The organism is Allobosea sp. 05T433 (assembly GCF_056396065.1).
Map to the genome: position 1 here is coordinate 54,765 of NZ_JBFTKS010000007.1, position 228,027 is coordinate 282,791.

General features: G+C 65.3%; 204 protein-coding genes, 1 tRNA gene, 2 pseudogenes and 1 riboswitch (2 of these 208 running past the window's edge). Of the genes and pseudogenes, 117 read left to right on the forward strand and 90 right to left on the reverse strand.

Translation table 11 applies throughout. The annotated features are described in order from the left end of the window. Nucleotides 1–649, forward strand: the final stretch of a protein-coding gene (locus AC1DGP_RS11635; protein WP_441506001.1) for a PleD family two-component system response regulator. Its footprint begins 728 nt before the window's first position; the window shows 649 of its 1,377 coding nt (coding positions 729–1,377); its start codon lies off the left edge, out of view; it ends in the stop codon at nucleotides 647–649. Between the two features lie 256 nt (nucleotides 650–905). On the opposite strand, the gene AC1DGP_RS11640 is transcribed toward AC1DGP_RS11635, so the two are convergent. Further along, on the reverse strand, nucleotides 906–1,106 hold the full coding sequence (locus tag AC1DGP_RS11640; RefSeq protein ID WP_441489677.1) for a hypothetical protein: 201 nt from the start codon (nucleotides 1,104–1,106) through the stop codon (nucleotides 906–908). A gap of 271 nt (nucleotides 1,107–1,377) precedes the next feature. Between AC1DGP_RS11640 and AC1DGP_RS11645 the strand changes: the two genes are divergently transcribed. Then, nucleotides 1,378–1,704, forward strand: coding sequence for a hypothetical protein (locus tag AC1DGP_RS11645; protein WP_441506000.1), 327 nt, complete (start codon nucleotides 1,378–1,380; stop codon nucleotides 1,702–1,704). An 85-nt stretch (nucleotides 1,705–1,789) separates the two neighbouring features. On the opposite strand, the gene rpmG is transcribed toward AC1DGP_RS11645, so the two are convergent. The 4 genes from rpmG to rnr form a co-directional block, all read right to left on the reverse strand. Then, nucleotides 1,790–1,957, reverse strand: coding sequence for a 50S ribosomal protein L33 (gene rpmG, locus AC1DGP_RS11650; RefSeq protein ID WP_038367996.1), 168 nt, complete (start codon nucleotides 1,955–1,957; stop codon nucleotides 1,790–1,792). 160 nt (nucleotides 1,958–2,117) lie between these two features. Beyond that, complete coding sequence (locus AC1DGP_RS11655) at nucleotides 2,118–2,852, reverse strand: NUDIX hydrolase (protein WP_441489678.1); 735 nt, start codon at nucleotides 2,850–2,852, stop codon at nucleotides 2,118–2,120. Next, nucleotides 2,849–3,298 (reverse strand): DUF983 domain-containing protein, encoded by a 450-nt coding sequence (locus tag AC1DGP_RS11660; RefSeq protein WP_441505998.1) that lies wholly within the window; start codon nucleotides 3,296–3,298, stop codon nucleotides 2,849–2,851. Before AC1DGP_RS11660 ends, AC1DGP_RS11655 begins: the two co-directional genes overlap by 4 nt. Next, the gene (gene rnr / locus AC1DGP_RS11665; RefSeq protein ID WP_441505997.1) at nucleotides 3,295–5,601 is read right to left on the reverse strand and encodes a ribonuclease R; all 2,307 of its coding nucleotides are present in this window, start codon (nucleotides 5,599–5,601) and stop codon (nucleotides 3,295–3,297) included. Before rnr ends, AC1DGP_RS11660 begins: the two co-directional genes overlap by 4 nt. Before the next feature lie 635 nt (nucleotides 5,602–6,236). Here rnr and urtA point away from each other — a divergent pair. The 5 genes from urtA (at nucleotide 6,237) to urtE (ending at nucleotide 11,957) form a co-directional block, all read left to right on the forward strand. Further along, nucleotides 6,237–7,517, forward strand: a complete 1,281-nt coding sequence (gene urtA / locus AC1DGP_RS11670) for an urea ABC transporter substrate-binding protein (protein ID WP_441505996.1) — start codon at nucleotides 6,237–6,239, stop codon at nucleotides 7,515–7,517. Between the two features lie 160 nt (nucleotides 7,518–7,677). Continuing rightward, complete coding sequence (gene urtB, locus AC1DGP_RS11675; RefSeq protein ID WP_441505995.1) at nucleotides 7,678–9,294, forward strand: urea ABC transporter permease subunit UrtB; 1,617 nt, start codon at nucleotides 7,678–7,680, stop codon at nucleotides 9,292–9,294. Next, complete coding sequence (gene urtC, locus AC1DGP_RS11680; protein WP_441489683.1) at nucleotides 9,291–10,433, forward strand: urea ABC transporter permease subunit UrtC; 1,143 nt, start codon at nucleotides 9,291–9,293, stop codon at nucleotides 10,431–10,433. Before urtB ends, urtC begins: the two co-directional genes overlap by 4 nt. Before the next feature lie 5 nt (nucleotides 10,434–10,438). Then, nucleotides 10,439–11,200 (forward strand): urea ABC transporter ATP-binding protein UrtD, encoded by a 762-nt coding sequence (gene urtD / locus AC1DGP_RS11685; protein ID WP_441505994.1) that lies wholly within the window; start codon nucleotides 10,439–10,441, stop codon nucleotides 11,198–11,200. Nucleotides 11,201–11,261: 61 nt separating this feature from the next. Next, the gene (urtE, locus tag AC1DGP_RS11690; protein WP_476832169.1) at nucleotides 11,262–11,957 is read left to right on the forward strand and encodes an urea ABC transporter ATP-binding subunit UrtE; all 696 of its coding nucleotides are present in this window, start codon (nucleotides 11,262–11,264) and stop codon (nucleotides 11,955–11,957) included. Here the strand turns inward: urtE and AC1DGP_RS11695 are convergent. Next, the gene (locus tag AC1DGP_RS11695) at nucleotides 11,948–12,358 is read right to left on the reverse strand and encodes a DUF2000 family protein (RefSeq protein WP_441489686.1); all 411 of its coding nucleotides are present in this window, start codon (nucleotides 12,356–12,358) and stop codon (nucleotides 11,948–11,950) included. The genes urtE and AC1DGP_RS11695 overlap by 10 nt on opposite strands. Between AC1DGP_RS11695 and AC1DGP_RS11700 the strand changes: the two genes are divergently transcribed. The 3 genes from AC1DGP_RS11700 (at nucleotide 12,357) to AC1DGP_RS11710 (ending at nucleotide 14,851) form a co-directional block, all read left to right on the forward strand. Then, the gene (locus AC1DGP_RS11700; protein WP_441505992.1) at nucleotides 12,357–13,220 is read left to right on the forward strand and encodes an AraC family transcriptional regulator; all 864 of its coding nucleotides are present in this window, start codon (nucleotides 12,357–12,359) and stop codon (nucleotides 13,218–13,220) included. The genes AC1DGP_RS11695 and AC1DGP_RS11700 overlap by 2 nt on opposite strands. 90 nt (nucleotides 13,221–13,310) lie before the next feature. Continuing rightward, a complete protein-coding gene (gene gnd / locus AC1DGP_RS11705) occupies nucleotides 13,311–14,294 on the forward strand; it encodes a phosphogluconate dehydrogenase (NAD(+)-dependent, decarboxylating) (RefSeq protein ID WP_476776247.1) in 984 nt (327 codons plus the stop codon). Nucleotides 14,295–14,299: 5 nt separating this feature from the next. Further along, nucleotides 14,300–14,851, forward strand: a complete 552-nt coding sequence (locus AC1DGP_RS11710) for a gluconokinase (RefSeq protein ID WP_441489689.1) — start codon at nucleotides 14,300–14,302, stop codon at nucleotides 14,849–14,851. Nucleotides 14,852–14,951: 100 nt separating this feature from the next. Here the strand turns inward: AC1DGP_RS11710 and AC1DGP_RS11715 are convergent, their stop codons facing one another. Beyond that, entirely contained in the window at nucleotides 14,952–15,611 is a 660-nt protein-coding gene (locus AC1DGP_RS11715; protein WP_441505990.1) for a Fe2+-dependent dioxygenase, read from the reverse strand. 247 nt (nucleotides 15,612–15,858) lie between these two features. Here AC1DGP_RS11715 and AC1DGP_RS11720 point away from each other — a divergent pair, with 247 nt between their 5' ends. From AC1DGP_RS11720 to AC1DGP_RS11735, 4 genes are all read left to right on the forward strand, one after another. After that, entirely contained in the window at nucleotides 15,859–16,725 is an 867-nt protein-coding gene (locus AC1DGP_RS11720) for a hypothetical protein (RefSeq protein ID WP_441505989.1), read from the forward strand. Between the two features lie 9 nt (nucleotides 16,726–16,734). Then, nucleotides 16,735–18,069 carry a cytochrome c peroxidase gene (locus AC1DGP_RS11725; RefSeq protein WP_476776246.1) on the forward strand — a complete coding sequence of 445 codons (1,335 nt, stop codon included), beginning with the start codon at nucleotides 16,735–16,737 and terminating at the stop codon, nucleotides 18,067–18,069. Nucleotides 18,070–18,200: 131 nt separating this feature from the next. Further along, nucleotides 18,201–19,730 (forward strand): UxaA family hydrolase, encoded by a 1,530-nt coding sequence (locus AC1DGP_RS11730; RefSeq protein ID WP_476832170.1) that lies wholly within the window; start codon nucleotides 18,201–18,203, stop codon nucleotides 19,728–19,730. 77 nt (nucleotides 19,731–19,807) lie between these two features. After that, nucleotides 19,808–20,200 carry a hypothetical protein gene (locus tag AC1DGP_RS11735; protein WP_441505987.1) on the forward strand — a complete coding sequence of 131 codons (393 nt, stop codon included), beginning with the start codon at nucleotides 19,808–19,810 and terminating at the stop codon, nucleotides 20,198–20,200. A gap of 60 nt (nucleotides 20,201–20,260) precedes the next feature. Here the strand turns inward: AC1DGP_RS11735 and AC1DGP_RS11740 are convergent, their stop codons facing one another. Further along, nucleotides 20,261–21,445, reverse strand: coding sequence for an aminotransferase (locus AC1DGP_RS11740; protein ID WP_441505986.1), 1,185 nt, complete (start codon nucleotides 21,443–21,445; stop codon nucleotides 20,261–20,263). A 100-nt stretch (nucleotides 21,446–21,545) separates the two neighbouring features. On the opposite strand from AC1DGP_RS11740, the gene AC1DGP_RS11745 reads away from it, so the two are divergent. Both AC1DGP_RS11745 and AC1DGP_RS11750 read left to right on the forward strand, forming a co-directional pair. After that, the gene (locus AC1DGP_RS11745) at nucleotides 21,546–22,301 is read left to right on the forward strand and encodes an SIR2 family NAD-dependent protein deacylase (RefSeq protein WP_441505985.1); all 756 of its coding nucleotides are present in this window, start codon (nucleotides 21,546–21,548) and stop codon (nucleotides 22,299–22,301) included. A gap of 138 nt (nucleotides 22,302–22,439) precedes the next feature. After that, the gene (locus AC1DGP_RS11750; RefSeq protein ID WP_441489695.1) at nucleotides 22,440–23,054 is read left to right on the forward strand and encodes a cold-shock protein; all 615 of its coding nucleotides are present in this window, start codon (nucleotides 22,440–22,442) and stop codon (nucleotides 23,052–23,054) included. 367 nt (nucleotides 23,055–23,421) lie between these two features. On the opposite strand, the gene AC1DGP_RS11755 is transcribed toward AC1DGP_RS11750, so the two are convergent. Both AC1DGP_RS11755 and AC1DGP_RS11760 read right to left on the reverse strand, forming a co-directional pair. Next, nucleotides 23,422–24,534 carry an IS5 family transposase gene (locus tag AC1DGP_RS11755; RefSeq protein ID WP_476832171.1) on the reverse strand — a complete coding sequence of 371 codons (1,113 nt, stop codon included), beginning with the start codon at nucleotides 24,532–24,534 and terminating at the stop codon, nucleotides 23,422–23,424. A gap of 35 nt (nucleotides 24,535–24,569) precedes the next feature. Further along, complete coding sequence (locus tag AC1DGP_RS11760) at nucleotides 24,570–24,770, reverse strand: HesB/IscA family protein (protein WP_476832172.1); 201 nt, start codon at nucleotides 24,768–24,770, stop codon at nucleotides 24,570–24,572. Between the two features lie 86 nt (nucleotides 24,771–24,856). Here AC1DGP_RS11760 and AC1DGP_RS11765 point away from each other — a divergent pair, with 86 nt between their 5' ends. The 15 genes from AC1DGP_RS11765 (at nucleotide 24,857) to AC1DGP_RS11835 (ending at nucleotide 40,929) form a co-directional block, all read left to right on the forward strand. After that, nucleotides 24,857–26,092, forward strand: a complete 1,236-nt coding sequence (locus AC1DGP_RS11765; RefSeq protein ID WP_441505983.1) for a deoxyguanosinetriphosphate triphosphohydrolase — start codon at nucleotides 24,857–24,859, stop codon at nucleotides 26,090–26,092. Nucleotides 26,093–26,137: 45 nt separating this feature from the next. Next, nucleotides 26,138–27,904, forward strand: coding sequence for an arginine--tRNA ligase (argS, locus tag AC1DGP_RS11770; protein ID WP_441489698.1), 1,767 nt, complete (start codon nucleotides 26,138–26,140; stop codon nucleotides 27,902–27,904). Nucleotides 27,905–28,003: 99 nt separating this feature from the next. After that, nucleotides 28,004–29,659 (forward strand): SPOR domain-containing protein, encoded by a 1,656-nt coding sequence (locus tag AC1DGP_RS11775; protein WP_476832173.1) that lies wholly within the window; start codon nucleotides 28,004–28,006, stop codon nucleotides 29,657–29,659. A 201-nt stretch (nucleotides 29,660–29,860) separates the two neighbouring features. Then, a complete protein-coding gene (locus AC1DGP_RS11780; RefSeq protein WP_441505981.1) occupies nucleotides 29,861–30,958 on the forward strand; it encodes a TRAP transporter substrate-binding protein in 1,098 nt (365 codons plus the stop codon). Between the two features lie 154 nt (nucleotides 30,959–31,112). After that, entirely contained in the window at nucleotides 31,113–32,126 is a 1,014-nt protein-coding gene (gene nagZ / locus AC1DGP_RS11785; protein WP_441505980.1) for a beta-N-acetylhexosaminidase, read from the forward strand. A 46-nt stretch (nucleotides 32,127–32,172) separates the two neighbouring features. Next, complete coding sequence (locus AC1DGP_RS11790) at nucleotides 32,173–32,991, forward strand: segregation and condensation protein A (protein ID WP_441505979.1); 819 nt, start codon at nucleotides 32,173–32,175, stop codon at nucleotides 32,989–32,991. Nucleotides 32,992–33,004: 13 nt separating this feature from the next. Continuing rightward, nucleotides 33,005–33,706 (forward strand): SMC-Scp complex subunit ScpB, encoded by a 702-nt coding sequence (scpB, locus tag AC1DGP_RS11795; RefSeq protein WP_441506015.1) that lies wholly within the window; start codon nucleotides 33,005–33,007, stop codon nucleotides 33,704–33,706. Between the two features lie 219 nt (nucleotides 33,707–33,925). Further along, on the forward strand, nucleotides 33,926–34,966 hold the full coding sequence (locus tag AC1DGP_RS11800; RefSeq protein ID WP_441479260.1) for an ABC transporter ATP-binding protein: 1,041 nt from the start codon (nucleotides 33,926–33,928) through the stop codon (nucleotides 34,964–34,966). A gap of 66 nt (nucleotides 34,967–35,032) precedes the next feature. Continuing rightward, complete coding sequence (locus tag AC1DGP_RS11805; RefSeq protein WP_043232977.1) at nucleotides 35,033–35,275, forward strand: twin-arginine translocase TatA/TatE family subunit; 243 nt, start codon at nucleotides 35,033–35,035, stop codon at nucleotides 35,273–35,275. A 47-nt stretch (nucleotides 35,276–35,322) separates the two neighbouring features. Beyond that, on the forward strand, nucleotides 35,323–35,817 hold the full coding sequence (gene tatB, locus AC1DGP_RS11810; protein WP_441505977.1) for a Sec-independent protein translocase protein TatB: 495 nt from the start codon (nucleotides 35,323–35,325) through the stop codon (nucleotides 35,815–35,817). Continuing rightward, the gene (gene tatC, locus AC1DGP_RS11815; protein ID WP_441505976.1) at nucleotides 35,814–36,629 is read left to right on the forward strand and encodes a twin-arginine translocase subunit TatC; all 816 of its coding nucleotides are present in this window, start codon (nucleotides 35,814–35,816) and stop codon (nucleotides 36,627–36,629) included. The genes tatB and tatC overlap by 4 nt, the downstream gene beginning before the upstream one ends. A gap of 52 nt (nucleotides 36,630–36,681) precedes the next feature. Beyond that, nucleotides 36,682–37,983 (forward strand): serine--tRNA ligase, encoded by a 1,302-nt coding sequence (gene serS / locus AC1DGP_RS11820; protein ID WP_441505975.1) that lies wholly within the window; start codon nucleotides 36,682–36,684, stop codon nucleotides 37,981–37,983. Between the two features lie 4 nt (nucleotides 37,984–37,987). Next, the gene (surE, locus tag AC1DGP_RS11825) at nucleotides 37,988–38,749 is read left to right on the forward strand and encodes a 5'/3'-nucleotidase SurE (protein WP_069880263.1); all 762 of its coding nucleotides are present in this window, start codon (nucleotides 37,988–37,990) and stop codon (nucleotides 38,747–38,749) included. A gap of 29 nt (nucleotides 38,750–38,778) precedes the next feature. Continuing rightward, nucleotides 38,779–39,447 (forward strand): protein-L-isoaspartate O-methyltransferase family protein, encoded by a 669-nt coding sequence (locus AC1DGP_RS11830; protein WP_441489705.1) that lies wholly within the window; start codon nucleotides 38,779–38,781, stop codon nucleotides 39,445–39,447. A 282-nt stretch (nucleotides 39,448–39,729) separates the two neighbouring features. Further along, on the forward strand, nucleotides 39,730–40,929 hold the full coding sequence (locus tag AC1DGP_RS11835) for a peptidoglycan DD-metalloendopeptidase family protein (protein ID WP_441489706.1): 1,200 nt from the start codon (nucleotides 39,730–39,732) through the stop codon (nucleotides 40,927–40,929). A 308-nt stretch (nucleotides 40,930–41,237) separates the two neighbouring features. On the opposite strand, the gene AC1DGP_RS11840 is transcribed toward AC1DGP_RS11835, so the two are convergent. Then, the gene (locus AC1DGP_RS11840; RefSeq protein WP_441489707.1) at nucleotides 41,238–42,116 is read right to left on the reverse strand and encodes an ATP-binding protein; all 879 of its coding nucleotides are present in this window, start codon (nucleotides 42,114–42,116) and stop codon (nucleotides 41,238–41,240) included. Between the two features lie 383 nt (nucleotides 42,117–42,499). On the opposite strand from AC1DGP_RS11840, the gene yajC reads away from it, so the two are divergent. The 5 genes from yajC (at nucleotide 42,500) to AC1DGP_RS11865 (ending at nucleotide 46,830) form a co-directional block, all read left to right on the forward strand. After that, nucleotides 42,500–42,775 carry a preprotein translocase subunit YajC gene (gene yajC, locus AC1DGP_RS11845; protein ID WP_441490031.1) on the forward strand — a complete coding sequence of 92 codons (276 nt, stop codon included), beginning with the start codon at nucleotides 42,500–42,502 and terminating at the stop codon, nucleotides 42,773–42,775. A gap of 54 nt (nucleotides 42,776–42,829) precedes the next feature. Continuing rightward, nucleotides 42,830–44,440, forward strand: a complete 1,611-nt coding sequence (secD, locus tag AC1DGP_RS11850) for a protein translocase subunit SecD (RefSeq protein WP_441505973.1) — start codon at nucleotides 42,830–42,832, stop codon at nucleotides 44,438–44,440. Between the two features lie 28 nt (nucleotides 44,441–44,468). Continuing rightward, the gene (gene secF / locus AC1DGP_RS11855) at nucleotides 44,469–45,422 is read left to right on the forward strand and encodes a protein translocase subunit SecF (RefSeq protein WP_441489709.1); all 954 of its coding nucleotides are present in this window, start codon (nucleotides 44,469–44,471) and stop codon (nucleotides 45,420–45,422) included. A gap of 20 nt (nucleotides 45,423–45,442) precedes the next feature. Then, on the forward strand, nucleotides 45,443–45,820 hold the full coding sequence (locus AC1DGP_RS11860; protein ID WP_441505972.1) for an Mth938-like domain-containing protein: 378 nt from the start codon (nucleotides 45,443–45,445) through the stop codon (nucleotides 45,818–45,820). Nucleotides 45,821–45,936: 116 nt separating this feature from the next. Continuing rightward, complete coding sequence (locus tag AC1DGP_RS11865; protein WP_476832174.1) at nucleotides 45,937–46,830, forward strand: phytoene/squalene synthase family protein; 894 nt, start codon at nucleotides 45,937–45,939, stop codon at nucleotides 46,828–46,830. A gap of 146 nt (nucleotides 46,831–46,976) precedes the next feature. Here the strand turns inward: AC1DGP_RS11865 and trmFO are convergent, their stop codons facing one another. After that, complete coding sequence (gene trmFO, locus AC1DGP_RS11870; protein ID WP_476776244.1) at nucleotides 46,977–48,389, reverse strand: methylenetetrahydrofolate--tRNA-(uracil(54)-C(5))-methyltransferase (FADH(2)-oxidizing) TrmFO; 1,413 nt, start codon at nucleotides 48,387–48,389, stop codon at nucleotides 46,977–46,979. Nucleotides 48,390–48,559: 170 nt separating this feature from the next. Further along, nucleotides 48,560–48,712: a DUF1127 domain-containing protein gene (locus tag AC1DGP_RS11875; protein ID WP_113515780.1), complete on the reverse strand. Its 153-nt coding sequence runs from the start codon at nucleotides 48,710–48,712 to the stop codon at nucleotides 48,560–48,562. A 449-nt stretch (nucleotides 48,713–49,161) separates the two neighbouring features. Here AC1DGP_RS11875 and AC1DGP_RS11880 point away from each other — a divergent pair, with 449 nt between their 5' ends. Continuing rightward, on the forward strand, nucleotides 49,162–49,830 hold the full coding sequence (locus AC1DGP_RS11880) for a ceramidase domain-containing protein (RefSeq protein WP_441505969.1): 669 nt from the start codon (nucleotides 49,162–49,164) through the stop codon (nucleotides 49,828–49,830). 21 nt (nucleotides 49,831–49,851) lie between these two features. Here the strand turns inward: AC1DGP_RS11880 and AC1DGP_RS11885 are convergent, their stop codons facing one another. After that, a complete protein-coding gene (locus tag AC1DGP_RS11885; protein ID WP_441505968.1) occupies nucleotides 49,852–50,790 on the reverse strand; it encodes a LysR family transcriptional regulator in 939 nt (312 codons plus the stop codon). Between the two features lie 125 nt (nucleotides 50,791–50,915). On the opposite strand from AC1DGP_RS11885, the gene AC1DGP_RS11890 reads away from it, so the two are divergent. The 3 genes from AC1DGP_RS11890 (at nucleotide 50,916) to AC1DGP_RS11900 (ending at nucleotide 53,257) form a co-directional block, all read left to right on the forward strand. Continuing rightward, nucleotides 50,916–51,797: a pirin family protein gene (locus AC1DGP_RS11890; protein ID WP_441505967.1), complete on the forward strand. Its 882-nt coding sequence runs from the start codon at nucleotides 50,916–50,918 to the stop codon at nucleotides 51,795–51,797. A gap of 100 nt (nucleotides 51,798–51,897) precedes the next feature. Continuing rightward, entirely contained in the window at nucleotides 51,898–52,524 is a 627-nt protein-coding gene (gene ycaC, locus AC1DGP_RS11895; RefSeq protein WP_441505966.1) for an isochorismate family cysteine hydrolase YcaC, read from the forward strand. 43 nt (nucleotides 52,525–52,567) lie between these two features. Next, nucleotides 52,568–53,257, forward strand: coding sequence for an isochorismatase family protein (locus AC1DGP_RS11900; protein WP_441505965.1), 690 nt, complete (start codon nucleotides 52,568–52,570; stop codon nucleotides 53,255–53,257). A gap of 205 nt (nucleotides 53,258–53,462) precedes the next feature. Here the strand turns inward: AC1DGP_RS11900 and AC1DGP_RS11905 are convergent. From AC1DGP_RS11905 to AC1DGP_RS11915, 3 genes and pseudogenes are all read right to left on the reverse strand, one after another. After that, nucleotides 53,463–53,813, reverse strand: a pseudogene (locus AC1DGP_RS11905) (SH3 domain-containing protein); the annotation flags it as partial. A gap of 15 nt (nucleotides 53,814–53,828) precedes the next feature. Further along, nucleotides 53,829–54,464 carry a pyridoxamine 5'-phosphate oxidase family protein gene (locus AC1DGP_RS11910; protein WP_441505964.1) on the reverse strand — a complete coding sequence of 212 codons (636 nt, stop codon included), beginning with the start codon at nucleotides 54,462–54,464 and terminating at the stop codon, nucleotides 53,829–53,831. 215 nt (nucleotides 54,465–54,679) lie between these two features. Continuing rightward, on the reverse strand, nucleotides 54,680–55,537 hold the full coding sequence (locus AC1DGP_RS11915) for an endonuclease/exonuclease/phosphatase family protein (RefSeq protein ID WP_476832175.1): 858 nt from the start codon (nucleotides 55,535–55,537) through the stop codon (nucleotides 54,680–54,682). Between the two features lie 284 nt (nucleotides 55,538–55,821). Between AC1DGP_RS11915 and AC1DGP_RS11920 the strand changes: the two genes are divergently transcribed. Continuing rightward, on the forward strand, nucleotides 55,822–57,375 hold the full coding sequence (locus AC1DGP_RS11920; protein WP_441506014.1) for a phospholipase D family protein: 1,554 nt from the start codon (nucleotides 55,822–55,824) through the stop codon (nucleotides 57,373–57,375). Nucleotides 57,376–57,491: 116 nt separating this feature from the next. Continuing rightward, nucleotides 57,492–58,166, forward strand: coding sequence for an RraA family protein (locus AC1DGP_RS11925; RefSeq protein WP_441505962.1), 675 nt, complete (start codon nucleotides 57,492–57,494; stop codon nucleotides 58,164–58,166). A 19-nt stretch (nucleotides 58,167–58,185) separates the two neighbouring features. Here the strand turns inward: AC1DGP_RS11925 and AC1DGP_RS11930 are convergent, their stop codons facing one another. Continuing rightward, the gene (locus tag AC1DGP_RS11930; RefSeq protein ID WP_476832176.1) at nucleotides 58,186–59,331 is read right to left on the reverse strand and encodes a citrate synthase family protein; all 1,146 of its coding nucleotides are present in this window, start codon (nucleotides 59,329–59,331) and stop codon (nucleotides 58,186–58,188) included. An 84-nt stretch (nucleotides 59,332–59,415) separates the two neighbouring features. Between AC1DGP_RS11930 and AC1DGP_RS11935 the strand changes: the two genes are divergently transcribed. Beyond that, nucleotides 59,416–60,495, forward strand: coding sequence for a citrate synthase/methylcitrate synthase (locus AC1DGP_RS11935; RefSeq protein WP_476769770.1), 1,080 nt, complete (start codon nucleotides 59,416–59,418; stop codon nucleotides 60,493–60,495). Nucleotides 60,496–60,528: 33 nt separating this feature from the next. Here the strand turns inward: AC1DGP_RS11935 and AC1DGP_RS11940 are convergent, their stop codons facing one another. Both AC1DGP_RS11940 and uvrA read right to left on the reverse strand, forming a co-directional pair. Further along, entirely contained in the window at nucleotides 60,529–61,026 is a 498-nt protein-coding gene (locus AC1DGP_RS11940) for an invasion associated locus B family protein (RefSeq protein WP_441489723.1), read from the reverse strand. A gap of 437 nt (nucleotides 61,027–61,463) precedes the next feature. Beyond that, nucleotides 61,464–64,385 (reverse strand): excinuclease ABC subunit UvrA, encoded by a 2,922-nt coding sequence (gene uvrA, locus AC1DGP_RS11945; protein ID WP_441490033.1) that lies wholly within the window; start codon nucleotides 64,383–64,385, stop codon nucleotides 61,464–61,466. 396 nt (nucleotides 64,386–64,781) lie between these two features. On the opposite strand from uvrA, the gene AC1DGP_RS11950 reads away from it, so the two are divergent. Beyond that, complete coding sequence (locus AC1DGP_RS11950; protein WP_441505960.1) at nucleotides 64,782–65,318, forward strand: single-stranded DNA-binding protein; 537 nt, start codon at nucleotides 64,782–64,784, stop codon at nucleotides 65,316–65,318. A gap of 482 nt (nucleotides 65,319–65,800) precedes the next feature. Here the strand turns inward: AC1DGP_RS11950 and AC1DGP_RS11955 are convergent, their stop codons facing one another. From AC1DGP_RS11955 to AC1DGP_RS11965, 3 genes are all read right to left on the reverse strand, one after another. Continuing rightward, nucleotides 65,801–66,235, reverse strand: a complete 435-nt coding sequence (locus AC1DGP_RS11955) for a VOC family protein (protein ID WP_441505959.1) — start codon at nucleotides 66,233–66,235, stop codon at nucleotides 65,801–65,803. Between the two features lie 102 nt (nucleotides 66,236–66,337). Beyond that, nucleotides 66,338–66,832, reverse strand: coding sequence for an SRPBCC family protein (locus AC1DGP_RS11960; RefSeq protein ID WP_441505958.1), 495 nt, complete (start codon nucleotides 66,830–66,832; stop codon nucleotides 66,338–66,340). A 2-nt stretch (nucleotides 66,833–66,834) separates the two neighbouring features. Then, nucleotides 66,835–67,188, reverse strand: coding sequence for an ArsR/SmtB family transcription factor (locus AC1DGP_RS11965; RefSeq protein ID WP_441505957.1), 354 nt, complete (start codon nucleotides 67,186–67,188; stop codon nucleotides 66,835–66,837). Nucleotides 67,189–67,363: 175 nt separating this feature from the next. Between AC1DGP_RS11965 and AC1DGP_RS11970 the strand changes: the two genes are divergently transcribed. Together AC1DGP_RS11970 and AC1DGP_RS11975 are read left to right on the forward strand one after the other, a co-directional pair. Further along, nucleotides 67,364–68,479 carry a M20 family metallopeptidase gene (locus tag AC1DGP_RS11970; protein ID WP_441505956.1) on the forward strand — a complete coding sequence of 372 codons (1,116 nt, stop codon included), beginning with the start codon at nucleotides 67,364–67,366 and terminating at the stop codon, nucleotides 68,477–68,479. Between the two features lie 90 nt (nucleotides 68,480–68,569). Next, nucleotides 68,570–69,748, forward strand: coding sequence for an E22 family MetX-like putative esterase (locus tag AC1DGP_RS11975; protein ID WP_476832177.1), 1,179 nt, complete (start codon nucleotides 68,570–68,572; stop codon nucleotides 69,746–69,748). A 132-nt stretch (nucleotides 69,749–69,880) separates the two neighbouring features. On the opposite strand, the gene AC1DGP_RS11980 is transcribed toward AC1DGP_RS11975, so the two are convergent. Next, nucleotides 69,881–70,513: a MarC family protein gene (locus tag AC1DGP_RS11980; protein ID WP_441505954.1), complete on the reverse strand. Its 633-nt coding sequence runs from the start codon at nucleotides 70,511–70,513 to the stop codon at nucleotides 69,881–69,883. Between the two features lie 356 nt (nucleotides 70,514–70,869). Between AC1DGP_RS11980 and gyrA the strand changes: the two genes are divergently transcribed. Beyond that, nucleotides 70,870–73,584: a DNA gyrase subunit A gene (gene gyrA, locus AC1DGP_RS11985; protein WP_441506012.1), complete on the forward strand. Its 2,715-nt coding sequence runs from the start codon at nucleotides 70,870–70,872 to the stop codon at nucleotides 73,582–73,584. 80 nt (nucleotides 73,585–73,664) lie between these two features. Here the strand turns inward: gyrA and AC1DGP_RS11990 are convergent, their stop codons facing one another. From AC1DGP_RS11990 to guaB, 10 genes are all read right to left on the reverse strand, one after another. After that, nucleotides 73,665–73,964, reverse strand: coding sequence for a hypothetical protein (locus tag AC1DGP_RS11990; protein ID WP_441505953.1), 300 nt, complete (start codon nucleotides 73,962–73,964; stop codon nucleotides 73,665–73,667). Nucleotides 73,965–74,089: 125 nt separating this feature from the next. Then, complete coding sequence (locus tag AC1DGP_RS11995) at nucleotides 74,090–75,847, reverse strand: AsmA family protein (protein WP_476832178.1); 1,758 nt, start codon at nucleotides 75,845–75,847, stop codon at nucleotides 74,090–74,092. 147 nt (nucleotides 75,848–75,994) lie between these two features. Next, entirely contained in the window at nucleotides 75,995–77,647 is a 1,653-nt protein-coding gene (locus AC1DGP_RS12000) for an ABC transporter permease (protein ID WP_441505951.1), read from the reverse strand. Between the two features lie 23 nt (nucleotides 77,648–77,670). Beyond that, nucleotides 77,671–78,684, reverse strand: coding sequence for an extracellular solute-binding protein (locus tag AC1DGP_RS12005; RefSeq protein ID WP_441505950.1), 1,014 nt, complete (start codon nucleotides 78,682–78,684; stop codon nucleotides 77,671–77,673). Nucleotides 78,685–78,902: 218 nt separating this feature from the next. After that, nucleotides 78,903–80,000, reverse strand: a complete 1,098-nt coding sequence (locus tag AC1DGP_RS12010) for a DUF2865 domain-containing protein (RefSeq protein ID WP_441505949.1) — start codon at nucleotides 79,998–80,000, stop codon at nucleotides 78,903–78,905. 152 nt (nucleotides 80,001–80,152) lie between these two features. Further along, a complete protein-coding gene (locus tag AC1DGP_RS12015; RefSeq protein ID WP_441505948.1) occupies nucleotides 80,153–81,079 on the reverse strand; it encodes a DUF2865 domain-containing protein in 927 nt (308 codons plus the stop codon). Between the two features lie 271 nt (nucleotides 81,080–81,350). Continuing rightward, on the reverse strand, nucleotides 81,351–84,491 hold the full coding sequence (locus AC1DGP_RS12020) for an efflux RND transporter permease subunit (RefSeq protein ID WP_441505947.1): 3,141 nt from the start codon (nucleotides 84,489–84,491) through the stop codon (nucleotides 81,351–81,353). Then, a complete protein-coding gene (locus tag AC1DGP_RS12025) occupies nucleotides 84,491–85,744 on the reverse strand; it encodes an efflux RND transporter periplasmic adaptor subunit (protein ID WP_441489737.1) in 1,254 nt (417 codons plus the stop codon). The genes AC1DGP_RS12020 and AC1DGP_RS12025 overlap by 1 nt, the downstream gene beginning before the upstream one ends. A 204-nt stretch (nucleotides 85,745–85,948) precedes the next feature. Beyond that, nucleotides 85,949–86,359 carry an MAPEG family protein gene (locus AC1DGP_RS12030; protein ID WP_441505946.1) on the reverse strand — a complete coding sequence of 137 codons (411 nt, stop codon included), beginning with the start codon at nucleotides 86,357–86,359 and terminating at the stop codon, nucleotides 85,949–85,951. 234 nt (nucleotides 86,360–86,593) lie between these two features. Then, nucleotides 86,594–88,087: an IMP dehydrogenase gene (gene guaB, locus AC1DGP_RS12035; protein ID WP_476832179.1), complete on the reverse strand. Its 1,494-nt coding sequence runs from the start codon at nucleotides 88,085–88,087 to the stop codon at nucleotides 86,594–86,596. Nucleotides 88,088–88,362: 275 nt separating this feature from the next. On the opposite strand from guaB, the gene AC1DGP_RS12040 reads away from it, so the two are divergent. Next, entirely contained in the window at nucleotides 88,363–89,802 is a 1,440-nt protein-coding gene (locus AC1DGP_RS12040) for an MFS transporter (protein WP_441505945.1), read from the forward strand. 87 nt (nucleotides 89,803–89,889) lie between these two features. Here the strand turns inward: AC1DGP_RS12040 and AC1DGP_RS12045 are convergent, their stop codons facing one another. Continuing rightward, nucleotides 89,890–90,606 (reverse strand): RlmE family RNA methyltransferase, encoded by a 717-nt coding sequence (locus AC1DGP_RS12045; RefSeq protein WP_113515802.1) that lies wholly within the window; start codon nucleotides 90,604–90,606, stop codon nucleotides 89,890–89,892. A 65-nt stretch (nucleotides 90,607–90,671) separates the two neighbouring features. After that, complete coding sequence (locus AC1DGP_RS12050) at nucleotides 90,672–91,796, reverse strand: Ppx/GppA phosphatase family protein (RefSeq protein ID WP_441505944.1); 1,125 nt, start codon at nucleotides 91,794–91,796, stop codon at nucleotides 90,672–90,674. A 206-nt stretch (nucleotides 91,797–92,002) separates the two neighbouring features. Between AC1DGP_RS12050 and glpK the strand changes: the two genes are divergently transcribed. The 3 genes from glpK to AC1DGP_RS12065 all read left to right on the forward strand — a co-directional run bounded on the left by glpK (nucleotide 92,003) and on the right by AC1DGP_RS12065 (nucleotide 94,764). Further along, nucleotides 92,003–93,505, forward strand: coding sequence for a glycerol kinase GlpK (gene glpK, locus AC1DGP_RS12055; protein WP_441505943.1), 1,503 nt, complete (start codon nucleotides 92,003–92,005; stop codon nucleotides 93,503–93,505). Nucleotides 93,506–93,609: 104 nt separating this feature from the next. Then, nucleotides 93,610–93,683, forward strand: a tRNA-Gln gene (locus AC1DGP_RS12060). A gap of 181 nt (nucleotides 93,684–93,864) precedes the next feature. After that, nucleotides 93,865–94,764 carry an HNH endonuclease gene (locus AC1DGP_RS12065; protein ID WP_441505942.1) on the forward strand — a complete coding sequence of 300 codons (900 nt, stop codon included), beginning with the start codon at nucleotides 93,865–93,867 and terminating at the stop codon, nucleotides 94,762–94,764. A gap of 156 nt (nucleotides 94,765–94,920) precedes the next feature. Here the strand turns inward: AC1DGP_RS12065 and AC1DGP_RS12070 are convergent, their stop codons facing one another. Continuing rightward, the gene (locus tag AC1DGP_RS12070) at nucleotides 94,921–95,499 is read right to left on the reverse strand and encodes a cupin domain-containing protein (RefSeq protein ID WP_441505941.1); all 579 of its coding nucleotides are present in this window, start codon (nucleotides 95,497–95,499) and stop codon (nucleotides 94,921–94,923) included. A 358-nt stretch (nucleotides 95,500–95,857) separates the two neighbouring features. On the opposite strand from AC1DGP_RS12070, the gene AC1DGP_RS12075 reads away from it, so the two are divergent. The 7 genes from AC1DGP_RS12075 to AC1DGP_RS12105 all read left to right on the forward strand — a co-directional run bounded on the left by AC1DGP_RS12075 (nucleotide 95,858) and on the right by AC1DGP_RS12105 (nucleotide 104,594). After that, nucleotides 95,858–97,480 carry an amidohydrolase gene (locus tag AC1DGP_RS12075; protein WP_441505940.1) on the forward strand — a complete coding sequence of 541 codons (1,623 nt, stop codon included), beginning with the start codon at nucleotides 95,858–95,860 and terminating at the stop codon, nucleotides 97,478–97,480. A 12-nt stretch (nucleotides 97,481–97,492) separates the two neighbouring features. Next, complete coding sequence (locus tag AC1DGP_RS12080) at nucleotides 97,493–98,434, forward strand: ABC transporter permease (protein WP_069880300.1); 942 nt, start codon at nucleotides 97,493–97,495, stop codon at nucleotides 98,432–98,434. After that, nucleotides 98,434–99,342, forward strand: coding sequence for an ABC transporter permease (locus AC1DGP_RS12085; protein WP_441489746.1), 909 nt, complete (start codon nucleotides 98,434–98,436; stop codon nucleotides 99,340–99,342). Before AC1DGP_RS12080 ends, AC1DGP_RS12085 begins: the two co-directional genes overlap by 1 nt. Before the next feature lie 27 nt (nucleotides 99,343–99,369). Then, a complete protein-coding gene (locus tag AC1DGP_RS12090; RefSeq protein WP_476832180.1) occupies nucleotides 99,370–100,959 on the forward strand; it encodes an ABC transporter substrate-binding protein in 1,590 nt (529 codons plus the stop codon). Between the two features lie 118 nt (nucleotides 100,960–101,077). Next, nucleotides 101,078–102,538: an amidohydrolase family protein gene (locus AC1DGP_RS12095; RefSeq protein ID WP_441489748.1), complete on the forward strand. Its 1,461-nt coding sequence runs from the start codon at nucleotides 101,078–101,080 to the stop codon at nucleotides 102,536–102,538. Beyond that, on the forward strand, nucleotides 102,535–103,527 hold the full coding sequence (locus AC1DGP_RS12100; protein WP_441489749.1) for an ABC transporter ATP-binding protein: 993 nt from the start codon (nucleotides 102,535–102,537) through the stop codon (nucleotides 103,525–103,527). The genes AC1DGP_RS12095 and AC1DGP_RS12100 overlap by 4 nt, the downstream gene beginning before the upstream one ends. After that, nucleotides 103,524–104,594: an ABC transporter ATP-binding protein gene (locus tag AC1DGP_RS12105; RefSeq protein WP_441505938.1), complete on the forward strand. Its 1,071-nt coding sequence runs from the start codon at nucleotides 103,524–103,526 to the stop codon at nucleotides 104,592–104,594. Before AC1DGP_RS12100 ends, AC1DGP_RS12105 begins: the two co-directional genes overlap by 4 nt. A 54-nt stretch (nucleotides 104,595–104,648) precedes the next feature. Here the strand turns inward: AC1DGP_RS12105 and AC1DGP_RS12110 are convergent, their stop codons facing one another. Further along, nucleotides 104,649–105,665 carry a 2Fe-2S iron-sulfur cluster-binding protein gene (locus AC1DGP_RS12110; RefSeq protein WP_441505939.1) on the reverse strand — a complete coding sequence of 339 codons (1,017 nt, stop codon included), beginning with the start codon at nucleotides 105,663–105,665 and terminating at the stop codon, nucleotides 104,649–104,651. Nucleotides 105,666–106,004: 339 nt separating this feature from the next. On the opposite strand from AC1DGP_RS12110, the gene AC1DGP_RS12115 reads away from it, so the two are divergent. From AC1DGP_RS12115 to AC1DGP_RS12150, 8 genes are all read left to right on the forward strand, one after another. Beyond that, entirely contained in the window at nucleotides 106,005–106,265 is a 261-nt protein-coding gene (locus AC1DGP_RS12115) for a heavy-metal-associated domain-containing protein (RefSeq protein WP_476776237.1), read from the forward strand. A 330-nt stretch (nucleotides 106,266–106,595) separates the two neighbouring features. Continuing rightward, the gene (locus tag AC1DGP_RS12120) at nucleotides 106,596–107,321 is read left to right on the forward strand and encodes a cupin domain-containing protein (RefSeq protein ID WP_476832181.1); all 726 of its coding nucleotides are present in this window, start codon (nucleotides 106,596–106,598) and stop codon (nucleotides 107,319–107,321) included. A gap of 43 nt (nucleotides 107,322–107,364) precedes the next feature. Further along, nucleotides 107,365–108,225: a GNAT family N-acetyltransferase gene (locus AC1DGP_RS12125; RefSeq protein WP_441505933.1), complete on the forward strand. Its 861-nt coding sequence runs from the start codon at nucleotides 107,365–107,367 to the stop codon at nucleotides 108,223–108,225. Between the two features lie 21 nt (nucleotides 108,226–108,246). Then, nucleotides 108,247–109,173, forward strand: a complete 927-nt coding sequence (locus tag AC1DGP_RS12130; RefSeq protein ID WP_441505932.1) for a 2-hydroxyacid dehydrogenase — start codon at nucleotides 108,247–108,249, stop codon at nucleotides 109,171–109,173. 20 nt (nucleotides 109,174–109,193) lie between these two features. Next, complete coding sequence (locus AC1DGP_RS12135; RefSeq protein WP_441506010.1) at nucleotides 109,194–110,657, forward strand: NAD-dependent succinate-semialdehyde dehydrogenase; 1,464 nt, start codon at nucleotides 109,194–109,196, stop codon at nucleotides 110,655–110,657. A 162-nt stretch (nucleotides 110,658–110,819) separates the two neighbouring features. Next, nucleotides 110,820–111,236, forward strand: coding sequence for a helix-turn-helix domain-containing protein (locus AC1DGP_RS12140; RefSeq protein WP_441489757.1), 417 nt, complete (start codon nucleotides 110,820–110,822; stop codon nucleotides 111,234–111,236). A gap of 49 nt (nucleotides 111,237–111,285) precedes the next feature. Then, a complete protein-coding gene (locus AC1DGP_RS12145; RefSeq protein WP_441505931.1) occupies nucleotides 111,286–112,680 on the forward strand; it encodes an aminotransferase class III-fold pyridoxal phosphate-dependent enzyme in 1,395 nt (464 codons plus the stop codon). A gap of 115 nt (nucleotides 112,681–112,795) precedes the next feature. Further along, entirely contained in the window at nucleotides 112,796–113,272 is a 477-nt protein-coding gene (locus AC1DGP_RS12150) for an Lrp/AsnC family transcriptional regulator (RefSeq protein WP_200878107.1), read from the forward strand. A 104-nt stretch (nucleotides 113,273–113,376) separates the two neighbouring features. Here AC1DGP_RS12150 and AC1DGP_RS12155 read toward each other — a convergent pair whose 3' ends face one another. Beyond that, the gene (locus AC1DGP_RS12155; protein ID WP_441489759.1) at nucleotides 113,377–114,252 is read right to left on the reverse strand and encodes a GNAT family N-acetyltransferase; all 876 of its coding nucleotides are present in this window, start codon (nucleotides 114,250–114,252) and stop codon (nucleotides 113,377–113,379) included. 205 nt (nucleotides 114,253–114,457) lie between these two features. Here AC1DGP_RS12155 and AC1DGP_RS12160 point away from each other — a divergent pair, with 205 nt between their 5' ends. After that, on the forward strand, nucleotides 114,458–115,735 hold the full coding sequence (locus tag AC1DGP_RS12160; RefSeq protein ID WP_441505930.1) for an NAD(P)/FAD-dependent oxidoreductase: 1,278 nt from the start codon (nucleotides 114,458–114,460) through the stop codon (nucleotides 115,733–115,735). A 207-nt stretch (nucleotides 115,736–115,942) separates the two neighbouring features. Here the strand turns inward: AC1DGP_RS12160 and AC1DGP_RS12165 are convergent, their stop codons facing one another. The 4 genes from AC1DGP_RS12165 to AC1DGP_RS12180 form a co-directional block, all read right to left on the reverse strand. After that, complete coding sequence (locus AC1DGP_RS12165; protein WP_441505929.1) at nucleotides 115,943–117,415, reverse strand: aldehyde dehydrogenase family protein; 1,473 nt, start codon at nucleotides 117,413–117,415, stop codon at nucleotides 115,943–115,945. 5 nt (nucleotides 117,416–117,420) lie between these two features. Further along, nucleotides 117,421–118,089 (reverse strand): haloacid dehalogenase type II, encoded by a 669-nt coding sequence (locus AC1DGP_RS12170; RefSeq protein WP_441489761.1) that lies wholly within the window; start codon nucleotides 118,087–118,089, stop codon nucleotides 117,421–117,423. Nucleotides 118,090–118,289: 200 nt separating this feature from the next. Continuing rightward, nucleotides 118,290–119,612 carry an NAD(P)/FAD-dependent oxidoreductase gene (locus AC1DGP_RS12175; RefSeq protein WP_441505928.1) on the reverse strand — a complete coding sequence of 441 codons (1,323 nt, stop codon included), beginning with the start codon at nucleotides 119,610–119,612 and terminating at the stop codon, nucleotides 118,290–118,292. 185 nt (nucleotides 119,613–119,797) lie between these two features. Beyond that, nucleotides 119,798–121,126 (reverse strand): NAD(P)/FAD-dependent oxidoreductase, encoded by a 1,329-nt coding sequence (locus tag AC1DGP_RS12180; protein ID WP_441489763.1) that lies wholly within the window; start codon nucleotides 121,124–121,126, stop codon nucleotides 119,798–119,800. Nucleotides 121,127–121,464: 338 nt separating this feature from the next. On the opposite strand from AC1DGP_RS12180, the gene AC1DGP_RS12185 reads away from it, so the two are divergent. The 5 genes from AC1DGP_RS12185 (at nucleotide 121,465) to AC1DGP_RS12205 (ending at nucleotide 125,817) form a co-directional block, all read left to right on the forward strand. After that, nucleotides 121,465–123,153 carry a peptide ABC transporter substrate-binding protein gene (locus AC1DGP_RS12185; protein WP_441505927.1) on the forward strand — a complete coding sequence of 563 codons (1,689 nt, stop codon included), beginning with the start codon at nucleotides 121,465–121,467 and terminating at the stop codon, nucleotides 123,151–123,153. A 33-nt stretch (nucleotides 123,154–123,186) separates the two neighbouring features. Further along, entirely contained in the window at nucleotides 123,187–124,140 is a 954-nt protein-coding gene (locus tag AC1DGP_RS12190; protein WP_441489765.1) for an ABC transporter permease, read from the forward strand. Further along, the gene (locus tag AC1DGP_RS12195) at nucleotides 124,140–125,036 is read left to right on the forward strand and encodes an ABC transporter permease (protein WP_441505926.1); all 897 of its coding nucleotides are present in this window, start codon (nucleotides 124,140–124,142) and stop codon (nucleotides 125,034–125,036) included. Before AC1DGP_RS12190 ends, AC1DGP_RS12195 begins: the two co-directional genes overlap by 1 nt. Before the next feature lie 261 nt (nucleotides 125,037–125,297). After that, nucleotides 125,298–125,606, forward strand: a complete 309-nt coding sequence (locus AC1DGP_RS12200; RefSeq protein WP_441505925.1) for a hypothetical protein — start codon at nucleotides 125,298–125,300, stop codon at nucleotides 125,604–125,606. Between the two features lie 16 nt (nucleotides 125,607–125,622). After that, complete coding sequence (locus tag AC1DGP_RS12205) at nucleotides 125,623–125,817, forward strand: hypothetical protein (RefSeq protein ID WP_441505924.1); 195 nt, start codon at nucleotides 125,623–125,625, stop codon at nucleotides 125,815–125,817. A gap of 186 nt (nucleotides 125,818–126,003) precedes the next feature. Here the strand turns inward: AC1DGP_RS12205 and AC1DGP_RS12210 are convergent, their stop codons facing one another. The 5 genes from AC1DGP_RS12210 to AC1DGP_RS12230 form a co-directional block, all read right to left on the reverse strand. Next, nucleotides 126,004–126,678, reverse strand: coding sequence for an AroM family protein (locus AC1DGP_RS12210; RefSeq protein ID WP_441505923.1), 675 nt, complete (start codon nucleotides 126,676–126,678; stop codon nucleotides 126,004–126,006). A 151-nt stretch (nucleotides 126,679–126,829) separates the two neighbouring features. Then, complete coding sequence (locus AC1DGP_RS12215; protein WP_441505922.1) at nucleotides 126,830–128,500, reverse strand: OPT/YSL family transporter; 1,671 nt, start codon at nucleotides 128,498–128,500, stop codon at nucleotides 126,830–126,832. Between the two features lie 57 nt (nucleotides 128,501–128,557). After that, complete coding sequence (locus tag AC1DGP_RS12220; protein ID WP_476832182.1) at nucleotides 128,558–132,406, reverse strand: hydantoinase B/oxoprolinase family protein; 3,849 nt, start codon at nucleotides 132,404–132,406, stop codon at nucleotides 128,558–128,560. Further along, entirely contained in the window at nucleotides 132,403–133,188 is a 786-nt protein-coding gene (locus AC1DGP_RS12225; RefSeq protein ID WP_441505920.1) for an IclR family transcriptional regulator, read from the reverse strand. Before AC1DGP_RS12225 ends, AC1DGP_RS12220 begins: the two co-directional genes overlap by 4 nt. Before the next feature lie 545 nt (nucleotides 133,189–133,733). Beyond that, complete coding sequence (locus AC1DGP_RS12230) at nucleotides 133,734–134,519, reverse strand: class I SAM-dependent methyltransferase (RefSeq protein WP_476832183.1); 786 nt, start codon at nucleotides 134,517–134,519, stop codon at nucleotides 133,734–133,736. 233 nt (nucleotides 134,520–134,752) lie between these two features. Between AC1DGP_RS12230 and AC1DGP_RS12235 the strand changes: the two genes are divergently transcribed. The 4 genes from AC1DGP_RS12235 (at nucleotide 134,753) to AC1DGP_RS12250 (ending at nucleotide 139,413) form a co-directional block, all read left to right on the forward strand. Then, a complete protein-coding gene (locus tag AC1DGP_RS12235; protein WP_441505918.1) occupies nucleotides 134,753–135,895 on the forward strand; it encodes an ABC transporter substrate-binding protein in 1,143 nt (380 codons plus the stop codon). Next, entirely contained in the window at nucleotides 135,892–136,977 is a 1,086-nt protein-coding gene (locus AC1DGP_RS12240) for a FecCD family ABC transporter permease (RefSeq protein WP_113515844.1), read from the forward strand. Before AC1DGP_RS12235 ends, AC1DGP_RS12240 begins: the two co-directional genes overlap by 4 nt. Then, nucleotides 136,971–137,750 carry an ABC transporter ATP-binding protein gene (locus AC1DGP_RS12245; RefSeq protein ID WP_476770952.1) on the forward strand — a complete coding sequence of 260 codons (780 nt, stop codon included), beginning with the start codon at nucleotides 136,971–136,973 and terminating at the stop codon, nucleotides 137,748–137,750. The genes AC1DGP_RS12240 and AC1DGP_RS12245 overlap by 7 nt, the downstream gene beginning before the upstream one ends. Nucleotides 137,751–137,982: 232 nt before the next feature. Next, nucleotides 137,983–139,413: an amidohydrolase gene (locus AC1DGP_RS12250; RefSeq protein ID WP_441505916.1), complete on the forward strand. Its 1,431-nt coding sequence runs from the start codon at nucleotides 137,983–137,985 to the stop codon at nucleotides 139,411–139,413. 142 nt (nucleotides 139,414–139,555) lie between these two features. On the opposite strand, the gene AC1DGP_RS12255 is transcribed toward AC1DGP_RS12250, so the two are convergent. Beyond that, nucleotides 139,556–140,884 (reverse strand): NAD(P)/FAD-dependent oxidoreductase, encoded by a 1,329-nt coding sequence (locus AC1DGP_RS12255; protein WP_441505915.1) that lies wholly within the window; start codon nucleotides 140,882–140,884, stop codon nucleotides 139,556–139,558. Nucleotides 140,885–141,208: 324 nt separating this feature from the next. On the opposite strand from AC1DGP_RS12255, the gene AC1DGP_RS12260 reads away from it, so the two are divergent. From AC1DGP_RS12260 to AC1DGP_RS12310, 11 genes are all read left to right on the forward strand, one after another. After that, nucleotides 141,209–142,057, forward strand: coding sequence for a VOC family protein (locus tag AC1DGP_RS12260; protein ID WP_441505914.1), 849 nt, complete (start codon nucleotides 141,209–141,211; stop codon nucleotides 142,055–142,057). 95 nt (nucleotides 142,058–142,152) lie between these two features. Continuing rightward, nucleotides 142,153–143,757: an ABC transporter substrate-binding protein gene (locus AC1DGP_RS12265; RefSeq protein WP_441505913.1), complete on the forward strand. Its 1,605-nt coding sequence runs from the start codon at nucleotides 142,153–142,155 to the stop codon at nucleotides 143,755–143,757. Nucleotides 143,758–143,797: 40 nt separating this feature from the next. Further along, a complete protein-coding gene (locus tag AC1DGP_RS12270; RefSeq protein WP_113515850.1) occupies nucleotides 143,798–144,775 on the forward strand; it encodes an ABC transporter permease in 978 nt (325 codons plus the stop codon). Nucleotides 144,776–144,778: 3 nt separating this feature from the next. Next, the gene (locus AC1DGP_RS12275) at nucleotides 144,779–145,609 is read left to right on the forward strand and encodes an ABC transporter permease (RefSeq protein WP_441505912.1); all 831 of its coding nucleotides are present in this window, start codon (nucleotides 144,779–144,781) and stop codon (nucleotides 145,607–145,609) included. Then, nucleotides 145,606–147,234, forward strand: a complete 1,629-nt coding sequence (locus AC1DGP_RS12280; RefSeq protein WP_441505911.1) for an ABC transporter ATP-binding protein — start codon at nucleotides 145,606–145,608, stop codon at nucleotides 147,232–147,234. The genes AC1DGP_RS12275 and AC1DGP_RS12280 overlap by 4 nt, the downstream gene beginning before the upstream one ends. Nucleotides 147,235–147,379: 145 nt before the next feature. Further along, nucleotides 147,380–148,327, forward strand: coding sequence for a hypothetical protein (locus AC1DGP_RS12285; protein ID WP_441505910.1), 948 nt, complete (start codon nucleotides 147,380–147,382; stop codon nucleotides 148,325–148,327). 31 nt (nucleotides 148,328–148,358) lie between these two features. Further along, entirely contained in the window at nucleotides 148,359–149,630 is a 1,272-nt protein-coding gene (locus AC1DGP_RS12290; protein WP_476832184.1) for an extracellular solute-binding protein, read from the forward strand. Between the two features lie 112 nt (nucleotides 149,631–149,742). Further along, nucleotides 149,743–150,675, forward strand: coding sequence for a carbohydrate ABC transporter permease (locus AC1DGP_RS12295; protein ID WP_476832185.1), 933 nt, complete (start codon nucleotides 149,743–149,745; stop codon nucleotides 150,673–150,675). After that, entirely contained in the window at nucleotides 150,672–151,529 is an 858-nt protein-coding gene (locus AC1DGP_RS12300; protein ID WP_441505908.1) for a carbohydrate ABC transporter permease, read from the forward strand. The genes AC1DGP_RS12295 and AC1DGP_RS12300 overlap by 4 nt, the downstream gene beginning before the upstream one ends. Further along, complete coding sequence (locus tag AC1DGP_RS12305; RefSeq protein ID WP_441505907.1) at nucleotides 151,526–152,218, forward strand: N-acetylmannosamine-6-phosphate 2-epimerase; 693 nt, start codon at nucleotides 151,526–151,528, stop codon at nucleotides 152,216–152,218. Before AC1DGP_RS12300 ends, AC1DGP_RS12305 begins: the two co-directional genes overlap by 4 nt. Further along, nucleotides 152,205–153,158, forward strand: coding sequence for an N-acetylglucosamine kinase (locus AC1DGP_RS12310; RefSeq protein ID WP_441505906.1), 954 nt, complete (start codon nucleotides 152,205–152,207; stop codon nucleotides 153,156–153,158). Before AC1DGP_RS12305 ends, AC1DGP_RS12310 begins: the two co-directional genes overlap by 14 nt. Nucleotides 153,159–153,203: 45 nt before the next feature. Here the strand turns inward: AC1DGP_RS12310 and AC1DGP_RS12315 are convergent, their stop codons facing one another. The 5 genes from AC1DGP_RS12315 to AC1DGP_RS12335 all read right to left on the reverse strand — a co-directional run bounded on the left by AC1DGP_RS12315 (nucleotide 153,204) and on the right by AC1DGP_RS12335 (nucleotide 159,005). Next, nucleotides 153,204–153,704 carry a hypothetical protein gene (locus AC1DGP_RS12315; RefSeq protein ID WP_441505905.1) on the reverse strand — a complete coding sequence of 167 codons (501 nt, stop codon included), beginning with the start codon at nucleotides 153,702–153,704 and terminating at the stop codon, nucleotides 153,204–153,206. 23 nt (nucleotides 153,705–153,727) lie between these two features. After that, the gene (locus AC1DGP_RS12320; RefSeq protein ID WP_441505904.1) at nucleotides 153,728–155,113 is read right to left on the reverse strand and encodes a tetratricopeptide repeat protein; all 1,386 of its coding nucleotides are present in this window, start codon (nucleotides 155,111–155,113) and stop codon (nucleotides 153,728–153,730) included. 70 nt (nucleotides 155,114–155,183) lie between these two features. Then, nucleotides 155,184–156,389: an OpgC family protein gene (locus AC1DGP_RS12325; RefSeq protein ID WP_441489790.1), complete on the reverse strand. Its 1,206-nt coding sequence runs from the start codon at nucleotides 156,387–156,389 to the stop codon at nucleotides 155,184–155,186. Beyond that, nucleotides 156,389–158,038, reverse strand: a complete 1,650-nt coding sequence (locus tag AC1DGP_RS12330; protein WP_441505903.1) for a thiamine pyrophosphate-binding protein — start codon at nucleotides 158,036–158,038, stop codon at nucleotides 156,389–156,391. Before AC1DGP_RS12330 ends, AC1DGP_RS12325 begins: the two co-directional genes overlap by 1 nt. Nucleotides 158,039–158,096: 58 nt before the next feature. Continuing rightward, nucleotides 158,097–159,005 (reverse strand): CE1 family esterase, encoded by a 909-nt coding sequence (locus AC1DGP_RS12335; protein WP_476832186.1) that lies wholly within the window; start codon nucleotides 159,003–159,005, stop codon nucleotides 158,097–158,099. A gap of 167 nt (nucleotides 159,006–159,172) precedes the next feature. Here AC1DGP_RS12335 and AC1DGP_RS12340 point away from each other — a divergent pair, with 167 nt between their 5' ends. Together AC1DGP_RS12340 and AC1DGP_RS12345 are read left to right on the forward strand one after the other, a co-directional pair. Beyond that, on the forward strand, nucleotides 159,173–159,739 hold the full coding sequence (locus AC1DGP_RS12340; protein ID WP_441489793.1) for a sigma-70 family RNA polymerase sigma factor: 567 nt from the start codon (nucleotides 159,173–159,175) through the stop codon (nucleotides 159,737–159,739). Nucleotides 159,740–159,868: 129 nt separating this feature from the next. Continuing rightward, entirely contained in the window at nucleotides 159,869–160,483 is a 615-nt protein-coding gene (locus tag AC1DGP_RS12345; protein WP_441489794.1) for a DUF1109 domain-containing protein, read from the forward strand. Nucleotides 160,484–160,511: 28 nt separating this feature from the next. Here AC1DGP_RS12345 and AC1DGP_RS12350 read toward each other — a convergent pair whose 3' ends face one another. The 9 genes from AC1DGP_RS12350 to AC1DGP_RS12390 form a co-directional block, all read right to left on the reverse strand. Next, nucleotides 160,512–161,570, reverse strand: coding sequence for an LLM class flavin-dependent oxidoreductase (locus AC1DGP_RS12350; protein WP_476832187.1), 1,059 nt, complete (start codon nucleotides 161,568–161,570; stop codon nucleotides 160,512–160,514). A 32-nt stretch (nucleotides 161,571–161,602) separates the two neighbouring features. Further along, nucleotides 161,603–162,535 carry an ABC transporter substrate-binding protein gene (locus AC1DGP_RS12355; RefSeq protein WP_476832188.1) on the reverse strand — a complete coding sequence of 311 codons (933 nt, stop codon included), beginning with the start codon at nucleotides 162,533–162,535 and terminating at the stop codon, nucleotides 161,603–161,605. A gap of 80 nt (nucleotides 162,536–162,615) precedes the next feature. Beyond that, nucleotides 162,616–163,554, reverse strand: coding sequence for an ABC transporter substrate-binding protein (locus tag AC1DGP_RS12360; protein WP_441505901.1), 939 nt, complete (start codon nucleotides 163,552–163,554; stop codon nucleotides 162,616–162,618). 88 nt (nucleotides 163,555–163,642) lie between these two features. Then, entirely contained in the window at nucleotides 163,643–165,445 is a 1,803-nt protein-coding gene (locus AC1DGP_RS12365; RefSeq protein WP_476832189.1) for an amino acid ABC transporter permease/ATP-binding protein, read from the reverse strand. A 60-nt stretch (nucleotides 165,446–165,505) separates the two neighbouring features. Next, complete coding sequence (locus tag AC1DGP_RS12370; RefSeq protein WP_441505900.1) at nucleotides 165,506–166,048, reverse strand: GNAT family N-acetyltransferase; 543 nt, start codon at nucleotides 166,046–166,048, stop codon at nucleotides 165,506–165,508. Between the two features lie 23 nt (nucleotides 166,049–166,071). Next, complete coding sequence (locus AC1DGP_RS12375; RefSeq protein ID WP_476832190.1) at nucleotides 166,072–167,265, reverse strand: M20 aminoacylase family protein; 1,194 nt, start codon at nucleotides 167,263–167,265, stop codon at nucleotides 166,072–166,074. Between the two features lie 14 nt (nucleotides 167,266–167,279). Further along, nucleotides 167,280–168,632, reverse strand: coding sequence for an LLM class flavin-dependent oxidoreductase (locus tag AC1DGP_RS12380; protein WP_441505899.1), 1,353 nt, complete (start codon nucleotides 168,630–168,632; stop codon nucleotides 167,280–167,282). A 26-nt stretch (nucleotides 168,633–168,658) separates the two neighbouring features. Beyond that, nucleotides 168,659–169,663, reverse strand: coding sequence for an LLM class flavin-dependent oxidoreductase (locus tag AC1DGP_RS12385; protein ID WP_441505898.1), 1,005 nt, complete (start codon nucleotides 169,661–169,663; stop codon nucleotides 168,659–168,661). A 52-nt stretch (nucleotides 169,664–169,715) separates the two neighbouring features. Then, nucleotides 169,716–170,285 carry a flavin reductase family protein gene (locus tag AC1DGP_RS12390; protein WP_476832191.1) on the reverse strand — a complete coding sequence of 190 codons (570 nt, stop codon included), beginning with the start codon at nucleotides 170,283–170,285 and terminating at the stop codon, nucleotides 169,716–169,718. Between the two features lie 785 nt (nucleotides 170,286–171,070). On the opposite strand from AC1DGP_RS12390, the gene pehA reads away from it, so the two are divergent. The 9 genes from pehA to AC1DGP_RS12435 all read left to right on the forward strand — a co-directional run bounded on the left by pehA (nucleotide 171,071) and on the right by AC1DGP_RS12435 (nucleotide 182,216). After that, the gene (gene pehA / locus AC1DGP_RS12395; RefSeq protein ID WP_476776327.1) at nucleotides 171,071–172,675 is read left to right on the forward strand and encodes a phosphoric/sulfuric ester hydrolase PehA; all 1,605 of its coding nucleotides are present in this window, start codon (nucleotides 171,071–171,073) and stop codon (nucleotides 172,673–172,675) included. Next, on the forward strand, nucleotides 172,642–174,279 hold the full coding sequence (locus tag AC1DGP_RS12400) for an ABC transporter substrate-binding protein (protein ID WP_441505897.1): 1,638 nt from the start codon (nucleotides 172,642–172,644) through the stop codon (nucleotides 174,277–174,279). The genes pehA and AC1DGP_RS12400 overlap by 34 nt, the downstream gene beginning before the upstream one ends. Before the next feature lie 71 nt (nucleotides 174,280–174,350). Further along, nucleotides 174,351–175,988 (forward strand): ABC transporter substrate-binding protein, encoded by a 1,638-nt coding sequence (locus tag AC1DGP_RS12405; RefSeq protein WP_441505896.1) that lies wholly within the window; start codon nucleotides 174,351–174,353, stop codon nucleotides 175,986–175,988. Nucleotides 175,989–175,993: 5 nt separating this feature from the next. After that, on the forward strand, nucleotides 175,994–177,004 hold the full coding sequence (locus tag AC1DGP_RS12410; RefSeq protein ID WP_441506008.1) for an ABC transporter ATP-binding protein: 1,011 nt from the start codon (nucleotides 175,994–175,996) through the stop codon (nucleotides 177,002–177,004). Beyond that, nucleotides 177,001–177,993 (forward strand): ABC transporter ATP-binding protein, encoded by a 993-nt coding sequence (locus AC1DGP_RS12415; RefSeq protein ID WP_441505895.1) that lies wholly within the window; start codon nucleotides 177,001–177,003, stop codon nucleotides 177,991–177,993. Before AC1DGP_RS12410 ends, AC1DGP_RS12415 begins: the two co-directional genes overlap by 4 nt. Further along, the gene (locus AC1DGP_RS12420) at nucleotides 177,993–178,928 is read left to right on the forward strand and encodes an ABC transporter permease (protein ID WP_441505894.1); all 936 of its coding nucleotides are present in this window, start codon (nucleotides 177,993–177,995) and stop codon (nucleotides 178,926–178,928) included. Before AC1DGP_RS12415 ends, AC1DGP_RS12420 begins: the two co-directional genes overlap by 1 nt. Further along, on the forward strand, nucleotides 178,924–179,805 hold the full coding sequence (locus AC1DGP_RS12425; RefSeq protein ID WP_476776344.1) for an ABC transporter permease: 882 nt from the start codon (nucleotides 178,924–178,926) through the stop codon (nucleotides 179,803–179,805). Before AC1DGP_RS12420 ends, AC1DGP_RS12425 begins: the two co-directional genes overlap by 5 nt. Before the next feature lie 15 nt (nucleotides 179,806–179,820). Beyond that, nucleotides 179,821–180,744, forward strand: coding sequence for a sugar phosphate isomerase/epimerase family protein (locus AC1DGP_RS12430; protein ID WP_441505891.1), 924 nt, complete (start codon nucleotides 179,821–179,823; stop codon nucleotides 180,742–180,744). Beyond that, complete coding sequence (locus AC1DGP_RS12435) at nucleotides 180,741–182,216, forward strand: alkaline phosphatase family protein (protein ID WP_441505890.1); 1,476 nt, start codon at nucleotides 180,741–180,743, stop codon at nucleotides 182,214–182,216. The genes AC1DGP_RS12430 and AC1DGP_RS12435 overlap by 4 nt, the downstream gene beginning before the upstream one ends. Before the next feature lie 211 nt (nucleotides 182,217–182,427). Here AC1DGP_RS12435 and AC1DGP_RS12440 read toward each other — a convergent pair whose 3' ends face one another. The 14 genes from AC1DGP_RS12440 to AC1DGP_RS12505 form a co-directional block, all read right to left on the reverse strand. Continuing rightward, nucleotides 182,428–183,468 (reverse strand): DUF6925 family protein, encoded by a 1,041-nt coding sequence (locus AC1DGP_RS12440; protein WP_476824685.1) that lies wholly within the window; start codon nucleotides 183,466–183,468, stop codon nucleotides 182,428–182,430. Nucleotide 183,469: 1 nt separating this feature from the next. Further along, nucleotides 183,470–184,255, reverse strand: coding sequence for an ABC transporter ATP-binding protein (locus AC1DGP_RS12445; protein ID WP_441505888.1), 786 nt, complete (start codon nucleotides 184,253–184,255; stop codon nucleotides 183,470–183,472). Next, a complete protein-coding gene (locus AC1DGP_RS12450; protein ID WP_476832192.1) occupies nucleotides 184,255–185,280 on the reverse strand; it encodes a FecCD family ABC transporter permease in 1,026 nt (341 codons plus the stop codon). The genes AC1DGP_RS12445 and AC1DGP_RS12450 overlap by 1 nt, the downstream gene beginning before the upstream one ends. After that, entirely contained in the window at nucleotides 185,277–186,122 is an 846-nt protein-coding gene (locus AC1DGP_RS12455) for an ABC transporter substrate-binding protein (protein ID WP_441505886.1), read from the reverse strand. Before AC1DGP_RS12455 ends, AC1DGP_RS12450 begins: the two co-directional genes overlap by 4 nt. A 20-nt stretch (nucleotides 186,123–186,142) precedes the next feature. After that, nucleotides 186,143–188,086, reverse strand: coding sequence for a TonB-dependent receptor plug domain-containing protein (locus tag AC1DGP_RS12460; RefSeq protein WP_441505885.1), 1,944 nt, complete (start codon nucleotides 188,084–188,086; stop codon nucleotides 186,143–186,145). A 120-nt stretch (nucleotides 188,087–188,206) separates the two neighbouring features. Then, a riboswitch (cobalamin riboswitch) is annotated at nucleotides 188,207–188,407 on the reverse strand. A gap of 17 nt (nucleotides 188,408–188,424) precedes the next feature. After that, the gene (gene ccoS / locus AC1DGP_RS12465; protein WP_113515886.1) at nucleotides 188,425–188,601 is read right to left on the reverse strand and encodes a cbb3-type cytochrome oxidase assembly protein CcoS; all 177 of its coding nucleotides are present in this window, start codon (nucleotides 188,599–188,601) and stop codon (nucleotides 188,425–188,427) included. Beyond that, nucleotides 188,598–190,805, reverse strand: coding sequence for a heavy metal translocating P-type ATPase (locus AC1DGP_RS12470; RefSeq protein ID WP_441505884.1), 2,208 nt, complete (start codon nucleotides 190,803–190,805; stop codon nucleotides 188,598–188,600). The genes ccoS and AC1DGP_RS12470 overlap by 4 nt, the downstream gene beginning before the upstream one ends. A 5-nt stretch (nucleotides 190,806–190,810) precedes the next feature. Beyond that, on the reverse strand, nucleotides 190,811–191,335 hold the full coding sequence (locus AC1DGP_RS12475) for a FixH family protein (protein ID WP_441505883.1): 525 nt from the start codon (nucleotides 191,333–191,335) through the stop codon (nucleotides 190,811–190,813). Between the two features lie 34 nt (nucleotides 191,336–191,369). Then, the gene (gene ccoG, locus AC1DGP_RS12480; protein WP_476832193.1) at nucleotides 191,370–192,806 is read right to left on the reverse strand and encodes a cytochrome c oxidase accessory protein CcoG; all 1,437 of its coding nucleotides are present in this window, start codon (nucleotides 192,804–192,806) and stop codon (nucleotides 191,370–191,372) included. A gap of 1 nt (nucleotide 192,807) precedes the next feature. Beyond that, complete coding sequence (gene ccoP / locus AC1DGP_RS12485) at nucleotides 192,808–193,695, reverse strand: cytochrome-c oxidase, cbb3-type subunit III (protein WP_441505881.1); 888 nt, start codon at nucleotides 193,693–193,695, stop codon at nucleotides 192,808–192,810. A 3-nt stretch (nucleotides 193,696–193,698) separates the two neighbouring features. Next, complete coding sequence (locus AC1DGP_RS12490; RefSeq protein WP_043235436.1) at nucleotides 193,699–193,854, reverse strand: cbb3-type cytochrome c oxidase subunit 3; 156 nt, start codon at nucleotides 193,852–193,854, stop codon at nucleotides 193,699–193,701. Between the two features lie 11 nt (nucleotides 193,855–193,865). Then, entirely contained in the window at nucleotides 193,866–194,630 is a 765-nt protein-coding gene (gene ccoO, locus AC1DGP_RS12495) for a cytochrome-c oxidase, cbb3-type subunit II (RefSeq protein WP_441505880.1), read from the reverse strand. An 11-nt stretch (nucleotides 194,631–194,641) separates the two neighbouring features. Then, nucleotides 194,642–196,309: a cytochrome-c oxidase, cbb3-type subunit I gene (gene ccoN / locus AC1DGP_RS12500; RefSeq protein WP_441505879.1), complete on the reverse strand. Its 1,668-nt coding sequence runs from the start codon at nucleotides 196,307–196,309 to the stop codon at nucleotides 194,642–194,644. Nucleotides 196,310–196,483: 174 nt separating this feature from the next. Then, nucleotides 196,484–197,236, reverse strand: a complete 753-nt coding sequence (locus AC1DGP_RS12505; RefSeq protein ID WP_441505878.1) for a helix-turn-helix domain-containing protein — start codon at nucleotides 197,234–197,236, stop codon at nucleotides 196,484–196,486. A gap of 52 nt (nucleotides 197,237–197,288) precedes the next feature. On the opposite strand from AC1DGP_RS12505, the gene AC1DGP_RS12510 reads away from it, so the two are divergent. The 7 genes from AC1DGP_RS12510 (at nucleotide 197,289) to AC1DGP_RS12540 (ending at nucleotide 204,475) form a co-directional block, all read left to right on the forward strand. Continuing rightward, nucleotides 197,289–197,810 (forward strand): hypothetical protein, encoded by a 522-nt coding sequence (locus tag AC1DGP_RS12510; RefSeq protein ID WP_441505877.1) that lies wholly within the window; start codon nucleotides 197,289–197,291, stop codon nucleotides 197,808–197,810. Between the two features lie 106 nt (nucleotides 197,811–197,916). After that, nucleotides 197,917–198,621: a glutathione S-transferase N-terminal domain-containing protein gene (locus AC1DGP_RS12515; RefSeq protein WP_441505876.1), complete on the forward strand. Its 705-nt coding sequence runs from the start codon at nucleotides 197,917–197,919 to the stop codon at nucleotides 198,619–198,621. A gap of 320 nt (nucleotides 198,622–198,941) precedes the next feature. Beyond that, a complete protein-coding gene (locus AC1DGP_RS12520) occupies nucleotides 198,942–200,393 on the forward strand; it encodes a bifunctional 2-methylcitrate dehydratase/aconitate hydratase (RefSeq protein ID WP_476832194.1) in 1,452 nt (483 codons plus the stop codon). 6 nt (nucleotides 200,394–200,399) lie between these two features. Beyond that, a complete protein-coding gene (gene prpB, locus AC1DGP_RS12525) occupies nucleotides 200,400–201,332 on the forward strand; it encodes a methylisocitrate lyase (protein ID WP_441505874.1) in 933 nt (310 codons plus the stop codon). Nucleotides 201,333–201,438: 106 nt separating this feature from the next. Then, complete coding sequence (locus AC1DGP_RS12530) at nucleotides 201,439–202,389, forward strand: Bug family tripartite tricarboxylate transporter substrate binding protein (protein WP_441505873.1); 951 nt, start codon at nucleotides 201,439–201,441, stop codon at nucleotides 202,387–202,389. Nucleotides 202,390–202,461: 72 nt separating this feature from the next. Further along, entirely contained in the window at nucleotides 202,462–202,956 is a 495-nt protein-coding gene (locus tag AC1DGP_RS12535) for a tripartite tricarboxylate transporter TctB family protein (protein ID WP_441505872.1), read from the forward strand. Nucleotides 202,957–202,960: 4 nt separating this feature from the next. Further along, the gene (locus AC1DGP_RS12540) at nucleotides 202,961–204,475 is read left to right on the forward strand and encodes a tripartite tricarboxylate transporter permease (RefSeq protein ID WP_441505871.1); all 1,515 of its coding nucleotides are present in this window, start codon (nucleotides 202,961–202,963) and stop codon (nucleotides 204,473–204,475) included. Between the two features lie 3 nt (nucleotides 204,476–204,478). On the opposite strand, the gene AC1DGP_RS12545 is transcribed toward AC1DGP_RS12540, so the two are convergent. The 12 genes and pseudogenes from AC1DGP_RS12545 to AC1DGP_RS12600 all read right to left on the reverse strand — a co-directional run bounded on the left by AC1DGP_RS12545 (nucleotide 204,479) and on the right by AC1DGP_RS12600 (nucleotide 214,668). Further along, nucleotides 204,479–205,201, reverse strand: coding sequence for a GntR family transcriptional regulator (locus tag AC1DGP_RS12545; protein WP_441505870.1), 723 nt, complete (start codon nucleotides 205,199–205,201; stop codon nucleotides 204,479–204,481). A gap of 104 nt (nucleotides 205,202–205,305) precedes the next feature. Next, entirely contained in the window at nucleotides 205,306–205,926 is a 621-nt protein-coding gene (locus AC1DGP_RS12550; protein ID WP_441505869.1) for an SCO family protein, read from the reverse strand. A 32-nt stretch (nucleotides 205,927–205,958) separates the two neighbouring features. Continuing rightward, nucleotides 205,959–207,014, reverse strand: coding sequence for a L,D-transpeptidase family protein (locus tag AC1DGP_RS12555; protein ID WP_441505868.1), 1,056 nt, complete (start codon nucleotides 207,012–207,014; stop codon nucleotides 205,959–205,961). A gap of 100 nt (nucleotides 207,015–207,114) precedes the next feature. Then, nucleotides 207,115–207,375 carry a signal peptidase II gene (locus AC1DGP_RS12560; protein ID WP_441505867.1) on the reverse strand — a complete coding sequence of 87 codons (261 nt, stop codon included), beginning with the start codon at nucleotides 207,373–207,375 and terminating at the stop codon, nucleotides 207,115–207,117. Between the two features lie 19 nt (nucleotides 207,376–207,394). Next, nucleotides 207,395–207,514: pseudogene (locus AC1DGP_RS12565) on the reverse strand (hypothetical protein); the annotation flags it as partial. Nucleotides 207,515–207,778: 264 nt separating this feature from the next. Next, nucleotides 207,779–209,296: a tripartite tricarboxylate transporter permease gene (locus tag AC1DGP_RS12570; RefSeq protein ID WP_441505866.1), complete on the reverse strand. Its 1,518-nt coding sequence runs from the start codon at nucleotides 209,294–209,296 to the stop codon at nucleotides 207,779–207,781. Next, complete coding sequence (locus AC1DGP_RS12575; RefSeq protein WP_441505865.1) at nucleotides 209,293–209,790, reverse strand: tripartite tricarboxylate transporter TctB family protein; 498 nt, start codon at nucleotides 209,788–209,790, stop codon at nucleotides 209,293–209,295. Before AC1DGP_RS12575 ends, AC1DGP_RS12570 begins: the two co-directional genes overlap by 4 nt. Next, nucleotides 209,781–210,749: a tripartite tricarboxylate transporter substrate binding protein gene (locus tag AC1DGP_RS12580; RefSeq protein WP_441489837.1), complete on the reverse strand. Its 969-nt coding sequence runs from the start codon at nucleotides 210,747–210,749 to the stop codon at nucleotides 209,781–209,783. Before AC1DGP_RS12580 ends, AC1DGP_RS12575 begins: the two co-directional genes overlap by 10 nt. An 11-nt stretch (nucleotides 210,750–210,760) precedes the next feature. Then, nucleotides 210,761–211,393: a 2-hydroxychromene-2-carboxylate isomerase gene (locus AC1DGP_RS12585; protein WP_441489838.1), complete on the reverse strand. Its 633-nt coding sequence runs from the start codon at nucleotides 211,391–211,393 to the stop codon at nucleotides 210,761–210,763. Then, nucleotides 211,380–212,849, reverse strand: coding sequence for an NAD(P)-binding domain-containing protein (locus AC1DGP_RS12590; RefSeq protein WP_441505864.1), 1,470 nt, complete (start codon nucleotides 212,847–212,849; stop codon nucleotides 211,380–211,382). Before AC1DGP_RS12590 ends, AC1DGP_RS12585 begins: the two co-directional genes overlap by 14 nt. Then, a complete protein-coding gene (locus AC1DGP_RS12595; protein ID WP_476832195.1) occupies nucleotides 212,846–213,832 on the reverse strand; it encodes a LysR family transcriptional regulator in 987 nt (328 codons plus the stop codon). Before AC1DGP_RS12595 ends, AC1DGP_RS12590 begins: the two co-directional genes overlap by 4 nt. 119 nt (nucleotides 213,833–213,951) lie before the next feature. Then, nucleotides 213,952–214,668 carry a FadR/GntR family transcriptional regulator gene (locus tag AC1DGP_RS12600; protein WP_441505862.1) on the reverse strand — a complete coding sequence of 239 codons (717 nt, stop codon included), beginning with the start codon at nucleotides 214,666–214,668 and terminating at the stop codon, nucleotides 213,952–213,954. A gap of 230 nt (nucleotides 214,669–214,898) precedes the next feature. On the opposite strand from AC1DGP_RS12600, the gene AC1DGP_RS12605 reads away from it, so the two are divergent. From AC1DGP_RS12605 to AC1DGP_RS12660, 12 genes are all read left to right on the forward strand, one after another. Then, entirely contained in the window at nucleotides 214,899–216,416 is a 1,518-nt protein-coding gene (locus AC1DGP_RS12605; RefSeq protein WP_441505861.1) for an ABC transporter substrate-binding protein, read from the forward strand. Continuing rightward, nucleotides 216,413–217,369 carry an ABC transporter permease gene (locus tag AC1DGP_RS12610; RefSeq protein WP_441489843.1) on the forward strand — a complete coding sequence of 319 codons (957 nt, stop codon included), beginning with the start codon at nucleotides 216,413–216,415 and terminating at the stop codon, nucleotides 217,367–217,369. The genes AC1DGP_RS12605 and AC1DGP_RS12610 overlap by 4 nt, the downstream gene beginning before the upstream one ends. Further along, on the forward strand, nucleotides 217,366–218,169 hold the full coding sequence (locus AC1DGP_RS12615) for an ABC transporter permease (protein ID WP_441505860.1): 804 nt from the start codon (nucleotides 217,366–217,368) through the stop codon (nucleotides 218,167–218,169). Before AC1DGP_RS12610 ends, AC1DGP_RS12615 begins: the two co-directional genes overlap by 4 nt. A gap of 63 nt (nucleotides 218,170–218,232) precedes the next feature. Further along, nucleotides 218,233–219,057, forward strand: a complete 825-nt coding sequence (locus tag AC1DGP_RS12620; RefSeq protein WP_113515915.1) for a creatininase family protein — start codon at nucleotides 218,233–218,235, stop codon at nucleotides 219,055–219,057. Between the two features lie 129 nt (nucleotides 219,058–219,186). Next, entirely contained in the window at nucleotides 219,187–220,248 is a 1,062-nt protein-coding gene (locus tag AC1DGP_RS12625) for an extracellular solute-binding protein (protein WP_441505859.1), read from the forward strand. Between the two features lie 19 nt (nucleotides 220,249–220,267). Continuing rightward, complete coding sequence (locus AC1DGP_RS12630; RefSeq protein ID WP_441505858.1) at nucleotides 220,268–221,323, forward strand: ABC transporter ATP-binding protein; 1,056 nt, start codon at nucleotides 220,268–220,270, stop codon at nucleotides 221,321–221,323. Then, nucleotides 221,320–222,162: an ABC transporter permease gene (locus AC1DGP_RS12635; RefSeq protein ID WP_441489847.1), complete on the forward strand. Its 843-nt coding sequence runs from the start codon at nucleotides 221,320–221,322 to the stop codon at nucleotides 222,160–222,162. Before AC1DGP_RS12630 ends, AC1DGP_RS12635 begins: the two co-directional genes overlap by 4 nt. Further along, nucleotides 222,159–222,947, forward strand: a complete 789-nt coding sequence (locus AC1DGP_RS12640; RefSeq protein ID WP_476832196.1) for an ABC transporter permease — start codon at nucleotides 222,159–222,161, stop codon at nucleotides 222,945–222,947. The genes AC1DGP_RS12635 and AC1DGP_RS12640 overlap by 4 nt, the downstream gene beginning before the upstream one ends. A gap of 9 nt (nucleotides 222,948–222,956) precedes the next feature. Beyond that, nucleotides 222,957–223,634 carry an RraA family protein gene (locus tag AC1DGP_RS12645; RefSeq protein WP_441505856.1) on the forward strand — a complete coding sequence of 226 codons (678 nt, stop codon included), beginning with the start codon at nucleotides 222,957–222,959 and terminating at the stop codon, nucleotides 223,632–223,634. An 11-nt stretch (nucleotides 223,635–223,645) separates the two neighbouring features. Continuing rightward, the gene (gene ggt, locus AC1DGP_RS12650) at nucleotides 223,646–225,325 is read left to right on the forward strand and encodes a gamma-glutamyltransferase (protein WP_441505855.1); all 1,680 of its coding nucleotides are present in this window, start codon (nucleotides 223,646–223,648) and stop codon (nucleotides 225,323–225,325) included. 28 nt (nucleotides 225,326–225,353) lie between these two features. Beyond that, nucleotides 225,354–226,319 carry a 2-hydroxyacid dehydrogenase gene (locus AC1DGP_RS12655; protein WP_441505854.1) on the forward strand — a complete coding sequence of 322 codons (966 nt, stop codon included), beginning with the start codon at nucleotides 225,354–225,356 and terminating at the stop codon, nucleotides 226,317–226,319. A gap of 32 nt (nucleotides 226,320–226,351) precedes the next feature. Further along, nucleotides 226,352–226,750 (forward strand): methylglyoxal synthase, encoded by a 399-nt coding sequence (locus AC1DGP_RS12660; RefSeq protein WP_441505853.1) that lies wholly within the window; start codon nucleotides 226,352–226,354, stop codon nucleotides 226,748–226,750. Here AC1DGP_RS12660 and AC1DGP_RS12665 read toward each other — a convergent pair. Next, a protein-coding gene (locus tag AC1DGP_RS12665; protein WP_441505852.1) for an efflux RND transporter permease subunit crosses the window boundary here: on the reverse strand, nucleotides 226,713–228,027 show its 3' end. 1,826 nt of this gene lie beyond the right edge of the window; only the last 1,315 of its 3,141 coding nucleotides appear in the window; its start codon lies beyond the right edge, outside the window — the gene reads right to left on this strand; its stop codon occupies nucleotides 226,713–226,715. The two genes, AC1DGP_RS12660 and AC1DGP_RS12665, sit on opposite strands and share 38 nt — an antisense overlap.

Below are 228,027 nucleotides of genomic sequence, written 5' to 3' on the forward strand. Positions count from 1 at the left end.
CCTGCGCGGGCTGGAGATCGGTGCACATGATTTCCTGATGCGTCCGGTCGACCGTAACGAGCTGTTGGCGCGGGTGCGCACGCAGATTCGCCGCAAGCGCTTCACCGAGCGCCTGCGCGACAGTGTCCAGTCCTCCATGGAAATGGCGGTGATGGATCAGCTCACCGGGCTGCATAATCGGCGCTATCTCGACAGCCGCCTCAGCACCCTTTTCGACGAATCGGCACTCAGAGCCCGGTCGCTTGCCATGCTCGTCCTCGATGTCGACCGCTTCAAGGTCGTCAACGACAGTTGGGGGCATGACGCCGGCGACGAGGTGCTGCGCGAGTTCGCGGACCGGGTGCGCGCCTGCACGCGCGGCATCGATCTCGTCGCCCGCCTGGGGGGCGAGGAGGTCGTCGTCGTACTGCCGGATACGACATTGGATGCGGCCTTCGCCGTGGCCGAGCGAATCCGGGAGAAGGTCGAGGTCGAGCCCTTCACCATCCAGCGCAACTCACGGACGATCGGCGTCACCGTTTCAATCGGCGTCGCCAGCCGGCGCGCCGGCGATTTCTCGCCGGCCGAGATGATGAAGCGGGCGGATGATGCGCTTTACCGCGCCAAGGAAAGCGGCCGGAACCGCGTGATCGTCGCCAGTGCGGCGTAAACCAACCCTGTAAACCTTTCCAGGTAGGGTTAACCATCGATGAAGATTCGAGAATCGATCTGATTCAATTGCAATCGAAAGGCGGGTGCGTAGGGTCATTTCCAACGCAGCCCGCCCTGGGCTGCCCGATATGCCCCTCGGGAGCTCAGGTCCGCCGCATCTCCTGGGAATCCGATGGGCTCGGTCGGTCGGCCGCGGGACATCTGGCCTCATCAGAACCGCAGCCGGCCGGCCACCACTCCCCCCAGTCGCGCGATCAGAGATAGTGCGACAGCCCGGCCGCGACGGCGTAGCCGAACAGGCCGAAAGCCGCGAGCAGGCCAAGCAGCATCAGCCCAGCCTTGATTCTGCTCGACGCGAAGCGCGAGGAATCGAGTTCGACGATCAGCTTCAGGAATTCACGCACCGCTCCGTGCGGCCTGGCGGGACGTGCCGCCTTCTTGTCACCGCTGCTCACACGAAACTCCGCATCGCGACTGGAGATTGTCCGCGTCGAAAATGGGGGGAGCGGAGCCATTCGGCAAGCCCCGAAGGTCGGCGGAAGACTTGGGCGCGGGGCGGCCCGAGCCGCAATTCCTGCCAGTGAAGCTCGCTGGAATGTGTTTATGCTGCGATGCAGCATGCGCATCCCCGTCCGCGCCAGTTCGTGATAGTCTCTTGCAGATTCGACTCCGGTGGGACCCGGGGCAGAAGAGGCTGGCCTGAGATCCTCAAACGGGGAGCGACCCATGCGTATTCTCGCATTGGCGCTCTGCCTCGCGGCGTTTCTGCCGGGCGGAGGGCTTGTCCATGCACATAGCTGGTATCCATACGATTGTTGCAGCGACCAAGACTGCTGGCCCATGGGCCAGGATGTCGACGCGCGCGAGCCGGATCCCCGGATCGTGCCCGGCGGCTACCTGACCTATGACGGCTATTTCATCCCTGAGGGGGCGACGCGTGCGTCCCAGGATGGCCGCTTTCATATTTGCCGGCGGGGTGGAACCCTGACCGGTAGCGTGATTGCTCCGTCGCAGAAGCCGTTCTGCCTGTTCGTGCCCAGACAGGTGTTCTGAACAGGACCGAATCGTAGGCAAAAAAGAACCGCCCGGATCACGGGCGGTTCCTTGAACTTTGGTTATGCCGAAAAGGCGACCAGGATCACTTGATCTTGGTTTCCTTGAACTCGACGTGCTTGCGCGCGACCGGGTCGTACTTCTTCTTCGACATCTTTTCGGTCATCGTGCGGGAGTTCTTCTTCGTCACGTAGAAGAAGCCGGTATCCGCCGTCGACAGCAGCTTGATCTTGATGGTCACGGCCTTGGCCATGGGTTCCGTCCTCGAGCCTGGCGGGCCGCGGTCTGGCCCTCATAAAACAAAATGGCCGGGGGAACCCGGCAAACCGTTCCCGGGGAGATGCCGCAAGCCAGTGGCGAAGTCAAGAAAGAATGCCCGGACGGAGCGAACAGTTTGCCTCAGGGGCAACCTGTCAGAGTTCCTCGCGCACGAAATTCAGGTTTTTCTCCCAGAAATAGGGCACCGGGAGATAAGGGCTGAAGCCGGCTGCTATCCTGGCCTCGACTTCCTTGATGATGACCTGGGTAATCGTCGGCAGGTCGAGCTGCCTCGCTTCATCAAAATTGACCCAGACCAGTTCGATCAGCTCGGAATCAGGGCCGGTGACGCCCTCGACGCTGCCGCCGAGCGCATCGTAGTCGACGACGAAGAAACGCGTGTCGAAGCGCTTCGGGCGCCGCGGCGGTGTGACGGCACGCGCGACGAAGGTTACGGCGCTGAGATCGGGATAGACGCCATGGCTGGCGAATTCGGTCCAGGTGCCTTCCGGGGGATTCTCGGGCACTCCGAACTCATCCGAGCCGAAGAGCAGGCCGGTTTCCTCAAAGGTCTCGCGGATGGCGGCCATGGCCAGCGCTCGGGCCTTGTTCGGGCTGGGGCGCACCGTGCGCTTGGCCAACCGGTCCTCGCAGATCTGCGGAATCGCGCCGGTTGCTGCCATGCGCCGATCGCCGGCGTCGACGCGTCCGCCCGGGAAGACGAATTTGCCAGGCATGAACTTGTGTCCGAGGTGGCGTTTGCCCATCAGCACCCGGGGGGCTGCGCCGCTCCGATCGAGGATCAACATCGTCGCAGCGTCATGCGGCCGGGTGTTGGTCGCGGTCCGGCTGCGCTCTGCCTGAGTCAGGATGACGGCGTTGTCGTTCATTGCCGGGATGCCATGGATGTGCCGGGCTGGCGCTCGGGCAGGGGAGGTGCGTTGTCGAAACCATGCATGCGCATGGCCCATTGCAGGCCGATGACCCCGCCCTTGACCGGTTGCATCAGCACGAGCGACAGGAACAGTGTCAGCGGCAGCCAGACCGCCATATGCAACCACATCGGCCATTCCGCATATTTCTCGACCAGGACCAGGCCGCCGACGATGACGTGGCCGACAATGGTGATAACGATATAGGGCGGCAGATCATCGGCACGCTGGTGGTGCAGCGCCTCGCCACAGGCCTCGCAGCGGTCGACCGACTTCAGGAAGCCCCGGAACAGCCGGCCTTCGCCGCAATGGGGGCAGCGGCACATCAGGCCGCGGCGGATCGCCAAACGCCAGTCGCGCTCGACCGGCTGGTCGATGGAACTGTGAACCTGAACCGACATCATCGCCTCTTGCCCGGCTTCGCCTTGCCGAAGGGGGGCTTGCCCTTGGCTCGGCCGGACAATGGTCGCCTCGGGCCGCTTTTGCCAGAGTGGCCCGATGTCACACGCCGACCCTCGGAGAGCAATTCGAAGCGTAGCGCGCCGGCGACGGGGGCGGCTTCGACGAGGCGGACATGGACACGATCGCCGAGGCGCCAGCTCTCGCCTGTGCGCTCGCCTGTCAGAGCATGCGCCGCTTCGTCGTAGCGATAATAGTCTCCGCCCAGCGTCGAGGCCGGGATGAAACCGTCTGCTCCGGTGCCGTCGAGCTTCACGAACAGGCCGGCCCGGTTCACGCCGCCGATGCGTCCGTCGAAGCTCGAGCCGATCTGGTCCGCAAGGAAATGGGCGATCAACCTGTCGGTGGTCTCGCGTTCGGCCGCCATGGCGCGGCGCTCGGCGGCCGAGATCCGGGTCGCGATCTCGCGCAGTTCGGCGAGCGTGGTCGCTTTGGGCAGTCCGTCATCGCCGAGTTTCAAGGCTGAGATCAGGCCACGATGCACGATGAGGTCGGCATAGCGCCGGATCGGCGAGGTGAAATGGGCATATCGGCGCAGGTTGAGCCCGAAATGTCCGTAGTTCTCGGCGACATATTCGGCCTGTGCCTGGGTGCGCAGGATCACCTCGTTCAGGAAGAGCTCGTTCTCCGAGCCCTTGATCATGGCGAGGATGCGGTTGAACAGCACGGGGCGCAGTGCGCCATCCTTCGGCAGCTTGATGCCGACCGAGGCCAGCACTTCGCCGAGTGCCCGCATCTTCTCGAGCGACGGCTCGTCATGGCAGCGATAGATCAGCAGACTGCCAGCCTTCTCCAATGTCTCGGCGGCGGCGACATTGGCGAGGATCATGAACTCCTCGATCAGCCGGTGCGCGGCCAGCCGCTCGGGCGCGATGACACGGTCGACGGAGCCGTCGGGCTTGAGGATCAGCTTGCGCTCGGGCAGATCGAGGTCGAGCGGCTGGCGTTGATCGCGGGCGCGGGAGGCGACGCCATAGGCCGCCCAGAGCGGCATCAGGACGCTTTCGCGGATCGGGCCGGTCAGGTCGTCCGGCTTGCCGTCGATGGCGGCCTGAACCTGCTGATACGAGAGCTTCGCCGCCGAGCGTATCAGGATGCGGTGGAAGCTATGGCTCTTCTTCGAGCCGTCGGCCTTCAGGATGAGGCGGACGGCGAGTGCCGGCCTGTCCTCGCCGCCGCGCAGTGAGCAGAGATCGTTGGAGATGCGCTCGGGCAGCATCGGCACGACGCGGTCGGGGAAATAGACCGAGTTGCCCCGCTCCAGCGCCTCGCGGTCGAGCGCGGAACCCGGGCGGACGTAAGATGCGACATCGGCGATCGCGACCGTGACGACATACCCGCCTTCATTGGCCGGGTCGGTGTCGGGCGCAGCATGGACTGCGTCGTCATGGTCCTTGGCGTCGGCGGGATCGATGGTGATCAGCGGCAGCGCGCGCCAATCCTCGCGGCCAGCTGTGCTGGCGTGCGGGGCGGCTTCTGCCTCCACCAATGTCGCAGGGGAGAACTCGTTGGGAATACCGTGGGTATGGATTGCGATCAGGCTGACGGCGCGCTCGGATTTCAGCGAGCCCAGCCGTTCGCGCACCCGCGCTTCCGGCGGGCCGAAGCGGCCTTCGCGCCGCAGCGAAACCGAGACAAGGTCCCCGTCCTGAGCATCGCCGGTCTGCCCTTTGGGGATCAGCGCCTCGCGGCCCTGGGCCTTCTTGTCGACCGGGATCAGCCGGCCCGAGCCGTCGGGCAGGGCGCGGAAGATGCCGAGCACCTGCGCCTTGCCCTTGCCCATGATCTTGAGCACGCGGCCGGAATAGGCGAAGCCGTCCATGCCCCGGAGGCGGGTGAGCTTGAGCAGGACCTGATCGCCGACCCCGGCAGCGGCGGAGGCGAGCTTGCGCGAGCGGATTTCGCGCGGGCGTTCCACCAGGATCCTGGGCGGAGCGCCTTCATCGGCCTCGTTCCATTCGAGCGGGGCGGCAACAAGGTCGCCGTCACGATCCCGGGCCTTGATCTCGCATAGCAGCACGGGGGGCAGGGCGCCGCGCGGATGAACCGGCCTGTCCTTGCCGTCGCCGCCGAGTTCGCCTTCCTCGGCGAGATCCTTGAGCATGCGCTTCAGCCAGATCTTGCCTCCGCCCGAAAGGCCAAAAGCCTTGGCGATCTCGCGGCGGCCGACTTCGCGGCCGGCAAGGCGCTCGCTCTCGATGAAGTCGAGAATCGCCTCGCGGCTCGGTTCAGGCGCGAGCGATGACACGGGCTAAACTCGTCTGATGGGAATGAGAATGAAGAAACACGTGGCCTCTGTGCCACGTCCGGAGCTGCTGCGCCAGAACCGGGACTGCAGGGCTGCTCCCGGAAACGAGAAGGGCCGCCCTTTCGGGCAGCCCTTCCATTGTCGAACCGCGGCCCGGCGAACCGGACCTGAAGGTGCGAAAACTCACGCGGAACAAGACTCCCACAGGGAATGAGTCCAGGTCCGCCCGCCTTGCACCAGCGGTTGATGACAATGAGACACTGGATCACCTCCTTTCAGTTGTTACCGACAAGAGAGAGGCTAAGGCGATTCTCCTTACTTCGTAAATGCTAAAATTTACGCTGTCCCCTTCGTCGAAACCACTGCGTTTCCGGGCTCGACTGTGCGGGCGTGCGGGCTGCAAAAAGGGCAGGCACGGTTTCTGTCTAAAAAATGAGCAGTCCCTTCGCGATTGCAGCATCGTTGCGTGCGGCGCGAGATGATTGGCAGAAATTGTCTTCGATTTCGTCCTGATGACACGGATTTGCGTGCTTTCCCCGGTTGGCACGTCGCTTGCGAACCTTCCTGAACAGGCCGGCAAGGCCAGTCAGCGCTCGAGGGGAGCGCGCCAACAAAAGTGTTCGGGAGATCAGGCCGTGAATACTACTCGTCGCGTCGTATTGGGCGCCGCACTGGCGGGCGCAACATTCCTGGGGTCGTTCCTGCCGGTCGCTGCGCAGGAGACCATCAAGGTCGGCATCCTCCACTCTCTCTCGGGCACGATGGCGATCTCCGAGACGACGTTGAAGGACGTCATGCTCATGCTCATCGAGGAGCAGAACAAGAAGGGCGGCGTGCTCGGCAAGAAGCTCGAGGCCGTCGTGGTCGACCCGGCCTCGAACTGGCCGCTCTTCGCCGAGAAGGCGCGCGAACTGATCAACAAGGACAAGGTCGCCGCCGTTTTCGGCTGCTGGACCTCGGTGTCGCGCAAATCGGTTCTGCCCGTCTTCAAGGAGCTGAACTCGATTCTGTTCTATCCCGTGCAATACGAGGGCGAGGAGAGTGAGCGCAACGTGTTCTACACTGGCGCCGCGCCGAACCAGCAGGCGATCCCGGCCGTCGATTACCTTGCCAAGGAAGAGAAGGTCGAGCGCTGGGTGCTCGCCGGCACCGACTACGTCTATCCGCGCACGACCAACAAGATCCTCGAGGCCTATCTGAAGTCCAAGGGCGTCAAGGCCGAGGACATCATGATCAACTACACGCCGTTCGGCCACGCCGACTGGCAGACGATCGTCTCGGACATCAAGAAATTCGGCTCGGCCGGCAAGAAGACCGCGGTGGTCTCGACCATCAACGGCGACGCCAACGTGCCCTTCTACAAGGAACTCGGCAACCAGGGCATCAAGGCGACCGACATTCCGGTCGTAGCCTTCTCGGTCGGCGAGGAAGAGCTTGCAGGCATCGACACCAAGCCGCTGGTCGGCCATCTCGCCGCCTGGAATTACTTCCAGTCGGTGAAGACCCCGGAGAATGACGCCTTCATCAAGCAGTGGAAGGCCTTCAAAAAGAACGACAAGGCGGTCACCAACGATCCGATGGAAGCCCATGTCATCGGCTTCGCCATGTGGGTGAAGGCGGTCGAGAAGGCCAAGTCGACCGATCCGGACAAGGTCATCGATGCACTGCCCGGCATCGAGGCGCCGAACCTGACCGGCGGCGTCTCGACGATGCTTCCCAACCATCACATCACCAAGCCGGTCCTGATCGGCGAGATCAAGGCCGATGGCCAGTTCGACGTCGTCTCGAAGACAGGCCTCGTGCCCGGCGACGCCTGGTCGAAGGAACTCGATGGCTCCAAGGATCTGGTCGGCGACTGGGTTGAGAAGAAATGCGGCAATTTCAACGTCAAGACCAGCAAGTGCGGCGGCGCGTGAGGTCATGAGGGGGAGGGGCRGCACGGGCGAATAACGCCCGGCCGCCCCTCATTTTCCGCCGCGACCTGCGGCGGCTCTCGCAAGCAAGGCAGCGCGCATCCCCGAGGTTCCGTCTGCGCGGTTCCCGGGATGAGAGCTGAGGTCCCGATCTGAGCGCGTCATGAAGAGCGAGCCGATGCTTCTCCTGTCCAGATTGCTGCGCATGATCGTGGTCGCGACGGCTCTCCTGCTCGCGCCGGGCGTGGCCTTCGCCCAGAGCGCCGACGAGGCCTTTGCCCGGCTGGGGGCGGACAGCTTTTCCGACACGGCGCGGGCGGTCGAGATCCTGGTTCAGACCGCTCATCCGAACGCGGCCGTGATCATCGAGGCGCTCGCCGAGGGGCGGCTGCTCGCGGGCGGCGGGACGGTCGCGATCAGGACCGGGACAGGCGGTTTCAGCGATGCGCGGACCCGCCAGCCGCTCCCTGCCGAGCCGGCAGGTGTCAGCGCTGTCAGGCTCAACAACAATGTCAGGCGCGTGATCCAGGCGGCGCTGGGTGGGCTCGGCCTGCTCAATCCCGATCCGGCCCGGCGCGCCGCCGCCGCCGAGGCGGTCTTCAAATCGCGCGACGCCTCGGTGCTGCCGGTCCTGGAGGGCGCCATCGCCAAGGAGACCGACAATCGGGCGAGGATCGCGCTGCGCCAGGCGCAGGCGGCGATCCTGATCAGCAAGGCCGACGCACAGCCCTTCGACCGGCTCGGCGCGATCGATGTGCTGCGCGAGCGTGGCGACCAGGATGCATTGGCGACCTTGCGCTCCCTGCCGGGCGACGTTCCGCAGTCGCTGAAGGAGGCCCAGGTGCGGGCGATCTCCGAGATCGAGGGCAAGCTCGCCCTGTGGCGCGCGGCGCAGAATCTCTGGTACGGGCTTTCGCTCGGCTCTGTCCTGCTGCTCGCCGCGATCGGGCTTGCCATCACCTTCGGCGTGATGGGCGTGATCAACATGGCCCATGGCGAGATGGTGATGCTCGGCGCCTATACCACCTTCGTGGTCCAGGAGGTGATCCGCGCCCGCGTTCCAGGCCTGTTCGACTATTCGCTCGCCGTTGCGCTGCCGGCGGCCTTTCTCGTCGCAGGGCTGGTCGGTGTTGCGATCGAGCGCGGCGTCATCCGCTTCCTCTACGGACGGCCGCTGGAGACGCTGCTCGCGACCTGGGGCATCAGCCTGATCCTGCAGCAGGCGGTCCGCACCGCCTTCGGTCCGACCAATCGCGAGGTCGGGGCACCGGCCTTCATGGCGGGGGTCTTCGAGATCGGCGGGCTTGCGATCACCTGGAACCGGCTTTGGATCATCGTCTTCGCCGGGCTCGTCTTCGCCGCCCTGCTGGCCATCCTGAAGCTCACGCCGATGGGGTTGCAGATGCGCGCAGTGACGCAGAACAGGCGGATGGCGGCGGCCATGGGGATTCGCACCGGCCGGATCGATGCGCTGACCTTTGGGCTCGGCTCCGGCGTGGCGGGGTTGGCCGGCGTTGCGCTGTCGCAGATCGACAATGTCAGCCCCAATCTCGGCCAAGGCTACATCATCGACTCCTTCATGGTCGTCGTCTTCGGCGGCGTCGGCAATCTCTGGGGCACGCTCGTCGCCGCGATGACGCTCGGCGTCGCAAACAAACTGCTCGAACCCTATGCCGGCGCGGTGCTCGGCAAGATCGCACTGCTCGTCTTCATCATCCTGTTCATCCAGAAGCGCCCGCGCGGCCTGTTTGCGCTGAAGGGCCGGGCGGTGGAGGCATGATCACCCGCTTTCTCATCCAGGGGCTCGACAAGCGCGGCCTCATCTTCCTCGGACTTCTGGTCGCACTGGCGGTGCTGGTCCCGCTCGCCAATCTGCTGCTGCCGGAGAACTCGGTCCTTCATGTCCCGACCTCGACCATGTCGCTCTGGGGCAAATACCTCTGCTATGCGCTGCTCGCGATCTCGCTCGACCTCGTCTGGGGGTATTGCGGCATTCTCTCGCTTGGCCACGGCGCCTTCTTCGCGCTCGGCGGCTATGCGATGGGCATGTATCTGATGCGCCAGATCGGCTCGCGCGGCGTCTATGGCAATCCGATCCTGCCCGACTTCATGGTTTTCCTGAACTGGCACGAACTGCCCTGGTACTGGTACGGCTTCTCCTCCTTCCCCTTCGCCATGCTGATGGTGCTGGTGGTGCCGGGGCTGCTCGCCTTCGTCTTCGGCTGGTTCGCCTTCCGGTCCCGCGTCACCGGCGTCTATCTCTCGATCATCACCCAGGCGCTGACCTATGCGCTGCTGCTGGCCTTCTTTCGCAACGACATGGGCTTTGGCGGCAATAACGGGCTGACCGACTTCAAGGACATCCTGGGCTTCAACGTGCAGGCGCAGGCGACGCGCGCGGCGCTGTTTGCGATGACCTGCGTGATGCTGATCGCCGGCTTCCTGATCGCCCGCGGCATTGTCGATTCCAAGCTCGGAAAGGTCGTCATCGCGATCCGCGACGCCGAATCGCGCACGCGCTTCCTTGGCTACCGGGTCGACCGTTTCAAGCTCTTCGTCTTCACCGTCTCGGCCTGCATGGCTGGCGTCGCAGGCGCGCTCTACGTGCCGCAGGTCGGCATCATCAACCCCAGCGAATTTGCTCCGGCCAACTCGATCGAGACCGTGATCTGGGTCGCGGTTGGCGGGCGCGGCACATTGGTCGGCGCGGCGCTGGGCGCGGTCGTGGTGAACTACGCCAAGACGGTCTTCACCTCCGGCTTCATGGCGCCCTACTGGCTCTTCGCGCTCGGAGCCCTCTTCGTCTTCGTCACCCTGTTCATGCCCAAGGGCATTCTCGGCACGGCGCAGGACTGGTGGGGGAGGCGGCGCAAGCGCGAGCCAGCCGCCCCGCTGGCCGAACCGGCCCCGGCGGAGTGACGCGCATGATCCCGGCCCATGCAGCGCTCACCTCCTCACTGCTCTATCTCGATGGCGTCAGTGTCTCCTTCGACGGCTTCAAGGCGATCCGCGGGCTTTCGCTGGTGATCGCGCCGGGCGAGATGCGGGCCATCATCGGGCCCAACGGCGCCGGCAAGACGACGATGATGGATATTATCACCGGCAAGACCAGGCCGGACGAGGGGACGGTGATGTTTGGCGGCTCGGTCGACCTGACCAGGCTCGACGAGGCCGCAATCGCCAATCTCGGCATCGGCCGCAAGTTCCAGAAGCCGACCGTGTTCGACTTCCACAGCATCGAGGACAACATCCTGCTGGCGCTGAAGTCGCAACGCACGGTGGCCAGAACCCTGTTCTGGAAGACGGCGGCAACCGACCAGAAGCGCATCGACAATATTCTCGGCATCATCAAATTGGGGGATGCGCGCAGCCGTCTCGCCGGTTCACTCTCGCATGGGCAAAAGCAGTGGCTCGAGATCGGCATGCTCCTGGCTCAGGACCCGAAGCTGTTGCTCGTCGACGAGCCGGCCGCCGGCATGACCGATGGCGAGACGGCCGAAACGGCCGTGCTGCTCAAGGAGATCGCCAGGGACCATTCGGTGATCGTGGTCGAGCATGACATGGGGTTCATCCGCGAACTCGGCGTCAAGGTCACTGTGCTGCACGAAGGTGCGGTGCTGGCCGAAGGGCCGCTCGATCAGGTCAGCGCCAATGAGCGCGTCGTCGAAGTTTATCTGGGGCGGTGAGCATGATCGGGAAATATAGGAACCGGTTGATCGATCGGGCGAAGCGGCTGGACATCGGACGATGCTGAACGTCGAAGCCATCGACTTGCATTACGGGGCGGCGCAGGCCCTGCGCCGGGTTTCGATTKCCGCCGAACCCGGCAAGGTCACCTGCGTCATGGGCCGCAACGGCGTCGGCAAGACCTCGTTGATGCGCGCCATCGTCGGCCAGCAGCCGATCAGCGGCGGGCGCATCAGCTTTGCGGGCGAGGACATCTCGAGCTTGCGCAGCGAGGATCGGGCGCGGGCCGGCATCGGCTTCGTGCCCCAGGGGCGCGAGATCTTTCCGCTGCTGAGCGTCAAGGAAAACCTAGAAACCGGGTTCGCGCCGCTGCCACGCCGCAGCCGCTTCATCCCGGATGACCTGTTCGACCTATTCCCCGTGCTCAAGTCCATGCTGGGCCGACGCGGCGGAGACCTCTCGGGAGGCCAGCAACAGCAACTCGCCATCGCGCGGGCGCTGGTCACCCGACCCAAATTGCTGGTGCTCGACGAACCGACCGAGGGCATCCAGCCCTCGATCATCAAGGATATCGGCCGTGCCATCGACTATCTGCGCCAGTGCGGCGACATGGCGATCGTGCTGGTCGAGCAATATTTCGACTTCGCGCGCGAACTCGCCGACACGATGTTCGTGATGGATCGCGGCGAGATCGTGTTGTCGGGTGCGATGGGCGAGCTCGACGGAGCACAGGTTCAGAGATTGATTCAGGTGTGAAGGGTCAAGCCCTTGACGATCTTGTCGATTTCCTTGCGTTCGGCGTGGAGCGCCAGCCCGACGAGATCGAGCGCTTCGGTCGGCAGGGCGGCGACGGCGGCCCGGTTGTCGCTGTCGTTGCCGGTCGTGAACAGCTCGCTGGTATAGAGATGCGGGCGCACGCCACGGGCGCGGGCGCGCTCCAGAACCTGCTTCAACTGCTCGCCTGCCGCCGCAAAGATCAGGACGGGCTGGCGGATCAGAGGGCCGTAGAAACGGCCGGAGCCGTCGCGATAGGCTTCGCCCGCGAGTTCGGGCGAAGCGCCGACCAGCCCTCCGGCCAGGAAGCTCGCAACATTGAGTTTTTGCCAGGGGGCGAGATTCTCGCGTACCACGATGGCGATCTTGGTATCGTAACGCATGACCCAATCGCTAACCGAAGCCGGGAAGGCTCGTCTTGAACGATCGTGCGGGCCGGAGGGCACCGACTGGGTGCGCACGGGCTCGGGCATAGACGGCATCGAGCGGATGGAAGCGTTCTTCCGCGGCTTTGCCTATGATCCGCATCGCCATGACACCTATGCGTTCGGGCAGACGCTGTCCGGGGTGCAGAGCTTCGAGTATCGCGGCAGCCGGTGCGACAGCTTGAGCGGGCATGCGATCGTGCTGCATCCCGACGAGATCCATAACGGGCGCGCCGGGATTCCGGAGGGGTTCAGCTACCGCATGCTCTATGTCGAGCCGCGACTGATCCGGGAGGCATTGGGAGCGCAGGGCTGCGCCTTGCCCTTCGTCTCGACCGCAGTCTCGCAGGATGCGCGGCTCGTTCGCGCGGTAGCCCATGCCTTGCGCGATCTTGATGCGCCGCTCGACGAGATCGCCGCCGAGGATATCCTGCTGCCGCTCGCCGAAGCGTTGCTCGCGCTCGATCCATCGGCCGCGCGGCCGACGGGACAGGTGCTCGACCGGCCTGCCGCTGAGCGAGCCCGCCAATATCTCGACGCCCATCGCGACGAGGTGGTGGCCTCCCGCGAACTCGAAGCCATTGCCGGCCTCGATCGCTTCACTCTGGCCCGGCATTTTCGCGCCTGTTTCGGCACCAGCCCCTATAACTATCTCGTGATGCGCCGGCTTCAGCAGGTGCGCAGGCTCCTGCTCGGCGGCACCTCGCTCGTCGAGGTGGCGATGGCCTGCGGCTTTGCCGACCAGAGCCACCTGACCCGCCAGTTTCGCCGCGCCTATGGCGTGCCCCCCGGACGCTGGCGGGCGCTGCAGCGCGGCTGACCCCTGCCGGGTTCCGCTTGCTCCAACCCGCTGCACGAGGCATGAAGCGCTCCCAAAGCCGGTTCAGGATCCCCGGCAGGAGCCTTTGCTATGCAGCTTGGAATGATCGGCCTCGGCCGCATGGGAGCCAATATCGTCCGCCGGCTGATGAAGGCCGGGCACGAATGCGTGGTCTACGACCGTGATCCCAAGCCCGGTGCGGCGCTGGCAAGCGACGGCGCGGTGGTTGCCGCCGATCTCGCCGATCTCGTCTCGAAGCTTAAGGCACCGCGGGCGATCTGGGTGATGCTCCCGGCCGGCGAGATCACCGAGGCGACGCTCAGCGAACTCGCGGCCCTCGTCCAGCCCGGCGACACACTGATCGATGGCGGCAACGCCTTCTGGAAGGACGATGTCCGGCGCGGGCGGGAGCTCGCAGAGAAGGGGCTGCACTATCTCGATATCGGCACCAGCGGCGGCGTTCACGGGCTGGAGCGCGGCTATTGCCTGATGGTCGGTGGCGACAAGGCGGGCTTCGACCGTCTGGAGCCGATCTTCAAGGCGCTGGCCCCTGGCAAGGGCGACATTCCAGAGAGCCGGCACCGCGAGGGCCGCAACCCGGCATCCGAGCAGGGCTATCTGCATTGCGGCCCGGTCGGTGCCGGCCATTTCGTCAAGATGGTTCATAACGGCATCGAATACGGCATGATGCAGGCCTTCGCCGAAGGGTTCGACCTGTTGCGCAATGCCTCGGCCAAGGACGGTCTGCCACCCGAATACGGCTTCGATTTCGATGTCGCGGAGATTGCCGAAGTCTGGCGGCGCGGTTCGGTCGTGACCTCCTGGCTGCTCGATCTCACGGCCGAGGCATTGGCCGCCGACGAGGAGCTGTCTGCCTATACCGGGCATGTCTCGGATTCGGGCGAGGGGCGCTGGACGGTGCAGGCCGCGGTGGAGACCGCGACGCCGGCCGAGGTGCTGACCTCCTCGCTCTACACCCGCTTCCGGTCGCGCAAGGACCACACCTTCGCCGAGAAGGTGCTCTCGGCGATGCGCGCCGGGTTCGGCGGGCATGTCGAGCCGAAGAAGCCGTGAGCCTCATGAGCGCTTTCCCGCATGGGCAGATGCCGGCCGTCATCGTCGTCATGGGCGTCGCCAGCTCCGGCAAGACCTCGCTCGGCGAGCGTCTGGCCGAGCGGTTGGGCTGGCCGTTTCGTGATGCGGATTCCTTCCACCCGCCCGAGAACGTCGCCAAGATGTCGAGCGGTACGCCGTTGAACGATGAGGACCGCAAGCCCTGGCTGGCGGCGATCGCGGCCTGGATCGACGAGCTGCGCGCGACCGGCAAGAACGGAATCGTCACCTGTTCCGCACTGAAACGTGCCTATCGCCGCGTCATCATCGGTGACCGGCCGGATGTCGCGCTGGTCTATCTCAAGGGCTCGCGGGAGCTGATCGGCCAGCGCATGGCGGCGCGCCAGCACCATTTCATGCCGCCGGCGCTGCTCGACAGCCAGTTCGCGGCGCTGGAAGAGCCAGGGGCGGATGAGCACCCGCTGGTCGTGTCGGTGGCACTGGCCAAGGATGCAATCGTCGACGAGACGCTTGCCGGCCTGGCGGCGACGGGAACTCCGGGCGCTGGCACCCGCTAAGGCATCGGCCCGAAAAGTGGATTGCGGTTTTCGGGAAAGCCGATGCAAGACAAAGGGTTAGATCATTGGACTGGATACGATATCCGGTCCAATGATCTAGTCAGTCCTGCGCCCACATCCGGGTGAGGTTCGCGACCGATTTGGAGATCAGGTCGAACTCGGGCGTCTTGCCCTCGCGGCCGAACAGTGCGCGACGGGCCCGGTCGAGATCGAACAGGATCTCGCGCTGGCTTGCGTCGCGGATGAAGCTGCGAGCCCAGCCGACGGCAGCGATCCGTTCGCCCTTGGTCACGGGCGCGACATGGTGCAGCGTGGTCGAGGGATAGGCGATGAGCGAACCGGCCGGGAGCTTGATCGCCTCGTCGCCCGACGGGGTCTCGATCACCAGTTCGCCGCCTTCATAAGTCGCGGGGTCGGCCAGGAAGAGGGTGAACGAGACATCGGTGCGCATGCCGCCCATCAGGGCGTCGTCGACATGGCTGCCATAGGCATGGCCGGGCTCGTAGCGGCTGAAGAGCAGCGGCGTCAGGGCCTTGGGGCGGACGGCGGCCGCGAAGACCTCATTGGCGAGGATGCGCTCCCCGAGGAGCGCCTTGAGCGCATCAGCGCGCGCACCCGGAGCCGCCTGCCGGTTGTTCTTGACCAGTTTCGCATTCCAGCCCGCGGTCCTGCCACCATCCTCGAAGCGCAGCGAGGCCAACGCGGCACGGGCATCTTCGATCTCGGCTTGTGTCAGGATGTTGCCGATCGGCAGGATCATGGAGATTCTCGCTGGYTGAAGGCCGCATCTACAGTTTGCGCCGGGGCAGAAAATAGCTTGGCATCAAGGGATTACTAGGGTGATTACCTTGATGTCTAGTTTAGAATCAATGTAATCGTTCTTCTAGGCGATGCGGTTGCTTGACGATGTCAGCTTTCGGGTTCATTCGAGAGGTCGTGTTCTTACGTGGGATGCCTGCCAGGCCCTGCGTGGCAGCGCCGCCTGTCGGCCCACCCGGGATGACATGATGAAGACTTCGAGCAAGCTGTGGATCGGTCTCGGTACGGTGATCGCTGCGGGAGCAGGCGTGGCGGCGGCCGGTTTCGCAGAGACCTCCGCCGCTCCGGCCCTGCATGCGAGCGGCTCCTTCGACATCGCCCAGCATGCTCATGGCGCTGCAGTGAAGGCAACGCCGGCCAAGGGGCAGGGCGGCGAAGGTGGAGAGGGGGGCGAAGGCGGCAAAGCCGACGCGCTGGCGCCCAACCTCAAATTTGCGCGTTCGATCGCCCTGATCCGGGGCCATCTCCTGGTTGGCGACGAACTGGTCAAGGATGGGCGCTTCGGTGAGGCGCTGCCGCACTTCCTGCACCCGGCTGAAGAAATCTATGGTGGCATCAAGAACGATCTCGCAACCTACAAGGTCCGTCCCTTCGAGGCCGCGCTGAAGGCGCTGGCGCAAACCGTCAAGGCCAGGAAGAAGGATGCCTATGACGGCGCGCTGAAGCTGGTGCATGAGCGCCTCGCCGAGGCCGACGCCGGGCTCCGTGAGGCCGAGAAGAACTGGCCGCGCTTCTCGGTCGAGACAGCGCTCGAGACCTTGAAGGTCGCCGCCGACGAATATGGCAACGCCATCGAGAAGGGCCGTATCGCCAAGGCGGTCGAGTATCAGGACTCGCGCGGCTTCGTCTGGCATTCGGCTGCGATGATCGATGCGGTTGCCGGCGAGCTTGCCGCCAAGGACGCGACTGCCTTCAAGGAATTGCAGGCTGCGCTTGCCGAACTCAAGAAGGCGTGGCCGACGGCGGTCGCGCCGAAGAAGCCGGTCAAGGATACCAGCGCCGTGCTCGGCGATATCGCTCGGGTCGAGCTCCAGGCTGGGAATTTCCTGCGCTGAGGCGCGGCGATGGCCCGGTCGGCCTCCCTTTTGAATGCCTTTCTCGCCGGCGCGACCACCGCCGCGCTCGCGCTGATCGGTGGCTCGCAGGCGGTGGAGCCCGCCCAATCCGCAACGGGTGCAGGGCTGACCGTTGCGCGCGCGAGCTATCGACGTCCCAGCGCCGTGCCGTTCCCTGCCTCGAACCCGCTCAACCCCGCCAAGCTTGAGCTCGGGCGGCGCCTGTTCGGCGATCCGGCCTTGTCCTCGAACGGTACGGTCTCATGCGCGACATGCCATGATCCGGCGCTCGGCTTCACCGACGGCGTTGCGATCGGGAAGGGCGTGGCACTGGTGCCGCTGGCACGTCATACACCGCATCTATGGAACCTCGCCTGGGGCGCAGCCTTCTTCTGGGATGGGCGGGCGGGCACGATCGAGGAGCAGGTGCACGGCCCGATCGAGAACCCGCTCGAGATGGCCGAGACGTTGCCGCATATCGCCGTCAAGCTCTCGCGCAGGCCGGACTATCGCAAGGCCTTCGCGAGCCCGTTTCCCGGTAGCCGGAGCATCGGGCCTGACCAGATCAGCGCCTCGCTCGCGACCTATGTCCGAAGCCTGGTCTCGCCGCCGACCCGCTTCGATGCCTGGGTCGAAGGCGACGAGACCGCCCTCACCAGCGAAGAACAGGGGGGCTTTGCGCTCTTCACCGGCAGGGCCGGCTGCAGCAATTGCCACTCCGGCTGGGCTTTCACCGATCGTGCCTTTCACGATGTCGGTCTGCCGGGGAGCGATCTCGGGCGCGGCAAGATCATCGATCTGAGAGCAGCCGATCATGCGTTCCAGACGCCGTCGCTGCGGGAGCTGGCCTGGACCGCGCCCTATATGCATGACGGCTCGCTGCCGACGCTGGACGCCGTGCTCGATCACTATGAGCACGGTGTCGTGCAGCGGCCGAGCCTCTCGCCGGATATCAAGCCGATCGGGTTGACGTCGGAGGAGCGCGCCGCGCTGTTGGCCTTCCTGGCGACGCTGTCGAGCGAAAATCCGCCCGCACCGGTTTCTGCCCTCAGCGCTGCCCGGCCTGCTGCGCTGGCGGTTGCGGACCTGGGCACGACGATCTCGCAGAAGAACAGGATGTTCCAGCCCTCGTCCGTTAGGCTGCATGCCGGCCAGAGCCTGACGATCAACAATGACGATGTCCGTACCCATAATGTGCGGCTGGACACCGGTCCCAAGCCGTTCAACTCCGGAGCGCAGGAGCCCGGCCAGTCGGTGACGCTCTTGTTCACGCGGGCCGGCATATATGAGCTCTATTGCGGCATCCACCCGACCATGCAGCTCAGTGTTTCGGTCGAGCGATAGGCCGGCCTGACGATCCGGCGTCGCATGCAAGGCCGGGCTTACTTTCAACCGATTGAAAAAAGCGCAGGAGAGGCGCATGTCTTGGGCGAGCGCGGCCCTGGGTCGCCACCCCCAAGCAGACGGTTCCTCTCATGCTCGACAAGGTCTTGCCGCCGCGTACGCTGAAGCTCAATGCCGCCGACAATGTCGCGGTCGCGGTCGATCCGATCGATGCAGGCGTCACCGCAGCGGGTGTCGTCGCCCTGAAACGCATTCCGCGCGGCCACAAGGTCGCACTGGCCCCAATTGCCAAGGACGAGCCGATCCGCAAATTCGGCCAGATCATCGGCTTTGCCACGGTCGACATCCCGCCTGGCGAATGGGTGCATGAGCATAATACCGGCTTCCACGCCTTCGAGCGCGACTATGATTTCTGTGCCGAGGCGAAGCCTGAATTCGTGCTGCCGGTCGAGCAGCAGGCGACGTTCGAGGGGTTTCGCCGCAAGGGCGGTGGGGCCGGCACCCGCAACTATGTCGGCATCCTCACTTCGGTGAACTGCTCGGCCTCGGTCGCGCGCTTCATGGCCGAGGAGGTCAAGCGCTCGGGCATTCTGGCCGATTACCCCAATGTCGACGGCGTCATCGCGCTGACCCACGGCACCGGCTGTGGCATCGACTACAATGGCGAGAGCTTCGAGGTGCTGAAGCGCACGACCTGGGGCTATGCCTGCAACCCCAACATGGCGGCGGTGCTGGTCGTCGGCCTCGGCTGTGAAGGGTTTCAGATCAAGCGCATGAAGGAAGCCTATGGCGTCGAGGAGAGCGACATCTTCCGCACCATGACGATTCAGGAGACGGGCGGCACCAGGAAGAGCGTCGCCGCCGGCATCGAGGCGCTGAAGGTGATGCTGCCGATCGCCAACCGCGCCGTGCGCGAGACGGTAYCCGCCTCGGAGCTGACGCTTGCCCTGCAATGCGGCGGTTCCGATGGCTATTCCGGCATCACGGCCAATCCGGCGCTGGGCGCTGCCGTCGACATCCTGGTCGAGCATGGCGGCACGGCGATCCTGTCCGAGACGCCCGAAATCTACGGAGCCGAGCACCTGCTCACCCGCCGCGCTGCAACGCGCGAGGTCGGCGAGAAGCTCGTCGGCGTGATCAAGTGGTGGGAGGAGTATACCGAGCGCGCCCGCATGAGCATGAACAACAACCCCTCGCCGGGTAACAAGGCGGGCGGGCTCACCACGATCCTGGAGAAGTCGCTGGGTGCGGCGGCGAAGGGCGGCACCAAGACGCTGGCGGCCGTCTATCACTATGCCGAGCCGGTGAAATCGAAGGGCTTTGTCTACATGGACACGCCTGGCTACGACCCGGTCGCGGCGACGGGGCAGGTCGCGGGAGGCGCCAATATTCTCGCCTTCACCACCGGGCGTGGCTCGGCCTATGGCTGCAAGCCGACACCTTCGGTCAAGCTCGCCACCAATACGCCGATCTACGAGAAGATGATCGACGACATGGATATCAATTGCGGGGACATCCTCGATGGCGTGACGCTGGAGGAGAAGGGCCGCGAGATTTTCGAGACGCTGCTGCGCGTTGCGTCCGGCGAGCGCTCCAAATCCGAGCAGCTCGGCTATGGCGATGCCGAGTTCGTGCCCTGGCAGATCGGCGCAACGATGTGATCGCAGTCGTTTGACGGTAGGGGAGCGCGGTTCCATCGGCCGCGCTGTCCAAAACGGAAGCGCTGGGGGGCGCTCTCATGAAGCACATTCTGCTTGTCACCGTGCCGCGGCTTTTGCTCGGCCTGATCTTCTTGGTCAGCGCAGTCGACGGTTTCTGGTTCCTGGCGACGGGGAGCCATCTGATCCATCCGCCGACTTCGCCGAAGGGCATGGAATTCGAGCTCGCTCTGCAGAATTCAGGCTTCTTCTGGCCCTTTCTGAAAAGCGTCAATCTTGTCGGGGCGCTCAGCCTGCTTCTCAATATCGTGCCGGCCCTGGGGCTCGCATTGATTGCGCCGGTGATGGCCGTGATCGTGCTGTTCCACCTCACCATCAATCCGCAGGGCCTGCCGGTCGCACTCATCCTGATCGTCAGTGGCGGTCTGCTGGTCTACGCCTATCGCGAGCGCTACGCCGCCCTGCTTCGGTAAGGTTCTGGCCAATGGTCGTCCCGGTCGCCCATCGGCCACCCGGGATGACCCGAGTTTCATTCAGAGCGTAAAGCCCGAGAGCCGTTCGCCGATGTCGCTGATCCGTTCCTTGCCGACATTGGCGATGGCGATGCGCAGATGCTGTTCCTGCCCGGGGCCGAAATAGGGGCCGGGCAGGGCGAGCACGCCACGCTCCCCGACCAGGGCCCGCACCACCTCTGCCGCGGGCACGTCTGCGAATGGATGCGCGACATAGGCGAAATAGGCCCCGGCTGCGAGCACCTGCCAGCCGTTCAGTGGCGCCATCGCGGCACGGAAGGCGCCGGCCCGTGCATTGATCTCGGCACGGTTGGTCTCGCGCCAGTCGCGAATGCCGTCGATGCCCCAGGCAACCGCCTGCTGGCCGGCCCGCACGGGGCTGATCTGGACGCAGTCCAGCACCTTGCCGATCTGCTCTACGACCGCCTCTCCGGCGGTGATGGCGCCAAGGCGCCAGCCTGGCACGGCATAGGCCTTTGAGAAGCTGTAGAGGCCGATCACGGAATCCCGCCAGCCGCTTGTGGCGAAGATCTCATGCGGCGCCTTCACTCCGTCCGGCAGGAAGTCGCGATAAGTCTCGTCAATGACGAGCCAGATTCCGCGCCTCGCGCAGAGCGCGGCAAAGGCCGCAATGGTCTCGGGCGGATAGACCGAGCCGGTCGGATTGTTGGGCGTCACCAGCACGATCGCGCGGGTCTTTGCATCGATCAGGCTTTCCGCCTGCTCGGCATCCGGAACGAAGCCGCAAGCCGGATCGCAGGGGAGCGGGCGCGCTTCGACGCCGAGCATTGTCAGCGTCATCTCGTGATTGAAGTACCAGGGCGTCGGCAGCAGCACATTGTCACCTGCCCGGGCGAGCGCCATCATGGTCACGACATAGGCCTGATTGCAGCCGGAGGTGATGGCGATCTCGGTCGACGCAAATGGAGTGCCATAGATCCTGCCGATCTCGGCGGCATAGGCTTCACGCAGCGAAAGATCGCCGGTGATCGCGCCGTAGCGTGTCAGATCGGGCAGGGCGGCGGCCTCGCCAAGGCGCTGCAGCAGGGACGCGGGTGGTGGCGAGCCTGGCACAGCCTGCGAAAGATCGATCAGCGGGCCGGAGTGGCCGTCATAGGAACGAGCCCAACCCTGCGCCTGCGGGATCGGCGGCGTGCCGGTGTCGAGAAGGTCGGGGTTCAGCGTGGGGCGGACAGTCTGGAGCATGACGGCAGCTTTGAGGCGCGTCCGGCTCCGCGTCAATCGGCTTGGCCGCAGCACGGGGCAGCGCTCATATAGGCAGCGGCGAAGGCGGACGAGTGGGCCCATGCAGAACGAGACCAACGACGCGATCGACGAACTCCACGCGCTGCTCGACCGCGCTGCCGTGATCGTCAGTTTCACCGGTGCCGGGATCTCGACCGAATCCGGCGTGCCGGATTTCCGGTCGCCCGGCTCGCCCTGGATGATCCACAGACCGATCCCGTTCGACGCTTTCGTCGCCAGCCGCGAGGCGCGCGTCGAAGCCTGGCGGCGCAAGTTCGCGATGGATGACCATTTTGCCGGTGCGATGCCCAATCGCGGCCATAAGGCACTTGCTAATCTGGTGGCCCAGGGTCGCTCTCCCGGAGTGATCACGCAGAATATCGACGGGCTGCATCAGGATTCCGGCATCCCCGAGGACAGGATCATCGAACTGCACGGCAACGGCACCTATGCCACCTGCCTGACCTGCGGCTGGCGGCATGAACTGGCCGCGATCCGCCCGGCCTTCGAGGCAAGCGGAGAGCCGCCGCGCTGCATCATCTGCAGCGGCATCGTGAAGTCCGCGACGATCTCGTTCGGCCAGGCCATGCCGGAAGCGGCGATGCGACGGGCGCATGCGCTGACCATGCGGGCGGATCTCTTCCTCGTTGCGGGCTCGTCGCTGGTGGTGTTTCCGGCTGCGACGTTTCCGGCGATCGCCAAGCGCAATGGAGCGAAGCTCGTGATCATCAATCGCGAACCGACGGAGCCCGACGCGATCGCCGATCTCGTGGTGCGGGCCGAGATCGGCCCCGCGCTTGGCCGGCTGGCAGGCTGAGCGCGCCAAAAGCGTTGCCAATCTGCCGCGGTGTCCATCGCGATGATGTGGATGACGCCAAGCCGGCTGTATCGCGCCTTCGAACCGATGGTATCGTATCGGCACGAATCAAACAGTTCGCGCGGAGATGAGCGGGACATGTCCGACGAGTTCGGTGAGAGCGGGCGGCCACCGGTCGGTCCGATTCAATCACTCAACCGCATCATGCGGCTGGACGGAGGCGAAGGCTTCGATCACGACGCAAGCGTCGAGGTCGTGGGCTACGTCAAGTGGTTCGATGTCAGCAAGGGCTACGGTTTCGTGGTTCCTGAGGATGGCGGTGCCGACGTGCTCGTCCATGTCACCATCCTGAAGCGCGATGGCTTCAACGCCATCGCCGAAGGGGCCCGCATCGTTCTGGAAGCGATCGCGAAGGCGCGCGGACGTCAGGCGGTGCGCGTGATGTCGATCGATACCTCGGCCGGGCGCCATCCGGCGGAGATGCCGCTGGCACGCACCAATGTCTCGGTTGCTCCGACGAGCGGGCTCGAGCGCATGGTGGTGAAGTGGTTCAATCGCCTGCGCGGCTTCGGTTTCGTCTCGAAGGGCGAGGGCGCTCCGGACATCTTCGTCCATATGGAAACCTTGCGCCGCTACGGCATCGTGGAGCTCATCCCCGGCCAGACGGTGCTGGTGCGCTACGGACCTGGACCGAAGGGCCTGATGGCGGCCGAGATCAGGCTGGAGCAGGGCGGCGCGATCAGCTCGCACTGAGCGCCGACAATCAGATCGCAGACCAAGGAAGAGGCGCCGTCAGGGCGCCTTTTCCTTTTTGTGGGCGCCGAGCGCCCGGCGTCGGACAGCGGCGGCCATGAACTCGCCTCTCGCGCGCGAGGTGATCTGCGCGTTTCGCCGAGAATCGTCAGCTGCTTCGGGAGAATGGCGTCAGGCACGGCCCGTCATCAGGCCCTGCTGCCCATTGCCGACCCGCTAGCAGGCTGTTGAAGAAGTCGTCCTAGGGCGGGCGATGAAGGTGGAATCGTCACCGTTGTGGACGCGGATTTCGCCCTTGAGGGAGCCGTCCGTTTGAAGTTTGGCCCATCCGTCGCCCGAGACCTCGTCCATCTCATCATTGCCTTGMTCATGCCGGGGCCGCCAGAAGCTTGGGCAGACGGATCAGGTTGTAGGCGGCCAGCGCCAGAGTGAACGCGGCATCGACCTTGGGGCGGCCGCGCACCTTCACCTTGGCCAGTCCCGCCGAGCTTTTGATCCAGCCGAACACCTCCTCGATCCGCTTGCGGCAGCGCTGGCTGATCTCATAGCCGGGGTGGCGCTGGACGCGCCGGTCGAGGGCGCTCCGGCGCCGCTTGCCGGTCTTGGTGACATGTTCATTGCTGGCGATATGCGGGGTGATCGATCGGGCTCTGAGATCGGCCACGAACTGCTTCACGTCATAGGCCTTGTCGGCGCCGAGTGTGATCCGCCGTGCGCGACCTGGCCTCGCATCCAGCAGGGCGAGCGCCGCTTCGCGTTCCGCCGTGCCGGTAGCCAAGGTCACTCCGCCGCCGACCGCAAGGCCGTGGCGGTTCTCCATCAAGGCGTGGCCGAGGTAACAGAGCCTGGCCGGTTGGCCGTCGCTCTTGCGATAGAGCCTGGCCTCGGGGTCGGTGGTGCTCTGGTGAGTCTCGTTGGATCGCTTCTTGCCATGAAAGTCGCGCTCGGCGTTGCGCCCCGTCCTGGAGCCATCATCGCCGTCGCTGCCGTCCTTGCGCCGGAAGCTCTTGGTCGAGGCCCAGGCCTCGATCAGCGTGCCATCCACCGAGAAATGGTCGCTCGACAACAGCCGCTTGACCTTCGGCTGAGCCAGTACCGCCGACAGGAACTTGGCTGCGATCTCTCCGGCCAGCAGCCGGTCCCGGTTCTTCGAGAAGCTCGAATGGTCCCAGGTCGGGTCATCCACCCCAAGACCAACGAACCAACGGAACAACAGGTCGAACTCCAGCCGGTCCATCAACTGACGCTCCGAACGCAGCCCGTAGAACGCCTGAAGCAGCATCGCCCGCAACAGCTTCTCCGGCGCAATCGACGGCCGCCCCAGCCGCTGCGCATAGAGCGCGCTAAAATCCCCCGTCAGCTCCGCCAAGGCTGCATTGGCGATTTCCCGGATCGGCCGCAACGGATGGCCCACTCCGACCCGAGCCTCCAGATCCACATAGGAAAACAGCGATCCAGAGCGCTCATCCGACCCGCGCATCAAATGCCCCCAGCCAACTCCTCAAGCCGAGTGAATCACGCCAAACGCCGCCCCGCTACAGACTTTTTCAACAGCCTGACATCGAAGATGTACTGGAAGCCCGAGCAGCCGCCACCGGCGACGCTGACGCGCAGCATCGAGCCGGGCGGCTCCTTCGCCATCACCGCGACAATGCGATTCGCGGCCTTGCCGGTGACGGCGATGCCACGCGGATTGACCTGAAGATCGGTCGTCATAGGCAGATGCTCCTTGCACCTTTGTTGTCTGCGAAGGTAATTGCGCCGCAGCGCCTGTACAAGCAGGGGGCGTCGATAGGTCCGCCATGCCGCAGCCACAGAGCCCTTCATCCGACCGCGAGCCCGGCGACCGCTGGCGCGCGGCCTATGCCTGTCGTTCGAGCCAGAGCCGCGGCCGCCTGATCGCGGAGCCGGCGTCACCGACGCGCAGCCATTTCCAGCGCGATCGCGACCGGATCATTCATTCCACAGCCTTCCGCCGTTTGAAGCACAAGACGCAAGTCTTTGTTTCGCATGAGGGAGATCATTACCGTACCCGCCTGACGCATACGATCGAGGTGGCGCAGATCGCGCGTGCACTCGCCCGGGCGCTCGGCCTCGACGAGGATCTGGCCGAGGCTCTGGCGCTGGCGCATGATCTTGGCCACACACCGTTCGGGCATACCGGTGAGGATGCCCTCGATGCCTGCATGCACAAGTTCGGTGGTTTCGATCACAACGCCCAGACGCTGCGAATCGTGACCCGGCTCGAACATCGCTATGCCGGTTTCGACGGGCTCAACCTCAGCTGGGAGACGCTGGAAGGGCTGGTCAAGCATAACGGCCCGCTGATCGACCCCGACGGCATGCCGACTGCCCGCTATGCGAAGACTGGTATCCCAGCGGCGATCGTCGAGTATCAGGAGCGGCAGGATCTCTGGCTCGACAGCCATGCCTCTGCGGAGGCGCAGGTCGCCGCGCTCGCCGACGACATCGCCTACAACGCTCATGACATCGATGATGGCTTGCGGGCTGGGCTGTTCGGGCATGCGGAGCTTCGCGTCGTGCCGTTCCTGGCGGATCTGCTCGACGAGATCGAGCGGTTGCATCCTGGCCTCGAGACCTCCCGCGCCACGAACGAGCTGGTGCGCCGGGTGATCACGCGCTTCGTCGAGGATGTGATCGGGCGCTCCCAGGAGCTCATTGCCGCGCTGGCGCCAACTGATGCCGATGCGATCCGCCGGGCGGGAGAGCCCGTTGTCGCCTTCTCGGAGATGATCACGACGGCCGATCGCCAGATCAAGGCCTTCCTTTATCCCAACATGTACCGGCACCCACGGGTCGGGGTCATTCGCCAGCAGGCAGCCGACGTGGTGCGCGACCTTTTCACGCGCTTTGCTGCGGCGCCGCAGGCGATGCCGCCCGACTGGGCGGCTGGGATGACGGAGCTCGACGAGCCCCGCAAGGCCCGCCGGATTGCCGACTATATTGCCGGTATGACCGACTGGTACGCGCTCGACGAGCATCGCCGCCTGTTTGACGCGACCCCGTCGCTGCGATAGGCCCGGGCACTTGTTCCTTCCAGTTTTCGTATTCTTGCGGTCGCAATGAACCTGTTCGAGACCTTTTCCGCGCGCATCAACAGCGCCCTGACCCTGCTTGCAGATCGCGGCGCCATCCCGACCGGGCTGTCCTTCGCCCGTGTCGTCGTCGAGCCGACGCGGGACCCGGCCCATGGCGATCTTGCGATCAATGCCGCGATGGTGCTCGCCAAGGAGGCCGGCACCAACCCACGCGCTCTGGCAGCCTTGCTGGTTGATGAGCTCGCGCGTGATCCGGACGTGGCGAAGGCCGAGATCGCGGGGCCGGGCTTCATCAACCTGACGCTGCAGCCGGCCGTCTTCACGGGGATTCTGAAATCCGCGATCGAGGCCGGACTGGATCACGGCCGCGGTGCGCTCCGGCCCGATCCGAAGATCAATGTGGAATATGTCTCGGCCAATCCGACCGGGCCTATGCATGTCGGCCACGGGCGCGGCGCTGTCTTCGGCGATGCCTTGTCGAGCCTGCTCGCCTTTGCCGGCCACGCGGTCAGCCGCGAGTACTATATCAACGATGCCGGCGCGCAGGTCGATGTACTCGCCCGCTCCGCTTTCCTGCGCTACCGCGAGGCGCTGGGCGAGGAGATCGGGGCGATCCCGGAGGGACTCTACCCCGGCGACTATCTCAAGTCGGTCGGCGAGAGCCTGGCCAAGACCTATGGCGAGAGCCTGCGGGGCAAGCACGAGTCCGAATGGCTGGTGGCGGTGCGCGCTGCCGCGATCGACGGCATGATGGCGATGATCCGGGACGATCTCGCTGCACTCGGGGTCGTTCACGACGTCTTCTTCTCGGAGCGCTCGCTTCAGGCGGTCGACGGCAATATCGATGCCGTGCGCGAGACGATCGAGGACCTGCGCTCGCGCGACCTGATCTATGAAGGCAGGCTTCCGCCACCCAAGGGGCAAAAGGACGAGGACTGGGAAGACCGCGAGCAGACCCTGTTCCGGGCCACGCTGTTCGGCGACGATGTCGACCGGCCGCTGCTCAAGTCGGACGGCAGCTACACCTATTTCGCCAATGACATCGCCTATCACCGCTCGAAATTCGTTCGCGGCTTCGCCGAGATGATCGATGTCTGGGGCGCTGATCATGGCGGCTATGTCAAGCGCATGTCGGCCGCGGTGAAGGCGGTGACGCATGGAGAGGGCTCGCTCGACGTCAAGCTCTGCCAGCTCGTGCGGCTGCTGCGCAATGGCGAGCAGGTGCGCATGTCGAAGCGCTCCGGGGATTTCGTGACGCTGCGCGAAGTCATCGACGAAGTCGGCCGCGATGCGGTGCGCTTCATGATGATCTTCCGCAAGAACGACGCGACGCTTGATTTCGATCTCGCCAAGGTCGTCGAGCAGTCGAAGGACAATCCCGTCTTCTACGTCCAATATGCCCATGCACGCTGCGCTTCGATCTTCCGGCAGGCGCGCGAGGCGTTCCCGGGCATCGATCTGTCGCCCGCGGTGCTGGCGCAGGCGGACCTGTCGCGCCTGACCGACGAGGCGGAGATCGGCATCATCAAGATGATCGCTGCCTATCCAAGAATGATCGATGCAGCGGCCAGCGCACATGAGCCGCATCGCGTCGCATTCTTCGTCCATGAGCTGGCGAGCGCGTTCCACTCGCTCTGGAACAAGGGCAAAGACTCGCCGCAATTACGGTTCGTTAATCAAACTGATCGAGAATCCACGGTAGCAAGACTGGCGTTCGTGCACGCGGTGCGCAGCGTCCTTGCCTCCGGTCTGGCTGTCGTCGGGGTTGCGGCGCCGGAAGAAATGCGTTGACGGCCAGGATCGCCGGCGGCGCGCAAAGTCGGTCAGATTGACCTTGCGTAGAGTTCGGCGTTCCATTCGGGCGCCGACAGCGCTGGAATGGATCATACCATGAGTGAGCCAGCTAGGAACCGTTTCGCCCTCGACCTCGATGACCTCGAGCGTCAGCTGCGCGGCGCGGCTCAGCCTCCAAAGGCAGGGGCGTCTGTCGACCCGCTTGTCGAGCTGACCCGAATCGTCGGTCAGGATGACCCCCTGAAGGAACTCTTCTCGCCGCGGGCCGCTGCCGCTCCCGTGCAGCAGCAAGCGGCCGCCGCTGGAGCCTGGCCGGGCGCCCGGCAGCGCCAGGAGCCTTCTTTTGCCCAGGCACCGGCTCAGCAGCCTGTTGCCGCCAACAATGCACAGCCGCCGGCCGATATGCTGGGGGCACTCGACGAGTTCGAGGCGCTGCTTCGCCGCGGGGATATCGCCCGCCCGGCACCTGCCGCCGAACCGGTCCGGCAGGCTGCGGTCTATGTTCCGACGCCGGTCGAACAGCCGGAGCCCTATCGCACTGCACGGTCGGAGCCCGCCCGGCCTGCCGCGCATGATGCGCGTGACCTCGACGAGGAGCGTGGCAACGCGCAATATCAGGATTACGGCCACGACACGCAGGCGGACTATCCCGAGCCGCCGCTGATGGCCGAAGACGATTATCAGGATCTGCCGCCGCGGCGCTCGCGCAAGGGCCTTTGGGCTGCCGCTGCCGCTGCCGCGATTGCCGTCGCAGTGATCGGCGTCGGCGGCTACATGGGCCTGCGCGGTCCGTCCGTGACAAGCGACGGCCAGCCGCCGGTCATCGCGGCCGATGGCGGCCCGAGCAAGGTTGCGCCGACCAATCCCGGCGGCGCCGAGATTCCGAATCAGAACAAGCAGATTTACGAGCGTGCTGGGGACAGCCCGTCGAACCCGACCAAGGTCGTCAGCCGGGAGGAGCAGCCGGTCGATATCCAGCAGGCGGCACGCACGATGCCGGGCCGGATGGTCATGCCGGGGCTCGGCTCGACGCCGCAGGCAGGCGCCAACGGCAATCCGTTGGCCCAGGCTCCGGCGGCTCCCGAGCGCGGCTCCGTCTCGCCGGCCGAAGCTGGTCTGATCGCAACGTCCAGCGTACCAGGCCTCGGCGAGCCGCGCCGGGTGCGTACCGTCTCGATCCGTCCCGATGGCACGCCGGCGCCTCCGCCCGGCGCGAACGCGGCCTATAGCAACGGCGCGTCAGGGCTCGCGACCGGCGCAGCGCCGACCAGGCTCGGCGGGAACCTGCCGCTCAATCCATCCTCGACCGCGAGCACCAATCCGCCGCGGCAGCGTACGGCTGCGACGCCGGCCGTGGCGCCTGAAGCTCCGAAGGCTCAGGAGCGCGTCGCGACCCCTGCGCCGGCGACCACTCCGGCCGCGCCGGTGCGTGTTGCAAGTGCTGCTCCGACACCGGCTCCCGCTGCGACGCCTGCTCCGGCGACCGCCGCGATCCGTAGCGGCACCGGCGACTTTGCCGTGCAGCTCGCTGCCCCCGGCAGCGAAGCGGAAGCACGCGCCGCATTCGCGGCCCTGCAGCGCAAATATCCCGGCCAGCTCGGCGGCCAGTCGCCGATCGTCAAGAAGACGGATCTCGCTGGCGGAAAGACCGTCTATCGCCTGCGCATCGGGCCGTATTCCCGCGAGGATGCGGCAACGATGTGCACGCAGCTTCAGGCTGCCGGCGGCCAGTGCTTCATCGCCAAGAACTGATTGCCAACTTCGAGATGATCAGACCGCCGGTGGCTTCTGCCACCGGCGGTTTTCCTTTGCCGTGTGTCGCGGACAGGGGGCGGTGTTATGTCGTGCTGTGTTGGCAGGGGCTGGGCGTCCGGGATCGCGGTCAAAGACGCACGCGTCGAATCCGGGTAGGGCATGCCCTGAAACGATGACACCGAACTCAGGAGGACATCCATGGATCGCCGTACTTTCGTCAAGGCCTCAGGCGCCGGAGTCGCAGCCGGTGGCGTGACCATCGCTGCGCCGGCCATCGCGCAGGCCCAGCCGAAGGTCAGCTGGCGCCTGACCTCGAGCTACCCGAAGAGCCTCGACACGCTGTTCGGCATCAGCACGCAGATCGCCAAGCGCGTCGCGGAAGCGACGGACAACCAGTTCCAGATCCAGGTCTTCGCGCCGGGTGAGATCGTGCCGGCATTGCAGGCGCTCGATGCCGTCCAGAACGGCACCGTCGAGTGCAGCAGCACGCTGTCGAGTTTCTACATTGGCAAGAACCCGGCCTTCGCCTTCGAGACCTCGCTGCCTTTCGGCTTGAACACCCGCCAGCACAATGCCTGGCTCTATCAGGGCGGTGGGCTCGAGCTCTGCCGCGCCTTCATGAAGACCTACAACCTCCACACCATCCCCTCGGGGAATACCGGCGCGCAGATGGGTGGCTGGTTCCGCAAGGAGATCAAGACGGTCGAGGATCTGAAGGGCCTGAAGTTCCGGATTGCCGGCCTCGGTGGCACGATCCTGGCGAAGCTGGGCGTCGTGCCGCAGCAGATCGGCGGTGGCGATATCTATCCTGCGCTGGAGCGCGGCACGATCGACGCAGCCGAATTCTCAGGTCCGCTCGACGACGAGAAGCTCGGTTTCCAGCGCGTCGCCAAGTACTATTACTATCCCGGCTTCTGGGAGGGCTGCGCCAATGTCAGCTTCATCGTGAACCTGGAGAAGTGGAACGCGCTGCCCGCTTCGTACAAGGCGATCGTGGAAGCGGCCTGCGCCGAGGCCAACGCGCTTTGCGTCGCGAAATATGACCACGGCAATCCCGACGCCCTGCTGCGCCTCGTCGCCAGCGGCGCTGAGCTCAGGCCGTTTCCGCAGGACGTGATGGTCGCCGCCTTCAAGGAAGCGCAGGCGCTCTATGGCGAGCTTGCGGCCAGCAATCCGGCCTTCAAGACCTTCTATGATTCGTGGTTGCCTTACTGGCGCAAGGAACAGCTCTGGTTCCGTGTCGCAGAACTGCCCTTCGACGCGTTCAACGCCGGCATGGCGCAGCAGATGCGCTGAGCCTCGATGTGCTGAGCCTCCTGGGCTCTGCCAAATAGGTCGAGAGCGAAGCCCGGGGCCAGTTGGTCCCGGGCTTCTTCCGTTAAGGCGCCAGAGCGGGAATCATGCGAGAAGACGGCTTCCGCTGCTTTGCAATCCGCCTCGGGCCTGCTTCATGAAATCCCGCGCCTTCATTGCCGGTTGCCTCGGCACCAGCCTCACCCCTGACGAACGCGCCTTCTTCCGCGATGCCAGGCCCTGGGGCTTTATCGTCTTCAAACGCAACACCCAGACCCCGGAACAGACCGCGGCGCTGACCGCGGAAATGCGGGAGGCCGTGGGCTGGCATGCGCCGATCCTGATCGACCAGGAGGGTGGCAGGGTGCAGCGGATGGGGCCGCCACACTGGCCGGCCTATCCGCCGGCGCAAGCCTTCCTTGGGATCAACGACCCCGTGCAACAGCGCGAGATCGTGCGGCTCTCGGCACGGCTGATGGCGCATGATCTCAAGGCCGTCGGCATCGATGTCGATTGCCTGCCGGTACTCGACGTGCCGGTCTCCGGCAGCCATGACGTGATCGGCAACCGCGCCTATGCCCATGACCCCGACATGGTCGCGCGCCTCGGCCGCGCGGCGGCGGAGGGACTCCTGGCGGGCGGGGTGATCCCCGTGGTCAAGCATATGCCCGGCCACGGCCGGGCGCGGGCCGATAGCCATCATGACCTGCCGGTCGTCGACGCCTCGCTCGAGGCGCTGCGCGGGCATGATTTCCGGCCGTTCCGACATCTCGCCGACATGCCGATGGCAATGACGGCACATGTCGTGTTCACGGCACTCGATCAAAGGCATCCGGCCACGGTTTCGCGTCGGGTCGTCAAGGAGATCATGCGCGGCGAACTCGGCTTCGACGGCCTGATCATGACCGACGACATCTCGATGAAGGCGCTCTCAGGCAGCTTCGCGGAGAAGTCGCGGGCGGCGATCCGCGCCGGGGTCGACGTCGTGTTGCATTGCCACGGCATCATGGAGGAGATGATCGCCGTTGCCGGCGCTGTGCCGGACATGACGGGGGCACGGGCCCGCCGCGCCGCGATGGCGCTCGCCCGGATCCGGCATGAGCCCGAGCCGCTCGATGTGGAGGCTGCGCGCGCCCGGCTGACCAGCGCCCTTGCGTTGGGCGGCCGATAGTCGGAACCTGCGTTCTCAGGGGTGACAGCTTGGGGATGCGGCGGGAATGGACGCCGAACTGCCGTTCGAGGACGAGGCCAGGCCGGCACGCACTGACGGCGAGCCGGCGCTGCTCGTCGATGTCGACGGCTATGAAGGCCCGCTCGACCTGCTGCTCGACCTGGCCCGGCGGCAAAAAGTCGATCTGCACCGCATCTCGATCCTGGCGCTTGCCGAGCAGTATCTAGCCTTCGTCGAGCAGGCGAGGGCGCTCAGGCTTGAGCTTGCCGCTGACTATCTCGTGATGGCGGCCTGGCTCGCCTATCTGAAGTCGCGGTTGCTTTTGCCCGAACCACCGAAGGGCGAGGGGCCGAGTGCCGCGGATCTGGCGACGGCGCTGGCTTTGCGGTTGCGCCGGCTGGAGGCGATCCGCGCGGCGGCGCGGCGGCTGGCGTCCCGGGAAAGGCTGGGACAGGACGTCTTCGCCCGTGGTGCGCCGGAGCCGATCGTTGCCGGCGCCCGCCCGGTCTGGGAGGCCGAACTCTACGATCTGCTCTCGGCCTATGGCCAGCAGCGCCAGAAGCGGGCGCAAAGCCATATCTCCGTCGGGCATCGCATGGTCTGGTCCCTGGTCGAGGCGCGGGAGGTCCTGCAGCGACTGGTCGGCGAGGCGGCGGACTGGACGGCGATCGACCCCTACCTGACCCGCTACATGGCGAGCCACGGGCTGCCGCAAAGCGAAATGCGCGCGACCGTTCGTGCCTCCGCGCTGTCTGCCATGCTGGAGATGGTGCGCGAGGGAATTCTCGATCTGCGCCAGGATGGTGCCTTCACGCCGCTCTATATCCGGCGGCGCTCGGCGCGGCCGCCGACCCTGCCGCTATGATGGCTCGGTGACGATGTCTGCGGCGCCTGAGCGGATCGACGATGACGTGGGGAGCGAGGCGCAGCTCTTCGCCCAGTCGCTGCGCATCGTCGAGGCGCTGCTCTTCGCATCGGCTGCACCGCTCTCGGAAGAGGAACTCCGCCATTCCGTGCCGTCCGGCGTCGCCGTACGGCAGCTCCTTGCCCGACTCACAGACATCTACGCGACGCGTGGCGTCAATTTGCGGCAGGTCGCCGGAAAATGGGCGTTTCGGACCGCACCGGACCTCGGCTACCTGCTGGCGGCCGAGGCGGAGCCGCCGCGCAAGTTGTCGCGGGCGGCGCTCGAGGTGTTGGCGATCATTGCCTATCATCAACCGGTGACACGGGCCGAGATCGAGGAGATCCGGGGCGTTGCCACCGCCAAAGGTACGCTCGACATCCTGCTCGAAGCCGGGTGGGTCAGGCTGCGCGGGCGGCGTCGGACGCCGGGCCGGCCTGTGACCTACGGCACGACGCCGGGCTTCCTTGATCATTTCGGGCTCGACCGCATCGACGACCTCCCTGGCCTGGACGAACTGAAGGGCTCGGGCTTCATCGAGGGGCGGCTCTCGAAGGACCTGACCGTGCCGATCCCCGATGATGGTCTCGACCTGCAGGAGGATGAGGATCCGCTTGGGGACCTCTTTACCCCGCTTGACGACGGCGACGGGCCGCCCCACACCCCGGACGAGTGAAATCGGGGGACAGTCCCTGATTGTCGTCCCGGGCGACCGCAGGGATCCATGGGTCCATGGCCGCGCGCTTGCGACCGAGGTTCGGCATGGACGCCGGTTCTCAGCCGCGCTTCGCCGGGCTGACGCGTGGTTTCGATGGAGCATTCTTTGGCGCGTAGCGAGGGCGTGGCGCGGTGGCTGAGTTGGGGCAGGCGCGGGACAGCGGGCGCGGCCATTCCAATGTCGCTCGCCTTCGAAGGCGTCACCCAGCGCTTCGGTGATGTGACGGCGCTCGAGGACGTGACGCTCGCGATCGCGCCGGGTGAAATCGTGGCTCTGCTCGGGCAATCGGGCTGCGGCAAGACGACGCTGCTCCGCCTCGCGGCGGGCGTCGAACGGCCCAGCTCGGGCAAAGTGCTGCTCGAAGGTCAGGACGTTTCGGCTCCCGACGCCTTCGTCGAGCCGGAGAAGCGCGGCGTTGGTCTGGTCTTCCAGGATTACGCGCTGTTCCCGCATCTCAACGTGCTCGAGAATGTCCGCTTCGGCCTGCGCGGCTATGACGATGCCTCGGCGAAGGCGACGGCGCTGCGTGCCATTGCCCGTGTCGGCCTGGCGGATCTGGCCGAGGCTTATCCACATATGCTTTCAGGCGGCGAGCAGCAGCGCGTGGCGCTGGCGCGAGCGGTGGCGCCGCGCCCCGGCGTGCTCCTGATGGACGAGCCCTTCTCCAATCTCGACCGGCGCTTGCGCGATGTGGTGCGGGACGAAACCGCCGCATTGCTGCAGGAAACCGGGGCGACCTCGATCATCGTCACGCACGATCCCGAGGATGCGATGCGGATCGCCGATCGGATCGTGCTGATGCGATCGGGGCGGATCGTCCAGATCGGGACTGGCGAGGAGCTCTACCGGAGGCCCGTCAGCCTCTTTGCGGCCCGATTTTTCTGCGATTTTACCGAGATCAGCGGCATAGCCGAGCGTGGCGCAGTGGAGACGCCGGTCGGGAGATTTGCGGCACCGGGCCTTGCCGATGGGCAGGAGGCCGTGGTCTGCGTCAGGCCGCATGCGATCAGGCTGGTGCCAAAGGGGTTCTGCCTGCCGGCGCGCGTGGTGATGCGGCGCTTTCTGGGTGAGGTCGACCATTTGCTGCTGGCCGTCGGCGGGCTTGAAAAGCCGCTGGTCGGACGGGTCTCGCTGCCGGGCTCGATCCGGGAAGGCGAGGACATCGGTATCGATATTCAGTCGGACGAAGTTCTTGTGTTCGCCTCGGGGGACACATAGGTTCCGGCACAAGCACTTGGCGCGGGTGGGGAGCCTGCGCCGCACTGGAATTCGGAGGAGTTTGCCATGGGTGGCGTCAGTATCTGGCACTGGATCGTCGTCGGCGTCATCGTGATGCTGTTGTTCGGGCGCGGCAAGGTTTCCGAACTGATGGGCGACGTCGCCAAGGGTATCAAGTCGTTCAAGAAGGGCATGGCCGAAGACGAGCCGACCACGCCGCCGCCTGCTGCGACCACGGCTGACCCGAAGATCATCGATCACGCGCAGCCTGCCAATTCCGCCACGGCGAAGGCCGAACACAAGGCCTGACGCCGCGCCGCCAGCGAGCGGCGAGGGGTTGAGAGGACGAGCCGTCGATGTTCGACATCGCCTGGAGCGAATTGATGCTGATCGGGGCGGTTGCGCTCGTCGTGATCGGCCCCAAGGATCTGCCGAAAGCCATGCGGACCGCCGGGCAGGCGATCGGCAAGATTCGCCGTATGGCCGGCGAGTTTCAGACCCAGTTCAACGACGCGATGCGCGAAGCTGAACTGGACGATCTGAAGAAGCAGGTCGAGGATGTCGGTGGTTCGGTGCAGAGCGCGCTCAATACCGATTTCAAACCGATCGATCCGATCAAGGACGATTTCAGCACACCCGCCTCCGGTGTCCGCGACGACGCGGCGCTGAAGGAAGCGGAGGCTACGCTCGCGGCCTTGCCGGGGCCCGAGCCCTTGCCCGAAATCGTCATAGAGCCCGCGCCGATCGCGGAACCGGAGCCTGAACCCGAGGTCAAGCCGAAGGCGCCGCGCAAGCGCGCTTCGACGAAAAAGGCCAAGGTCAGTGAGCCGGATGAAGGGAGCCCGGCATGAGCGTCGCCAACCCGAGGGAAGGCGAGGACGACATCGAGGCCTCGCGCGCACCGCTGATCGAGCACCTGATCGAGCTGAGGGCGCGGCTGATCAAGTCGCTGATCGCCTTCCTGATCATGTTCTTCATCTGCTTCGCGTTCTCGACGCAGATCTACAACGTGCTGGTGCAGCCCTATGTCTGGGCTGCCGGGCCGAACGGCAACGCGCAGCTGATCTATACCGGCCCGCTCGAGCTGCTCTTCACCCATATCAAGGTGGCGGCATTCGGCGCCGGTTTCTTCGCTTTTCCGGTGATCGCCACGCAGGTCTACAAATTCGTGGCGCCGGGCCTCTACAAGAACGAGAAACAGGCCTTCGCGCCCTATCTGGCCGCGACGCCGATCTTCTTCTGCCTCGGCGCCGCGCTGGTCTTCTTCTTCGCCATGCCCGTGCTGATGAAGTTCTCGATCGGCATGCAGCAGGCGGCGACGGACGGGCAGGCCGGTATCGCGCTCTTGCCGAAGGTCAGTGAGTATCTCTCGCTGATCATGACGCTGATCTTCGCTTTCGGCATCTCGTTCCAGCTGCCGGTGATCCTGACCCTGCTCGGGCAAGCCGGAATTATCGATTCGGCCTTCCTCAAGGACAAGCGGCGCTACGCCATCGTCTTCGTCTTCGTGGTCGCCGCCGTGCTGACGCCGCCGGATGTGATCTCCCAGCTCATGCTTGCCGTGCCGATGCTGCTCCTCTACGAGCTTTCGGTGTTCTCGGTGCGCTATGTCGAGAAGAAGCGGCAGGCTGCGAAAGCGGCCGAGGAAGCAGGCGACGCCTGATCCGATCGCGGCTCGCGCGCATCGATTGGGATGCGCGATAGGTTGAGCAGCGATGTACGACATCAAATGGATTCGCGAGAACGCCGAGGCGTTCGATACCGGGCTGAAACGGCGGGGCCTTGCGCCGCTCTCGTCCTCGCTGCTTGTGCTCGACGATTCCCGTCGTTCGGCCATCGCCAAGGCGCAGGCCACGCAGGAACGCCGCAATGCGCTCTCCAAGGAGATCGGCAAGGCGATGGGCGCGAAGGACGTCGCGCTTGCCGACAAGCTGAAGGCTGAGGTTGCGGCGCTGAAGAACGCTCAGCCGGCGCTCGAAGCGGAGGAGAAGGCGGCCGTCGAAGCGCTGAGCGAACAGCTCGCGGCGATCCCCAACATACCGAATGCCGATGTCCCCGAGGGCGCCGACGAGCACGGTAACGTCGTGCTGCATGTCCATGGCACCAAGCCGGAGGAGGGGAAGCGTCTCATTGGCGTCAACCAGCCGAAAGAGCATTTCGAGCTCGGCGAAGCGCTCGGCCAGATGGATTTCGAGACGGCGGCCAAGCTCTCGGGCTCGCGCTTCGTCGTGTTGAACGCGCGGCTGGCGCGGCTCAACCGCGCGATCGGCCAGTTCATGCTCGATACCCATACCGAGGAGCACGGCTATACCGAGGTCAACCCGCCGCTGATGGTGCGGGATGAGGCGATGTTCGGAACCGCGCAGCTACCCAAATTCCGCGACGATCAGTTCCGGGCGGGCGAGGATCACTGGCTGATCCCCACTGCCGAAGTTCCGCTTACCAATATCGTGCGCGAATCGATCCTCTCCGAGGAGGAGTTGCCGCGTCGCTATTCCGCGTTGACCCCCTGCTTCAGGGCCGAAGCCGGCTCGGCCGGGCGCGATACGCGCGGCATGCTGCGCCAGCACCAGTTCGAGAAGGTCGAGCTCGTCTCGATTACGCTGCCGGAAAAGTCGCGCGAGGAGCACGAGCGCATGCTCGCCGCGGCGGAGGCGATCCTGAAGAAGCTCGACCTGCATTATCGGGTGATGACGCTCTGCACCGGCGATATGGGCTTTGCCAGCCAGAAGACCTGGGACATCGAGGTCTGGCTGCCGGGGCAGAAGACCTATCGCGAGATCTCGTCCTGTTCGGTCTGCGGCGATTTCCAGGCCCGGCGCATGAACGCGCGCTACAAGACCCGGGACGGCAAGGGCCCGTTCTTCGTGCACACCCTCAACGGCTCGGGCACGGCGGTCGGCCGCGCGCTGATCGCGGTGATGGAAAACTACCAGAACGCCGACGGCTCGATCACGGTACCCGACGCACTGGTTCCCTACATGCGCGGGGTAACCCGCATCGAGAAGGCGGCCTGACTCCATGCGTATCCTAGTCACCAATGATGACGGCATCCATGCCGAAGGCCTTGCGGTGCTGGAGCGCATCGCGGCGCAGCTGTCGGACGATGTCTGGGTCGTGGCGCCCGAGACGGATCAGTCGGGCGTCGCGCATTCGCTCTCGCTCAGCAATCCGCTGCGCCAGCGCAAGATCTCGGACAAGCGTTACGCCGTTGCCGGCACGCCGACCGATTGCGTGATCATGGCGGCGCGCTCGATCATGCTCGATGCGCGACCCGACCTCGTTCTGTCCGGTGTCAACCGCGGTCAGAACGTCGCCGAGGACGTGACCTATTCCGGCACCATCGCAGCGGCGATGGAGGGTACGCTGCTCGGCATCCCGTCGATCGCGGTCAGCCAGGCCTACGGGCCGGACGGGCGGCACCAGATCCACTGGGACTGCGCCGAGCACCATGCTCCAGGCATCATCCGCCGGCTGCTGGAGGAGGGGATTCCCGAGGGCGTGCTGTTCAACCTCAACTTCCCGAATGTCGCGCCGAGCGAGGTTGCGGGCGTGGCGGTGACGGTCCAGGGCCGGCGCGACCAGGAGTTGGTGCGGCTCGAGCCCCGCCATGACGGACGCGGCAATCCCTATTTCTGGATCGCCTTCCAGCGCAGCCGGAAGGAACCCGCCAACGGCACCGATCTGAGGGCGCTGTCCGAGCAGAAGATCTCGATCACCCCGCTCGAACTCGACCTCACGCATGAGCCGACGCTGACCCGATTCGCACAGGTTTTTGCCTGATTCCGAACCGGGGGTAATTGGGGGCGGCGATGAGCGAGGCCGAGGAGGCGCCTGGCAGCGAGGGTGAGCGAACCGTCGCATTCCTGCTATCGCTGAGGGCACGGGGCGTGCGCGATCTCGCCGTGCTCCGGGCGATGGAAAAGGTCTCGCGCGAGCGATTCGCGCCGACCCGCTTTGCCGACCTCGCCCGCCAGGACGTTTCCGTGCCGCTCGCCTGCGGGCAGACGATGACCGCCCCGCATACGGTGGCGAATCTCGTCAGTGCCCTGGAGATGGAGCCCTCCGCCCGTGTGCTCGAGGTCGGCACCGGCTCCGGCTATGTCTCGGCTCTGCTTGCCGCCATGGGCGGAGAGGTGGTCTCGCTGGAGCGCTACCGCACGCTTGCGCTTGCTGCCCATGAGCGCATCGGCGGCAGCGGCTACGCAAAAATGGTCGATCTCCGGCACGCTGACGGTTTCCAGCCGGACCGAACGCTCGGCCGATTCGACCGAATCCTGGTCAATGGCGTCACCCATTCCGTTCCCGAGGCCCTGCTGGCGCGGCTTTCGGTCGGCGGGCGGCTGGTCGGGGCGCTCAGGGTTGAAGGCGTATCACGTCGGGTGGTGGTCACGCGGACGGATGACAGTGCCTATGATCATGCGCTCGGCCCGGTCCTGCGCCTGCCGCCGCTGATCCCGGGCTTGGCCCGGGCACTCTGAACCGCGGCTGAAGAAAGCCGGCCCCGGCTCAAAAATGTGAAGAGGCAAAGCACGCGCGAAACGTTTTCGTAACCTGAACGGGGCTTTAATCCCCTTCATCGAGTTGCGTTGTTCGCGAGTATCTTGTCCATGCGTAGCCAAGTCGGATTCAAGTCCAGCGTTGCCCTTCGCCTGTCGACGGTCTGCGCGCTCGCCTTGAGTGTCAGCGCGTGTTCGTCGGACACGATGCGCTTCACTGAGGCACCCTTCAGCAATCCCTTCAGGACCGCGCAGGCGCCTGCCATGCGTGATCCGGCAACGACCGGCTCGATCGGGCGCAGCGCCAGCGCGCCGATGTCTTCGCCGGCTCCGTCTGTCGGGGCGGTCCGCGCCCAGCCCCTGCCGCCGCCGCAATCGGCCGTTGCGCTGCGTAGCGCAGCTCCGGCGCCTGTCGTCGGTAGCGCCAATGGCTGGTCGGCCCAGGGTGGCACGCCGATCGTCGTCGCCCAGGGCGAAACGCTCGATGTCCTCTCCTCGCGCTACGGCGTGCCGCGTTCAGCGCTGATGTCGGCGAACGGGCTTTCGAGCGCGAACGTTGCTCCCGGCTCGCGGCTGACGATCCCGGTCTACAATGCCGGTGGTGGTGCTGCGCCGCAGCAGATGGCCCAGGTGGCGTCGCCGCAGAGCGATGCGCGCACCGAAGCGCCGCGTTTCGTGCCTGGCCCCGCTCCAGTGGCGGCGCCGCGTGCGCCTGTGGTGCCGGCACGCGTCGCTGCGGTGCCGGTCGACGCCAAGGCGAAGGCCCAGGCCGCTGCCGAAGCCAAGGCGCAAGCTGCGGCCGACGCCAAGGCAAAGGCTGTGGCCGATGCACAGGCCATGCGTGACGCCCGCGCCAAATTCGCCGCCGAGGCCAAGGTGAAGGCCGAAGCCAAGGCCAAGACGAAGCCGGTGGTCGAGGCGAAGGCGCCGACGCCTGCTCCTGTCGCGACGCCGACTCCGACGAAGACCAAGCCGGTCGTGGTTGCCAGCGCTCCGGCCGAAGAGAAGGTCAGCGCCGTGCCGAAGTCGGCTCCGGAGCCGACGCCCGATCCCAAGACCACCGCAAGCCTGCCGAAGGAGGAGGATGCCTCCGCCAAGGCCGATTTCCGCTGGCCGGCCCGCGGCCGTGTCATTGCCGGCTATGGCGGCAAGGGGTCAAATGAGGGCATCAACATCGCCGTGCCTGAGGGAACGCCGATCAAGGCGGCTGAAGGCGGCGTCGTCGCCTATGCCGGCAGCGAACTCAAGGGCTACGGCAATCTCGTGCTCATCCGCCATCCGAACGGCTACGTCTCGGCCTACGCCCATAACGGCGAGCTGAACGTGAAGCGCGGCGAGACGGTGAAGCGCGGCCAGGTCGTCGCCAAATCGGGCCAGAGCGGCAACGTCTCTTCGCCGCAGCTGCATTTCGAGCTGCGCAAGGGATCGTCGCCGGTCGATCCGGTTCCCTACCTGAACAACTGATCCAGAATTGGTCTGACGCCGCCTCAGGGTTTGAGCTCTCACTTCCGTCCGGAGACACGCAGAAGCATTCACCTTCGATCAGTTCCCGCGAGACCCCGCTGATCGAAACAAGGCGGGACGGTCCCAGGAAAGGCCGTCCCGCCGTTTTCATTCTGTGGCTCGGCCTACGCCCCCATGGCGCCGAACATCCGGCCCGAGCCTGGCGACGCTGCCAGATTGAATCCGGAACGCCGTCTATCCACCGGAGAACACCGGCTTATTTCCATCAGGCCGCGGGCATGCCGCCCGCGGCGATGGTCTTGCGCGGCTCAGCCGTCGAGCCGTTGGCCGAGCCGGCCCGCCAGGTCCTGGATGTACTGCCAGGCGGTGCGCCCCGAACGCGATCCGCGTGTGGTCGCCCATTCCAGCGCTTCGCGACGAAGCTCATCGGGTGCGATCGTCAGGCTGAAATGGCTGACATAGCCGTTGATCATCTCCAGGTACTCGTCCTGGCTGCACTTGTGGAAGCCGAGCCAGAGGCCGAAGCGGTCCGAGAGCGAGACCTTCTCCTCGACGGCCTCGCCGGGGTTGATCGCCGTCGAGCGCTCGTTCTCCATCATGTCGCGCGGCAGCAGGTGGCGACGGTTCGAGGTGGCGTAGAATACGACATTGTCCGGGCGGCCCTCGACGCCACCGTCCAGCGCCGCTTTGAGCGACTTGTAGGAGGTGTCCTGGCCATCGAAGGAGAGGTCGTCGCAGAAGACGATGGCGCGGTGCTTGTCCTGCCGCAGCATGGCCATCAGAGCCGGCAGGCTCTCGATGTCCTCGCGGTGGATCTCGATCAGTTTCAGGGGCAGAGCCTTGCCGGCGAGGCGCTTGTTGGTGTCGGCATGGACGGACTTGACCAGCGACGACTTGCCCATGCCGCGCGCCCCCCAGAGCAATACGTTGTTGGCCGGCAGTCCATGGGCGAAGCGCTCGGTGTTCTCCGCCAGCGTGTCACGGACCCGGTCGACGCCACGCAGCAGCGAGAGTTCGACCCGGTTGACCCTGGCGACGGGAGCCAGGTCCGCCGCCGCTGGATGCCAGACGAAGGCGTCGGCGGCAGTGAGGTCCGCTGCCCTTCGCGCCGGCGGCGCGAGGCGCTCCAGCGCCGAGGCGATGCGGAGGAGAGTTTCGAGGTTCAGATCGGGAGAGCCGGTGGTCATCGGGACAAAGCCTATCGCGCGAGCGGTGTTCAAGCTGAGACGTCGAGCCAGGCGACCCAGGGGAGGCGCGGCTCAATGTTCGGGGTTTCCTGTCAGAGAGCCATGACAGCCATTCTTCGGAACGAACTCTATGGAATATGCCAAGCTGAATCGGACAAGGCCATTGCGCGCATGCCGGCAAGCTCATAGGTGAAGCGACGCGGTCGGTTCGTCGCCGCGCCAACAATTGATTTAACGGCGTCTCTGGCTATAGTCCGCGCGATTTTTGACCTGAAGAAGCCGCAACCGCATCGACGGCAGGCGCGCCCGCGCCGCCGCTGTGAAGGAGCCTTTTTGTGATTACCCCTGCATTTGCCCAAGGTATCGGCGGCGGAACGCCCGAAATGCTGATGAGCTTCGTTCCGTTCGTGCTGATCTTCGTGATCATGTGGTTCCTGATCATCCGCCCGCAGCAGAAGCGGGTGAAGACGCATCAGGAGATGATCAAGAACGTGCGGCGTGGTGACACGGTCGTGACCTCGGGCGGTATCGTGGCCAAGGTCTCGAAGGTGATCGACGACGGCGAGATCGAGGCCGAGATTGCCGATGGCGTTCGCGTCCGGCTGGTCAAGGGCATGATCCAGGACGTCCGCTCCAAGAGCGAGCCGGTCAAGAGCTGAATGGCGTCCCGGCCCTGACAGGGTCGGCGCGCGACAACAAGGCTGTTCACGCAGATGCTTCGTTTCCAGGCCCGCAAGGTCATCGCGGTTCTCCTCGTCCTGCTCTTCGGTTGCGGGCTGGCTTTGCCGAACCTGTTTTCGCCCGAGACCCGAAAGGCGATCGAGCAGGGCGCCCCGTCCTGGATTCCGCGGTTCCTGCTGCCGATCCATGCCGTGACGCTTGGCCTCGATCTGCAGGGCGGCTCGCATGTTCTGCTTGAAATCGACAGGGCGGACCTGATCAAGACGCAGGTGACGCAGCTTCGCGACGATATGCGGCGCATCCTGCGCGAGGAGCGCATCGCCTTTCAGGGCGGTATCGGCCTGACCGCGCGTGGCGTGCAGGTGCGTGTGCCGGAGGCAAGCGACCGTGCCAAGCTGATGCCGAAGCTTCGCGAGCTGGCGCAACCGGTCGGTACGCTCGGCGCCTTCGGTCCTTCGGGCACCCAGTCGATCGAGGTCTCCGAGCAGCCTGACGGCCTCGTTCAGCTCCAGCTGACAGAGGCAGGGGCCAATGAGCGCGTGCGTCGTGCCGTCGAGCAGGCCATGGAAGTGTTGCGCCGACGCGTCGACGCGCTCGGCACCACCGAACCAAATATCCAGCGCCAGGGACTTGATCGCATTCTTGTCCAGGTGCCGGGCCTGCAGGACCCGCAACGGCTGAAGCACATCCTTGGCGACACCGCCAAACTGCAGTTCCGCATGGTCGCCGACCAGAACAGCGGTGATGTCGACATGCTGCCCTCGCAGGACGCCGGCGGTCAGCTTGTGCCGGTGAGCCGTCAGGTCATCGTGGAGGGCGAAGACCTGATCGACGCGCAGCCTGCCTTCGACCAGCGCACCAGCCAGCCAATCGTCAATTTCCGCTTCAATATCCGTGGCGCCCAGCGCTTTGGCCAGGCGACGACCGAGAATCTCGGGCGGGCGCTGGCAATCGTGCTCGACAACAAGGTGATCTCGGCCCCGGTCATCCAGTCGCCGATTACCGGCGGCTCTGGCCAGATCTCTGGCAATTTCACGGTTGAGTCCGTGAACAACCTGGCGATCCTGCTGCGCGCCGGCGCCCTTCCGGCCAAGATGACGATCGTCGAGGAGCGCACCGTCGGCCCCGGCCTTGGTCAGGACTCGATCCAGGCGGGCAAGATGGCGACGCTGATCGCGACCGCGCTCGTGATCCTCTACATGGTCCTGACCTATGGGGTCTTCGGGGTCATCGCGAGCGTGGCGCTGCTCGTCCATGTCTGCCTGATCTTCGGACTGATGTCGTTGCTCGGGGCAACCATGACCTTGCCGGGCATCGCCGGCATCGTGCTCACCATTGGCACGGCGGTCGATTCCAACGTGCTGATCTATGAGCGCATGCGCGAGGAATCGCATATGGGCCGCTCATTGGTCTCGGCGCTCGAAGCTGGGTTCCAACGAGCCTTTGCGACGATCATCGACTCGAACGTCACCATGCTGATCGCAGCGGTTGCGCTGTTCTCACTGGGTTCGGGACCGGTGCGCGGTTTCGCCGTGGTCTTCATCCTGGGCATTCTGACGACCGTGATCACGGCCGTGACGCTGACCAGGATGCTGATCGCGCTGTGGTATCGCTGGGCTCGGCCCAAGGCCCTTCCGTTCTGACGCTGCCGACCCGACAGGAGATACGCGCATGCGTCTGCTTCGCATCGTTCCCGACAATACCCGTTTCAAGATCGTCCGCTTCCGGCGCTTCAGCTATCCGTTCTCGGCGGCCTATTCGATTCTCGTCCTGGTGCTCTTCCTCACGGTGGGGCTGAATTTCGGCATCGACTTCCGCGGCGGTACGCTGATCGAGATGCAGTCCAAGGCCGGCAAGGCCGAGATCGCCTCGGTCCGCCATACGGCCAATGGTTTCGGCTTCGGCGAAGTCGAGGTCCAGGAATTCGGCAGCGCCGGCGACATCTCGATGCGCTTTGCGCTGCAGCCCGGCGGCGAAACGGCCCAGCAGGCCGTGGTCGCGAAGGCACGCGAGGCTTTCGCGGGTACGCATGATTTCCGTCGGGTCGAGACCGTCGGTCCGCGCGTGTCGGGCGAGCTGGTCCAGGCCGGAACGCTCGGCGTCGTGCTCGCCATTGTCGGCGTGCTGATCTATCTCTGGTTCCGCTTCGAGATGCAGCTCGCGATCGGCGCGATCGTCGGCACCCTGCACGATATCGTGCTGACCGTCGGCTTCTTCCTGATCACGCAGCTCGAATTCAACCTGACCTCGATCGCGGCGATTCTGACGATCGTCGGGTACTCGCTGAACGAGACCGTGGTGGTGTTCGACCGCACGCGCGAATTGCTGCGCCGCTACAAGACCATGCCGGTCCAGGAACTGCTCGACCTCTCGGTCAACTCGACGCTGTCGCGCACCGCAATGACCGCCACGACGACCGTTCTCTCGCTCATCGCGCTGGTGCTCTTCGGCGGCACGGCGATTGAAGGCTTTGCGCTCGTCATGCTCTTCGGCGTGGTGGTCTGCACCTATTCGGCGATGTTCATCTCGACACCCGTGCTGCTCTATCTCGATGTGCGCGCCGGGCGCCTTGATGCGGATGTCGAAGAGAAGGTTCCGGCCGGAGCCAAGCCGAAGGCGAGCTGAGCGGGCGGAGCGCCCTGATCATGCCACGCTTTGAAGGTTTCGTTCCCGGGCGGCATCAGATCGATGCCTTCGGAGCGGGCGGGTTCCGGTTTGCCGATATGAGCCATCGCGGCTCGATCCTGGCCTTGCCGGCTGGAGTCCATATCTGGCCGGTCTCGTCTTTCGCGGAGGTGACGATCGAGAGCCTCCAGCCCGTTCTCGATGCTGCAGATGCGATCGACTTCCTGCTGATCGGCACCGGACACGACATCGCCTTCGTGCCCGCAGCCTTGCGCGAGCGCTTTCGCGAGGTCGGCATCACCATCGAGGGTATGGCGACGGGGGCTGCGGCGCGGACCTACAATGTTCTCGTCGGCGAAGACCGGCGTGTAGCGGCGGCGCTGATCGCGGTTGAGTAGCAGGGCGCGCGGCGATCATGCTCGTGGGGCGTAGCCAGCCCGGCCTTGCCTGGCCTAGACTGACACTTGATCCAAGGCCGCGCCTGTGAGGCGACTGCCTGGGCGGGACGATCCGCATGACGACCAGAACTGACGATCGCCGCGAGACGCTGCCCGAGGCCCTGCCGGAGGCTTATGCTCATTGTGCCGCGCTGGTGCGCGAGGCCGATCACGATCGCTATATCGCCAGTCTGTACGCGCCTGAGGCCGTGCGGCCCGGTCTTTTCGCGCTCTATGCCTTCAGCCACGAGATCGCGAGGGTTCGCGCCGCGGTGAGCGAGCCGCTGCCCGGCGAGGTCAGGCTGCAATGGTGGCGCGACCTGCTGGAGGGCGACGCCAAGGGCGAGGTGCATTCGCATCCTGTTGCCGCCGCGTTGCTCGACACCATTCTGCATTACCGCCTGCCGATCGCGCCGCTGACCGGGCTGATCGAGGCGCGCATCTTCGATCTCTATGACGATCCGATGCCCTCTCTCGGCGATCTCGAGGGGTATGCCGGCGAAACGGCAAGCGCGCTCTTCCGGCTTGCGTCGATCATCCTGGCCGAGGGGCGTGATCCGGGTGGCGCGGCGGCTTGCGGCCATGCCGGCGTCGCCTATGCGCTGACCGGATTGTTGCGCGCTTTCCCCTGGCATGCGGCGGCTGGCCAGGTCTACGTGCCGGCGGAGATTCTCGCCCGAAACGGCGTAATCCGCGACGACATCGTGCGAGGGCGCGGCGGGCCCGGCGTGCTCTACAGTCTGAAGGAACTCCGGGCGATCGCGCGCAAGGACCTCGCCAAGCTGCGGGAGCTGCGTGAGACGATTCCGCCTACGCTCGTACCGGCCTTCCTGCCGGTCGCACTGGTCGAGTCCTATCTGAGGAAGATGGAGCGCACCGGCTACGACCCGTTCCGGAGCATCATCACGCTGCCGGCCTGGCAGCGGCAATGGATTCTCTGGCGCGCGGCCAGGAAGGCCATGCGGGGTTAGTTCGCGCGCGTTTGCATCGGCGTTCCCGAAAATCGCAATCCACGTTTCGGGCCGAAGCAATAATTCGCAGGACGCCGCGCCGGCCGAGAAAAAACCCTCTCCCGGAAGGAGAGGGTTGGAATGGATTACCCCACGCCGAAGGCTCTCTACTCTGCCGCCTCAGCCGCAGCGGCGCCCGCCCACACATCGAGATGCTCCTTCGCGCGGGCCGTCAGCGCCTGCTTGCGGGCCACGCTCTTGGCAGGGCCCTTCAGGCGCTTGCCGTCCGGCCCCGTCTTGGGTGCGTCCTCGATATGCGGGAACAGGCCGAAATTGATGTTCATCGGCTGGAAGGAGCGCGGCCCCTCGTCGATGGTGACGATGTGCCCGCCGGTGATGTGGTTGACCAATGCGCCAAGCGCCGTCGTCGCAGGGGGCAGTTCGAGCGGGCGTCCGAGCCGCTCGGCCGCGGCCATGCGTCCGGTCAGCAGGCCAATGGCGGCGCTCTCGACATAGCCTTCGCAGCCGGTGATCTGTCCGGCGAAGCGAAGGCGCGTATCGGCCTTGAGCTGCAGGGACGGAGAGAGCAGCTTCGGCGAGTTGAGATACGTGTTGCGGTGGATGCCGCCCAGGCGAGCAAATTCGGCATTCTGGAGCCCGGGGATCATCCGGAAGATCGCAGCCTGCTCGCCGTATTTCAGCTTGGTCTGGAAGCCTGTCATGTTGAACAGCGTGCCGAGCGCATTGTCCTGGCGCAGCTGCACGACCGCATAGGCCTTCACTGTCGGGTTGTGCTTGTTGGTCAGGCCGACCGGTTTCATGGGCCCCCAGCGCAACGTCTCGCGCCCGCGCTCGGCCATGACCTCGATCGGCAGGCAGCCATCGAAATAGGGCGTGCCCTCCCATTCCTTGAACTCGGTCTTCTCGGCCGCCAGCAGCGCGTCGATGAAGGCCTCGTACTGGTCGCGGTCGAGCGGGCAGTTGATGTAGTCGGCGCCGGTGCCGCCGGGGCCGGCCTTGTCGTAGCGCGACTGGAACCAGGCCTGGTCCATGTCGATCGAGTCGAAATGGACGATCGGGGCGATGGCGTCGAAGAAGGCGAGTTCGGTCTCGCCGGTCAGGGACTTGATCCCGTCAGCGAGCGCCGGCGAGGTGAGGGGGCCGGTCGCGATGATGACATTGTCCCAGTCTGCCGGTGGCAGACCGGCGATCTCGCCACGTTCGATGGTGACGAGCGGGTGGGCTTCCAATGCGGCGGTGATCGCCTGCGAGAAGCCGTCGCGGTCGACCGCGAGGGCTCCGCCGGCCGGGACCTGATGGGCATCGCCCTTGGCCATGATCAGTGAGCTGAGCCGGCGCATCTCCCAATGCAGTTGGCCGACGGCGTTGGACGAGGAATCGTCCGAGCGGAAGGAGTTGGAGCAGACGAGCTCCGCCAACCCCTCGGTCTTGTGCGCGTCGGTGCCGCGAACAGGGCGCATCTCGTGCAGGACGACCGGGACTCCGGCTTCCGCGATCTGCCAGGTGGCTTCAGAACCGGCGAGGCCGCCGCCGATGACATGGACTGGTTTCGTGCTCATGCCTGCGATGTGTCCGCAGGCGGGCCGAAGGTCAAGAGAGAGGCGTCAGTGACGCAGCCCTGAAACGCAAAATGCCCGCCTGGGAGGAGGCGGGCATTCGCTCTTCGACCGGACCGCGGGGAGGACGCAGGTCCAGGAGAAACTATGATCTCGGTAGGCGCGGACAGTAATCAGGCAGCGTGCGAACGGGCGACGTACTGGATTTCCGAACGGGACAGGCCGAGATCGTCCAGCTCACGGTCGGTCAGACGCGAGAGCTCACGGACGGTTTCGCGATAGCGAAGATAGGCGCGGATTTTAGCAGCAATCATGGTGACGAACATTGGTTTGGCTCCTGGGTGCCGGGTCATTTCTGGCCCGACAACGATGAATTCGTTGTGCACTGCATATAAGGGAGGCTGGCTGCTAATTGGAGGGGCAGGATATCAGTTCCGTTATGCGATTTTCGCATGGCGATTTAACCAGCCCTTTACATTTTTGCCACGCCCCGCGTCTGTTGCGTAGGAAACTATTAACCAAGCACCATCGAGCGCCTAAATTGTAGGCCGTTTCGGTTCGCTACCGAGGAGCCGATTCCGGTGTGGCGCGCAATTGGGCGATATACAGTGGTTTGCCATGCGCGCCTGACTCGAATCGGAAAAGCCCGGAACGGGCCGGTTTTCCGCGGTTGTCACGCTTTTGCGTCAAGGTTTATGTTGCGCCGCAATGTCGCGCTTGCGTCGCCGTCGCCGGGGCGCTGTGGCAAGCTGGGCTGACGCTGGAGAAGCTGCTGTTGCCGTCACAAGCGATCATGTCCTTTGGCTACTGCGAACGCGCCAGCCAGGCCTTCTGGGCAGAGCCGATGAACGCGCTCAGCAATGGCGGCTTCATCCTGGCCGCGATCGCGGGCCTTCTGCTCTATCGGCGCTCGGGTCGGCGCGACTGGCCAGCTGCCGCGCTGATTGCTCTCGTCGTCATGATCGGTATCGGCTCGTTCCTGTTCCACACCATGCCGCAACGCTGGACGCTGCTGGCCGATGTGCTTCCGATCCAGTTCTTCGCGTTCTCCTATTTCGGGTTGGCTCTCGTCCGTTTCATGGGGGCGCGGCCAGCGGTCGCGGCCGGCGGTACACTGTTCTTCCTGCTTGCGTCCTTCCTGCTCGTGTCGGGGCTCGGCGCGCTGCTGCCGCCCGGCATGCGCGGCTCCGGCGGATATGCCTCCTTCGTGCTGGCGCTGTTTGGGGTCGCGTTCGCGGTGCGGATGCGCGGTGAGGGCGATACGGCGGCACGTCTGCTCGGCCTCGCCGGTTTGGTCTTTGCGCTGTCGCTCAGCTTGCGCACGCTGGACCAGGTTCTGTGCCAGAGCGTCCCCTTCGGCACGCATTGGCTCTGGCACCTGCTGAACGCAATGGTGCTCTATCTGTTGCTGCGTGCGGCGATCGATCGGCCCTCGGCGAATTGATCCGATCCGGGCATTGCGGGATCACAGCCGGCCCGCGACGGCGAAGGCCTCCTTCTCAGCCCGGTCAAGCACCGCGTATTCGGCGGCCAGGACATCAAGCAAGGCACGGACGGATGGCAGGAGACCACGTCGCGACGGAAAAACGGCGTGGATGATGCCGGCCCGCGGCGTCCAGTGCGGCAGGACCTCGACCAACGTTCCCGCTTGCAGGTCGTCCTGGACCACCATGGTCGGGAGTTGGACGACGCCAACGCCCTCGAGCGCGGCAAGCCGCAGCGCGACCATGTCCTCCGTGACCAGCCGAGGGGTGTGGCGGATGATCGCCGTGGCGCCGCCGGGCCCGCTGAGGCGCCATTCATGCTCCTGATGCGGATCTCCCCAGGACAGGCTGGGCAATGCGCTGAGGTCGGCGGGAACAAGAGGCCGTGCGAGGTCTTTCAGCACGCGGGGCGCGGCGACCAGCCGCTGGGTGCTCTCAGCCAGAACCTTCATCACCAGCTCGCTTTCCTCCAGTGGCGGGAAACGAACCCGGATGGCGATGTCGAAGCCTTCGCGAATGACGTCGACGCGCCGATTGGTGCTTTCCAGTTGCACCTCGACCTTGGGCCAGGCGGCGAGGAAGCGGGCGACCATGCCGCCGATCTGAAAATAGAGCACGGCTGACGGGCAGGCGACGCGCACGATGCCCTGAGGTGCGGCCCGGGCCCGCTCGATCGCTTCCTGGCCTGCGTCGACCTCGACCAGCATCGCGACGCAATGGCGATAATACTCGCGGCCGATCTCGGTGACGGCGAAGCGCCGCGTCGAGCGCTGCACGAGACGCACGCCCAGTCGCTCCTCAAGCAGCGCCAGCCGGCGGCTCAGCCGCGAACGCGGCATTCCCAGCGCCCGGGCTGCCGCGGCGAAACCCTGATGGTCGACGACCTGAGCGAAGAAATAGAGATCGTTCAGGTCCTGCATCGGATGCTCCATTGTCCTGCTGATAGGACACATTGGCGAGATAATGCCGTCTACCGGCTATTTTGTCTCATTCTTATTCTCCTGGCCAACGCAACGCCTTTGCAACGCTCCCAAGGAGAAACGCAATGAGAAAGGTTCTCGGGGTCTTCAGCAGCCCGCATCCCCATTGGATCGGGGATGGCTTTCCCGTCCGCTCGATGTTCTCGCATGCCGGTCAGGGCGAGCATGTCAGCCCGTTCCTGCTGCTCGACTATGCCGGGCCGGCACAGTTCGCGCCGGCCGCTCAGCCCCGTGGTGTCGGCACGCACCCGCATCGCGGCTTCGAGACGGTGACCATCGTCTATCAGGGGGAGGTCGAGCATCGCGATTCAACCGGCAAGGGCGGTCTGATTGGCCCTGGCGACGTGCAGTGGATGACGGCCGCGTCAGGTATCCTGCATGAGGAGTTCCACTCGGAAGCCTTCACCCGCAAGGGCGGCACGCTCGAGATGGTTCAGCTCTGGGTCAACCTCCCGGCCAAGGACAAGAGCGCAGCTCCCGGCTACCAGACGCTGCTCGACAAGGAGATCCCTGCGGTCAAGCTGCCCGATGGGGCGGGTACGCTCAGGGTGATCGCGGGCAATTACCAGGGACATGTCGGGCCGGCCCATACGTTCACGCCCATGAATATCTGGGACCTGCAGCTGCTGCGTGACGGGGCAACTTCGCTCGTCCTTCCGGAAGGCCACACCCTCGGCGTCGTCGTCCTGCGCGGCAACATCCTGATCAATGGCGCGGACAAGGCGCGGGAAGCACAGTTCATCCTGTTCGACCGTCTGGGCGGCGAGGTGACCCTGGAGGCCGACAGCGATGCCGCGGTGCTGATCGTCAGCGGCGCGCCGTTCGACGAGCCGGTCGTCATGCATGGCCCCTTCGTCATGAACACGGCCGAGGAGATCCGTCAGGCGATGATCGATTTCCAGAGCGGCCGGTTCGGCGCCATCCCGCAGGCGGCGTACGGGCGCTGAGGACAGGAGGCTCCGGATGTCCGCGCCGGGGCCGTTCCTGGAGGGGCGGCGCCGTCGCCGCCCCGATAGCGGAACCACAAGACCAGCAAGGATCATGACAATGACCAAGCCCTATACGCGCCTGGACAAGGACAATGCTGCGGTGTTGCTTGTCGACCATCAGGCCGGCCTGCTGTCGCTCGTTCGCGATATCGGCCCCGATCAGTTCAAGAACAATGTCCTGGCGCTCGCCGACCTCGCCAAATACTTCAAGCTGCCCACCATCCTGACGACGAGCTTCGAGGATGGGCCGAACGGACCTCTGGTTCCGGAGCTGAAGGAGATCTTCCCCTCGGCTCCCTATATCCCGCGCCCGGGCCAGATCAACGCCTGGGACAACGAGGATTTCGTCAAGGCGGTCAAGGCGACCGGACGCAAGCAACTGATCATTGCGGGCGTGGTGACCGAGGTCTGTGTGGCATTTCCGGCGCTTTCCGCGTTGGCCGAGGGCTACGAGGTCTTCGTTGTGACTGACGCCTCAGGCACCTTCAACGAGATCACCCGGCACTCGGCCTGGGATCGGATGTCGGAAGCCGGGGCGCAGCTGACGACCTGGTTCGGTGTCGCCTGCGAGCTGCATCGCGACTGGCGCAACGATGTCGAAGGCCTGGGGGCGCTCTTCTCCAACCACATCCCCGACTATCGCAATCTGATTTCCAGCTACAGCGCGGTGAAGGCGTCGAAGTGACCGGCCTCGCAACCGCATCAATCCAGATCACATGAGGATAGCCATGAGCACCTTTGCGAATATCGCGAACTTCAACGGCCAACGGCCGGTCATCGATCCCGACGATGCCGTGATGCTGCTGATCGACCATCAGAGCGGGCTGTTCCAGACCGTCGCAGACATGCCGATGACGACGCTGCGCGCCCATGCAGCCGCGTTGGCCAAGATGGCAACTCTGAGCAAGATGCCGGTGATCACGACGGCGTCGGTGCCGCAGGGGCCAAACGGTCCGCTGATACCGGAGATCCACCAGAATGCCCCGCATGCGACCTATGTTGCGCGTCGTGGCGAGATCAATGCCTGGGACAATCCGGACTTCGTCGCTGCGGTGAAAGCGACCGGGCGCAAGACGCTGATCATCGCCGGCACGATCACCAGCGTGTGCATGGCTTTCCCGAGCATCAGCGCGGTTGCCGACGGGTACAAGGTCTTCGCGGTCATCGACGCGTCCGGCACCTATTCGAAGATGGCGCAGGAGATCACGCTTGCTCGTGTCGTCCAGGCCGGCGTCGTGCCGATGGACACCGCGGCGGTAGCCTCGGAGCTCCAAAAGACCTGGAATCGCGACGACGCCCAGCAATGGGCGGAGGTCTACACGAGGATCTTCCCGCCCTATCAGCTCCTGATCGAGAGCTACACGAAGGCGCAGGAGGTTGAGAAGAAGCAGGAGCAGCTCGACTCGCAGCGCAGCTGACGTCGGCTACGCCGGGTGGTGTGCCCCTTGGCGCCCGCCCGGCAGCTTCGGCCGCTTCATTCAAGGCGGTGGCCGAGCGGTCCCTATCATCGGGCCGGATCTCGTATCCGGTCCGATGATCTAACTTTCTGTGTTTGCAGCGGCTTTCCCGAAAACCGCAAGCCCCGGCCGTTGCCTTAACCGCCGCCTCGCGCAGAAATTTCCCCCGGACCCAACCCGTGCGGCCGTTGTACCGGACTTTGCACCATCGCCCCGCCCGAGCCACCCGTTGCTGCTTCGGGCTCATTCGCTGGCATTCCGCCAGAGATGGCACGCCGGTGCAGCCAAGATTCTGCAGCCGCCGGCCGTCGGACGGAACCACCCCCGTTCTGGCGGCTGACGGCTTCGGCGCCGCGCGCAGGGCGAGGACATCATGTCCGGCAATGCCGGTGACGGCCCAGAAATCTGGGCCAGCGACTTCGGACCTCGCCGGAATGACAGGCGAGCAGATCCCGACCAGGCAGGCGAACAGGGCCGAGCGAACTTTGACGATCAAGCGGCGCCTGTCCCTAAGCATCCTGCAGCTTGAACTCTAATAAAGTCGCGATTTGTAACCCTCCGCGAGATTCGCTTCGGCTTCCGCCACTCCGATCGCCTTGGTCTGTTCAGCCACGATGCGGCCGAGCGAAGGGAAGCTGTGCCGCGGAACCTGCGTCGCGGGGTCCCAGAGCTTCGAGCGGATCAACGCCTTGCCGCAATGGAAATAGGCTTCGTCGATCTCGACCAGCATGCCGGTGACCGGGGTGCGTTCCTGGACGGTCGAGGGTTCCAGCAGGCCCTGCTCGCGTGTGACTCTGGCACGGCCGTTCACCCGCAGGGTCTCGTTGATGCCGGGCACCATGAAGATCAGGCCGATGCCGGGCGACGCGAGGATGTTGCCAAAGGTGTCGACCCGGTTGTTGCCACGCCGGTCCGGGATCAGCAATGTCCTGTCGTCTAGGACCCTGACGAAGCCGGGTGCATCGCCGCGCGGGCTGGCATCGGCACCACCTGCACCGTCACCGCTGGCGATGACAAGGAAGGGCGAGAGCGCGATAAAGTCGCGGCAGAACTGATCAAGATGCTTCAGCACCTTGCTGTCGGCGATCGGGTTGACCGGGCCGATATGCGTCCGCAGTTCAACCGCATCCTCGATCAACGCTGCCGGCTCGGTGGCTGTCGCAGTCATGAAGTCCTCTCGCCCCTTGCATGGTGCCAACCGCGTGACGGGCTAAGCGATCGATTGTTGTGCAAGCTAGCGTCAGATCTCGGATGATGCCACCGCAGGCGGCGCGCCCGGATGCATGGCGGGGGTGCTTACCCAGCGGTACAGGCGATTCTTGCTGATGATGGTTGCTCAGTCCAGGGGGCGGGGCGTCACGGGCGAGCCCCCGGAGCCGTTCTTCAAATGGGGCTCTTCACGCCCTGCCTCTGGGCGGCGTGCTCTATCCGGCCAGCCGTCACCACGCCCGGGGAGGGGGAACGCTCGGGGCGAGCCGCCTGTCCGAGGCTGAGCGCGGCCTTGATCGGCAGATGATCGGAGGCGATCTGGGCGAGAGGGCTGTCGTGAACCTCGATGAGCGAAACCAGATCATGCGGGTTGGCGATGATGCGATCGAGCGACCAGACCGGAAAGCGCGTCGGGAAACTCGCCACGGCACCGTCGAGCGGTCCAAAATCCGGATGAAGCTCCTGCAGGGACGAGTGCCTGCCGATCCGCCACTCGTTGAAATCGCCCATCACCACGACCGGGCGGCCGTCGGGAGGCTCCGAGGCTGCGAGGATGCTCCGGACCTGGCGCGTCCGCGAGCGGTGCAGCAGGCCAAGATGCACGGCAATGATCCGTACCGGACCGGCGCGCAATGTCAGGTCGACGACCAGGCCGCCGCGAGGCTCGGCACCCGGCAGCACGAGTTGCTCGACCCTGTCGACCACGCCGTCTCGGAACAGCACCAGATTGCCATGCCAGCCATGCCCGTTGCGGGTGGCCCGGAGCGGCACGGCCGTGAGCCCGCATTCACGCTCCAGCGCGTGAAGGTCGAGCAGTCCCAGGCGCTCTCCGAAGCGTTGATCGACTTCCTGCAGCGCGATCACATCCGCATCGATCTCCTTGATGACGTTCATCGTGCGCCAAGGATTGAAACGCCGGTCGCGGCCCACACATTTGTGGATGTTATAGGAGGCGACCAGCGTGTTGCCGCGGCTCGCGCGGTGATCGCCGTTGGAATAGGATTTGCGCTGTTGCCGCAAAGCCGTGGCCATCAGCGGTCCGAGGGATTTGAGCCCCCGCGGGAGCCGACGTTTCCGGAACATGAACAACGGTTTCCTGAGGCGTTAGGCGGAAGGGTGATGGGCAGAGGTTTGTTTGTAACAGAACGATTCGTAATGCAGTCTGTTCAACCTGTCCCGGGCTGTTCTCGATACTGTGTCCGGCAAGCGGTCGTTCATCTGTCGTCCAGATCTAGCAGAGGAGAGATGGATCCAACCTTCGCCGCGAGTGCCCTAGTGGCTCCTCGCTGCGACGACCCGGCCTCTCCTCGACCATGATGCACTTGCTCCTGATCATCGTTGCATTCGCTGGCCTGCTCGCCCTGGCATCGGCCATCGCAACCTATTCCTATGGCCATTTCGCCCGGCGTGCGAAGGGGCCGCCGTCCAGCGCCCTGGCCGTCGCCGATGACGAGACGCTGCTGGACAGGATCCTCTCGCAGCTCGTCGCCGGGCGCGAGAACGAAACCGGCCTCCTGCTGCTCTCTGAAAATCTCGACGCTTTTGCGGCGAGGGCGGTTGCGGCCCGCAGTGCCGGGCGCAGCCTCGACCTTATGTACTATGTCTGGAAGAACGATCTGACCGGACTGCTTCTCGCCCACGAATTGTTGGCTGCCGCCGATCGTGGCGTGCGGGTGAGGCTGCTGATCGACGACATCAACACCCGCGGGCTGGACGGTGCCTATCTCTCGCTCGATGGGCATCCCAACATCTCGGTCAGACTGTTCAATCCGAGCCGGGCTCGGCGCGGTGGCTTGCGGCGCGGCATCGAGATGGTGCTGCGCGCGGTCTCCGTGACGCGGCGGATGCACAACAAGGCCTGGATCAGCGATGGTCGGCTGGCAATCGTCGGTGGCCGCAACATCGGCAATGAATATTTCGCCGCTGCCAAATCCTCCAACTTCCAAGACCTCGACGTTCTGCTCGTCGGAGCCGCGGTGAAGCAGACGGAAGCTGTCTTCGACGCCTTCTGGAACAGCGACGTGGTGATCCCGATCGATGCCCTGGTGACCTGGCGGCAACCGAAGCTGGCGCGCTTGCGCAACGCACTCGCGAAGCTGCTCAAGAGCGCTCGCGCGCGTCCCTATATCGAGCGTGTCCGCGAGCGCATGTCGCTGACGGACACGCTCAATCTCTCCGAGAAGATCCACTGGGCACGCGAGGCCAAGATCATTTCGGATCCACCCGAGAAGGCTTTCGGCGGCAAGCGGGAGAACTGGTTGCTGGGCGCGCTCATGCCCAGCATCGCCGCCAGCCGGGATGTGCTCGAGATCACGTCTCCCTATTTCATTCCCGGCAGCGACGGGACGGCGCAGTTGAGCGGTCTGGTCGCAAGGGGGGTCGATGTCGCGATCCTGACCAACTCGCTGGCGGCGACGGATGTCGCTGCAGTCCACGGGGCCTATGCCCAGTACCGCGAGCGTCTGTTGAAAGGAGGCGTGCGTCTCTACGAGCTGCAGCGCTATGCGAGCCGGCAGCAGATCTCCGTATTCGGCTCGAGCGGCGCCAGCCTCCACACAAAGGCATTCACGGTCGATCGGAAGACCGGCTTCATCGGCTCGTTCAATTTTGACCCGCGCTCGGCCTCGCTGAACACCGAGATGGGGGTGCTGTTCGAACAACCCGCACTGGTGGCCGAGATGCGGCAGCTCTTCAGGGCTGATACGGCGCCTGAAGTCAGTTACGAGCTCTCGCTCGAGGATGGCGGCCTGCACTGGAACGGCAAGCGCGACGGCAAGCCGCGGCGTCTCGGACATGAGCCGGATGCAAGCCCGTCCCGCCGCGCGCTGGCGTTCATCGTCGGCCTCTTGCCGATCCAGTCGCAGCTATAGATCCGCCAGAGCGATTTTCTGTCGAATGGAACCCGCCCTGTTCCACGAGCAGAACTCCGAGCGGCTTGACGCACCGGAATGGCGGACGGAAGCTGGCACCGCATGAGGAGATCGCGATGTCAGCCTTGACCGCCCTGCCTGATCTGGAAACCTTGAAGGGCAGGCTCTACTCCGCTGTCCTTTCCGATGTGCTCGATCAGCTCGGCTTTCCCAACCAGGCGGTGAAGCCGTTCGTGCGGCCGCTCGACGACGCGACGATGCTCTGCGGCTTCGCCCGGACGGGGCTCTACATGAAGCGCTATCACCTTGCCGAGGGCCATAATCCCTACGCGCTCGAGATGGATCTGATCGACAGCCTGAAACCCGGCGAGATTGCCGTGCTGGCCTGCGACGGGCCGACCGACCGGATCGCGCCCTGGGGCGAGCTCCTGACCACGGCCTCGATGGTGCGCGGCGCCGCCGGCTGCCTGACCGACGGGCTGGTTCGCGACGTGCGCCGCATCCGCGAGCTCGGCTTCCCGCTCTTCCATGGCGGCATCGGCCCGCTCGACACCAGGGGGCGGGCTGAGATGATGGCGGTCGACGAGGCCGTCGAAGTCGGCGGAGCAAGGGTCGAGCCGGGCGACTTTATCTTCGGTGATGCCGATGGCGTGGTGGTCGTGCCGCAGCGCATTGCCGAGGAGGTGGTGAAGCTCGCCCTTGCCAAGATCGAGGCGGAGGACACGACGCGCGAGGAGCTTCTCGCCGGCGCGAGCTTGCGCTCGGTTTTCGAACGGCACGGTGTGCTCTAGCGGGCACCTCCGTTTCGGGTCACGCCGAGCCCGGCGCCACCCCGACATAGCGCGCTCGCGGCCGGATGAGGCGGCCAGTCTGAAATTGCTCCAGGGCATGGGCGATCCAGCCGGTGCACCGTGCCGCAGCGAAAATCTGAAAGGGGGCGTCCTGCGGCAGGCCCAGTGTGGAAGCCAGGGCCGTCAAGGCAAAGTCTATGTTCGGAACGTCGCCGGTGATCGCTTCCGTGACGCGACGAATCTCCTGGTATTCGGCGGGAAGAGCGAAGGCCGACAGCAGCCCCCGCGCCCGGGGATCCCCTTCGGGATAGAGCGGGTGCCCGAACCCCGGTACCGGCGTCCCGAGCGCCAGCCGCGATTGGACCGCGGCCTCGACACCCTCCCGCCGCGCTTCGCCGAAGAAGGCGCGAACCCGGGCCGACATGCCGCCGTGCAAGGGGCCTGACAGCGCGGACAGCCCTGCCAGGACGCAGGCAGCCAGCGAGGCCCGTGTCGAGGCGGTGACGCGGACCGCGAAGGTCGATGCGTTCAGCTCATGGTCCGCCAGCAGGACGAGGCAGGTACGAATGAAATCGGCACCCGTCGGGTCGCAACCCCAGGCGCGCGCGATGCGGTCATGAATGGGGCCTTCGCCGGGACGGCCGGCAACCGCATCGACGAGTGCGTCCAGCACCGAGGCTGCTTCGAAATACAAGGCCTTCGGGGTCCGGCTGCCGATTACCGGGTCTGCTGCGGCGCGTGCCGCGATCATCGCGAACATCCGCTGATTGCCGGTTCCCGGGCCGACGATATTGAACTGGGGCGGAAAGCGCGCGTCGCCGCAGGCCCAGAGCAGGCGGGCGATATCCTCGAGACGGGCGGCCCGGGCCAGCGCTTCGGCATCCTGGCCGCGATACCACAGCCGCCCATGCGCGATCGTCGTGATGCTCGATGCCAGCACCGGCTCGCCCCAGGCGATGGCGTCCTCGGCAATCGCCGCGTTTCGTCGCCCTCGTGACTTCCGGTATTCCAGCCGCGCGACATCGGCAGCGCGGTAGAGGCTGCGCCGCGGGGCGCCGGTATCCGCCCGTGCTTCGATCCGCCCCCGGCTCACATAGGCATAGAGCGTCTGCGGCTTCAGCTGCAGACGCGTCATCACCTCCTGCGCGGTCAACCAGTCGCTCATTGCCATATATTGATTTTATTGTTCAAGATTGATTCTAGTTCGGTCCGAACCGATCCTCAAGGCAGTTCTTCAAGGGAGTGCCTGATGTCGGATGGGTTGGAAAATGTCGTTGCAGCACAGACGGTCCTGTCGGATGTGGACGGGGCAGCTGGCCAGCTGGTCATCCGGGGGCATCGTCTCGACGACCTTGCCGGCCGCGTGACCTTCGCCGAGGCGGCGCAGTTGATGCTGACTGGCTTCTTCGACGCATTGCCGCCCGGTGATGCCTTCGAAGCTGCGCTCGGCCAGGGCAGGGTGGATGTGTTCGGCGAGGTGGCCAGTCTCGATGAGACGCTTGTCCGGCGAGCTCCGGTCGAAGCGCTTCGCGCGCTGATGGCGCGGTTGGCCGATGGCGATGATGCTGCGACCGCCTTGCGCCTCCTGGCGGCACCGGCCGTCTTCACGCCGGCGATCATACGGCTGCAGCGCGGGCTCGCACCGATCATGCCCGATGGGCGGTTGGGCCACTCGGCCGATATCCTGCGGATGATGCGCGGCGAGGCAGCCAGCCCGGCGCAGGCCGCGGCATTGGATACTTATCTCGTCACGGTTTGCGATCATGGGCTGAATGCCTCGACCTTCGCCGCCCGTGTCGTCGCGTCGACGCAGGCAGGACTGGGGTCGGCCGTGCTGGCCGGGCTGAGTGCGCTGAAGGGCCCGCTGCATGGGGGAGCGCCCGGGCCGGTGATCGACATGCTCGACCAGATCGGCGAGGTGGGCAACGCACGAGCCTGGCTGGAAGCCGCGTTGCAGCGCGGTGATCGCCTGATGGGGTTCGGTCACCGCGTCTATCGCGTGCGTGACCCACGTGCCGACGCATTGAAGCGCGCGATACGCCAGCTCGATACGGATTCCGGCCGCCTCGCTTACGCGGAGGCGGTCGAGCAGGCCGCCTTGGCTATTCTTCGTGAGCGGAAGCCGAACCGCGCATTGCAGACGAATGTCGAATTCTACACCGCCCTCCTGCTCGAAGCGCTCGCATTCCCGCCCGACAGTTTCACCTGCGTCTTCGCAATGGGACGGACGATCGGCTGGATCGCCCATGCCCAGGAGCAGGTTGCCGGCGGTCGGCTCATTCGCCCGCAGTCAACCTATGTCGGTCCGGCGCCGAGACGCGCTGCCTGATGGGCTCGCTGCCGTGAGCGTCGGCTGCCGCCATCAGCTGCATTGCTGCAGTTGCCGCGAGGCGGCGGTCACGCCGTCCAGCGAGAAGGTGTAGCTGGTCTCATTGCCGCGGGCCGAGCGCGCTGCGAGCACCATCTCGTCGCCAGCCTTCATCGCCGCGAACAGCTCGCCCTCGCGTTCGACGCGCTGGAGCCAGGCATTGCGGCCGGCGGTCAGCATGCGGAAGCGCTCCTCGCCGATCGTGACCTCGACGGTCGAATCCTTGGCGAAGTCGTACCCGGTCTGGAAACTCGACTCCGTGCGGCCAGCGCTCTCGCCGCTCTGGACGAAGAAATACACGTCGCCATGGCGAAGCTCGGCAGGTTTCTCAGCGATTGGGTTGCTGGAGATATAGCAACGTTGGCTATTACCGCTCGCATAGGACGAGGCATTCCAGTTCTTGAACTGACCGAGCGGCTTGGCCGGATTCGCCATTGCTCCGGTCGAAACCGCGAGGAATACGAAGGTCGCCGGGATCGCCAGTCTCATCATTGCTTCATCTCCTTTTGTGTTCTCAAGGGATGGAACCTGAAGCCTAACGAGGCGTAAACAAGGCGGCGGAAAGCGCGTGCGACCTTGCGGCGCAGCGGCACGCGCCCGCGGCTGCTTTCGGCATCGCCCGGCGGGGCGAAAGTCGGCGGAATGTCGCGAGATGCGTAACGTTGAGGAAGAAGCGGCGCTCCGCGAAGTTGCCGTCGCAGGCTACGGACACACTGGCGCCGGTCTACCCTGACTGTGAGACCTGACTGCGAGACGTGGCTGTGCGCCTCGGTGCGTCAGCTTCGGGCCTTACGTCCCGCGGGCCGTACGCAGAGCGGAGGGGCCGCATCCGCGCTCGATGATTGGAACGACCGGAATTCACCGGCAGGCACATGGCCGGTCGTGCAATTTCACGCGAATCAAGGCGCCAGCCGGCGTTTCCTCGACACCTATTCCGCCGCTTGTGCGGGGGCCTTGGCGGGCTTCTTCAGCGGTCGGCGCTCCAGCACCTCCTTGAGGAACCGGGCGGTATGGCTGCGGCTGACCTTGACGACATCCTCCGGCGTGCCCTGAGCCACGACCTCGCCGCCGCCATCGCCACCTTCCGGACCCATGTCGATGATCCAGTCGGAGGTCTTGATGACCTCGAGATTGTGCTCGATCACCACCACCGTATTGCCCTGCTCGACCAGCTCATGCAGCACTTCCATGAGCTTGGCGACATCGTGGAAATGCAGGCCGGTCGTCGGCTCGTCCAGGATGTAGAGCGTGCGGCCGGTGGCACGCTTCGAGAGTTCCTTCGACAGTTTCACGCGCTGGGCTTCGCCGCCGGACAGCGTGGTCGCCTGCTGGCCGACATGGACATAGCCGAGGCCGACGCGGGAGAGCGTTTCCATCTTGTCGCGGATCGAGGGCACGGCCTTGAACAGGTCCTTCGCCTCCTCGACGGTCATGTCGAGCACATCCGCGATCGAGCGCTCGCGGTATTTCACCTCGAGCGTTTCACGGTCGTAACGCTTGCCCTTGCAGACATCGCAGGTGACGTAGACGTCGGGCAGGAAATGCATCTCGATTTTGATGACGCCGTCGCCCTGGCAGGCTTCGCAGCGCCCGCCCTTGACGTTGAAGGAGAAGCGCCCCGGCTGATAGCCGCGCGCCTTCGCCTCGGGCAGGCCGGCGAACCATTCGCGCATCGGCGTGAAGGCGCCGGTATAGGTCGCGGGATTGGAGCGCGGGGTGCGGCCGATCGGCGACTGGTCGATGTCGATGACCTTGTCGAGATGCTCCATGCCCTCGATGCGATCATGCTGGGCGGGATGCTCGATCGAGCCGTTGAGCTTGCGGGCGACGGCCTTGTAGAGCGTGTCGATGACCAGCGTCGACTTGCCGCCGCCGGAGACGCCGGTGATGCAGGTGAAGAGCCCGAGCGGGATCTCGACGGAGACGTCCTTGAGGTTGTTGCCCCTGGCGCCGACGATCTTGAGCGAACGCCCCTTCTGCGGTTTGCGGCGCTTGGCCGGCACCGGCACCGAGAGCTCGCCCGTGAGGTAGCGGCCGGTCAGCGAGTTCGGGTCGGCCAGGATCTGCTCCGGCGTGCCCTTCGAGACGATCTCGCCGCCATGGATGCCGGCTCCGGGGCCGACATCGACGACGTAGTCGGCGGTCAGGATCGCGTCCTCGTCATGCTCGACGACGATCACGGTATTGCCGAGGTCGCGCAGGCGCCGCAGCGTCCCGAGCAGGCGCTCATTGTCGCGTTGGTGCAGGCCGATCGAGGGCTCGTCCAGCACATAGAGGACGCCGGTGAGGCCCGAGCCGATCTGCGAGGCGAGGCGGATACGCTGGCTCTCGCCGCCCGAGAGCGTGCCGGAGCCGCGCGCCAGCGTCAGATATTCCAGCCCGACGTCGAGCAGGAAGGTCAGGCGGTCGCGGATCTCCTTGAGGATGCGCGTCGCGATCTCGGTCTGCTTCGGCGTGAGATGGCGCGGCAGATCGGAGACCCAGGCCAGCGCATCGCGAACCGAGAGGCGGGAAATCTCGCCGATATGACTACCGGCGATCTTCACCGCCAGCGCCTCGGGCTTCAGGCGAAAACCGTTGCAGGCGGCGCAGGGCGTCTCGGACATGAAGCGGCCGATTTCCTCACGCGCCCAGTCGGACTCCGTCTCCTTCCAGCGCCGCTCCATGTTTGTGATGACGCCCTCGAAGGGCTTCTTCACCTCATAGGCGCGCAGGCCGTCATTATAGGCGAACCGCACCGGCTCGGTGCCGGTGCCGAACAGGATGGCATCGTGCGCCTGCTTCGGCAGCTCGGACCAGGGCTTGGTCATCGAGAAGCCGAAATGCTTGGCGAGCGCGTCCAGTGTCTGGCCGTAATAGGGCGAGGTCGACTTGGCCCAGGGCGCGATCGCCCCCTTCTTCAGTGAGATGGAATTGTCGGGCACGATCAGATTGGCATCGATGCGCATCTCGTGGCCGAGACCATCGCAGGTCGGGCAGGCGCCGAACGGGTTGTTGAATGAAAAGAGCCTGGGCTCGATCTCGGGGATGGTGAAGCCGGAGACGGGGCAGGCGAATTTCGAGGAGAAGGTGATGCGCCTGGCCTCGCCGCTCTCCTCCTTCTCGTCGGCATATTCGAAGACCGCGATACCCTCGGCGAGCTCCAGAGCCTGTTCCAGCGAGTCGGACAGGCGTGCGGCGAGGTCGGGGCGTATGACGATGCGGTCGACCACCACGTCGATGTCGTGCTTGAACTTCTTGTCGAGGGCGGGAGCGTCCGGGATCTCGTAGAACTGGCCGTCGATCTTGACGCGCTGGAAGCCGCGCTTCAGCCAGTCGGCCAGTTCCTTGCGGTATTCGCCCTTGCGACCGCGCACCACGGGCGCCAGCAGATAGCCGCGCGTCTTCTCCGGCAACTCCAGCAGCCGGTCGACCATCTGGCTGACCGTCTGGCTCTCGATCGGCAGGCCCGTCGCCGGCGAGTAGGGGATGCCGGCACGTGCCCAGAGCAGGCGCATGTAGTCGTGGATCTCGGTGACGGTGCCGACTGTCGAGCGCGGGTTCTTCGAGGTCGTCTTCTGCTCGATCGAGATGGCCGGCGAGAGCCCGTCGATCTGGTCGACATCGGGCTTCTGCATCATCTCGAGGAACTGGCGGGCATAGGCCGAGAGGGACTCGACATAGCGGCGCTGGCCCTCGGCGTAGATCGTGTCGAAGGCGAGCGAGGATTTGCCCGAGCCTGAAAGGCCGGTGAAGACCACGAGCTTGTCGCGCGGAATCGCCAGGTCGACATTCTTGAGATTGTGCTCGCGCGCGCCGCGCACGGAAATCACGCGTGCATTCGGATCGGCCGCGCGGTTGCGGTCGAACATGTCCTCAAGCGTGGCGGCTTGTTCAGCCAAAGAGGTCTTGCGGGCCATCGGGGCGTCCGTTCGGGTAAGGCGTAGAGATAGGGCAAATGCCCGGCCATGCCAGCCTCACGGCGGTCTGGCAGGCATGAATATCATGCAGCGGGATAGGCTGCTGTCTTTCTCCTGACAATTCGCGTCAGGAGTAGGGCGTCCGGTTTGGCGATCGGTGCCGCCGTCCGCCGAGGCTCGTCCGACCTCCGGCGGCTGCCTCGCGAATCCTGATGAAGACAGGGGACAACTCTGCAAAACGAGCTTGAACAAAGCAAGAACATTGTTGATAGTGACGTCTGCGGGCGCTAGGGTCCGGCTCCGGTCGTCGATCGGATTTGCAGATGTGCGCAGGAAATGGAGCCTCTCATGGCTGGTAGCGTCAACAAGGTCATTCTGGTCGGTAATCTCGGGCGCGACCCCGAGGTGCGCCGGCTCGGCAGCGGCGAGCCGGTCGTCAATCTGCGCATCGCCACGTCCGAGACCTGGCGCGACAAGCAGTCCGGTGAGCGCAAGGAAAAGACCGAGTGGCACTCGGTGGTGATCTTCAACGAGAATCTCGCCAAGGTCGCGGAGCAGTATCTGAAGAAGGGCTCGAAGGTTTACATCGAGGGCCAGCTCCAGACGCGCAAGTGGCAGGATCAGTCCGGCGTCGAGAAGTACACGACCGAAATCGTGCTGCAGCGCTTCCGCGGCGAACTCACCATTCTCGACAGCCGCGGGCAGGGCGGATCGGACGAGTATGGCGAGGGCGGCGGTTCGGTCGAGGACCGTTCGGGCGGCGGCGGTTCCTTCGGGCGTTCGAGCCCGATGGGCAGCGGTGGCGGCTCGCGCCAGCCGGCTATGTCCAGCGGCGGCGGCGGGCGTTCGTCGAGCACCCACCTGGACGACGATATCCCGTTCTAGGGCAAGCGAGGGCGAACCGCTTTGCGGATCGCAATCTCCTCAGGATCAGAAGGTCGCTCCCGACCGTTCGGAGCGGCCTTTTTGTTGGTATCCGAAGGACGGGGCGGCTCTCCCTCCATCATTGCCAAGAGCGGCCAGCGGCATTCGATGACTTAGATCGCGAATCTCGGTGCGAGATTGCATTTATTCGCGCTCGAGCAGTCAGACCCGACCGCCGTCCAGGCGCGAAGGACCGTCTATCGGGCACCCGCAATAACGAGTGGGCTGAAGCTGCGCTGTCGCGCAAGCTGAGGAACGGACTTGAGCGCGGAGCTTCCCGACCTTCTAGAACGTCAGGCGCGTCTGACGCGCGCGCCGGGCCTAGCCGTGACTGCGCGCCGCTTAGAACATCGGACCGGATATCATATCCGGTCCGATGTTCTAAGCTTCTGTGTTTGCATCGGCTTTCCCGAAAACCGCAATCTACTTTTCGGGCCGATGCTTTAGCCGTCATAGGCCCTCTGAAGCGCGGCGATGTCGATCTTCTGCATCTGCATCATCGCCTGCATGGCCCGGCCGGCCTTCTCCTGTTCGGGACTGCTCAACAGCTTGGGCAGCACTGACGGGATGACCTGCCAGGAGATGCCGAACCTGTCCTTCAGCCAGCCGCATTGCTGGATCTGTCCACCGTCTCCGAGCCTGTCCCAGTAGTAATCGACCTCGTCCTGGGTTTCGCAGTTCACATAGAGCGAGATCGCTTCCGTGAACTTGAAGCGTGGGCCGCCATTGAGTGCCGTGAATTGCAGGCCTTCGAGCTCGAAGGATGCGGCCATAGGCGAGACGCCGCCGAGCTTCGAATTCTTGAAGATGGAGGTGTAGAATTTTGCCGCCTCCTCAGCCTGGCCATCGAACCACAGGAACGGGGTGATCTTCTGCATGGTCGTCTCCTCCTCTTGCTTGCTGAGCGCGGGGCGGTCGCCCGAATGCTGCGAGTGCAGGGCTTCCGGAACTGATCGGTGAAACGGCTCAGGTGGAATGGCTCAGGCGGCCTGCCGCCTTTCAGCGAACAGGGTGTCGAGCTTCCCGTAGCTTGCGGCGACGCCTTCCTTCATGCCGCTCCTGAGCGCGCCGTCGCGGGCCTCGCGCGAGGAATAGAGTACGGTCAGCGCGAGTTCGGTCTTGCCCGCCTGCTCCGTCAGAACCAGCGTCGCGATGGCCTCGCCCCCGGTCCAGTCCTGGTCGAACAGTTCGGTTCGGACGATACGCTCAGGGCGCGCGATCTCGCGGTAGATCCCGCCCATTCCCATCACGGTGCCGTCCGGTCCGTGCCAGACGTGGCGGAAGCTGCCGCCGACCCGAAAATCGACCTCGCAATGCTGCAGTGACCAGCCTGGAGGGCCGCTCAACCACCTCTTCAGCAGCTCAGGCCGGTTCATGGCCTCGAAGACCAGCTCGCGCGGTGCGTTGAAGAGGCGGGTCATCAGGACCTCGCGGTCGCTGGGCGTCGAGACGGACAGATCGGCGGTCGTCATCATCGTCACTCTCCTTTGGGTTTCATGCCTTTCTCGGCCTTCATCTCGTCGAGAAGGAGGTCGAGGCGCTGGAAGGTCGTCTCCCAGAACTGGCGATAGCCTTCGAGCCAGCCATTTGCGTCGGCGAGAGCTTGGGGCTCGAGCCGGCAGGGGCGACGTTGTGCGTCCCGTCCGCGCGAAATCAATCCAGCGCGCTCCAGCATCTTGAGATGCTTGGAGATGGCCGGCTGGCTCATAGCGAAGGGCTGGGCCAGCTCGGTCACCGAAGCCTCGCCAAGGGCGAGGCGTGCCAGGATCGCCCGCCGTGTCGGATCGGCCAGGGCGGCGAAGGTGGTGTCGAGCCGGCTGGATGGCGTCATTTAATTACCAATTGGTTATATAACGTAGTTGTTATTTAACGTGGCGCAGCCGTTGTCAAGGCTGAGGGCGGGCAGCCCGGCCCTTCCGATCGATCTGTCATGCGGGGCAGGCATCTCCGCCCCGGCGTGTGAAATCCTTGTGCGCAATGGGGGAACGGGCGTATGTGCAGCGCTCATGAGCAACACTGATCCCGCCGCCTCAGCCCTGTCCGTCTGGATCGCGCTGGAAAGCCCCACCCATCACGCTCCTGGCGTGAACGGCATGATGGACCTCGTCGCCAAGGAGGTCGAAGGCCTGCCGATCGCGGTCGAGCGCCTGCCGGGGCGCGACGGCCTCGGAGACAGCGTGATCCTGAGGGCCGGGCTCGATAATGGCGAGAAGGCCATTTCGGTCATGTCACATCTCGACACGGTCCACCCGGTCGGGACGAGTGCCAAGGATTTGCCTGTCCGGATCGAGGGCGACAGGCTCTATGGTCCTGGCGTCTATGATATGAAGGGCGGTGCCTGGCTCGCCCTGCAAGCCTTCAAGGATGTGGCCAAGGCGGGCTCGGCCAAGCGGCCGATGATCTTCCTGTTCACGCCCGACGAGGAGATCGGCTCGCCGACCACCCGTTCGGTGATCGAGGATATCGGGCGGCAGTCGGCGGCGGTGCTGGTCACCGAGCCGGCGCGCGAAGGTGGCCGCATCGTCACGGCCCGCAAGGGTGTCGGCCGCTTCGACGTCAGGCTCGAGGGGCGCCCGGCCCATTCAGGCTCACGCCATGCTGACGGACGCAGCGCCATCCGCGAGGCGGCGCATCAGATCCTCGCCATCGAGGGCATGACGGACTATGCGCGCGGCATCACCACGTCGGTCGCCTTGATCGGCGGCGGCACGGCGGCGAACGTGATTCCGCAGCATGCCTGGTTCAGCGTCGATGTGCGCGTCACCACGCTTGCCGACGGTCAGATGATGGAGAACCGCATTCTTGGGCTCACGCCCCGCGATCCCGATGTGAAGATCACGGTGACGGGCGGCATGAATCGGCCGCCCTATGAGAAGTCGAGCACGGTCGCGCAGTTGTTCGAGACAGCGCGTGGCGTTGCAGCGAAGGTCGGCTTCGATCTTCAGGACTGCCCGATGACCGGTGGTGGTTCCGACGGCAATTTCACGGCGGCGCTCGGCGTGCCGACGCTGGATGGTCTCGGCATCGACGGCAATGGCGCCCATACGCTCGAGGAATACGCCCTGATCTCCTCGATCGCACCGCGTCGAGCCCTGATCAAGGGGCTGCTCGAAACGGTCTGAGCGCTCGGCTTCCCGCTTCCGCTTCTGCCCGAAATCCGCTCTGATGCTTCCCAAGGCCGCGTGACGGCTGTCCTTGGGAAGGGAAGCGGCATGAAGAACTGGATCGCAGGCGCCCTTGGCGCTGCTTGCATGGTGGTGGCGGGAATGGCAGCGGCACAGGACCTGATGGTCGAGAAGAAGGTGTTCGAGCTGCCGAGCTTCACGACGCAAGGCGGGCRCACACTCAAGAACGTCAAGGTCGGCTGGGAGAGCTACGGCACGCTCAATGCCGACAAGTCGAATGCGATCCTGATCTGCCATTTCTTCTCGGGCAATTCGCATGCCGCCGGCAAGTACGACGCAAGGGATGCCGCGCCAGGCTACTGGGATGCGATTGTCGGTCCCGGCAAGGCGATCGACACCAATAAGTACTTCGTCCTGTCCTCCGATACGCTGGTGAACCTCAACACCGGCGATCCGAAGACGACGACCACCGGCCCGGCTTCGCTCAATCCCGATACCGGGAAGCCCTACGCGCTCGATTTCCCGATCGTCACGGTCGGCGACTTCGTCAATGTCCAGAAGGCACTGGTCGAGAGCCTGGGTATCAGGAAGCTGGCGCTGGTCGCCGGCCCATCCATGGGCGCGCTCCAGACCTGGGAATGGGCAGCAAGCCATCCGGAGATGGTCGCCAAGGCGATGCCGGTCATCGGCGCGGCCGAAGCCGATGCGCAGCTCATCGCCTGGCTCGATGTCTGGGCGGCGCCGATCCTGGTCGATCCCAACTGGAACAAGGGCGACTATTACGGTGGCACCCCGCCCAATGCCGGCCTCGCCAAGGCGCTGGCAGTGGTGACGCTGCAGGCGAACCACCGTGACTGGACCAATGGCACCTTCGGGCGCAGGCCCGCCAAGGAAGGTGAGGACCCCGMCAAAGCGCTCGGAAACAGGTTCCAGRTCCAGAGCATTCTCGACAATGCCGGTGAGGCGCGCGCCAAGCTGTCAGACGCGAACCATTTCCTCTATCTCGTGAAGGCCAACCAGCTTTTTGCCGCTGGCGGAACCTCGCTCGCCAATGGCGCGTCGAAGATCAAGGCGCCGGTGCTGCTGATCACGCAGCCGAAGGATCTGGTCTTCACTGCGGATACCATCGCCAGCACGGTCGATGGCATGAAGCAGGGCGGCGTCGACATCTCCCACATCACCATCCAGGGCTCGCGTGGGCATCTCGACGGCGTCATCTCGATGAAGCAGGCCGAAGGGGCGATCCGGGCCTTCCTGGAGAAGTGAGGCGCGTCGGCGTCTCATGCTCGGTCCTGCACAGGGCATGGGCCTTTGAACGATGATGAGCGGCACATGCGCCGATGAACGGGCAAGCCTGGCCATGACTGTGATGCCCCTTTCAAGGGGGGCGGCCACGTCCTAGCCGCCTCCGACCACGGCCCGCACGCCATCGATGACGAATTGCACGGCGAGCGCGGCAAGGATCACGCCGAGCAGACGGGTCAGAACGACATTGCCGGTGACACCAAGGAGGCGCGCAATCGGCGTCGCCATGAGGAAGGTCACGAGGCATGAGGCGATCACCAGCCCGCAGATGACCGCCAGCGAGCCGAGCATGGCGAGATCGCCATTGGCGCGTCCGGCGAGCAGCATCATCGCGGTCAGCGAGCCGGGGCCTGCCATCAGGGGGATGGCGAGCGGGAAGGCGGCAACGTTGCGGATGTGGTCGAGAGTGATTGCGGTCTCGGCCGTCGCCTGCTTGCGCTCGTTGCGGCGCTCGAACACCATCTCGAACGAGATCCAGAACAGCAGCAGCCCGCCTGCGATGCGGAAGGCCGGCAGCGAGACGCCGAGCGCCTTCAGCACGATATCGCCCGCAAGTCCGAAGAAGGCCATGATGCCGAAGGCGATGATGCAGGCGCGCACCGCGACCTGCCTGCGCTCGTCGGCCGACATGCCGCGCGTCAGGGACAGGAAGATCGGTGCGAGACCCGGCGGATCGAGGGTGACCAGCAGTGTGACGAGGGCGGAGGTGAGATATTCCAGGAACATCGTGGAGCTTAGGCATGCTGCCGAGCCCGCGTCACTAGGCGTAGGAGCGAAATTTGCCGAGCGGTTTTCCGGCTCCGTCACGCGCTCGCGCCGGTCAAACATGGCGGCAATGTGGGAGGGCTCGGAAAGTGAGTCGAAAACGACTCGTAACGCGTTGACAAGGAACGGTTTTAATTTCTCTGGAGAGATTCGTCTTTTGCTGGCTTCGCGGGGCGGAATCGGATAGCCAGAAGCTTGAAAAATCGTAGAAAACGGGACCTCATCCCTTGAGCGAAGACGACAACGGCACGCGCGGCGGCCAGCCGGAAGACGCGCATTTCGGCGGCGACATCAAGCCGATCGCCATCACTGACGAGATGAAGAAGAGCTATCTCGATTACGCCATGAGCGTGATCGTCAGCCGCGCTCTTCCCGACGTCCGCGACGGCCTGAAGCCGGTGCACCGGCGCATCCTGTTCTCGATGCACGAGAACAAGAACCTGCCGGACCGGCCCTATACCAAATGCGCCCGCATCGTCGGCGATACGATGGGTAAGTACCATCCGCACGGCAACATGGCGGTCTATGACGCGCTGGTCCGCATGGCGCAGGATTTCTCGCTGCGCCTGCCCTTGATCGACGGTCAGGGCAATTTCGGCTCGATGGATGGCGATTCCGCGGCGGCCGATCGTTATACCGAGGCCAGGCTCGACAAGGCGGCGATGCCGCTGCTCGAGGATCTCGACCTCGACACCGTCGATTTCCAGCCGAACTATGACGGCAAGGAGCATGAGCCGCGGGTTCTGCCGGCGCGTTATCCGAACCTGCTCGTCAACGGCGCGGGCGGCATCGCGGTCGGCATGGCGACCAATATTCCGCCGCATAATCTCGGCGAGGTGATCGATGCCTGTATCGCGCTTATCGACGATCCCGAGCTCTCGATCGACGACCTGATCGAGATCGTACCTGGTCCGGACTTCCCGACCGGCGCCTCGATCATGGGCAAGAGCGGTATCCACTCCGCCTATCACACCGGTCGTGGCTCGATCGTGATGCGGTCCAAGACGCATATCGAGGAGCTGCGCAAGGAGCGCGAGGCGATCATCGTCACCGAGGTTCCCTACCAGGTGAACAAGGCTTCGATGGTCGAGAAGATCGCCGATCTGGTTCGCGAGAAGCGGATCGAAGGCATTTCCGATCTGCGTGACGAATCCAGCCGCGAGGGCGTGCGTGTCGTCATCGAGGTCAAGCGCGACGCCATGGCCGATGTCGTGCTGAACCAGCTCTACCGTTATACGCCGTTGCAGACTTCGTTCGGCGCCAACATGGTCGCGCTCAATGGCGGTCGGCCGGAGGTGTTGAACCTCAAGGACTTCATCTCGGCCTTTATCGAGTTCCGCGAGGAGGTCGTCTCCCGGCGCACACGCTACCTGCTCAACAAGGCGCGCGAACGCGCCCATGTGCTCTGCGGCCTTGCCACCGCCGTCGCCAATATCGACGAGGTCATCCGCCTGATCCGCACCGCGCCGACCCCGGCGGCTGCGCACGCCTCGCTGATGGATCGCAACTGGCCGGCCGAGGATATCGCGCCGCTGATCGCACTGGTCGACGATCCGCGTCATCCGCTCAACCCGGACGGCACCTATCGCCTGTCCGATGCGCAGGCCAAGGCGATCCTCGAATTGCGCCTTGCTCGCCTGACCGCCCTCGGCCGCGACGAGATCGGCGAAGAACTCGCCAAGCTCGCAACCGAGATCGCGGATTATCTCGAGATCCTGCGCTCACGCGCCCGTATCCAGTCGATCATCAAGACCGAGCTCACCGAGGTGAAGGCTGCCTTCGCCACGCCGCGTCGCACGGTGATCCAGGACTGGGGTTCGGATCTCGACGACGAGGACCTGATCGCGCGCGAGGACATGGTGGTGACCGTGTCCCATGCCGGTTACATCAAGCGCGTGCCGCTCTCGACCTATCGGGCGCAGAAGCGTGGCGGCAAGGGCCGTTCGGGCATGTCGACCAGGGACGAGGATTTCGTCACCCGGCTCTTCGTTGCCGACACCCATACGCCGATCATCTTCTTCTCCTCGCGCGGCCAGGCCTACAAGGAGAAGGTCTGGCGGTTGCCGCTGGCGGCGCCGAATGCACGCGGCAAGTTCCTCAACAACATGCTGCCGCTGGAGAAGGATGAGCGCATCACCACGGTGATGCCGTTGCCGGAGGATGAGGAGAGCTGGGAGCGGCTCGACGTGATGTTCGCGACCCGGACGGGCAATGTCCGCCGCAACAAGCTCTCGGACTTCGTGCAGGTCAATCGCAACGGCAAGATCGCGATGAAGCTCGACGAGGGAGACTCCATCGTCGACGTCCAGATCTGCTCGGAGCATGACGACGTGCTGCTGACCACGGCGGCCGGCCAGTGCATCCGCTTCGCCGTGCCCGAAGTGCGCGTTTTCAAGGGGCGCGACTCGACCGGCGTGCGCGGCATCAACCTCGCCGATGGCGACGAGGTGATCTCGCTTGCCATCCTGCATCATCTCGATGCGACGCCGGATGAGCGCGCCGCCTATCTCAAGCGCGCTGCTGCTGCCCGCAAGGCCCTGAATGGCGAAGGCGACGACACCTCCGAGCCGGTCCAGGCGAGCGAGGGCGAGGAGGCCGCCAGCGATATCGAACTCGGCCAGGAGAAATATGCCGAGATGGGTGCTGCGGAGCAGTTCATCCTGACGGTGTCCGAGAAGGGCTACGGCAAGCGCACCTCGTCCTTCGAGTACCGGGTCACCGGACGCGGGGGCAAGGGCATCGTCGCCATGGTGGTGAACGAGCGCAACGGCAAGCTGATCGCCTCCTTCCCCGCGGTCGATACGGACCAGATCATGCTCGTGACCGATGGCGGGCAGGTGATCCGCGTGCCGGTCGACAAGGGACCGGACAACCGCATCCGCATTGCCGGCCGCTCGACCCAGGGTGTCACGGTGTTCAACACCGCAGCCGGTGAGAAGGTCGTCTCGGTCGAATGCATCGGTGATGCAGGGGACGACGAGGCCGAGGACGAAGGCCCTGCGCCTGCGGACGAGCCTGCTCAGGAAGGCTGAAGCCGGCTTGTTTCAGGTTTGAAATGACCTGAAGCTTGGGCTGTGGAACAACCGAGGCATGATGTCGAACATTCTCGACGTCATGCCGCCAGGACCGCGACAAGAACAGACAGCCAGATCGCAAACACGCCCAGGGCGAAGGCCCGCCGGGCGGGTACGACCTTCTCGTCACTATCTGCTGATACGGGTGTGGTTGCGATCCAGGTGACCGAGCCCAGTGAGGCAAAGCCGGCAAAGGCCAGGGTGACGATGACGATGTCGAGCCGCCGCCATGGCACCGGCTCATGCACACCCCAGTAGCCGAGGAACGCCATCCCCATTGCAAACATGGTGGCTGAGGCGGAACAGAGCCCGACGATCGATCCCGTTGGTGCACGCATGGCGTGGTTTCCGCGCTGACTGCGATGAGGAAACACCCGGTCCGTGGACAGGTCAATTGCGAGGCTGCGGGGGCAGGCCGCGGCTCAAATCTGCGCGGGTGGTGGCTGACTAAGCCGGGCGACCGTCAGCGCGTCAGGAGATTTGGCAGGGTGCTGCCGGCAGGACGCAAGGTGGCTTCCGAGTTGAGCGCCAGCGATGGACCTTCGAGCGGGCCCTGCAGGACGAGGGGCACCGTCAGGGAGCCGCTCTGCTGGGCCAGCTGGCCGGCCATCTCGATCCAGCCTTGCTGCAGGAATGCCTGGCCTGCGAGCGTGAGACGATAGGTCGGGCCCGTCATCTGGGCATCAGTGATTGTCGCGATGCCATCGGCGACATTCGCCGTAGCGCTCGCGCTGTCGAATGGCGTCTTGCCCTGCCGCCATTCCCGCTGGGCCGCCACAGGATTGCGCTCGGCACGACGCAGCAGGTCGATGAAAGCAAAGCCGCCAAGCTCGCCTTGACGCAGACTGAGGCTCGCCTTTCCGTTCAAGGAGGCGAGAACGGCCTCGGCCGTGGTGCCCGTGCCATCCAGCGCGAACTGCAGATTGCCTTGCCCGCTCAGTCTCGGCAGTTCGGGCAGGTCGGTTGCGCTTTGCCCGAGATTGATCCGGTCGAGATTGCCTTGCAGCTTCACGTCGATGGTGTTCGGGGTCGCACTCGCAAGCAGGCGGCCCTTGACGCTGCCGCCATAGGCAGTCGCGCGAAGCAGCCCGGCCTCGAAGCGGCCCTTCTTGACGAGCAACTGGGTCGCGACATCACTGAGACGGGCGCCGCCGAGGCGGGCGGCATCCACCGAGACGCGCAGGTCGATGTCATGCGCCGTCCAGGCCTCGAATTCGAGCGGCGTCGGGTTGGCGAGCCCGGTGCCGGGTTTGGGCAGGCCGAGCCGATTGGTCATGCGGCCAAGATCGAGCGTCGCGCCGGCGAGTGTTCCGGAGAGGGACCAGCGTTGGCCGGCTTCGCCGAGCATGATCGCGCCGTCGAGGCGGTCCCCGTCGAAGATGGCGCTTGCGTTGCTGAGCGAGATCTCGTTGGCCTTGATCTGGGCTTCAGCGGCGATGCTGAGCTGTCCGATGGCAGGCGCGAGGCGGGGCGTTTCACCGAACCAGTCGAACAGTTCCGGGAGCGACGGCGTCGAGAGGCTCAATTGCCCATTGAAGACCGGCTCGCGCAGGCCGGATCGTATGCCGTCAAGGCGCAGGTTCATCCGTTCGGAGGTCGCGGACAAGGAGAGCCTGGCGCTTTCCCCGGCGACCGGCCAGACAACACTGAGATTGGTCGCGACGCCGCGCCAGGTCACGGAGCCCGAGGCGATGATCGGCTCCTCGGGGTCGCGGTCCTCGATGATCAGATTGACATCGCGCAGGATGGTGCGGATCGCGCCTTCGGCCCGCGCAAAGACCGAACCCGAAATGATCACGATCCGGCTCTGGTTCGTGAGGCTGGTGAGATAGGCAAGGGGCGGCGCGAGCCATTCCGAGAGCTCATCGTCCCTGCCTGAAACTGTGGCATCGATTTGGGGAGAGATCAGATCGATCCGGTCGAAGGAGAGGCGCCCTGCCAGAAGCGGCAGCAGGCGGGCGCGGGCCTTGAGCTGCGACGCCTTGCCGGAGAGCAGGCCGTCATGTTGCTTGAAGCTGACTTGCGAGAGCTCGACCCGCGGCAAAGGCAGAAGGACGATGCTCGCATGCTCGAGGCTGGTCACCTTGAGGCCGGTGCGATCCTCGATGCGGGCAACGACATGTCGCTCGACCAGCCCAACGGCAACGCCCCAGGATTGCAGGCCAAGCAGCACCAGGCCGATGGCGAGCGAATAGGCGAGAATGGAAACGCGTCGTGTCATGGGCCTTCGGCCGGGCTGCAACCGGAATCGAACCGGAGGTCAAGCTAAAATTGTTTATGACGATGCCGGGCGGCTTGTCGAGTTGAGGAGCCTATTTCCGGCATACAAGCTGTGGATCGGCAAAGAGAGCCGCAACGCCTTACGGTGTCACCCCTTCGTGCCACCGGCTCGTGCCAGAATGATGGCGGGATAGAGGCCGGCGATCACGATCAGCAACGCGGCCAGCGCTCCGTCTTCGAACATGCCGCGTGAGGCATGTCCGTAGACGATGGTTGCGAGCGTGTCGACGTTCAGCGGTCGCAGCAGCAGCGTCGCGGGCAGCTCCTTCAGACAGTCGACGAATACGAGCAAGGCGGCCGCAGCGATGGCAGGGCGAGCGAGCGGCCAATGCACCTGCCGCAACACCTCGCCCGAGCTTGAGCCGAGGGCGCGCGCGGCATCGTCGATCCTCGGCGAGATCCGGGCGAGACCGCTCTGGATGCCGGAGATCGCGATCGACAGGAAGCGTACGACATAGGCAATCACGAGAGCGGCACCCGAGCCGATCAGGATGAGACCAGGACTGACGCCGAACAATGCGGAGACGGTGTCGGCGACGAGATTGTCGAAGGCGGCAAGCGGGACGAGCAGTCCAAGCGCGAGCACCGTGCCGGGCAGCGCATAGCCAAGCGAGGCGATGCGCGCGAGCGCCGGCAGCCAGGTTTCGCGGCCGAGCCGGCCTGCAGCCACGATGCAAAGGCCAAGCGTCACCACGATCAGCGCGGCGCCAGCCGACAGCAGCAGGGCATTCAGGAGATTGCGCAGCAGGGCCATGTCGAACTGATGCAGCAGGCCGCGCGTCAGGACCTCCTGGAGGAGAAAGCCCATCGGCAGAAGCGCGCCAAGCAGCAGGGGCAGGGCGCAGGCGGCGCTGGCTGCGAGCGCAATGCGCCCGGACAGGAGCCGGCGGCCGACGGCGCGGGGCTGGCGCACCGAGAGCGTGAAGCGGCGCGCGCCGCGCAGTCTCGCCTCGGTTGCGATCAGGGCGACCACGAGGAGAAGCATCACGCAGGAGATCTGGGCTGCGCCCGCCAGAGAGCCGCGATTGAGCCAGGTCGTGTAGATCGACAGGGTCAGGGAGCGGACCCCGAGATATTCGGTCGCGCCGATATCGTTGAGTGTTTCGAGCAGTGCCAGGGTCAACCCTGCGACGAGCGCCGGGCGCGCCATGGGCAAGCCAATCCGCCAGAACAAGGTGCCGTGCGCGGCTCCGAGCGTCCGCGCCGACTCGACGATCGTCGCGCTCTGCAGGCCGAACAGCGCCCGGACGCTGAGATAGACGTAAGGGTAGAGCACGATCCCCATGACGAAGATCGCGCCCGCCAGATTGCGCGGGTCGGGAAACCAGTAGTCGCGCAGGCTGCGATAGCCCGTCACCGCACGCAAGGCCGTCTGCAGCGGTCCCTGGAAGCCCAGGAACTCAACATAGATATAGGCCGTCAGATAAGTCGGGATCGCCAATGGCAGCACGAGCAGCCATTCGAAGGCGCGACGGCCGGGAAACTCATATTGGGTGACGAGCCAGGCCGTGCCGACGCCGATGAGACTGCAGAGCAGGCCGACGCCGGCAAGAAGCATGGCGGTGTTCGCCAGCGCATCGGGAATGACATTGGCGACAAGATGCGGCCAGATCGACGATGCTGCCGGCGAAAGCGCGGTCAGGCCGAGCGCGAGAACTGGCAGCGCGACAAGCCCGGCACCCGCAACCGAAGCCCAGACAAAACGGCTCGACGGCCGCCACAGGCGTGGCGACCGTCGCATTTCTCCAGCCGTGGGAGACAGGCTCAATTGTCGAAGCCGACCTTGTCGACGAGGTCAGCGGCCGCCTTGCGGTTCTTGCCGATCTCGGTCAGCGGGGTGGTATCGACATTGACCTTGCCCAGCAGCTTCACAGCGGCGCTTTCCTTGACGTCCGGGTTGACCGGGAACTCGAAATTGCCGTCGGCATAGATGGTCTGCGCCTTGTCGCCAAGCATGTACTCGATCAGCTTGACCGCGTTTTCACGATTGGGGGCGTGTTTGGCGATGGCGGCGCCCGAGATGTTCACATGGGTGCCGCCATTGGCGAAGGTGGTCTTCAGCGGCTTGATCGCCTCGAACCAGCCCTTCTGCTCGTTCGCGGCAATGCTCATCAGGCCGATATAGTAGGTGTTGATCACTGCGATATCGCAGAGCCCGGACTGGATGTCGCGCGCGACTTCACGGTCGCCGCCGCCCGGCTTGCGCGCGGTGTTGGCCTTGAGTGCCTTGAGCCACGTCTCGGTCTTGTCGGCGCCGTTGCGCGCGAGATAGGCGGCAAAGAGAGCGTTGTTGTAGGGGTGCTGACCGCCGCGGATGCAGAACTTGCCCTTCCACTTCGGGTCGGCGAGGTCCTCATAGGTGATCGCATCCTGCGGCACGCGATCCTTCGAGACGACGACGATGCGGGCGCGCTTGGTCAGGGTGACCCAGTTATCCTGCGGATCGCGCAGCTGCGCCGGGACGATCTTGTCGACGGCCGCAGACTTGATCGGCTGGGTGACGCCGGCATTGGCGGCCGAGATCATCTGCGCGGCGTCGACCATGATCATGACATCGGCCGGGCTGTTTGCGCCCTCGGCCTTGATGCGCTCCTCGAGCCCGTCCTTCAGGAACACCGTGTTGACCTTGATGCCGGTGTCCTTGGTGAAGGCCTCGACGACGGGATTGAGCAGGGCCGGCTCGCGCGTCGTGTAGAGATTGACGCTCTGGGCCAGGACCGGGGTAGCGAGCAGGCAGGACGCCAGGGCGATGAGGGACAGGCGAGTTTTGTCGATCATGGTTCGCTCCTTCGGGCGTAGATGCCCTCTGCACGTTCGTGGTGCTGGAGCGGTATTGCCTGACGCTAGGGCGGTCAATTGAAAAGCGTTATAGATCAATTGCTTATAGGTTTTCTAAATTGCATCCTCTTTAGATTAATTCAAAGAAGATGCGCCTTCGAACCAGCGCCCAAGACTGACATCGGGCCGCCGAAAGTCGGCCGGCAGGCCTGTTGGAACTAAGGCAAAAGCCGGAACGCCGGCCCGGCGATCACGCGGACCGGCCCGCGCGTTGGCGGATCGATCGAGCCGCGCAATTCGATTGCATCGCTCATCACGGTCTCGTCACGAAGCGAGGCTTCGCGCGTGCGCAGCTTGCGGCGCAGCGCCTGCATCTGCGCTTCGACGCGTGAAATGCCGACCCGCTCGTCGATGCCGCGCCGATCGCCGGCACTGAGTTCCCGCGCCGATCTGAAATCGACGAAATCGCGCCGGCTATAGGGCCACTGCGACGAGCCCGTGAAGGTCGTGACCTTGCCGTCCAGAACGACGCTGTCGCCGGGACGAAGCGTGATATCGCGCAACAGCGAGACGCGGCGCTCGCCGCTGGCGACAATCGCCGGCCGGCAGGCTGGATCAGAGGATTTCTCATGGCCATAGGCAACGGGGAGCGAGCCATAGGTCTTGCCATCTGCCGAAACGGCGCCGTCGATCGTGCTGGCACCGGCGGGAACGCGGAAGACCTTGACCGGGACGCCGGGGTTCATCGCCCGGCAGAGGGCGTCGTGTGCCGTTAGGTCAGACTGGGCATTCAGATTGCCGATCGGCGCATGAAAGCCGTCGCAGAGCCGCACGCAGATGGTGCGCGCGCCATGTCCACTGCCGGAGACGGTATCGAGGCGTGCAACGCTGTGCTGCGTCGTGGGGCGCCGGGCCGCCTGACGCGGAGGTTCGACCGTCCTGAAAGGGTTCAAGACCACGGGCGGGTGCGCGATGCGCCCGTTCGGTACGCTGCGCGTCAGGGGCAGGTTCCAGATGCCACGCGCGGGCGCATAGGCGATGGGGGCATGATAGGCGCCGGCTTGCGGGGCGCGCATAGCACGGCGGTTCGCCGCTTCCTGGAGCTGAAAGTCGCGGACGCCGGCATCGTCGCCAGCCTGGACGAGCGAGATCGTGCCGATCGCGCCACCCGCTCCGAGCACAAGGCCAAGCGCAGTCATCGCCGCGAAGCGGCCCGTTCGTTTCTTGCCGTGAGCATTACGCTCCAGCGCAACGACGGGGACAGGGCTGCCTAATGGTGGGTCTTCCCGGTCGGGGATCTCACGGACACGAAACATCGCGTCTACTCCACTCGCGCTTGTTCTTCGTCCGCCGCCCTTGGGGTGTAGTTTACTTTTCGTTAATCATCAACGGCCCGTCGGCGTTCGCGCATGCAAAACGGGCGCGATGCTTAACGCAGCGTGCCCGGCCAAAATGCCTGGAGAGGGGTTCAGCTTGCCGGCGAAATGACGATGCGCTGCATGTTCGAGGCGGTTGCGGTTTCACCTGAGCCGCTCTCGAAACGGCCGCGCAGCTCGATCGTGGTGGCATCACCGATCTTCGCCTCCCGCACCGTCATGTCGCGACGCAGGGCCAGCATCTGGCCTTCACGGCTGGAAACGCCGACCGTGTCGTCGATCATCCGGCGTTGATTGGCGTTGAGTTCGTTCGACGACCGAAAATCGCGGAAATTCCTCGGGTTGTAAGGCCAGGTGGAAGAGCCCTCAAAGGTTGTCACCTTGCCATCAAGCACCACCGAGTCGCCTGGGCGCAGGGTGAAATCCCGCAGAAGAGAGACACGGCGATCACCGGCAGACGGGACGGTGGGCCTGCAGCCCGGGTCGGACGATGTCTCGTGACCATAGGCAACGGGCAGGGAGCCATAGGTCCTGCCGTCGGAGGCCACGGCGCCGTCGATATCCGCGGCGCCGGCAGGAACGCGGAAGACCTTGACCGGGATGCCGGGATTCATCGCCGTGCAAAGGGCCTCATGCGCCGGCCAGTCAGCTTGCGATCGCAAATGGCCAAGCGGCATGTGATAGCCGTCGCACATCCGTACGCAAATGGTGCGGGAGGCGCCTGATCCGGTATCGTAACGGGCCGTTGCACGGAGAGTGCTTACGGTCGCTCCATCGCGCGGCTTGCCGCGTTCGCGCAGGACGGGGGGATGTTCGATCCGGCCATCCGGGTATGAGCCGAAGAGCGGCAGCCTCCAGCCTGAACTGACCGGAGCATAGGTCAAGGCCGCGGCACTGGGCGCACGTCTCGCTGCTTCCTGAAGATGGAAGGCACGAACGCCGGCGTCATCACCAGCCCGAACGAGGGTGACGGTCAGCGCCGTGCCGCTCGCTCCGAGAACCAATCCGAGCAGCACCATGGCTGCATACCGCGTMAGAGCGGCCCTTCGGGAAGGAGACGGATGGATTCCGGGCGGAGTATGGCCCGACAGCGGCACGGCATTTCTTATGCGGAACATCGACGACTTTGCTTATGGCAGGGATCACTCACCCAGCGTTATGCAAGCCGCCGTTCTCTCCGCTTTAAGGCACAAGGTTGCCTTTGATGCATTCTGCAGAAATACGCCACGAACTGCAGGAGATGCGAAGTTCGTGGCGCAGGAACGATTGAGAGGGAGGCTTTGACCGCCCTCAGAGGTCCGGGCCGCGCACCGCCTGCGGGATGGCTACGGGCACAGCGGAGCTGGGCACGCTCTCGCGCTCGCCGCGACTGCGGCCGGAGAGCCAGGTGTCGACCTTGTCGAGGTAGAAATAGATCACCGGCGTGATGTAGAGCGTCAGCAGTTGCGAGACGATCAATCCGCCGACCACGGCGATGCCGAGCGGCTGCCGGAGCTCGGCGCCGGCGCCCGCGCCGAGTGCGATGGGAAGCACGCCGAAGATCGCGGCAAAGCTCGTCATCATGATCGGACGGAAGCGGACAAGCGCCGCCTCGCGGATGGCGGTCAACGCGTCGTCCCCCTGTTTACGACGCTCGATCGCGAAATCGACCATCATGATCGCGTTCTTCTTGACGATGCCGACCAGCATCAGGATGCCGATGATCGCGATCACCGACAGGTCCATGTTGAAATACTGCAGGGCGAGCAGCGCTCCGAGGCCGGCAGAGGGGAGGCCGGAGAGGATGGTGATCGGGTGGATGAAGCTCTCGTAGAGAATGCCGAGGATGATGTAGATCACCAGGATTGCGGCGAAGATCAGCAGGCCTTGCCCCTTCAGCGCATCCTGGAACAGCTGGGCGGAACCGGCGAAGCTCGTCACGATCGAGGCCGGCAGATTGACGTCGCGCTCGGCCGCGCGGATGGCGTTGACGGCGTCGCCAAGCGAGATGCCCGGCGCCGTGTTGAACGAGATTGTCACCGCCGGCTGCTGCGAAATGCGGTTCACCGCGAGCGGGCCGACGCTGGGCTTGATCGTCGCCACCGTTTCCAACGGCACGTTCAGGCCGTTCGCAGCCTTGAGCAGCAACCGCGAGAGCACAGCGGGATCCTGCTGATAGGCGCGATTGGCCTCCATGATGACCTGATAATCGGTCGAGGGGGTGAATATCGTCGCGATCTGGCGCGAGCCGAAAGCGTTGCCCAGTGCCTGCCGGATCTGGTCACTGGAAATGCCCAGGCTCGCGGCGCGTTCGCGGTCGATGTCGATCGAGAGCTGCGGGTTGCGCAACTGCAGATCGATATTGGCATCGCGCAGCTGCGGAAGCCGCGCGAGCCGCTGCTGCATCAGCGGAGCATAGGCGAAGAGCGCATTCAGGTCCGGTCCTTGCAGCGAATAGAGGTACTGCGCGCGTGACGACCGGCCGGCGTTGAGGTTGATGTTCTGCACCTGCTGGAACACCGCAGTGATACCCGGCACGTCGCCGGTCGCGCGCCTCAACCGCGAGATCACCACCTCGGCCTTCTCGCGCTGATCCTTGGGCTTGAGCGCGATGAACATGAAGCCGTTATTGGTGGCGTTGAAGCCGCCGATATTCGACGTCAGATAATCGACTGCCGGATCGGCCTTGACGATTTCGGCGATGCGGATCTGGCGCGCCGCCATCGCCTCGAATGACGTGTCGGGCGGGCCTTCGGTCGATGCGCGCAGGAGGCCGGTATCCTCGGTCGGGAAGAAGCCCTTCGGGATGTCGATATACATCTGCGCCGAGATATAGACCGTCGCCAGCGTGAAGATCAGCATCAGGATGCGCGCCTTCAGCACGCAATCCAGGGTCCAGCGGTAGGCGCCCAGCATCCCCTGGAAGCCGGCCTCGAAGACGCGCTCGATCAGGTTCGGCTTCTTGTGGTGATCATGCGCCTTGAGGAAACGGGCGCAGAGCATCGGGGTGAGGGTCAGGGAGACGAAGCCCGAGACGATGATCGCGGCCGCGATCGTGCCGGCAAACTCCGTGAAAACCTTGCCGACGACCCCGCCCATGAAGAAGACGGGAATGAAGACGGCAACGAGCGAAATGGTGATCGAGAGAATGGTGAAGCCGATCTCGCGCGAGCCGTCGAGGGCCGCCTGGAACGGTTTCTTGCCCATCTCGATATGCCGGATGATGTTTTCCAGCATGACGATGGCGTCATCGACGACGAAGCCGACCGCGAGCGTCAGTGCGAGCAGCGAGATGTTGTCGAGCGAATAGCCGAGCGCGTGCATGATCGCGAAGGTACCGACCAGCGAAATCGGCAGGGCGAGCGTCGGAATCAGCGTCGCGGCCAGGCTCTTCAGGAACAGGAAGATCACCATGATCACGAGCGCGATCGCGATCATCAGCGAGACCTCGACATCCTCCACCGCCTCCCGGATCGGGATCGAGCGGTCGTTCAGGACATTGAGTTCCATCGCGGCTGGAAGTTGCTCGCGATAGGCCTCGAGCCTGGACTTGATGCTGTCGACGACCTCGACGGTGTTGGCGTCGGACTGACGATAGACCGCCAGCATGATCGAGCGCTGCCCGTTGAACCAGCTGCCGGTCTGGTTGTTCTCGACGGAGTCGTAGACCTGTGCCACGTCCTCGAGGCGGATCGGCACGCCGTTCTTCTGCGAGATGATGAGGTTGCCGTACTCGGCGGCGCGCTCCATCTGGCCCGTGGCGCCGAGCGTCAGGCGCTGGTTCTCGCCATTGAGCGTGCCGACCGGGGAATTGGAGTTGGCGGCGGCGATCGCATTGCGGACATCGCTCAGTGCCAGGCCGCGAGCCGAGACGGCGTCGGGATTGACCTGTACGCGCACGGCGTATTTCTGCGCGCCGAAGATGTTGACCTGCGCGACGCCAGGCAATTGCGAGATCTGCTGCTGCAGGATGTTCTCGCCGAATTCATGGACTTCGTAGAGCGGTTTCGTCGCCGAGGTCAGCACCATGAACAGCACCGGCTGGTCGGCCGGATTGACCTTCCTGAAGCTGGGTGGCGAGGGCAGCTCCGGCGGCAGCCGACGAGCGGTGGCACTCAGCGCGGCCTGCACGTCGAGCGCTGCGCCGTCGATATTGCGGTTGAGGTCGAATTGCAGCGTGATCGAGGTCGCGCCGAGCTGCGAGACCGAGGACATCGAGGTGATGCCCGAGATCGAGGCGAATTCGCGCTCCAGCGGTGCGGCGACCGAGGAGGCCATCGATTCGGGGCTCGCGCCCGGCAGGCGGGCGCTGACATTGATCGTCGGGAAATCGACCCGCGGCAATGCCGCGACCGGAAGCTGTTTGAAGGCGAACAACCCGAAGATCAGAAAGGTTGCCATCAGGAGTGTCGTCATCACCGGACGACGGATGCAGGCCTCCGGGAGGTTCATCAGCCAGCACTCCCGCGCTGCGAGGTCTGGTTGGGCGGCGGCCTCTGGCCGCCCCGGTTGCGCTCGACCGCGCGGGCGCCATCGGTCAGCAGGAGCTGGCCGTCGATGACGACCGTCTCGTCGCCCTTCAGGCCCGACGCAAGTACGACGCGGTCATCGATGGTGCGGTCGACGGTGACCGGGCGGGCGCGGGCGACGCCGTCCTCGATCACGAAGACGAAGGTGCCGTTCTGGCCGTTCTGGACGGCTTCGCGGGGCACGGTCAGCGCATCGGGCTCGACACGCAGGGTCAGGCGGACCTGGCAGAGGGCGCCGGGCCACAGGGTCTCGTCAGGATTGTTGAAGATCGCGCGCATCTGGATCGTGCCGGTCGTCGCATCGACGAGATTGTCGATGACCGCGATCTTGCCCTCGACGCCGCGGCTCGCACCCTGCTGCGTGGCAACCGCCACGGCCGTGCCGGCATTCATCGCTTCGCGGATGCTGGACAGCTGGCGCTGCGGCAGGGCGAAGCTGACATAGATCGGATCGATCTGGTTGATCGTCACCAGCGTGGTCGAATTGTCGCCGGTCTTGGCGATATTGCCTTCCTTGAGGCCGGCTACGCCAATCCGGCCCGAAACCGGGGCGGTGATGGTGTAATAGGTCAGCTGGACCTTGAGGGCGTCGACCGCTGCCTCACCGCCACGGACGCTGGCCTTGAGCGTCGCGACCTGGGTGCGGGCGGTGTCGAGACGCTGGTCGGTGGCGAAATCGCGCTTGGCGAGTTCTTCCGCCCGGCGCAGATCGGCTTCGGCGGAGGCGAGCGAGGCCTTGTCGCGGGCAACACCCGCTTCGGCCTGTTTCAGCAGCGCTTCCGCGAGGCGGGAGTCGAGGCGGAAGAGCATGTCGCCCTTCTTCACATAGCCGCCATCGGGGAAGCCGACCTCTATGATCTGCGTATCGACGCGCGAGCGCACCGCAACGCTCGAGAGTGCCTGCACGGTGCCGATCGCGTCGAGCCTGACCGGCATCGGCCGGCGTTCAGCCTTGGCCGTGACGATCGTCACGGGTGGGCGTTGTTGTCCCGAAGCGCGTGATGATGGGGCCGCGGCCTGCTGGGCCGGCTGGGCATAGGGCGGGATGATCTTTCCGTAGGGAATGCGATCGAGCGGAGGAGGGACTGATCGGCCGGAATAATGGAGACCCGCGCCAGCTGCGACCGCGCCGACGGCGGCCACGACAACAACGCGCCCGAAAGACAAGACAGCCATGCGAAACCTTGCGCCAGAGCGGGACAGACTCTGTACCATTTGGAACGGTCGTCCCTAAACCGTCCTAGCCGCAAGCATTTAGCATGCCGGCAGGTGGTTTTGGGCGCAAGCGCGAAACAGCGTTTGTCTCACGATGTAGCGAGGATGTGACAGAGTATATCTTGCGGACGTGCGTCTGCGAACATTGCACGCCGCACGAGCATGTCAAAGTACCGTAACGACAATGCCGACCGTCATGCAGAACAGGCAGGCGACGCCCAGAGCAAACACAGCCGCGCGCACTGGGACCCGGTTGGACCCGGTATGGATCAAGGTGTGCACGATGCGCGTCAGCACGAAGGCCCAGGCAAGGGCAACAATCACCGTGCCGGTCGCGCCGACCTCCATGGCGAGCATGATCAGCGCGAAGAAAATGACCGGCGTCTCGAACTGATTGGCATAGTTCGCAGCGGCGAGGCGGGCACGCTCCGGATAGCGCTCGGTCGAGACCGCGATATCGGCCATCCCGACCTCCTTGTTCCGGAAGGCGACACGACGGCGCTGGAACAGGATGCCGAGCACGACGAAGGTCCACAGGATCTGAGCCAGGGCGGGGTAGACCAATTGGATCGTCATGGGCGGCTCGCCTCTCGCTGTTCATGCAAAGGAAAACCCTCACCCCGGGAGGTTGCCGGCAGATCACGCTGCGTTTGGACGAAATCGTCCAAACGCAGAAAACGTGATCGATTCTCATAGTTTAGAGCATGCTCAGTGCGAAAACCGTTGCCACTTTTTCGCAGCATGCTCTTGGGGCAATTTCGCGGTATGAGGGCCAATCGGCGTCACGATGGTATCGGCGAGGCCTGGGCCTCAGGATCGCGTCGGGTAGTTCGGGCTTTCGCGCACGATGGTGACATCGTGGACATGGCTCTCGCGCAGGCCGGCACTGGTGATGCGGATAAACCGGGCCTTGGACTGGTAGTCGGCAAGATCGCGCCCGCCGACATAGCCCATCGCAGCCCGCAAGCCGCCCGCGAGCTGGTGCAGCACGCCGGAGACCGGCCCCTTATAGGCGACCTGACCCTCGATGCCTTCCGGCACCAGCTTCAGGGCATCCTTGATGTCCTGCTGGAAGTAGCGGTCGGCCGAGCCGCGCGCCATCGCGCCGACCGAGCCCATGCCGCGATAGGATTTGTAGGAGCGCCCCTGGTAGAGGAAGGTTTCGCCCGGCGTTTCGTCTGTGCCGGCAAGCAGCGAGCCGACCATGGCGCAGGAGGCGCCGGCGGCCAGCGCCTTGGCGAGGTCGCCGGAATATTTGATGCCGCCATCGGCGATGACCGGAATGCCCGCCTTGCTCGCCGCCGAGGCTGCGTCCATCACCGCGGTGAGCTGCGGCACGCCGACGCCCGCGACGATGCGGGTGGTGCAGATCGAGCCCGGCCCGATGCCGACCTTGATCGCGTCGGCGCCGGCATCGATGAGAGCCTGCGCACCGGACGCGGTGGCAACGTTGCCGGCAATGATCTGAACGGTATTGGAGAGTTTCTTCACCCGGGTGACCGCTTCCAGCACCTTGGCGGAATGGCCATGGGCGGTGTCGACGACGATGATGTCGACACCGGCGTCGATCAGCAGCTCGGAGCGCTCGAAGCCGAGATCGCCGGTCGTAGTCGCCGCTGCAACCAGGAGACGACCCTGCGCGTCCTTGGCGGCATGCGGGTGGGCGACCTGCTTCTCCATGTCCTTGACGGTGATCAGGCCGATGCAGCGGAAATGATCATCGACGACCAGCAGCTTCTMGATGCGGAACTGGTGGAGCAGGCGGCGTGCCTCCTCCTGGGTCACGCCTTCGCGCACCGTGATCAGGCGATCCTTGGTCATGATCTCGGCGACGGGCTGCTCGGGGCGGTCGGCGAAGCGGACATCGCGGTTGGTCAGGATGCCGACGAGCTTGCCCTTGTGTCCCTGCGGGCCGCGCTCGACCACGGGGATGCCCGAGATCGAATGGTGCCGCATCAGAGCAAGCGCGTCGCCCAGTGTCTCGTCCGGGAAGATCGTGATCGGGTTGGCGACCATGCCCGATTCGAATTTCTTGACGAGCCGCACCTGCGCGGCCTGCTGGTCGGCCTCCAGATTGCGGTGGACGACGCCGAGGCCGCCGGCCTGCGCCATGGCAATCGCCATCCTGGCCTCGGTCACCGTGTCCATCGCCGAGGCGATGATCGGCAGGTTGAGCGAGATCGTCTTGGTGAGCTTGGTCGAGATATTGACGTCGGCCGGCATCACTTCGGACGGCCCCGGCTCGAGCAGGACGTCGTCGAAGGTCAGGCCGTCGCGGATGAGGGTGTCACTGATGCTTGCCATCGCCAACTCCAAGCCCATGCGGGGCATTTCAGGGTGGGCGACAACATGCGCCCGCTACCGAGTTGACGAGGCCCGATATCATGCGTGCGGCATCGCCGCTAGTGGCCTCAGCCGAAATTGAGGCGGATTATGCTGCGCTGCGATAACGCGACTCATGCGACAGGCGCAGAGCGTCTCTTCGCGATCCAGGCAAAATGGCCGTGTTCATGCCACATCCGGCGTGGCAAAGAACAAAACTCTCCGATCCCGGCTCCGGGCCGCAAGGTTCCTTATCCGTGCAACGCGCCAAACTCCTGCCCCTGATCGTCGCCTGCGCGCTGTTCATGGAGAACACCGACTCCACCGTGATTGCGACCTCGCTGCCGGTGATCGCGCAATCGCTGGGCGAGGACCCGATCGCGCTCAAGCTGGCGCTGACCTCCTATCTCGTCAGCCTCGCGGTTTTCATCCCGATCTCGGGCTGGATGGCCGATCGCTACGGCGCCCGCACGATTTTCCGCACGGCGCTCGGCGTCTTCATGCTTGGCTCGATCCTGTGTGCGATCTCGAATTCGCTCGGGGCTTTCGTCGGCGCGCGCTTCGTTCAGGGCATGGGCGGTGCCATGATGGTGCCCGTCGGTCGGCTGGTGATCCTGCGCAGCGTCGAGAAATCGCAGCTCGTCAGTGCGCTGGCCTATCTGACCGTGCCGGCCCTGGTCGGGCCGGTGGTCGGGCCGCCGCTGGGTGGCTTCATCACCACCTATTTCGACTGGCGCTGGATCTTCTTCATCAATATCCCGATCGGGCTGATCGGCATCGTTCTGGCGAGCCGCTTCTTCGAGGATGTCCGCGAGGAGGACGTTGCGCCGCTCGATCTCCGGGGCTTCATGCTGTCGGCCTTCGGCTTCGCGGCGCTGATGCTGGGGCTTGCGACCGGCGGCCGGCATCTGGTGCCGATCGAAGCCTCGATCGGCTTCGTGATCGCGGGCCTGGCCTCGCTGATGACCTATCTCTGGCATGCGCGCCGAACGGCCTATCCGGTCCTGAATCTCTCGCTCTTCAAGATCCCGACCTACCGGATCGGCGTGCTCGGCGGCTCGATCTTCCGGGTCGGCATCGGGGCGATCCCCTTCCTGCTGCCGCTGATGCTTCAGCTCGGCTTTGGCTATGACGCGCTGCATTCCGGCCTGATCACGTTTGCGTCCGCCGCCGGCGCCATGATCATGAAGACGCTGGCCAAGACGATCCTGGCGCGGTTCGGCTTCCGCCATGTCCTGATCTTCAATGCGCTGATCGGATCGGCCTTCCTGTCAGCATCCGGGCTGTTCACGCCGACGACACCGCAATGGCTGATGCTCAGCGTGCTGCTGATCGGTGGGTGCTTCCGCTCGCTGCAATTCACCGGCATCAATGCGCTGAGCTATGCCGATGTCTCGAACCGGGACATGTCGAGCGCGACCAGCCTCTCCAGCGTGGCGCAGCAATTGTCGCTCAGCCTCGGGATCACGATCGGCGCATTCGCACTGGAGGCGGCGAACATGCTGAACGGCGGCAAGGCGCTGGGTGCGCATGATTTCTGGCCGGCCTTCGTGCTGGTCGGGCTGATTTCGGCCTCGTCGGCCCTCTGGATGACGCGGCTTGCCCCCGATGCCGGCGCCGAGGTTTCCGGTCACGCACCGCTCAGCGCGCGCAAGGCAACGGCCCAGGCAATCGAGGATCAGAAGCCGCTGGACTGAAGGGCTGGCCGGCAACTCCAGCGCTCAGGCGAGGGGGTAAGCAGGGGGCGCCGTCTAGACCTCCCCCTGGCGCGTTCGGAAGGCAGATCAGCCCTCTGTGTCCGCTGCCGGCTGTTCCTTGCGACGATAGCCGGTCGCCAGCACGTAGAGTTCCGAGGAATCCGCCCGGCTCGCTGCCGGCTTGACGTTGCGCACGGTGGTGAAGTCGCGCTTGAGCATGGCGAGCAGCTCGGCGCTTTCGCCGCCCTGGAACAGCTTTGCCAGGAAGAAGCCGCCGGGAGCCAGAATCGAATAGGCGAATTCCAGCGCGGCCTCGGCCAGCGCGATGATCTTGAGATGGTCGGTCTTCTTGTGGCCGGTGGTGTTGGCCGCCATGTCCGACATCACGCCATCGGCCCGGCCGCCGAGCCGCTCGGTCAGCAGGGCAGGGGCCTCGTCGGCCATGAAATCCATCTCGATGAGATCGACGCCGGGGATCGGATCGACGTGCAGCAGGTCGATGCCGACGATCGCGCCCTTGCCCCGCTCGAGCCCGATGCGCTGCGCCGCGACCTGGCACCAGCCGCCTGGCGCGCAGCCGAGGTCGATCAGCTTCTGGCCGGTCTTCAGGAACTTGTAGCGGTCGTCCATCTCCTCGAGCTTGAACGCCGCGCGCGAACGAAAACCGCGCTCCTTCGCCCGCTTGACATAGGGGTCGTTGAGCTGGCGTTCGAGCCAGAGCTGCGAGGAATGCTTGAGCTTGCCGGCCTTCTTCACCTTGACCCGCATATCGCGGGCGCCGGTGCCGCCTTTGGTGGTGCTCATTGCTGGGTGGTGCTCATCTCTTGGTGGTGCTCATGGCTACGGGGCTTCCTTCCCGTGGACTTACGTCATGCCTGCCTGCGGCGCCACCAGGCGCGATCTTCATGCATCATCCGGAGCAGGATGCCCTCGCGCAGGCCGCGGTCGGCGATGCGCACTTTCCGGCTCGGGAAGGCGCGCCTGATCGCCTCGAAGATCGCACAGCCGGCAAGCACGAGATCGGCCCGCTCGCGGCCGATGCAGGCATTGGCCGAGCGGGCGGCATAGTCCATATCGACCAGCCGGTCGATGACGGCGAGGATATCCGTCTCGTCCATCCACAGCCCGTCGACCAGACGCCGGTCATAGCGCGGCAGGCCGAGATGGATGCCGGCGACGGTGGTGACGGTGCCCGACGTGCCAAGCAGATGGAAACCGGCGGCGTCCTTTGCCGCCGCAGCGCGCGTCGCGAATGGCTTCAAGGCAGCGCTGCAATCATCGACCATGCGCTCGAATTTTTCACGCCCGACATCGACGCCGCCATAGCGCTCGGCGACAGAGACGACGCCCATCGGCAGCGAGGCCCATTCGCGGATGCGACCCGCCGGGTCGCGCGCCTGCGAGCGCCCGCCCATCCAGACGATCTCGGTCGAGCCGCCGCCGATATCGAAGACGATCACGCCTTCCGCCGTGGGATGGGCCAGCGCAGCGCAACCGGTGACGGCCAGGGACGCCTCGGTCCGCTGGTCGACGATCTCAAGCTCGAGATCGGCTTCCGCAGCGACCCGGCGGACGAAGTCGAGCCCGTTGGTGGCGGCCCGGCAGGCCTCGGTCGTGACCAGGCGCGCGCGGCTGACGCCGCGATGGGTCATTTTGCTCTTGCAGATCTTCAGGGCTTCGACCGCCCGGTCCATCGCCGCATCGGCAAGCCGCCCGCTCGCTGTAAGCCCTTCGCCCAGGCGAACGATGCGGGAAAAGGCATCGACGACGCGAAAGCCATGTTGGGCCGGGCGGGCGATCAGCAGCCGGCAATTATTGGTGCCGAGATCGAGCGCGGCATAGGTCGCGACCGGATGGCGCGAGGGCGCGTAATAGGTTTGCGTGACGGGGGCAGGGCCGAGGGGAGACGAGCCGATCGGGCGCGGATCGGCGCCATCAACCCCTGGGGATACCGCGAGCGCGATATCCCGATCCTGGCGGTCCTCGACCGTCACCGTGTTTTGACCCCTCGTCGGCCGCGGTTTGCACGCTCCGGCCGCTTGCTTCGGGTGAAGCGTAACAAGAGCCTGATGAAGATGCCAAGCGGAACCTGTGCGCTGTTCATTTGTCGGTGGAGTGCTTGCCTGCGGCGACACGCTTCGGCCAAGTTCGGGGCAAGCCCGGATCGGACGGGCCGCCACTGGGAAGGACCACTGCTGCCATGGCCGGAGCACGCTATATTCTCGCGATCGATCAGGGGACGACCTCGTCGCGCGCGATTTTGTTCGATGGTGCGCTCAGGGCTGTGGCATCGGCGCAGCGCGAGTTCCCACAGCATTTTCCGGCCTCGGGCTGGGTCGAGCATGAGCCCGAGGATCTGTGGGAAAGCGTTCTGGCGACCTGCCGCGAGGCCGTCAGCAAGGGCGGGCTCTCAGCCGCGGACATTGCCGCGATCGGCATCACCAACCAGCGCGAGACGACGCTGATCTGGGACCGCAGGACCGGGCAGGCGATCCACCGCGCCATCGTCTGGCAGGACCGGCGGACGGCGCCGCGTTGCGCCGAGCTCAGCGAGCGAGGCCATGATTCGCTGGTTTCGAGCCGGACGGGCCTGCGAATCGATCCCTATTTCTCGGCGACCAAGATCGCCTGGCTGCTCGACAATGTGCCGGGCGCGCGCCGGCGGGCGGAAGCCGGCGAACTCGCCTTCGGCACGGTCGATTGCTTCCTGCTGTGGCGCCTGACAGGCGGAGCCGTCCACGCAACCGACGCGACCAATGCGGCGCGCACCATGCTGTTCGATATCGGGCGCGGAATCTGGGACGAGGACCTGCTCGCGCTGTTCGACATTCCCCGCTCGTTGCTGCCGGAGGTTCGCGATTGCGCCTGCCTGTTCGGCGAGACGCTGCCCGACCATTTCGGCGCGGCGATCCCCGTACGTGGCATGGCCGGCGACCAGCAGGCGGCGACGATCGGCCAGGCCTGTTTCACGCCCGGTATGGTGAAGTCGACCTATGGCACCGGCTGTTTTGCCCTGCTGAACACCGGTTCGACGCCGGTGGCATCCCAGAACCGGCTGCTCAGCACCATCGCCTATCAGCTCGGCGGCGAGCGCACCTATGCGCTGGAGGGTTCGATCTTCGTCGCGGGGGCGGCTGTGCAATGGCTCCGCGACGGGCTCGGAATCATCGAGACGGCAAGCGAGACCGGGCCGCTTGCCGAAGCGGCCGATCCGACCCAGGCGGTCTACCTGGTGCCGGCTTTCGTCGGGCTCGGTGCGCCGCATTGGGACGCCGAGGCGCGTGGCGCTATTTTCGGGCTCACCCGCAACAGCGGCCCGCGCGAGCTGGCGCGGGCGACGCTGGAAAGCGTCTGTTACCAGACGCTCGATCTGCTCGACGCGATGCGTGCCGACTGGCCGGACGCCGGGCAGGGCGCCGCGGTGCTGCGCGTCGATGGCGGCATGGTCGCGTCCGACTGGACCATGCAGCGGCTCGCCGACATTCTCGCATTACCTGTCGACAGGCCGGAGGTGCTGGAGACGACGGCTTTGGGAGCCGCCTATCTCGCCGGCCTCGATGCAGGGCTGTTGCCGGAGCCGGATCGGTTTGCGGATCTCTGGCGGCTTGAACGGCGCTTTGTCCCCGGAATGGCGAAAAGCCAGCGCGAAAAGCTGGTCATGGGCTGGCGCGACAGCGTGCGGAGGACGCTGAGTACAGGCTGACAGGTGGCCCCGTCGCCTTCATGCACAAGATTGCTCACAATGGGCTTGCCATGCGGGCGCGGGTTGTTTAGACCGCGCCTCACCAACGAAGGCGTTCGCGCCGTTGGGGGATCGTCTAACGGTAGGACCCCAGACTCTGACTCTGGTTGTCTAGGTTCGAATCCTAGTCCCCCAGCCACTTTTCAGTGGCTTTCTTTGAAGATCCAAGAACTCAGCTGTTCAGGTCTGGTTGCCATCCAAAGGGATGTCCGCCCGCTGACCTCCGATGCCTTCATTGAAGGGTACGGCAACACCGCTCTTCGCGCGCCGCTCCCGACAGGAGACTAGCGTCGGGGCGTCACACAGCGCTATCAACGGCCATGGGGTTTGGCGTCTTCATCCACCGATACGATTCGATCTACGATGACAGCCCGGCTGAGAGATATCAGTTCCCGCGGCAATATCTTGGTCGCGTTCAAGCCTGCGTCAGTGACTGGATCGTCTACTACGAGCCGCGCAAAGTGGCGAATACGCGCGGATACTTTGCCATCGCCAAAGTTCAGCAGGTCATTCCCGACCCAGCCGCACACGACATGTTCATCGCGGTGATCGAGCCTAACAGCTATCTCGACTTCGCCAATCCGGTCCCCTTCGCTGACGAGAGCGGTGTCATCGAGCGCGGCGTCCTAAACGACGAGGGCCGGATATCGGGGCGAGCACAAGCCGCAGTGCGGCCGATCTCATCGGCCGACTTCAACCGTGTTCTCGCCCTCGGCCTCGACGATGCGGAGCCACTCCTGCCGCGAAGCGATGACCCGAACGTCGCCGGCGGGCTTGCGGAAGAGCAGGCTCCCTTTGTCTTCGATCAAGCCCGAGAGCGGTTGACGATCGCGCTCTCGCGGATCGTGCGCGATCGAGCATTTCGCCGAACGGTGTTGCGGGCCTATGGTGAGCGCTGTGCGATCACTGGACTCAGGCTGATCAATGGTGGCGGTCGTGCCGAGGTCGCTGCCGCTCATATTCGCCCCGTGGAGGCGAACGGGCCGGACATCGTCAGCAATGGGCTTGCGCTTTCGGGAACGGCGCATTGGATGTTCGATCGCGGGCTGATCAGTCTGTCCGATGACCTGGACATTCTGGTCTCGCGACATGCGAACGACGTCGAAGGCATCCGCGCCTTCGTGAACCGAAGCGGCCGCGCATTTGCGCCCGCGCGGCCCGTTGAGCGTCCGCATCCTCACTTCCTCAATTGGCACCGCGAGACCTGCTTCAAGCAGTAACGAGATTGCCAAGTCGCCCTTCGCCTGCGCGATTGATCAACGCGGCGGCAGCAAAGCGGCCGAGGTCCTTTGATCTCGCGCGCAGAGGCGTTTGAAAACGACCATCGACGATCCTGGGTCCTCCTCCGGCGAGGCGCCGCCAATCGCGCCCAGGCCTCAAAGATAGGGCGGCGTGCAGGCGCTCACGACCTCGCATCGCGTCGCGCCGATATTGCGAAAGCGATGGGGGGTGCGGCTGTCGAAGAGATACGCATCGCCGGGGCCAAGGATCTTGATCTGTTCGCCGACGGTGATCTCGAGCTCTCCCGACAGGACCACCCCGCCTTCATGGGAATCGTGCTTCAGCATGGTCACGCCGGTATCGGCGCCGGGCTCGTAGGATTCATGCAGGATCTGCAGGTTATGCGCCTTGGCGTCGCCGACCTGTCGGAACGACATGCGGCCCTCGCCGCTGCCGCCGCTGACCTGATGCAGGCGCGATGTCAGGTCGAGAAGGTCGTCCGCCTCGAAGAACACCTTGCCTCGCGGCACGCGCTCTTCGTCAAAGAAATTCACCATCGACATCGGGATGCCGTCGAGAATCTTGCGTAAGGACGCGACCGAGGGACTGTTCCGATTCTGCTCGATCAGCGAGATCAGGCTGTGCGTCACGCCCGAGCGAGCTGCCAATTCACGTTGCGAAAGCCCGGCAGACGCCCTGATTTCCTTCAATCTTCCACCCACGTCAAAACTCATGACCGGTCTCCGCCCGTCTTCGTTCCATCACGCAATGCCTGCAACCTGATCCGCACAGCCTGCAGCGCTTGCCTGCTCAGCGCCCCTTGCGCTGTTAAATATTCTGAGCAATGCTAGCCCCAATCCAATAAGAAAATGACTCCGAGGAAATATCAAGGATGGAAGAGTTTCTGCGGCTCGAGACGGCTGCCTAGAGCATATTCCATTATCTGACAGAGCTGAACGTCGTGGATTTAGTGCGCTAAATCTGCGTTACGCTACGCGTTTGCTTGCGTCTGGCAAGTTGCGCGCGCAGCGGTGTCAATCATTACAATGCAGCAGTGAGCGTAAGGTTATGTTTCAAGCGGACACCGTCTTGTTGAACGGCCGCATCTTCTGCGGTCTGGCCGAGGGTTTCGTCGAGGCCTTGGCGGTCAGGGACGGCACAGTCCTCGCGGCAGGTTCGGCTGAGGAGATCTCGAGCCTGCGGGGGGCGGGCACGCGTGTCATCGATCTGGCCGGTCGCGTTGCGATTCCCGGCCTCAACGATGCGCATATGCATCTGCTGCCGCTCGGCGTCAGCATGAACGAAATCAATCTGCGGCCGGAAGAGGGCGTACGCAGCATCGACGAGGTCCTGCGCCGCGTTGCGGCGGTGGCCAGGACGAAGAAGCCAGGCGAGTGGGTGCTCGGGCGCGGCTATGATCACAATGAACTGGCCGAGGGCCGCCATCCCACCGCCGACGAGCTCGATCAGGTGGCGCCCGACAATCCGGTCTATATCAAGCGCACCTGCGGCCATGTCGGCGTCGTCAACAGCCAGGCTATGCGCAAGGCCGGCATCGGCCACAACACGCCGAGCCCCGATGGCGGCTTGATCGAGCGGCGCGACAACAAGCTCACCGGCCTTCTGGCTGAAAGCGCCATGCGCCTGATCGTCGAGGCGATGCCGAAACCCAGCCACGCGGAGCTGACGACGGCCATCGAGCAGGCCGGCCATTACATGCTGTCGCAGGGCTTCACCAGTGTGATGGATGCCGGCGTCGGCATGCTGGCGGGCATGGCGGAGATCGAGGCCTATGAGGAGATGGCCCGCACCAACCGCCTGCCGGTGCGGACCTGGGTCTGCATCTATGGCAATGCCGACGGGATCGGCGATGCCGCGCACGCGGCCAGATACCGCTTTGGGCGGGAGGTCGGTCTCCTGCGCTACGGCGCCATGAAAGTGTTCGGGGACGGAAGCGCCGGCGGTCTGACGGCGGCGATGAGCCAGCCCTATCGCGTCGGCGACCCCGACAATCGCGGCATCTTCATCTATTCCGACAAGGACATGCACGGTTATCTCGCGCATTATCACAGGCTCGGCTACCAGCTCGCGATTCATGCCATCGGCGACGCTGCGATCGAGCAGGTGCTGTCGGGGATCGAGCAGGCGGACAGTGCCGAGCACCCCGTCCTCGGGCGTCGTCACCGTATCGAGCATTGCGGCTTCCTGACCGATGGCCAGCTCGCCCGGATGGCAGCTGCCGGAATCGATCCCGTGCCGCAGCCGGTGTTCATCTACGAGTTCGGCGATCTCTACGTGCATAATCTCGGGCAGGAACGGGCGGATGCCTCCTATCCGATGCGCAAATGGTTCGATGCCGGTGTGCATCCCGCTGCAAGTTCGGATGCGCCGGTCTGTGCCACGGACCCATTCAAGAACCTCTTCACGATGGTCACGCGCCAGACCAAGCGCCACACGGTGATCGGTGCGGCGGAGCGCCTGACGATGGAGGAGGCCGTCCATGCCTATACGGCGATCGGCGCCTATACCCAGTTCGCCGAGGACCGCATGGGACGTCTCGTGCCGGGGCAGCTCGCCGATATCGCGGTTTTGTCGCACGACATCTTCGCGGCTCCGGTCGAGACCGTCGAGATGGATGCGCGCTGCGATCTGACGCTGCTGGGCGGCGAGGTGGTCTATGACCGGCTCGGCCAGTTCGCAGCCGCAGCGCAGTAGGGGGAAGCCGGAATGCTGCGGCACACGCTGCAACGGCTGCTGCTCGCGCTGCCGGTCTTGTTGGGGGTTCTCCTGCTGGGCTTCCTGCTCATGCAGGTGGTTCCGACCGATCCGGCGCAGGTGCGGGCGGGGCCAACCGCCACACAGGACATCGTCGAGGCCATCCGCCGCGATCTCGGGCTCGACCAGCCGCTCTGGAAGCAGTTCCTGATCTATGTCGGGCGGTTGCTGCAGGGCGATCTCGGCGTGTCGATCATCAATAATGTGCCGGTCGTCCAGGAGCTCGGCAACACGATCGGGCCGACGCTCGAGCTGATGGTCGCCTCCCTGATCTGGGCCATTCCGCTGGGCATCGCCATGGGCACGGTCGGCGCCTATTTCCGCGGCTCGATCCTTGATCGCGCCATCATGGCGGTGTCGGTCGCAGGCGTCTCGCTGCCGGTGTTCTTCCTCGGCCTGGCGCTGATCTGGCTGCTCGGCTTCAAGTATCCGCTGCTGCCTTTCACCGGTCGGATGGGGCCGTTCTGGACCTGGGACGGCTTTCTCGCGATCATCCTGCCGGCCATCACGCTGGGCGGCGTCTTCGTCGGCCCCGTCGCGCGCATGACCCGCAGCTCGGTGCTCGACGTGCTGGGAGCGGATCACGTCAGGACGGCCCGCGCCAAGGGGCTGACCGAACGGGCCGTGGTCATGCGGCATGCCCTGCGCAATGCGCTCGTTCCGGTCGTGACGCTGATCGGGCTGCAGATCGGGTTCCTGCTCGGCGGCGCCGTCGTTACCGAAACCGTCTTCAGCTGGCCCGGCATCGGCCGGCTGGCCGTTGGCGCGATCCTGTCGAGCGATCTGCCGATGGCGCAGGGCACGATCATCGTGCTGTCGCTCGGCTTCATCCTGATCAACCTTGCCGTGGACGTGCTTTATGCCGTGCTCGACCCGAGAGTGAGGGGCGCCTGATGAGCTCCATCACGCAGACGCTCGCGAAGGGGCAGGCGGAATCGCTGCCGACGCCAGCGACCGAAGACTTCATCGTCCGCCGCCCGTCGGTGCTGAGAATGCTCGTCAGCGATGTCGGCGCCTGCATCTCGCTGGTGCTCGTGGTGCTGGTGATCGCGGGGGCGATCTTCGCGCCCTGGCTTGCGCCGTCGGACCCCTATGGCGGCGATCTCGCCAATACCCTGAAGGCGCCCGGCGAGATGGGCCTGCTGGGAACGGACGGGCAGGGGCGTGACATGATCACGCGGCTGCTCTTCGGCCTGCGCACCACATTGCTGATGGGGTTCGCTTCCGTCGTCTTCGGCTGTGCGCTCGGTGGCCTCGTCGGCTTCGTTGCGGCCTATTACACGCGGGTGTCGGGCCTGCTCATGCGCCTGATGGACGTGCTTCTGTCCTTTCCGGCCATCCTGTTCGGACTGGCCATCGCAGCCATTTTCGGGCCCGGGCTGACCGCGGTGATCATCGCGCTTTCGATCGCGACCGTGCCTCTCATGGCGCGCGTCGTGCGCGGCTCGGCCATCGTCGTGCTGCAGCAGGACTATATCGAGAGCGCGCGCTCGCTCGGCATGAGCGACGCACGCATCATCTTCAAATATCTGCTGCCGAACTGCCTGTCGGCGATCTTCGTGTTCGTCACGCTACGATTCGGCCAGGTCATCCTGCTCGGCGCGGCCCTGTCGTTCCTCGGCCTTGGCGCGCAGCCGCCAACGGCGGAGCTCGGCGCGATGGCGGCGGACGGCCGCAACTTCCTGTTCTTCGCGCCGCATGTCTCCGTCCTGCCAAGCCTGGTCATCTTCGTGGTCGTGCTGGCCTTCAACGTTCTCGGCGACGCGCTGCGCGATGCTCTCGATCCCAAGCTGCGCAAATAGACGCAGAATTTCCGGAGGTTCCCTCACATGAATAGGCTTACCGCACTGCTTCTCGGCAGCGCCGCCGCTGTTGCGGCCACCGCCGCGCCCGTCTGCGCCCAGCAGAAGGCACCGTTGTCGATCCTGCGCGTCATCGACGCGGATAATTACGATCCGATCCGCTCGACATCGACGGCTGCGGCCGAAGCGCTCTACATGCTGGCCGACACGCTGGTCAGCGTCGATTTCGACATGAAGACGATCAAGCCCGGTCTGGCGGAATCCTGGACGGTCTCTCCGGACGGCGCGACCTACACGTTCAAGCTGCGCACCGATGTGAAGTTCTGCGACGGTCGTCCGATGACAGCCGAGGACGTCGTCTATTCGCTGAAGCGTTGGACCGATCCGGCCAACAAGTCGCCGGTGTCGTTCCGCGGCGGTCAGGTCAAGGACATCCGCGCGGAGGGCGATGCGACCGTCGTCTACGAGCTGAAGGAGCCCTATAGCGACCTGCTCTTCCAGATCGGCCTGTCCTTCGCTTCGGTGGTCGACAAGAACGCGGTCGAGAAACTCGGCGCCAATTTCGGCGTGCAGGGCTTCAACGCGACGGGACCCTATTGCTGGGTGAAGTGGACCCCGCGGCAGGAACTCGTGATGAAGAAGAACCCCCACTACACCTGGGGGCCGCCGATCTACAAGGATCCGAAGCCGCAGATCGACGAGATCGTCTGGAAGATCATTCCTGAGTCGAATACGCTGATGGCGGCGATCCAGGCCAAGCAGGCCGACGTCACCTACTACATGCCGTATATCGCGCTCGATACGATGCAGCGTATGCCCGGCATGCAGGTGCAGCGGCAGGACAACTATATCTACGACATCTTCATGGGCTTCAAGGTCGACAAGCCCATCTCCAGCGAGGGCGTGATCCGCGAGGCGGTCAACATGGCCGTCAACAAGGACGCCATCGCGAAGGCGATCTTCTTCGGCAAGGGCCAGACCCTGCCGGCACTCCTCAATGCGAGCGTCCTCGACTTCGACAAGGACGCAGCCGCCAAGATGCCGAAATATGATCCGGCGGCGGCGGCCAAGCTCCTCGATGCGGCTGGCTGGAAGGCTGGTGCCGACGGCATCCGCGAGAAGGACGGCAAGAAGGCGACCTTCACGGTCTACGGCATCCGCAACGACGTCAATCCGCGGATCACCGAGGCCATGCAGGCCGACCTGCGCAAGGTCGGCATCGACATGAGGATCCAGCTCTGGGATGCGACGGTTGCCTGGGGCAAGCTCGCCACGCAGGAATTCGACGCCTTCGTGATGGCCTATCCCTATGTGACGGCGACCGAGGCCTTGAACCTCTACTTCAACAGCCGCCAGGCGCCGACCCCGAACCGGATGAACTGGAAGGACCCGAAGACCGACGAGATGCTGAAGGCTGCGGCAACGGCCGTCGATGCCGACAGGCGCAAGCAGGCGATTGGCGCCGTCCAGACCCAGCTCACCGAAGCCAATGTCTGGGTGCCGCTCGTCTCGCAGCCGCTCTGGGTTGTCTCGGGCGATCGCGTCGAGGGCGTGCGTGCCCACGGTGTCTATGGCGCAGGACTCTACAAGGGCCTCGACATCAAGCTGAAGCGCTGAGCGCTTCGATGCGGCGCGGGGGAGACCCGCGCCGCATCTCCTGCTCCGGTCGGCCGCGCGGTTCTCGCGCGCGTTCTTCGGCCCGGGCGCCTTCTCTGTTCTCTCTACGGATGATGCCATGACGATCACGGTCATCAGGAATGCGGATGTCGTCGTGGCCTGGGATGCCCAGGCTGCCGGTCACGTCTATCTCTACGGCGCGGATGTTGCCTTCGAGGATGGCAAGATCCTTTTCGTCGGCGAGCGCTATGACGGCCCGGCGGACGAGACCGTGGATGGGCAGGGGCGAATGGTCATGCCCGGCCTCGTCAATATTCACTCGCATCCGTCGAGCGAACCCCTCAACAAGGGCTTCCTGGATGAGCTCGGTTCGCCGGCGCTCTACAATTCCTCGCTTTACGAGTTCATGCCGATCCTGCGTCCGGATGCCGAGGCGGTGCCGGATTGCGTGCGCGTCGCCTATTCCGAGCTGCTGCTCTCCGGCGTGACGACGGTTGCGGATCTGTCGGTGCCGCATCCGGACTGGCTCGACCTCGCGGCGCAGAGCGGCATGCGCGTCTGCCTCGCTCCGATGTTCCGCTCGGCCCGCTGGCATACGCGCAATGGCTATGTCGTCGAATACGAGTGGGACGAGAAGGCCGGTGCCGACGCCATGGCGCACGCCTTCGAGGTTATCGCCAAGGCCGAGGCCCACCCCTCGGGGCGCCTGTTCGGCATGGTATGCCCCGCCCAGATCGACACCTGCAGCGAGGGGCTGATCAAGGAAAGCTATGCTGAGGCCGGCCGACGCGGGCTGCGCTGGCAGATCCATGCGGCGCAGTCGACGGTCGAGTTCCATGAGATCACGCGCCGGCATGGCGTCTCGCCGATCCAGTGGCTCGAGAAGCTCGACGTGCTCGGCTCCACGAGCATCGTCGGTCACGCCATTTTCCTCGACGACTACCCGCGCAACGCCTGGCACAGTCGCCGCGATCTCGATCTCCTGGCCGAGACCGGCACGACGGTMGCCCATTGTCCGACCGTCTTCATGCGGCGGGGCATCGCCTTGCGTGATTTCGGGCGCTATCGGCGCGCCGGCGTGAATATCGGCCTGGGGACGGACACTTATCCCCACAACATGCTCGAGGAAATGCGCAACGCGGCCTATGTCGCGCGCCTGATGGCGGAGAGCCCGCGCACGCTCAGCACGACCGACCTGTTCGAGGCTGCGACGGTCGCTGGCGCCCGTGCGCTGGGGCGCAGCGATATCGGCCGGCTCGCGGTTGACTGCAAGGCGGACCTCGTGCTCGTCGATCTCGCCCATCCCATGATGCAGCCGCGGCGTGATCCCGTTCGCAGCCTGATCTACGCAGCGGCCGAGCGCGCGGTCGATCGCGTCTATGTCGATGGCCGGCTTGTCGTGAACGGTGGCGAGGTCCTCACCATCGATTACCCCGCCGCTGCGAGGCGCCTGCACGAAGCCCAGAAGCGGACCGAAGCGGCCGCTCCGAGGAATGACTGGGCCGGCCGCCCGGTGACGGATTACTCGCCCCTGACCTTTCCCGAAGCCGGGCATCGAACTTCCGGGGCCCGCTCATGAGCCCGGCCACGGCCACACCGATCATCGAGCTGCGCAATCTGACGACGGCCTTTCAGACCCTCAACGGGACGGTGCGGGCGGTCGACGGTATTTCGCTTTCGCTCGAGCGCGGCAAGACGCTCGGTATCGTGGGGGAGAGCGGCTGCGGCAAGAGCATGCTGTCCCTGTCGATCATGGGCCTCGTGCCGCCTCCGGGACGCAATGCCGGCGGCGAAATCCTGTTCGAAGGGCGCGACCTCCTGAAGCTGCCGCCGAGCGAGATGCGCGACATTCGTGGCAACCGCATCGCCATGATCTTCCAGGAGCCGATGACCAGCCTCAACCCGGTGCACACAGTGGGGTATCAGGTCGTCGAGTCCTTGCGCGCGCACCGCAAGGCCTCCGCCCGCGATCTGCGCGACGAGGCCATCGAGGCGCTGCGCAGGGTGCGCATTCCGTCGCCCGAGCGACGCTTCGACGAGTATCCGCATCAGCTGTCGGGTGGCATGCGCCAGCGGGTCATGATCGCCATGGCGCTGACCTGCAAGCCGGCCCTGCTGATCGCGGACGAGCCGACCACGGCGCTGGACGTCACCATCCAGGCCCAGATTCTCAGGCTCCTGCGCGAGTTGCAGGAGGAGACGGGCATGTCGATGATCCTGATCACCCACGACCTCGGTGTCGTCGCCCAGGTCGCCGACGAAGTGGCCGTCATGTATGCCGGCAAAGTGGTCGAGCGGGCCTCGGTCAAGGACGTGTTCCACGATCCGCAGCACCCTTACACGATCGGCCTGATGGGCTCGATGCCACGCATGGACCAGGACGTTGCGCGGCTCATCGCGATTGACGGCGTCGTGCCTCCGCCCTTCCGGTTGCCGCAAGGCTGCCGCTTCAATCCGCGCTGTCCGTTTGCGGATGACGGCTGTCGGGCGGAGATGCCGGTGCTCGGGGAAATCGGCCCGACCCATCTCGTCGCCTGTCGGAAGGCCCCGCTGGAGGAGTTCGTATGACGGTACCGTTGCTCGAACTTGAGGACGTGACCAAGCACTACCCCGTCTTCAAGGGCCTGATCCGGAAGAAGCAGGTCGGTGCGGTCCGTGCCGTGGACGGGGTGAGCCTGCAGATCAATCCAGGCGAAACCCTGGCGATCGTCGGTGAGAGCGGCTGCGGCAAGTCGACCACCGCGCGTCTTGCCATGCGGCTCATCGAGCCCACGGCGGGAAGCGTGCGCTTCGAAGGTCGCGACATCACGCATCTCGACCGAGCGGCCATGCGCAGCATGCGTCGCAATATGCAGATCGTCTTCCAGGACCCCTATGCCAGCCTGAATCCGCGCATGACGGTGGAGGAGCTGATTGCCGAGCCCATGCTGGTCCATGGCGAGGGCACGGCGGCCTCGCGGCGTGCGCGCGTGCTGGAACTACTTCGGAGGGTCGATCTCGCTCCCTATCATGCGGCGCGCTATCCGCACGAGTTCTCGGGTGGCCAGCGTCAGCGCATCGGCATTGCCCGGGCCCTGGCCCTGTCTCCGAAGCTCATCGTCTGCGACGAGCCGGTGTCGGCTCTCGACGTTTCGATCCAGGCACAGGTCGTAAACCTGCTGAAGGACCTTCAGAAGGAATTCGGCCTGGCCTACCTGTTCATCTCCCATGGCCTCGCCGTCGTGAAGCACATGGCCGATCGCGTGGCGGTGATGTATCTCGGGCAGGTCGTCGAACTGGCGAGCAAGCAGGACCTCTACGGTAATCCGCGCCATCCCTACACGCAGGCCCTGCTGTCCGCGGCTCCGGAGCCGGACCCGACCCGGCGCGAGGCGTGGAATGTGCTGGGGGGCGATGTCCCGAGCCCGCTCAATCCGCCAGCGGGCTGCCGATTCCATACGCGCTGCCCCCTCGCGCAGGAGCGCTGCCGCAGTGACGTGCCGAGCCTTCGTGCCGTCGGCGCGGGGCACAGCGCCGCGTGCCATTTTGCCGAGACTGTGCCGACCTTCAGCCACGCGGCTGCGGCCCGGGAGGAATCGCCGAGCCGGCGCAGGCGCCTCGCGCTCTATGAGGCGCACCGTCGTCAGGTGAACTGAGCGAGGCTTGGCGTCTGAGGCGGTCCACGCACACCGATTGTCCTCGTCTTGCCGTCACGCCCGGACCGCGATCTCCGTGCCGTTTGTGCATGCTTGGTCCGCTGCCGTGAAGAAGGCGTCGGCATAGGCGTGAGCCGGGTCAAGTCCGCGGCGCGTCATGGCTGCGACGGCGTCATCAACCAGGCGGGGCGAGCCGGCGACATAGGCTGTCACGCCCTCGAGTTCGGCAAGCGCTTCAAGGCGAGCACCGAGCGGCGGTCCGTCGCTCAGGACAGGGATATAGGTAAAATCGGCGAGCCGGTTGGCGAGGTCAGCGATCGTGGCCTCCTGATAGAGATCATGCTCAGCCCGCGCGGCATTGTAGAGCCGAATCGGCTGTTTCAGGTGCAGACGCGCAGCGCTGTGCAGGATCGACAGGATCGGGGCGAGCCCGGTTCCGCCCGCCACGGCGAGGATTGGCCCGGTCCGCCTTGCGCGCAGATGCGCCGTGCCCATCGGGCCACGCAGCCGGACGGGATCGCCCGCCTGCAACCCGCTCGCGACATGGCCGCTGGTCACACCATTGGCGACATGCCTGATGTGGAACTCGAGGAGCGGCTCGTCCGGGTCGTTCGCCATCGAATAATTGCGCGGCGCGCAGCCTGCGAAATGCAGTTCGGCATATTGGCCGGCCGTGAAGGCGAGCGGCTCTCCCTCCAATTCGACGCGCAGGATCGAGATATCCGGCGTCGGGCGTTGCAGCGAGACGACCCGTCCCGAAACCTCGCGCAGGGGATGTCCGGCCGTGTCGCTGCCAAGCCAGGCGATGCCGCAATCGCTGCGCGGCTGGGCGCGGCAGGCGAGAACGAAGCCGCGCTCCGTGTCTGCCGCGGTGAGCGCGAAGGGCGTGTGGGGAAGCAGCTCGACTTCGCCCGAGAGAAGCCTCGACTTGCAGGCGCCGCAGCGCCCGACCTGGCAGCCATAGGGATAGGCGTACCCGGCAAGCTGGGCCGCTTTCAGGATCGTCATATCCGCCGCGACGGTGATTTCGGTCGCGAGGTTGGCGATGTGGACGGTGTGGTTTGCGGTCATCGAGCGGGTACCTGCTGAGGCACGAGCGGCGCCACCGCAGCGCCGGCCATTGGCGGCGAGAAACGGCGCAGGCGCTGGGCCTTCTCGACGCGGTCGGCCCTGGGCGAGGTGATGTCCCCGACCGCGACCAGGGGCCTCCGCGCTGACCGCCGTTCGGACTGAATGATTACCGTCATCTGCGCCACCTTGATTGGACGAACGCTCAATGCGGTGCGGCTTCCCATAGTGGGAATGTCAAGCGGCCGAGGACCTGTCGTGGGGAGAAAATCCGGGCTTGACCTTGCCATATGGCAAGGGCCGACACTGATTTTGCGCTCATTCCTTCAGGAGAGATTTCCCATGTGCCAAGCTCACCAGTCTCATGACCACGAGATTGCTTCCGCTGCCGTTTCCGGCGTTTCCGTTCGTGTCGAGGATATGACCTGCGGCCATTGCGCCGGCACCATCAAGAGCGCCATCGAGAGTTCGATCCCCGGCGCCAAGGTCAGTGCCAACCCGGAGGCTCGCCTCGTCTCGGTCGAAGGTGCCGATCTTGCCCGGGTTCGCGAGATCATCGCCCAGGCCGGCTATACGCCGGACGCTGCGCCTGCCCACGCCTGAGCACGTGAGGCCGGAAATCCGGCCTCCGCTCGCGTTCGGCAAGGCTCCTTGAAATCGTGACAGCCGCGGCGAATGCCGCGGCCTTTTGCTTGGCCGCGCTGTCTCGAAAAATGACAGGCGCTCAGCAGATCATGCCGTCCCCATCCGGTTCAGGCGCGGGGTGGGGCGGTTGCTGCTGCGCTTGTGTAAGCCGACCTTCCCATTCCCTGGGGGCGTGCGGCCGATACGGGACCGGGCGGAAGCCGGCGCCCGGAAAGATGGTCCAATCCCCATGGCGGCTTTGGCCTTAGCTCTGGAACTGTCGCAAGAAACGTCTGGACGGCTCCACAGATGACATCGCCCGCAATCATAGTGCTTGACCGCGCCAAGGGCGCGCAGCCTGCCATCAGCCACGTCACGACGAGGCTAAGCGCGGCCGACCCATTTGCCGCGGGCCGCGAGATTGCGTGGACCGGCCCCGATTCCATGGCCGCGGGCCGCGCCACGTTCGAGGGGACTTGCGAGAGCGTCTCATTTCCTCACACCGAATTCCTGGTTGTCGTCGCCGGGCTGCTGCGTCTTGCCGAGACCGGTAAGGCCGCCCTGGAGTTGACACCCGGGCGCGGGGCCGTGATCGCGTGCGGCGCCGCGTTGCGGATCGAAGCGATGCCCGGTGCGCGCTTCGTCTTCTGCGCCATGACCGGTGCGACCTCGGCCGCGCCTGGATTGCAGGAAATTCTGGCTGAGGCCGCCCTCTCGCCCTCGGCGGCGCCGCCGGTCGAGGTGCTCATCGGCCCGACGCCGCAATGCCGCAGCTTCAACGCCTTTACCGACGAGGCCTCGCGCTTCCGGGCAGGCACCTGGGATTCGACGCCCTATCACCGCATCTCGCGCCCGCATCGCGTCAATKAGCTGATGCATCTGGTCGCAGGCAGCGTCGATCTCACGGGGGCCGATGGCAGCGTCACACGTGTCGAGCAAGGCGACAGCGTCTTCGTTGTCCGGGAGACGCCCTGCGCATGGGAAAGCCGCGTTCATGTCGCCAAATTCTACGTCGTGCAGGAGGTCCGCGGCTAAGCCCGCGACTGTCCGGCCGATGCCTCTGATCATGGAACCGATGATGTCCGCTACCGCCCCTCAAGAGACGCTGCTTCTGCGCGAGATCTCGACGGCCGACGCACTGGCCTGCCATGCGCTGTCGCGCGCCGTGAACTGGCCGCATCGCGCCGAGGATTGGAAGATGGTGATCGGCCTCGGCCATGGCGTCGTCGCGACGCTCGGCGAGGAGATCGTCGCGACGGCACTGTGGTGGCCCTATGGTGAGAGCCATGCCACGCTCGGCATGATCATTGTTTCGCCCGCCCATCAGGGTGGGGGCATCGGCAAACGGCTGATGCAGGCGCTGTTCGAGCAGGCACAGGGGCGCTCGCTGATGCTCAATGCCACTGCCGCCGGGGAGCCGCTCTATGCGAAGCTGGGCTTCGTTCCCTGCGGTGGGGTGCAGCAACATCAGGGCGATGCGCCGGCGATCGCGGCGCCCGTCCTGCAAGCTGGCATGTCGCTGCGCCTTGGTCGCCCAGCGGATCTGGAAATGCTGGAGCGGATCGACCGGCAGGCCACCGGGCTGGCGCGCAAACCGATGTTGGAGATGCTGCTCGCCTGCGGCGAGTGCATCGTGCTGGAGCGCAGCGGCCAGCCCGTGGGCTTCAGCATCCTGCGCCGCTTCGGTCGCGGCCTGGTGATCGGACCTGTCGTCGCCATGAAGCGCGACGATGCTCAAACCCTGATTGCGCATTGGCTGCATGAACAGCGCGGTCAGTTCCTGCGTGTCGATATCCAGGCGGATTCAGGGCTAGGGGATTGGCTGACGGAATGTGGGCTGAAGCCTGCGGGGCTGGTCACGTCGATGGTGCTTGGCGAGATGCCAGACCAACCGGGGCCGATGCGCCTCTACGCCTTGGCCAACCAGGCACTCGGCTGACTGTCGGAGCAGGCGGACACAATGGCGCTGCTTTACAAATCCGATCCCGCGCGCGGTGCCGAATGGGCCAGACTTCTGGCGGCAAAGGCGCCGGATCTGGCATTCCGCATCTGGCCGGATGTCGGCGATCCCGCAGACATCCGCTATCTCGCTGCCTGGATGCCACCCGACGACATCATGGCGCAGTTTCCTAATCTGGAACTGCTGATCTCGGTCGGGGCCGGTGTCGACCAGTTCGATTTTTCGAAGCTGCCGCCGGAGCTTCCGGTCGTGCGCATGGTCGAACCCGGCATCGTCGACGGCATGGTCGAGTATGTCACGATGTCCGTGCTGGCGCTGCATCGCGACCTCGTGCCGTATATCGCCCAGCAGCGCGACCAGCTCTGGCGTCCGATCAGGGTGTGGCCGGCCTCGACCCGCCGCGTCGGCGTCCTGGGGCTCGGCATGCTAGGGGAGGCCGCGTGTCGCAAGCTCGCAGGTTTCGGCTTCCAGGTCGCGGGGTGGAGCCGCTCGCGCCGCGAGATCGAGGGCGTCACCTGTTATGCCGGCCCGGACGGGATGACCGATTTCCTCAGCCGCACCGATATCCTGGTCTGCCTGCTGCCCCTGACCGACGAGACGCGTGGCGTGCTGAATGCCGAGCTCTTCGCAAAACTGCCGCGCGGGGCGCGGCTGGTGAGTTCCGGACGTGGCGGCCATCTCGACCAGGATGCTCTGCTCGCCGCGCTTGCCAGCGGCCAGCTCTCGGCAGCGGTCCTGGATGTTACCGCGCCCGAACCGCTGCCCGTCGGCCATGTGCTGTGGAGCGACCCGCGCGTGCTGATCACCCCACATATCGCCAGCATGACCCAGCCGGAGACGGCGGTCGACGTCGTGCTCGACAATCTGAGACGTCATTGCGCCGGCGAACCGCTGCTCGGGCTGGTGGACCGCAAGCGCGGTTATTGAGGAGAGGTCAGTCCATGCTCGTGGAACAGCTGAAGGATCCAGGCCTGTTCGTCCAGCGCGCGCTGATCGGTGGCGAGTGGGTCGGGGCGGCGTCGGGCGCGGTGCTGGCAGTGAGCGATCCCGCCGACGGCTCCGAGCTCGGGACGATCCCGGCCTGCGGCGAAGCGGAGACGCAGGCGGCCATCGCTGCCGCGGAAGCTGCCTTCCCGGCGTGGCGCGCGCGCCCCGCAGCCGAGCGTGCTGCCCTGCTGGAGCGCTGGCATGATCTCCTGCTGTCGCATGCCGGTGACCTCGCCCTGATCATGACCGCAGAACAGGGCAAGCCGCTGGCGGAAGCTGAGGGCGAGGTGCGCTATGGCGCTGGCTTCATCAAATGGTTCGCCGAGGAGGCGCGACGCATCTATGGCGGCATCGTGCCGGCTCCGACCACCGACCGGCGCATCCTTGTGCTTAAGGAGCCGGTCGGCGTCTCTGCCGCGATCACGCCGTGGAATTTTCCAAATGCGATGATCACCCGCAAATGTGCGCCGGCACTGGCGGCGGGCTGTACCGTCGTGGTCAAGCCATCGGAGCTGACACCCTATTCGGCCTTGGCGCTCGGTATGCTGGCGGCGCGGGCCGGTATCCCCAAGGGCGTGATCAACATCGTCACCGGCCTGCCCAATGCGATCGGCGAGACGCTGACCGGCAGTGCCGCCGTGCGGAAGCTCTCCTTCACGGGCTCGACGCGGGTCGGTGCGCTGCTGATGCGCCAGTCCTCCGACACGCTGAAGCGGCTCAGCCTCGAGCTTGGCGGCAATGCCCCATTCATCGTCTTCGACGATGCCGATCTCGACATGGCCGTTGCAGGGGCCATCGCCAGCAAGTTCCGCAATGCCGGCCAGACCTGCGTCTGCGCCAATCGCATCCTGGTGCAGGACGGCGTTCACGACGCCTTTGCGGAACGTCTTGCGAGAGCGGTATCGGCAATGCAGATCGGCAATGGTCGCAGGGATGGCGTCAGTATCGGTCCGCTGATCAATGCCGCGGCCGTCGAAAAGGTCCGGGCACATGTCGAGGATGCCTTGGCGCTCGGCGCAAAGCGGGTGGTCGGTGGGGAGGCTGGCCTCGATCCTGCCCGCTTCATTGCGCCGACCGTGCTGACCGGGGCGAATACACGGATGCGCCTTGCCAACGAGGAGACATTCGGCCCGGTCGCGCCGCTGTTCCGGTTCAGGCATGAGGATGAGGCGATCGAGATCGCCAATGGCACGCCCTATGGCCTGGCGGCCTATTTCTACTCCGAGAACCTGCATCGCGCCTGGCGCGTCGGCGAGCGGCTCGAATTCGGTATGGTCGGGCTCAATATCGGCTCCGTCTCGATGGAGGTTGCGCCCTTCGGTGGCATCAAGCAGTCCGGAATTGGGCGCGAAGGCGGCGCAACCGGCATCGAGGAATATCTGGAGACCAAGAGTTTCCATATGGGCGGGCTGAAGCAAGCCTGAGCGGCGGCGCCGCTCAGAGCACCGAAAGCATGATGTGCTGTCGCTGCCTCGGAAATGCGCAGGGGATACCATGTCGGCCCCTCCGCTGAAGCCGACATCATGGCGGCCCGGTCCTAGGCTTCTGGCAAGGCGGCCAGGCCGTCAGCAGGGAAGAGCCAGTCCATGCATGAGCCAGTTTCCAATGTCGGTGCAGCGCTTTCGGGCCGCATCAGCCCCGGTATCCAACGTGCTCTCGCCCATATCGAGCGGCACTTCACCGACGCGGTCTATCTTGAGGATATTGCGGTTCTCGCCGGACTGAGCGTCTGCCGTTTCGTGACGGTGTTTCGCCATCAGGTCGGGCTCACGCCGCATCGCTTCATCTGCCACCGGCGTATCCGTTACGCCAAGTCATTGCTGCGCGACGGCGTGCCCTTGGCACTGGCGGCCTCCGAGGCGGGCTTCTTCGACCAGAGCCACCTGTCGCGTCATTTCAAGAGCATATGCGGGGTCACGCCGGGCCGCTACCTGCGCGAGCAGGCGCATGCTACGCGACTGAGGTCCGAACCTGCTGCCTATACGCAGGCCGGCGCTGCCTGATCCGTCATCCGCCTCTCGATCCAGAGATCCCCCAGCAAGGCCTGTCTCCATGACCGTCAACTCGCTCGAAGCACTCGACCGCATGCATTGGGTCCACCCTGTCGCCAACTGGGCGGGGCATGAGAAGCGCGGCGTCACCATCCTGAAGTCGGCACGCGGAGCCTTCATCACGGACGCCGATGGTCACGAACTGATCGATGGCTTTGCGGGGCTCTGGTGCGTCAATGTCGGCTATGGCCATGACAGCATCGTCGAGGCGGCTGCCGCGCAGATGCGCGAGCTGCCCTATGCGACCGGCTATTTCGGCTTCGGCAGCGAACCTGCGATCCGGCTGGCCGCCAAGCTGGCCGAGATCACTCCCGGCGATCTCAACCACATCTATTTCTCTCTCGGCGGTTCCGATGCCGTCGACAGCGCGCTGCGTCTGATCCGCTACTACTACAACGTCACCGGACGACCGGCGAAGAAGCAGATCATCTCGCTGGAGCGAGGCTATCACGGCTCGAGCTCGACGGGGGCCGGCGTGACGGCGCTGCCGGCGTTCCACGCCAATTTCGACCTGCCGGCGGAGGGGCAGCACTACATCGCCTCGCCCTATCCCTATCGTAACCCGGCGGGCTCCGACGACGGCGCCGTCATCGCAGCCAGCGTCGCGACGCTGCGGGCCAAGGTCGAGGAACTCGGTGCTGACACCGTTGCCGCCTTCTTCTGCGAGCCGGTGCAGGGTTCGGGCGGTGTCGTCGTTCCCCCGAAGGGCTGGCTGAAGGCGATGCGCGATGCTGCGGCCGAACTCGACATCCTCTTCGTCGCCGACGAGGTCATCACCGGCTTTGGACGAACCGGCCCGATGTTCGCCTGCGAGGCGGAGGGCGTCGTGCCGGACATGATGAGCATGGCCAAGGGCCTGACCTCGGGTTACGCCCCGCTCGGAGCGCTCGCGATCGGCGAGAAGGTCTATCGCGCCATCGCCGACAACGCAGCCGCCGGCGGCCCGATCGGGCATGGCTATACCTATTCGGGCCATCCCGTCAGCGCCGCCGTCGCGCTTGAGGTGCTGCGCCTCTATGACGAGGGTGGCATCCTCGCCAACGGCCAGCGCGTCGGCGCCTATTTCGAGAAGCGCCTCGCTACGCTTGCCGACCATCCCCTGGTCGGAGAAGTCCGGGCGCGCGGCCTGCTCGCCGGTGTCGAGATCGTTGCCGACAAGGTCACCAAGGCGAAGTTCTCGCGCGCGGCGAAGCTGTCCGACCATCTCTTTGCGCGTGGCTATGCCAATGGCGTGATCTTCCGCGCCTTCGCCGATGATATCATCGGGCTCGCTCCGCCTCTGTGCTGCAGCGAGACGGAAATCGATCTGATTGTCGCGCGCCTGCGCCAGACGCTGGACGACATGCTGGCGCTCCCTGAGGTCACAGCCGAGTTGAAACTGGTTGAGCCGGCATGATCCTCGCTTTGCTCGGATAGAGCGACGTGTTTAGTTTCACGCCACCGGAGTGGTGGCTCGCCGTTCGGGTTTGCGCGGGGAGGGCTGGGGTGAGGCTTTCGTGGTGACACCGGGCGTGCGGCTCGATCGCATCGACATGAAGATTCTGATTGAGCTCCAGAACAACGGCCGCGTGACGAATGTCACGCTGGCCGATGCGGTCGGCTTGTCTCCGAGCCCCTGTCTGCTGCGGGTGAAGCGGCTCGAACAAGCCGGCTTCATTTCCGGATATGGAGCCACGATCAATCTGCAGAAACTTGGTGAGACGATCACGGTCTTTACCGAGATCACGCTGGCGGACCATACGAAGGAATATTTCATCCGCTTCGAGACTGGCTTGCGTCGCGTCGACGAGGTGGTGGAATGCCATATGGTCAGCGGCGGCTATGACTATCTGGTCAAGTTCGTCACGCGCGGGCTGACGCATTACCAGTCGCTGATCGAGACGCTGCTCGATCGCAATCTCGGCATCTCGAAATACTTCAGCTACATCGTCATCAAGACGCCGATCCAGAAATCGGGCTATCCGCTGCCTGTGCTGTTCGACGTTTAAGGCATCGGCCCGAAAAGTAGATTGCGGTTTTCGGAAAAGCCGATGCAAACACAGAAGGTTAGATCACCGGACAGGATACGATATCCGGTCCGATGATCTAACCGTCAACCCAGGGCCTGGTTGATCAGCCCGAAGGTGCGCATCGTGCCGCGCGCCGCATGATTGTTGCCGCGGATCATCGTCGTCACGGTGTCGTGGATCATCATGCCGCAGGATTCGAGGAAACCGCCGAACAAGCCCTGCTCCATCGCAGTGTCGACCCGGAGGAACTCGCCCTCATGTGCCTGGACATGGGGCCGGGTCAGAGCAATCGCCGCCATATCGTCCTCCGCCACGATCGGCCCGACGACATGGCCCCGCCCGAAGCGGCGGCAAAACGCGAAGCCGACGGCCTCTCCGTTGCGTTCGTGGATCGTCCCGATCGATTGCGGCATCAGGGCCTTGATCACCCGCGTCCGATCCGCGCCATAGGCCATCGCATCGAGACGGGCGATGGCGTCAAGATCATCCACAACCACCGGCCTTACCGAGATCGTGGAATCGGTGGCGGGGCCTGCGTCCTCGACGCGGCCCTGATGCTGAAAGACGCGGCCGATGGGCTCGAAGCCGAGCGAGCGGTAGAGCCGGTAGCCTTCCCGCGTCGAATTCAGGCGCAGATCGCGCTGCCCGGATTGTTCGAAGATCGTGTCCATCAGCCGCCGGCCCGCACCTCGCGCCTGGAGGCGGGGCGAGGTGATCACCATGCCGATCGTGGCGAAATGTTCGCCAAAAGGCCACCACATCGCTGTCCCGAGCGCACGACCGATCCGGTCGCAGGCGATGAGGCCATATCCGACCTCGAATACCAGCCGCCAGTCTTCAGGGCGATGCGGCCAGGCGACGGCGATCGAGAGTTGGTGTGCCTGGCCGAGATCGGCCTCGGTCATCGCGCGGATATCGATCGCATAGTCAAGTGGGCGCTTGGCCGTTTTGTAATCCACCCCTGCGAGCCTCATCTGGAATGAAGCCCAAGTATAGGTGCGCCGCTGGCTTTCGAGAATAGTAAAATTCATACAATACATGGGCTTAGAATGTCGCATGCTCGGGCTTCCAAATCGGACCGCGTCTGGGCAACAGCTTGCGCAGACCGGATCGCAACGCCTTTCCGGCCCTGACAGCCGGCGCTGACCCGCGGATCGATCGCTGATGAAACTCGAACCCTATTGGCTTGCGACGGCGCCGCGTTTCGGCGCAGGCGCCACAGGTCCGCTCGCAGGCACGGTCGATGTCGCCATCGTCGGCGCTGGCTTCACCGGGCTCTCGGCGGCCCTGGCCCTGGCAAAATCCGGCGCAAGCGTTGCGGTTCTGGAGGCGGGCCGTGTGATCGGCGAGGCGTCCGGCCGCAATGGCGGGCACTGCAATAACGGGCTCGCCCATGATCTCGGCGGTCTCGCAGCCAGCCTGGGCCAGGACCGTGCGGTAGCGCTCTACCGGGCTTTCGATGATGCGGTCGATCAGGTGGAGAGGCTGGTCGCAAGCGAGGCGATCGATTGCGATTTTATCCGCACCGGCAAGATCAAGCTCGCGGCCAAGCCCGAGCACTTCGCCAAGTTGCAGAAGAGCGCGGAGTTGCTGTCGCGCACCGTCGAGCCTGATCTCACCGTGGTCCGGCCGGAAGATATCCGCCGGGAAATCGGTTCCGACGGATTCCATGGCGGACTGGTCTTCCCGCGCAGTGCCCACATGCATATGGGCCGTTTCGGTGTCGGGCTGGCCGATGCCGCTGCGCGGCGTGGCGCTAGCATCTATGAGAATGCTGCGGTGACGGAGCTTCACCGCCTCAAGGCGCGTGCGCACAGGGTCGTGACGAGCCGCGGCGAGATCGAAGCCGGGCAGGTGCTGCTTGCGACCGGGGCCTCCCGGCAGGGGCCGTTCGCCTGGCTCAGGCGGCGCATCGTGCCGGTGGGCAGCTTCATCATCGCCACCGCGCCGCTTTCGGCCGAACTTGCTGCATCGATCCTTCCGATGCGGCGCACCGCGACGACGACGAAGAATATCGGCAACTATTTCCGCCTCACGCCGGATAATCGCCTGATCTTCGGCGGCCGCGCCCGCTTCGCACTGTCGAGCCCGAAATCCGATGCCAAGAGCGGTGCGATCTTGCAGGCGCGGATGCTTGAACTCTTTCCGCAGCTTTCCGGCGTCCGCATCGACTATTGCTGGGGTGGTCTGGTCGACATGACCTCTGACCGGTTGCCGCGCGCCGGCGAGCGTGACGGCGTGTTCTATGCGCTGGGCTACAGCGGCCATGGCACCCAGATGTCGGTGCATATGGGCCAGATCATAGCCCGCGTCATGGGCGGGGACGTGAATGCGAATCCACTGGCGGGGCTCGCCTGGCCGGCAGTGCCAGGCCATTTCGGTCCGCCCTGGTTCCTCCCCTTCGTCGGCGCCTATTACCGCTACCAGGACTGGCGTCACTGAGGAGGCGTCAACGAGAGGAGCCCCATCGAACACCCGGGCCTCCGCTTCGCGGCTTGTCGGGAATGACGATGAGGCTCGTGGATTCAGCCTGCCTGCTTCAGCATCGCTGAAGCAGGGGGAAAGCCGTCGTCAGCGCGGACCGGAATCGAGGCGATCGATCGGCTCCATCCCGATCGCGCCCGGCTGCGCGCGAGTGGCCGTAAGCCTTCACGCACCGATGTCGATCAGCACGGTCTTGTGCCGCAGATTGGCCTCGACGGCTTGCCGGCCGAGATCCTTGCCGATGCCGGAGCTCTTGTACCCGCCGGTCGGCAGGATGAAGTCGAGCGTGCGGTTATAGCGGTTGATCCAGACCGTGCCCGCCTTGATCTGGCGTACGGCCCGTAGGCCGCGGCCGAGATCGGAGGTGTAGACGCCGGCCGCGAGCCCATACTCGGGGTGGTCGGCGAGGGCGAAGCCTTCCTCCTCGGTGTCGAAGCTCTGGATCGTCAGCACCGGGCCGAAGATCTCCTCACGCACCGCCGCGGTGTCCGTATCGACGCCTGCGAGCAAGGTCGGCTGATAGAAGGCTCCGCCGTGCCCCTCGATCCTTCCTCCTCCCAACAGCACCTCGGCGCCCTGGGCACGGCTACGGGCCAGGATCGCATCGATGCGCCGGGCCTGGATCTCCGAGATGATCGGTGCAAAGCCCGTCGACGATTTCCAGGTCGGACCTGGCGCGATGCGCGAGAGGCGCGCCAGCAGAGCTGAGACCAGGGTATCAGTGGCCTGCCGCTGAACGATCAGCCGCGAACCCGCCACGCAGGCCTGGCCGGCATTGGCGAGGAGCGAGCTGGCTATGCAATCCGCTGCCTTGTCGAGATCGGCGTCAGCGAAGACGAGCTGCGGGCTTTTGCCGCCGAGCTCCAGCGTTACCGGCTTAATGCCGGTTTCGGCCGCGGCCTTCATCACCGCGATGCCCGTACGGGTGGAGCCGGTGAAGGAGAGTTTGGCAATGCCGGGATGACGGCTGAGTGCGTCGCCCGTCACTGCGCCCGTGCCCTGTACGACATTGAAGATACCGGGCGGAATTCCGGCCTCGACGGCGAGCTCAGCCAGCCTCACGGTCGAGAACGGCGTCAGTTCGGACGGTTTCAGGACGATCGCGTTGCCGGCGGCKAGCGCCGGGCCAACCTTCCAGCTGGCCATGCTGAGCGGGAAGTTCCAGGGCGTGATCGCCCCCACCACACCATAGGGCTCGGAGACGATCATGCCGAAATGGTCGGCCCGCGTCGCGGCGACGTCGCCGCCGAGCTTGTCCGCCCATTCGGCGAAGAAGCGGATGCCTTCGGCCGTGCTGGCGACGTCGCCGGTCACGGCCTGGGCGATCGGGCGTGTCGAGCCCAGCGCCTCCAGCCGGCCGAGTTCCTCGCTCTTCGCCTCGATCAGCTCGGCCCAGCGCCGCATGGCACGCGCCCGGTCGCGCGGGGGCTGCGTCGCCCAGCCACTGCGCTTGACCGTATGCGTTGCGTCCTCGACAGCCCGATCAATGAGCTCCGCCGATGCGACCGGCAGGTCGGCATAGGTTCTGGCGTCGGATGGTCGGGTGACGCTGATCCTTTCACCGGGGCCATCGATGTTGCTGCCGGCGATGAAATGGCCCGTGGCGAAGGCGATGGCGTCAGGGTCGAAATCGCGCATCGGCGTCAGAGCCCGAGCAGGCCTGGCAGGCCGCCGATGTCCTTGATTTCGCGGTAGCCGTAAGCGGGAATGCCGGGCTCGTGACCGCGATTGACGAAGACCCGCTGACCGATCTTCAGGTCGTAGGCGCTCATCAGGTCGTAGCGCAGACTGGACGAGCAATGCACGACGTCTTCAGGTCCGCAGCCCAGCATGTCGAACATGTATTCGAAGGCCTGTAGGCGCGGCTTGTAGGCCTGCGCCTCCTCCGCGGTATAGGCCGCATGGAAGGGCGCGCCGAGTTTGACGACGGAGTGCGGAATCAGTTCCTTCATCGAATTCGAGAGGATGACGAGGGGGATCTCCCTGGCGACCTTGGCGAGGCCTGCCGGCACATCCGGGTGCGGGTTCCAGCTCGGAATCTCGTCGTAGATGGCCTGGGCGTCGGCCGGGTCGAACGTGATCTTCCAGACCCTGCAACTGCGCTCCACCGAGTTATGGACCACTTCGATGAAGGGTTTCCAGGCGCCAAGGACCTCGTCCAGGCGAAACCCCCTGAAGCTCTCGCAGAAACCGTCCATGACCTCGGGGGACAGGCGTGCGCCATAGACGCGCCGCGCCGCCGGGCCCATTTCGAAATTGATCAGCGTGCCATAGCAATCGAAGGTCACGAATTTCGGCCGCAGGGTGCTCATCGCGTCTCTCGCCATCAGAAGTTGCCGCGCCAGCACGATCTGCCGCGTTGCATCCAAGACTAGGGCCGGTGTGCAGGCGCGGACTTGGAATTGCGTCCCGCCGAGCAAAGATTCTGCCGATCATCTGCCCCGGTTCAGCATGAATTGCCGCCGGCTGCGAAAGGCCGAATGAAGGGCTGTCCGACACTGACGGGCGACGTTCAGAACTCGCCGATCTCGCCCCGCGAGCCATCGATCAGGCGCGAATGCCGGAAGGGACGCGGGTCGACGATCGGTTTGTCCCCCACGGCGAGATCGGCCGCCAGATGGCCGGCCGCGGGCCCGAGACCGAAGCCATGCCCGCTGAAACCGGCCGCCAGCACGAAGCCCTGCAGATCCGCGACGGGCGAGATCACCGGCACGGCATCCGGCGTTGAATCGATATAGCTGCCCCAGCTCTCCCGGACGGCGACGTCTTGAAGTGCGGGGTAGAGCGCCCGTGCCCTTGCCAGCGTCAGCGCAACGGACTTGCGGCTCGGCACGGGATCGAGCACGCGGATGCGTTCGAAGGGAGTCTCCCTGTCGAAAGCCCAGCCTCCGAGCGCCTCCGGCCCCTTGAAGAAGGAGGTGCCGAAGCCGAACTCGACCGCTTTCAGCCGCTTGATGAACATCGGCAGGAACTCGCGCGCATAGCGCAGTCCCTGCGGCGTGACTTCAAGTGTGCCCTTGCCGCTGATCGCGATCGTGTAGCTGCCGTCGAGCCGACGCGTCAGGGCGCAGTCGGGGGTGTAGAGCGCATCGAGTAATCTGGGCGCGACTTCCGTCCGCAGAATGGTCGAGCGGATGCTCGCCTGCGGAAACCGGATGCCATGGCGCCGGCAGAAGGCTGATGCCCAGGCACCGCCGGACAGGATGACGGAGCGCGTTCGGATCAGGCCCTTCTCGGTGATCACGCCGGAGACCGCGCTATTCGTGATGTCGAGGCCGCGCGCAGCACAATCCTGATGGATGCTCGCACCCTGCGAACGGGCGCCTTCTGCGAGGACAGGTGCGGCGCGGGCAGGCTCAGCCTTGCCGTCGCTGACCGAATGGACCCCGCCGAGCCAGGAGTGGCCGGTGCCTGCCGTCATGGCGGCTGCTTCGCTGCCGGAGAGCATGCGCGTATCGATGCCGAATTGCTGTGCGGTTCCGCGCCATTTGTCCCATTGCGCGATCTGGCTGGCGTCATTGCTGGCATAGATCAGGCCGCTTCGCCTGAAGCCGATATCGCTGCCGATGTCGCGGCTGAGCCCGTCCCAGAGCTCCATGGCGCGCATGGCGAGGGGCAGTTCGCGGGCGTCACGGTTCTGCTGCCGGCACCAGCCCCAGTTCCGGCTCGACTGTTCGCCGCCGACGACGCCCTTCTCGACGAGTGCGACGCTGTGCCCACGCTTCGCCAGGAAATAGGCTGCTGCGCTGCCGACGATTCCGGCGCCGATCACGACGATATCGGCCTGGGCCGGCAGGCGCGCATTGCTGGCGATGCGTTCAAGCGTCGGTGACATAGGCGGGGAGCTCCGGCAGGGTTTCGTCGCGACGTTAGCGACCGCGCTGCCGGCGGCATTGGATCATCTTTGCATCGGCGCCGGACTCAATGCCGCAGCGCGGTCTCGATGCCGATTGGCGGATGCAGCTATGGCAAGACCCAACCCCGATGCGGTGGCTTGCCTTCAAGACATTGAAGGGCGCGTCACATCATGCCGGGCTCGCCGAGATCGGTCCCGTCGATCATGCGGCTGTAGCGATAGGGGTGTGGATCGACGATGGGGGTGTCGTTGGCGACGATGTCGGCGGCAAGGCGCCCGGCGGCCGGGCCGATGCCGAAGCCGTGACCGCTATAGCCCGTCGAGATATAGAAGCCGGGCAGGGTCGCGACGCCGGAGATGACCGGAATCCAATCCGGGGTGAAATCGACCAGCCCGCCATATTTATGCGCGATCTTCACATTGGCGAGCTGCGGATAGAGTTGCCCAAGCCGTGTCAGGGCAAAGCTGATCAGCTCCTCCTGTGCCGGCGGATCGAAGGTGCGGATCCGCTCGAAGGGCGAGATGCCATCGTTGCTCCAGCGGGAGATCGCCTCCGGCCCGGCGAAGAAGGACCGGCCAGCCCGGATGGTCAGGCCCCAGCGCCGCTTCTTGAAGGTCCGCCAGAACTGTTGGGCGTAGAGCATGCCCTGCGGAGTGAGTTCGAGCAGGCCGCGTCCGCTGATGCCGACGGTATAGCCGCCATCGAGCCGGCGGCGGAAGGTGAGATCGGGCATGGACAGCCCGCCCTCGATTACCTGCGGTGCGGCCTCCGTGAAAAAGGAGGTGGAGCGCACGCCCGCCTGCGGCAGCTTGAGGCCGTGGTGGCGGCAGAACATCGAGCTCCAGGCCCCGCCGGCGCAGAGCACCGCGCTGGTCCGGATCGTGCCCTTTTCGGTGACGACCGCCGAAACCTTCCCGCCCTCGGTCTCGAGTCCGCGTGCGGCGCAGCTCTGATGAATGGTCGCCCCCCGCTTGCGCGCCCCTTCGGCGATGGCCGGGGTCGCCAGCGCGGGCTCGGCCCGCCCGTCGGTCGGCGAATGCACTCCGCCGATCCAGTTCTCCGTGCTGCCCGGAGACATGGCCTTGGCCTCGGCAGCCGTCAGCATCCGGCTATGCATCTGATACTCGCGGGCGCGGTCGGCCCAGTTCGACCATAGATCGAGATCGGATTGTTTGGTCGTCACATAGAGCAGCCCGGTGCGGCGGAAGCCCGTCTCGGCTCCGAGCTCTTCGTTCAACCCGTTCCACATCTCGACGGCACGCTGGGCCAGCGGCAATTCGCGCAGGTCGCGATTCTGCTGGCGGCACCAGCCCCAGTTCCGGCTCGACTGTTCGCCGGCGAGGTGCCCCTTCTCAACCAGTGCGACCGAATGCCCCTTCTTTGCCAGCTCATAGGCCGCGCTCGTGCCGGCGATGCCACCGCCAATGACCACCACATCGGCAGATTTCGGCAGAAACTCGTCGCTACGGACGCGGGTGACCGGAGGAGACATAGGCTGGCTTTCCTTGCGCTGCGGGACCGCTCCGCGCGGGCAACGACCAATCCATCCGCACGGCCGATCCGATTTGATCGGCTCGATAAGACCCGATCCGGTGCAGAACCCTATGCCAAAGGCGGTGGTTGAATCGGCAGATTATGCCCGGCCGGGCGCCGTGATCGGCATACGAGGCGGGTGGGTGCAGGCCTAACCTAGGCACGCGGTTGAAGGACCGGCCGCGCCCGCGAACGACCCGACGGATGAAGCGGGCGGCGTGGATGCGCGATCGTTTCCGCCTGAATTGCCCGGGGCGCCCGGGACTTCCGCAAAACAAGCAAAAGAGGGGTTACCGGATGATAAAGCACTCCGACGGAACGACCCGTTCGGCTTTCCCGATGCCGGCATTGCATCGCCGCCAGTTTCTCGCGCTCGGAGCGGGCGGCCTGCTGGCCGCCTCGGGGGTTGGAGCCGGCGCCCAGACCAAGCCTGCTCCGCCACCGCCCGCTAAACCGACCGGCCAGGTCGTCGTTGGCCTGTCGCAGGAGCCGACAGCATTCAACCCGCTCATGCCTGGCATCGAGGTCGACGAGACCGTCTGGATGCAGGTCTTCAATACGATGTGGCTCGCCGACCCTCAGGGCAACCTGATGCCCGATCTCGCAACCGAGGTGCCGAGCGAGGCCAATGGGGGCATCTCGGAAGGTGGCCTGGCCTGGAAAGTCAAACTGCGCGAGGGCATCACCTGGCATGACGGGACGCCCTTCACGGCCGAGGACGTGAAATACACGCTGGAGCTGATCAATGCGCCGGGCTTCAAGAGCCGCACCCGGGTCGGCCATGCGCTGGTCAAGGACATCGTGGTCAAGGGACCGCATGAGATCTCCTGGCGCATGGAGAAGGCCTACGCGCCCTATCTCGCGCTGCTCTCCAACACCTTCATCGTGCCCAAGCATCTGCTTGAGAAAGCCAGCGACCCGAATACCGCACCCTTCAACGGCGCGCCGGTCGGTACCGGGCCCTTCAAATGGGGGCAGCGCACGCCGGGCGACAACATCACGCTCGTCGCCAATGAGCGTTATCACGGCAAGGGCCCCTATCTGGAGAAGGCTGTCCTCAAATATGTGCCGGACCAGACGGCTCTCTATGCACAGTTCCGCACGGGACAGGTCGACCTCATTATCGGCACTGGCATCCCGGCGAATTTCTATGCCGAGGCCGTGAAGCTGCCGGGCCGCAAGATCGTGAAGATCCCGAACGCCTCGCTCGAAATCCTGATGCCCAATCTCGAGCATCCGGCCTTGTCCGAGAAGGCGGTGCGCCAGGCGCTCTACGCCTCGATCAACAAGCAGGCGATCATCGACGTCATCTTCTATGGCCTGCACAAGCCGACGGAGTCCTTCGCGCCTCAGGAATCCTGGGCCTACAATCCCAACCTGCCGCAGCAGAGCTACGACCTCGCCAAGGCTAACAAGTTGCTCGACGACGCTGGCTGGAAACGCAGCGGCAGCGGCGTTCGCATGAAGAACGGCGTGCCACTTGAGTTCGCGGTCTCAACGACGACCGGCGCCTCGCTACGCGAGCAGTGCCAGCAACTGATGATGCAGGACTGGCAGCAGGTCGGCGTTTCCATGAAGATCAACAACATGCCGGCCGCGGTGATCTGGGGCGAGTTCTATACGCGCTCGAAGTTCCAGTCGCTGCTGGTCGGCACTGCCTTCCGCACCGTGATCGATCCCGATCCGGCCTCGCGCTTCGCCTCTGATGCTATACCCGCCAAGAACGGCAGCGGCGCCAACCAGATGCAGTGGCAGAATGCCGAAGTCGACAAGCTGCTGAAGGAGGGCCAGGAAACCTTCGATCAGGCCAAGCGCAAGGCCGTCTACTGGAAATTGCAGGAAATCGTCCGCGAGGAACTGCCGATCCTGCCGATCTACCAATATGTTCCGGTCGAGGGCTACAAGGAAGGGCTCATCGGCTACGAGCCCAATATCAATGCCCGCCAGAATACCTGGAACATGGGCAGTTGGTACTGGGCGCGCTGAGACCATGAACGGACCCTCCCGGAACACGGCGCCATGAGCACCTTTCTCGTGCGACGGCTGCTGCAGGCGCTCGTGCTGCTGCTCATCGTCTCGATGATCGGCTTTGCGATCCTGCACCTGGCTCCGGGCGGGCCGCTCTCGCAGTTCGCCGCCGGCGGCGACATGACCCAGGCCGATCTCGACCGCATCGCTGAACAGCTCGGCCTCAACCGCCCGCTGCCGCTGCAATATGCGGAATGGCTCTGGCGCATGCTGCGCGGCGACTGGGGGCTGTCCTATCGCGACCATCAGCCGGTGCTGCAGATCATCGCCTCCCATATCGGGCCGACGATGGAACTGATGCTGAGCTCGACGCTGCTCGCCATGCTGCTCGGCGCCTGGGTCGGTATGCTTGGCGCGATCCGACGCTACTCGTTGTTCGATTCACTCGCGACGATCGGCGCCATGATCGCGCTCTCGATCCCGACCTTTTGGTTCGGCCTTGTCATCATCTATGTCTTCTCGGTCGGGCTCGGCTGGCTACCTGCCGGCAACCGCTACACCATCGGCGATGGTTCGGTGCTCAACCGGATCCATCATCTGATCGGGCCCTGCATCGTGCTCGCGCTGGTCTCGACGGCGGTCTGGAGCCGCTACATGCGCTCCTCGATGCTTGAGGTCGTCAATCAGGACTATATCCGCACTGCCCGGGCCAAGGGCGTGCCGGAGCGCCAGGTCCTGCTGCGGCACGCCCTTCGCAATGCGCTGCTGCCAATGATCACCATCACCGGCCTGCATGTGCCGACATTGCTTTCGGGCGCACTGGTGACCGAGACCGTCTTCACCTGGCCGGGCATGGGGAGGCTCTTCCTCGACTCGATCAGCTATCGCGACTATCCGACCGTGATGGGCATCCTGATGTTCACCGCCGTCCTGGTGTTGCTCGGCAGTCTGATCGCAGACCTGCTCTATGGTCTCGCCGATCCGCGGATTGCGAGGAATGGCTGATGAGCACTGATCTCACCGGCGTCACCGAAGTCCGGATCGCAGCTTCGCCATTCGTCTGGAACAGCCCCGGCTTTCGCCGTTTCCGCCGGCACCGGCTGGCGGTTTTCGGAGCGGTGGCAATCGTGGCGATGACGCTCGCCTGCATCTTCGGGCCGATGCTGCTGCCCTATAGCGACACGTTCATCGACATCCGGCAGCGCTTCGCGCCACCCTTCTCGGGCCCGCATGTACTCGGCACCGATCCTCTCGGGCGCGATATCCTGGCCCGCCTGCTAATGGCCGGGCGGATTTCACTCGCAGTGGGCTTTTCCGCCATGCTGATCAGCATGGCGATCGGCATCTGCATCGGCATGATCGCCGGATTCTACGAAGGTGCGGTCGGGGCTGCCCTGATGCGCTTCGTCGACGCGATGCTGTGCTTCCCCTCGATCTTCCTGCTGCTTGCTGTTTCGGCCCTGATCTTGCCGTCGGTGCCCTCGATCGTCATGCTGATCGCTATGACCTCGTGGATGGAGGTGGCGCGGGTCGTCGAGGCTCAGATAAAATCGCTCCGCACCCGCGATTATGTGGTTGCAGCGGTCGCGATGGGCGCCAGCAACGGCCGCATCATGTTTCGTCAGCTGCTGCCGAACGCGATCGCACCGATCGTCGTTGCCGCGACGTTGAACGTCGCCCATGCGATCCTGGCCGAGAGCTATATCAGCTTCCTCGGCTACGGCATCCAACCGCCGACTCCAAGCTGGGGCAATATGCTGGAGAACGCCCAAAGCTATCTCACCAGCGCGCCATGGCTTGCGATCCTGCCCGGGGCGGCGATCACGCTCGCCGTTACGAGCTTCAACTTCGTTGGAGACGGTTTGCGCGACGCGCTCGATCCCAGAATGGACTTGCCGTGACGTCGCGTGCTGCCCTTCTCGAAAGGGGGGAGGGGCATTGCTGCGGGCTGCACAGAGTGTGGGACGGTGGCACGTGCCTCTCTGTTAGGTTGTACCCTTTCCGAGAGGCGTTCCTGGGCGTGCCTCTGTGCTGAGATGACGCGCGGATTTTGCTTGCCTGGTGCCCTGGAAGAGCGCTCACTGCATCGCCGCTTCCGTTCAACCTGAACCGAGAGCGGGCCGCGGTGCCGGGTTGGCGCCGGTCAAGGCTGGAAGCTCGTCGTGCAAAGCGAACGCCAGGTCACCTGGCTTCAGGGCAAGGGCCAGATCATCTGGCGCGATGGTACGCGCCAGCCTGTATCTTACAGTTTCGAAACATCCCGGAACGCGAACGGCAGATGCCGCGGGCATTTCGACCTCGATCTACGTCAGGTCGCACCCTTGCTGCTCTCCTATGAGATCAGGCTGCTCTGCGAGGACGGGCATGTCGTGAACCTTGCGATCACCGATCATTGCAGCGACGGGGCTACCTTCGTGGGCAGCCTCCTCGACGAGCGCTGCGAGAGCGAGGAGTTGCTCCATGACCGGTAACTAAGGGAAGGCTGATGTGATCAGCCTGAATTTTGACTTCCGCGACAGATCCGGTCTCGGAACTTACCAGATCCCTCGGGTGCTGCCAGCGGGCGAAATCAGGCACCGACAAGACCGGGTGCGGGGCTCCGATGGCCACGAGCGGGCGATCGAAGAGCATCGGATCCGGGCCGGCGTCACGCAGAAGAACCACTTCGGCAATCTGAAATAATCGAACGAGCCCTGACCGGTCGGAGGAGCGGCTCAAGGCGAGGCGCCAGACGCCGTCTTCCGTTTGCCGTTCAGAAGCACCGGCGCAAGGGCGGGTGTGGCCGATGTCAGGCCAGTCCCTGCGTCCTCCCGGAACTCCATTGCATGGCGATCTGCCCGAGATTGGGGCCGAGCGTGACGGGCGTGCTCAGACGATCTCGGAAACGAGCTTGCCGATCAGGCTGTTGGAGAGGATCACAGGCAGCTTCGCGGCTTCCGCGGCCTCGCGGCGATGAGCCTCGACGAAACCCATGCAGTCCATCAGCAGAACCTTAGCACCGCGCCTGGCGAGGTCGCGGGCCGCCTCGGACAGGTTGGAACCAGGCCCGCCATAGGGCGAGGCCGCAGCATAGAGCGGTTTGCGATCAAGCCCGGCCCATTTCCCGGCCTCGCTTGCGATCTGTTCGGCGAGCGGCACGATGATGCCGAGTTGCGCGCCCGGGGTGAGGGCGGCGACCGTTGGCGGCAGGATCCGATCAGGTTCGATCAGTTGCGCCCTGTCTGCCGCCAGGGTCTCGAAATGGCCGGTGCAGAGCATCAGGATCGTGCTGCAGCCCTCGGCTTCCAGCATGGCGATCTTGGCCTGCGCCGCAGCTTCGGTGCGGCTCCTGTCGATGATGACTGAGCTGCCGTCCAGCAGCTTGGTGATCAGCACGGCAGCTCCGGCGCGAGGGCCGAAGTCGCGCTCGATCTCGGCCTTGCTCCGCCCGTCCAGCACACCCGCATGGCGGCGCGGCAGGTCGGAGCCGATCACCGCGTCGAGAATGGGCGTGATGTCGGAGCGCGGCGCCTGGCCGATGGTCAGGGTTCCGAGTTTGCGCATGCGAGGCCGTCCTCTGTCGAATGGGACGCCCGTGCCGTTTCCGGCACGGGCGCTGAGATCATCGATCGGATCTCGTTTCCGGTCCGATGATCCAGCTCTGTGTTCGCATCGGCCGTCCCGAAAACCGCAAAGCAGTTTTCGGGCCGTTGCTTTAGCGCCTGAAGTTCTTGATCACCGAGTCGAAGAAGCTGAAGATCGCGTCTCCGGCGATGATGCCGGCGGCGAAGACCTCCATGTCCCCTTCGCCTGTGCTGCCGCGCAGCTTCTCCCAGACAAGCCGGCAGACGATGCCGGCCAGGACGGCCCACCCCGCCATCGGGAAGCTGATGAGCAGGCCGGTGGCGAAGAGCACGCCGATCTGGCGCTTCGGGCCGCCGATGAACTGCAGGATCGCGCCCGGGATCGCCCAGAGGAAGAGCTGCCAGGCGACGCCTGGCGCCACGCCGGCCTTGATCGTCGCGGCATAGACCTTGTTCACGGGGGCGACGAGGTTCTGGTCGAAATAGGACTGGTAGGAGACCAGCACCACCGCACCGGCGATGACGAAGGCGAACATCGCAGCAAAGAGCTGCTGCCGACGGCCGTCGCGCTCGAAGGCGGGATCGGCGCCGTTGCCGCGCAGGATGTACCCGGCCTTCAGATCATAGCCCATGTCGGCGAAGGCAGGCCCCGTCGCGGCGGAGAAGCCAACGAGCAACGCAAGCGCCGGCATCGGGAAGCCGATCAGCATGCCGATGATCAGCGTGATCAGTGCGACGGCGAAGGCCGGGAACCAGCCAGAGTGCATCGCGGCGAGGCCGACGATGAGCTCATGCACATAGGCCGCGAAGGCGGCATAGAGCACGAACAGGATCAACATCCCGATCGACATATCGCTCATCAGGCCGCCGACCAGCGCGATGAAGACCGCGATCACGAGATAGGCAATGGTGCCGAGACCGAGCGCGCGCCTGACTTCCGCATCGGAAACGCCGGAGGCCGCCTCGGCCAGCTTCTGGGCTTCGCTGCGCCTGAACAGGAGCTGCGCGACCTGAAACAGGGCAATCAGCCCTGCGCCGATCATGAAGCCGTGCGGGATATAGGCCGCCATCAGATCGCCCTTCGGGATGATCTCGGCGAAGAGCGGGCCGCCGAAGAGCTGGCTGGAATAGCCGCGCAGCAGCAGGCCGACGCCGAACATCGAGAGCGCCCAGATATTGCCGATGAAGGCGACGCCGAAGGCGGACATCGGAATGCCGGAGACCGCCGTCGAGCCGACAAAGCCGATGGCCGCGAGCGGCACCTTGACGAAGGAGGCCAGGATGCCGGTGACGAAGCCGACCCCCATCAGCACCGCCTTGCGTCCGCCCTCGTCGCCGGCCTTGATCGCTTCGGCGGCGGCAACGCCCGGGGGCCAGGCACCGGTCGCCGGAAACACCCGGGAATCGAACATCCGGTAGAGCAGGTAGGCGTCGAGCAGCATCGCCGCGAAGGCGCCTGCCAGCATCGGCAGCACCAGATCGGAGCGACCAAGCAGGAAGGGAATGCCGATCGGCAGCAGCAGGCTGTTGGCAGCCCCGAATGTCGCGGACGAGATCGCGCTCTGAGCCAGATTCTGAACATGGATCGAGCGGTAGCGCGTGAACATCGCTATCGGCACGCGCGCAAGCGCCATGGCGGCGAGCGCCCCGATTAGCGATGTGTTTGCCGTGATGCCCAGGGAGACCAGAAGCTGCATGCCGATGATCGCGCCAAAGACGCAAAGAATGGCGATCAGCACCAGCGTCCCGGGCTCAAACAGGCTCGGGTGCCGCTGAGGCACTCCTTTCGGTTGGTCCTTCATGCCTCAGTCCCCGTTATTGGCCCCTGGAGGGGCAGATGTGCTTGTTGATGTCAGTCGTCAGGCAACAAGGATGCCGGCCTTGGCCTCGCCGACGTCGTGCGTCGCATGGCCGGTCTGGACCCCGTAGTCGCGCTTGGCGGCCTCCGGTGAGACGAGGCCGAGTGCGATGTCGCGGGCGATGGCGTCGCGGGAGCGCTCCGCCGCCGCGCCGTAGCCGGCGCCGCCGGCGAGCACGAGTTCCACGATCTCATGGGGATGCTTGACCTGGACGAGGTCGCCCGTCCCGACATCCTTCAGGACATGGCCCTGCTCATCGATGACCCGCCCTGATGCTCCGCCGCCGGCCTTGCCGCCGAACAGGCCCGGGATCGGGTTGTTGACGCCTTCCGGATAGAGCGAGACCAGCGTCGGGAGACCGTCATCGGAGAGCTTGCGCAGGCGGACGCGCTGGCCGAGGCCGCCGCGATGCTCGCCGGCACCGCCGGAGTCGGTGAGATAGGTCTTCTCCACGACCAGCACCGGCACGCGCGCCTCGAAGGTCTCGATCGAGGTGTTGGCGGCCGAGGTCGGATAGAGAAGGCCGGACTTGCCGTCGCCATGGGCCGAGCCGCCCTGGCCGCCGCCGACGAAAAGCATGTCGGAATAGGTATCACCCGCCTGGTCCCGGCCATAGACGCTCGCCGCCACCGGTAGTCCGGTGAAGGCCTGGACCTGGTTCGGAGCGGCCTGTGACAGGGCGCGGAAGATGTTCGGCGCGATGTACCAGCCGGTGCGCGTCCGCAGGTTGACCGCGAGCGGCTTGTCGCAGTTCAGGATCGAGCCCTTCGGCGCGTCGATCGAGAAGGCGCGATAGCAGCCGGCATTGCCGCGGACATTCGGCGTCAGCATGCATTTCAGCGGGTAGGTCGCATGCGCCATTGTGTAGTTCAGGGTGCAGTTGAGCCCGCCCTGCGGCAGCTGCGGTGGGGCGCCGTCAAAGTCGAGATGGATCGTGTCGCCCTTGACCGTCAGCGCCAGCGGATAGGTCATCGGCGTGCCGAGCGGGTTGTTCGAGACGGTGCCGTGATAGGTCCCGTCCGGCAACGCGGCGATGGCCTCGCGCATGGCCTTCTCGGAACGGTCCTGCACCACCGAGGCGAGGGCGCGCAGATCCTGCATGCCGTAATCGCTCAGGAAGGACTGCAGGCGCTCGGCGCCGATCGCATTGGCCGCGACGAACGAGTGCAGATCGCCGAGAACCTGCTCGGAATTGCGGACGTTCTCGCCCAGCAGGCGGACGAGTGTCTCGTTGATCCGGCCAGCCTCGTAGAGCTTCATCGGCGGGATCTGGAAACCTTCCTCGTAGATCTCGCGGGCCCTGAGGCTGTCCTTGGTGCCGCCGATATCGGAGACATGGCCGACAGTGCCCATCAGTCCGACGACGCGGTCGCCCAGGAACACCGGCGTGACCGCGGCAATGTCGAAGAGATGGCCGGCGCAGAGCCAGGGATCATTGGTGATCAGAACGTCGCCGGGCTTCAGGGTGTCGGCCGGATAGCGCTCGAGCAGCGCCTTGACGGCGCGCGGCAGGGTCAGGTTGAACACCGGCATGGCGCGTGGCGAATGAGCCAGCGTCTCGCCCTCGGGGTCGAGCAGCTCGCAGGCAAAATCCTGCGCTTCGGAGATCACCAGCGAGAAGGCCGTGCGGCAGACGGTCAGCCACATCTCCTCGACGACGTTGACGAGGCGGCTCCACATGATCTCCAGCGAGATCGGGTCGGCCTCGATCCGGCGCGCGGCCTCAGCCAGCGGCATGTCGGCGCTGATCGTGGTCTCGGCGGCGCTGGCCCGCCCGACGCTGACCAGCAGGTTAAGTACCTGGTCGATCGCAACCGTATCCCCGGGAGGAACGATGGTCGTCGCTTCGCGCTCCTCGATGATCGCGGGACCCTTGATGGAGTCGCCCGGCCGCAGCGCGTAGCGATCATAGACGGTCGCCTCGCTCCAGCCGCTCTCGAACCAGGCCTGGCGAGTGCCCTTCACCTTGGTGCCGGCATCGCCGCCGCCGGCCGCGCCGGAGAGCGAGAGGCTCGGCACCGGACCGGCGCAGCGGACGCGGAAGTTGATCGCCTCGAGACGGGCGCCCTCGTAGACCGAGGTGTAGCGCGCCGAATAGGTGGTGGCGAAGGCAGCGCGGATGGCGTCCAGGCTCGATGTATCGATCGTGCCGGCCGGCAACGTCACCGCGATATCGTGCATCTGGCCGACGAGGCGCATATCGGCCGAGCGCTCGACCGTGATGTCGGCTGGCTTCACGCCGGCCTCGAGCAGGTGCTTGCGGCCCTGCGCCTCCAGCTCGCTGAGCACGGTGTTGACGGCCTGGGCGTCAAAGCCCTCCGAGAACTCGACCGGCAGCGACTGCACCATGTCGAAGGAGAGCGGCGCGGCGAGAAAGCCGAGCGCCGAAGCCGCGCCGGAGGCCGGCGGAATGATGACCTGCCGGACGCCGAGCACGCGGGCGACATCGACGGCGTGCGCCGGGCCCGCCCCACCGAAGCCGACCATGGCGTAGTGACGCGGATCCTTGCCCTTCTCGACGAGATGGACACGCGCCGCGGCGCCCATGCTTTCGACGACGACCTTGTGGATGCCCCAGGCTGCTTCTTCCACGGAGAGGCCGAGCGGCTCCGCCACCGAGGCAACAGCCTTGCGCGCGGCCGCGAGATCGAGCGCCATGCGTCCTCCGAGGAAGAAGCCCGGATCATAATAGCCGAGCACCAGATTGGCGTCGGTGACGGTCGGCTTGGTGCCGCCCATGCCGTAGCAGGCCGGGCCGGGGTCGGAGCCTGCCGAGTGCGGGCCTACCTTGAGCAGGCCGACCTCGTCGATGGCGGCGATCGAGCCGCCTCCGGCGCCGATCTCGATCATGTCGATGACGGGAGCCTTGATCGGCAGGCCGGAGCCCTTGGCGAAGCGGTTGACGCGACCGGCTTCGAGCATCGGTGCGATCTCAGCGCGGCCGTCCTCGATCATGCAGGCCTTGGCGGTGGTGCCACCCATGTCGAAGGAGATGACGTCCTTGTGGCCGGCGAGCTCGCCGAACAAGGCTGTCGCAAGGCCGCCGCCGGCAGGGCCGCTTTCGAGCAGGCGGATCGGGAAGGTGCGAGCGGTCTCGGGGGAGACCAGGCCGCCAGCCGAATGCATCAACCGCAGCGAGCCGGTGAACGAGCGGGCTGCGAGTTCGCGCTCCAGCCGTTCCAGATAGCGCCGCATCAGTGGCTGGACATAGGCGTTCGCCGCGGTGGTGACGAAGCGCTGATACTCCCAGATTTCGGCGACGACCTCGCTCGACAGGGAGACCGTGAGTTCGGGGCAGGCGTCCCGGACGATCCGGCCGGCTTCCTGCTCATGGGCGGAGTTGCGGTAGCTGTTCAGGAAGCAGATCGCGATCGCTTCGCAGCCGGCAGCGGCCAGCTCGCTGGCGGCTGCACGCACCGCGGTTGCATCGAGCGCCGTCACGATCTTGCCGTCGCGGTCGATACGCTCCGCGACTTCGAGACGAAGCTCGCGCGAGACCAGCGGCTCCGGGAAGGTCAGGAACAGATCGTAGATGTCATAGCGCTGCTCGGTGCCCATTTCGAGGATGTCGCGGAAGCCGCGCGTGGTGATCAGGCCGAGCTTGGAGCCCTTGCGCTCGATCACCGCGTTGGTCACCAGCGTTGTGCCATGCACGATGTCGCCGATATCGGCCAGCGTGATGCCGGCCATCTCGGTCAGTTCGCCAAGGCCGATCAGGGCAGCCTCGGACGGATCATGCGGCGTGGTCAGGCGCTTGTGCAGCAGGACCGAGCGCTCCTGGCCGTCATAAAGGATGAAATCGGTGAAGGTGCCGCCGATATCGAAGCCGATGCGCCAACGATTGCTCATGGAGCTGTCTCCGCGATTGAGGGATGTAGGGGAAAGAAAAGCGGGTCCCGGGTCAGCGCCGCGATCTCGGCGGCGCCTTCTCCCAGAGAACGGATAATGGCGAGGCGCTCCTCCGGCGTGACGGTCGCTGCCGGGAAGGAAATGCAGAGCGCGACTTCGTCGCCGGTGCTCGGATCGCCGACCGAAACCGAGATGGCGCGCACGCCCCTGACCGCCTCGTCATGGGATTCGGCGTAGCCCTCGCGTCGTGTGACGGCGAGCCGCGCCAGGAGTTCGTCGAGGCCCTGCGGGGCTGTATCGGACGGCGGTTCGAAACCGCCGGCATAGAGGCGGCGGACCTCGTCGTCGGGAAGGCGGGCGAGCAGGGCGCGGCCGGTGCTGGACGCGAAGGCGGCAATTCGATCGCCAATCGACGTGACGACGCGCAGGGCGTGCCGTCCGGGATGGGCCGTGACGCCGACGATGTCGGTGCCGCGCCGCACGCTGATATAGCCGGTATGTCCGACCTCGTCCGAGATGCGCCCGATCACGGAATCGGCCCGGTCGATCAGCGAGGCGGCGAAGCGGTAGATATGGCCGACCTGATTGAGCAGCAGGGAGGGGCGGTAGCGCTTGCTGTCGCCGACCGTTTCCAGCAGCCCCTCGTCGCGCATCGCCCGCAGCAGTCGCGACGCATTGCTCTTCGGCATTCCAAGCAAGGAAACGAGATCCGTCACCGTCACATCGTGACGCGTGCTGGAGAAGCAACGGAGCACATCGACGGCCGCCGACAGAATGGACATCCGGGTGAGTCCAGAAAAGTTCCATAAAATGGAACTTGAGTTGCAATAACAGGAACAATATCGCGCCTGACCGAAGAGTCAACAAGCGTTAAGGATTGAGGGTGGAATGCGCTCGGACGAGGCGCTATGGCCCTGGAGTGCCGGATCAACGGCGGTCCTGCCTGATTGGCTTGTGTGCGTCCGTTGAAGCTGCAGGCAGTCCGACCCGCCCAGCGCTCGATCCGGTGCAGGTCAAGCTTCCTTGCCGAGCCCGGTCAGGCCGACAGGACCAGGAATGCCAGGGAAGGGAGTTCGACGACGAGGCTGCGCACAACCGGGCGTCGGCCAGATCGGAGAGGCAAGCGACTGCGCAAGGCGGCGCTGTTCCAGCCTTTCGCCGGACTGCGGCGCGGAGCGGCGAGCCGCCATTCATGTTGAGGTTGCGGGCTCGGACGATGCTGGCTCGCCCGGGTCGGGGCGAATGCGGCGCGTCTCAGGACGCGGCGCAGGGCATGCCGCCGCCTTCGCCTGCCAGGTCCGTCTGTGCGGGGGAGGCGGTAATCACCTTAGGACGGCTTGCGTGCGGAGATCAGGAAGCGGTTTTGCGCTGCGCGCTCGAGACGCTGGAAGAGCGGCATGAAGCGACCCTGGGCGCGGTGGATCGGGCCAAGGTCGCGGTCGACGACGACGTCCTCGAACCCTGCCTGCCTCAGCAACTCGGCGACGGCATCGGGGCGGCACCCATCAKAAAAATAGACGCGCGACAGGATGCTTGCATGGGTGTCCGCATAAGGTGGGGGAGGCGGCACATTCCTGCTCAGGCGTTTGACAAGTCGTGCGAGCCACTTGATCAACCGCCTGTCCGGTGGGGTGTTGATGGTGTCCGCGTCGATGATCGCGACGCGTCCGCCCGGCTTGAGTACCCTGTGCCATTCGGCGAAGGCGGCCGGCGGGTCGGGCAGGGTCCAGACAAGATGCCGGGTGACTACTGCGTCGTAACTATCCGAGGGCTCCAGCGTATTCTCGGCATCGCCGAGGAAGAGCTTGATCGGTCCCTTGCCCGAGACCTTGGCGCGGGCACGCGCCAGCATGGCCTCGGAGAGATCGAGGCCGGTCACCGAAAAGCCGAGTTCCGACAGCAGCAGCGAGATCACCCCCGTGCCGCAGGCCAGGTCGAGCGCCCGGCGCCCCTGATCGGTGCCAAGGTGCCGCGACAGAAGCGCGAGCCATGCGCGCCGTTCTTCCAGGGAAAAGATCTCGTGGCCTGGCGTCGTATCGAATGTCTCTGACCTGATGGACCAATAGTCCCGGATTTCATCCTTCAGGCTGCGATTTGCGATCGTGGTCGACATCGATCATTCGCCTTGTCTTGGTCCGTTTCCGGCACCTTTCACCACGCTGCGCTGCGTCTCACAAGTCTTTCCTTCGGTTCGCGCCGAGAAGTTTTGTGAATGAGCGGTCTGTTCTTCACTTTAGAATTCGTTTAATCAAGTAGATTGGATGTATTCTAAAAGATATGCCTTGACCGACCTTGTGTCATTTCATACGAGCCGCCCAGCTCAGACGAGGTTTAGGTGGTGGCGTGATGGCATTGCTTCACAGGGTTATTCAAGTAGCCACTCTGACCATTGGCCTCATCGCGTCGACGTTGCCTGCTTTCGCGGAGAAGGTCAGGGTCACGGATGTTCTCGGCCGGGCGGTCGAGGTCAACGCGCCAGTCGAACGCGTGATCCTGGGCGAAGGGCGGCAGATGTACTTCGTCGCCGCGCTCGACAGGGACGATCCGTTCAAGCGTGTCGTCGGCTGGCGGGACGATCTGCCGAAAGCCGACCCCGACAGCTACAAGGCCTATCTCGCCCGCTATCCCGCGATTGCCAAACTGCCGAATTTCGGTGGCATGAAGGAGGGCGCATTCGACGTCGAGCAGGCGATAGCGCTGAAGCCGGACGTTCTCTTCCTGAATGTCGAGGCGAAGATCGCCAGCGACGAGGCCAAGCTGGTCGAGAAACTCGCCTCCGTCGGCATTCCCGTCGTCTATGTCGATTTCCGCGAGAAGCCCTTCCAGAACACCGAACCGTCCATGCGGCTGATCGGCAAGCTCTTCGGCAAGGAGGCGCTTGCGGAGGACTTCATCACGTTCCGGGCCGAGCAGATCTCGCTGGTGACGGACCGTCTTGCCAAGGCTACGGCATTGAAGCGGCCGGTCGTGATGATCGAGCGCGCCGGGGGCTATTCCGACGATTGCTGCATGTCGTTCGGCAACGAGAATTTCGGCAAGATGGTCGAGATCGCCGGGGGCAAGAATTTTGCGGGCGACCTGATCCCCGGGACCTTCGGTACGGTCAATGCCGAGGCCGTCGTCGCCGCCAATCCTGATGTCGTCATCGTCACCGGCGGCAATTGGGAGGCCTATGTCCCGGGTGGGGCCTGGGTCGGCCTTGGCCCCGGCGTCGACCTGATCGAGGCGCGCCGCAAGCTCGCTGCGCTGTCGCGCCGCCCCGCCTTCGCGCAGACGGCCGCCGTCAGGAATGGCCGCGTCCATGGCATCTGGCACCAGTTCTACAACAGCCCCTACCAGTTCGTCGCGATCCAGGAGATCGCGAAATGGCTGCATCCCGACCTGTTCAGGGATGTCGATGCTGACGCCACACTGAAGGCCCTGCATGAGCGCTTTCTGCCCTTGCCTTACCAGCCCGGCTACTGGGTGACCGTCGAGGCCAAGGGATGAGCGAGATCGGAATATCTGGCGCCGCTGCCGAGGCGGTGCGCGAGGGCGGGGGGCGGGCGAGCTATCGCGCCCTGAACGCGCGCCGGCGCATGATCCTCGCCGGGCTCTTTCTGCTGCTGCTGCTGAGCTTCATTGCCGACCTGATGATCGGCCCGGCCCGCTATGCGGCGTCCGATGTCGTGCGTGCGCTCGTGATGCCGGACAGCGTCCCGGTTGCCGTGCGCGTCGTGATCTGGGACATCCGCCTGCCGGTGGCGTTGATGGCGGTTGTGACGGGCGCCTCGCTGGCCATGGCGGGCGCCCAGATGCAGACGATCCTGAATAACCCGCTCGCCAGCCCGTTTACCCTTGGGATATCGGCTGCAGCCAGTTTTGGCGCGGCGCTCGCGCTCGTGTTCGGCGTCGCCATCCTGCCGTTCGCCGTCGATTATATCGTGCCGTTGAACGCCTTCATCGCGGCGATGGGGGCGGCCATGCTGATCCATGTGCTCAGCCAGTCCCGCGGCGTGACGACCGAGACGGTGATCTTGCTCGGCATCGCCCTGGTCTTCACCTTCAATGCCCTCCTCGCATTGCTGCAGTTCTTCGCCTCGGAGCAGGCGCTCGGCGCTGTGGTCTTCTGGATGATGGGGAGCCTGACGAAGGCAAGCTGGAACAAGCTTGCGATCACCAGTGCCGTGGTTGTCCTGTGCGTGCCCTTCTTCATGCGCCGCGCCTGGGCCCTTACCACGCTGCGTCTCGGTGACGAGAAGGCGGCAAGCTTCGGCATCGATGTCAGGCGGCTGCGGCTGGAGATCATGCTGCTGGTCAGCCTGCTGGCGGCTGTGCCCGTGTCCTTCGTCGGCACGATCGGCTTCATCGGCCTCGTCGGCCCGCATATCGCGCGCATGGTGATCGGCGAGGATCAGCGCTTCTTCCTGCCGGCATCTGCGCTCGCCGGTGCCGCCATCCTCTCGGCCTCCTCGGTCGTCAGCAAGTCGCTGATACCGGGCCTCATCTTCCCGATCAGCATCGTAACGGCGCTCATCGGCGTGCCGTTCTTCTTCAGCTTGATCCTGACCAATCGGAAGCGGTCATGGTAGTTGGCCTGCAGCTTCGCGAGGTCGGCGTCCGTTACGGCCGCAAGGTCGTTCTGAGCGAAGTGACCACACCGCTGCTCAGCGGCGGGGAGGTCGTTGCCGTGATCGGCCCGAACGCGGCCGGCAAGTCGAGCCTCTTCCGACGGATTGCCGGCCTTGTGCCAGGGGCGGGCGAGGTCAGCATTTCCGGCGAGAGCTCCGTGCCCGGGCGCCGCGCGCCGTTGTCCTGCTACCTGCCGCAGGATACGGCGGTGAACGCAGTGCTCACGGTTTACGAATCGATCCTGCTCGCCTTCAAGCAGGGCGGGACATGGTCGGTCAGCGATGACGAGCTCAAGCGGATCGATTGCGTGCTGCGCGATCTCGAGATMGAGGATCTCGCCTTCAGGGGGCTTGGGGAACTCAGCGGCGGTCAGCGCCAGTTGGTTTCGATCGCCCAGACGCTGGCGCGCGAACCGGACATCCTCCTGCTCGACGAGCCGACGAGCGCGCTCGACCTGCATCGCCAGTTCGAAGTGCTGTCGCTCGTGCGTCGACTGGCGCGGGACCGCGGCATGTGCGTCCTGATCTCGATCCACGATCTTAATCAGGCGTTGCGCGTCGCCGACAGGGTCCTTGTCCTGGCCAAGACGCGCCTGGTCGCGATCGGCGCGCCGCGCGAGATCGTGACGCCGTCGCTGCTGGACGAGGTCTATGGCGTCAGGGCGCGCGTCGAAGGCCTGTCTAGCGGCGAGCCCTATGTTGTCGTCGAGGGCTCCACGCGCCACGCCGCATAAGGATCGGCCGTCCAGACGGGCAACGTCGTCCTCTTCTGACGCCCGGCGGCCCGGGCGCGTTCCTGCCCGTGCGGGATCCTGCGCTGGCTGCATGACCCGATCGTGCTCATGCTTCTTGCCGGCTTGTCGCGCTGGGCGTTTGGTCGCAACAGCGAGACGCAGGTTCGCGCCGACACCGATCCGGACGATCGGCCGCGCGACGGCATGGGCAGGAAAGAGCCAGGAGCAGGATATGACCGATCAGCAGAACACCGCCGAGATCTGGCGGTTGGCGGATGCCAAGAGTCCGGCTTTCTTCGAGCTTAGCGACCGCGTCTGGGCCGTGCCCGAACTGAATTATCAGGAGGAGCGTTCGGCCGCCGAACACGCCGCGATGCTCGGGAAGGAGGGCTTCCGTGTCGAGAAGGGCGTCGCCGGTATTCCGACGGCACTGATCGGCGAGTCGGGCGAGGACGGTCCGGTCATTGCGATCCTAGGCGAATATGACGCGCTGCCCGGACTGAGCCAGGAGGCCGGCGTCGCCGAGCAACGCCCGATCATGTTGGGGGGAAATGGCCACGGCTGCGGCCACAACATGCTCGGTTCGGCCTCTTTGCTTGCCGCGACTGCCGTCAAGGACTGGCTGGCTGCGAAGGGCATCAAGGGGCGCGTGCGCTATTATGGTTGCCCAGCCGAGGAGGGCGGCTCGTCCAAGGGCTTCATGGTGCGCTCCGGGCTGTTTGACGATGTCGATGTCGCCATCTGCTGGCACCCCTCCTCATTCACCGGCGTCAGCAAGGCGATCTCACTTGCCTGTGTCGAGGTCGAGTTTACCTTCCGGGGCCGTGCATCCCATGCAGCTGCCTCGCCGCATCTCGGTCGCAGTGCGCTCGATGCGGTCGAATTGATGAATATCGGCGTCAACTACATGCGCGAGCACATGCCGAGCGATGCGCGTGTCCATTACGCGATCATCGATGCCGGCGGCATCGCGCCGAATGTCGTGCAGGCGCAGGCGACCGTGCGTCATTTGATCCGCGCCCGGACGCTCAGCGAGATGTGGGACCTGGTGCGGCGGGTCAAGGCGATCGCCGATGGCGCCGCTCTGATGACGGAGACTTCCGTCGTTGCGCAGCAATTGTCGGGCGATGCCAACCTCGTGGGCAACCGTCCGCTCGAGGAGGCGATGCACGCCAATCTCATCCGGCTCGGCGGGCCGGGTTTCGATGCCGCTGACCGCGCCTTCGCCGCAGAGTTCCAGAAGACCTTCTCGAAGGAGGATATCCGCGCCTCCTATGGCCGCTTCGGTCTGTCGGTGCGGGAGGGGGAATCGCTCAGCGACGACATCTATCCGCTGGACTATGTCGCCGCCCTCTCCGTGGGGTCCACCGATGTTGGAACTGTGAGCTGGGTCGTTCCAACCGTGCAATGCCGCGTCGCCTGCTATGCCGTGGGCACGCCCGGACATTCCTGGCAGCTGGTCGCCCAGGGCCTCGCGCCGGCGGCGCATAAGGGGCTCTCGCTTGCGGCCAAGGCCATGGCCGGCGTCGCGGTCGATGTCCTGTCCCAGCCGGCGCTGCTCAAGGCGGCCAAGGCTGATTTCGCTGCGTTCCGCGCCGAGAACCCGTTCCAGAACCCGATTACCGACGATATCGAACCGCCGCTCGACATGGCGGCTCATTGAGCGGGCATCGGCCACGAGCCGTTTTGGCTCAGCAAGGATCGCCCGGAGCCATCGTCCGGGCGATGATGTTCGAAATGGCGCCGGCGCTCCGGATCGATCGGTGCGGGTGCTGCCGCACGCACCAGCCTCGTGCGAGGAGTGCTTAGATCTCTGCCGCGTCCAGCCGCCGATAGAGCGGTAGCGCCAGCGGCGCGATCCGGCGCACGACCGCGCGGAACGGCTGGGGTTTTGGCTCGGACAAGGGCAGGCCGAGCGTCTCGATCGCCGTGCCTTGCGTCGCCCTGGCAAGCTCGCGACCAAGCGAGATGGACAGCGCAACGGCCCGGCCATTGCAGCCGACCCAGGCAAAGCCGTCCGGCCCGAGACGGTGGATGCGCGGATAGCCCGGCACCTGCGGCTGGAGCAGATTGTCGGGGGTCATCCCGACATAGCCCGACCAGACATAGTCGAACTCGACATCGCCGAGCTGCGGCCAGAGTGTTTTCAGCCGTGCCGCGATCTGCGGCCGCAGATTGACCCCGCCATCGCCCGGCAGCACGGCCGCTCCTCCGGTGACAAGGCGGTTGCGGGCGTCCCAGCGGGCGAAATAGAGTTCGCGATGCGTGTCCGACATCGCCTGGCGGCCCGGGATGACGGTCTTGGCGATATTGTCGCTGACCGGCTTTGTCGCCATCTGCCAGGACAGAACAGGGATGACCTCGCTGGCGATCTCGGGGGCGAGATCGCGCTCGAACTCGCCGGTATACGCATTGGTCGCCAGCACGAGCGCGCGAGCGGTGACCGAGCCGCGCGCGGTCTTCACCGTCCAGCGGCCATTGGCATGGCTCATCGAGGTGGCGGGAGACCGTGCATAGATGGTTGTGCCAAGCTTCAGCGCGACCTCGGCCAGTCCGCGTGTCAGCGCGAGCGGATTGATATGACCGCCCGTGCGATTCCAGAAGCCGCCGAACCAGGCATCCGACCCGAGCATCTCCGCCGCAGCGGCGCGATCGAGCAGTTCGACCGGTGCCCCGATTGCCGACCATTCGCGCACGCGCTTTTCGGCGAGCTTGAAGCGACCAGGCGAATGGACGGGCTGGATCCAGCCAGCTTGTTCAGCCTCTGCCGGGATATCGTATTTCCGCACGAGGTCGAACAGATACTGAGCGCTGTCGCGCAGCACCGCGTTGAAGCGTTCGCCGGCTTCGCCATGGCGTTTCACCATCGCGGAGGGATCGTGGCCGGCAAGCGTCGGGATGACCTGGCCATTGTTGCGCCCCGAGGCGCCCCAGCCGGGCTCGGCTGCCTCCACGATCGTGACGTCGACGCCGCTCTCGCGGAGATGGATCGCGGTCGAGAGGCCGGTAAAGCCGGCACCAATCACCACGACATCGGTCTGGACATCCCCTTGGAGCGCGCTGAGCACAGGCCCAGGCTGGGCGGTGGCGGCCCAGAGAGAGGGAGGCCAGGCGACGGAGGGCGGAGCAGTCATCGGCGGCGATCTTTCGCAAGGCGGGCTGGTCAAAACCCGTTTGGCAGGAGCTTGCGCATACTTGCCGCCATGACCGCCCGCTCGCAAGTAGGTTGGTTCCGGCGATTTGCCCGGCGGAGAACAGTTTTCTATTTTTCTCGCCAAAGACGAATGAAATCTACCAAATTTAGGCTTTCTCGCTCGGGTTGTTGAAAATACTATTCTCCGGACGCTATGTGTGCCGCGCAGCGGGGGCTGCTGGAAACGTCACCTCGAAGTGGTTGCGCCCCTCTGTTGGTTCGGATGAACTCTGCTTCCGTTGGGTTCTTGGTCAAAGGGGGCGTCATGTCGCTCAAGCACATTCTCGGTCTCGATCATGTCGTCGTGACCGTCCGCGATCTCGATGCTTCTGCCCGGCAATGGGAGCGCCTCGGTTTCACGGTCTCCCCGCGCGGCACCCATTCGCCGATCCTGGGAACCGGCAACTACACGATCATGTTCGGAGACGACTATCTCGAGCTGCTCGGCGTGCTGACCGAGACGGATCAGAACAAGCCGACCCGCGACTATCTGAAGAACCGGGAAGGGCTGGAGCGCGCTGCCTTCACCACGGATGATGCCGCTGCAGGCGCAGCTGAACTCAAGACCCGTGGCCTCGAAGCCCTGGGTCCCGTGCATTTCGGCCGCCCGGTGGATCTGCCGAATGGCGGGACGGGCGAAGCGAAGTTCAATGTCTTCCGCTGGCCTCTGAACGAGAGTCCCGGCGGACTGCGCATCTTTGCCTGCCAGCATCTGACGCGCGAGACGGTCTGGATTCCTGAGCTCCAGAAACATGCGAACGGCGCGAGCCGCATCGTTCGGGTCGAGGTCCTCGCTGCAGATCCGAAGGCGGCCGCCGGGCATCTCAGCCGTTTGATCGACGAGCCTGCGCGTCCGCAGGATGACGGCTGGCTGGTGCCGTCGGGCGGCAAGCGCGCCGATTTCCTGTTCTATGATGCGGCCGGTTTTGCGGGGCGCTATCCTGATGCGGTGCGGATCGGTGCGGCTCCCGCCGGCGCAACCGCGATCGTTCTGGCGAGTGCCGATCTCGAAGGCGCTGCCAAGGCGCTCGGCCCGCTCGCGGTGCGCCATGGTGGTGCCGTCAGCGTACCGGCCGACTCCGCCAATGGCGTGATCGTCAGCTTCGTACCGTGACGCGAGCCTTGGCTCCCCTTTGAGAACAGCCTGATGGCCGGATCATCGTGAATTCCGGCTCTGCCCTTATCGAACACCGGACCCAGGAGGTCTCCATGGACATGACCCGCCGCGCCGCGCTGCTGACAAGCGCCGCCATCGCTTCGAATGTGCTGTTCCCGATGCGCTCCTTCGCCCAGGAAACACCGCGCAAGGGCGGAGTCTTCACCGTCCATTACGGTGCCGAGCAGCGCCAGCTGAACCCGAGCCTGCAGGCCTCGACCGGCGTCTACATCATCGGCGGCAAGATCCAGGAGCAGTTGGTGGATCTCGATGCCAGCGGCCAGCCGGTCGGCGTGCTCGCCGAGAGCTGGGAGGCTGCACCCGACGGCAAGACGATCACGTTCAAGCTGCGGCCGGGCGTGACCTGGCATGACGGCAAGCCCTTCACCTCCGCCGACGTGCAGTTCACCGCGATGGAGATGTGGAAGAAGATCCTCAACTACGGCACCACGCTGCAGCTCTTCCTCACCGCCGTCGATACGCCCGACCCGCTGACGGCAGTGTTCCGCTACGAGCGCCCGATGCCGCTCAACCTGTTGCTGCGCGCACTGCCCGATCTCGGCTACATCTCGCCGCGCCATCTCTACGAAGGCAAAGGCGACATCCGCCAGAACCCGGTCAATCTGGCACCGGTGGGCACGGGGCCGTTCAAGTTCGCGCAGTACGAGCGGGGCCAGCACATCATTGCCGACCGCAACCCGAACTACTGGCGCGCCAACGCCCCCTATCTCGACCGGATCGTCTGGCGCGTGGTCACCGATCGCGCTGCCGCCGCCGCCCAGATGGAAGCCGGACAGATCCACTACAGCCCGTTCTCGGGCCTGACGATCTCGGATTCCGCCCGTCTCGGCAAGGATCCGCGCTTCATCGTTTCGACCAAGGGCAACGAGGGCAACGCCCGCACGAACACGATCGAGTTCAATTTCCGCCGCAAGGAACTCGCGGATATCCGGGTCAGGCGCGCGATCGCGCATGCGCTCGACATCCCGTTCTTCATCGAGAATTTCCTCGGCGATTTCGCCAAGCTCGGCACAGGTCCGGTCCCCTCCGTCTCGACCGATTTCTATCCGGCCGATAACGGCCCGCAATATCCCTTCGACAAGGCACTCGCCGCGAAGCTGCTCGACGAAGCCGGGTTCAAGGCCGGCGCTGGCGGAACGCGCTTCTCGGTGCGCCTGCTGCCGGCTCCATGGGGCGAGGACATCACGCTCTTTGCCACCTTCATCCAGCAGTCGCTCGCCAATGTCGGCATCAAGGTCGAGATCGTGCGCAACGATGGTGGCGGCTACCTGAAGCAGGTCTATGACGATCACGCCTTCGACTTGGCTACGGGCTGGCATCAGTACCGCAATGATCCTGCGGTCTCGACGACGGTGTGGTATCGCTCTGGGCAGCCCAAGGGTGCGCCATGGACCAATCAATGGGACTGGACCGATCCGACGATCGACAAGATCATCGACGACGCGGCGACCGAGGTGGATCCGACGAAGCGCAAGGCGCTCTATGGCGACTTCGTACGGCGCGCCAACACAGAGCTGCCGATCTGGACGCCGATCGAGCAGATCTTCCTGACGGTGATCAACGCCAAGGCCCGCAACCACTCCAACACGCCGCGCTGGGGCTCGAGTTCCTGGCACGATCTTTGGTTGGCGGAGTGACACGTCCACCAGCCTCCGCAGTCGAAACCGGCCAGTTCCCATGCGCGTATTAGCTCTTGCGGGGCGGCGTCTTGCCGCCTCGATCCCGACCCTGATCCTGATCCTGATCGGGGTGTTTCTGCTGCTGCAATTCGCGCCGGGCGATACGGTCGATGCGATGATGGCGCAAATGGGCGGTGGCGATGCCGCCACCGCCCGCCATCTGCGCGAGTTCTACGGGCTCGATCTCTCGGTCTGGGCCCAGCTCGGCAATTATCTCTGGCGACTGGTCAGGCTCGATCTTGGCTTCTCGGCGATCTACGGCAAGCCGGTCGTGACCGTGATTGCGGAGCGGCTGCCGGCGACGATCCTGCTGATGAGCGCCTCGCTGTCCTTTGCCTTTTTCTTCGGGCTGATCTTCGGTGTGATCGCGGCGCGCGGCGTCAACAGATGGCCCGATACCCTGATCTCGACACTGGGGCTGATCTTCTACGCCATGCCGACCTTCTGGTTCGGGCTGATGGCGATCGTCGTGTTCTCGATCTACCTGCAATGGCTGCCAGCCGGTGGTTTCGAGGATATCACAGTCAGCCTTACGGGGTTGGCCCGGACGCTCGACATCGCCAAGCACCTCATCCTGCCGACCCTGACGCTTGGCCTGTTCTACATGGCGATCTATCTGCGCATCATGCGCGGCTCGATGCTCGAGGTGCTCAATCTCGACTTCGTCCGCACGGCGCGGGCCAAGGGCATGGATGAGACGCGGGTGGTGGTGCGGCACGTCCTACGTAATGCGCTGCTGCCGATGGTGACGCTGATCGGCCTGCAGGCTGGCACGATGCTGGGCGGTTCTGTGGTGGTCGAGAGCGTGTTCTCGCTGCCGGGGCTGGGGCGGCTGGCCTATGAATCGGTCGTGCAGCGCGATCTCAACACCTTGCTCGGCATCATCTTCGTCTCGGCGCTGCTGGTGATCGCGGTCAATTTCATCGTCGACCTGCTCTATGCCCGGCTCGATCCGCGCATCACGGCGGGAGCCTGAGCCATGGAGTTCGCAAAGCTCTATTTCCGCAGTCCCTCGGCCGTCATCGGCCTGCTGCTGCTCATCCTCGTTCTGGCCATGGCGGGGACGGCCGACTGGCTCTATCCGCGCGATCCGCTGGCGCTTGCCGGGCGGCCGCTGATCTGGCCTTTCAGCAACCCGCGCTTCCTGCTCGGGACCGACAATTCCGGCCGCGACATCGCCGCGCAGATCTTCCATGGCGCACGCATTTCGCTGCTGATCGGTCTGGTCGCGACCTTCATCTCGGTCATGATCGGCATCACGATCGGCGCCTTCGCCGGCTATTACGGCAGCTGGGTCGACACCGTACTGATGCGCGTGACCGAGGCCTTCCAGACATTGCCGAACTTCCTGTTGCTGCTCGTGCTCGTCGCGGTGTTCGGCTCGACCATCACCACGGTGACGGTCGCCATCGGCATCGTCTCATGGCCGGCTTCGGCGCGACTGACGCGCGCCGAGTTCCTTTCGCTGCGCAACCGCGAGTTCGTGCAGGCGGGACGCACACTGGGACTGAAGGACATCAAGCTGATCTTTGGCGAGATCCTGCCGAACGCATTACCGCCGGTGATCGTCTATGCCAGCGTCGTGATGGCGGTCGCGATCCTGCTCGAGAGCGCGCTCGCCTTCCTGAAGCTCTCCGATCCGAATGTTGCCTCCTGGGGCAACCTGATCGGCGCAGGGCGCGATGTGCTGCGCGTGCAGTGGTATGTCTCGGCCATTCCCGGCATTGCCATTCTCGTCACCGTGCTCGCCGTCTCGCTGGTCGGGCAGGGGCTCAATGACGCTCTCAATCCGAGGCTGAAGAGCCGATGACCCCGATTCTTGTTCTCGACGATGTCAGCGTGAAGCTGCCGGCCGGCGCCGACCGGTCGCACGCCATGGCGAATGTGTCGCTCTCCCTGGCGGCCAATGAGATCCTCTGCGTGGTCGGCGAATCCGGCTCCGGCAAGTCGATGACGGCCAATGCCATCATGCGGCTGCTGCCGGGCGGGGTCGCGATCGACGGCGGGCGCATCCTCTTCGAGGGCCGCAACCTTGCCGATGTGAGCGAGGCCGAGATGCGCAAGGTGCGCGGCGCCGGTATCGCGATGATCTTCCAGGAGCCGATGACCGCGCTGAATCCCTTGCGCAGCATTGGCGACCAGATCGGCGAGATGTTCGAGATCCATACCGATCTGCCGGCTGGCGAGATCAGGACGCGGGTCCTCGCCCTGCTCGATGAAGTGCGGATTCCCGATCCGGCTTCGACGCTCAAGGCTTATCCGCATGAACTCTCGGGCGGTCAGCGCCAGCGCGCCATGATCGCCATGGCGCTCGCACTCGATCCCAGGGTGCTGATCGCCGACGAGCCGACGACTGCGCTCGACGTCACCACCCAGGCGCAGATCCTCGAACTCATTCGCGACCTGCAGCGGCGCAAGGGCACGGCCGTTCTGTTCATCACCCATGATTTCGGTGTCGTTGCCGAAATCGCCGACCGTGTCGCGGTGATGAGCCAGGGCCGCGTCGTCGAAGAGGGCACGGCCAGTGCGGTGCTGGACAATCCCCGGCACGCGTACACGAAGCAGCTGATCGCCGCAGTGCCGCCACTGAAGGCTCCGCCTCCGCGTCCGCTGTCGAGCGATCCGATCCTGACCATAGAGCACGTCTCGAAGACGTATCGCACCGGTGGCTTCTTCGGTCGCGGCCAGCGCATCACCCACGCGGTCAAGGATGTTTCGCTGGTGCTGCCGAAGGGCGGCACGCTCGGCATCGTCGGCGAGTCCGGTTCCGGCAAGTCGACATTGGCGCGCTGCCTCGTGCGCCTGATCGATCCCGAGAGCGGCGAGATCCGCCTGAACGGCCGCGACCTCGCCTGTCTGACCCGCGAGCAGATGCGGGCGGAGACGCGCCATATCCAGATGGTGTTCCAGGATCCATTCGCCTCGCTCAACCCGCGCCGCAAGGCGGGCGAGGCGGTTGCGCAAGGCCTCGTCGTTCACGGCATGCCGCGTGCGCAGGCATTGGCGCGCGCCAAGGAACTCTTTGGGCTGGTCGGTCTCGATCCCGCCGCGACCGAACGCTACCCGCATGAGTTCTCGGGCGGCCAGCGCCAGCGGATCGGACTTGCCCGCGCATTGGCTCTGGAGCCGGATGTGCTGGTGGCGGACGAGCCTGTCTCCGCGCTCGACGTATCGGTCCAGGCGCAGGTGCTGAAGCTGTTGGCGGAACTGCGCCAGCGTCTTGGCCTGTCGATCGTCTTCATCACCCATGATCTGCGCGTGGCGGCTCAGGTCTGCGATCTTGTCGCTGTCATGAAGAGCGGGGAGGTGGTGGAGGCCGGGCCGATCGGCTCTGTCTTCGGCAATCCGCAACACCCCTATACCCAAGCGCTGCTCGCCTCGATTCCCGGACGCGAGTTCGGGCTGGAGCGGGTGGCCGAGCGGCAGGAGGGCTGACCCCTCAGACACGCGTCGTAACCCTTCGCCCGGCGGCGCAGGGGCGAGCATTTTCCGGCTTGAACAGCGTTAACTGGTTCTATATTGGTATCGTACCAGAGGGTGTTGATCGCGCTGAGCGCGCGAAGCGGGAGCACGCGGAACAGTGGAAGGCGAAGGGTCTCTTTCAGGGTCCGCAGAACGTCCCGCTGTCTCTGCTGTTCCGAAGGAATCGGCCGGCTGGCGCATCCTGTCGCAGGTCAGCGTCAAGGGCAGTGCGCCCTTCAACGAGGACATGGCGGGATCTTCCGGCTCGCATGCATGGATCATCGACGGGTCCGCCTTCTTCTCAGGCGCTTCCAGAACGGAGCAGCAATCGGAAGGGGCGTGGCTCGCGCAGCGGGTCGATGAGATCCTGCGTTCCACGGCGCGCGATGAAGCCCCGCTTTCCGAGATCGCGGCAACTCTCGAGGTGGCTGCCGCTCGGGATTACGCCGTGCTGGGTGACGGTCAGCCTGAGCGTATCGGAGGAGAGGGGCCTTCGGCCGTCCTCGGCCTCGTGCGCCTTTCAGCCATGGGGGAATCCTGTCGTATCGAGGGGGTGGTGATCGGCGACGTGTCGATCATTATTCTCGATGGCGAACATATGGAGCGCTGGACGGACGCTTCGGCGGGCCCGTTCGAGGCCCGGACAATCGCAGCGGCCGGAACCGGCCTGCGGCGTGACGGCGAGCCGATTTCGGCGCCTGCTCTGGCGCAGATTCACGAGAATCGCCGTTTCCTGAACCAGCCGGATGGCTATTGGGCTGTTCATCCCGGGCTTCCGTGGCAAGCGGGCTTGCGTTCCTTCTCCGCGACCGTGTCCCCGACGGCGACGGTCCTGCTCGCTTCCGACGGGTTCATGCGCCTTGTCGATGTCTTGAAACGCTACGACGAGGCTGGTCTCATGCAGGCTGTGGTGCGCGACGGTGCGACTGCACTCGTTGCCGAACTGCGCCGGCTCGAGAACGGAGATCCTCGCACGGAACGGTTCAACCGCGTCAAGATCCACGATGACGCGACCGCGCTCGTCGTGACGCCGAACTTGCCGGCCGTCGAATTCATCCAACAATAACAAACGTTACGTTCAACGAGGGAGAGCAAACATGTTGGCCGGGATTCTGACCAGATCCATCTTGAGACGCGCGCTTGGCAAGCTCGCCCTGACGGCTTTCGCCGCCGCGACAGTCCTTGCGGCTCCGGTGCAGGCGGAAGATCTCACCCTCTGGAGCTGGCGCCAGGAAGATAAGGCAGCCTACGCCAAATTCATCGAGGCGTTCCGCAAGAAACATCCGGACATCAATGTGAAGTTCGAGGCTTTCGAGGCCGCGAACTATCCCACAGTCCTGTCGACCGCACTTGCTGGCGGCACCGGGCCGGACATCGTGCAGGTGCGCGCCTACGGCACGCTTGGCGTCGGCAAGCCGGACTATCTCGTGCCGCTCGACAAGACGATGGTGCCGGAATTCGACAATTTCCCCGCGTCGGCGGTGGCGGCAGAGACCATGCGGTCCGATGGCAAGCTCTATGCGGTGCCCTTCGCCTCGCAGACGATGCTGATCATCTACAACAAGGATCTGTTCGAGAAGGCCGGCGTCACGCCGCCTGCGACATGGGACGAGCTCGTCGCCGTTTCGAAGACGCTGAAGGAGAAGGGCATCACCCCCTTCGGTAACGGCACCGCCACCTCCTGGCAGAACGAGACCATCGTCGGCGCCTTGCTCTCCTCCCAGATCGGCAAGCAGTTCGAGCAGGACGTGCTCGCCGGCAAGGCCGACTTCACCGATCCGCGCTTCGTTGGCGCTCTCGCCAAGCTGAACGAGCTGAAGGAGTACTTCGCCCCGAATTTCTCGGGCGTGGATTATGCCGCGTCGCAGCAGTTCTTCGCGGCCGGGCGCGCAGCCATGTTTGCCGGTGGCTCCTTCGAGCTCGCCAACTTCCTGCGCCAGAACCCGAAGCTGAAACTGGGGATGTTCGCCTCGCCGGTTGCCAAGGCCGGGGATGAGCGGCTTGTCGCGCTCTATTACGATGGCGGCTACGCGATCAACGCCGCGTCGAAGAAGAAGGACGCAGCGCTCAAGTTCCTGCGCTTCCTCGGTACGCCTGAGTTCGGCACGGCCTTCTCGAACGATCTGCAGAACATCTCGCCAATCAAGGGCGTGAAGTTCGAGAATCCGTTGTTGAAGGAGGTCGCGGCGCTCAACGAGCGGGCCATGTCCTACATCATGCTGGTCAATTTCCGCTATCAGGAGCCGACGGGCTCGGTGCTGCTGCAGTCCGGCGTGCAGAAGATGCTGGCGGGCAAGGCGACTCCGGCCGAGGTCGGTGCCGAGGTCACGAAGGGCATCGGGACCTATTACGCACCCTTCAAGAAGTAAGCTCCGGGGCTGAAGCTCCCATGATGCGCATGGCCGGCAGAACCCGACCATGCGCTTGGACAGGCGCGCGCCGGGCTCTCCCCCTGAGTGCTGCTTCAACAGGCCAGGTCTCATGAAGACGGATTACCGACGCCGCGAAAGGCGCAAGCGCGCGGCCTGGATCGCATTTCTCATCGTGCCGCCGATGGCGATGATGCTGACCTTCGTCGTCTGGCCGCTGCTGGTGGCGCTCAGCTCTGCCTTCTATCGCTGGGAGGGGATGGCCCAGGGAGAATTCGTCGGCCTGCAGAATTTCAGCGATGTCCTGTTCGGTGATMATTTCGCGGCGCTGACCTGGCGCGCCTTCCGGCACAATCTCTTCGTCTTCTTCGCGCTTTTCGTGGTGCAGAACACCGCCGGATTTCTGCTTGCCTGGTTCATCTATCGGGAGCCGTTCGGCTTTCGCTTTCACCGGATCGCGATTTTCATGCCGGTGATCCTGTCCACCGTCCTGGTCGGGTTCCTGTGGAAGCTCTTCCTCGACCCCAATTTCGGCCTCATCAATCAGCTTCTCGACATGATCGGCCTCGGCGCGCTGCGCCAGCCCTGGCTCGGTCAGGAGACGACGGCGCTGCCCGCGCTGGTCATGGCCAATGCCTGGCACTGGGTCGGGTTTCCCGCCCTGGTCTATCTGGCCGGAATGCAGCGCATCCCCCGCGAAATCCTGGAAGCGGCCAAGCTCGACGGCTGCAGCAGCTGGCAGATGCTGACCCGTGTCGTCTGGCCACTGGTGGCGCCCTCCACGACCATCACATTGACGCTGCTCTTCATCGGCGCCTTCAACTGGTTCGAGCTGCCCTACATCATGGCGGGGCTGGACGGCTCGCCCTACGGGTCGACGGACGTGCTGGGGCTCTATTTCTACCGCACTGCCTTCGGCAACCAGAGCGCAGGCCTTCAGGATTTCGGGCACGGCAATGCGCTTGCCGTCTTGATGTTCATGTTCATCGCGGTCGTCGCGACGCTCATTACGCAGTATCTGCGCCGCCGGGAGATCGCGCTGTGACGGCAAAGGCCCAAAGCCCGGACCCATTGTTTCCGCGCAGCAGCCCCGGCAGCCTGATCGCCGCCGCGCTGCTCGTCGGCAACTCCGTTCTGATGCTCTACCCGATCGTCATCATGGTCTTCTCGGCCTTCAAGACGACCGGGGAGATCTTCGACGCACCGTTTTCCGTTCCTGATTTCACCTATGTCGCGAACTTCACCCGGATCTGGGGCGAGACAAGCCTGCCGGGCTACTTCATCAACTCGGTGATCATCACCGGCTCGTCCATCGCGCTTATCCTGCTGCTCGGCACGATGGGGGCCTATGCGCTCGCGCGTTACGAGTTCCCGGGCAATTCGGCCATCTTCATGTTCTTCCTGGCCGGCCTGATGCTGCCCTTGAAACTCGCGGTGATCCCACTCTTTCTCCAGATGCGCGATTTCGGCCTGCTCGACACCCGTTTCGGCCTCATCCTGATCTATACGGCGATGGGCCTGCCCTCGACGATCTTCATCATGACCGGGTTCTTGCGGACGTTGCCGACGGAACTCGAGGAGGCCGCGCGCATCGACGGGGCGTCCGAGCCCCGGATCATGCTGTCCATCATGCTGCCGCTATCCGTGCCACCGATGGTCATTTCCGCGATTCAGAATGCCGTGCCGACCTGGAATGATTTCTTCTTCCCGCTCGTCTTCATCCAGACCGATGTGCGCAAGACCCTGCCTCAGGGCCTTTCGGTGTTCATGGGCGAATATACCACCGACTGGGGCATGCTCTTTGCCGGCCTCACCATCGCAGCCCTGCCACTGACCATCATCTACATCGTGATGTCGCGCCAGTTCATCCGGGGCATGACCGCAGGGGCGGTAAAGTGACACTTCTAGACAATCAGAACCTGATACCGCCGGGCAGCCTCGCCGTGTCCTGCCAGGCGCGGGCGGACAACCCGTTGCATGGGCCGGTGTTCATGGCGGCGATGGCCCAGGCGGCGGAGCATGGCGGGGCGCTCGCCCTGCGTGCCAATGGGCCTGCCGATATCGCTGCGATCCGCGCGGTCAGCACGCTGCCGATCATCGGCATCCTCAAACGCTGGGACGATCACTTTCCGGTCTATATCACGCCCGATTTCGCCGCGGCTGCGCTGATTGCTGCCGCGGGCGCCGACATCATTGCGCTCGATGCAACCGCCAGGCCCCGCGATGGCGAACCACTCGGGGTTCTGATCGCGCGCATCCGCGGTGAACTGGGCAAGCCCGTCTTCGCGGATTGCGCGACGTTCGAGGACGGTGTCCGTGCGGCCAGGCTTGGCGCCGACTACATTGCCACGACCTTGTCCGGCTACACCGATGAGACCGCTGCGTTGAAGGCGGCGGGGCCGGATATCGCGCTGATCGCTGCCCTCGCTGGCGCCATATCGACGCCGATCGTGGCGGAGGGGCGTTTCGAGCGGCCGGAGCAGCTTGATGCGGCCTTCGCAGCCGGTGCGCACGCCGTGGTCGTTGGCACGGCCATCACCAATCCCCGCGAGATCACCCGCCGTTTCGTCGCGCATGCCCGGGCTTGAGCACCCGCTGGGCCTGGGCATCGAGACGGGCGGGACGGCGTCGCGCTGGTGTCTCGTCTCCGCAGCTGGCGAGGTCATGGCACGAGGCGACGTGGCACCGATGACGGGCCATGTCTTCAGCGAGGCGGACCATGAGCGCGTGCGAGGCATCTTTGCGGGGCTCGCGTCGGAACTCGCAGGCCATAGCCGGCCCAGCGCCATCGTGGCCGGCGTCACGGGCGTTGGATCGGCTTCGCCGACGACGGCCCTCTTTGCACGGATGCTCGCGGGTGCCTTCCAATGCGCCGAGACATCCGTGCTCGTCGTGGACGACATGTGGCTCGGTTATCGCGCCCGCTTTGCGCCCGGCGAGGGCATCGTCGTCTATGCCGGTACCGGCTCCATCGGCTACCACCTCGCGGCAGGCGGCGAGATCATCCGAGCCGGCGGCTATGGCGTGCTGGTCGACGATGGCGGGGCGGCGACCTGGATCGCGACCGAGGCGTTGCGGTTCGTCCTGCGGCGAGAAGATGAAGCGCCGGGTTCCGGCTGGAGCACAGTGATTGGCCGGGCGCTCTCCGCAGCTGTTGGCGGCAGCTCCTGGGATGCGGCCCGCGTCTATATCTATGGCGGCGACCGCGGCAGCCTGGGGCTTTTGGCCCGTGCCGTAAGCGCTGCCGATGAGGCCGGGGATCCCGAAGCGAGACGGATTTTTGTGGGGGCAGGACGGGAACTCGCCCGCCTCGCTCTGGCACTGCGTGGGCGTGTCGGCCTCAAGCCGGTGGCCCTGGCCGGCCGTGCGATCACGCTCTCGCCAGCCATTGCCGAAAGCTTCGCAGCCTCCGTCGCGCCACCCGTGCTTTTGGCCGATGCCAGCCCCGATGTGCCGGCAGTCGCGGCGCGACTGGCCGTCGAGCTTGCTGCGAATCCAGGTGAGGGAGAGCCGGGCACAGGGCGTTGAAACCGCGCTATGTGCCCGGTCATCGACAAGAGCCCGGTCGGATCCTCAGCGGGGACGAACCGGCGCAGAAGACGCTTCGAGTTGCTCGAAGACGAAGGCCGCAAGGTAGCCATAGATCGCGTGGCCAATCAGGCTCATGAGGGAGAGGCGCGGCACGTCGGTGAGAAGGAAGGCCTGACCGGCCAGGGGCGCGAAGAAGCCGAGCGCGATGAAGTAGGTGATCACCCCCCAGATCCAACCATCGGCGGGCATGCCGAAACTCTTCACGAAACGCGTCAGCGCGTAATAGCCGAGCGGGTAGAACAGGAAGCCTGTGAGGAAATGCAGCAGCTTCGCGACCGGCGTCGAAAGCGTCAGGCCGAGCTGGTGGGAAAACAGCGACTTCACCAACTCGGGCGGCTCCAGGGGGAATTCCGCGAACCACGCGGTCGGGACGGCCGAGAACAGTTCCCAGAAGCCAAGCCCGGCAAAGCCGCCAAGGGCCAGGTTCGCGATGGTGCGTGCTGATAGAAGGGGGGTGGTCCAGGGCAGGGTGGTGGTGATCATGGCTGTTATTCCTGTGGTGGCGTTTAGTGGGCGAGCGCGAGCGGGGTCGCCGCGACGGCCAACGCGGCGGTGTGTGCGGCCGGCCGGTTGCGCAGCAACGCCAGCCGGCGCGCGGCGAAGAGGTTGGAGCCGCCGCGTTTCGTGATGCGTTCGCTAAGAAGCGGGGCCGCGCGCTCATGGTTGCCCGAGCGGATCAGGCTTTCGATATAGGCCTGCTCGAAGAGGTCGCGTTGAGCGTGGCTGCCACCGATCGCGACCAGTCCGTCGCGCGCGGCGCCCAGCAGCCTCGCCGCCTCGCTGTAGTCGCCTTCATGGAAGGCGAGCAGGCCGAAGGCCGCGAGCGCACCATGATGGGCCGCCTGCCTGCGCTCGCTGCTGCGATGCGCCCGGCTATCCCCAACGAGCGTGCGGGCGATCGCCTCCGCGCCGCTTGAATGCCCGGCGCCGAGCAATGAGAGAGCATAGTGCAGGTCGGCAAAGACCAGGCGGCCATCATCGATCCGGCCCTCGGCGAGTGCGGCCAGTTCCTCCCAGCGCGTCCCGACATCGACGCCGGCATATTCGAGCCGGGCAAGCAGCGAGGCGCCATTGGCTATGTCGCGATAATCGTCGGTGGGCTCGCCCCGGATATCGTTGTCATAGAGGCGCAGCACCTCCGCGGTCTCTCCGTGCTCGAGCCGGAACAGGGCGAGGTGCCAGACGATGTGGAAGCGCAGGTTATTGGCATGGGACCAGTTCCGGGCATTCCCGAGCCAGGTGATCCCCTCGTCGGCGCGGCCGGTCATTTCCAGCACATGCGCGACGGCGTGGCGGCCCCAGGCATCGCGTGGCGCAAGGACGACGGCGCGGCGGCCCGCTCGCTCGGCCTCGGCATAGAAACCCTGTTCTTCGAGCGCGAAAGCGTGGCAGCCATGGACATATCCGGCAAGCGGATGGCTTTCGCCGAAAGCCGGCGCGGTGCGGCGCAGGCAGGCCAGCATCTCGTCCTGATCACCGAGCATGAAGCGCAGGCCGTGAGAGAGTTTTAGCGCCAGCACGTCGAGGGGGTGGGCCTCCAGAATCGCTTCCAGGCGCCCGGCGGCCAGTCGCGGTGCATCGGCCAGCCAGAACGCCAATGCCTCGACCAGCATGCGCTCACGCTGTGTGACGGGACGCAACGCGATGGCCGCCTTGGCCTTGACGAGGCAGTCGCGCGCCGCTCCGAGCAATTCTGACCTGGCAAGCGAAAGAAGCATCAGGCCTTTGGCCGCATGAACCAGTGCGAAATCCGGATCCGCTGCCAGCACGCGGGCGAGATGCTCAGGTGTCGCGGCAGCATGGGCCAGCACGGCTTCGAGCGTGTCGTTCCAGGCGAGGCGTGCAGCGTCGTTCGCGACAGTGACGCGCTCGCCTGAGAGATCGTGATACATGAGGCTACTCCGTTCGAGCCCTTGAAGGGGCGTCTCTCGGGGAGTTCGCTGGCGGCCGATCAAGCGGCGATCAACTCGCTTCACGGACCCGTGTTGACAGGCCGTGCTTGGGCGCTTCCGTCTCATCCATGCGTTGCGGTTCAGCCTTCGCTGGCGCGGCATGACCAGCCCAGGGTGCGCTCTTGAACCAGCCGACCACGACCGCGACGCCGAGGATCGCTGCAAAGCCGACGAGATTGAGCAGCGCCATGCTCAACTCGGTCCGGCCCAGCATATCGGCTGCGGTGGTGGCGAGCCGTGCCAGCACGACGCTGGCAAGAAATGCGGCGAGCGATTGCCGTCCGATCAAGATGAGCAAGTGGCCAACGCCCTGATCCAGATTCCGGCGCCAGGGCTCGACCAGGCTGAGAACGAGATAGGCCAATGCCAGGAAATGCAGCACGCGCAGGATGTGCAGATTGCTCTTCTCGCTGGCGGGCAGGATCAGGTCGCGTAGCGCCTGCGCCGCCGGCCAGTGCTCCAGGAAACCCCAGAAGGAGAACGGTACGGAAAGGAGCAGGAAGACGCCGGCAGCAAGCATCAGCCTGTGCTCGCCAAGCCGCGGTACCGGCAACCATTTCATACCGATGAAGAACCCGATGAAGAAGATGAGCTGCCAAGCGAAGGGGTTCAGGAACCAGCCGGCGCCGTTCCAGGGATTTCCGGGGAGATTGAGGTCGACAGCCCAGGCAAGCCCATAGAGCAGCGCCACCATCAGGAAGGGCAACCCAGCATTGATCCGGTGCAGCGCCATGGCCACCGGAACCAGGGCCAGGATCACCAGATACATCGGCAGGATATCGAGATAATCCGGCTGCCAGGTCAGCGTCGCGAGGCCGAGCAGTGCGGTGTCCGGGGAGCTCAGGAGCGGCGCGAACTGGGACGCGAGCATGCCAAGGCCGAAACTGTGATCGAGCAGCGCGGCGAGCGCGATCAGCGCCAGAACGAGTCCGAGTTGCGCCCAATAGACCTGCCAGATGCGCAGCATGATGCGCGCGGTTCCAAGCCACAGGCCGCGGCGAACAAAGACGCTGCCGAAGGCGAGTGCGCTGGCAATGCCGGAACAAAAGACGAAGAGTTCGGCGCCTGACGAGAAGCCGAAGCGAGCAGGGATGAAGGCGTTCCAGCTGTTCTGCGGCCAATGCGCGACGAAGATGATCAGCATCGTCAGGCCGCGGAAGAAGTCGAGCCGTTCATCGCGCGGGCGCTTGCCTGCCTTCTGTTGAAGCGTGCGCATCAGAAGGCTCCTTCGTAGCTGCCTGCATCGATCCTGCAGGCGAGCACCGTGAAACCACTGCGTTGGAATGCGGCGCGTGCCTCGCGCCTGAGGCTGTCCGGGTTTGAGATCGTGCTGCCGTGGCCGCCCATCGCGCCGGCAATCGCCGCGAAATCGGTGCCGCCAAAATCGACTGCTGCGCGGGCTAGGCCAAGCTGGCGCTGCTTCAGTGCGATCAGGCCAAGGCTCTCATCGACAAATACGACGAGGACAACCGGCAGCGCCAGATCGCGCAGGGTCGCGAGCTCGCCCAGGACCATTTCGAGGCCGGCATCGCCGACGAAGCAGAGTGTGGGCTGCCCCGTGCCGAGCGCCGCGCCAGTCGCCAGTGGGAGTGCGCAACCCATCGTGCAGAGCCCGGTCGACTGCAGCAGGCGGCGCGGCCCGTCGCTCCTCCACATCTGGCTGAGCAGAATCCGGTGCGCTCCGGAATCGGCCGTGACGATGGTTTTCACCGGCGCGACCTCGCGCAGGATGTCGATGACGGCATGGGGACCCCAGTCCGATGGCGGAGCGAAGGCCTCGCTGAGCGCCGCGCGAATGGCGGCGGGGCGCCCGTCCGGCCAGGTGCCGTCCAGCATTGCTTCTTCGCCGAGCCGCGACAGGATGGTGCCGACATGACCTTCGAGAAGCAGCGTCGCGCTATGCATGCCGTGGTGGACATCCTCGGCGACGATGTCGATTACGCGTTTGCCCGTCGGCCAGGGATTGCGCCAGCCCTGGCGCATCTCGATCGGGTCGTAGCCGGCGAGCACGACGAGGTCGGCCTCGTCCAGCAGCGGCCGTACCAGCGCATCGGCCCTCGGCGACAATCCGACTCCGCCGATCACGCGCGGATCGCTTTCCGGCACCAGGCCCTTGGCCTTGTAGGTGGTGAGCAGCGGGGCACCGGTCCGGGTGAGGAATAGGTCGAGTGCGGCGGCGGAGCCCTCATTCACCAGGTCGAGCCCGGCAATGACCAGCGGCCGCTTCGCAGTCGCGATCATCTCGCGTGCGAAACTGAGATCGGTGGGGGCGCTGTTGTCGGGAGGCTTCACGATCTGGACCGCGCGCTGGACAGTCTTCGCCTCGGCGACCGCGATCGGCAGATCGATATGGACCGGGCCGGGCCGGCCACTCCCGGCAATGGCGAGAGCCTTCTGCACCACCAGATCCTCGGTGCCCTGCGCGGCGCGAAAACTTGCCTTCACCAGCGGCCGCAGCACTGCCTGATGGTCGAAGATCTGATGCGTGTAGCTTTCAGCCAGGGCCTGATCGACGCAGCCGGTGATGAAGATCAGAGGGACGCGATCCTGCCGGGCATTGGCAACGACATTGACCGCATTGGCGACGCCGGGCCCGAGTGTCGCGACCAGAACCGGCAAGCCGCCTGTCGCATGCCACAGCCCTTCGGCCATGAAACCCGCCGCATTCTCGTGCTTGGCGAGGAGGAAGCGGATGCCGGCACGTTCAAGCGCATCGACCAGCGCCAGGACCTCGCCGCCGGGAATGCCAAAGGCATGTGTCGCGCCGGCGGCAGCCAGCTGCTGCGCCATCAGATCGGCGCCTCGGACGCATGCTGCTTCTGCCGCTTTCGGCGTCATCTCGGTTAGGCTTGTATCCTGGCGCATGGTGTCTCCCTCGGTATCGGCAGGAGAGATCGCGCGAGGCGAGCTGCTGGTTACGGCCTCACGGAAAAGTGAGCCTGGCGCCCGCCGCGGCTGTCGGCATCTTGGGAGGCATCGCAAGTTGCCAGGCCCGCTCGACCCAGGCCGGGTCGGCCATATGACCGCCGCCATGGAGGCACAGTTCCAGCCGCGCAGGCCCGGGACAGTCTGTTCCCAGCCGACAGGTCAGGACCTCCGGCTGCGGCGCCTTCCGGACCTCATCCGCCCAGGATGAGGTGCAGCCGGGTGCCAGGACGGCGAGGCTCCTGAAGAGATCACCCTGCCTGTACCCGGACCGGAGTGGGCGCCCCGCCATCGGCACGGTTGTGTCGCTCGTGCCATGGACATGGATCAGATTGGGCCGGGGGGCGACGCAGTCCTGCGGAAATGGCTCCCAGAACGCACCGGCGATTGGCGCAAAGGCGGCAAAGCGCGATGGCATTCGGCAGGCCAGATTCCAGACCATGGACGCGCCTTGCGAGAAACCGCTGGCCAGAATCCTGCGGGGATCGACGGGGAAGCGTTGCGCGACGTCGTCGAGAACATGGCCGATGAAGGCGAATTCGTCGCGATGGTGTCCGGGAGAACCGGGATAGGACCAGGTCCGCCCCATCCCGTCAGGGGCGATCAGCGCAACGCCGAGGCGTTGCGCAACCGCGACGAGACCCTGATCGGCCATGATCTCCTCGGCCGAGCCTTGCCAGCCGTGAAAGTACATGATCGCGCCGCGCAGATGCCCGATCGCGGCCTGCGCAGGCAGCAGGATGCGATAGAATCCGCCCTCGACCGGGCAGCCTCCCTCGGCCGGGCAAGGCGTGAGGCGCGCTTCCGTCCTGGCGTGTTCCTGTGCGATGGCGGCGGATGTCAGCGTCGTGGTCAGCGCCATTGCGAGCGCTATGATCGCCAGGCCGAAGCGCGCTTCTGTCGCCATGTTCGTCGCTTTCCCGCGAAAGGCCCGGAAGGCCGCGCTCTGCGCGTATGCGAGCGTATCGGGGCGGGGCGAGGTCAGCATCTGCCAGTCACGGGCTTGTGAGCCCTGCATCATCATGCGACGGATTGGACACCCGCCTGCACGGCCCCGGAGAATCGCCGCTTCCCGTGTCTCTCGCCGATCTTGAAACGCAGCTGCGTCCCGTCTTTCTCTCCGCACTTGCCGGCGATGCGTCGGCCTATCGCACGTTCCTCGAGGCGATCAGCGTGCGCCTGCGCGGCTATTTGCGTCACCATCTGGCGCGAGCGGGGCGCAGCGAGCCGAGCGAGACGGAGGATGTCTTGCAGGAGACCTTGCTCGCCCTGCATCTCTCCCGGCACAGCTATGATCCGGCGAGCCCCGTAACCGCCTGGGCCCATGCGATCGCGCGCTATAAACTCGTTGATCATTTGCGCCGCTCCGGGCGGCACGCGTCCAACCTGCCGATCGATGACGAGGCCTATCAATTGGCGGCGCCAGACACGCCTGCCTCCGATGCCCGGTTGGACTTGACGCGAGCCCTGCAATCCTTGCCTGAACGGACGCGAACGCTGATCGACCAGGTCAAGGTCCAGGGCTGTTCGGTCGCTGAAGCCGCAAGCGCTGCCGGCATGACCGAGACGGCAGCGAAGGTCGCAATCCATCGCGGCCTGCGGGCCATGGCGCGCCTCCTGACCATGCGCAGGGCACCGTGACCGCGATGCGCGTGCTGCGGCAGCGTGAGCGCACCCGACGCTGTAACCTTTCGCCTGTTTGCTGCGAAATCCCGTCCATCACAGTACAATGACCGATCCGACATGCAGACAGACGAGCTGATTTCCCTCATGGCCACGAGCAGCCAGCCGGTTGATACCGGGTGGCTGCGCCGTATCACCTGGCTTGCTGCGTTCCTCGCCATGATCGGGGCGACGCTTGCCGTGCTCCTGACGCTCGGCGCGCGCCGGGACCTGGCGGGGGCCTGGGCCAGCGCGCCGGTGCTGGGCAAGGTCCTGCTCGGAGCGAGTGTGGCCGGGATCGCCGTGGCGGTTTTCCAGCGCAGCCTGCGGCCCGGTCTCAGTCCGCGAGGACATCTGTCCTTCATCCTGCTCCCGATCACCGCCGTGATGCTGTGGGCTCTCGTCGTTCTGGCTCGGGCGCCTGCCGGAGAATGGGCCAATTTGACCTTTGGCAGGAGCTGGCAGGCCTGCCTGATCTCCGTTGTGCTCTACGGGCTGATCCCGTTCGCTGCCATGATCGCGGTCGCCCGGCGCGGCGCGCCGGTCGATTTGCGCCTCACTGGCGCTGCCGCCGGAGTTGCATCCGCGGCCTTGGCGACCATCGCCTACAGCGTGCATTGCCCTGAGGATACGATCCCCTTCATCGCAAGCTGGTATCCGCTGGCGATGGGCCTGATGGCTGTCGTCGGAGCCCTCGCTTTTCCGCGATTCGTGCGCTGGTAGTGGAGCCTGAGGCAGTCAGCGGCTGTCATCAGGCCGGCAGCCTGGCGAGGTCCGGCTTGCCTGCCCGCCCTCTGAGCCAACCAAGGTTCGGCGCGATCAGGCGAATGAAGTCGTCGATGATCTGCTCATAATCCTCCGCTTCGAAATTATAGGGCAACTCAAGACGCAACTCGTCGACCKCGCGCAGCACTGGGTCTTGCAACAATGCGATCAGGATCTGCTCCGATGTGCCGATGAGATCCGGAGCGAACTGGGTTCGGCGTTCGCCCTGCGGTTTCAGGGTGCGCTCATGCCGGCTGGCGGCGTAATCGCGATAGCGACTGCGGGTCTTTGCATCGGCCCCGTCGAGCGGGACGATAACACGGCCAACGGCAATGCGTGGCTGATGCTGGGCCTGCCAGCTGCTGCGATAGAGAGCGAGCTGACGCAGTTGGGCCTCGAAGAAATTGTCGGTCTCCTCGCCGATATTGATGTTGCCGACGAGAAGGTTGAAGCCGTTCTCCCCGGCCCAACGGGCTGAACGCAGCGATCCTCCGCCATACCAAAGCCGTTCACGCAGCCCCGGTGCGTGCGGTTGGATACGCGGCCGCAACCGCCCTGCCGCCGATGTGATGAAAGTCTCGTCGTCGCCGAGATAGGCGCCGTCGAGATTGGCTGCGAGGCGGGCGACACGCTGATGCGAATAGTCTGAATCTGTCCGGTCTCCGTCGAGGAAGCGCTGACCCAACAGCTCGGCATACGACGGTGGCCCGGCGCTGAGGCCGACATTGAGGCGCCCATGTGCGAGTACGTCGACAAGCGACAGGTCCTCGGCCAGCCGGAACGGGTTCTCGTAACCGATCTGGATCACGGCGGAGCCGATCTCGATGCGTCGAGTCCGCTGGCTTGCAGCGGCCAGAAAGACACTGGCCGAGGAGACGCCGGGTTCGAGATGGCGTTGGCGCACCCAGGCGCTGTCGAAGCCGAGCCGTTCGCCGAATTCGAAGAGCTGGAGGGTGTCCTCCAATCCAACCAGTGGAGCGTCGTCGCGGTAATTGCCGGGCGTCAGGAAGCCGATCCGGCTAATCGTGAGCGGAGTGGCGGGCATGATGAACTCACAAGGCATTGGGGGCGTCGGCTTCAGGACTTGGGCAAGCCTGGCGGATTGGTCTCGGAGCGCTCCAGAGCCTCTTCCTCAAGTCCCCAGCGCGCGAGCGCCTGGCGGTACTTGTCGGTGGCGATCAGGCCATTGGTGGCGGCAGTCAGCGCGTCGACGAGACCGCTGCCTTTGGGCGTCGTAATCGCGACATCCGATTTGAGAGGCCAGCCGGCGCTGAGAGTGCCGGCTCGCCGGATGTTGCGGTCGCGTGCGGCGATGAAGACCAGTTGAGCATGCGGCTGGACGATGACGTCGGCGCGGCCGGCGAGCAGTGCGATCAGTTTGGTCGGCTCGTCGTCGTAATAGTGCAGGTCGAGTGGCTTGAGCCCGGCTGCGACATTCAACTTGCTCCATGCGAGCAGGATGCGCTCCTGGTTAGTGCCGGCGCCGACGATGATGCGCAGGCCTGCCGCGTCCTTGGGTTCCCTAATGGACGTCACCGGGCTCTCGGCCTTCACATAGAAGCCGTGCAGGCCTTGCCGATAGGTGGAGAAGTCGAATTTCTCCTTGCGCTGCTCGGTGACGCCGACATTCGAGATCACCGCATCGTATTTGCCCGAGGCCAGGCCGAGCGGCCAGTCGGCCCAGGCGATCGGCAGAAGATTGAGCTTCAGGCCGAGGCTGTCGGCGATGAGCTGGGCAAAGTCTGGATCGGCACCGACGACGGTCCTGGCGTCGGTCGCATAGGTGGCGAGCGGCGGGCCGCTCGGGCTTATCGCGACGGTGAGCGAGCCCGGCTCGACGAAGACAAAGCCCTTGGGGATGGCCTTGATTGCCTCGGGGTTCCGTTCGGCGCGAAGCCTGCCCGGCTGCTCCGGGCCGAGATCGAAGGGCTGCGCGAGGGCGGGGGCAGAATTCCAGTAGGTGGTCGCCGCCCCAAGCAGCAGCGAGAGAATGGCTCGTCGCCCGATCATGATCGTCCTTCCAGTTCCAGAATTGGCCGCTTCGCTAAAGGACGTCAGCGCCGCCGCTGTCGCGCGGCGGCGCAAGGGCCTCAGCTCTTGGGCAGGCCGGGCGGGTTGGTGGTGGATTTCTCGACCGCCTCTGGGCCGAGATTCCAGCGGGTCAGCGCCTTGCCGTAATTGCCGTTTGCGATCTGGGTGTTGAGGGCATGGGTGATCGCTTCCGCCAGCCCGTTCCCCTTGCGGGTCGTCACCGCGATCTCGGCCAGCAGCGGCCAGCCGCCGCTGAAATTGCCCGCGAGTCTGGTCTTGCCTTCGCGGGCGGCCTTGAAGCTGAGCAGGGCGTTGGGGCCGAGATAGACGTCGGCCCGGCCTGTCTCGAGTGCGAGATAGAGCACGACGTCGTCGTCGTAATACTGCACCTCGACCGGTTTCAGGCCTTGTTTGAGGTTCTGCTCGTTCCAGCGCAGCAGGATTTGCTCCTGGTTGGTGCCGGAACCGACGATGACCTTGAGTCCGGCAACATCCTTGGGCTCCGTGATGGTGATCGGGTTGCTGGCTTTGACGTAGAAGCCGAGCAGGTCCTTGCGATAGGTGGAGAAGTCGAACTTCTCCTTGCGCTGTTCGGTGACGGTCACATTGCTGATTGCGGCGTCGTATTTGCCGGAGGCGACACCAAGCGGCCAGTCGGCCCAGGCGACGCTGACGATCTCGAGCTTCCGGCCAAGACTGTCGGCGACGAGCTGGGCGATGTCGGGCTCGGAGCCGACCAGCGTCCTTGTGTCGGTGCCATAGGCGCCGAAGGGAAGGCGCTGCGAGGCGATGGCGACGGTGAAGACGCCATCCCTGGCGAATTTGGCGTCCTTGGCGACCAGCTTGAGTGCCTCCTCGTTCCTCTCCGCACGGGGGCGGCCGGGTTGTTCCGGGCTGAGATCGAAGACCTGCTGGGCTATGGCAGGGACGGTGAGGAAGGCGGCTGCTGCGGCGAGCGCGCCGAAGCCGAGCGAAAGGGATCTGGTCCTTGCGGCCATGCTGAAAACTCCATGCGAGGGATCGGGACAGGCTCGGATCATCGGGGGAAGCGCAGGTCCCGCTGCGCTCGCCGGTTCTGGCCAGGCGCTAGAGAACCTTGGCGAGGAACTCGCGGGTCCGCGGGTGGTCGGGAGCCCCAAAAACCTTCTCGGGCGAGCCGGTTTCGAGAATGCGGCCCTGCTCCATGAAGACGACCCGGTCGGCGACCTCCCGGGCGAAGCCGATCTCATGCGTGACCACGATCAGCGTGGTGCCGGAGCTGGCGAGTTCCTTGATGACGTCGAGCACCTCGCCGACCAGTTCTGGATCGAGCGCCGAGGTCGGCTCGTCGAAGAGCAGGACCTTCGGCCGAAGTGCGAGGGCGCGGGCAATAGCCACGCGCTGCTGCTGACCGCCGGAAAGCTGGCGCGGATAGGCTTCGGCCTTCTCGGAGAGGCCGACGCGGGCCAGCAGTTCGCGCGCCTGGGCGACAGCCTCGTCACGGCCGATGTTCCGCACCGTGATCGGTGCCTCGATGACGTTCTCGAGCGCGGTCAGATGCGGGAAGAGGTTGAAATTCTGGAACACCATGCCGACATCGACGCGGCGCTTCAGGATATCCTTTTCCTTGAGCTCATAGAGCGTGTCGCCATCCTGGCGGTAACCGATCAGCTCGCCGTCGATCGAGATGAAGCCATCATCGACGCGCTCGAGATGGTTGATCGCACGCAGGAGGGTCGACTTGCCCGAGCCGGACTGGCCGAGGATGACGGTGACGCTGCCGCGCGGGATGGTCAGGCTGACATCGTCCAGCACCTTGAGCGGGCCAAAACTCTTGCTGACGGCCTGGATGCGAACCTCGCCGCCGCTGCGGGCGAATGAGGCCCAACTCACCGGCGTGCCCGCTTCTCGCAGAAGGAGCGGGGCCGATGTCGCGACCGGCACCTGCGCCACGGCCGGGCTTGCCGAGCGACGCAGTTTTGCAAGGGCATTGCCGATCAGGGAGGGCGGCGGATTGCGCAGCGCGCCCTTCGAGTAATAGCGCTCGATATGATGCTGGATGAAGGACAGGACGCTGAGGATAACCAGATACCAGACGGTCGCGACCATCAGCAGCGGGATCACCTCCAGATTGCGGCGATAGATGATCTGGATCGTGTAGAACAGCTCCGGCAGCGCCAGGATGTAGACCATCGAGGTGCMCTTGGCCAAACCGATGATCTCGTTGAAGCCGGTCGGCAGGATGGTGCGCATCGCCTGCGGCAGGATGATGCGCGAGGCCTGGCGTGAGCGCGGCAGGCCGAGTGCGGCTGCGGCTTCCAACTGACCCTGATCGACGGAGAGAATTCCGCCGCGAATGATCTCGGAGCAGAAGGCCGCCTGGTTGAGCGCCAGCCCGAGCACCGCTGCCGCGAATGGCGTAAGCAACTGGGTGGTCTGGTAGCTGAAGAAGGAAATCTCGGTGAACGGTACGCCGAGCGTGATCGTCTCGTAGAGATAGCCCAGATTGTTCAGCACCAGCAGCAGCACGATGAGCGGGATCGAGCGGAAGAGCCAGACATAACCCCAGGAGAGCGAGCCCAGCAGGGGCGAACCGGAGACCCGCGCCAGCGCCAGCGCCGTGCCGAGCAGGAAGCCAAAAGTGGCGCCGAGCAAGGTCAGCAGCAGGGTGCGTCCGAGGCCGGCCAGGACCGGCTCGGCAAAGAACCATTCGGCGAAAACGTCCCAGCCCCAACGTGGGTTCGAGAGGACCGAGTTCAGGATCGCGAAGATCACGATCACCGAGAAGACGGTTCCGACGGTCCGCGCCGGGTATTTCGCCGGCACGATACGATAATGCGCGTTGTCGCTCTTTCGCGCGGGTTGCGGCGGCGGCGCATCAAGCGCGCGAAAATCAGTGGTCAGGGTCATGTCAGGTCTCGTCGGGAGTCTGGGGGCGGTCTGACCCGCGCTCTGTCGGATTGGAGGCGCTCAGGCCGCGCTGGCGGCACCCGGCCGTTCGCTGGCCGACGCATGCGGCAGATGCCCGGCGAGCGGGCCGAGCTCCTTTTCAAAGGGGAGCTTAAGATGGACCTCGGGATCGACCGTGATGTCGAAGAGTGGGCGATAGCCGGTCTGCAGGTAGAGTTCCTTGGCTTCGGGCTGCCGGAAGCCGGTCGTCAGGTAGATCCTGCTGTAGCCCTGGCGCTGGGCCTGCGCTTCAAGTTCCTCGACCACCTTGCGGGCCAAGCCCTGGCGACGGAAATCGGCGTGGGTCCAGATCCGCTTCAGCTCGGCCGTGTGCCGGTCGTGGCGCATGAAGGCCCCGCCGCCGATCGTGCGCCCATCGCGAACGAGCAGGACGAAATTGCCATCCGGCGGCGCAAACAGCTCGGCCGGATAGCGGCTCATCTCGGCACCAGGCGGCTCTCCGAAAATGCTGCCATAACGGGTCGCGTATTCCCAGGTCAGCGCTTCGATCAGGGGCTGCGAGCGCGCGTCGAGCGGCGTGGTGTAAATGAAGCTGTCGGCCATGATGGGCTGCCTTTCCGGCGGGTTCAGGAGAGGTAGGCCTGCGCCAGCGCGACCCAGTAGGTCGCCGCGGGCGCCAGGGTGGCGTCGTTGAAGTCGTAGTGAGGGCTGTGCAGGGGTGCGCTGTCGCCGTTGCCGACGAAGAGGTAGCTGCCGGGGCGAGCCTMCGAGATGAAGGCGAAATCCTCGCTGGCAGTGCGTGGCCTGAAATTCCGTTCGATCCGTTCTTCGCCGAAGGCCGCCACCGCAACCTCGCGTGCGAAGGCGGTTTCCGCATCGTGGTTGACCAGCGCGGGGAAGCCGAGCCGGTAGCGGACCTCGGCCCTTGCACCAAAACTCTCGGCCTGGGCACGCACCAGCGCCGGAATGCGCTGCTGCAACTGCTCGCGGACCGTGCTGCTGAAGGAGCGGATCGTCAGCCTGAGCTCGACGCTGTCGGGGATGACATTCGAGGCGGTGCCGCCATGGATCGAGCCGACTGTGACGACGGCGGCCTCCAGCGGGTCGATGTTGCGGGAGACCACGCTCTGCAGCGTCGTGATCACCGCGGCGGCGGCAACGACCGGGTCGACCGTCTCATGGGGAGCGGCTCCGTGTCCCCCCTTGCCGAGCACAGTGATATGGGCCTGATCGACCGAGGCCATCGCCGGACCGGCAATGAAGCCGAATTGTCCGGCCGGAACGCCCGGCCAATTGTGCAGGCCGAAGACGGCGTCGCAGGGGAAACGCTCGAACAGCCCCTCCTCGATGAGCTTGCGGGCGCCGGCGCCGATCTCCTCGGCGGGCTGGAAGATCAGGGTCAGTGTGCCTGAGAAGCGCCCGCTTTCTGCGAGATAGCGCGCTGCCGCAAGCAGGATCGCCGTATGCCCGTCATGGCCGCAGGCATGCATCGCGCCGGCATGGATGCTGGCATGGGCCAGGCCCGTTGCTTCCTGGATCGGCAGAGCATCCATATCGGCACGGATGCCCAGTCGACGCTCGCCGTTGCCGCGCCGGAGCGTCGCCACGATGCCGGTGCCGGCGAGCCCTGTCGTGACCTCGTAGCCCCATCCGGCGAGGTGCTCCGCGACGAGTGCGCTGGTCCGCTTTTCCGCGAAGGCGAGCTCGGGGTGGCGATGAAGATCGCGGCGCAATGCGATGAACGCGTCGGCGAAGGCTGCGACGCCTCGGGCCGCGTCTTCGCGCTCTTGCTGGCCGATGCCGGGTGTGTGAAAGGTCATGTCCTTGCCCCGGCTCAGCCGGCCGAGCGCGCCAGCGCGGCCTGCTGTGGCGCAGGTTCGCCAACTTGGCGGCTTTCCCGGCGCGGCAGACCGAGATGGTCGCGTAGCGTGGTGCCGGGCAGGCTGCGGTCATAGACGCCGCGCTCTTCGAGCACCGGGATGACGAGTCGGGCGAAGTCGTCGAAACCCTCGGCAATCACGGGAAAGCCCAGGATGAAGCCATCTGCCGCCTGCTGTTCGACGCGGTCGATGATCCGTTCGGCGACGGCCCCGGCGGTGCCGATGAAATCGGTCCGCGGTGTGGTGGCTTCGAGAGCGACCTCGCGCAGGCTCAGGCCCTTCAGGGCCGCATTGCGCTTGATGCGGTCCGTGGTCGAGCGGAAGCTGTTCTTGCCGATCTCGCCCAGCTCGGGGAATGGCTGATCGAGCGGGTAGGTGCTGAAATCGTGATGGTCGAAGAAGCGGCCAAGATAGAGCAGGGCCTCGTCGATCGAGACGAGGTCGCGGATGGCGCGGTATTTCTCCTCGGCTTCCCGCTCGGTCGCTCCCACGATCGGGCCGATGCCCGGGAAGACCTTGATGTCGCTCGCGCTGCGGCCATGGGCGATGGCGCTGTTCTTGATGCTGCGATAGAAGCCCTGGGCCTCCTCGAGTGCGACATTGTTGCTGAAGACGGCATCCGCGTGCTTGCCGGCAAGCCCGATCCCAGCGTCGGAGGCGCCTGCCTGGAAGACGACCGGCTGCCCTTGCGCGGAGCGGGAAATGTTCAGCGGCCCCTCGACCTGGAAGAAGCGGCCCTTGTGCCCCAGCGTGTGGAGCTTGGCCTTGTCGAAGAAGACGCCGTTCTCGCGGTCCCGCGGGAAGGCATCGTCGTCCCAGGAATCCCAAAGGCCCTTGATGACATCGAGATATTCGGTGGCGATCTCATAGCGGAGGGCATGCTCCGGATGCGGCCGGCTATAGTTGCGGCCCGAGCCTTCGAGCGGCGAGGTCACCGCATTCCAGCCGGCGCGCCCGCCCGAGATCAGATCAAGCGAGGCGAACTGGCGCGCGATGGTGAAGGGATCGCTGTAGGAGGTCGAGACGGTGCCGACGAGGCCGAGCTTGCTGGTCGAAGCAGCCAGCGCCGACAGGATCGTCAGCGGCTCGAAGCGGTTCAGGAAATGCGGGATCGACTTGTCGTTGATGTAGAGCCCGTCGGCGACAAAGGCGAAGGCGATGCCGGCACTCTCCGCCTTGCGCGCGGTGCGGACGAAGAAGTCGAAATTGACGCTGGCATCGGCAGGGCTGCTGGGATGGCGCCAGGAGTTCATATGGCTGCCCGGGCCCTGCAGCATGATGCCGAAAGTGATGGGTTTCTTGCTCATGGAACGTGCTCCGGTGGAGAAAGTGGTCAGGCCGCGGCCGTCAGGACTTCGTCGGCGAGCAGCGCGATCGACGCGAGCCGCTGCTGCCGGGCGGCTGCCGGCGTATCGAGGATGAATTCAGCGATGCCGAAGCGCCGGTGCAGCGCATCGAGCTCGCGCCGGACCCGGCCCGGCGTGCCGGCGACGATGCTCGGGCGGCGCAACTCCGTGCGGTAGGAGGTCACGCCCGCTTGCCGGGCGTATTCCGCGGCCTGCGCTTCGCTGCCGACATTGAGAGCCTGACCATCGTTGAGGTAGAGACGCACGATCTGCAGCCCGTCCGCGATCCGTTCGGCTTCCACGTTGCTCTCGGCGGCCAGCGCGGTCACCGCGAGGAGCGGCGTGCCAGGGCCTCCTGCATTGGCGAAGGCCTCGATGCTTGCCTCGATCGCTGCGTGATCGCCATTGAGCTGACCGGCAAAGACGAACTGCCAGCCCTGTTCGGCGGCAAGTCGCGCGCTTTCCGGGCTGCCGCCGAGCAGGAAGCGCTGCGGCACCTCGGGCGGGATTGGCGCTACAAGGGGCCGGTCGAGGGCCTGGCCAGCGTCCGTTCCGTGATCGAGATAGGCGCCGAGTTGGCGCAACTGCGTGCCGAACTCGCGCCGGACGGCGGGATCATGTCCCCATTGCAGCGCGCGCGTGGCCAGTGGCAGTCCGCCCGGCGCCTTGCCGATGCCGAGATCGACCCGGCCCGGTGCGAGTGAGGCGAGGACGTGGAAGTTCTCCGCCACCTTGTAGGGGCTGTAATGCTGGAGAAGGACGCCGCCCGACCCGACCCGAATGCGCGAGGTGCTGGCCAGGATATAGGCCGCCAGCACTTCCGGAGAGGAACTGGCGACGCCCGCCATGCCATGATGCTCGGCGAGCCAGAAACGGTGATAGCCCCAGCGCTCCGCATTCTGAGCAAGTGCGACCGAGCGGGCGAGGGCGATGCTGCCGGTCTCGTCGTCGAAGACGGGGCTCTTTTCGAGCAGGCTGAGGCGATAGGTCATTGGAGCGGCCTTCGTGAATGCAGGTCTGCGTGCGGGTTTGGGGCGGGTGGAATCAGAGCGCCCGCAGGCCGAGCGCCGCCGCGGCCTCGTCCGCCATCCAGCCGAGGCGCTCGTAGTCGCCCCGCCAGTAGACGAGGGCCGCTTCGTCGGCGCCGAATCTGACGGCCCGCACGCGGCCGATGACGATGCTGTGGGAATGGCGCTCGATCAGTTCCTCGACTTCGCAGTCGAGGGAGGCGAGCGTGCCCACCAGGAGTGGGGCGCCGGTTGCGGCGGTGGTCCATTCGGCGTGCCGGAAGCGCTCGACGCCCTTCTCGCCGTTCCGTCCGGCGAAGCGATACGCGATCTGCTTCTGCGCCGCATTCAGGAAGTTGATGCCGAAGGTGCGATACCGCTGCAGGGTCGGATAGCTCGACGATGTGCGGTTGAGTCCGAACATGACGGTCGGAGGCTCGGCCGAGAGCGAGGCGACCGAGGTCGCCGTGAGGCCGGTCCGATCCTCGCCTGCGCCGGTCGTGATGACACTGACCCCGCCAGCGAGGTGGCGGAAAGCGGCACGGAATGCTGCTGCTTCGTCGCGAATCGTGGGCGAAGCTGTTGGCAAGCGCGTGACGATGCTCATGGGGAATCCTTCAAGCCATGCGGGCGGGTTTGGACGCAGCGATCTCGCAACGGCTGTCGATCAAGCCGTGCGTTCGCCGACCGAGCCGGCCAGCGGCCGAGCCGAAAAGAGGGGTGGTGGGACGTTCCGAGCGGGCCAGAACACTGTCTGACCCAAATCCGAGGCGTCGACGGTGTTCGGCATGGCTCCGCCCCGGCCGAGCTGAGCGGCGTTACCCACGCGGGATCAGGAGGAGCGGGGCGCGGTGCCGTTCAGGCCCGGCACGCAGGAGCGTTCAACATCGATGCGCCCGATCAGACGCAGTTTTATGAATATAAAGTGGAATTCTCTTCGATGTTGATTCAGTCATGAACGTGTCTCCAGCAATCGGGAGCCCACGAATGCATTCGTGGTGCTTTTAGCTTTGGTGACGCGGTGCAAGCTGCTCCAGCAAATCCCGCGATCGACACCGTCGATACTATGATCATTCTGCATCAGGTTGCTTCGGTCAATGAAACGTCTTTTCAAAGATCGCTCTCGAACCGGGATAAACGCCTCTGGACGGCGAGGTGCTCGAAAGGCTTTGCCTCATGCGCTGGACGTACGTGACCTGCGGGGCATCCCGCCTTCGTCAGCGCGCAACTCCGACATTGCTGGCGCACCGGCAGCGCGCTGGGCAGAGACGCAAGGTCACCATTCCAGCTTGGCGAACACTCGCAAGATGGCTGCCCTGGCTTTCATCCAACAGTCATCCCGGCGTCATCCAGGCGACCTAGGCAGGCGGCCTCACAGCTGGATTGCCGAGAATGAAACGCCAGAATGTTCTCCTGATCGTCGTCGACCAATGGCGCGCCGATTTCATACCGCATCTGATGCGGGCCGAGGGGCGCGATCCCTTCCTGAAGACGCCGAATCTCGATCGCCTTTGCGCGGAGGGCGTGACCTTCCGCAACCATGTCACGGCCTGCGTGCCTTGCGGTCCGGCCCGGGCCAGCCTGCTCACCGGCCTCTACCTGATGAACCACCGCGCCGTGCAGAACACGGTGCCGCTCGACCAGCGCCATTTCAATCTCGGCAAGGCGCTGCGCGCCATCGGCTATGATCCTGCGCTGATCGGCTACACCACGACGACGCCCGACCCGCGTGCGACCTCGAAGAACGACCCGCGCTTCCTCGTGCTCGGCGACCTGATGGACGGTTTCCGTTCGGTCGGCGCCTTCGAGCCCAATATGGACGGCTATTTCGGCTGGGTGGCGCAGAACGGCTTCGAACTGCCGGAAAAGCGCGAGGATATCTGGCTGCCGGAGGGCGAGGACTCGGTGCCGGGCGCGACCGACAAGCCGTCGCGCATCCCCAAGGAATTCTCCGACTCGACCTTCTTCACCGAACGCGCGCTGACCTATCTGAAGGGGCGCGCCGGCCGGCCGTTCTTCCTGCATCTCGGCTATTATCGTCCGCATCCGCCCTTCGTTGCGCCGGCGCCCTATCACGCGATGTACCGCCCGGAGGATATGCCCGGGTTGGTGCGGGCGGAATCACCGGAAGCCGAGGCGGCTCAGCATCCGCTGACCAAGTTCTACATCGACTCGATCAAGCGCGGCTCCTTCTTCCACGGCGCAGAAGGCTCGGGCGCGACCTTGGACGAGGCTGAAATCCGCCAGATGCGGGCGACCTATTGCGGCCTGATCACCGAGATCGACGACTGCCTCGGCCGGGTTTTCGCCTATCTCGACGAGACCGGGCAGTGGGACGACACGTTCATCGTCTTCACCAGCGATCATGGCGAGCAGCTCGGCGACCACCACCTGCTCGGCAAGATCGGCTTCAACGACGAGAGCTTCCGCATTCCGTTGGTGGTGAAGGACCCGCGCGGAGCGGATGAGCGTCGCGGTGCGATCGAGGCCTCCTTCACCGAGAGTGTCGACGTGATGCCGACCATTCTCGACTGGCTCGGCGGCGAGGCGCCGCGCGCCTGCGACGGGCGCTCGGTGATGCCGTTCCTCAGCGAGGGACGGCCGGCGGATTGGCGCAGCGAGCTGCACTACGAATACGATTTCCGCGACGTGCACTACTCCCAGCCGGAGCAGGTGCTGGGCCTCCACATGGATCAGTCCAGCCTCTGCGTGATCCAGGACGAGCACTACAAATACGTCCATTTCGCCGCGCTGCCGCCGCTCTTCTTCGACCTCGCCAAGGATCCGCACCAGTTCGTCAATCTGGCCGAGGACCCGGCCTATGACGCCCTGGTGCGCGACTATGCCCAGAAGGCGCTGTCCTGGCGGCTGATCCATGCCGACCGGACCCTGACCCATTTCCGCTCCGGCCCGCGCGGGCTCGAGGAGCGCGCTCCCAACGCCACCCCCTCAGGAGATGAACAATGGTCGGTTCCTTCACGCGTCGCGGCGCAATAGCGCTCGGCGGCTCGGCCCTCATTCTGCCGCGCTTTGCGATCGCGCAGGCCGATAACCGGCCCTCGATCACCATCGCAGTGCAGAAGATCGCCAATTCCAACACGCTCGACGTGCTGCGCGAGCAGTCCAATGTCGGTGAGCGTGTCTTCTTCTCGTCGATCTGGGAGGGGCTGATCGGCCGCAACTGGCTCGGCAATCTCGAGACGGTTCCCGGTCTTGCCACCGAGTGGAAGCGCATCGACGACAAGACCGTCGAGCTCAAGCTGCGCCGCGGCGTGAAGTTCCATAACGGCGATGAGCTGACGGCGGAGGACGTCGCGTTCTCCTTCAGCAAACAGCGCATGTTCGGCGACACGCAGCCGTCGCAAGGCAAGACGATCTCGGTCGACTTCGTCGTGGGTGGTGGCCGCGCCAACAAGGAACTGCCGGCGGAAGTGCCGGCGGTGGCGCGCCGCTCCTGGCCGGCTCTGCTCGGCATCGAGATCGTCGACAAATACACGGTGCGCTTCGTCAACGGCACGCCCGACGTGACGATGGAGGGCCGCATCTCGCGCTATGGCAGCGAGATCATGAATCGTCGCGCCTTCGAAGAGGCGAAGACCTATAGCGACTGGGCGACCAGGCCGGTCACGACAGGCCCCTACCGGATCGCCGAGTATCGCCCGGACGTCTCGCTGTTGCTCGAGGCCCATGACGAGTACTGGGGTGGCCGCCCGCCGCTGAAGTCGATCCGTTTTGTCGAGGTGCCGGAGACGGCGTCCCGCATCAACGGGCTGCTCTCCGGCCAGTACCAGTTCGCCTGCGATATCCCGCCGGACCAGATCTCGCAGATCGAGAAGAATCCCGCCTTCGAGGTACAGGGCGGGACCATCCTCAATCACCGCCTGACGGTGTTCGACAAGAACCATGCGCAGCTGCAAAATCCGCTGGTTCGCCGCGCCATGACACATTCGATCGACCGGCAGGCGATCGTCGAATCGCTTTGGGCCGGCCGTACCGTCGTGCCGAAGGGGCTGCAATGGCCCTATTATGGCGAGATGTACCACGCCGATTGGGCGGTGCCGGCCTTCGATCTGAAGCTGGCGCGCGAGCTGGTCAAGCAGTCCGGCTACAAGGGCGATCCGATCCCCTATCGGCTGCTCAACAACTACTACACCAACCAGACTGCCACGGCGCAGGTCCTGGTCGAGATGTGGAAAGAGGCGGGGCTCAACGTCGAAATCCAGGTCAAGGAGAACTGGCAGCAGATTCTCGAGCGCACGCCGACCCGGGCGGTACGCGACTGGTCGAATTCGGCGCCCTTCAACGATCCCGTCTCCTCGATCGTCGCCCAGCACGGTCCAAACGGCCAGCAGCAGCAGGCCGGCGAATGGCGCAATGACGAGATGAACACGCTCTCGGTCGAACTCGAAACCTCGACCGACCGCGCCCGCCGCAAGGCTGCGTTCCGCCGCATGCTGGAAATCGCGGAGCGCGAGGACCCGGCCTATACGGTGCTGCACCAGAACGCGACCTTCACGGCCAAGCCCAAGGCACTGGCCTGGAAGGCCTCGCCGGCCTTCGCCATGGATTTCCGCGCCGAGAACTGGGGCGGCCGGAGCTGAACGCAGTCTTATCGCGGCGCGCCCCGAAAGGGCGCGCCGTTTTCTGTTTCCGATGACTTCTGGAGGGTTCCTTGACCCATCTGACACGCCGCCATGCGCTTGGCCTCGGCGCGGCCTCGACTGGTGCCCTGATCCTGCCGCGCTTCGCGATCGCGCAGGCCGATAACCGGCCCTCGATCACCATCGCGGTCCAGAAGATCGCCAATTCCAACACGTTGGAAACGCTGCGCGAGCAGTCCAATGTCGGCACTCGCACCTTCTACAGCTATGCCGAGAGCCTGATCGATACCGACTGGGCCGGCGACCTGTCGCTCCGGCCGGGCCTCGCCACGGCCTGGCGCCGCATCGACGACCGCACCGTCGAGCTGACGCTACGCCAGGGCGTGACGTTTCATAATGGCGAGACCATGACTGCCGAGGACGTCGCCTTCTCCTTCGGCTCCGAACGGATGTGGGGCGGAGCGGGGCAGGCGGGCTCGGCCGGGCTATTCGGTTCGGTGACTGCCGGCGCCGCCGGCAAGCAGCCGCCCGCCGAGGTGGTGGCGGTGGCGAGGCGAGCCTTCCCGGGCTTCGAGAAAATCGAGATCGTCGATCCGCAGACCGTTCGCTTCGTCAACAAGACACCCGACGTGACGCTCGAAGGCCGTATCTCGCGCAATGTCGGCATCATCGTCTCGCGCAAGGCCTTTGCCGAGGCTGGAAGCTGGCTCGACTGGGCGCGCAAGCCCGTCGGCACAGGGCCCTATGGGATCGCCGAGTTCAAGCCGGACCAGTCGCTGACGCTCGTCGCGCATGACGCCTACTGGGGCGGCCGGCCGCCGCTTAGGCAGATCCGGTTTGTCGAGGTGCCGGAAACGGCGTCCCGCATCAACGGTCTGCGTTCGGGCGAGTATGACTTTGCCTGCGATATCCCGCCTGACCAGATCAGCGAGATCGAGAAGAACCCGCGTCATGAGGTGCTCGGCGGCCTGATCGCCAATCACCGCCTGACGACCTTCGACAAGACGCACCCGCAGCTCGAGAACCCGCTGGTGCGTCGGGCCATGACCCATGCCATCGACCGCCAGACCATCGTCGATGCGCTCTGGGGCGGGCGCACCCGCGTGCCCAAGGGCCTGCAATGGGAGTTCTACGGCGACATGTTCATCGCCGATTGGGCGGTCCCGGCCTTCGATCCCAAACTCGCCCGCGAACTGGTGAAGCAGTCGGGCTACAAGGGCGACACGATTCCTTACCGGCTGCTCAACAATTACTATACCGGCCAGGTTTCAACGGCGCAGGTGCTGATCGAGAGCTGGCGCGAGATCGGCCTGAACGTCGAAATCGAAAGCAAGGAGAACTTCCCGCAGGTTCTGGCAAAGGGGCCGACGCGGGCGGTACGCGACTGGTCGAACAGCGCCGCCTTCAACGATCCTGTCGCCTCGATCACCGCCCAGCACGGCCCGACCGGCCAGCAATGGCAGATTGGCGAATGGCGCAACGACGAGATGGGCAAGCTGTCCGACGAGCTTGAAACTTCGACCGACCGTGCCAGGCGCAAGGCGATGTTCCGCCGCATCCTGGAAATCTGCGAGCGTGAGGACCCCGCCTATACCGTGCTGCACCAGACAGCGAATTTCACGGCGAAGCGCCGGGATATCCAGTGGAAGGCGGCACAGGCCTTCGTCATGGATTTCAGGGCGCGCAATTGGGGCGGGATCCGCTCGTGAGCACGATGTTGGACAGGTTCGGCAGCGTCGCTGACCCGCTGGTCGAGATCAATGGACTGACGGTCGCCTTCGACGGCGTGAAGGTGTTGCACGGCATCGATCTCTCGGTCGCACGCGGCGAGGCGGTCGGCCTGGTCGGCGAGTCCGGCTGCGGCAAATCGGTGACCTGGCTGGCAGCCCTCGGCCTGCTGCCGAAGAAGGCGAGCGTCTCCGGCAATGTCAGGCTGGGCAGCACGGAACTGATCGACGCCGAACCGGACGTGCTGGACACGGTGCGTGGTGGGCGCATTGCCATGATCTTCCAGGATCCGGCGAGCGCGCTCAACCCGGTCCTTCGCCTCGGCAAGCAGGTGGGCGAGGCCCTGGCGCTGCATGGCGGCCTCTCGGGTGCGGCGATCAGGGCGGAGGCGAAACGCCTGTTCGATCTCGTCGGGATTCCAGACGCGGCGCGCCGCCTCGACGCGTTCCCGCATGAGCTCTCGGGTGGCCAGAACCAGCGCGTAATGATCGCCATGGCGCTCGCCGGCAAACCCGACCTGCTCGTGGCCGACGAACCGACCACGGCGCTCGATGCCACCATCCAGGCGCAGATCCTCGAGCTGTTGACCAAGATCCGGCGCGAGACCGACATGGCGCTCGTGCTGATCAGCCATGATCTCGGCGTGATATCGCAGACCTGCGACCGGGTCTGCGTGATGTATGCCGGGCGGATCATCGAGACCGCCGAGGCTCAGTCGCTGTTCGACGAGCCGCTGCATCCCTACACGCAGGGCTTGATCGCGGCGCTGCCGCCGCTGGAAGGCGTGCGCCGCAGGCTCGACCCGATCGAGGGCAATGTGCCCGAGCCTTGGAACCTGCCACCCGGCTGCGCCTTCGCGCCACGTTGCCCACGGCGGGGCGAGGCCTGCGACGCAGGCGTGCCACCGCTGGCCTGGAAGGCGCCGGGACGCTTTGCGGCCTGCATCAAGGCGCTTCAAGCGGAACCTGTCCGTCCGCGGAAGCCGGTCTACGCATGAGCGCTCCCTTGCTTCAGACGAGAAATGTCGCGCGCTGCTACGGCATGCGCAAAGGCCTGCTGGGCCGATCTATCGAGGTGCGCGCCGTCGACGGCGTCTCGCTGACGGTCGAGCGTGGCCGGACGCTTGGCCTCGTCGGTGAATCCGGCTCCGGCAAATCGACCACGGGCCGGCTCGCGCTCGGGCTCGAGAAGCCCGACGCGGGGGATGTTCTGTTCAACGGCGCTCCGATGCCGGCCACGGACACCTTGGCCTGGCGCCAGATGCGCGCGCGCATGCAGATGATCTACCAGGACCCGCTGGGCGCGCTCGACCGGCGTCTCCAGATCGTCGAACAGGTGCGCGAGCCCTTCGACGTGCATGGGCTCGGCGAGCCGAAGGAGCGTGAGGCGCTGGCCTTCGCGTTGCTGCAATCGGTCGGCCTGCGCGCCGACCAGGGCCGGCGCTACCCGCATGAACTCTCCGGAGGGCAGCGCCAGCGCGCTGTCATCGCCCGCGCGCTTGCCACCAAGCCGGACCTCCTGGTCTGCGACGAGCCGGTCTCGGCGCTCGACGTCTCCATCCAGGCCCAGGTGATCAATCTCCTGGTCGATATCCAGCAGGAACTCGGCCTCGGTCTGCTCTTCATCAGTCACGATCTCAAAGTGGTCAGGCAGGTCAGCCATCGCGTCGCGGTGATGTATCTCGGCCGGATCGTCGAAGAGGGCGAGGCCGATCTGCTGCTCTCCAATCCGGCACATCCCTATACCGAGGCCCTGGTCTCGGCCGCGCCGGTGCCCGGCCGCCGCACGCGCCCCCGAATCGTGCTGCAGGGCGACCCGCCGAATCCTGCGGCGCGCCCCTCGGGATGCGCCTTCCACCCACGCTGCCATGCGGCGCGCGAGCGCTGCAAGGTCGAGAGCCCGTTGCTGAAGCCGATGCCGGACGGCCGGCTTGCTGCCTGCCATGTCGCGCATGACCAGGCCAACTTCCTGAAGGCGGCGAGCTGATGCTGCGTTTCTTCTTTCTGCGTCTCGGGCGCGCGGCGCTGACCGTTGCCCTCGTCGTTACTTTCGCCTTTGTCGTGCTCAGGCTTTCGGGCGATCCGGCGCTGATCATCATGAGCGTGGATGCGCCGCCCGAGGCCATTGCCGCCTTCCGCAAGGCCTGGGGCCTCGATGATCCGATCTGGCTGCAATATCTGCGCTATTTCTCGGCGATTGGGCAGGGTGAGCTTGGCCAGTCGATGCGCGACGGCCGGCCGGCTCTCGAACTCGTCGCCGAGCGCATTCCGGCCACGCTGGCGCTGACCCTGCCGGCGCTTGCGCTCAAGCTCGGCATCGGCATCCCCGCCGGCATCTATGCCTCCCTGCATCGCGACAGCCTGATCGACCGCATCGTCATGGTCACGGCGGTCGCGGGCTTCACGGTGCCGAGCTTCGTGCTCGGCCTGGTTCTGGTGCTGATCTTCTCGGTCCAGCTCGGATGGCTGCCCTCCGGCGGCCAGGAGAGCTGGCGCCACGCCATCCTGCCGGTGTTGACGCTCGGCATTGGCGGCGCCGCAGTGCTTGCCCGCTTCACCCGCAGCGCCATGCTCGAGGTGCTCGGCCAGTCCTATATCCGCACGGCCAGCGCCAAGGGCGTGCCGTGGCCTGCCGTAGTGCGCGGCCACGCGCTGCCCAACGCCGCAGTCCCGACCGTCACCATCGTCGGCTTCATGGTCGGCAGCCTGATCGCCGGCGCAGTGGTGGTCGAGAGCGTGTTCTCATGGCCGGGCGTCGGGCGGCTGCTGGTGGTGTCGGTCGCCAACCGCGATCTTGCCATCGTGCAGTGCATCCTCCTGCTGGTCGCGATCACCATGGTCAGCGCCAATCTGATCGTCGATCTGCTCTACGGTGTGCTCGATCCACGCCTGCGCAGCGGCGCCAAGGCGGGAGGGCATTGAGATGGCCGATATCACAGCCACCGGCGCCACCCCTACCTCCGTCGACAAGACTGCCCCGCAACCGAAGAACCGCATCCCGCTGCTGGTCTGGTTCGGGCTGATCTGGATCGGCTTCATCCTGATCGTGGCGCTGACGGCGGACTGGATCACGCCCTATCGTTTCACGGCCTACGATCTGCGCAATCGGCTTTCGCCGCCCGGCCATGTGCTGCACTGGCTCGGCACGGACGAACTCGGCCGCGACGTGCTCTCGCGCCTGATCATTTCGATCCGCATCTCGCTGCTGGTCGCCTTCGGGGCGACCGTGATCTCGGCGGTGTTCGGCACGGTGATGGGCTTTCTCGCCGCGCATTTCCGCGGCTGGGTCGAGCAGTTCGTGCTGATGCTGGCCGATTTCCAGGCGGCGATGCCCTTCCTGATCCTTGCGTTGTCGGTGCTTGCCTTTTTCGGCAATGCGCTGCCGCTCTTCATCGGGCTGATGGGGCTCTACGGCTGGGAGCGCTATGCCCGCATCTCGCGCGGCCTGGCGATCTCGGCAGGGGCGCAGGGCTATGCCGGGGCTGTGCGCCAGATCGGGGCAAGCCCGGCACGCGTCTACCTGCGCCATATCCTGCCGAATATCGCCTCGACGCTGATCGTCTCGATGACGCTGACCTTTCCTGAAGTCATCCTGCTCGAGAGCGGGCTCTCCTTCCTAGGGCTCGGCGTGCAGCCTCCGATGACCAGCCTCGGCAATATGGTCGGCTATGGTCGCGAATATCTGACCCGTGCCCCCTGGATCATGCTCGCGCCAGCCTGCACCATCGTGCTGACGACGCTGGCGGTGAGTCTCGTCGGCGACTGGCTGCGCGACCGGCTCGATCCGACCCTGCGCTGATCCTGGAGAGACAACATGCATCCCAATGGCGTCCGCGGTTTCGGCATCACGGCTCCGCGCCCCAAGAGCGACCTCTCCGATTTCGCGGCGATCCTCGACAAGGTCGAGACGCTCGGGGTCGAGTCCACGGAATTGCCGATCTTCGACATGGACCTGATCATCGGGGGGCGCATCCGCCGTCCGCATCTCGATCTGCTCAAGCGAGCCTGTGCCGGGCGCAAGCTCGCCTATTCCGCGCATGGTCCGCTGGCGATCAATTTCTTCGATGATCCGGCCCGCCTGCCGCGCCATTTCGAGGTGCTGAAAGCCTCGCTGGAGATCGCGGCCGAGGTCGGCGCCGTGCATTACGTCATGCATTCCGGGGTCATGCCGGCCCAGCCCGGCGAGGTGGTCGAGGCTGCCTATGACCGCCAGCGCGAATGGCTGTCGAGGGCCGGGGATGTGGCGCGCGAGCTCGAGCTCCTGCTTTGCGTCGAGACCATGTTCGGTGGCCACCACGGCAGGATGCACGCCTCGATGCCGTCGCGGCTCGCCGAGGAACTCGTCGAGATCGGCCACTCCCATGTCTGGGCGACGCTCGATTTCAGCCATTCCTACCTGCGCACAGGCTATTTCGGCGGCGACTATCTCAGCGAGATCAAGGCGCTTGCCCCTCTCGCCAAGCATCTGCATGTGCACGATTCCTTCGGCCGGGCTGATGCGATCGAGACCTACAGCCTGAGCGAGAAGCTTGCCTTCGGACACGGCGACCTGCATCTGCCGGTCGGCTGGGGCGACATTCCCTGGCAGGAGCTCATGGAGGCCTGTGTCTTCCCGGACGGTGTCCTCTTCAACATCGAGCTCAATCCGCGTTTCTGGTACGCCGCCGATGAGTGCGTGGCTGCAACACGGGCGCTTGCGATGCAGGCGCTGACCAGCGGCCTGAGGAAGAGCGCATGAGCAAACCCGCCAAGGCTGCAGCCGCCCGCGTCGTCATCGGCGTCTTCGATGGCCTGCGCCCGGACTTCATCACGCCCGAGCTGATGCCGAACCTGGCGCGTTTCACAGGGCAGGGCACCTGGTTCCGCGAGGCGCGCAGCGTCTTTCCGTCGATGACGCGCGTGGCCACCACGTCGATCGCAACGGGTGCGCCGCCAAAGGTGCACGGCGTCGTCGGCAACGCCTTCCTGTTCCCTGAGGTGACCCGCGAGCACGCGCTCGACATGAGCCGCGCCGACGATATCGCACTGGCGGAGGCTGCGACCGGTGGAGGCCTGGTCGAGGCCGAGAGCTTCGGCGATGTGCTGGCGAAGGCCGGCAAACGGCTCGCCGTGGTCCATACCGGTTCGGCCGGCTCTGCCTATCTGATCAATCCGCGTGCCAGGGCCAACGGCCACTGGACCTTCTCGATCCTCGGGCGCGAGCACAGCCAGACGCCGGACGCGGTGGACGAAGTCGTCGCGCGCTTCGGGGCGCTGCCGCCGCGCAGCCTGCCCCGCTTCGAGGAAATCGATTACGCGGAACGGGTGCTGCGCGAGCATGTGCTGGCCGAGATGAAGCCCGACGTCGCGCTGATCTGGTTCAATGAGCCCGACACCTCCTTCCATTACCGCTTTCTCGGCTCGCCCGAGACGCTTGCGGTACTCAGACATGTCGATGCCGCCTTCGGCAGGCTGCTTGAATGGATCGAGGGGCAGCCCGATGCCGAGCGCTATGCCGTCGTCGCGGCCTCGGATCACGGCCAGATCTCGACCAAGGGCGAGCTCGCTCTCTCCGAGTTGCTGCGTGGGCAAGGCCATGCCGGTCGCCGTGCCGCCGAGCGCACGCTGGCCGGCGCCTGCTTCTCGATGACGGGCGGCAATATGGGGGAAATCCGCATCCTCGAGGGAGGAGCGGCCCGGCGCGACGCGATTGCCGCCTGGCTCCGGGAGCAGGACTTCCTGGGCATGCTCTTCGCGAAGGCCCGCAACGAGGTCGAGGGCGAGGTCGAGGGAAGTTTTGCGCTCTCGCTGGTCGATCTCGATCACGCGCGCCAGCCCGATCTCATCTATGTCCTGCGCTCCGGCGACGAGCCCGACAGCTATGGCAATCCCGGGCTCGGGCTCCTGACCAAGTTCGATGTGCCGGTTGGCGGCGGCATGCATGGCGGGCTCAACCGGCACGAACTCAACACCGTCCTGGCCGTCCGCGGTGGCGGCTTTGAGTCCGGGACGAAGGATGACCGCGCCTGCGGCATCATCGATATCGGCCCCACCGTGCTCGGCCTGCTCGGCCTTTCACCGGCTCAGACGATGCTGGGCCGGAATCTGGCGCAGCCGGCGACGGAGCAGCGGACCCGTTCGTTCGAGACCGGCACCGGCGGGTTCCGTCAGCGCCTCGAACGCGTCGACCGCGAGGGATCGCGCATCATCCTCTCCGGCGCGCGAGGCTGACCTCGGGGGCGGGAGCACGTTCCGCTCCTGTCCGAAGCGCATCGAAGCGAGGCGCCCGGCCCCTTCGACATGCTTGCCGTCGTGCCGGTCATCCCAGCCACCGGGATGAGCGGGCAGCTAGAGTTCGCGCTCCGTCTCACTCTCCTCCCGCACCGGAGCGACCAGGAGATTGGGGCCGAGGGGGCGCCCGGCTGAGGGATGCTTCGGCCCCTCAGTTCGCATGGCCATAGGCATCGGCGGCGTCGTCCGCGCCAGGATCATCCGCCCCAGCATCATCCACACGCCGCTCATCATGAGCGGAGATCCAGGCGGAGAGCCCGGGCAGGCGCTCGCCGGACGCCGCGAGTTGGCGCAATGTCGCCCGCACGGCGTGACGCGCAAACCGATCCTGTGGGGCGGGAACGGTGGAGGGGGCGGCTCCTGCGGCAATGGCCGCGAGCACGCTCTCCTTCAACCGGACCAGTTCGACATCGCCATAGCGCATCAGCAGGTCCTGGAACTGCTTCTGGGCCGTCGCATAGAACGGTGTCGGCCGGCCCATCGCATCCTTGACCGGATGCGCCGGCACGAGATGAGCACAGGGCACGAGGCCTGCCGGTACGAGCTCGGTGGCGGCATGCGTCCGGCCGGAGCGCATCAGCTTGGGCAGGACATGGGTATGCGGCCCCTCGGGGCTCTTGCCGTCTGCCGGGGGGATTGGCTGGTAGACTTCACAACGGCCGAAACGGGTGATGAAGACGCGATGCGGCCCGGCTGCGACGATGGCGGCCATGGTGGTGTTGCCGGCCTCGAAAAGCGGGCGGCCGCATGCGGCGCGCAAGGCTGCGATCAGCCCCGGGGTGCTGGTTCGGATGCAGATGTCGACCTGCAGGGTATCGAGGCCCATGTCGAAGAGAAGGCCCTCGCGATCCTGCTCGCGCAGCGCGTCGCCGTCGGGGCCGAGCTCGGTCAGAACCGTGCGCCGGCTCATCGCGCAGGCGGTCTCGGGCAGGCAGAGCGCGAGGCGGTGGCTCCAGCCCTGGCCGGTCGCGGATTCCGATGCGAAGGGCGTCACGCCGGTCAGATTGCGAAAGCCAATGCCGCCGCGCGCAGTCGTGGCCGCAAGGAGATGAGTCTTATCAGTCAGCTGAACGGGTTCGTTCGAATCGCGCATGAACTCGGCGATGGCGCCAAAGGTGCCGAGATTCCATTGCGAGGCTGGATCGGCGAGATGAGCGCGCAGGAGCGCACGAATGTCGTCAGGGGCTGTCATGTCACGACTGTTCCGATGTAAGGCGCCGCCAAGGCAGCAGGTAGGGTGCGCCGGCTTCCGAACCGCGGGCCGCGGTAATGCCGAAGACGGCAGCAAGGTTGGCGTCGTTGAGGACGATTCCGGGCGAGCCATCGGCAATGAGCCTGCCGCGATCGAGCAGGATCAGGCGATCGCAGAAACGCGCGGCCAGCGTCAGATCATGCAGGATGACCGCTACCCCGGTGCCGCCGGCAGCCGTCCGGTGCAGAAGCTCCATGACCTCGAGCTGGTGTAGCGGGTCGAGCGCCGCGAGAGGTTCGTCGGCGAGCAGGATCGGCGCCTCGACGGCGAGCGCACGCGCCAGCAGCACGCGCATGCGCTCGCCGCCCGAGAGCGTCTCGACTGTCCTGTCGGCGAACGCCGTGGCGTCGGCCGCTGCGATGGCGCGCGTGATTGCGGCGCGATCGGCCTCGTTCTCGCCGGCAAAGGGCTGGCGATGCGGCAGCCGCCCAAGCCCAACGAGGGCCTCCGCGCGCATCGACCAGTGTACCGCGCCGCCCTGCGCAAGGAAGGCGATGCGCCGCGCCAATTCCTTGCGCCCGAGCGACTTGGCGGTCAGCCCGTCGTAGCGCACCTGGCCGGAATCGGGCGTGACCAGGTCGGAGAGCACGCGCAGCAAGGTCGTCTTGCCAGCACCGTTGGGGCCGATCAGCCCGACCATTTCGCCTGCCGAAAGCGCGATATCGATGTCGCGCAGGATCGGCTTCCCGCCGAGCGTGAGCGAAACTCCCGAGGCTTCGATCTTCATCAGACCTCCCGCCGCAGGCGATGGATCAGGTGGAACAGGAAGGGGGCTCCGATCAGCGCCGTGACCACACCGAGCTTCAGCTCGGGCCGGATCGGGGCGAGGCGCAGAGCGGTATCGGCTGCGAGCGTCAGGATCGCTCCGCCAAAACCGCTGACGAGCAGCAGCCGGCCCGGTCGGTTGCCGACCAGCGGGCGCAACAGATGCGGCACGACGAGGCCGACGAAGCCGATCGCGCCGGTGACCGCGACCGCGCTGCCGACGGCGAGTGCAGCTCCGCCGATTAGTCGGGCGCGCAGCCAGGTCAGGTCGAAGCCGAGACTCTTGGCCGTGTCCTCGCCCAGGGTGAGAGCGTCGAGGGCAGGTGCGGTCGAAAGCAGCAGCAGCCAGCCGAGGAGCATCGGCGGCAGCACGAGCCAGACATGGAGCAGGCTGCGATCCGCGAGCGAACCCATCAGCCAGAATACGATTTCCAGCGCGGCGTAGGGATTTGGCGCGAGGTTGAGCGCAAGCGCGGTCATCGCACCGGCGAAGCTGTTGATCGCAACGCCCGCGAGGATCAACGTCATCGTTCCGGCGCCGCGCCCCATGAAGGCGTAGAGCAGAAGCGTTGCCAGTGCGGCGCCGGCCATGCCGCCCAAGGGGAGGGCGAGCGCCATCGTCGCCGACAAGCCGCTGTAGAAGACCACGACCGCGCCGAAGGCGGCGGCGCTTGAAATTCCGAGGATTCCGGGTTCGGCAAGCGTATTGCGCAGCAGGCCCTGCATGGCGGCGCCGGCAAGCCCGAGACTGAAACCGACGAGCGCGCCCAGCAGCGCGCGCGGCAAGCGCAGCTCGACAAGGACGAGCGCCGGCAGGGTCTTCCGTCCGGCGAGGGCGTCGGCGAGGGCCGCCTTGATGTCGAGTGGGGCATACCCCACCGCCATGGAAACGAGCATCATGGCCAGCATCAATAGGGCCAGCATGACAATGAGCCGCGCCAGCTTCGGCGTCGTCGCTCGTACCGTTTCCTGAACCGCCAATGTCATGAGCGCGATCCTTGCGTACGGGAGGCGGCAAGCAGCTCGATCGCATCGAGCACGGCCGGTCCGGCGCAGGTCCAGAGTTTCGAGGGGAGGGCGACGAGCCTGACCCGCTCGCCGAGCTTCGTCAGGAGCGGATGATGAAGGATCTCATGGGCGAGCGAGGGCGGCCCGCCCGGCGTGGTGTTGAGGATCAGCATGTCGGCCTGTCCGAGCGCGACGGTCTCCAGCGCGATCTGGCCGTAATTGTCGATGCCGAGTTCGGCGGCGAGATTGGTCAGGCCGGCGCGGGTCAGGATCTCGTCCACCAGCGAGCCGCGCCCGACCGTGAACCCGTTCGGCCGCAGGACCAGCGCCCTGGGATGGCCCGCGCTTTGGTTGGCGGCGAGCGTGTCGAGGCGCCGGTCGATCGCTGCGATCAGGGCCGCGCCGCGTTCTGGCTCGCCGAGCAGGGCCGCCATCTCGGCGATCTGGGCACGCATTTCAGCGAGATTGCGCGGCACCCCGAATTCGCGGACGGGAACACCGGCCTTCTTCAGCAGCGCGACCGTGCTGCGCGTCGTGTAGGCGCCAGCGATGATCAGATCGGGCTTGTAACTCAGCACCTCCTCCACCAGACCGTGATTGGCCGGGATGGTCTTGGCAATCTCGGCCATGTTGGCGTTGCGCGGGTCCTGCGAGAGCCAGGTGACCGAGGCGATGCGCTCGCGCTCGGCGAGCCGCAGCACCAGTTCGTCCGAGCACATGTTGAGCGAGACGATGCGGGATGGCTTGGCCGGCGTTTCGGCGGCCGTCAGGCCGCCGAAACCGAGCAAGAGGCCAAGCGCCAGAACGGCGCCGCGAGTCATCGCGCGGGCCGCCCAAGGCTTCACAGCGTTACCTTCAGGCCGCCATAGGCGCTCAGACCCGGCACCAGGAAGCCGACGGGGTTCTCGTAGCGCTTGTCCAGCAGGTTATCGATGCGGCCGAAGACACTGAGCCTGTCCGTCGCCTTGTACTCGGCGGCGAGATTGACGATGGCCGCACCCGGCGCCCGCATGCGCGAGATCGAGAAGTCACGGTTTCCGTCGACGCGCTCACCCACATAGATCAGCGTCGCCGAAAGGGTGAGCTTGTCAACCGGGGTCCAGCTCGCCGTCACGCTGGCCTTGTGACGGGGACGGCGCAGCAGTTCCTGCCGGGCGATGTCGTCCTTGGCGATGGTGAAGGTGTAGTCGGCCCGCACCTTGAACTGCGGCGAGATTTCGAGCGCGGTAAAGGCCTCCACCCCCTTGGTCGTGGCCTTGCCGATATTGGCATAGGAGTTCCGCGCCACGTTGGTGACGATCAGGTTCTCGATGTCGTTGTGGAAATAGGTGGCGCCGAACCGGACCTTGTCATCGAGGAGAGGCTGCTCGAAGCCAAGATCCCAGCCGCGGCTTTCTTCCGGCTTCAGGTTGGGATTGCCGAAGAAGTTGAAGGCCGGGCGAGAATCGCTGAAACGCTCGCTCAGGGTCGGGGCCTTGAACCCCGTGCCATAGCTCCCCTTCAGCTTGGTTTCGATTTCCGGCACGATATAGGCTGGCGCGAAGCGGTAGGTCGTGTGGCCGCCAAAGGTCTCGTCATCGTCGTAGCGGATGTTCGAGACCATGAAGAGCCGGTCGCCGAAATTCGACTGGAGTTCGGCAAAGGCGCCCGTATTGCCGTTGGATGCCGTGAGCGCGCGGGTTTCCAGCCGTTCGCGCTCGTATTGCAGACCCATCACCAGGGTCTGCCCCTTCATCAGCTCAAGGTCGCCGCGCCAGTCGACCTTGGTGCGCTCGCCGAGATTCTCCGTCGGCAGGCCGAGGATACCAATCGCATTCGGCGTGCGGCCGGTGCGGTCCTGATTGCTGTAGGACAGGCCGAAGCGATTGACGAAGCGCCCACCAAGCGGATCCCAGACGACCTCTCCGCGGGTGAAGGCCTGCTTGTAGTCCTGGCTGCTGCGGAAGCTGCTGGGCGTGCTCGGAAAGCCGGAATCGCCGGTGAAGAGCAGGTAGCCGTCAGTGTAGCGGCCGACCCAGTTCAGCGACAGCGTATCGGACAGCGCGACGCCGAACCGGGCCGAATAGGTCCAATTGTCGTAGGAATTCGGGTTGACGCGGCGCCCCGACGGCACGAGCCCGGGAGGCGTCACCGGGGTCGAATCCGATTTGAAATGGGCGATGCTGAGGGCGTAGTTGAAGCGGTCATCGCCGCCGCTGAGGCCGACCGACTGGTTGAAGGTGCCGTATGAGCCGGCCTCGGCTCGGGCCGTGAGCTTCGGCGGACCCTCGCCACGCTTGGTGGTGATCGAGATGACGCCGCCCAGCGCGTTGGCGCCGTAGAGGCCGCTTTGCGGTCCGCGTAGCACTTCGATGCGCTCGATGTCGTCGGTCAGCATCGAGCCGAAATCGAAGGAGCGGTTCGGGGTCGACGGGTCGTTGGCCTCGATGCCGTCGATCAATACCTTGACGTGGTTGGAGTTGGTGCCGCGGATGAAGACCGAGGTCAGCCCGCCCGGCCCGCCGGTCTGCACGATATTGAGGCCGGGAACGGCGGCGAGCGCCTGCGGCAGGGTCCGGCGCTGCTCGCGCTCGATATCACCGGCAGTGATGACGGTCACGGAATTGGCGATCTCGCGCGCTGGCGTGGGTCGCGTCGTCGCGCTGACGACGATTTCGTCGAGGGCAATCGATTCGGTGGCTGACTGGGCGGATGCCTGGTTGGCGGGGAGGGAGCCGGCGGAGACAAGGAGCGACAGGGTGATGAGCAGCCGGCTGCGCCGGGCAACCTTGGGAGGACGGATCACGATGGAACCTCGGGCGTTGACGTCTGTGGCACGTCACCGCGAACGCGAGGCCCCGTCCGCTGCCCTTAGCCAGCGTGCAGTTCAACAAGCGATCGAAACACCCCGTCCGAACGTGTTCGCGTGTGACCACGGCTGACGGCAGGTCTCCTGGCTCGCGGGTCGGTGCCTTGTCGCCGCCTTCCCAGGTCCGAGGGCCCCAGTGGCGTGTGGCGAAAGGCTCGCCGCTTACAGTTGCGGGGGCAGCCACGGCATTGAATGGCGAACCATCCGCACCGCATTCCCTTTTGATCCCCTAAGGGAACCGTCGCTGGCGAGGTAAGGCCGGAACGGCCGCTGCGTCAATGATCGTTGGTGCGGGTGTCCCCAGGCGAACGCAGGTCGTCATCCCTCAAAATGCGCCAGCTCGGTCCCTCGAGATCGCTGAACTGGCCGGTGCGCATGCACCAGAAGAAGGCCGCCAACCCCAGCAGTCCGAGACCGAGTGCCAGGGGGAACAGGATCACCAGGATATTCATGACGCCACTCCCGTATTCTGCCGCGGCAGGCCGCGTCCCGCGCGCAGCGCGTTGAGCGTGACCACCAGTGACGAGCCCGACATCGCGACGGCTGCGACGAGCGGCGTCGCGAAGCCCGCGACGGCAATCGGCACCGCGACGGCATTGTACAGCACCGCAAACCAGAGGTTTTCCAGCATGAGGTTGCGCGCCCTGCGGGCGATGCGCAGGCTGTCGGCGACCGGCATCAAGCTGTCGCCGATGAAGACAATGTCGGCCGAGGCCTGCGCCAGGTCGGTCGCGCTGATCGGCGAGATCGAAACATGGGCCTTGGCAAGGGCCGGAGCGTCGTTGAGCCCGTCGCCGATCATCAGCACCTTGCGCCCCTTGGCGCTGAGCCGGTCGAGCGCCTTGAGCTTCTCGTCGGGACGCAGGCCGGCTTCGGCCTCCGTGATACCGAGGGCCGAGGCGACCGGCGCGACAGCTTCGCTTCGGTCGCCGGAGAGAATGCGGATCTCGAGGCCGAGACCGCGTAGCGCGGCGATACAGTCGCGCGCCTCCGGCCGGATCTTCTGATCGACCGCGAAGATGGCGCATTCAGTGCCATGGCGCCAGGCGATCAGGGAGGCTGAGGGATGGCGCGCGGCGACGATGGCGGCTTCCGCCCCGGCCTCGCAATAAGCGACGCTGCCGAGACGGGTCTCGATCCCATCCACAATCGCGCTCAGGCCTGCGCCGTGATTTTCGCTGACATCGCTCGCAGGAGCAGGATGGCCGGCGGCACGGGCGATGGCGCGGGCGAGAGGGTGGCGGCTCGCGGCTGCCAGCCTGCCCGCCGCCTGCAAGGTTGCGGTATCGATCTCAGCGCCATTGACCAGATCGGGGTCCGGCAGGGTGAGGGTGCCGGTCTTGTCGAAGACAGCGACATCGGCTTCGGCCAGGCGCTCCAGCGCATCGCCCTGTTTCAGCATGACCTTGCGCTTGAACAGGGCAGACGCAGCAACGACCTGCACGGCCGGAATCGCCAGCCCCAGCGCGCAGGGGCAGGTGATGATCAGGACGGTGATGGCGATGATCAGTGCTTCGGGCCAGGGCAGGCCGAAGGCCATCCAGCCCAGCAGGGTCGCGAGCGCCGTGGCGTGGACGAGAGGGGCGTAGACCCTTGCCGCCCGATCGGAAAGCTTGACATAGCGGGAGCGGCTTTCGACCGCGCGCGCCATCAGGGCATCGATCTCGTCGAGCAGGGTGCCGCTGGCTGCGGCTTCGACCTTGACGGTCAGGGCCCCGGAGAGGTTCACGGTGCCGGCATAGACCTGCGCGCCGGCCATGACGGCATGCGGCAGGGTTTCACCGGTGACGAGGCTCTGGTCGATTTCGGAGGAGCCGGTCTCGATGATGCCATCGACACTGACGCGCTCGCCCGGCTGGATCAGGACGCGGTCGCCGGGCACGATGGCCGCGATCGGCGTCACCATCGCCTCGCCATTCGGCATCAGCCGGGTCGCGGTTTCGGCCTTCAACGCGGCAAGATTGCCAGCGAGGTCGCGCGTGCGGCGGCGCATCAGCTGGTCGAGATAGCGCCCGATCAGCAGGAAGAAGATCAGCATCACCGCGCCGTCGAAATAGGCATGCTCGGCGTGGTTCCAGGTCACCACCACCGACATGCCGAGCGCGAGCACGATGCCGAGCGTGATCGGCACGTCCATGTTGACGGCGCGGGCGCGCAGAGCCCGGAGCGCACTCTCGAAGAAGGGGCGGCCGGCATAGGCGGCGGTTGGCAGGGCAATCAGCGCCGAGAGCCAGTGAAAGAAGTCGCGCGTGACCGGATTGATGTCGCTGCTATTGCCCGACCAGACCGAGACGGAGAGCAGCATGATGTTCATCGAGGCGAAGCCGGCGACGCCGAGATAGCGCAGCAGCCGCCTTTCCTCGCTTGTGTCGTCCTCACGGCCGGAGGCGGGCAGGAAAGGGTAGGCCTTGAAGCCGAGCCGGGAGAGGCGCTCGATCACGGCCTCTGGGCGCAGTACGCCTTCCGTCCATTCCACCGTGACGCGCTTCAGCGCGAGATTGACCCGGGCGCTGAGGATACCGGTCTCATGGGCAAGGCCGTTCTCGATCGCGTGCATGCAGCCGGCGCAGCGGATGTTCTCCACCGCGAGTTCCATGCCCGCGACGCCGCTTTCGCGATGGCGGATGAAGACGGAGAGATCCTGCTGCGCGGCCATGAGCCTCACTCCTTCAGCATCATGCGGCTGCGGGAGGAGAAGGCCGGGTCCCGATCGCGCTTTGCCTCGACCACCAGGGTCCAGGCGCCGGCATGCAGCCCCGGCACCGTCGCGGAATAGTGGCCCGGGGCAGTTTCGGTCAGCGTCACCTCGCGGTCCTGCTGCCGCGTCGCCGGGTGCTGGAGCTTCGCCTCGACTGCGAGCCCTGTGACAGCTGCGCCCGCCTTGTCCTTCAGCAAGAGCGAAACGACCGCGTCGGCGCCGGCACGCACGACCTCGCTCTGGGCCAGCCAGCCGCGTGCGGCCTGGGCCTGCATGCGCGCGATCTCGCCGTTGAAGCGCTGGCTGGTCTCGTAGGCGCTCTTCACATCGGCGCCGGGCATCGTCCGGATGGCCGAGACCATCATCACGCCATTGACGCCCGCGACCACGATGAAGAAGCCGATCATGCCGAAGAGCACGGCACGCCCGCTGAGCTCGAAGGGCCGGCGCCGAGTTGGCGCCGGTGGGGCTGGAAAATCGATCGGCATGATGAAGCCTCCGCAACAGGTCATGATGCGTTCTCTAGGGAGCGATGAAATGATCCCCGGCGGTCACGACCTCTCCGGCGAACAGGTCGGATGCGGTGAAGGTGATCGTCTGGGATTTGTCGAGAGGAATGCCGGCCGGCACTGTCACCAGCGCGCGGATCTCGCGCGAGGAATCGGGGTCGACCGTGATGATCGGGCGAAGATCGGCCGTCGCCTGGGTTCCGACGGTCTCGACCCGGATACCGGGCAGGCCGGAGACGGTGAGCGCGAAGGGACGGGAATCCGGGCGTTTGTTCAGCAGGCGGATGGTGTAGGCGTTGCGGATCGAGCCGTCGCTGAGCGTCACGAAGAGCGGGGTGCGCTCGTGCAGCACGGAGATTCCCGCCGTGCTGCGGGTTGCGAGCTGGTAGATCATGGCTCCGCCGACGAGCCCGATCAGCGCGGTGTAGATCAGGGTGCGGGCGCGGATCAGGCGATAGACCGGCTTCTGGCCAGCGATACGCCGCTTGACGTTGTCGTCGGTGTCATAGGCGATCAACCCGGCCGGGCGGTTGATCTTGAGCATGACCGTATCGCAGGCATCCATGCACAGGCCGCACTGGATGCAGTCCATCTGCGAGCCATCGCGGATGTCGATACCCGTCGGGCAGACCGCGACGCACTGGTAGCAGTCGATGCAATCGCCAGCCGGCTCGTTGGCGGCACGCAGGCGCGTGGCCTGCTTGACCGAGACGCGCGGATCGCCGCGATCGTAGCGATAGGTGACGTTGAGGGCGTCGTCGTCGGTCAGCGCTGCCTGGATGCGCGGCCAGGGACACATGAAGGTGCAGACCTGCTCGCGCATGATCCCGGCGAGCGCATAGGTGGTGAAGGTCAGGATGCCGATCCAGACATAGGCCGAGAGCGGAGCCGTGAAGGTCGCGAGTTCCCGCACCAGGGTTGGCGCATCCGCGAAATAGAGCACCCAGGCGCCGCCGGTCCACCAGGCGATCACGAGCCAGACCAGGTGCTTGCCGGTCTTCCGGGCGAGTTTGTCGGCGGTCCAGGGCCCCTCGTCGCGCTTCATCCGCTCGCGCCGGTCGCCCTCGAAGGCGCGCTCGACGGCGAGGAAGAGGTCGGTCCAGACGGTCTGCGGGCAGAGATAGCCGCACCAGACCCGGCCAGCGACGGCATTCATCAGGAACAGCATGAAGGCGGCCAGGATCAGCAGGCCGGTGAAGTAGTAGACCTCCTGCGGCCAGATCTCGATGAAGAAGAAATAGAAGCGGTTATTGGCGATGTCGGCGAGCACTGCCTGGTTCGGCAGGTTGGGGCCGCGGTCCCAACGCAGGAAGGGCAGGAGATAGTAGATGCCGAGGCAGAGGACGAGGATGAGCCACTTGGCGCGCCGGAACGGGCCCGACACGCTCTGTGGGTAAACTTTCTTCGACGGCGCGAAGAGCGGAGCGTCTTCGCTTTCCGCGAGTGCCATGTCATTGGCCTCCGCCGAGCGAGTGGACATAGACGGTCAGCGCCTTGATCGTGGTCGGGTCGAGACGCTGGCCCCAGGCGGGCATGACGCCGTTGCGGCTGTTGGTGATGGTCTCGGTCAGGGACGCGAGATCCATGCCGTAGAGCGAGATGGCGTCGGTCAGGTTCGGCGCGCCGAGCTCTTGATTGCCCTTGCCGGCAGGCCCATGGCAGGCCGCGCAATTATCGGCGAAGAGCTTGCGGCCGAGTGCGAGGTCAGCCTTGGGGGCAGTCGACAGTCCGGCCAGTTCGCGCACATGGTTGGCGACCGCGCTGATCTCGTCCCTCTTCAGCATGCCGTCGCGCCCGAAGGCCGGCATCTGGCTGACGCGGGTGTCGTTGTTGCCGGCGACGCGGATGCCGTGCTGCAGCGTGGTCTGAATCGCGGCAAGCGAGCCGCCCCAGAGCCACTCGTCGTCATTCAGGTTGGGATAGCCCTTGGCGCCGCTGCCGCCGACGCCGTGGCAGGCGGCGCAATTGTCGCCGAAGGCGGCCTTGCCCTGTGCCATGGCGACGCGAAACAGGGCGGGGTCGGCCTTGATCTGCTCGAGCGAGGCGTCGGCGAGGCCGCTGGCCAGCGCGGCGCGATCCTTGCGCATGACCGCGAGATCGTCCTCGATCTCCTGTCGCGAGGCGTAGCCGATGACGCCCCTGGTCGCGTCGGTCAGCAGCGGCCAGGCCGGGTAGATGACCCAGTAGCCGACCGACCAGATGATCGTGGCGTAGAAGATGCCGAGCCACCAGCGTGGCAGCGGGGTGTTGAGCTCGCGGATGCCGTCCCACTCGTGACCGGTGGTCGACTGGCCGGTGGCGGCATCGAATTCCGAGGCAGGGTCGTGATGCTTGTTCATGGCTCAGTCCTCCCGCAGGGGAGTGCGGGCGGCCTCGTCGAAGCGCGCGCGGTTGCTCGGCCAGAGCGCGTAGAGGCAAATGGCCAGAAAGGTGCCGACGAAGTAGAGTAGGCCGGCGGATTGGGCGAAGCCCGCGAGCCAATGGTAGGTCGAATCCATGGTGCCCTCGCTCAACGGATGTTGGCCTTGGTGTCGTAGAGCTTGAAGTCGACGAGCGTGCCGAGGACCTGCAGGTAGGCAATCAGCGCATCGGCTTCGGTGACCCGCTTGGGATCGCCGTCGAAATCGCGAATCTGGACCTTGGGGTAGCGCGCTTCGAGTTCGGCCGCCTTGGGGTGGTCGGGCGTGGCCTGGGCCTCGAGGTCGCTCGCGGCTTGCGCGATCATCTCGTCGGTATAGGGCACGCCGCCGCCGCGATTGGCGCGCAGGTGATCGGCGATGTCACCGAAACGAAGCTCGGTTTTCGCCAGGAAGGGGTAGCCCGGCATGATCGACTGCGGCACCAGCGCGCGCGGCTGGTTGAGGTGGCCGAGATGCCATTCGTCGGAATACTTGCCGCCGACGCGGGCGAGATCCGGACCGGTCCGCTTCGAGCCCCACTGGAAGGGCTTGTCGTACATGCTCTCGGCTGCCAGCGAGTAGGGTCCATAGCGCTCGATCTCGTCGCGCAGCGGCCGGATCATCTGGCTATGGCAGTTGTAGCAGCCCTCGCGGACATAGATGTCGCGGCCGGCGAGCTCCAGCGGCGTATAGGGCCGCATGCCTTCGACCTTCTCGATCGTGTTGCGGAGGTAGAAGAGCGGCGCGATCTCGACGAGACCGCCGACCGAGATGACCAGCAGCACGCCGATCACCAGGATGATCGAGTTGGTCTCGAAGATCTTATGCTTGAGCCAGAGCGACTTGCGCGGAGCCGGGTTTTCAATGCTCGACATCTGAGCGTTCCTTACTGCGCGGGGACGAGCTGCGGCTGCAGTGCATGGTCATCGCTCGGGGCGTCGACCGTGCCGTGCCTGACCGTCATCCAGAGATTGAAGGCCATGATCAGCGCCCCGGTCAGGAAGAGCCCGCCACCGAGCGCCCTGATGACGTAGTAGGGCTTCATCGCAGCCACGGTTTCGATGAAGGAGTATTCGAGGAAGCCGAGCGAGGTGTAGGCGCGCCACATCAGGCCCTGCATGATCCCGGAGACCCACATCGCCGAGATGTAGAAGACGATCCCTAGCGTCGAGATCCAGAAGTGCCAGTTGACGAGCTTCAGCGAATACAGCTCACGCCGGTTCCAGAGCCACGGCACGAGGCAGTAGATCGCGCCGAAGGAAATATAGGCGACCCAGCCAAGCGCGCCGGAGTGGACATGCCCGATCGTCCAGTCGGTGTAGTGCGAGAGCGAGTTCACTGCCTTGATCGACATCAGCGGACCTTCGAAGGTCGACATGCCGTAGAAGGCGAGCGAGACCACCATCATGCGCAGCACGGGGTCGGTGCGCAGCTTGTCCCAGGCGCCTGACAGCGTCATCAGCCCGTTGATCATGCCGCCCCAGGAGGGCATCCAGAGCATGATCGAGAAGGTCATGCCGAGGGTCTGCGCCCAGTCGGGCAGGGCGGTGTAGTGCAGGTGGTGCGGCCCGGCCCAGATGTAGAGGAAGATCAGCGCCCAGAAATGGATGATCGAGAGACGGTAGCTGTAGACCGGGCGACCGGCACGCTTCGGCACGAAATAGTACATGATCGCGAGGAAGCCGGCGGTGAGGAAGAAGCCGACCGCGTTATGGCCGTACCACCACTGGAACATCGCATCCTGGACGCCGGACCAGACGACATAGGATTTCGGTGAGAGGATCGAGACCGGCAGCGCCAGATTATTGCCGATATGCAGGACGGCGATGGTCAGGATGAAGCCAAGATAGAACCAGTTCGCCACGTAGATGTGCGGCTCTTTGCGTTTGGCCAAGGTCGCGAGGAATACCAGCAGATAGACCACCCAGACGATGGTCAGCCAGAGATCGGCATACCATTCGGGCTCGGCGTATTCCTTGCCCTGAGTGATGCCGAGCAGATAGCCGGTGCCGGCGAGCACAATGAAGAAGTTGTAGCCGAGGACGACGAACCACGGCGCGATGTCACCGGCCAGACGCGCACGCGAGGTGCGCTGCACGACATAGAAGGACGTGCCGATCAGCACATTGCCGCCGAAGGCGAAGATCACCGCCGAGGTGTGAAGCGGGCGCATCCGGCCGAAATTCGTCCATGGCAGGTCGAAATTCAGGTCGGGGAAGGCGAGCTGAAGCGCGATGATCAGGCCGACTGTGAACCCGGCGATGCCCCAGACCATCGCGGCCACGGTCGCGAACTTGACCGGGTCCATATTGTAGTTCGGCTTGCCGTCGATCTCCTGTGGCGCGGGGCTCGGCGCCGGACTGAAGCAGCGATTGCCGATCAGGAACACCGCGACGAGCGAGGCGACCGCCGCAAGGCTGATATGGAAGGCATAGGCCGGATCGGGCGTCAGGGCGGCGATGATGAGCAGCGGCAACACGCAGCCCGCCGCCAATACGAGGCCTCCCATTTCTCCCGTCGTCGCGCGCCTGATCGGATACCCTGTCGCCGCCATGGCCAGCCCTCGTTTGCTGCAGCGCATCAATGCTGCCAATCGAGAGCGTTAGCGAAGCGGAGCGGGACGGGCCTTGATGCAGATCAACGCAACCTGAGGAGGGTTCCTTTGTTGCGCTGCGGAATCAGCAAGGGCGCCGTCCAACCGGCGCCCTTCAAGCTGCGGGAACTGCGATCAGGCCGCTGCGACCAGTTCCATATGGTCGGTGTTGAGCAGGCGCACGCCATCCGGCACGATCAGGATCGTCTTGTCCTTGGCGAGCTTGGTGAAGGTGCGGCTCACCGTTTCGATCGTCAGGCCGAGGAAATCAGCGATGTCCTGGCGGCTCATCGGCAGCGGCACGGTCACGGACGGCTTGCCGAGCTTGGCCCAGCGGTCGCGCATGGTGAGCAGGAAGCAGATCACCCGCTCTTCTGCGCTGCGGCGGCCGAGCAGCATCATCTGCTCCTGGGCCAGCGTGAGTTCATGGGTGGCGAACTCATGCAGGCGACGCAGCAGATGCGGCTTGGCATTGACCAGCGAGGCATAGGCCGAACGCGAGAAGGCGCAGGCCGAGACCGAGTCGACCGCATCGGCGGAAAAGCCGAAGGCATCGCGCATCGCCAATCCAAGGAAATCGCCCGGCAGCGCAAAGCCGATGATCTGTCGGCGTCCGTCCGGCAGCAGCTTGTAGAGCCGCACCATGCCTTCGACGATGTTGTAGACCGAATGCGCGGGATGGTCCTGAACGAAGACCGTTTCCTTGGCATCGAACGAGGTGTGATGGGAGAGAGCGTTGAGCTCTTCGAGCTCCTCGACGGATAGCGACGCGCACACGCTCGCGAGGCGGACCTTGCAGGCAAGGCATCCGCTGTCCCGTCTTGAATCGTTGCCGCAAGCGGCCTGCTGGCAGTCCACGCGTTCGTACCTCCGTGAACAAGGGAGCATCACACCTTGTTCCCAGTCATTCAAACCCTAGCCGGGACGGCGAGGGCGCTCCTTGATCTGCATCAATGCAGACGATTGGGTGTTCAACTCTGCTGACATATCTCCGCTCAGCAGTTCGGCAATCGTAATGGAAGATATTTTCGAGGCGGTACGCGTCACATCGCAGCAGGCACAGGCAGCCTATGCATTGATGGCGATGGCGAATCCGGGCCTCAGTATCAGTGACTGGGCGGCTTACTTACGCCGCTACGACAAGGAGACAGGCCAGGAGCGCGGCCTGATTGCTCTGTATGACCGGCGTCGCTGCATCCACGGGATCTTCGCTTATGAGATCGCCCAGCCGCTTTCCCGGGAGGCGACGCTCAATGTCTCCGAACTGGCCTCGGTGCGCCTGCCCGGGACCGTCCTGATCGATGCCCTGATGCGTTTCGCCAATACTCTCGCCGGAGAGCTCAATCTTCCGGCCATCGCGCTCGAACTCGAGCCCTCTGCCGTCTGGGCGCAGGACCAGGTGGCCATGGAGCAGCGGGGCTTTGCGCTCGAACGGGTCAGGATGCGGGGACGGACCTGGTAACAGCTCACGAAATCGTCGCAGTGACACCAGGGGAATCTGGGTAGGGTCGCGCAGTGCCGCGGGAATCCGTTCACCGGGCGCCTGATTCGAGCCTATGGAGCCCCGGATGTCCGATCTTTCTGCCTTCCCGATAACCCAGCGCTGGCCGGCCCAGCATCCCGACCGCATCCAGCTCTATTCGTTGCCGACGCCGAATGGCGTGAAGGTGTCGATCATGCTGGAGGAGACCGGGCTGCCCTATGAGCCGCATACGATCAATATCGGGCAGAACGAGACCTGGACTGCGGAATTCCTGTCCCTCAATCCGAATGGCAAGATCCCCGCGATCATCGATCCCAATGGCCCGGGCGGCAAGCCGATCGGCCTGTTCGAGTCAGGGGCGATCCTGATCTATCTCGCGGAGAAAGCAGGCAAGTTCCTGCCGTCCGATCTGGCGGAGCGCTACGAGACCATCCAGTGGGTGTTCTTCCAGATGGCTGCGGTCGGGCCGATGTTCGGTCAACTCGGATTCTTCCATAAGTTCGCCGGGCGCGAATACGAGGACAAGCGTCCGCGTGACCGCTACGCGGCCGAGAGCAAGCGTTTGCTCGGCGTGATCGAGACGCGTCTCGCCGGTCGCGACTGGATCATGGGTGATGCCTACACCATCGCCGACATCTCCCTGCTGGGGTGGGTCCGCAACCTCGTTGGATTCTATGGTGCGGGCGAACTCGTCGACTATTCCAGCCTGAAGCATGTGCCGGCCTGGCTGGAGCGTGGGCTCGCACGCCCTGCCGTTCAGCGCGGACTCGAGATCCCGAAACGGCCCTGAGGGCTTCGATGCAGCCGCAATCGCTGCGGCTTCATCCTGCTCTGATTCGTCAGATTTCCCTGAATCTTACGCCGGCTCCCTCATGTCGACTTGGAGCACTCGCCTGGTGATGTGGAGATGGGCGCGGACCAGGAAACGCTCAGCCAAGACGGAGAGCGCCAGCGGAGAAGCCACGGGAGCTCGCTCGATTATTGTCGACAGTATTTCATTATTTGGCGGCTGAAGCTTGCCTTCCAGTCGACTGCATGAAACATATGTCGACAATAATTCTCCGGCGGCGCTAGGCGACCAGCCGGATCGGCGTGAGGAAATGCCCGTCCATGGCTCGATTCAACAACAATGAACGCCCCGCTCCGGATGGCGTGCTCGTCGATATCGCCGATTACGTCCTGAACTATCGTGTCGACAGTTCGCTGGCATACGAGACCGCCCGCAACTGCCTGCTCGACACGCTCGGCTGCGGGCTCGAGGCCTTGGAATACCCTGCCTGCACCAAGCTGCTCGGCCCGGTCGTGCCGGGGACCGTGGTCCCGAACGGCGCGCGCGTGCCCGGCACGCCCTATCAGCTCGATCCGGTCCAGGCCGCGTTCAATATCGGCACGATGATCCGCTGGCTCGATTTCAATGATTGCTGGCTCGCGGCGGAATGGGGCCATCCGTCGGATAATCTCGGCGGCATCCTGGCTGTGGCCGACTGGCTGTCACGGACCGCGGTTGCCTCCGGACGGCCGCCGCTGACCATGCGCGACGTGCTGACCGMGATGATCAAGGCCCATGAGATCCAGGGCTGTCTCGCGCTGGAAAATGCGTTCAACAAGGTGGGGATCGACCATGTCATTCTGGTCAAGGTCGCTTCGACGGCAGTGGTCGCAGGGCTGCTCCGCCTGAACCGCGACGAGATCGTCAATGCGCTGTCGCTTGCCTTCGTCGATGGACAGGCCCTGCGAACTTATCGCCACGCACCGAATGCCGGCTCGCGCAAGAGCTGGGCGGCCGGTGATGCGACGAGCCGGGCAGTGAGGCTCGCCCTGATCGCCCGGACCGGCGAGATGGGCTATCCCTCGGTCCTGACGGCGAAGACCTGGGGCTTCTACGACGCCTCGTTCCGCGGCCAGGAATTCAAGTTCCAGCGGCCTTACGGCTCCTATGTCATGGAGCATGTGCTGTTCAAGATTTCCTATCCGGCCGAGTTTCATGCGCAGACGGCAGTCGAAGCGGCGATGACGCTGCAGGCTCATCTCCAAAAGATCGGGCGCAGCAGCGACGACATCGCTTCGATCCGCGTCCGCACGCACGAGGCCTGCATCCGGATCATCGACAAACGCGGGCCGCTGCATAACCCGGCCGACCGCGACCACACTCTCCAATACATGGTCGCCGTGCCGCTGATCTTCGGGCGTCTCACCGCAGGCGATTACGAAGACGATATTGCCGCCGATCCGCGCATCGACGCGCTCCGGGACAAGATCGAATGCGTCGAGGATCCTGCTTTCACCCGCGATTATCATGATCCGGAAAAGCGCTCGATCGCCAACGCGATGACCATCACGCTGAAGGACGGCACGGTGTTGCCCGAACTGGTGGTGGAATACCCGATCGGCCACAAGCGCCGCCGCTCCGACGGCATCCCGCTGCTCGAGGCCAAGTTCCGCACCAATCTCGCACGCCGCTTTGTCGAGAAACGCCAGCGCCAGATTCTCGATGTCTCGCTCGATCAGGCGCGGCTCGAAGCCATGCCGGTTCACGACTACGTCGACCTCTACGCGAACTGAGGCCCCATGCCCTATCTCGTTGCCTCCGATTGTCCTTCGCAGCCGGCCGGCGAGCGCTTTCGCGCGCTGGTCGGGCAGGGTGGCATCCTCCGGTTGCCGGGCAGCCATAACGGCATGGCGGCCCTGCAGGCGAAGGCCGCCGGTTTCGAGGCGCTCTATCTCTCGGGCGCGGCAATGACGGCTTCGATGGGGCTGCCCGATCTCGGCATCATCACCGTCGACGAGGTTGCCTTCTTCATCCGGCAGGTGGCGCGAGCCAGCGGTTTGCCGGTGCTGGTCGACGGCGACACCGGCTATGGCGAGGCCCTCAACGTCATGAACATGGTTCGCGCCTTCGAGGACGCGGGCGCGGGCGCGGTCCATATCGAAGACCAGTTACTGCCGAAGAAATGCGGCCATCTCAACGACAAGAAGCTCGCCGACGCCCATGACATGGCGGCAAAGGTCGCGGCTGCGGTGAAGGCCCGCCGGCATCTTTACGTCATCGCCCGCACCGATGCCGCGGCGAGCGAGGGCATGGAGGGCGCGGTCGCACGCGCAAAGCTCTATCTCGAGGCCGGTGCCGACGCGATTTTCCCGGAGGCGCTGACCACCGCCGAGATGTTCAGGGAGTTCGCGCGCCGTGTGCCGGGCGTGCCGCTGCTCGCCAACATGACCGAGTTCGGACGCACGCCGTTCTTCACCGCCTCCGAGTTCGAGGCGATGGGCTACCGCATGGTGATCTGGCCCGTCTCCTCGCTGCGGGTCGCCAACAAGGCGCAGGAGCGGCTCTACGCCGCGCTGGCTCGCGATGGCGGCACTCATGGCATGGTCGAGCAGATGCAGACCCGCGCCGAACTCTACGCGACCATCGGGCTCCATGACTACGAGGCGCTGGATGCCTCGATCGTGGCGACCATCACGCCGGAAGCCATGCCGCAGCACGAGCGGAGCGCCTGACGACCAGCATGCGAGCCGGCGCGGGGCCGGCGACCAAGTTCCGCGCGTCGCGCGGCAAGACACGACCAGCCAGACAAGGCGGCGGCAACCCACGGGAGGAAACGAGATGTTGAGGCGTCTGATGACGACTGGCGCGCTGGCGCTGGTCCTGAGCACGGGCATGGCCACTGCCGAGCCGGCCAAGGTGATGATCCCGGCCAATCCGGGTGGAGGCTGGGATGGTGCCGGCCGCCACACGATGGCAGCTTTCGCGCAGTCGAAGATCTTCACCGATGGCGCGTCCTTCACCAACAAGGGCGGCGCTGCCGGCACGATCGGGCTTGCCGAATTCGTCCGCACCTCAAAGGGCGACGACAACGCGCTCCTGGTGACGGGCGTCATCATGGTCGGCGGCGTCATCACCAATCAGACGCCTGTGTCCCTGAAGGACACCACTCCACTGCTGCGCCTGACCAATGAGTACAACGCGATCGCCGTCCCCGCGAATTCGCCGATCAAGACGCCTCAGGATTTCATCGCCGCGATGAAGGCTGATCCCGGCGCGCTCTCGGTCGGCGGCGGTTCGGCCGGTGGCGCGGACCATGTCATGCTGGCGCTGCTCGCCAAGCATGCCGGGGCTCCCGTTGCGAAGATCAATTTCGTATCCTTCTCGGGCGGAGAGATCCTGGCGGCTCTCGGTGGCGGCAAGATCAAGGCAGCGATTTCCGGCGCCTCGGAATTCCGTCAGTTTGCGGAGACCGGTCGTATCCGCATCATCGCGGTCTCGGGCCCGACGCGGGTCGACGGGCTCAATGCGCCGACGCTGAAGGAATCCGGCATTCCGGTCGAGATCGGCAACTGGCGTGGTTTCGTCGGCGCGCCGGGCATGAGCGAGGCAGCCAAGAAGACCTGGCTCGAGCGCTTCGCCAAGCTGCACCAGACCCCGGTCTGGAAGGAAACCCTGAAGACCCAGGGCTGGGAAGACGCCTATCTCCCGGGTGACCAGTTCGCTGCCTTCCTCAAGGCAGAGGATGCGAGCTGGTCGAGCGCGCTCAAGGAAGTCGGCATCCTGAAATGACGGCCTGCCGGACCGGCGCGTGACCGATGGTTGCGCGCCGGTCCCGACGCGTGTTCTCGAGGAGCCCGAACGATGTCGGTCAATCCAAGCAGACAGGATGCGCCCCGCAAGCCGCGGCCATGGTGGCTGGGGCTCTGCGTGCTCGCGATGGGGGCACTGTGGCTCAACGGTGCACGCGGCATTGCCTCGACCACGAACTATATCGGAGTCGGGCCGGCGGCCATCATCCTGGCGGTCGGAATCGGGCTGACCGTCCTTGGCGTGGTCCTGATCGCCCAGGCGAGACGTGGGGATCTCGTCGCGTCGCCAGACGGGGAGGAGGAGGCGCCCCCTTCGCGTTCGGCCTTCCTGCTCGCGCTGGCAGGGGTGAGCATCCCGCTCCTGACGATCCGCTGGCTCGGCTTCCCGTTGACCGCGATGCTTGCCTTCACCCTGGTGACCCATGCCTTCGGCTCGCGCCGGACCGGGCTCGACCTCGCGGTCGGAGCGACGCTCGGCAGCGTCGCGTGGTTCGGCTTCTCCCGCCTCGGCATCAGCCTTGGCCCCTTCCTGCCATTGCTTGGGTGAAGTCATGGAAATCCTGAGCCAGCTGATCGGCGGATTTGCCGTCGCGCTGCAGCCGATGAACCTGTTCTGGGCGCTGATCGGTTGCGCGCTCGGTACCGCCGTCGGCGTGCTTCCCGGGATCGGGCCGGCGCTGACCATCGCGCTGCTGATGCCGGTCACGACGCAGGTCGCGCCCGCCTCGGCCTTCATCATGTTCGCCGGCATCCTCTACGGCGCCCTCTATGGTGGTTCGACGACCTCGATCCTGCTCAACACGCCCGGCGAGAGTGGGGCGGTGATGACTGCGCTCGAAGGCAACCGCATGGCTCGCAATGGGCGCGGCGCAGCTGCGCTCGCGACGGCGGCGATCGGCTCCTTCGTCGCGGGTACGATCGGCACGCTGGCCTTGACCTTTCTTGCGCCGGCAATCGCGGAACTCGCCTTCGTCTTCGGGCCGGAGGACTATTTCGCCCTGATGGTCTTGTCCTTCACCTCGGTGGCCGTGGTGATGGGCCGGTCGATGGTGCGTGGCTTCACCGCTCTGTTCTTCGGCCTGGCGCTGGGCACGATCGGCATCGACACCCAGACCGGGCAGACACGCATGGTCTTCGGAACGCTCGAACTGCTCGATGGCGTCTCCTTCACCGTCGTGCTCGTGTCGCTTTTTGCGATCGGCGAGGCGCTCTATGTGGCTAGCCGCAGCGGCTCCGTGCCGGAGGCGATCAACCCGCTATCGGGCGGGAGCTGGATGACCCGGCAGGACTGGGCACGTTCCTGGAAACCGTGGCTGCGGGGCAGCGTCATCGGCTTTCCGATCGGCGCATTGCCGGCAGGCGGCACGGAGATCCCGACCTTCCTGTCCTATGCACTGGAGCGCCGCCTGAGCAAGCATCCGAAGGAGTTCGGACATGGTGCGATCGAGGGTGTCGCCGGCCCGGAAGCCGCCAATAATGCGGCCGCAGCCGGCATTCTCGTGCCGTTGCTGACGCTCGGCCTGCCTTCGACGGCGACGGCCGCGGTGCTGCTCGCCGCCTTCCAGAACTACGGGCTGCAGCCCGGACCGATGCTGTTTGCGACCAATCCCGATCTGCTCTGGGGCCTGATTGCGTCTCTCTATATCGGCAATCTGATCCTGCTCGTGCTCAACCTGCCGCTGGTCGGCATCTGGGTGCGCCTACTGCTGATCCCACGGCACTATATCTATGGCGGCATCGTCGTCTTCGCGCTGGTCGGCGTCTGGGGGCTGTCGACCTCCTGGATGGACCTGCTGCTGATGTGCGGCCTCGGACTCATCGGTTATGTGGCGCGGGTCTATGATTTCCCGATCGCGCCCGTGCTGATCGGTCTGATCCTCGGGCCGCAGGCCGAAATCCAGCTGCGGCGTGCGCTTGCGGTCAGCCAAGGTGACTGGGGCGTGCTGGTCAGCACGCCAATCGCCACGACGCTGCTCTCCATCGCGCTTCTCGTGCTGGTCGTACCGCCGATCCTGGTCCGGCTTCGGTCGCGGCCGAAGACCGAGCCCGCGATTTCCACCGGCTGAGCGCTAGTCGCTGGCTCCGGCGCGGCGCTTTGCCGGCCGGATCGCCTCGGCCGCGGACAGCGCCGCCTGCAGGGCAGTCCTGGCGGCGCGGATGTGTCGCCGCATCAGGATCTCGGCCAGCTCGCCGTCGCGATGGCTGATAGCTTCGGTGATGCGCACATGTTCGCGCCAGGCCTCGCGCCCACGCCCCCGAACGGTCGAATGCAGACGCCGGCACAGGCGCAGCCGCGGATAGAACTGCTCGCACAGCAATTCGGCGAGGATCGGATTGCCGCTGCCGTTGGCTATGCGCCGATGGAAATCCGCCTCGGGCTCGTCCTGCAGATAGGCGCCGAGCGGATTGCGCTCGATCTCGTCGCGATGGCCGGCCACGAGTTCTTCGAGTGCCCTGATCTCCGCATCGCTCATATTCTCGGCGGCGAGGCGGGCGGCCATACCCTCGGTGGCCTCGCGCACATCGAGCAGCGCGAGGAACTCCGCGGCGCTGGGCTCGGCGACGCGCACGCCTTGATTGGCGACATAGGTGACGAGCCCGCGCTCCTGGAGGCGGCGGATCGCTTCGCGCACAGGCGCCCGGCTGGCGCCGTAGCGCCGCGCGATGACGGGTTCGCTCAGCTTCTCGCCGGGCGCAAGTTCACCGGCGACGATGGCCTGTGAAAGCGCATCGTAAAGCCGGACGGTCAGGCCCGTCGTAATGACGCTGTCCTGGCTGTCGCTGTCTGACATGGTCGCTGGCGCTTTCCCGGAATCGGAACGATGGCAGCATAGCGCAAGGGGCCGGGATTTTCCTTGATGATCCGGCTCTTGACCACGCGCCTTCCGCGCATGGATTAGCCGAGGACCCGCCTGATCTTGGCGAGCGAGGTGGCTTCGTCCTCATGATAGTCGATCATGGTCTTGAACCGGCCTTGCGTGTCCATCAGGTAGACTGACGCGGTGTGGTCCATGGTGTAGCTGCTCTCGGTCGGGATGCGCTTGGCATAGGCCTTGTAAGCGCCGATCGCGGCATCGACCTGCTCGCGACTGCCGGAGAGGCCGACGATCCGGGGATCGAAGGACTGCAGGTAGAGCGCCATCTGCTCCGGTGTGTCGCGTTCCGGATCGACCGTGATGAACAGGATCTGCAGCTTGTCCGCGTCGGGGCCGAGCCTGGAAAGCCAGTTGGTCATATCGAGCAGCGTCGTCGGGCAGACCTCCGGGCAGTGGGTGAAGCCGAAGAACACCGCCATGGGCTTGCCGCGGAAATCGGCGTCGGTGACGGATTTTCCCCTGTGGTCGATCAGCGAGAAGGAGCCACCGACCTGAGGGACACCCTGGCCCGTCGCCAACTCCGTTGATGGGCGCCCTGGACCGTCAACCTGCCACCACCCCAACAGAATTGCGGCGCTGACGAAGGTGATGACGCCGACCAGGAGCCAGGCGCCATAGCGAATGAACTTGAGAGCTTGCATGCTTGATGTCGGGTCTGTGGGCGTTCGCCGGATTATCGCTTGGCAAGAGAGGCCGTGGTCTCGACCTCGGCGGCTTGGTCGCCGCCGTACGGGTCGGCCAGCGCAGCTTCCGGCCGGCTGATCTCGATCTTGCCGGCGACCATGGTCTGCATCCGTTCCGGCCCGAGTTTCTGCAGGAGGCTGCGAAAGCTCTTGTGCATGCCGCCATCGAGATAGGCGTAGCTCATCGCTGGGACGCCATGGCCGACCAGTTCGGCAAAGCGCTGCTCGTCGCGGGCCTGGCGCTGCGCCACGACCGCGGCGATGGTCGGCTCGACCTCATAGGCAGGGCAGGGCGCATCGGGGCTGAAGGGCCGAGATCCCGCGCCGGGATTGAAGACATAGCGGCGGCCACAGGCGGCGAGCGCCGGCGGCTGCCGTGTCGCCTCGAAATGGTCGGAGCCTTCCTTGAGATTGCGCCAGAAGGCGATGTTCGGGTTGCTGCGATGCCGGGCCATGTTCTGCGGCGTCATGCGGAAGGGCAGTGCCTGGACCTGGAAGCTGCGCTGTCCGCCTGCAAAGGCCTCGCGCGCCAGGCCGTAGATTTCGGTGACGCCCTCATCCGTCATCGCGTAGCAGCCGGCCGAGGTGCAGGCGCCATGCACCATCAGGGCCGAGCCGGTATAGCCCTGCGCCTGCTCGAGAGCGTTGGGGTAGCCGAGATTGAAGGACAGGTAGAACTGCGAACGCGGATTCATCAGGTCCGGGGTGACGGTGTAGAACCCTTCCGGAGCCTGCCGGTCGCCTTCGCGCTTCTTGGGGCCGAGCTGCCCTGACCAGCGGCACATCGGATAGGTCTTGAGCAACGCGTACTGGCCGCTGCGATCCCGCTTCCAGACTTCGAGTTCGCTTTCCTGCTTGAAGAGGCGCACCAGGATCGGGTCGGTCTGCGTCATGCCCTTGCCCGACATCTCGGCCACGAGACGGGCCGGCAGAGGCTGGAGATGGCGTGTGTCGCCTTCGCCGCTGACACAGCCGCTCAGCGCAACGGCACCGAGCGCCAATGCGAGGGCGAGACCGAGGAGCGGGCGAGGTTGACGTGCGGACATGCGGGGAAGCGTGGATGATCAAGGCTGACAGGAGGTGAAGAAGCGAGGTTAACGCTTTCCTACAGGCTGACCCCGGAGCAGGATCAAGCCCCGATCACGCTTACGTGCGCGGCTTCGGCGCCGGCTGAGCGCTCGGAAGGGCGGCGAGCAGCATCAGTCCGACCCCTGCCGAAATGGCGATATCGGCTCCGTTGAAGGTCGGCCAGTGCCAGCCCTGGTAATGCAGGTCGATGAAATCCGTGACGGCGCCCTGCCGCCAGCGATCGAGTGCATTGCCGAGTGCGCCTCCGGCCAGCAAATCCGGCCAGGCCTCGAGCGTGTCGCGGAAACAGCCCGAAGCTGACGCCGTAATTGAAGCCAAGGCGCAGATTCAGGAACGGGGCGATCTCGATCGGGCGTGGGGGCACCATGACGAAATCGAGGATCAGCCATTTCGTGACCTGATCGAGAGCGAAGGCCAGCGCTGCCCAAAGCAGGGCTCGTCCGAGATGACGATGCATCACGGCTGTCCGAGCGTGACGACGCGGATTCGTTTGAATGAGACCATCTCTGCCTCCGGCTGGTTATTTCAGAGGCAAGGCTTGTAGGACCTGGAGTGGCTGCAGGTTCAAGCGGATAATGTCGATCTGCCTGCTATCTCGCGATCAGGACATTCATGCAGGGCCTGAATCGGGTCGGCCCATCCGAGAAGAAGCGAGCCCGGCTCAGGATGCAACCTGAACCGGGCTCGCATGTACTCTCGAAGCTAGGCGCCGAAACGGCGCCTAACGGCTCTCCGCCCCCTCGACGAGGGGCGCCTTGCCGCGCTCGCGCCACATCCGCCAGGCCGGAGTCAGCAGGATGGCGGCGCTCAGCAGGGCGAGCGTCACGGCGATCGGGGTCGAGAGCAGCGCCGTCGTCTTGCCGCCGGAGATGGTCAAGGCGAGCCGGAGCTGGCTCTCGATCATCGGGCCGAGCAGCAGGCCGAGCACGATCGGGGCGCTCGGATAGTCCAGCCGCTCCAGCACATAGCCGATCAGCCCGACGCCGAGCAGCACCCAGAGGTCGAACAGCGAGTTGTTGACCGAATAGACGCCGACGGTGACGAAGAGCAGGATCACCGGCGCGAGCACGATGCGCGGCAGCCGCAGCACCTGGCCGAAGATCCGCGTTGCAGCCAGGCCGCCGACGATGGCGAGCAGGAACGACGTCACCAGGAATTGCAGCATGAAGCCGTAGACGATGTCCGGATGCTCGCGGAAGAGCTGCGGGCCGGGCCTGAGGCCGTGCACGAGCAGGCCGCCGAGGATGACGGCGGCGACGCCGGAGCCCGGAATGCCGAGCGCCAGCGCCGGGATCAGCGAGGCGGCGTTGTCGGCACCATTGCCGCATTCGGAGGCTGCGACGCCTTCCGGATTGCCATGGCCAAAGGTTTCCGGATTGCGGGCGACACGCTTGGCCTCGTTATAGGCGAGGAAGGACGACATGCTGCCGCCCGCGCCCGGCAGGATGCCGATGATGATGCCGATGATCGAGCTGCGGATCCAGACCGGCGTGAAGAAGCGCCATTGGCTGAGGGCCGAACCCTGGCGATGCAGCTTGAGCTTGTCGCCGCTCATGCCGGTCTTCACCGCCTCCTCGATGATCTGCAGCACGGGCGGCACCGCAAATAGCCCGGTGAGCAGCACGATGGCGCTGAAGCCGTCGAGCAGGTCGAGCTGGCCGAAGGTGAAACGTTCGGTGCCGTTCGAGATATCCTGGCCGACGGCGCCGATCAGCAGGCCGATGCCGCAGGCGATCAGCCCCTTTGGCAGATCGTCGCCGAGCAGCGACGAGACTGTCGCAAGACCAAGAATGCCGAGCCAGAAATACTCGATCGGCCCGAACATGAGGCTGAAGGAAACCAGCGGCGGCGAGAGCAGGATGAGCGAGATCGAGGACAGGACGCTGCCGATGACGCCGGACAGGAGCGCCACCTGAAGCGCGTAGGCTGCCTGACCCTTCTGGGTCATCTTGTAGCCGTCCAGTACGGTCGCAACCGAAGCCGGGGTGCCCGGCACCCGCATCAGGATGGCCGGAATGGCGCCGCCATAGGAACCGCCATTGTACATACCGGCCATCATGCCGAGTGCAAACATCGGATCGAGCCCGAAGGTGAGCGGGATCAGCACGGCAAGGCCGGTCACCACGGTCAGGCCCGGCAGGCAGCCGACGATCAGACCGGCGATCAGGCCGATGAACATCGCAAGGATGTTCATCGGGGCGAAGACAAGCGGAAGGGCGTGGAGGAGCGCGTCGATCATCTCAGCCGTCCCAGAAATGGGGAAAGGACATCCGGCGGGATCGGACGTTCAAGCGCATAGACGAAGATCGCCAGGATCGAGACCACGCAGACCACGGCGACGATGGCCGAGAGGCGCCAGCGCTGGAAACCGACGGCGGCTGGCAGCAGCACGCAGAGCGCGAGGCTCGGCAGGATGAAGCCGATGAGGCTGACCGCCGCGAAATAGGCGACAAGCGCCGCGATACCGACGGCGAGGCGAGGGGCGTGCTCGGCGAAACTGCCTTGCATCGGATTGCCCCGCTGCCGCCGGAGGAGTTCGCGCAGGGCGATCCAGCAGCCGATCACGGCCATGCCGATGCCGATCGCAACCGGATAGGCCGCGCTCTCGGCAGGATAGGTCGAGGCCGTGGCGATCACCGTGACGGAGGTCGCCACCAGAATGGTGGCGAATCCGATTTCTGCGAGGCTTCGCGACCGGCCCTGCGGGGCAGATGCCTCGGGCGTCACTTCCATGGGGTTGCCTTCCAGGTGGCCTCGAGATCGGTCGAGGCGCGGTCGAGGAAAGCTTTGAAGTCTGACGAGGCGAGATATTGCAGCGGAATCTCGGCCTTCTTGGCGGCATCGAGATATTCGGGGTCCTTCAGCGCCTGGTCGATCGCCTTTTCCAGCTTGGCGATGACATCGGCCGGGATGCCCTTCGGGGCCGCGATGCCGCGCGAGGCGCCGACGACGACGTCATAGCCGCCTTCGCGGAAAGTCGGTGCATCAGGCAAATACGACGAGCGCTCGGCGCTCATCACGCCGATGACCTTGATGGTGCCTTCGCGCGCGATCTGCAGGGCCTCGCTGAGATTCATCGTCGCGGCCGGGACATGGCCGCCGAGCACGGCCTGGCGCACCGGTGCCGTGCCGCCGAAGAAGGCGGGGGTGAATTTGGTATCGGCGAGGCGCTGGAAGTTCAGGAGCGCGATATGCTCCGAGGAGCCGCTGGCGCCTGAGGTGCCGATGACGACGGCGCCCGAGGCCTTCTTGGCTGCGTCGACCAGGTCCTTCAATGAGGAATAGGGGCTGTTCTTCGGAACGACCAGGACACCGGGATCGTAGACGAGATTGGCGACGGGCTGGAAGTCGCTCATCTTGAACTTCGACTTGCCCTCGACCACCAGCGCGTTGATCGCCGGCGCGTTGATGAAGCCGATCGTGTAGCCATCCGCCTTGCCCTGGGCGACCGAAGTCCAGCCGATCTCACCGCCGGCACCGGGCTTGTTGACGACGCCGATACGGGCGCCCGGACCGAGATATTTCTCCATGTAGCGGGCGATCGAGCGGGCGGCGACGTCTGTCCCGCCGCCTGGCGCGAAGGCAACGATCATCTCGATCGGTTTGTCCGGATAGTCGGCACGGGCCGGAGCGCCCGCTGCGGTGAAGAGGAGCGCGGTTCCTAGTGCGGCAACGATCGACAACGACTTCATGGTCGACTCCTTCAAGGGGCTGGGGCAGGCGTTGGAGAGGTGGTCAGCAATGCGCGTTCGACGAACCCGAGCCTGTCCTGGCCCCAGAACAGTTCCCCGTTCACGGCGTAGGTGGGAGTGCCGAAGATGCCGAGACGCTCGGCTTCAGCGAGATTGTCGTTCCAGGCCGCGATAATCGTCGGCTGCTGGGGATTGGCGACGAGCGGTACCGCGACTTCGCCAAGCGTTTCGCGGGCGATCGCCTTCAGCGTATCGAGATCGGCAATATCCTGGTCTTCCGCCCAGAGCGCGCGCTGGATGGCAAAGGAGAAGCTGCGCGCATCGAGGCCGGCGCGGTCGATGGTGATCACGGCCTGTGCCGCCAGTTCGATCGTCCGGCACGGGTAAAAGCGCGGCTTCAGGTTGAGTTTCATGCCGAGATGGCGGCGCCAGCGGTCGAGTTCGACCGCATGATAGGCCTGACGTGGATCGGGGCGGGTCCTGAGCGGAATGCCACCATTCGCTTCGATGATCCGGATCGGCCGTAGCCGGAGACGCGCGCCTGTGCGTTCGACGATGTCGTAGAGCCTGGGCGCGCCGAAATAGGCCCAGGGCGAGGAGATGCCGTAGAAGGCCTCGACCAGCGGGCGCTCACCTGCCGGCATGGCTGGCCTCCAGCTCGGTGTCCGCATCCTGCCATTCGTCGCCGAGCAGTTCGGGCGTGTCGTAGGCCATCAAGGCCCGGTAATGCGTCTCGCGATCGGCGACGAAGAGTGCGCGGGCGATGCCGCGGGCCAGCCGCTCGGCGCCGTCGCTGACCGCCGGAATGTCGCCCGAGAGCTTTCCGTGGCTCAGCATCGCGGGATAGTTGAAGCAGTGTATGCGCGAGAGGGCCGGGCAGGTGCCCGGCACTTTCTCCTGAAATTCGAAGGCGGGGCCGAGATCGGGCGCGTGCAGCAACTCGGCGCTGTCGCTCCCTGGCGGCGGCGTATAGCGATCCTTCCAGAAGCGGATGAAGGGCGCGACCGCTGAGAGTTCCGGCCGCTGCGCGGGATCGACCGAGAAGCCGGTCGCGAAGATCAGGAAGTCGAGATGATGCACGCCCTTCGACGTGGTCAGCACGATATGGCCATCCTGCTCCGCGAGATCGAGCAGCGGGCTGCCGAGATGGAAGCGGGAATTGGCATGGCGCGAGACCCGCAAGGTGCTGTCGCGCGGCGGCGGGGTCTGCGCCTTCAGCGCGTAGTCGAGGAAGCGCCATTTCCAGTCGTCCGGCAGCCCCGCGAAGCCATGCACCACGCCCTGGCTGCCGATGCCGGTGAACTTGTTGATCCGCGGCAGATCCTTGCGACGCACGATAAGATCGAGACTGGCAACGCCATGCTCCAGCGCGGTCGCCGCATTGTCCATGGCCGAGGCGCCGGCGCCGATCACGCCGACCCGCAGGCCTTTCAATGCCGCAAAGTCGATATCGTCCGCGCTATGGGCCCAGAATTTGCGGTCGATGCCATGTGCGATCGGTGGCACCCAGGGGCCGCCCAGCCCATCGCGTCCGGTGGCAAGCACCAGATGCCGMGTGAAGATGGTGCGTGTTCCCTCAGCATCCGAGATGTCGAGGGCCAGGATGTCGTCGGCCAGCGGCGTCACCGCGTCGAGCGAGGTCGCGTTCGCGATCGGGAGGCTCAGCACGCGCCGGTACCAGACGAGGTAGTCCATCCACAGGCCGCGCGGGATCTTGCCGAGGGCGTCCCACGTCGTGCGGCCGAACTGCGCCTCATACCAGGCGCGGAAGGTCAGTGCGGGCAGGCCGAGTGCGGGGCCGGTGAGCTGCTTGGGCGAACGCAGCGTTTCCATACGTGCATAGGTCACCCAGGGGCCTTCCTGGCCGGCGGGGGCGCGGTCGATAACGGTCACGTTGGAGAGGCCGAGCCCCTTGAGCGCGGCCGAGGCTGCCAAGCCGCACATGCCGGCTCCGATCACGACGACGTCGCGAACACGCTGGCCGTTGAACGCGCGCTGCGGCACCCAGTCCTTCGCCGGCCATTCCAGCCATTCAAGGTCCTGACGGAGGCGTTGCTCCAATGCGGGGAGGCCCATCGGGGCCGGCAATGCGGCATTCATGCCGTTCTTCCGATTGCTCTGGCTGCGACTGGGGCCGGGCCGAAGATATCGGCCAGGAGTGGGTCACGTGCCGTGGGAGGGTGTTTGACGAAGCCGGGCAGCGTCTCGCGGGCGAGGGCCTCCAGCGCGCCGACGAGACCTTCGACGAGGGGCGTCAACGGACGGCCATAGGGCGTGACCACGCCCCAGAAGAAGGAGATGGGCACGTCGAGCTTGCGGATCGCGACGCCCTCGAGCGGCATGCCATAGGCGATCACCGGTTCGAGGATCGCGATGCCGAGGCCGGCGCGCGCGGCCATCAGCGCCGTGTTGGAGGTATTGGCATCGAGGACCGAGGCCGGCCTGACGCCAACCTGCTCGAGGGCGACGTCGACACGTCTGCGCCAGCGGAATGGGTTGGCCATCGTGATCAGGCGCCGCCCCTCGATCGAGGCGAGCGGAATCGTGCCGGACGCGGCAAGAGGGTCGTCGGCGCGGATAGCGGCCACGCAAGGTGCTTCGCCGATCCAGTGGATTTCGAGGGCGGGGTGATCGACCGGCAGGCTGGTCACGCCGATCTCGGCGACATGGGTCGCGACCGACTGGACGACCTGCTCGGCCAGCGCCGCACGAATATGGACCTGTTCCGGCAAGGCATCCTGGCCGAGCCGCGCCAGGGCTGCGGGCAGCATGCCGGCGGCGAAGGAGGCGATCGCCGCGATCTCGAGCGAGCGCGGCTTGTCGGCGGCGATGGCCTCCGCACGCTCGCGCAGCTGCCGAAGCCAGGTGATGACGGGCTCGACTTCCTGGTGAAAGCGCAGTCCGCGCTCGGTGGGGGTGACGCGCGGGCCGCTGCGGTGAAGCACGCTGAAACCCAGCGTCTCCTCGAGCTCCTGGATCAGCCGGGTCAGGGCTGGCTGCGAGCGGCCGAGCAGCCGCGCCGCGCCGGTGATGCTCCCGGCGGATATGACGGCGGCGAACGCTTCAAGCTGGCGCAGATCCATTGGATGGTACCATTCCCATTTTGAATGCTAACTATGTCATGATGCGCGTCAAGCATGAAAGCGTGCATGAGAATGCGATCCCCAGCTTGAGTGAGCCGTAGGCTCCGTCCGGTGGATCTTCAGAAATGGATGCCGTCGAAGACCCGTTCCTGGGCATTGCGGATATGGGCCTGCATCGCCTCGCGCGCCCTGACGCCGTCGCCGTCGCGGATGGCCTCGAAGACGGCCGCATGCTCGCGCTGAACCATGGCGAGATGCTCGGCCGATTGCAGAACGGAGAAGCTGCGGGCGAGGTCGATGACGAAATCGACCTGAGACCTCACAGCGGCCAGAGCGGCCTCGAAATAGGGGTTCTGGGTTGCCCGTGCGATCGCTGCGTGAAAATCGCTGTCCTGCTGGACGCCGATCCGGCCCGTCTTGATCGCGAGGTGGATCGCGTCGAGTTCCTTCTGGATCGCGGCGATATCGGCCTCGCTGCGATGCAGCGCGGCCGCATAGGCAACCTCGCCTTCGAGTGCGATCCGGAACTGATAGACGCGTCTGACATTCGAGATCGTGCGAATGCCTTCGTCCTTGCTCAGGGGAGCGCGGGGCGGCGGCGCAGTCAGCTGCGGTTGCACTGCCGCGATGAAGCTGCCGGCGCCTTGCCGGGAATGGATCAGGCCGTCATCGCGCAGGCGCCGCAATGCCTCGCGCACCGTCGGCCGCGAGACGCCAAACTCCTGGCTCAGTTCGTTCTCCGAGGGCAGCTTTCCATCGGCGAAGACTTCGCCGCGCCGGAGGCGCTCAAGCATGTCTGCATAGAGTACGTCGCTCAGTTTCGGGCGGTGAGACACGGGCGCCTTCTGTTCCAGGTCATCACGAACTTGGCAAGTTCACTTGTAAACAGATTTACATACTTTGCTGCACCTGCAAAGCGACCTGGCTCTACGACTATCGAATCGCGCTATTTTTGAGCGTGCAGGGGCGCATAATCACGCAAGGCGTGCGTTGACAGACAAGTTTTCAACTCGCTACTTGTAAAGGGACCGGCGACCTTCGAGGCCCGGTGCGGGGAGATCGTTTCATGACCACGACGCGTCGTGCCATCCTCCAGGCCGGGCTTGCCCTGCCGTTCATGTCGATGCCGGGGCGCGCGCAGCGTGCGAGCGGTATCCTGCGCTACGGGCTTTCCGCCTTTCCGCCCAATCTTCAGCCCTGGGTCAGCACCGGGGCGTCGGCCGGCACGGTGAAGATGCTCACGCATCGCAGCCTCGTGTCCTATGACAGCAAGGGCGAGTTGCGAGGCGAGTTGGCCGAGTCCTGGTCGCGCGACAGCGATGGCGCCTGGGTCTTCAAGCTGCGGCAGGGCTGCGTCTTTCATAATGGCGAACCGGTCACGGCCGAGGACGTGAAGTGGTCGATCGAGCAGATCGCCGGCGAGAAGTCGACCGCCTATATGCGCACCCAGTTTCAGGGGATCGAGCGCATCGAGATTCCCGACCCGAAGACCATCCGGCTTGTCACCACGCTGCCGCAGGCGACGTTGCCGAGCTGGTTCGGCAACTACAACACTTTCGTGATCTGGCGGAAATCGGCGCCGAACGAGCCGGTCGGAGCAGGCCCCTTCAAACTGGCCGGACAGGAGCGCGGGACCTCGCTCGATCTCGTCGCCTTCGACAAGTTCTACAAGCCGGGTTTTCCGAAGGTGAAGGGCATCAAGTTCGTCGTCTATGCCGACGAGAACCTGCGCTTCGCCGCGCTGCAGTCCGGCGATGTCGACATGATCGAGTATGTGCCGTGGCAGTCGATGTCCGCGGTCGAGGCCGACTCCAGGCTGAAGCTCGATTCGGTCGAGGGGCCGTTCATGGACATCCTCTTCAACGGCACCAAGCCGCCCTTCAACGATCCCCGCGTGCGCCGGGCCATCGCCCATGCCGTGAAGCGCGACGATATCGTCAAGGCCGCCTTCTTCGGGCGCGGCAAGCCGCTCGAGGGCCTGCCGATCGTCGAAGGCACGCCCTGGTATGACAAGGAACTGGCGCATGGCTGGAATTATGATCCGGCCCGGGCAAAGGCGCTGCTCGCCGAGGCCGGGTTCGCCAACGGCTTCCAGTCGACGCTGCTCGCCACCTCGCAGTTCGGCATGCACAAGGATACGGCCGAGGTGGTGCAGCAGCATCTGGCCGCCGTCGGCATCCAGTGCGAGCTGCAGCTGCCGGATTGGTCGACCCGGGTGAGCCGCGGCACGCGCGGCCAGTACGACATGGCGATCCACGGCGTCTCGTCGGACAACAACGACCCTGATGGCCTTACCGTGGTCCTCGACACTTCGTTGTCGCCGACCCATGGCCGCTCTTTCAAGGTCGATGCTCCGCGCACGATTGCGGCACTCGCCAAGGGGCGTTCCGAGTTCGATCAGGCCAAGCGGGTCGAGATCTACAAGGAGATGCAGCGCGCGGCGCTCGAGGAGGTACCCCTGGTCGGCCTCGCCTGGCGCTCGCAAGGCTATGGCATGGACAAGAGCGTGATGGGCTTCACCAACCTGCCCGGCGCGCTCACCACCTCATCGGGCGCGACGCTCGAAGAGACCTATTTCGGATGAGCGTGACCTGGTTCGCGCGCCGCCTTGCGGTTTCGCTCGGCCTCGCCTGGGTCGTTGCAACGATCGTCTTTCTCGCCCTGCACATGGTGCCGGGCGACCCCGCCGAATTGCTGCTTTCGACGGGAGGGATCTCACCCGATCCAGCGGCTGTCGCGGAGTTGCGTGAAAAGCTTGGGCTCGAGCGGCCGCTGCTTGCGCAGTATGGCGCGTTCCTCGCCGGCCTCATGCAAGGCAATCTCGGGCATTCCCTGGTCGATGATTATCCGGTGCTGAGCGAGATCGCGCTGCGCCTGCCGCGCACGCTGGAGCTCATTCTTGCCGGCACCTTGATCGGTATCGCGGTCGGCGTGCCCTCCGGCGTCTATGCGGCCCTTCATCGGGGCGGGCGCTTCGATCGCATCGCTTCTGGCGTCACAGCGCTCCTGCTGGCCGTGCCGGTTTTCGTGGTGGGCACATTGCTCGTGCTGCTGATGGCGCAGACCCTGCGGCTGATGCCGGCCGGCGGGTTCGTGCCCTTCACACAGGACCCGGTCCAGCATCTCAAACTGCTTACGCTTCCGGCCATCGCAGTCGGCAAGGGGCTGGCCGCCATCCTGTTCCGGATGACGCGCGCCTCGATGCTGGATGCACTCGCCAATGACTATGTCCGCACCGCTCGCGCAAAGGGCCTCTCGCAGGCGCGCATCCTGGTCGTCCATGTGCTGCGCAATGCGCTCAACCCGGTGCTGACCGTACTCGGCCTGCAAATGGGAACCCTGCTGGGCGGCACCGTGCTCGTCGAATACGTCTTCAACTGGCCGGGCCTGTCGACGCCGCTGCTGCGGGCCGTCGAGGCGCGCGACTATCCGATGGTGGTCGGTATCATTCTTACCATCTCGGTTCTGTTCCTGTTGATCAACCTTGTGGTCGAGATTCTTCACGCGATCGTTGATCCGAGGGTGCAGGCGGGATGAAACGGCTCTGGCTTCCCGGCGCCTTTGTCGCGCTGATTATCTTCATCGCTCTCGCCGCTCCGTTTCTCGGCCTGCCGGATCCGGTCAGGCAGGACATTGCCCGGCGGCTCGCTGCGCCGAGCGCAGGCTCCTGGCTCGGCCGTGACGAATTCGGCCGCGATGTGCTGTCGCGCTTAATCTGGGGCGCGCGCACAAGTCTGGGCGTCGCCTTCGTCGCTGCCTTGGTTGCGGGAACAGTCGGCACCGCGATCGGCCTGATCGGGGGCTGGGGCAAGGGGCTTGGCGCGTTCCTGACGGTGCGCAGCGTCGAGATCATCATGTGCTTTCCGCCGGTGCTGCTCGCCCTGCTGGTCGTCACCTTGCTCGGGCCGGGCGCGGCGACGCTGGTCCTGGTCCTGTCGGTTCTCTATCTGCCGGGCTTCGCACGCGTGGCCTATGCCGAAGTGCTCGCGGTGCGGTCGCGCGAATATGTCGAGGCGGCGCGGGCGTTCGGCGCCACGCCCCGACGTATCCTGCTCCGCACCGTGCTTCCCAATATTGCCGGCCCGCTCCTGGTGCAGCTGTCCCTGACAGTGGCGGCCGCTGTCGTCATCGAAAGCGGCCTGTCGTTTCTCGGACTTGGCGTCGTTCCGCCGGCGCCCTCCTGGGGACTGATGATCAGGGGCGCGCGCGCTACGATGGAGCAGGCGCCGCTGCTGCTGCTCTGGCCCTGCGCGGCGCTGACGCTGACCATCCTCGCCATCAACCTGCTCTGCGATGCCCTGCGCGACGCGGTCGATCCCCGAACCGCCGACCGCTGAGAGGCAGAGCCTTCCCATGACGATCCTCACCGCGAACTCCCTCGCATATCCAGGATGAAGCCAATGGCCACCAAGACTACTCCCCTCGTTCACATGGGCACGATCACCGGCGGAGAGGCACGGGAGATCCTCGAAGAGAACCCCGTCATCCTGCTGCCGATGGGCAGCCATGAGGATCAGGGCCCGCACGCACCGATGGGCGACTATCTTCTCGCCGAGAAGATCGCCGAGCTCGCGGCCATCCGCGCCTCGGAGCGCGGCGTGCGCACGCTGGTTGCTCCCGTCCTGCCCTTCGGCGGCGCCGACTGGTTCGGTCCGATGGTCGGTGGCATTGCCATTTCGCAATCGACCTTGACGGCGGTGATCGCCGAGATGGTGGATTCACTGCATCGCAATGGCCTGACGCGCATCATCGTGATCAACGGCCATGGCGGCAATGTCGGCCCGATCTCCGACGTGGCGCGCGAGCTTTACCAGCGCGAGCAGATCGTCCTGCCGAGCCTTTATCTCTGGCGCATCGCCTACGGGCTGCTGCCGGGCATTCTCGGCGCGGAGAAGGCGGCTGCGGTCGCTGGACATGGTGCCGATCCGCTGACCAGCCTCGGGCTGCACCTGTTCCCGGAGCTGATGCGCAAGGACCTGATCCCGGCTGGCCAGCCGCTGAAGCGCGATCCCGTGCTCGACCTGCAGTTCACCGGGCTTGGCACGGCGAGCTTCGAGGGCGCCGAGGTGGCGATGCCCAATGAGTATGACGAGGTCTACAATCTTGGCGTCGCCAAGGGGGATCCGAAGCTGTGCTCGGCTGAAACGGGGGCTGCGCTCTCCGAGAAGCTCACCGAGATCTGCGCCCGTTTCGTGGCCCATTTCGCCAGCAAGGTCGACGGCTGAGCCTGCCCCGCTGATATCCCTACGGCGGCGCATGGGTCTCCAGCGCCGCCGCGCCATGACAAGCCGGTGGGCGCTGGCTACGACATTGCGGCTGCCTCGCATGCGGCCATGACAAGAGGGGAAGCTTCCATGCCGACACGTCGTCTTGTTCTTCAGACCGGGCTTGCGACCATCGCCGCTCCGGCTCTCGTCAGGGCCCAGGGGCTCAGCGGCTCGATCACGCTGATGTCCTATTCCGGGATCTTCCAGGACAACTACGTGAAGGCGGTGGTCGAGCCGTTCCAGCAGGCCTTTCCCGGCGTGAAGGTGAACTATGTGCCGGGCGGCACCTCGGCCCAGATGGTCGGCAGCGTCCGAGCCCAGAAGGCTGATCCGCAGGTCGATGTGGCAATCATGGATGTCACCACCTCCAGCATCGGCAATATCGAGGGACTGTTCGAGAAGCTGACGCCCTCCGAAGTTCCGTCGCTGAACGAACTCCATCCGGAGGCCCGCGCGGCCGGAGGCGATTACGGCCCGGCCGTGACCTTCGACCATCTCGTGCTCGTCTATGACACGCAGAATCTGAAGCCGCCGATCGAGAAGCTCGCCGATCTCTGGCGGCCGGACCTCAAGGGGCAGGTCGCGCTTGCGGCGCCGCCGAACATCCAGGGGCTCGCGCTCACCGCAATGGTCGAGAAGATGGAGGGCGGCGACTACCGCAAGTCGATCGATGCGGCGATCAAGAAGCTGCGCGCTCTCGCCCCTTCGGTGAATACGTTCGAGCCCAATCCCGATGGCTATTCGCTGATCCTGAACGGAGTGGTGAAAGTCGCGACCGGCTGGAACGCCCGTGCGCAGCTCTATGGCGACCAGACCGGCGGCAAGATCGCCGCGTTGCTGCCGCCTGAAGGATCGGTCTTCCAGATCAACACCATCAACCTCACTGCCGGCTCGAAGAACAGGGCCGCCGCGGTTGCCTTCGTCAATTTTGCGCTGGCGCAAGCTGCGCAGAAGGCTTTCACCGAGCGGATGTTCTATGCGCCGACAAACGCCAAGGCAGCGATCGACGCCAAGGCGCTGGCGCGCACCGCTGCCGCCCCGGAAAGCCGGGGCCGGATGATCGGCGTCGACTGGAACGAGGTTCTGAAGATGCGCGACCAGTGGAACAATCGCTGGCGGCGCGAAGTCATCGCTGCGGCAGGTCGCTGAGCCGGGATCGCAGCCTGCCATGAGCTATCTCGAACTCGCCGGCCTGCAGAAGCGCTACCGCGATTCCGTCGCCGTCGATGACGTCGCGCTTTCGGTCGAGAAGGGCGAGGCCGTCGCTCTCCTCGGCCCCTCCGGCTGCGGCAAAACCACGACGCTGCGCATGCTTGCCGGCCTGATCGATCCCGACGCGGGCTCGATCCGCCTCGACGGTGCCGAGATCACGCGCCAGCCGGCTCATAAGCGCAACATGGGCTATGTCTTCCAGTCCTATGCGCTGTTTCCGCATCTGAGCGTTGCCCGCAATGTGGGCTTCGGTCTCGAGGAAAGGCGCGTGCCGCGCCCTGAGACGTCGCGGCGCGTCGAAGAGGCGCTCGGCATGGTGCGCCTTGCCGGCCTCGAGGGCAGGCGCCCCCGCGAATTGTCAGGCGGTCAACAGCAGCGCGTGGCGCTGGCGCGGGCGCTCGTCATTCGCCCGTCCGTGCTGCTGCTCGACGAATCCCTGTCCAATCTCGACGCCAAGCTGCGTGACGCGATGCGCCACGAGATTCGCGACATCCAGCGTTCGCTCGGCATCACCACGCTCTTCGTCACGCACGATCAGGTCGAGGCGCTGACGATGTGCGATCGGATCGCGGTGATGAAGCGCGGGCGGATCGAACAGATCGGCACGCCGGAGGATATCTACGAGCGGCCCGCGACCCGCTTCGTCGCCGACTTCGTCGGGCGCGCCAATGTGCTGCCGGCCTTGCGAAATGAGGCGGGCGCCATCAGCGTCTGGGGAGTGACCTTGCCGGCCACCGCTCCGGCCGGCGGCGAGATCGACGTCTTCGTGCGGCCGCAGCGCATCCGGCTCGCCTCAACCGGTGAACCGTCCGGCGAGGGCATGGTTCGGCTGACCGGCCGGGTTCTGCGCAGCGTCTTCGTCGGAGATCATGTCGAGGTCATCGTCGAGGGGGCAGGGGGGCAGCTCAGCGTCGAGATGCAATCCGGCACGAAGCCGCCAGCGGCCGGGACCGAGGTCGCCGTGCTCTGGCAGGCCGGAGACACGCTGCTCTTCCCGCGCGAGGCAACATGACCGCCGGCTCGCGCCTGCCTTGGCTGGTCGTCCCGGCGGCGCTCCTTCTTCTCGCCGTCTATGTCTGGCCGACCCTTGGCCTGTTTCGCACCGCCTTCAACGAGGTCGGGCCGACGGGGGCGATGATCGAGGCCTGGTCGCTCAAGACGACCAGCGAAGTCCTCGCTGATTCCTTCACGATCGAGCTGACGCTCAACTCGCTCTGGCTCTCTCTGAGCGCGACACTGATCGCGCTGTGCATGGCCTATCCGGTCTCGCTGTTCCTGTTCCGGACGCAGTCGCGCTTTCGTGGCCTGCTGGCCGTGATCGCGATCATGCCGATGCTGGTCTCCGGCGTGGTGCGTGTTTTCGGCTGGCTCGCCATCCTGGGCGATCGTGGGCTCGTCAATTCCCTTGCTCAGTGGCTTGGGCTGATCTCGACGCCGATGCGCCTCGTCTTCAACTGGACGGGCGTCACCATCGGCCTCGCCGAGAGCATCATGCCCTACATGATCCTCGCGCTGCTCGCCGGTTTCGGCCGGCTTGACCGCACGCTGGAGGAGGCGGCGCGCAGCCTGGGCTGCACGCCGCTGCGCACGTTCCTGCGGGTGACCTTGCCGCTGAGCCTGCCGGCGCTCGCGCTCGCGGCGGGCCTGGGCTTCGTGCTCTCGATGTCGGCCTATATCACGCCAAAACTGCTCGGCGGCGGTCGGGTCTTCGTGCTGGCGACGGAGATCTTCGAGCAAGCGACGACGAACACCAATTGGCCGGTCGCCGCCGTACTGGCGATCTATACGCTCGTGCTGCTGCTGGCGCTGCTGGTGCTCTCCAATGTCGCGGCGCGGAGGCTGCAACGATGAATGGCGCCGGACCCGTCCTCTCGACGCTCGCAGGTATCGTCTACGCCCTGATCCTGGCGCCCATCGTTGTCGTCGTGGCACTCGCCTTCTCGGCGGACAATTTCATCCTGTTCCCTCCGTCCGGCTATTCGCTGCGCTGGTTCCAGCAACTCGCCGGCAACACACCGCTGCTGAATGCCGTCGTCCTCAGCGCTCAGATCGCCTGCGTGGTCACGGCGCTGTCGCTGCTGCTTGGCGTGCCGGCGKCGCTGGCGCTCGACAAGGGGCGGTTTCGCGGCCAGGAGGCGCTGAAGAACTTCTTTCTCGCACCGTTGCTGCTGCCCACCTTGATTGTCGGCCTCGCGCTTCTGCTGTTCTTCACCCCGCTCAGGCTGACTGCGACCTTGCCCGGGCTTGTGCTCGGCCACATGACCGTGACCCTGCCTTTCGTGATCCGGATGATGACGACGGCGTTCTCGACGCTGCCGGATGATATCGAAGCGGCTGCCGCGACGCTGGGCGCGAAGCCCTGGCGGGTGATCTGGCGCGTGACGCTGCCGCTTGCCACGCCCGGCCTGATTGCCTGCGGTGCCCTGTCCTTCCTGCTGTCCTTCGACGAGACCGTGATCTCGCTCTTCCTCTCCGGTCCGCGCGCTTCGACGCTGCCGGTCGAGATGGTGCGCTATGTCGAAGGACGCACCGATCCGCTCGTCGCGGCCCTGTCGGTGATCCTGATCGTCGCGACCCTCATCATCGTCGTTCTGGTCGAACGTCTCGTCGGCGTCGCGCGCGCCGTCGGCCAATAGGAGAGAACCATGCCCGACTACCGCATCGAACCCATGCCGCAGCAGATCTCGCCGGCCCTTGCCGAGAAGCTCAGCCGCGTCGAAACCGCCACCATCGGCCATTCCCAGCACTGGGGATTCATGGACCGCGGCATCCAGCCCTTGCTGCGCAACAAGCGTATCGCCGGCGCAGCCGTGACGCTTGCCATTCCCGGGCAGGATTCGACGCTGCTGCACCACGCGCTCGGGCTTCTGCGCCCCGGCGACATCCTCGTGGTCGATCGACTCGGCGATGACAAGCATGCCTGCTGGGGCGGCGGCGTCACCGTGGCGGCCAAGGCGGCCGGCGCGATGGGCGGCATCGTCGATGGCCCCTGCACGGATCTGACCGAGATCGAAGACAGCGATTTCCCGATGTGGTGCCGCGGCATGTCGCCGATCACGACCCGGCTCTACAATCTCGGCGGCACGCTGAACCTGCCGATCTCCTGCGGCAATGTCGCGGTAAGGGCCGGGGACATCATCCTCGCGGACGAGTCCGGCGTGCTGGTGCTGCCGGCAGGAGAGGCCGAGGCGATTGCCGACGCGGCGCTGGCCCGGCAGGAGCGTGGCGAGCGCACTCAGGCGCGCGTCAAGGCCGGCGAGAAGCTTGGCGACATCTCCGGCGCCACCAAGATGGTGCTCGAGGCGCTGAAGCAGAACGGCTGAGGACAGACACGATGAACGCCCAGCTGCGCGGCCCGCGCGTCGCCAATTTCACCTGCGAGAAGCTGTCGGCCACCGGCTCGCGCGGCATGGTCGTCACCAATCATCCGCTCGCCTCGGCCGCGGGATCGCACATGCTGCTCGCGGGCGGCAATGCCATCGATGCGGCCATCGCCTCGCTGTTCGCGCTCACCGTCGTCGAACCGATGATGGTCGGCGTGCTCGGCGGCGGCGTTGCCCATATCCGGCTGGCTGACGGTCGTCATCTCGTGCTTGACGGTTTGTCGACCGCGCCGGGCAAGGCCAGTGCCGACATGTATGAGGCGCTGTCGCACGAGGTCGGCAAGGCGCGAGATACGCGTGACCGCGAGAACCTCGTCGGCCCCAAGGCCGTCGCGGTTCCCGGTGCGCTCGTCGGCTGGTGCGAGGCATTGGCGCGCTTCGGCACGCTGCCGCTCGCCGATGTGCTCCAACCTGCGATCCGGCTGGCCGAACGCGGGTTCGTGGTCAGCCCCTATCTCTCCGATTGCATCGCGGATTGCGCGCCGGATCTCGCACGCGATCCGGGCCTTGCAAAACTGTTCCTGCCCGGCGGAAAGGCGCTGCCGGCGGGGGAGCGGCTGGTTCAGGGCGATTATGCCGCGAGCCTGCGGCTGATCGCCGAAACCGGCCCCTCGGCGCTCTATGATGGCCCGCTCGGCGCGGCGCTAACCTCCTTCATGGCGGCCAATGGCGGGCTGATCGACCAGGCCGACCTCGCCGCCTTCAAGGTAATCGAGCGCGAGCCGGTTCGGGGTCGCTATCGCGGCTTCGAGATCCTCGGTCCGCCGCCGCCATCCTCGTCCGGCGTCCATATCGTGCAGATGCTGAACATCCTCGAGGGCTACGATATCGGTGCGCTCGGCTTCGGCTCGAGCGATGCCGTGCATCTCGTTGCCGAGGCCCTGAAGATCGCCTTCGCCGACCGGGCGGTGGCGACTGCGGACCCGGCCTTCGTCAAGGTGCCGATCGAGCGTCTGACGGCCAAGTCCTACGCCGATGAGCGCCGCGCCGATATCGACATGGCCCATACCAAGGCCTGGGCGGCCGGTCTCAGCGCCGGGGAATCCGCGAACACCACTCATGTCACCGTAGCGGATGCGGCTGGCAATGTGGTTGCGACCACCCAGACGATCAACGGCCTGTTCGGCGCCTGCACCCAGATCCCCGGCACCGGGATGCTGACCAACAACTATATGTATAATTTCGATCCACATCCCGGCCGCGCGCTCTCGATCGCGCCAGGCAAGCGGGTCTTCACTTCGATGGCGCCGATGATGGTCCTGCGCGATGGCAAGCTTGCCTTCGCGCTCGGCCTGCCCGGCGGCCTGCGCATCTTCCCCTCGGCACTGCAGGCGATCGTCAACCTGATCGACCACGGCATGAGCCTGCAGGAGGCCGTCGAGGCGCCGCGTGTCTGGACGGAGGGTGGAGCCCTCGAACTCGAGAGCGCGATCCCGGATTCGGTCGCCAGCGAACTGACTGCGCGCGGCCATCAGATCGCACGCGTGCAGCGTGTCGCCGGCGGCATGAATGCCATCGGCTTCAATTCCGACGGAACGCTCACCGGCGCCGCCTGCTGGCGCGCCGATGGCACGCCCGTCGCGATCTCCGGCGGGCTGGCGCGCGCCGGCGTCCGCTTCACCATTGCCTGATTTCGTTCAAGCCAATCGGACCATCATCATGTCAGAAACCATCGTCGTCCTCGATCCCATGGCGCCTGAACGCGCCGACAAGCTCAGGGCGCTCCTGCCGCCGGGTTTCGTCCTCACGCATGGCACGGCGCGCGGCGACGACCACATGAAGGAAATCATCGCGGAGGCCGAATACGCGATCGCGGGACAGGTCGGCGTCAATGCCGAGGTGCTGAAGGCGGCGAAGAAGCTCAAGCTGCTCCACAAATGGGGCGTCGGGGTCGATAATCTCGACACCCAGACCGCCAAGCAGCTTGGCATCAAGGTTGCCCGCACCACGGGCAGCAATGCCGTGCCGGTCGCCGAGTTCACGCTCGGGCTGATGCTTTCGGCCCTGCGTCATATTTCCTTCGGCCATGCCGAGTTGAAGAAGGGGGACTGGCGTGGCGGGCGCTTGCCGGGCGACACCTTCACCCTGTCCGGCAAGACGGTTGGCATCGTCGGCTTTGGCGCCATCGGCCAGAATGTCGCGAAGCTGCTGAAGGGCTTTGGCTGTACGATCCTGTATTCGAAGCGCCAGCCGCTCTCCGCCGCAGAGGAAGTCGAGCTTGGCGCGAAGCACGCTTCGCTGGCAGAACTGCTGGCGAAGTCCGACGTCGTCTCGCTGCATTGCCCCCTGACGCCGGAGACGGCGAACATGATCGACAAGTCTGCCTTCGCTGCGATGAAGAAGACGGCGGTGCTTATCAACGTGGCGCGCGGCGGCGTCGTCGCCGAGAACGACCTGATCGAGGCCTTGCGCGCGAAGGAGATTGCCGGCGCCGCGATGGACGTCTTCGAGATCGAGCCGCTGCCGGCTGACAGCCCCCTGCTCGGGCTCGACAATCTGGTGGTGACGCCGCATCTGGCGGCGATCGCATCCGACAATTTCGCCCCGACGGTGAAGCGGATGTTCGACAACATCGCCCGTGTCTCGCGCGGCGAGCCCGTGCCCGAGCGCGACAGCGTCGTCTGAGCCCGCGCGGGGCTGGAACAGGGAAGGCGGACATGACGAAACGCCTCGGCATCGGCTTGATCGCCCATGACCGCAAGAAGCCCGATCTTGCGGCCTGGGTGACGCGAAACATCCAGGTTCTGAGCGCGCATCGGCTTGTGGCCACGGCGACGACGGGTTCTGTGCTGAAGCAGAGCCACCCCGATGTCAGTGTCGAGACAGTGAAGAGTGGCCCGCTCGGCGGCGATCAGCAGATCGGAGCGATGATCGCCGAGGGGAAGATCGACGTGCTGATCTTCTTCCCCGATCCGCTTGCCGCCATGCCCCATGACGTGGACGTCAAGGCGCTGCTTCGCCTCGTTCTGGTCTACGATATCCCGGCCGCGTTCAGCCCAAGCACGGCCGACGCATTGATCATGTCGGACGTGTTCTCTCCCGCACGGCGGCGGTAGTCGGCTTCGGGTTCGCCCATCTCGCGATGGTCAGCGCCTTCGACACGCGCTCCATGTAGAGAAACAGCACCGGCGTGATGAAGAGCGTCAGCACCTGCGAGATCAGCAGTCCGCCGACCACCGCGATGCCGAGAGGTTGACGCAGCTCGGCGCTGGCGCCGGCGCCGAGTGCGATCGGCAAGGTGCCCATCAGCGCCGCCAGCGTCGTCATCAGGATCGGGCGGAAGCGCATCAGACAGGCGCGGTGGATCGCATCCTGAGAGGGCACGCCCTCGCGTTGCAGCACGAGCGCGACATCGATCATCATGATCGCGTTCTTCTTGACGATGCCGATCAGCATCAGCATGCCGATGATCGCGATCACCGACAGGTCGAGGCCGAAGAGACGCAGCGCGGCCAGGGCGCCGATGGCCGCCGATGGCAGGCCGGTCAGGATCGTCAGCGGATGGATGAAGCTCTCATAGAGGATGCCGAGCACGATATAGATCGTCAGGATCGCGCCGGCGATCAGCAGGCCCTGGTTGGCGAGCGAATCCTGGAAGGTCTTGGCGGTGCCGGCAAGCGTCGTCGAGAGCGTCGTCGGTAACCCAAGCTCCGTCTTGATGGTGTTGATCCTGGTCACGCTGTCGCCGAGCGCGACGCCCGCAGGGAGGTTGTAGGAAATGGTCACCGCCGGAAGCTGGCCGAGCTGGTTCACCGTCAGCTGCCCCGCCGTGCGCTCGACGCGGGTGAAGGAGCCGAGCGGGACAAGCAGGCCATTGCTGGCGCGCACGCGGATCGCGTCGAGCTTGTCGGCCGTCCAGCCAAGAGCGGGGTCGAACTCGACAACCACCTCATAGCTGTCTCCGGTGGTGAAGATGGTCGAGACCTGACGAACGCCAAAGCCGGAATACAGCGTCGAGCGCAGGGTGTCGGCGCCGATCTGCAGTGAGTTTGCCTTGTCGCGGTCGATGACCAGGGTCGCTTGCAGGGCGTTGTTCTGGAGATCGGTGGTGACGTCGGTGAAGGTCGCGCGATCCTGGCTCATCGCATCGGCGAGCTTCAGCGCCCAATCGTTCATCTGCGTCTGGTCGAGGCCTTGCACCACGAGCTGATATTGGCTCTTGGAGGCGCGCGCGCCGATATTGAGGTTCTGAACCGGTGTCATGAAGGCGTTGATGCCGGCGACCTGTGCGAGCTGCCTGCGCAGGTCGGAGAGCACGGTCTGCAGCGCAGGACGTTCGGTTCTCGGCTTCAACTCGACGAAGAGGCGCCCGGCATTGAGCGCGCCGCTGCCG

Coding starts and splice junctions, on each gene's coding strand:
- AC1DGP_RS11645 (WP_441506000.1), top strand. CDS start 1,378: ATGCGTATTCTCGCATTGGCGCTCTGCCTCGCGGCGTTTCTGCCGGGC.
- rpmG (WP_038367996.1), bottom strand. CDS start 1,957: ATGGCCAAGGCCGTGACCATCAAGATCAAGCTGCTGTCGACGGCGGAT.
- AC1DGP_RS11655 (WP_441489678.1), bottom strand. CDS start 2,852: ATGAACGACAACGCCGTCATCCTGACTCAGGCAGAGCGCAGCCGGACC.
- AC1DGP_RS11660 (WP_441505998.1), bottom strand. CDS start 3,298: ATGATGTCGGTTCAGGTTCACAGTTCCATCGACCAGCCGGTCGAGCGC.
- urtB (WP_441505995.1), top strand. CDS start 7,678: ATGAAGAGCGAGCCGATGCTTCTCCTGTCCAGATTGCTGCGCATGATC.
- urtC (WP_441489683.1), top strand. CDS start 9,291: ATGATCACCCGCTTTCTCATCCAGGGGCTCGACAAGCGCGGCCTCATC.
- urtD (WP_441505994.1), top strand. CDS start 10,439: ATGATCCCGGCCCATGCAGCGCTCACCTCCTCACTGCTCTATCTCGAT.
- AC1DGP_RS11700 (WP_441505992.1), top strand. CDS start 12,357: ATGACCCAATCGCTAACCGAAGCCGGGAAGGCTCGTCTTGAACGATCG.
- AC1DGP_RS11695 (WP_441489686.1), bottom strand. CDS start 12,358: ATGCGTTACGATACCAAGATCGCCATCGTGGTACGCGAGAATCTCGCC.
- gnd (WP_476776247.1), top strand. CDS start 13,311: ATGCAGCTTGGAATGATCGGCCTCGGCCGCATGGGAGCCAATATCGTC.
- AC1DGP_RS11710 (WP_441489689.1), top strand. CDS start 14,300: ATGAGCGCTTTCCCGCATGGGCAGATGCCGGCCGTCATCGTCGTCATG.
- AC1DGP_RS11715 (WP_441505990.1), bottom strand. CDS start 15,611: ATGATCCTGCCGATCGGCAACATCCTGACACAAGCCGAGATCGAAGAT.
- AC1DGP_RS11720 (WP_441505989.1), top strand. CDS start 15,859: ATGAAGACTTCGAGCAAGCTGTGGATCGGTCTCGGTACGGTGATCGCT.
- AC1DGP_RS11725 (WP_476776246.1), top strand. CDS start 16,735: ATGGCCCGGTCGGCCTCCCTTTTGAATGCCTTTCTCGCCGGCGCGACC.
- AC1DGP_RS11735 (WP_441505987.1), top strand. CDS start 19,808: ATGAAGCACATTCTGCTTGTCACCGTGCCGCGGCTTTTGCTCGGCCTG.
- AC1DGP_RS11740 (WP_441505986.1), bottom strand. CDS start 21,445: ATGCTCCAGACTGTCCGCCCCACGCTGAACCCCGACCTTCTCGACACC.
- AC1DGP_RS11745 (WP_441505985.1), top strand. CDS start 21,546: ATGCAGAACGAGACCAACGACGCGATCGACGAACTCCACGCGCTGCTC.
- AC1DGP_RS11750 (WP_441489695.1), top strand. CDS start 22,440: ATGTCCGACGAGTTCGGTGAGAGCGGGCGGCCACCGGTCGGTCCGATT.
- AC1DGP_RS11755 (WP_476832171.1), bottom strand. CDS start 24,534: ATGCGCGGGTCGGATGAGCGCTCTGGATCGCTGTTTTCCTATGTGGAT.
- AC1DGP_RS11760 (WP_476832172.1), bottom strand. CDS start 24,770: ATGACGACCGATCTTCAGGTCAATCCGCGTGGCATCGCCGTCACCGGC.
- AC1DGP_RS11765 (WP_441505983.1), top strand. CDS start 24,857: ATGCCGCAGCCACAGAGCCCTTCATCCGACCGCGAGCCCGGCGACCGC.
- argS (WP_441489698.1), top strand. CDS start 26,138: ATGAACCTGTTCGAGACCTTTTCCGCGCGCATCAACAGCGCCCTGACC.
- AC1DGP_RS11775 (WP_476832173.1), top strand. CDS start 28,004: ATGAGTGAGCCAGCTAGGAACCGTTTCGCCCTCGACCTCGATGACCTC.
- AC1DGP_RS11780 (WP_441505981.1), top strand. CDS start 29,861: ATGGATCGCCGTACTTTCGTCAAGGCCTCAGGCGCCGGAGTCGCAGCC.
- nagZ (WP_441505980.1), top strand. CDS start 31,113: ATGAAATCCCGCGCCTTCATTGCCGGTTGCCTCGGCACCAGCCTCACC.
- AC1DGP_RS11790 (WP_441505979.1), top strand. CDS start 32,173: ATGGACGCCGAACTGCCGTTCGAGGACGAGGCCAGGCCGGCACGCACT.
- scpB (WP_441506015.1), top strand. CDS start 33,005: ATGTCTGCGGCGCCTGAGCGGATCGACGATGACGTGGGGAGCGAGGCG.
- AC1DGP_RS11800 (WP_441479260.1), top strand. CDS start 33,926: ATGTCGCTCGCCTTCGAAGGCGTCACCCAGCGCTTCGGTGATGTGACG.
- AC1DGP_RS11805 (WP_043232977.1), top strand. CDS start 35,033: ATGGGTGGCGTCAGTATCTGGCACTGGATCGTCGTCGGCGTCATCGTG.
- tatB (WP_441505977.1), top strand. CDS start 35,323: ATGTTCGACATCGCCTGGAGCGAATTGATGCTGATCGGGGCGGTTGCG.
- tatC (WP_441505976.1), top strand. CDS start 35,814: ATGAGCGTCGCCAACCCGAGGGAAGGCGAGGACGACATCGAGGCCTCG.
- serS (WP_441505975.1), top strand. CDS start 36,682: ATGTACGACATCAAATGGATTCGCGAGAACGCCGAGGCGTTCGATACC.
- surE (WP_069880263.1), top strand. CDS start 37,988: ATGCGTATCCTAGTCACCAATGATGACGGCATCCATGCCGAAGGCCTT.
- AC1DGP_RS11830 (WP_441489705.1), top strand. CDS start 38,779: ATGAGCGAGGCCGAGGAGGCGCCTGGCAGCGAGGGTGAGCGAACCGTC.
- AC1DGP_RS11835 (WP_441489706.1), top strand. CDS start 39,730: ATGCGTGATCCGGCAACGACCGGCTCGATCGGGCGCAGCGCCAGCGCG.
- AC1DGP_RS11840 (WP_441489707.1), bottom strand. CDS start 42,116: ATGACCACCGGCTCTCCCGATCTGAACCTCGAAACTCTCCTCCGCATC.
- yajC (WP_441490031.1), top strand. CDS start 42,500: ATGCTGATGAGCTTCGTTCCGTTCGTGCTGATCTTCGTGATCATGTGG.
- secD (WP_441505973.1), top strand. CDS start 42,830: ATGCTTCGTTTCCAGGCCCGCAAGGTCATCGCGGTTCTCCTCGTCCTG.
- secF (WP_441489709.1), top strand. CDS start 44,469: ATGCGTCTGCTTCGCATCGTTCCCGACAATACCCGTTTCAAGATCGTC.
- AC1DGP_RS11860 (WP_441505972.1), top strand. CDS start 45,443: ATGCCACGCTTTGAAGGTTTCGTTCCCGGGCGGCATCAGATCGATGCC.
- AC1DGP_RS11865 (WP_476832174.1), top strand. CDS start 45,937: ATGACGACCAGAACTGACGATCGCCGCGAGACGCTGCCCGAGGCCCTG.
- trmFO (WP_476776244.1), bottom strand. CDS start 48,389: ATGAGCACGAAACCAGTCCATGTCATCGGCGGCGGCCTCGCCGGTTCT.
- AC1DGP_RS11875 (WP_113515780.1), bottom strand. CDS start 48,712: ATGTTCGTCACCATGATTGCTGCTAAAATCCGCGCCTATCTTCGCTAT.
- AC1DGP_RS11885 (WP_441505968.1), bottom strand. CDS start 50,790: ATGCAGGACCTGAACGATCTCTATTTCTTCGCTCAGGTCGTCGACCAT.
- AC1DGP_RS11890 (WP_441505967.1), top strand. CDS start 50,916: ATGAGAAAGGTTCTCGGGGTCTTCAGCAGCCCGCATCCCCATTGGATC.
- ycaC (WP_441505966.1), top strand. CDS start 51,898: ATGACCAAGCCCTATACGCGCCTGGACAAGGACAATGCTGCGGTGTTG.
- AC1DGP_RS11900 (WP_441505965.1), top strand. CDS start 52,568: ATGAGCACCTTTGCGAATATCGCGAACTTCAACGGCCAACGGCCGGTC.
- AC1DGP_RS11910 (WP_441505964.1), bottom strand. CDS start 54,464: ATGACTGCGACAGCCACCGAGCCGGCAGCGTTGATCGAGGATGCGGTT.
- AC1DGP_RS11915 (WP_476832175.1), bottom strand. CDS start 55,537: ATGGCCACGGCTTTGCGGCAACAGCGCAAATCCTATTCCAACGGCGAT.
- AC1DGP_RS11920 (WP_441506014.1), top strand. CDS start 55,822: ATGCACTTGCTCCTGATCATCGTTGCATTCGCTGGCCTGCTCGCCCTG.
- AC1DGP_RS11925 (WP_441505962.1), top strand. CDS start 57,492: ATGTCAGCCTTGACCGCCCTGCCTGATCTGGAAACCTTGAAGGGCAGG.
- AC1DGP_RS11930 (WP_476832176.1), bottom strand. CDS start 59,331: ATGAGCGACTGGTTGACCGCGCAGGAGGTGATGACGCGTCTGCAGCTG.
- AC1DGP_RS11935 (WP_476769770.1), top strand. CDS start 59,416: ATGTCGGATGGGTTGGAAAATGTCGTTGCAGCACAGACGGTCCTGTCG.
- AC1DGP_RS11940 (WP_441489723.1), bottom strand. CDS start 61,026: ATGATGAGACTGGCGATCCCGGCGACCTTCGTATTCCTCGCGGTTTCG.
- uvrA (WP_441490033.1), bottom strand. CDS start 64,385: ATGTTCGACCGCAACCGCGCGGCCGATCCGAATGCACGCGTGATTTCC.
- AC1DGP_RS11950 (WP_441505960.1), top strand. CDS start 64,782: ATGGCTGGTAGCGTCAACAAGGTCATTCTGGTCGGTAATCTCGGGCGC.
- AC1DGP_RS11955 (WP_441505959.1), bottom strand. CDS start 66,235: ATGCAGAAGATCACCCCGTTCCTGTGGTTCGATGGCCAGGCTGAGGAG.
- AC1DGP_RS11960 (WP_441505958.1), bottom strand. CDS start 66,832: ATGATGACGACCGCCGATCTGTCCGTCTCGACGCCCAGCGACCGCGAG.
- AC1DGP_RS11965 (WP_441505957.1), bottom strand. CDS start 67,188: ATGACGCCATCCAGCCGGCTCGACACCACCTTCGCCGCCCTGGCCGAT.
- AC1DGP_RS11970 (WP_441505956.1), top strand. CDS start 67,364: ATGAGCAACACTGATCCCGCCGCCTCAGCCCTGTCCGTCTGGATCGCG.
- AC1DGP_RS11980 (WP_441505954.1), bottom strand. CDS start 70,513: ATGTTCCTGGAATATCTCACCTCCGCCCTCGTCACACTGCTGGTCACC.
- gyrA (WP_441506012.1), top strand. CDS start 70,870: ATGAAGAAGAGCTATCTCGATTACGCCATGAGCGTGATCGTCAGCCGC.
- AC1DGP_RS11990 (WP_441505953.1), bottom strand. CDS start 73,964: ATGCGTGCACCAACGGGATCGATCGTCGGGCTCTGTTCCGCCTCAGCC.
- AC1DGP_RS11995 (WP_476832178.1), bottom strand. CDS start 75,847: ATGACACGACGCGTTTCCATTCTCGCCTATTCGCTCGCCATCGGCCTG.
- AC1DGP_RS12000 (WP_441505951.1), bottom strand. CDS start 77,647: ATGCGACGGTCGCCACGCCTGTGGCGGCCGTCGAGCCGTTTTGTCTGG.
- AC1DGP_RS12005 (WP_441505950.1), bottom strand. CDS start 78,684: ATGATCGACAAAACTCGCCTGTCCCTCATCGCCCTGGCGTCCTGCCTG.
- AC1DGP_RS12010 (WP_441505949.1), bottom strand. CDS start 80,000: ATGTTTCGTGTCCGTGAGATCCCCGACCGGGAAGACCCACCATTAGGC.
- AC1DGP_RS12015 (WP_441505948.1), bottom strand. CDS start 81,079: ATGGTGCTGCTCGGATTGGTTCTCGGAGCGAGCGGCACGGCGCTGACC.
- AC1DGP_RS12020 (WP_441505947.1), bottom strand. CDS start 84,491: ATGAACCTCCCGGAGGCCTGCATCCGTCGTCCGGTGATGACGACACTC.
- AC1DGP_RS12025 (WP_441489737.1), bottom strand. CDS start 85,744: ATGGCTGTCTTGTCTTTCGGGCGCGTTGTTGTCGTGGCCGCCGTCGGC.
- AC1DGP_RS12030 (WP_441505946.1), bottom strand. CDS start 86,359: ATGACGATCCAATTGGTCTACCCCGCCCTGGCTCAGATCCTGTGGACC.
- AC1DGP_RS12045 (WP_113515802.1), bottom strand. CDS start 90,606: ATGAGCACCACCAAAGGCGGCACCGGCGCCCGCGATATGCGGGTCAAG.
- glpK (WP_441505943.1), top strand. CDS start 92,003: ATGGCCGGAGCACGCTATATTCTCGCGATCGATCAGGGGACGACCTCG.
- AC1DGP_RS12065 (WP_441505942.1), top strand. CDS start 93,865: ATGGGGTTTGGCGTCTTCATCCACCGATACGATTCGATCTACGATGAC.
- AC1DGP_RS12070 (WP_441505941.1), bottom strand. CDS start 95,499: ATGAGTTTTGACGTGGGTGGAAGATTGAAGGAAATCAGGGCGTCTGCC.
- AC1DGP_RS12080 (WP_069880300.1), top strand. CDS start 97,493: ATGCTGCGGCACACGCTGCAACGGCTGCTGCTCGCGCTGCCGGTCTTG.
- AC1DGP_RS12085 (WP_441489746.1), top strand. CDS start 98,434: ATGAGCTCCATCACGCAGACGCTCGCGAAGGGGCAGGCGGAATCGCTG.
- AC1DGP_RS12090 (WP_476832180.1), top strand. CDS start 99,370: ATGAATAGGCTTACCGCACTGCTTCTCGGCAGCGCCGCCGCTGTTGCG.
- AC1DGP_RS12100 (WP_441489749.1), top strand. CDS start 102,535: ATGAGCCCGGCCACGGCCACACCGATCATCGAGCTGCGCAATCTGACG.
- AC1DGP_RS12105 (WP_441505938.1), top strand. CDS start 103,524: ATGACGGTACCGTTGCTCGAACTTGAGGACGTGACCAAGCACTACCCC.
- AC1DGP_RS12110 (WP_441505939.1), bottom strand. CDS start 105,665: ATGACCGCAAACCACACCGTCCACATCGCCAACCTCGCGACCGAAATC.
- AC1DGP_RS12115 (WP_476776237.1), top strand. CDS start 106,005: ATGTGCCAAGCTCACCAGTCTCATGACCACGAGATTGCTTCCGCTGCC.
- AC1DGP_RS12125 (WP_441505933.1), top strand. CDS start 107,365: ATGTCCGCTACCGCCCCTCAAGAGACGCTGCTTCTGCGCGAGATCTCG.
- AC1DGP_RS12130 (WP_441505932.1), top strand. CDS start 108,247: ATGGCGCTGCTTTACAAATCCGATCCCGCGCGCGGTGCCGAATGGGCC.
- AC1DGP_RS12140 (WP_441489757.1), top strand. CDS start 110,820: ATGCATGAGCCAGTTTCCAATGTCGGTGCAGCGCTTTCGGGCCGCATC.
- AC1DGP_RS12145 (WP_441505931.1), top strand. CDS start 111,286: ATGACCGTCAACTCGCTCGAAGCACTCGACCGCATGCATTGGGTCCAC.
- AC1DGP_RS12160 (WP_441505930.1), top strand. CDS start 114,458: ATGAAACTCGAACCCTATTGGCTTGCGACGGCGCCGCGTTTCGGCGCA.
- AC1DGP_RS12170 (WP_441489761.1), bottom strand. CDS start 118,089: ATGAGCACCCTGCGGCCGAAATTCGTGACCTTCGATTGCTATGGCACG.
- AC1DGP_RS12175 (WP_441505928.1), bottom strand. CDS start 119,612: ATGTCACCGACGCTTGAACGCATCGCCAGCAATGCGCGCCTGCCGGCC.
- AC1DGP_RS12180 (WP_441489763.1), bottom strand. CDS start 121,126: ATGTCTCCTCCGGTCACCCGCGTCCGTAGCGACGAGTTTCTGCCGAAA.
- AC1DGP_RS12185 (WP_441505927.1), top strand. CDS start 121,465: ATGATAAAGCACTCCGACGGAACGACCCGTTCGGCTTTCCCGATGCCG.
- AC1DGP_RS12190 (WP_441489765.1), top strand. CDS start 123,187: ATGAGCACCTTTCTCGTGCGACGGCTGCTGCAGGCGCTCGTGCTGCTG.
- AC1DGP_RS12195 (WP_441505926.1), top strand. CDS start 124,140: ATGAGCACTGATCTCACCGGCGTCACCGAAGTCCGGATCGCAGCTTCG.
- AC1DGP_RS12210 (WP_441505923.1), bottom strand. CDS start 126,678: ATGCGCAAACTCGGAACCCTGACCATCGGCCAGGCGCCGCGCTCCGAC.
- AC1DGP_RS12215 (WP_441505922.1), bottom strand. CDS start 128,500: ATGAAGGACCAACCGAAAGGAGTGCCTCAGCGGCACCCGAGCCTGTTT.
- AC1DGP_RS12220 (WP_476832182.1), bottom strand. CDS start 132,406: ATGAGCAATCGTTGGCGCATCGGCTTCGATATCGGCGGCACCTTCACC.
- AC1DGP_RS12225 (WP_441505920.1), bottom strand. CDS start 133,188: ATGTCCATTCTGTCGGCGGCCGTCGATGTGCTCCGTTGCTTCTCCAGC.
- AC1DGP_RS12235 (WP_441505918.1), top strand. CDS start 134,753: ATGGCATTGCTTCACAGGGTTATTCAAGTAGCCACTCTGACCATTGGC.
- AC1DGP_RS12240 (WP_113515844.1), top strand. CDS start 135,892: ATGAGCGAGATCGGAATATCTGGCGCCGCTGCCGAGGCGGTGCGCGAG.
- AC1DGP_RS12250 (WP_441505916.1), top strand. CDS start 137,983: ATGACCGATCAGCAGAACACCGCCGAGATCTGGCGGTTGGCGGATGCC.
- AC1DGP_RS12255 (WP_441505915.1), bottom strand. CDS start 140,884: ATGACTGCTCCGCCCTCCGTCGCCTGGCCTCCCTCTCTCTGGGCCGCC.
- AC1DGP_RS12260 (WP_441505914.1), top strand. CDS start 141,209: ATGTCGCTCAAGCACATTCTCGGTCTCGATCATGTCGTCGTGACCGTC.
- AC1DGP_RS12265 (WP_441505913.1), top strand. CDS start 142,153: ATGGACATGACCCGCCGCGCCGCGCTGCTGACAAGCGCCGCCATCGCT.
- AC1DGP_RS12270 (WP_113515850.1), top strand. CDS start 143,798: ATGCGCGTATTAGCTCTTGCGGGGCGGCGTCTTGCCGCCTCGATCCCG.
- AC1DGP_RS12275 (WP_441505912.1), top strand. CDS start 144,779: ATGGAGTTCGCAAAGCTCTATTTCCGCAGTCCCTCGGCCGTCATCGGC.
- AC1DGP_RS12280 (WP_441505911.1), top strand. CDS start 145,606: ATGACCCCGATTCTTGTTCTCGACGATGTCAGCGTGAAGCTGCCGGCC.
- AC1DGP_RS12290 (WP_476832184.1), top strand. CDS start 148,359: ATGTTGGCCGGGATTCTGACCAGATCCATCTTGAGACGCGCGCTTGGC.
- AC1DGP_RS12310 (WP_441505906.1), top strand. CDS start 152,205: ATGCCCGGGCTTGAGCACCCGCTGGGCCTGGGCATCGAGACGGGCGGG.
- AC1DGP_RS12315 (WP_441505905.1), bottom strand. CDS start 153,704: ATGATCACCACCACCCTGCCCTGGACCACCCCCCTTCTATCAGCACGC.
- AC1DGP_RS12320 (WP_441505904.1), bottom strand. CDS start 155,113: ATGTATCACGATCTCTCAGGCGAGCGCGTCACTGTCGCGAACGACGCT.
- AC1DGP_RS12325 (WP_441489790.1), bottom strand. CDS start 156,389: ATGCGCACGCTTCAACAGAAGGCAGGCAAGCGCCCGCGCGATGAACGG.
- AC1DGP_RS12330 (WP_441505903.1), bottom strand. CDS start 158,038: ATGCGCCAGGATACAAGCCTAACCGAGATGACGCCGAAAGCGGCAGAA.
- AC1DGP_RS12335 (WP_476832186.1), bottom strand. CDS start 159,005: ATGGCGACAGAAGCGCGCTTCGGCCTGGCGATCATAGCGCTCGCAATG.
- AC1DGP_RS12345 (WP_441489794.1), top strand. CDS start 159,869: ATGGCCACGAGCAGCCAGCCGGTTGATACCGGGTGGCTGCGCCGTATC.
- AC1DGP_RS12355 (WP_476832188.1), bottom strand. CDS start 162,535: ATGATCGGGCGACGAGCCATTCTCTCGCTGCTGCTTGGGGCGGCGACC.
- AC1DGP_RS12360 (WP_441505901.1), bottom strand. CDS start 163,554: ATGGCCGCAAGGACCAGATCCCTTTCGCTCGGCTTCGGCGCGCTCGCC.
- AC1DGP_RS12370 (WP_441505900.1), bottom strand. CDS start 166,048: ATGGCCGACAGCTTCATTTACACCACGCCGCTCGACGCGCGCTCGCAG.
- AC1DGP_RS12380 (WP_441505899.1), bottom strand. CDS start 168,632: ATGAGCAAGAAACCCATCACTTTCGGCATCATGCTGCAGGGCCCGGGC.
- AC1DGP_RS12385 (WP_441505898.1), bottom strand. CDS start 169,663: ATGACCTATCGCCTCAGCCTGCTCGAAAAGAGCCCCGTCTTCGACGAC.
- AC1DGP_RS12390 (WP_476832191.1), bottom strand. CDS start 170,285: ATGAGCATCGTCACGCGCTTGCCAACAGCTTCGCCCACGATTCGCGAC.
- pehA (WP_476776327.1), top strand. CDS start 171,071: ATGAAACGCCAGAATGTTCTCCTGATCGTCGTCGACCAATGGCGCGCC.
- AC1DGP_RS12400 (WP_441505897.1), top strand. CDS start 172,642: ATGGTCGGTTCCTTCACGCGTCGCGGCGCAATAGCGCTCGGCGGCTCG.
- AC1DGP_RS12410 (WP_441506008.1), top strand. CDS start 175,994: ATGTTGGACAGGTTCGGCAGCGTCGCTGACCCGCTGGTCGAGATCAAT.
- AC1DGP_RS12415 (WP_441505895.1), top strand. CDS start 177,001: ATGAGCGCTCCCTTGCTTCAGACGAGAAATGTCGCGCGCTGCTACGGC.
- AC1DGP_RS12420 (WP_441505894.1), top strand. CDS start 177,993: ATGCTGCGTTTCTTCTTTCTGCGTCTCGGGCGCGCGGCGCTGACCGTT.
- AC1DGP_RS12430 (WP_441505891.1), top strand. CDS start 179,821: ATGCATCCCAATGGCGTCCGCGGTTTCGGCATCACGGCTCCGCGCCCC.
- AC1DGP_RS12435 (WP_441505890.1), top strand. CDS start 180,741: ATGAGCAAACCCGCCAAGGCTGCAGCCGCCCGCGTCGTCATCGGCGTC.
- AC1DGP_RS12440 (WP_476824685.1), bottom strand. CDS start 183,468: ATGACAGCCCCTGACGACATTCGTGCGCTCCTGCGCGCTCATCTCGCC.
- AC1DGP_RS12445 (WP_441505888.1), bottom strand. CDS start 184,255: ATGAAGATCGAAGCCTCGGGAGTTTCGCTCACGCTCGGCGGGAAGCCG.
- AC1DGP_RS12450 (WP_476832192.1), bottom strand. CDS start 185,280: ATGACATTGGCGGTTCAGGAAACGGTACGAGCGACGACGCCGAAGCTG.
- AC1DGP_RS12455 (WP_441505886.1), bottom strand. CDS start 186,122: ATGACTCGCGGCGCCGTTCTGGCGCTTGGCCTCTTGCTCGGTTTCGGC.
- ccoS (WP_113515886.1), bottom strand. CDS start 188,601: ATGAATATCCTGGTGATCCTGTTCCCCCTGGCACTCGGTCTCGGACTG.
- AC1DGP_RS12470 (WP_441505884.1), bottom strand. CDS start 190,805: ATGGCCGCGCAGCAGGATCTCTCCGTCTTCATCCGCCATCGCGAAAGC.
- AC1DGP_RS12475 (WP_441505883.1), bottom strand. CDS start 191,335: ATGCCGATCGATTTTCCAGCCCCACCGGCGCCAACTCGGCGCCGGCCC.
- ccoG (WP_476832193.1), bottom strand. CDS start 192,806: ATGGCACTCGCGGAAAGCGAAGACGCTCCGCTCTTCGCGCCGTCGAAG.
- ccoP (WP_441505881.1), bottom strand. CDS start 193,695: ATGAACAAGCATCACGACCCTGCCTCGGAATTCGATGCCGCCACCGGC.
- AC1DGP_RS12490 (WP_043235436.1), bottom strand. CDS start 193,854: ATGGATTCGACCTACCATTGGCTCGCGGGCTTCGCCCAATCCGCCGGC.
- ccoO (WP_441505880.1), bottom strand. CDS start 194,630: ATGTCGAGCATTGAAAACCCGGCTCCGCGCAAGTCGCTCTGGCTCAAG.
- ccoN (WP_441505879.1), bottom strand. CDS start 196,309: ATGGCGGCGACAGGGTATCCGATCAGGCGCGCGACGACGGGAGAAATG.
- AC1DGP_RS12505 (WP_441505878.1), bottom strand. CDS start 197,236: ATGCTCCCTTGTTCACGGAGGTACGAACGCGTGGACTGCCAGCAGGCC.
- AC1DGP_RS12515 (WP_441505876.1), top strand. CDS start 197,917: ATGTCCGATCTTTCTGCCTTCCCGATAACCCAGCGCTGGCCGGCCCAG.
- prpB (WP_441505874.1), top strand. CDS start 200,400: ATGCCCTATCTCGTTGCCTCCGATTGTCCTTCGCAGCCGGCCGGCGAG.
- AC1DGP_RS12530 (WP_441505873.1), top strand. CDS start 201,439: ATGTTGAGGCGTCTGATGACGACTGGCGCGCTGGCGCTGGTCCTGAGC.
- AC1DGP_RS12535 (WP_441505872.1), top strand. CDS start 202,462: ATGTCGGTCAATCCAAGCAGACAGGATGCGCCCCGCAAGCCGCGGCCA.
- AC1DGP_RS12540 (WP_441505871.1), top strand. CDS start 202,961: ATGGAAATCCTGAGCCAGCTGATCGGCGGATTTGCCGTCGCGCTGCAG.
- AC1DGP_RS12545 (WP_441505870.1), bottom strand. CDS start 205,201: ATGTCAGACAGCGACAGCCAGGACAGCGTCATTACGACGGGCCTGACC.
- AC1DGP_RS12550 (WP_441505869.1), bottom strand. CDS start 205,926: ATGCAAGCTCTCAAGTTCATTCGCTATGGCGCCTGGCTCCTGGTCGGC.
- AC1DGP_RS12555 (WP_441505868.1), bottom strand. CDS start 207,014: ATGTCCGCACGTCAACCTCGCCCGCTCCTCGGTCTCGCCCTCGCATTG.
- AC1DGP_RS12570 (WP_441505866.1), bottom strand. CDS start 209,296: ATGATCGACGCGCTCCTCCACGCCCTTCCGCTTGTCTTCGCCCCGATG.
- AC1DGP_RS12575 (WP_441505865.1), bottom strand. CDS start 209,790: ATGGAAGTGACGCCCGAGGCATCTGCCCCGCAGGGCCGGTCGCGAAGC.
- AC1DGP_RS12580 (WP_441489837.1), bottom strand. CDS start 210,749: ATGAAGTCGTTGTCGATCGTTGCCGCACTAGGAACCGCGCTCCTCTTC.
- AC1DGP_RS12585 (WP_441489838.1), bottom strand. CDS start 211,393: ATGCCGGCAGGTGAGCGCCCGCTGGTCGAGGCCTTCTACGGCATCTCC.
- AC1DGP_RS12595 (WP_476832195.1), bottom strand. CDS start 213,832: ATGGATCTGCGCCAGCTTGAAGCGTTCGCCGCCGTCATATCCGCCGGG.
- AC1DGP_RS12605 (WP_441505861.1), top strand. CDS start 214,899: ATGACCACGACGCGTCGTGCCATCCTCCAGGCCGGGCTTGCCCTGCCG.
- AC1DGP_RS12610 (WP_441489843.1), top strand. CDS start 216,413: ATGAGCGTGACCTGGTTCGCGCGCCGCCTTGCGGTTTCGCTCGGCCTC.
- AC1DGP_RS12615 (WP_441505860.1), top strand. CDS start 217,366: ATGAAACGGCTCTGGCTTCCCGGCGCCTTTGTCGCGCTGATTATCTTC.
- AC1DGP_RS12620 (WP_113515915.1), top strand. CDS start 218,233: ATGGCCACCAAGACTACTCCCCTCGTTCACATGGGCACGATCACCGGC.
- AC1DGP_RS12625 (WP_441505859.1), top strand. CDS start 219,187: ATGCCGACACGTCGTCTTGTTCTTCAGACCGGGCTTGCGACCATCGCC.
- AC1DGP_RS12630 (WP_441505858.1), top strand. CDS start 220,268: ATGAGCTATCTCGAACTCGCCGGCCTGCAGAAGCGCTACCGCGATTCC.
- AC1DGP_RS12635 (WP_441489847.1), top strand. CDS start 221,320: ATGACCGCCGGCTCGCGCCTGCCTTGGCTGGTCGTCCCGGCGGCGCTC.
- AC1DGP_RS12645 (WP_441505856.1), top strand. CDS start 222,957: ATGCCCGACTACCGCATCGAACCCATGCCGCAGCAGATCTCGCCGGCC.
- ggt (WP_441505855.1), top strand. CDS start 223,646: ATGAACGCCCAGCTGCGCGGCCCGCGCGTCGCCAATTTCACCTGCGAG.
- AC1DGP_RS12655 (WP_441505854.1), top strand. CDS start 225,354: ATGTCAGAAACCATCGTCGTCCTCGATCCCATGGCGCCTGAACGCGCC.
- AC1DGP_RS12660 (WP_441505853.1), top strand. CDS start 226,352: ATGACGAAACGCCTCGGCATCGGCTTGATCGCCCATGACCGCAAGAAG.